At 61.6% G+C, this 230,686-nt stretch carries 209 protein-coding genes, 3 tRNA genes and 3 pseudogenes (1 of these 215 cut by a window edge); 117 read left to right on the forward strand and 98 right to left on the reverse strand.

From position 1 onward, the window contains the following. A partial coding sequence (locus P3T40_RS02615; protein ID WP_429266130.1) for a transposase occupies positions 1-221 on the reverse strand: 221 nt, incomplete at its 3' end. A gap of 589 nt (positions 222-810) precedes the next feature. On the opposite strand from P3T40_RS02615, the gene bioA reads away from it, so the two are divergent. From bioA to bioB, 4 genes are read left to right on the forward strand one after another with little or no spacing between them, the layout of a single operon-like run. Beyond that, complete coding sequence (bioA, locus tag P3T40_RS02620; protein WP_429266131.1) at positions 811-2,175, forward strand: adenosylmethionine--8-amino-7-oxononanoate transaminase; 1,365 nt, start codon at positions 811-813, stop codon at positions 2,173-2,175. Further along, on the forward strand, positions 2,175-3,359 hold the full coding sequence (gene bioF, locus P3T40_RS02625; protein ID WP_429266591.1) for an 8-amino-7-oxononanoate synthase: 1,185 nt from the start codon (positions 2,175-2,177) through the stop codon (positions 3,357-3,359). The genes bioA and bioF overlap by 1 nt, the downstream gene beginning before the upstream one ends. Further along, positions 3,356-4,075: a dethiobiotin synthase gene (gene bioD, locus P3T40_RS02630; protein ID WP_429266132.1), complete on the forward strand. Its 720-nt coding sequence runs from the start codon at positions 3,356-3,358 to the stop codon at positions 4,073-4,075. Before bioF ends, bioD begins: the two co-directional genes overlap by 4 nt. Before the next feature lie 33 nt (positions 4,076-4,108). Continuing rightward, complete coding sequence (bioB, locus tag P3T40_RS02635) at positions 4,109-5,191, forward strand: biotin synthase BioB (protein WP_429266133.1); 1,083 nt, start codon at positions 4,109-4,111, stop codon at positions 5,189-5,191. 114 nt (positions 5,192-5,305) lie between these two features. On the opposite strand, the gene P3T40_RS02640 is transcribed toward bioB, so the two are convergent. Continuing rightward, positions 5,306-5,911 (reverse strand): RBBP9/YdeN family alpha/beta hydrolase, encoded by a 606-nt coding sequence (locus P3T40_RS02640; protein WP_429266134.1) that lies wholly within the window; start codon positions 5,909-5,911, stop codon positions 5,306-5,308. Positions 5,912-6,107: 196 nt separating this feature from the next. Between P3T40_RS02640 and P3T40_RS02645 the strand changes: the two genes are divergently transcribed. The 7 genes from P3T40_RS02645 (at position 6,108) to P3T40_RS02675 (ending at position 10,753) form a co-directional block, all read left to right on the forward strand. Further along, positions 6,108-6,554 carry a VOC family protein gene (locus P3T40_RS02645; protein WP_429266135.1) on the forward strand — a complete coding sequence of 149 codons (447 nt, stop codon included), beginning with the start codon at positions 6,108-6,110 and terminating at the stop codon, positions 6,552-6,554. Between the two features lie 16 nt (positions 6,555-6,570). After that, entirely contained in the window at positions 6,571-7,512 is a 942-nt protein-coding gene (locus tag P3T40_RS02650) for a 2-hydroxyacid dehydrogenase (protein WP_429266136.1), read from the forward strand. 93 nt (positions 7,513-7,605) lie between these two features. Next, positions 7,606-8,532 (forward strand): hydroxymethylglutaryl-CoA lyase, encoded by a 927-nt coding sequence (locus tag P3T40_RS02655; RefSeq protein WP_429266137.1) that lies wholly within the window; start codon positions 7,606-7,608, stop codon positions 8,530-8,532. A 25-nt stretch (positions 8,533-8,557) separates the two neighbouring features. Then, positions 8,558-9,082 carry a YbaK/EbsC family protein gene (locus P3T40_RS02660; protein WP_429266138.1) on the forward strand — a complete coding sequence of 175 codons (525 nt, stop codon included), beginning with the start codon at positions 8,558-8,560 and terminating at the stop codon, positions 9,080-9,082. Further along, positions 9,079-9,309, forward strand: coding sequence for a DUF1289 domain-containing protein (locus P3T40_RS02665; protein WP_429266139.1), 231 nt, complete (start codon positions 9,079-9,081; stop codon positions 9,307-9,309). Before P3T40_RS02660 ends, P3T40_RS02665 begins: the two co-directional genes overlap by 4 nt. Further along, positions 9,306-9,842: a MaoC family dehydratase gene (locus P3T40_RS02670; RefSeq protein WP_429266140.1), complete on the forward strand. Its 537-nt coding sequence runs from the start codon at positions 9,306-9,308 to the stop codon at positions 9,840-9,842. Before P3T40_RS02665 ends, P3T40_RS02670 begins: the two co-directional genes overlap by 4 nt. Continuing rightward, the gene (locus tag P3T40_RS02675; protein ID WP_429266141.1) at positions 9,839-10,753 is read left to right on the forward strand and encodes an MBL fold metallo-hydrolase; all 915 of its coding nucleotides are present in this window, start codon (positions 9,839-9,841) and stop codon (positions 10,751-10,753) included. The genes P3T40_RS02670 and P3T40_RS02675 overlap by 4 nt, the downstream gene beginning before the upstream one ends. 180 nt (positions 10,754-10,933) lie before the next feature. Here P3T40_RS02675 and P3T40_RS02680 read toward each other — a convergent pair whose 3' ends face one another. Further along, a complete protein-coding gene (locus P3T40_RS02680) occupies positions 10,934-11,833 on the reverse strand; it encodes a DMT family transporter (RefSeq protein WP_429266142.1) in 900 nt (299 codons plus the stop codon). Between the two features lie 115 nt (positions 11,834-11,948). Here P3T40_RS02680 and P3T40_RS02685 point away from each other — a divergent pair, with 115 nt between their 5' ends. Beyond that, positions 11,949-12,422 carry an Lrp/AsnC family transcriptional regulator gene (locus tag P3T40_RS02685; protein WP_429266143.1) on the forward strand — a complete coding sequence of 158 codons (474 nt, stop codon included), beginning with the start codon at positions 11,949-11,951 and terminating at the stop codon, positions 12,420-12,422. A gap of 76 nt (positions 12,423-12,498) precedes the next feature. Here P3T40_RS02685 and P3T40_RS02690 read toward each other — a convergent pair whose 3' ends face one another. Then, positions 12,499-13,389, reverse strand: a complete 891-nt coding sequence (locus P3T40_RS02690) for an alpha/beta fold hydrolase (protein WP_429266144.1) — start codon at positions 13,387-13,389, stop codon at positions 12,499-12,501. A gap of 289 nt (positions 13,390-13,678) precedes the next feature. Here P3T40_RS02690 and P3T40_RS02695 point away from each other — a divergent pair, with 289 nt between their 5' ends. Next, complete coding sequence (locus P3T40_RS02695) at positions 13,679-14,638, forward strand: NAD(P)H-dependent flavin oxidoreductase (RefSeq protein WP_429266145.1); 960 nt, start codon at positions 13,679-13,681, stop codon at positions 14,636-14,638. A 117-nt stretch (positions 14,639-14,755) separates the two neighbouring features. Here the strand turns inward: P3T40_RS02695 and P3T40_RS02700 are convergent, their stop codons facing one another. From P3T40_RS02700 to P3T40_RS02710, 3 genes are all read right to left on the reverse strand, one after another. Next, a complete protein-coding gene (locus tag P3T40_RS02700; protein ID WP_429266146.1) occupies positions 14,756-15,694 on the reverse strand; it encodes a LysR family transcriptional regulator in 939 nt (312 codons plus the stop codon). 169 nt (positions 15,695-15,863) lie between these two features. Next, positions 15,864-16,955, reverse strand: coding sequence for a porin (locus P3T40_RS02705; protein WP_429266147.1), 1,092 nt, complete (start codon positions 16,953-16,955; stop codon positions 15,864-15,866). A 567-nt stretch (positions 16,956-17,522) separates the two neighbouring features. Then, positions 17,523-18,017 (reverse strand): hypothetical protein, encoded by a 495-nt coding sequence (locus P3T40_RS02710; protein ID WP_429266148.1) that lies wholly within the window; start codon positions 18,015-18,017, stop codon positions 17,523-17,525. A 578-nt stretch (positions 18,018-18,595) separates the two neighbouring features. Between P3T40_RS02710 and P3T40_RS02715 the strand changes: the two genes are divergently transcribed. The 8 genes from P3T40_RS02715 (at position 18,596) to P3T40_RS02750 (ending at position 27,125) form a co-directional block, all read left to right on the forward strand. Next, complete coding sequence (locus P3T40_RS02715; protein WP_429266149.1) at positions 18,596-19,621, forward strand: bile acid:sodium symporter family protein; 1,026 nt, start codon at positions 18,596-18,598, stop codon at positions 19,619-19,621. A 342-nt stretch (positions 19,622-19,963) separates the two neighbouring features. After that, a complete protein-coding gene (locus P3T40_RS02720) occupies positions 19,964-21,811 on the forward strand; it encodes an EAL domain-containing protein (RefSeq protein WP_429266150.1) in 1,848 nt (615 codons plus the stop codon). A gap of 320 nt (positions 21,812-22,131) precedes the next feature. Next, a complete protein-coding gene (locus P3T40_RS02725; protein ID WP_429266151.1) occupies positions 22,132-23,151 on the forward strand; it encodes a LacI family DNA-binding transcriptional regulator in 1,020 nt (339 codons plus the stop codon). Further along, entirely contained in the window at positions 23,123-24,415 is a 1,293-nt protein-coding gene (locus P3T40_RS02730; protein WP_429266152.1) for an AGE family epimerase/isomerase, read from the forward strand. The genes P3T40_RS02725 and P3T40_RS02730 overlap by 29 nt, the downstream gene beginning before the upstream one ends. Before the next feature lie 5 nt (positions 24,416-24,420). Then, the gene (locus P3T40_RS02735; RefSeq protein WP_429266153.1) at positions 24,421-25,332 is read left to right on the forward strand and encodes a carbohydrate kinase family protein; all 912 of its coding nucleotides are present in this window, start codon (positions 24,421-24,423) and stop codon (positions 25,330-25,332) included. An 88-nt stretch (positions 25,333-25,420) separates the two neighbouring features. Next, on the forward strand, positions 25,421-25,642 hold the full coding sequence (locus tag P3T40_RS02740; RefSeq protein WP_429266154.1) for a hypothetical protein: 222 nt from the start codon (positions 25,421-25,423) through the stop codon (positions 25,640-25,642). A gap of 74 nt (positions 25,643-25,716) precedes the next feature. Continuing rightward, positions 25,717-25,962, forward strand: a complete 246-nt coding sequence (locus tag P3T40_RS02745; protein WP_429266155.1) for a hypothetical protein — start codon at positions 25,717-25,719, stop codon at positions 25,960-25,962. Positions 25,963-26,108: 146 nt separating this feature from the next. Beyond that, a complete protein-coding gene (locus tag P3T40_RS02750; RefSeq protein WP_429266156.1) occupies positions 26,109-27,125 on the forward strand; it encodes an ion channel in 1,017 nt (338 codons plus the stop codon). 29 nt (positions 27,126-27,154) lie between these two features. Here P3T40_RS02750 and P3T40_RS02755 read toward each other — a convergent pair whose 3' ends face one another. Next, a complete protein-coding gene (locus P3T40_RS02755; protein WP_429266157.1) occupies positions 27,155-27,766 on the reverse strand; it encodes a glutathione S-transferase family protein in 612 nt (203 codons plus the stop codon). Positions 27,767-28,010: 244 nt separating this feature from the next. Between P3T40_RS02755 and P3T40_RS02760 the strand changes: the two genes are divergently transcribed. Further along, entirely contained in the window at positions 28,011-31,601 is a 3,591-nt protein-coding gene (locus P3T40_RS02760) for an indolepyruvate ferredoxin oxidoreductase family protein (protein ID WP_429266158.1), read from the forward strand. 60 nt (positions 31,602-31,661) lie between these two features. Here the strand turns inward: P3T40_RS02760 and P3T40_RS02765 are convergent, their stop codons facing one another. Then, positions 31,662-32,357: a copper homeostasis protein CutC gene (locus tag P3T40_RS02765; RefSeq protein WP_429266159.1), complete on the reverse strand. Its 696-nt coding sequence runs from the start codon at positions 32,355-32,357 to the stop codon at positions 31,662-31,664. A 115-nt stretch (positions 32,358-32,472) separates the two neighbouring features. Then, entirely contained in the window at positions 32,473-33,750 is a 1,278-nt protein-coding gene (locus P3T40_RS02770) for a sensor domain-containing phosphodiesterase (RefSeq protein ID WP_429266160.1), read from the reverse strand. Positions 33,751-34,123: 373 nt separating this feature from the next. Between P3T40_RS02770 and P3T40_RS02775 the strand changes: the two genes are divergently transcribed. Continuing rightward, positions 34,124-35,791 carry a Na+/H+ antiporter gene (locus P3T40_RS02775; protein ID WP_429266161.1) on the forward strand — a complete coding sequence of 556 codons (1,668 nt, stop codon included), beginning with the start codon at positions 34,124-34,126 and terminating at the stop codon, positions 35,789-35,791. A gap of 93 nt (positions 35,792-35,884) precedes the next feature. Here P3T40_RS02775 and P3T40_RS02780 read toward each other — a convergent pair whose 3' ends face one another. From P3T40_RS02780 to P3T40_RS02820, 9 genes are all read right to left on the reverse strand, one after another. Then, positions 35,885-37,192 carry a solute carrier family 23 protein gene (locus tag P3T40_RS02780; protein ID WP_429266162.1) on the reverse strand — a complete coding sequence of 436 codons (1,308 nt, stop codon included), beginning with the start codon at positions 37,190-37,192 and terminating at the stop codon, positions 35,885-35,887. Positions 37,193-37,420: 228 nt separating this feature from the next. Continuing rightward, positions 37,421-38,971, reverse strand: coding sequence for a methyl-accepting chemotaxis protein (locus P3T40_RS02785; protein ID WP_429266163.1), 1,551 nt, complete (start codon positions 38,969-38,971; stop codon positions 37,421-37,423). Between the two features lie 467 nt (positions 38,972-39,438). Further along, complete coding sequence (locus P3T40_RS02790; RefSeq protein WP_429266164.1) at positions 39,439-40,047, reverse strand: DUF2239 family protein; 609 nt, start codon at positions 40,045-40,047, stop codon at positions 39,439-39,441. Between the two features lie 139 nt (positions 40,048-40,186). Then, complete coding sequence (locus P3T40_RS02795; protein WP_429266165.1) at positions 40,187-41,698, reverse strand: sensor domain-containing diguanylate cyclase; 1,512 nt, start codon at positions 41,696-41,698, stop codon at positions 40,187-40,189. A gap of 510 nt (positions 41,699-42,208) precedes the next feature. After that, positions 42,209-42,922 carry an epimerase gene (locus P3T40_RS02800; RefSeq protein ID WP_429266166.1) on the reverse strand — a complete coding sequence of 238 codons (714 nt, stop codon included), beginning with the start codon at positions 42,920-42,922 and terminating at the stop codon, positions 42,209-42,211. A 255-nt stretch (positions 42,923-43,177) separates the two neighbouring features. Beyond that, positions 43,178-44,041: an oxidoreductase gene (locus P3T40_RS02805; protein ID WP_429266167.1), complete on the reverse strand. Its 864-nt coding sequence runs from the start codon at positions 44,039-44,041 to the stop codon at positions 43,178-43,180. Positions 44,042-44,100: 59 nt separating this feature from the next. Beyond that, a complete protein-coding gene (locus P3T40_RS02810; RefSeq protein WP_429266592.1) occupies positions 44,101-44,673 on the reverse strand; it encodes a TetR/AcrR family transcriptional regulator in 573 nt (190 codons plus the stop codon). Between the two features lie 167 nt (positions 44,674-44,840). After that, positions 44,841-45,233, reverse strand: coding sequence for a hypothetical protein (locus tag P3T40_RS02815; protein WP_429266168.1), 393 nt, complete (start codon positions 45,231-45,233; stop codon positions 44,841-44,843). 121 nt (positions 45,234-45,354) lie between these two features. After that, entirely contained in the window at positions 45,355-45,693 is a 339-nt protein-coding gene (locus P3T40_RS02820; protein ID WP_429266169.1) for a DUF190 domain-containing protein, read from the reverse strand. 331 nt (positions 45,694-46,024) lie between these two features. Here P3T40_RS02820 and P3T40_RS02825 point away from each other — a divergent pair, with 331 nt between their 5' ends. Next, on the forward strand, positions 46,025-46,837 hold the full coding sequence (locus P3T40_RS02825; protein ID WP_429266170.1) for a mechanosensitive ion channel family protein: 813 nt from the start codon (positions 46,025-46,027) through the stop codon (positions 46,835-46,837). A 295-nt stretch (positions 46,838-47,132) separates the two neighbouring features. After that, entirely contained in the window at positions 47,133-47,579 is a 447-nt protein-coding gene (locus P3T40_RS02830; protein WP_429266171.1) for an SRPBCC family protein, read from the forward strand. A 49-nt stretch (positions 47,580-47,628) separates the two neighbouring features. Here the strand turns inward: P3T40_RS02830 and P3T40_RS02835 are convergent, their stop codons facing one another. From P3T40_RS02835 to P3T40_RS02845, 3 genes are all read right to left on the reverse strand, one after another. Continuing rightward, entirely contained in the window at positions 47,629-48,135 is a 507-nt protein-coding gene (locus tag P3T40_RS02835) for a winged helix-turn-helix transcriptional regulator (RefSeq protein WP_429266172.1), read from the reverse strand. A 157-nt stretch (positions 48,136-48,292) separates the two neighbouring features. After that, entirely contained in the window at positions 48,293-49,870 is a 1,578-nt protein-coding gene (locus P3T40_RS02840) for an aldehyde dehydrogenase (NADP(+)) (protein ID WP_429266173.1), read from the reverse strand. A gap of 16 nt (positions 49,871-49,886) precedes the next feature. Continuing rightward, positions 49,887-50,510 (reverse strand): isochorismatase family cysteine hydrolase, encoded by a 624-nt coding sequence (locus P3T40_RS02845; RefSeq protein WP_429266174.1) that lies wholly within the window; start codon positions 50,508-50,510, stop codon positions 49,887-49,889. Between the two features lie 299 nt (positions 50,511-50,809). On the opposite strand from P3T40_RS02845, the gene P3T40_RS02850 reads away from it, so the two are divergent. The 4 genes from P3T40_RS02850 to P3T40_RS02865 all read left to right on the forward strand — a co-directional run bounded on the left by P3T40_RS02850 (position 50,810) and on the right by P3T40_RS02865 (position 52,915). After that, positions 50,810-51,256: an Ohr family peroxiredoxin gene (locus tag P3T40_RS02850; protein ID WP_429266175.1), complete on the forward strand. Its 447-nt coding sequence runs from the start codon at positions 50,810-50,812 to the stop codon at positions 51,254-51,256. 70 nt (positions 51,257-51,326) lie between these two features. Further along, positions 51,327-51,599, forward strand: coding sequence for a hypothetical protein (locus P3T40_RS02855; RefSeq protein WP_429266176.1), 273 nt, complete (start codon positions 51,327-51,329; stop codon positions 51,597-51,599). A gap of 189 nt (positions 51,600-51,788) precedes the next feature. Continuing rightward, entirely contained in the window at positions 51,789-52,250 is a 462-nt protein-coding gene (locus tag P3T40_RS02860) for a MarR family winged helix-turn-helix transcriptional regulator (protein WP_429266177.1), read from the forward strand. 359 nt (positions 52,251-52,609) lie between these two features. After that, a complete protein-coding gene (locus tag P3T40_RS02865; RefSeq protein ID WP_429266593.1) occupies positions 52,610-52,915 on the forward strand; it encodes an AlpA family phage regulatory protein in 306 nt (101 codons plus the stop codon). Between the two features lie 210 nt (positions 52,916-53,125). Here the strand turns inward: P3T40_RS02865 and mads8 are convergent, their stop codons facing one another. From mads8 to mads1, 7 genes are read right to left on the reverse strand one after another with little or no spacing between them, the layout of a single operon-like run. After that, a complete protein-coding gene (gene mads8 / locus P3T40_RS02870) occupies positions 53,126-58,585 on the reverse strand; it encodes a methylation-associated defense system ATP-binding protein MAD8 (RefSeq protein ID WP_429266178.1) in 5,460 nt (1,819 codons plus the stop codon). Beyond that, positions 58,582-60,264 (reverse strand): methylation-associated defense system protein MAD7, encoded by a 1,683-nt coding sequence (gene mads7 / locus P3T40_RS02875; protein ID WP_429266179.1) that lies wholly within the window; start codon positions 60,262-60,264, stop codon positions 58,582-58,584. Before mads7 ends, mads8 begins: the two co-directional genes overlap by 4 nt. Then, positions 60,254-64,405: a methylation-associated defense system protein kinase MAD6 gene (mads6, locus tag P3T40_RS02880; protein WP_429266180.1), complete on the reverse strand. Its 4,152-nt coding sequence runs from the start codon at positions 64,403-64,405 to the stop codon at positions 60,254-60,256. The genes mads7 and mads6 overlap by 11 nt, the downstream gene beginning before the upstream one ends. Beyond that, positions 64,405-65,829, reverse strand: a complete 1,425-nt coding sequence (gene mads5 / locus P3T40_RS02885; protein WP_429266181.1) for a methylation-associated defense system restriction endonuclease subunit S MAD5 — start codon at positions 65,827-65,829, stop codon at positions 64,405-64,407. Before mads5 ends, mads6 begins: the two co-directional genes overlap by 1 nt. After that, positions 65,829-67,853, reverse strand: coding sequence for a methylation-associated defense system DNA methyltransferase MAD2 (gene mads2, locus P3T40_RS02890; RefSeq protein WP_429266182.1), 2,025 nt, complete (start codon positions 67,851-67,853; stop codon positions 65,829-65,831). The genes mads5 and mads2 (P3T40_RS02890) overlap by 1 nt, the downstream gene beginning before the upstream one ends. After that, positions 67,850-69,928, reverse strand: coding sequence for a methylation-associated defense system DNA methyltransferase MAD2 (gene mads2 / locus P3T40_RS02895; protein WP_429266183.1), 2,079 nt, complete (start codon positions 69,926-69,928; stop codon positions 67,850-67,852). Before mads2 (P3T40_RS02895) ends, mads2 (P3T40_RS02890) begins: the two co-directional genes overlap by 4 nt. Before the next feature lie 31 nt (positions 69,929-69,959). Next, on the reverse strand, positions 69,960-70,235 hold the full coding sequence (mads1, locus tag P3T40_RS02900) for a methylation-associated defense system helix-turn-helix domain-containing protein MAD1 (protein ID WP_429266184.1): 276 nt from the start codon (positions 70,233-70,235) through the stop codon (positions 69,960-69,962). Between mads1 and P3T40_RS02905 the strand changes: the two genes are divergently transcribed. From P3T40_RS02905 to P3T40_RS02945, 9 genes are all read left to right on the forward strand, one after another. After that, positions 70,234-70,662 carry a helix-turn-helix domain-containing protein gene (locus P3T40_RS02905; protein WP_429266185.1) on the forward strand — a complete coding sequence of 143 codons (429 nt, stop codon included), beginning with the start codon at positions 70,234-70,236 and terminating at the stop codon, positions 70,660-70,662. The genes mads1 and P3T40_RS02905 overlap by 2 nt on opposite strands. A gap of 276 nt (positions 70,663-70,938) precedes the next feature. Further along, complete coding sequence (locus P3T40_RS02910; RefSeq protein ID WP_429266186.1) at positions 70,939-71,070, forward strand: hypothetical protein; 132 nt, start codon at positions 70,939-70,941, stop codon at positions 71,068-71,070. Between the two features lie 124 nt (positions 71,071-71,194). Then, positions 71,195-71,563: a hypothetical protein gene (locus P3T40_RS02915; RefSeq protein ID WP_429266187.1), complete on the forward strand. Its 369-nt coding sequence runs from the start codon at positions 71,195-71,197 to the stop codon at positions 71,561-71,563. A 151-nt stretch (positions 71,564-71,714) separates the two neighbouring features. Continuing rightward, a complete protein-coding gene (locus P3T40_RS02920; RefSeq protein ID WP_429266188.1) occupies positions 71,715-72,689 on the forward strand; it encodes a DUF932 domain-containing protein in 975 nt (324 codons plus the stop codon). Positions 72,690-72,802: 113 nt separating this feature from the next. Continuing rightward, a complete protein-coding gene (locus P3T40_RS02925) occupies positions 72,803-73,804 on the forward strand; it encodes a YqaJ viral recombinase family protein (protein WP_429266189.1) in 1,002 nt (333 codons plus the stop codon). Positions 73,805-73,848: 44 nt separating this feature from the next. After that, a complete protein-coding gene (locus tag P3T40_RS02930; RefSeq protein ID WP_429266190.1) occupies positions 73,849-74,802 on the forward strand; it encodes a phage capsid protein in 954 nt (317 codons plus the stop codon). 95 nt (positions 74,803-74,897) lie between these two features. Further along, positions 74,898-75,773 (forward strand): hypothetical protein, encoded by an 876-nt coding sequence (locus P3T40_RS02935; RefSeq protein WP_429266594.1) that lies wholly within the window; start codon positions 74,898-74,900, stop codon positions 75,771-75,773. Positions 75,774-75,864: 91 nt separating this feature from the next. Beyond that, complete coding sequence (locus tag P3T40_RS02940; protein WP_429266191.1) at positions 75,865-76,164, forward strand: hypothetical protein; 300 nt, start codon at positions 75,865-75,867, stop codon at positions 76,162-76,164. Between the two features lie 127 nt (positions 76,165-76,291). Beyond that, the gene (locus tag P3T40_RS02945) at positions 76,292-76,588 is read left to right on the forward strand and encodes a hypothetical protein (protein ID WP_429266192.1); all 297 of its coding nucleotides are present in this window, start codon (positions 76,292-76,294) and stop codon (positions 76,586-76,588) included. 37 nt (positions 76,589-76,625) lie between these two features. Here the strand turns inward: P3T40_RS02945 and P3T40_RS02950 are convergent, their stop codons facing one another. Next, a complete protein-coding gene (locus tag P3T40_RS02950) occupies positions 76,626-76,778 on the reverse strand; it encodes a hypothetical protein (RefSeq protein WP_429266193.1) in 153 nt (50 codons plus the stop codon). A gap of 342 nt (positions 76,779-77,120) precedes the next feature. Here P3T40_RS02950 and P3T40_RS02955 point away from each other — a divergent pair, with 342 nt between their 5' ends. Together P3T40_RS02955 and P3T40_RS02960 are read left to right on the forward strand one after the other, a co-directional pair. Next, entirely contained in the window at positions 77,121-78,485 is a 1,365-nt protein-coding gene (locus tag P3T40_RS02955; RefSeq protein WP_429266194.1) for an AAA family ATPase, read from the forward strand. A 10-nt stretch (positions 78,486-78,495) separates the two neighbouring features. Continuing rightward, positions 78,496-79,191 (forward strand): retron system putative HNH endonuclease, encoded by a 696-nt coding sequence (locus tag P3T40_RS02960; RefSeq protein WP_429266195.1) that lies wholly within the window; start codon positions 78,496-78,498, stop codon positions 79,189-79,191. A 153-nt stretch (positions 79,192-79,344) separates the two neighbouring features. Here the strand turns inward: P3T40_RS02960 and P3T40_RS02965 are convergent, their stop codons facing one another. The 12 genes from P3T40_RS02965 to P3T40_RS03020 all read right to left on the reverse strand — a co-directional run bounded on the left by P3T40_RS02965 (position 79,345) and on the right by P3T40_RS03020 (position 89,219). Next, positions 79,345-80,565 carry a hypothetical protein gene (locus P3T40_RS02965; RefSeq protein WP_429266196.1) on the reverse strand — a complete coding sequence of 407 codons (1,221 nt, stop codon included), beginning with the start codon at positions 80,563-80,565 and terminating at the stop codon, positions 79,345-79,347. Between the two features lie 592 nt (positions 80,566-81,157). Beyond that, positions 81,158-82,615, reverse strand: coding sequence for a YfjI family protein (locus tag P3T40_RS02970; protein ID WP_429266197.1), 1,458 nt, complete (start codon positions 82,613-82,615; stop codon positions 81,158-81,160). A gap of 47 nt (positions 82,616-82,662) precedes the next feature. After that, entirely contained in the window at positions 82,663-82,938 is a 276-nt protein-coding gene (locus tag P3T40_RS02975) for a hypothetical protein (RefSeq protein WP_429266198.1), read from the reverse strand. An 11-nt stretch (positions 82,939-82,949) separates the two neighbouring features. After that, on the reverse strand, positions 82,950-83,144 hold the full coding sequence (locus P3T40_RS02980; protein WP_054037907.1) for a hypothetical protein: 195 nt from the start codon (positions 83,142-83,144) through the stop codon (positions 82,950-82,952). A 779-nt stretch (positions 83,145-83,923) separates the two neighbouring features. Next, the gene (locus tag P3T40_RS02985) at positions 83,924-84,808 is read right to left on the reverse strand and encodes a hypothetical protein (protein WP_429266199.1); all 885 of its coding nucleotides are present in this window, start codon (positions 84,806-84,808) and stop codon (positions 83,924-83,926) included. Next, positions 84,792-86,024 carry a tyrosine-type recombinase/integrase gene (locus tag P3T40_RS02990; protein WP_429266200.1) on the reverse strand — a complete coding sequence of 411 codons (1,233 nt, stop codon included), beginning with the start codon at positions 86,022-86,024 and terminating at the stop codon, positions 84,792-84,794. Before P3T40_RS02990 ends, P3T40_RS02985 begins: the two co-directional genes overlap by 17 nt. 3 nt (positions 86,025-86,027) lie before the next feature. Then, a complete protein-coding gene (locus P3T40_RS02995) occupies positions 86,028-86,468 on the reverse strand; it encodes an Arm DNA-binding domain-containing protein (RefSeq protein WP_429266201.1) in 441 nt (146 codons plus the stop codon). 165 nt (positions 86,469-86,633) lie between these two features. Beyond that, positions 86,634-86,709 (reverse strand) — tRNA-Ala (locus P3T40_RS03000). Positions 86,710-86,773: 64 nt separating this feature from the next. Then, the gene (locus P3T40_RS03005) at positions 86,774-87,145 is read right to left on the reverse strand and encodes a c-type cytochrome (protein ID WP_429266202.1); all 372 of its coding nucleotides are present in this window, start codon (positions 87,143-87,145) and stop codon (positions 86,774-86,776) included. Further along, positions 87,142-87,933 (reverse strand): BON domain-containing protein, encoded by a 792-nt coding sequence (locus tag P3T40_RS03010; protein WP_429266203.1) that lies wholly within the window; start codon positions 87,931-87,933, stop codon positions 87,142-87,144. The genes P3T40_RS03005 and P3T40_RS03010 overlap by 4 nt, the downstream gene beginning before the upstream one ends. Positions 87,934-87,953: 20 nt before the next feature. Next, on the reverse strand, positions 87,954-88,541 hold the full coding sequence (locus P3T40_RS03015; protein WP_429266204.1) for a phosphoheptose isomerase: 588 nt from the start codon (positions 88,539-88,541) through the stop codon (positions 87,954-87,956). Between the two features lie 186 nt (positions 88,542-88,727). Next, entirely contained in the window at positions 88,728-89,219 is a 492-nt protein-coding gene (locus tag P3T40_RS03020; protein WP_429266595.1) for a YraN family protein, read from the reverse strand. A gap of 37 nt (positions 89,220-89,256) precedes the next feature. Here P3T40_RS03020 and rsmI point away from each other — a divergent pair, with 37 nt between their 5' ends. Beyond that, positions 89,257-90,138, forward strand: a complete 882-nt coding sequence (gene rsmI / locus P3T40_RS03025; RefSeq protein ID WP_429266205.1) for a 16S rRNA (cytidine(1402)-2'-O)-methyltransferase — start codon at positions 89,257-89,259, stop codon at positions 90,136-90,138. Between the two features lie 112 nt (positions 90,139-90,250). On the opposite strand, the gene P3T40_RS03030 is transcribed toward rsmI, so the two are convergent. Continuing rightward, complete coding sequence (locus P3T40_RS03030; RefSeq protein ID WP_429266206.1) at positions 90,251-90,856, reverse strand: septal ring lytic transglycosylase RlpA family protein; 606 nt, start codon at positions 90,854-90,856, stop codon at positions 90,251-90,253. Positions 90,857-91,485: 629 nt separating this feature from the next. Here P3T40_RS03030 and P3T40_RS03035 point away from each other — a divergent pair. The 3 genes from P3T40_RS03035 to P3T40_RS03045 all read left to right on the forward strand — a co-directional run bounded on the left by P3T40_RS03035 (position 91,486) and on the right by P3T40_RS03045 (position 93,306). Then, a complete protein-coding gene (locus P3T40_RS03035) occupies positions 91,486-92,130 on the forward strand; it encodes an MBL fold metallo-hydrolase (protein WP_429266207.1) in 645 nt (214 codons plus the stop codon). After that, positions 92,127-92,759 (forward strand): exonuclease, encoded by a 633-nt coding sequence (locus P3T40_RS03040; RefSeq protein ID WP_429266208.1) that lies wholly within the window; start codon positions 92,127-92,129, stop codon positions 92,757-92,759. The genes P3T40_RS03035 and P3T40_RS03040 overlap by 4 nt, the downstream gene beginning before the upstream one ends. Before the next feature lie 88 nt (positions 92,760-92,847). Further along, positions 92,848-93,306: an Lrp/AsnC family transcriptional regulator gene (locus tag P3T40_RS03045; protein ID WP_074263115.1), complete on the forward strand. Its 459-nt coding sequence runs from the start codon at positions 92,848-92,850 to the stop codon at positions 93,304-93,306. 57 nt (positions 93,307-93,363) lie between these two features. Here P3T40_RS03045 and P3T40_RS03050 read toward each other — a convergent pair whose 3' ends face one another. The 3 genes from P3T40_RS03050 to P3T40_RS03060 form a co-directional block, all read right to left on the reverse strand. Continuing rightward, entirely contained in the window at positions 93,364-94,584 is a 1,221-nt protein-coding gene (locus P3T40_RS03050; protein WP_429266209.1) for a cation diffusion facilitator family transporter, read from the reverse strand. Between the two features lie 272 nt (positions 94,585-94,856). Beyond that, positions 94,857-95,156 carry an H-NS family nucleoid-associated regulatory protein gene (locus P3T40_RS03055; RefSeq protein ID WP_429266210.1) on the reverse strand — a complete coding sequence of 100 codons (300 nt, stop codon included), beginning with the start codon at positions 95,154-95,156 and terminating at the stop codon, positions 94,857-94,859. Positions 95,157-95,543: 387 nt separating this feature from the next. After that, positions 95,544-96,212: a HugZ family protein gene (locus P3T40_RS03060; RefSeq protein WP_429266211.1), complete on the reverse strand. Its 669-nt coding sequence runs from the start codon at positions 96,210-96,212 to the stop codon at positions 95,544-95,546. Between the two features lie 189 nt (positions 96,213-96,401). Here P3T40_RS03060 and P3T40_RS03065 point away from each other — a divergent pair, with 189 nt between their 5' ends. Continuing rightward, positions 96,402-97,613 carry an MFS transporter gene (locus tag P3T40_RS03065; RefSeq protein WP_429266212.1) on the forward strand — a complete coding sequence of 404 codons (1,212 nt, stop codon included), beginning with the start codon at positions 96,402-96,404 and terminating at the stop codon, positions 97,611-97,613. A gap of 265 nt (positions 97,614-97,878) precedes the next feature. Then, positions 97,879-99,489, forward strand: coding sequence for a collagen-like triple helix repeat-containing protein (locus tag P3T40_RS03070; protein ID WP_429266213.1), 1,611 nt, complete (start codon positions 97,879-97,881; stop codon positions 99,487-99,489). A gap of 115 nt (positions 99,490-99,604) precedes the next feature. On the opposite strand, the gene P3T40_RS03075 is transcribed toward P3T40_RS03070, so the two are convergent. Further along, complete coding sequence (locus P3T40_RS03075) at positions 99,605-100,609, reverse strand: cupin-like domain-containing protein (RefSeq protein WP_429266214.1); 1,005 nt, start codon at positions 100,607-100,609, stop codon at positions 99,605-99,607. 145 nt (positions 100,610-100,754) lie between these two features. Next, positions 100,755-101,900, reverse strand: coding sequence for a branched-chain amino acid ABC transporter substrate-binding protein (locus tag P3T40_RS03080; protein WP_429266215.1), 1,146 nt, complete (start codon positions 101,898-101,900; stop codon positions 100,755-100,757). Positions 101,901-102,532: 632 nt separating this feature from the next. On the opposite strand from P3T40_RS03080, the gene P3T40_RS03085 reads away from it, so the two are divergent. Beyond that, a complete protein-coding gene (locus P3T40_RS03085) occupies positions 102,533-103,231 on the forward strand; it encodes a dienelactone hydrolase family protein (RefSeq protein WP_429266216.1) in 699 nt (232 codons plus the stop codon). Between the two features lie 163 nt (positions 103,232-103,394). Next, positions 103,395-104,885 carry an amidase gene (locus P3T40_RS03090; protein WP_429266217.1) on the forward strand — a complete coding sequence of 497 codons (1,491 nt, stop codon included), beginning with the start codon at positions 103,395-103,397 and terminating at the stop codon, positions 104,883-104,885. Positions 104,886-104,908: 23 nt separating this feature from the next. On the opposite strand, the pseudogene P3T40_RS03095 reads toward P3T40_RS03090, so the two are convergent. From P3T40_RS03095 to P3T40_RS03115, 5 genes and pseudogenes are all read right to left on the reverse strand, one after another. Next, positions 104,909-106,199: pseudogene (locus P3T40_RS03095) on the reverse strand (MFS transporter). 242 nt (positions 106,200-106,441) lie between these two features. Continuing rightward, positions 106,442-106,753 carry a high-potential iron-sulfur protein gene (locus P3T40_RS03100; protein WP_429266218.1) on the reverse strand — a complete coding sequence of 104 codons (312 nt, stop codon included), beginning with the start codon at positions 106,751-106,753 and terminating at the stop codon, positions 106,442-106,444. A 151-nt stretch (positions 106,754-106,904) separates the two neighbouring features. Then, a complete protein-coding gene (locus P3T40_RS03105) occupies positions 106,905-108,011 on the reverse strand; it encodes an NAD(P)/FAD-dependent oxidoreductase (protein ID WP_429266219.1) in 1,107 nt (368 codons plus the stop codon). A 370-nt stretch (positions 108,012-108,381) separates the two neighbouring features. Beyond that, positions 108,382-108,675: a DUF4148 domain-containing protein gene (locus P3T40_RS03110; protein WP_429266220.1), complete on the reverse strand. Its 294-nt coding sequence runs from the start codon at positions 108,673-108,675 to the stop codon at positions 108,382-108,384. A gap of 272 nt (positions 108,676-108,947) precedes the next feature. Next, positions 108,948-109,925, reverse strand: coding sequence for an AAA family ATPase (locus P3T40_RS03115; protein ID WP_429266221.1), 978 nt, complete (start codon positions 109,923-109,925; stop codon positions 108,948-108,950). A 293-nt stretch (positions 109,926-110,218) separates the two neighbouring features. Between P3T40_RS03115 and P3T40_RS03120 the strand changes: the two genes are divergently transcribed. Together P3T40_RS03120 and P3T40_RS03125 are read left to right on the forward strand one after the other, a co-directional pair. Then, positions 110,219-110,704 carry a hypothetical protein gene (locus P3T40_RS03120; protein ID WP_429266222.1) on the forward strand — a complete coding sequence of 162 codons (486 nt, stop codon included), beginning with the start codon at positions 110,219-110,221 and terminating at the stop codon, positions 110,702-110,704. A 34-nt stretch (positions 110,705-110,738) separates the two neighbouring features. Continuing rightward, positions 110,739-111,536, forward strand: a complete 798-nt coding sequence (locus P3T40_RS03125) for an endonuclease/exonuclease/phosphatase family protein (protein ID WP_429266223.1) — start codon at positions 110,739-110,741, stop codon at positions 111,534-111,536. Between the two features lie 18 nt (positions 111,537-111,554). Here P3T40_RS03125 and P3T40_RS03130 read toward each other — a convergent pair whose 3' ends face one another. Beyond that, positions 111,555-112,523: an aldose 1-epimerase gene (locus tag P3T40_RS03130; RefSeq protein ID WP_429266596.1), complete on the reverse strand. Its 969-nt coding sequence runs from the start codon at positions 112,521-112,523 to the stop codon at positions 111,555-111,557. A gap of 284 nt (positions 112,524-112,807) precedes the next feature. Between P3T40_RS03130 and P3T40_RS03135 the strand changes: the two genes are divergently transcribed. From P3T40_RS03135 to P3T40_RS03160, 6 genes are all read left to right on the forward strand, one after another. Then, on the forward strand, positions 112,808-113,860 hold the full coding sequence (locus tag P3T40_RS03135) for a LacI family DNA-binding transcriptional regulator (RefSeq protein ID WP_429266597.1): 1,053 nt from the start codon (positions 112,808-112,810) through the stop codon (positions 113,858-113,860). A 118-nt stretch (positions 113,861-113,978) separates the two neighbouring features. After that, positions 113,979-115,001 (forward strand): ABC transporter substrate-binding protein, encoded by a 1,023-nt coding sequence (locus tag P3T40_RS03140; protein WP_429266224.1) that lies wholly within the window; start codon positions 113,979-113,981, stop codon positions 114,999-115,001. A gap of 234 nt (positions 115,002-115,235) precedes the next feature. After that, entirely contained in the window at positions 115,236-116,864 is a 1,629-nt protein-coding gene (locus P3T40_RS03145) for a sugar ABC transporter ATP-binding protein (protein ID WP_429266225.1), read from the forward strand. Then, positions 116,854-117,885, forward strand: coding sequence for an ABC transporter permease (locus tag P3T40_RS03150; RefSeq protein WP_429266226.1), 1,032 nt, complete (start codon positions 116,854-116,856; stop codon positions 117,883-117,885). Before P3T40_RS03145 ends, P3T40_RS03150 begins: the two co-directional genes overlap by 11 nt. A gap of 50 nt (positions 117,886-117,935) precedes the next feature. Then, entirely contained in the window at positions 117,936-118,898 is a 963-nt protein-coding gene (locus tag P3T40_RS03155; RefSeq protein WP_429266227.1) for an ABC transporter permease, read from the forward strand. Positions 118,899-119,427: 529 nt separating this feature from the next. After that, positions 119,428-120,198 (forward strand): ferredoxin--NADP reductase, encoded by a 771-nt coding sequence (locus tag P3T40_RS03160; RefSeq protein WP_429266228.1) that lies wholly within the window; start codon positions 119,428-119,430, stop codon positions 120,196-120,198. A 168-nt stretch (positions 120,199-120,366) separates the two neighbouring features. Here P3T40_RS03160 and P3T40_RS03165 read toward each other — a convergent pair whose 3' ends face one another. Further along, positions 120,367-122,217 (reverse strand): acyl-CoA dehydrogenase, encoded by a 1,851-nt coding sequence (locus tag P3T40_RS03165; protein ID WP_429266229.1) that lies wholly within the window; start codon positions 122,215-122,217, stop codon positions 120,367-120,369. 516 nt (positions 122,218-122,733) lie between these two features. On the opposite strand from P3T40_RS03165, the gene P3T40_RS03170 reads away from it, so the two are divergent. From P3T40_RS03170 to P3T40_RS03230, 13 genes and pseudogenes are all read left to right on the forward strand, one after another. Further along, a complete protein-coding gene (locus P3T40_RS03170; RefSeq protein WP_429266230.1) occupies positions 122,734-123,564 on the forward strand; it encodes a sensor histidine kinase in 831 nt (276 codons plus the stop codon). A 10-nt stretch (positions 123,565-123,574) separates the two neighbouring features. Further along, entirely contained in the window at positions 123,575-124,231 is a 657-nt protein-coding gene (gene rqpR / locus P3T40_RS03175) for a response regulator transcription factor RqpR (protein ID WP_429266231.1), read from the forward strand. Between the two features lie 282 nt (positions 124,232-124,513). Then, a complete protein-coding gene (locus tag P3T40_RS03180) occupies positions 124,514-125,920 on the forward strand; it encodes an amino acid permease (protein WP_429266232.1) in 1,407 nt (468 codons plus the stop codon). Between the two features lie 332 nt (positions 125,921-126,252). Beyond that, the gene (locus P3T40_RS03185) at positions 126,253-126,759 is read left to right on the forward strand and encodes a (2Fe-2S)-binding protein (protein WP_429266233.1); all 507 of its coding nucleotides are present in this window, start codon (positions 126,253-126,255) and stop codon (positions 126,757-126,759) included. A gap of 10 nt (positions 126,760-126,769) precedes the next feature. After that, the gene (locus P3T40_RS03190) at positions 126,770-129,151 is read left to right on the forward strand and encodes a xanthine dehydrogenase family protein molybdopterin-binding subunit (RefSeq protein ID WP_429266234.1); all 2,382 of its coding nucleotides are present in this window, start codon (positions 126,770-126,772) and stop codon (positions 129,149-129,151) included. 15 nt (positions 129,152-129,166) lie between these two features. After that, complete coding sequence (locus P3T40_RS03195) at positions 129,167-129,964, forward strand: FAD binding domain-containing protein (RefSeq protein ID WP_429266235.1); 798 nt, start codon at positions 129,167-129,169, stop codon at positions 129,962-129,964. Between the two features lie 117 nt (positions 129,965-130,081). Beyond that, positions 130,082-130,969, forward strand: coding sequence for an AAA family ATPase (locus tag P3T40_RS03200; RefSeq protein WP_429266236.1), 888 nt, complete (start codon positions 130,082-130,084; stop codon positions 130,967-130,969). Continuing rightward, on the forward strand, positions 130,966-132,228 hold the full coding sequence (locus tag P3T40_RS03205) for a vWA domain-containing protein (RefSeq protein ID WP_429266237.1): 1,263 nt from the start codon (positions 130,966-130,968) through the stop codon (positions 132,226-132,228). The genes P3T40_RS03200 and P3T40_RS03205 overlap by 4 nt, the downstream gene beginning before the upstream one ends. After that, positions 132,219-132,797 (forward strand): CoxG family protein, encoded by a 579-nt coding sequence (locus tag P3T40_RS03210; RefSeq protein WP_429266238.1) that lies wholly within the window; start codon positions 132,219-132,221, stop codon positions 132,795-132,797. Before P3T40_RS03205 ends, P3T40_RS03210 begins: the two co-directional genes overlap by 10 nt. Then, positions 132,770-133,792: an XdhC family protein gene (locus P3T40_RS03215; protein ID WP_429266239.1), complete on the forward strand. Its 1,023-nt coding sequence runs from the start codon at positions 132,770-132,772 to the stop codon at positions 133,790-133,792. Before P3T40_RS03210 ends, P3T40_RS03215 begins: the two co-directional genes overlap by 28 nt. Before the next feature lie 289 nt (positions 133,793-134,081). Then, positions 134,082-134,339, forward strand: a pseudogene (locus P3T40_RS03220) (type II toxin-antitoxin system RelE/ParE family toxin); the annotation flags it as partial. A gap of 25 nt (positions 134,340-134,364) precedes the next feature. Further along, complete coding sequence (locus tag P3T40_RS03225; protein WP_429266240.1) at positions 134,365-134,772, forward strand: helix-turn-helix domain-containing protein; 408 nt, start codon at positions 134,365-134,367, stop codon at positions 134,770-134,772. A gap of 128 nt (positions 134,773-134,900) precedes the next feature. After that, on the forward strand, positions 134,901-136,838 hold the full coding sequence (locus P3T40_RS03230; RefSeq protein WP_429266241.1) for a DUF3857 domain-containing transglutaminase family protein: 1,938 nt from the start codon (positions 134,901-134,903) through the stop codon (positions 136,836-136,838). Between the two features lie 27 nt (positions 136,839-136,865). Here the strand turns inward: P3T40_RS03230 and P3T40_RS03235 are convergent, their stop codons facing one another. After that, entirely contained in the window at positions 136,866-137,894 is a 1,029-nt protein-coding gene (locus tag P3T40_RS03235; protein WP_429266242.1) for a serine/threonine protein kinase, read from the reverse strand. Between the two features lie 69 nt (positions 137,895-137,963). Next, positions 137,964-138,176 carry a hypothetical protein gene (locus P3T40_RS03240; protein ID WP_074263085.1) on the reverse strand — a complete coding sequence of 71 codons (213 nt, stop codon included), beginning with the start codon at positions 138,174-138,176 and terminating at the stop codon, positions 137,964-137,966. A gap of 602 nt (positions 138,177-138,778) precedes the next feature. Here P3T40_RS03240 and P3T40_RS03245 point away from each other — a divergent pair. Next, entirely contained in the window at positions 138,779-138,964 is a 186-nt protein-coding gene (locus P3T40_RS03245; protein ID WP_429266243.1) for a hypothetical protein, read from the forward strand. Between the two features lie 26 nt (positions 138,965-138,990). On the opposite strand, the gene P3T40_RS03250 is transcribed toward P3T40_RS03245, so the two are convergent. After that, positions 138,991-139,998 (reverse strand): fatty acid desaturase, encoded by a 1,008-nt coding sequence (locus P3T40_RS03250; protein WP_429266244.1) that lies wholly within the window; start codon positions 139,996-139,998, stop codon positions 138,991-138,993. A gap of 166 nt (positions 139,999-140,164) precedes the next feature. Further along, positions 140,165-141,208, reverse strand: coding sequence for an L-glyceraldehyde 3-phosphate reductase (gene mgrA, locus P3T40_RS03255; RefSeq protein ID WP_429266245.1), 1,044 nt, complete (start codon positions 141,206-141,208; stop codon positions 140,165-140,167). A gap of 267 nt (positions 141,209-141,475) precedes the next feature. On the opposite strand from mgrA, the gene P3T40_RS03260 reads away from it, so the two are divergent. After that, on the forward strand, positions 141,476-141,682 hold the full coding sequence (locus P3T40_RS03260; RefSeq protein ID WP_429266246.1) for a DUF3185 family protein: 207 nt from the start codon (positions 141,476-141,478) through the stop codon (positions 141,680-141,682). A 68-nt stretch (positions 141,683-141,750) separates the two neighbouring features. Here the strand turns inward: P3T40_RS03260 and P3T40_RS03265 are convergent, their stop codons facing one another. Further along, positions 141,751-142,512: a phytanoyl-CoA dioxygenase family protein gene (locus tag P3T40_RS03265; RefSeq protein ID WP_429266247.1), complete on the reverse strand. Its 762-nt coding sequence runs from the start codon at positions 142,510-142,512 to the stop codon at positions 141,751-141,753. Between the two features lie 404 nt (positions 142,513-142,916). On the opposite strand from P3T40_RS03265, the gene P3T40_RS03270 reads away from it, so the two are divergent. Beyond that, positions 142,917-143,270: a hypothetical protein gene (locus tag P3T40_RS03270; protein WP_429266248.1), complete on the forward strand. Its 354-nt coding sequence runs from the start codon at positions 142,917-142,919 to the stop codon at positions 143,268-143,270. 221 nt (positions 143,271-143,491) lie between these two features. On the opposite strand, the gene metK is transcribed toward P3T40_RS03270, so the two are convergent. Then, complete coding sequence (gene metK / locus P3T40_RS03275) at positions 143,492-144,679, reverse strand: methionine adenosyltransferase (protein ID WP_429266249.1); 1,188 nt, start codon at positions 144,677-144,679, stop codon at positions 143,492-143,494. Between the two features lie 276 nt (positions 144,680-144,955). On the opposite strand from metK, the gene P3T40_RS03280 reads away from it, so the two are divergent. From P3T40_RS03280 to hslU, 9 genes are all read left to right on the forward strand, one after another. Next, complete coding sequence (locus P3T40_RS03280) at positions 144,956-145,840, forward strand: lipid A biosynthesis lauroyl acyltransferase (RefSeq protein WP_429266250.1); 885 nt, start codon at positions 144,956-144,958, stop codon at positions 145,838-145,840. A 112-nt stretch (positions 145,841-145,952) separates the two neighbouring features. After that, entirely contained in the window at positions 145,953-146,816 is an 864-nt protein-coding gene (gene dapF / locus P3T40_RS03285) for a diaminopimelate epimerase (RefSeq protein ID WP_429266251.1), read from the forward strand. A 109-nt stretch (positions 146,817-146,925) separates the two neighbouring features. Beyond that, complete coding sequence (locus tag P3T40_RS03290; RefSeq protein ID WP_429266252.1) at positions 146,926-147,639, forward strand: DUF484 family protein; 714 nt, start codon at positions 146,926-146,928, stop codon at positions 147,637-147,639. Between the two features lie 41 nt (positions 147,640-147,680). Beyond that, entirely contained in the window at positions 147,681-148,604 is a 924-nt protein-coding gene (xerC, locus tag P3T40_RS03295; protein WP_429266253.1) for a tyrosine recombinase XerC, read from the forward strand. A gap of 89 nt (positions 148,605-148,693) precedes the next feature. Further along, positions 148,694-149,896 carry a class I SAM-dependent rRNA methyltransferase gene (locus tag P3T40_RS03300; protein WP_429266254.1) on the forward strand — a complete coding sequence of 401 codons (1,203 nt, stop codon included), beginning with the start codon at positions 148,694-148,696 and terminating at the stop codon, positions 149,894-149,896. A 178-nt stretch (positions 149,897-150,074) separates the two neighbouring features. Beyond that, entirely contained in the window at positions 150,075-151,163 is a 1,089-nt protein-coding gene (locus P3T40_RS03305) for a CobW family GTP-binding protein (protein ID WP_429266255.1), read from the forward strand. Positions 151,164-151,742: 579 nt separating this feature from the next. Next, a complete protein-coding gene (gene dksA, locus P3T40_RS03310) occupies positions 151,743-152,162 on the forward strand; it encodes an RNA polymerase-binding protein DksA (protein WP_090680821.1) in 420 nt (139 codons plus the stop codon). A 410-nt stretch (positions 152,163-152,572) separates the two neighbouring features. Continuing rightward, the gene (hslV, locus tag P3T40_RS03315; protein ID WP_429266256.1) at positions 152,573-153,109 is read left to right on the forward strand and encodes an ATP-dependent protease subunit HslV; all 537 of its coding nucleotides are present in this window, start codon (positions 152,573-152,575) and stop codon (positions 153,107-153,109) included. Between the two features lie 9 nt (positions 153,110-153,118). Beyond that, positions 153,119-154,453 (forward strand): ATP-dependent protease ATPase subunit HslU, encoded by a 1,335-nt coding sequence (hslU, locus tag P3T40_RS03320; protein WP_429266257.1) that lies wholly within the window; start codon positions 153,119-153,121, stop codon positions 154,451-154,453. An 83-nt stretch (positions 154,454-154,536) separates the two neighbouring features. On the opposite strand, the gene P3T40_RS03325 is transcribed toward hslU, so the two are convergent. Next, on the reverse strand, positions 154,537-155,079 hold the full coding sequence (locus tag P3T40_RS03325) for a response regulator transcription factor (RefSeq protein ID WP_429266258.1): 543 nt from the start codon (positions 155,077-155,079) through the stop codon (positions 154,537-154,539). Continuing rightward, positions 155,076-156,386, reverse strand: a complete 1,311-nt coding sequence (locus P3T40_RS03330) for an ATP-binding protein (protein ID WP_429266259.1) — start codon at positions 156,384-156,386, stop codon at positions 155,076-155,078. The genes P3T40_RS03325 and P3T40_RS03330 overlap by 4 nt, the downstream gene beginning before the upstream one ends. 102 nt (positions 156,387-156,488) lie before the next feature. Here P3T40_RS03330 and P3T40_RS03335 point away from each other — a divergent pair, with 102 nt between their 5' ends. Then, the gene (locus P3T40_RS03335) at positions 156,489-158,120 is read left to right on the forward strand and encodes a tetratricopeptide repeat protein (protein ID WP_429266260.1); all 1,632 of its coding nucleotides are present in this window, start codon (positions 156,489-156,491) and stop codon (positions 158,118-158,120) included. Positions 158,121-158,227: 107 nt separating this feature from the next. Here the strand turns inward: P3T40_RS03335 and P3T40_RS03340 are convergent, their stop codons facing one another. After that, complete coding sequence (locus tag P3T40_RS03340) at positions 158,228-158,458, reverse strand: cysteine-rich CWC family protein (protein WP_429266261.1); 231 nt, start codon at positions 158,456-158,458, stop codon at positions 158,228-158,230. Positions 158,459-158,738: 280 nt separating this feature from the next. Here P3T40_RS03340 and argB point away from each other — a divergent pair, with 280 nt between their 5' ends. The 8 genes from argB to P3T40_RS03380 all read left to right on the forward strand — a co-directional run bounded on the left by argB (position 158,739) and on the right by P3T40_RS03380 (position 166,779). Continuing rightward, complete coding sequence (gene argB, locus P3T40_RS03345; RefSeq protein WP_429266262.1) at positions 158,739-159,638, forward strand: acetylglutamate kinase; 900 nt, start codon at positions 158,739-158,741, stop codon at positions 159,636-159,638. A 240-nt stretch (positions 159,639-159,878) separates the two neighbouring features. Further along, positions 159,879-160,679: a pyrimidine 5'-nucleotidase gene (locus tag P3T40_RS03350; RefSeq protein WP_429266263.1), complete on the forward strand. Its 801-nt coding sequence runs from the start codon at positions 159,879-159,881 to the stop codon at positions 160,677-160,679. Continuing rightward, the gene (slmA, locus tag P3T40_RS03355; protein WP_429266264.1) at positions 160,646-161,332 is read left to right on the forward strand and encodes a nucleoid occlusion factor SlmA; all 687 of its coding nucleotides are present in this window, start codon (positions 160,646-160,648) and stop codon (positions 161,330-161,332) included. Before P3T40_RS03350 ends, slmA begins: the two co-directional genes overlap by 34 nt. A 96-nt stretch (positions 161,333-161,428) precedes the next feature. Further along, positions 161,429-162,004, forward strand: coding sequence for an HdeD family acid-resistance protein (locus P3T40_RS03360; RefSeq protein ID WP_429266265.1), 576 nt, complete (start codon positions 161,429-161,431; stop codon positions 162,002-162,004). A gap of 326 nt (positions 162,005-162,330) precedes the next feature. Further along, complete coding sequence (gene metX / locus P3T40_RS03365; protein ID WP_429266266.1) at positions 162,331-163,476, forward strand: homoserine O-succinyltransferase MetX; 1,146 nt, start codon at positions 162,331-162,333, stop codon at positions 163,474-163,476. Next, positions 163,473-164,081 carry a methionine biosynthesis protein MetW gene (gene metW, locus P3T40_RS03370; protein ID WP_429266267.1) on the forward strand — a complete coding sequence of 203 codons (609 nt, stop codon included), beginning with the start codon at positions 163,473-163,475 and terminating at the stop codon, positions 164,079-164,081. Before metX ends, metW begins: the two co-directional genes overlap by 4 nt. Before the next feature lie 14 nt (positions 164,082-164,095). After that, the gene (locus P3T40_RS03375; RefSeq protein ID WP_429266268.1) at positions 164,096-165,490 is read left to right on the forward strand and encodes an AmpG family muropeptide MFS transporter; all 1,395 of its coding nucleotides are present in this window, start codon (positions 164,096-164,098) and stop codon (positions 165,488-165,490) included. Positions 165,491-165,591: 101 nt separating this feature from the next. After that, positions 165,592-166,779 (forward strand): M48 family metallopeptidase, encoded by a 1,188-nt coding sequence (locus P3T40_RS03380; protein WP_429266598.1) that lies wholly within the window; start codon positions 165,592-165,594, stop codon positions 166,777-166,779. A 147-nt stretch (positions 166,780-166,926) separates the two neighbouring features. Here P3T40_RS03380 and P3T40_RS03385 read toward each other — a convergent pair whose 3' ends face one another. The 5 genes from P3T40_RS03385 to gatC form a co-directional block, all read right to left on the reverse strand. Then, the gene (locus P3T40_RS03385; protein WP_429266269.1) at positions 166,927-167,706 is read right to left on the reverse strand and encodes an exodeoxyribonuclease III; all 780 of its coding nucleotides are present in this window, start codon (positions 167,704-167,706) and stop codon (positions 166,927-166,929) included. Positions 167,707-167,785: 79 nt separating this feature from the next. Further along, entirely contained in the window at positions 167,786-168,622 is an 837-nt protein-coding gene (locus P3T40_RS03390; protein ID WP_429266270.1) for a PPK2 family polyphosphate kinase, read from the reverse strand. A 149-nt stretch (positions 168,623-168,771) separates the two neighbouring features. Next, on the reverse strand, positions 168,772-170,247 hold the full coding sequence (gatB, locus tag P3T40_RS03395) for an Asp-tRNA(Asn)/Glu-tRNA(Gln) amidotransferase subunit GatB (protein ID WP_429266271.1): 1,476 nt from the start codon (positions 170,245-170,247) through the stop codon (positions 168,772-168,774). A 4-nt stretch (positions 170,248-170,251) separates the two neighbouring features. After that, on the reverse strand, positions 170,252-171,751 hold the full coding sequence (gene gatA / locus P3T40_RS03400; RefSeq protein ID WP_429266272.1) for an Asp-tRNA(Asn)/Glu-tRNA(Gln) amidotransferase subunit GatA: 1,500 nt from the start codon (positions 171,749-171,751) through the stop codon (positions 170,252-170,254). Positions 171,752-171,810: 59 nt separating this feature from the next. Next, positions 171,811-172,110, reverse strand: a complete 300-nt coding sequence (gene gatC, locus P3T40_RS03405) for an Asp-tRNA(Asn)/Glu-tRNA(Gln) amidotransferase subunit GatC (protein WP_429266273.1) — start codon at positions 172,108-172,110, stop codon at positions 171,811-171,813. Between the two features lie 380 nt (positions 172,111-172,490). On the opposite strand from gatC, the gene P3T40_RS03410 reads away from it, so the two are divergent. The 5 genes from P3T40_RS03410 to rodA all read left to right on the forward strand — a co-directional run bounded on the left by P3T40_RS03410 (position 172,491) and on the right by rodA (position 179,094). Beyond that, complete coding sequence (locus tag P3T40_RS03410) at positions 172,491-173,534, forward strand: rod shape-determining protein (protein WP_004189550.1); 1,044 nt, start codon at positions 172,491-172,493, stop codon at positions 173,532-173,534. A 151-nt stretch (positions 173,535-173,685) separates the two neighbouring features. Beyond that, positions 173,686-174,864 (forward strand): rod shape-determining protein MreC, encoded by a 1,179-nt coding sequence (gene mreC / locus P3T40_RS03415; RefSeq protein WP_429266274.1) that lies wholly within the window; start codon positions 173,686-173,688, stop codon positions 174,862-174,864. After that, entirely contained in the window at positions 174,861-175,373 is a 513-nt protein-coding gene (gene mreD / locus P3T40_RS03420) for a rod shape-determining protein MreD (protein WP_429266275.1), read from the forward strand. The genes mreC and mreD overlap by 4 nt, the downstream gene beginning before the upstream one ends. A 144-nt stretch (positions 175,374-175,517) precedes the next feature. Beyond that, positions 175,518-177,935, forward strand: coding sequence for a penicillin-binding protein 2 (mrdA, locus tag P3T40_RS03425; RefSeq protein ID WP_429266276.1), 2,418 nt, complete (start codon positions 175,518-175,520; stop codon positions 177,933-177,935). Between the two features lie 10 nt (positions 177,936-177,945). Then, the gene (gene rodA / locus P3T40_RS03430) at positions 177,946-179,094 is read left to right on the forward strand and encodes a rod shape-determining protein RodA (RefSeq protein WP_429266277.1); all 1,149 of its coding nucleotides are present in this window, start codon (positions 177,946-177,948) and stop codon (positions 179,092-179,094) included. 84 nt (positions 179,095-179,178) lie between these two features. Here the strand turns inward: rodA and P3T40_RS03435 are convergent, their stop codons facing one another. The 14 genes from P3T40_RS03435 to def form a co-directional block, all read right to left on the reverse strand. Then, complete coding sequence (locus P3T40_RS03435; RefSeq protein WP_429266278.1) at positions 179,179-179,889, reverse strand: tetratricopeptide repeat protein; 711 nt, start codon at positions 179,887-179,889, stop codon at positions 179,179-179,181. Continuing rightward, positions 179,886-180,668, reverse strand: coding sequence for an HpcH/HpaI aldolase family protein (locus P3T40_RS03440; protein ID WP_429266279.1), 783 nt, complete (start codon positions 180,666-180,668; stop codon positions 179,886-179,888). Before P3T40_RS03440 ends, P3T40_RS03435 begins: the two co-directional genes overlap by 4 nt. A gap of 157 nt (positions 180,669-180,825) precedes the next feature. Then, a complete protein-coding gene (gene queD, locus P3T40_RS03445; RefSeq protein ID WP_429266599.1) occupies positions 180,826-181,269 on the reverse strand; it encodes a 6-carboxytetrahydropterin synthase QueD in 444 nt (147 codons plus the stop codon). 10 nt (positions 181,270-181,279) lie between these two features. After that, the gene (gene queE / locus P3T40_RS03450; protein ID WP_429266280.1) at positions 181,280-181,912 is read right to left on the reverse strand and encodes a 7-carboxy-7-deazaguanine synthase; all 633 of its coding nucleotides are present in this window, start codon (positions 181,910-181,912) and stop codon (positions 181,280-181,282) included. Positions 181,913-182,010: 98 nt separating this feature from the next. Then, positions 182,011-182,745: a 7-cyano-7-deazaguanine synthase QueC gene (gene queC, locus P3T40_RS03455; RefSeq protein ID WP_429266281.1), complete on the reverse strand. Its 735-nt coding sequence runs from the start codon at positions 182,743-182,745 to the stop codon at positions 182,011-182,013. Between the two features lie 410 nt (positions 182,746-183,155). After that, positions 183,156-183,231: transfer RNA gene (locus P3T40_RS03460), tRNA-Phe, on the reverse strand. A gap of 110 nt (positions 183,232-183,341) precedes the next feature. Further along, the gene (esaR, locus tag P3T40_RS03465; RefSeq protein ID WP_429266282.1) at positions 183,342-184,031 is read right to left on the reverse strand and encodes a response regulator transcription factor EsaR; all 690 of its coding nucleotides are present in this window, start codon (positions 184,029-184,031) and stop codon (positions 183,342-183,344) included. Then, positions 184,032-186,449 carry an ATP-binding protein gene (locus tag P3T40_RS03470; protein ID WP_429266283.1) on the reverse strand — a complete coding sequence of 806 codons (2,418 nt, stop codon included), beginning with the start codon at positions 186,447-186,449 and terminating at the stop codon, positions 184,032-184,034. Continuing rightward, positions 186,439-187,029 (reverse strand): DUF4390 domain-containing protein, encoded by a 591-nt coding sequence (locus P3T40_RS03475; protein WP_429266284.1) that lies wholly within the window; start codon positions 187,027-187,029, stop codon positions 186,439-186,441. Before P3T40_RS03475 ends, P3T40_RS03470 begins: the two co-directional genes overlap by 11 nt. Further along, positions 187,026-188,456 carry a 16S rRNA (cytosine(967)-C(5))-methyltransferase RsmB gene (gene rsmB / locus P3T40_RS03480; RefSeq protein ID WP_429266285.1) on the reverse strand — a complete coding sequence of 477 codons (1,431 nt, stop codon included), beginning with the start codon at positions 188,454-188,456 and terminating at the stop codon, positions 187,026-187,028. Before rsmB ends, P3T40_RS03475 begins: the two co-directional genes overlap by 4 nt. 254 nt (positions 188,457-188,710) lie before the next feature. Further along, on the reverse strand, positions 188,711-189,568 hold the full coding sequence (gene htpX / locus P3T40_RS03485) for a zinc metalloprotease HtpX (protein WP_429266286.1): 858 nt from the start codon (positions 189,566-189,568) through the stop codon (positions 188,711-188,713). A gap of 106 nt (positions 189,569-189,674) precedes the next feature. Further along, on the reverse strand, positions 189,675-190,316 hold the full coding sequence (locus P3T40_RS03490) for a LysE family translocator (protein ID WP_429266287.1): 642 nt from the start codon (positions 190,314-190,316) through the stop codon (positions 189,675-189,677). 126 nt (positions 190,317-190,442) lie between these two features. Then, a complete protein-coding gene (fmt, locus tag P3T40_RS03495) occupies positions 190,443-191,426 on the reverse strand; it encodes a methionyl-tRNA formyltransferase (RefSeq protein ID WP_429266288.1) in 984 nt (327 codons plus the stop codon). A 31-nt stretch (positions 191,427-191,457) separates the two neighbouring features. After that, positions 191,458-191,961 (reverse strand): peptide deformylase, encoded by a 504-nt coding sequence (gene def / locus P3T40_RS03500; RefSeq protein ID WP_429266289.1) that lies wholly within the window; start codon positions 191,959-191,961, stop codon positions 191,458-191,460. Positions 191,962-192,205: 244 nt separating this feature from the next. On the opposite strand from def, the gene dprA reads away from it, so the two are divergent. The 3 genes from dprA (at position 192,206) to P3T40_RS03515 (ending at position 196,804) form a co-directional block, all read left to right on the forward strand. Continuing rightward, complete coding sequence (dprA, locus tag P3T40_RS03505; protein ID WP_429266290.1) at positions 192,206-193,432, forward strand: DNA-processing protein DprA; 1,227 nt, start codon at positions 192,206-192,208, stop codon at positions 193,430-193,432. A 97-nt stretch (positions 193,433-193,529) separates the two neighbouring features. Beyond that, positions 193,530-193,907 carry a thioredoxin family protein gene (locus tag P3T40_RS03510; RefSeq protein ID WP_429266291.1) on the forward strand — a complete coding sequence of 126 codons (378 nt, stop codon included), beginning with the start codon at positions 193,530-193,532 and terminating at the stop codon, positions 193,905-193,907. A gap of 230 nt (positions 193,908-194,137) precedes the next feature. Then, on the forward strand, positions 194,138-196,804 hold the full coding sequence (locus tag P3T40_RS03515; protein WP_429266292.1) for a DNA topoisomerase III: 2,667 nt from the start codon (positions 194,138-194,140) through the stop codon (positions 196,802-196,804). 249 nt (positions 196,805-197,053) lie between these two features. Here the strand turns inward: P3T40_RS03515 and P3T40_RS03520 are convergent, their stop codons facing one another. Beyond that, positions 197,054-198,151, reverse strand: coding sequence for a LysR family transcriptional regulator (locus P3T40_RS03520; protein WP_429266293.1), 1,098 nt, complete (start codon positions 198,149-198,151; stop codon positions 197,054-197,056). Between the two features lie 340 nt (positions 198,152-198,491). Then, entirely contained in the window at positions 198,492-200,348 is a 1,857-nt protein-coding gene (locus tag P3T40_RS03525) for a phosphoenolpyruvate carboxykinase (GTP) (RefSeq protein ID WP_429266294.1), read from the reverse strand. A 378-nt stretch (positions 200,349-200,726) separates the two neighbouring features. Between P3T40_RS03525 and P3T40_RS03530 the strand changes: the two genes are divergently transcribed. After that, positions 200,727-201,740 (forward strand): D-2-hydroxyacid dehydrogenase family protein, encoded by a 1,014-nt coding sequence (locus tag P3T40_RS03530; protein WP_429266295.1) that lies wholly within the window; start codon positions 200,727-200,729, stop codon positions 201,738-201,740. A 95-nt stretch (positions 201,741-201,835) separates the two neighbouring features. Here P3T40_RS03530 and P3T40_RS03535 read toward each other — a convergent pair whose 3' ends face one another. Together P3T40_RS03535 and P3T40_RS03540 are read right to left on the reverse strand one after the other, a co-directional pair. Continuing rightward, the gene (locus P3T40_RS03535) at positions 201,836-202,702 is read right to left on the reverse strand and encodes a patatin-like phospholipase family protein (RefSeq protein ID WP_429266296.1); all 867 of its coding nucleotides are present in this window, start codon (positions 202,700-202,702) and stop codon (positions 201,836-201,838) included. Positions 202,703-202,779: 77 nt separating this feature from the next. Beyond that, positions 202,780-203,184, reverse strand: coding sequence for a PaaI family thioesterase (locus P3T40_RS03540; protein WP_424067320.1), 405 nt, complete (start codon positions 203,182-203,184; stop codon positions 202,780-202,782). Positions 203,185-203,386: 202 nt separating this feature from the next. On the opposite strand from P3T40_RS03540, the gene P3T40_RS03545 reads away from it, so the two are divergent. The 3 genes from P3T40_RS03545 (at position 203,387) to P3T40_RS03555 (ending at position 204,502) form a co-directional block, all read left to right on the forward strand. After that, positions 203,387-203,462 (forward strand) — tRNA-Lys (locus tag P3T40_RS03545). A gap of 314 nt (positions 203,463-203,776) precedes the next feature. After that, positions 203,777-204,058, forward strand: coding sequence for a hypothetical protein (locus tag P3T40_RS03550; RefSeq protein WP_429266297.1), 282 nt, complete (start codon positions 203,777-203,779; stop codon positions 204,056-204,058). A gap of 39 nt (positions 204,059-204,097) precedes the next feature. Then, positions 204,098-204,502 (forward strand): DUF2471 domain-containing protein, encoded by a 405-nt coding sequence (locus P3T40_RS03555; RefSeq protein WP_429266298.1) that lies wholly within the window; start codon positions 204,098-204,100, stop codon positions 204,500-204,502. A gap of 178 nt (positions 204,503-204,680) precedes the next feature. On the opposite strand, the gene P3T40_RS03560 is transcribed toward P3T40_RS03555, so the two are convergent. Continuing rightward, entirely contained in the window at positions 204,681-205,166 is a 486-nt protein-coding gene (locus tag P3T40_RS03560; RefSeq protein WP_429266299.1) for a GNAT family N-acetyltransferase, read from the reverse strand. Positions 205,167-205,435: 269 nt separating this feature from the next. Here P3T40_RS03560 and P3T40_RS03565 point away from each other — a divergent pair, with 269 nt between their 5' ends. The 5 genes and pseudogenes from P3T40_RS03565 (at position 205,436) to P3T40_RS03585 (ending at position 210,021) form a co-directional block, all read left to right on the forward strand. Then, positions 205,436-206,101: a GntR family transcriptional regulator gene (locus P3T40_RS03565; protein ID WP_429266600.1), complete on the forward strand. Its 666-nt coding sequence runs from the start codon at positions 205,436-205,438 to the stop codon at positions 206,099-206,101. Beyond that, a pseudogene (locus P3T40_RS03570) lies at positions 206,085-207,299 on the forward strand (dicarboxylate/amino acid:cation symporter); the annotation flags it as partial. The gene P3T40_RS03565 and the pseudogene P3T40_RS03570, both read left to right, overlap by 17 nt. Positions 207,300-207,419: 120 nt before the next feature. Further along, a complete protein-coding gene (locus P3T40_RS03575) occupies positions 207,420-207,935 on the forward strand; it encodes a hypothetical protein (RefSeq protein WP_429266300.1) in 516 nt (171 codons plus the stop codon). Between the two features lie 80 nt (positions 207,936-208,015). Continuing rightward, on the forward strand, positions 208,016-208,675 hold the full coding sequence (locus P3T40_RS03580; protein WP_429266301.1) for a PadR family transcriptional regulator: 660 nt from the start codon (positions 208,016-208,018) through the stop codon (positions 208,673-208,675). After that, positions 208,672-210,021, forward strand: a complete 1,350-nt coding sequence (locus tag P3T40_RS03585) for an FAD-dependent oxidoreductase (RefSeq protein WP_429266302.1) — start codon at positions 208,672-208,674, stop codon at positions 210,019-210,021. The genes P3T40_RS03580 and P3T40_RS03585 overlap by 4 nt, the downstream gene beginning before the upstream one ends. Before the next feature lie 7 nt (positions 210,022-210,028). Here the strand turns inward: P3T40_RS03585 and P3T40_RS03590 are convergent, their stop codons facing one another. From P3T40_RS03590 to cadR, 5 genes are all read right to left on the reverse strand, one after another. Next, positions 210,029-210,811: an ABC transporter substrate-binding protein gene (locus tag P3T40_RS03590; protein ID WP_429266303.1), complete on the reverse strand. Its 783-nt coding sequence runs from the start codon at positions 210,809-210,811 to the stop codon at positions 210,029-210,031. An 85-nt stretch (positions 210,812-210,896) separates the two neighbouring features. Further along, entirely contained in the window at positions 210,897-212,051 is a 1,155-nt protein-coding gene (locus tag P3T40_RS03595) for a pyridoxal phosphate-dependent aminotransferase (RefSeq protein WP_429266304.1), read from the reverse strand. Between the two features lie 285 nt (positions 212,052-212,336). Then, positions 212,337-213,737 (reverse strand): ATP-dependent RNA helicase DbpA, encoded by a 1,401-nt coding sequence (gene dbpA, locus P3T40_RS03600; protein WP_429266305.1) that lies wholly within the window; start codon positions 213,735-213,737, stop codon positions 212,337-212,339. Positions 213,738-213,770: 33 nt separating this feature from the next. Next, complete coding sequence (locus P3T40_RS03605; protein WP_074301136.1) at positions 213,771-213,971, reverse strand: hypothetical protein; 201 nt, start codon at positions 213,969-213,971, stop codon at positions 213,771-213,773. A 94-nt stretch (positions 213,972-214,065) separates the two neighbouring features. Continuing rightward, positions 214,066-214,497: a Cd(II)/Pb(II)-responsive transcriptional regulator gene (gene cadR / locus P3T40_RS03610; RefSeq protein WP_429266306.1), complete on the reverse strand. Its 432-nt coding sequence runs from the start codon at positions 214,495-214,497 to the stop codon at positions 214,066-214,068. Positions 214,498-214,576: 79 nt separating this feature from the next. Between cadR and P3T40_RS03615 the strand changes: the two genes are divergently transcribed. After that, positions 214,577-217,099 carry a heavy metal translocating P-type ATPase gene (locus P3T40_RS03615; protein WP_429266307.1) on the forward strand — a complete coding sequence of 841 codons (2,523 nt, stop codon included), beginning with the start codon at positions 214,577-214,579 and terminating at the stop codon, positions 217,097-217,099. 84 nt (positions 217,100-217,183) lie between these two features. Here the strand turns inward: P3T40_RS03615 and P3T40_RS03620 are convergent, their stop codons facing one another. Next, positions 217,184-218,086, reverse strand: a complete 903-nt coding sequence (locus P3T40_RS03620) for a hypothetical protein (RefSeq protein ID WP_429266308.1) — start codon at positions 218,084-218,086, stop codon at positions 217,184-217,186. A gap of 595 nt (positions 218,087-218,681) precedes the next feature. Here P3T40_RS03620 and adh point away from each other — a divergent pair. Together adh and P3T40_RS03630 are read left to right on the forward strand one after the other, a co-directional pair. Further along, positions 218,682-220,202, forward strand: coding sequence for an aldehyde dehydrogenase (gene adh / locus P3T40_RS03625; protein WP_429266309.1), 1,521 nt, complete (start codon positions 218,682-218,684; stop codon positions 220,200-220,202). Positions 220,203-220,270: 68 nt separating this feature from the next. Beyond that, the gene (locus P3T40_RS03630) at positions 220,271-220,663 is read left to right on the forward strand and encodes a DUF779 domain-containing protein (protein WP_429266310.1); all 393 of its coding nucleotides are present in this window, start codon (positions 220,271-220,273) and stop codon (positions 220,661-220,663) included. Positions 220,664-220,674: 11 nt separating this feature from the next. Here P3T40_RS03630 and eutC read toward each other — a convergent pair whose 3' ends face one another. Together eutC and P3T40_RS03640 are read right to left on the reverse strand one after the other, a co-directional pair. After that, positions 220,675-221,430 (reverse strand): ethanolamine ammonia-lyase subunit EutC, encoded by a 756-nt coding sequence (eutC, locus tag P3T40_RS03635; protein WP_429266311.1) that lies wholly within the window; start codon positions 221,428-221,430, stop codon positions 220,675-220,677. Then, a complete protein-coding gene (locus tag P3T40_RS03640) occupies positions 221,427-222,821 on the reverse strand; it encodes an ethanolamine ammonia-lyase subunit EutB (RefSeq protein WP_429266312.1) in 1,395 nt (464 codons plus the stop codon). The genes eutC and P3T40_RS03640 overlap by 4 nt, the downstream gene beginning before the upstream one ends. 307 nt (positions 222,822-223,128) lie before the next feature. On the opposite strand from P3T40_RS03640, the gene P3T40_RS03645 reads away from it, so the two are divergent. Beyond that, positions 223,129-223,983 carry an AraC family transcriptional regulator gene (locus tag P3T40_RS03645; RefSeq protein WP_429266601.1) on the forward strand — a complete coding sequence of 285 codons (855 nt, stop codon included), beginning with the start codon at positions 223,129-223,131 and terminating at the stop codon, positions 223,981-223,983. Between the two features lie 340 nt (positions 223,984-224,323). Here the strand turns inward: P3T40_RS03645 and P3T40_RS03650 are convergent, their stop codons facing one another. Beyond that, the gene (locus P3T40_RS03650) at positions 224,324-225,235 is read right to left on the reverse strand and encodes a LysR family transcriptional regulator (RefSeq protein ID WP_429266313.1); all 912 of its coding nucleotides are present in this window, start codon (positions 225,233-225,235) and stop codon (positions 224,324-224,326) included. Between the two features lie 99 nt (positions 225,236-225,334). Here P3T40_RS03650 and P3T40_RS03655 point away from each other — a divergent pair, with 99 nt between their 5' ends. The 6 genes from P3T40_RS03655 (at position 225,335) to P3T40_RS03680 (ending at position 230,464) form a co-directional block, all read left to right on the forward strand. Further along, on the forward strand, positions 225,335-226,639 hold the full coding sequence (locus P3T40_RS03655) for a CitMHS family transporter (protein ID WP_429266602.1): 1,305 nt from the start codon (positions 225,335-225,337) through the stop codon (positions 226,637-226,639). 14 nt (positions 226,640-226,653) lie between these two features. Then, positions 226,654-228,015, forward strand: a complete 1,362-nt coding sequence (locus P3T40_RS03660; protein WP_429266314.1) for an acyclic terpene utilization AtuA family protein — start codon at positions 226,654-226,656, stop codon at positions 228,013-228,015. 1 nt (position 228,016) lies between these two features. After that, positions 228,017-228,328, forward strand: coding sequence for an AtuA-related protein (locus P3T40_RS03665; RefSeq protein WP_429266315.1), 312 nt, complete (start codon positions 228,017-228,019; stop codon positions 228,326-228,328). 80 nt (positions 228,329-228,408) lie between these two features. Beyond that, positions 228,409-228,621 carry a Wadjet anti-phage system protein JetD domain-containing protein gene (locus P3T40_RS03670; protein ID WP_429266316.1) on the forward strand — a complete coding sequence of 71 codons (213 nt, stop codon included), beginning with the start codon at positions 228,409-228,411 and terminating at the stop codon, positions 228,619-228,621. Between the two features lie 78 nt (positions 228,622-228,699). Continuing rightward, positions 228,700-229,827 (forward strand): J domain-containing protein, encoded by a 1,128-nt coding sequence (locus P3T40_RS03675; RefSeq protein ID WP_429266317.1) that lies wholly within the window; start codon positions 228,700-228,702, stop codon positions 229,825-229,827. Between the two features lie 145 nt (positions 229,828-229,972). Further along, on the forward strand, positions 229,973-230,464 hold the full coding sequence (locus P3T40_RS03680; RefSeq protein WP_429266318.1) for a hypothetical protein: 492 nt from the start codon (positions 229,973-229,975) through the stop codon (positions 230,462-230,464). A 1-nt stretch (position 230,465) separates the two neighbouring features. On the opposite strand, the gene P3T40_RS03685 is transcribed toward P3T40_RS03680, so the two are convergent. Continuing rightward, a protein-coding gene (locus tag P3T40_RS03685) for a Fic family protein (RefSeq protein WP_429266603.1) crosses the window boundary here: on the reverse strand, positions 230,466-230,686 show its 3' portion. 847 nt of this gene lie beyond the right edge of the window; only the last 221 of its 1,068 coding nucleotides appear in the window; its start codon lies beyond the right edge, outside the window; it ends in the stop codon at positions 230,466-230,468.

Consider the following 230,686-nt stretch of genomic DNA (forward strand, 5'->3'; position numbering starts at 1 on the left):
GTCTCCAGCACGACCCTGAACTTGTCGGCACTCGACCACCGCTCGCTCGTTTTGCCATTGCCCGGCATGAATCCCTCAGTCTGTCTTGCGTTGTGCCGCCAGGCGCGTAGCGTCACCGTCGTGATACCCGTCGCCCCCGCCAGCTCGATGACCGCACGATTGAACGGCGGCGTCATCTGTTTGACTACCCATTCCCGCGTTTCTGCTGAATAGCGTCTCATCTTCCATTCGCTGCCCGCCCTCCATCTTTACACTAATCGGTTCGGGTGACGCGACAACTAGCCTGACATGGAGGGCCGGCAAAGAAAGTGAGTGCCGCCCCGCACAGGGGCAAAGCTAATAGACCACTAAGAATGCAAGGAAAGGCTAACACCGTAAGCAGACAGCCAAAAACAAAACCCGACCAGACCAACAAGAAAACAAGCCCAACACCGCAGGCAAACAACCAAACCCAAAGCGCCGCAGGCAAAAAAACCCCCGCCCCCCTAGATTTTTCCCCAATACCCCCCATGACTTTGCCGTCGCCAACTCCGCCCATTTCACCCCTTCTGTCCGGAACAAACCTCACCTGCCGAGAACACCCCCGAACCCCGTAAGGGACCGAGAAAAAACAGCAATTTGAGGGGTAGTGCATCAACGGAAAGAACGCGCTAATCTCAACCCCGCCGCAGCCAGCCTGCCTCGCATTACGCCCCGCGGGGGGACCAAAACCCCACCGCACGCGCAGCAAAAAACCACCCCACAAAGTAAAAAATTGGCACACCGCATCGCGAAAGAAAACCCGCGCAGCACAGTACCGGAGTAGCAGTTTTGGACACACGAGCAACCGAAGAAACCGAAGGAACCGACGACTGGGTCGCCCGCAGCCTGCGTGCCGTATGGCATCCCTGCACCCAGATGAAACACCACGAGCGTCTGCCGCTCATCCCGATCGCGCGTGGCGCAGGCCCTTGGCTCTATGACCGCGCCGGTCATCGCTACCTCGATGCGATCAGCTCCTGGTGGGTCAATCTGTTCGGCCACGCCAATCCGCGCATCAACGCCGCCCTGAAAGACCAGCTCGATACGCTTGAGCACGCCATGCTCGCCGGCTGCACGCACGAACCCGCCGTCGAACTCGCCGAGCGCCTCGCCGCCCTCACGCAGCACACGCTCGGCCACGCATTCTTCGCCTCCGATGGCGCGTCTGCCGTCGAAATCGCGCTCAAGATGAGCTTCCATTCGTGGCGCAATCGCGGCTACAGCGACAAGCAGGAATTCGTCTGCATCGCTAACAGTTACCATGGCGAAACCATCGGCGCGCTCGGCGTCACCGATGTCGCCCTGTTCAAAGATGCTTACGATCCGTTGATCCGCCACGCACATGTCGTTGCGTCGCCCGATGCCCGACTGGCAGAACCAGGCGAAAACGCGGCGGATGTTGCGCGCCGTGCGCTCGATGCCGTACGCGCCCTGTTCGAAGCCCGCAGCGCCAAAATCGCCGCGCTCATCGTCGAACCGCTCGTGCAATGTGCGGCCGGCATGGCCATGCACGATCCGTCGTATATCGCGGGGCTGCGTGCGTTGTGCGATCAGTACGGTGTGCATCTGATCGCCGATGAAATCGCCGTCGGCTGCGGGCGCACCGGTACTTTCTTGGCCTGCGAACAAGCCGGTATTTGGCCCGACTTCCTGTGCCTGTCAAAAGGAATCAGTGGTGGCTATCTGCCGCTTTCCATCGTGCTGTCGCGCGATGAAATCTTTGCCGCGTTCTACGACGACGACACCACACGCGGTTTCCTGCACTCGCACTCGTACACCGGCAACCCGCTCGCTTGCCGTGCCGCTCTCGCCACGCTCGATCTGTTCGCGAGCGACAACGTGCTCGCCGTCAACGCGAAAAAATCCACCACGCTGCGGGCGGCGCTCGCACCGCTCGCCGAGCATCCCCAAGTGCGCAATCTGCGTCAGTGCGGCACGATCTTCGCGTTCGATGCCGTGATCGCCGATGCGCAACAGGCGAAGACATTCTCACGCCGTTTCTTCGAAAACGCTTTGCAGCGCGAATTGCTGCTGCGCCCCATTTCGACGACGGTGTACCTGATGCCGCCGTATATCCTCGACGATGCGGAGCTGGCCCTGCTCGCGGCCCACACCCGTGAGACCTTCGAAGCCACACTCGCGGAGGCCGCATGATGCCGTTGCTCGACACCCTCGAACAAGGTCTCGCGGATCTCGACGCGCAGGGTCTGCGCCGTCGTCGTCGCACCGCCGATACACCTTGCGCCGCGCACATGACGGTCGATGGCCGTAACATGATCGGCTTCGCCAGTAACGACTACCTCGGTCTCGCTGCACATCCGCTTCTGGTCGCCGCGCTCGCCGAAGGCGCACGGCGCTATGGCGCGGGCAGCGGCGGCTCGCACCTGCTGGGCGGCCATTCGCGCGCGCATGCGCAACTTGAAGACGATCTCGCCGGCTTTGTCGGCGGCTTCGTCGATGCCCCGCGCGCCCTGTACTTCAGCACTGGCTACATGGCGAACCTCGCGACGCTCACCGCGCTCGCCGGCCGCGGCACCACGCTGTTCTCGGATGCGCTGAATCACGCCTCGCTGATCGACGGTGCGCGGCTCTCGCGTGCCGACGTGCAGGTCTATCCGCACGCCGACACCGAAGCCCTGAGCGCCATGCTCGAAGCATCGGATGCGACCGTGAAGCTGATCGTCTCCGATACGGTGTTCAGCATGGATGGCGATGTCGCCCCCCTGCCGCGTCTGCTCGAACTCGCAGAGCGGCATGGCGCATGGCTCATCCTCGACGATGCCCACGGCTTTGGTGTGCTCGGCCCGCAAGGCCGTGGCGCCGTCGCCCACGAAGCGCTGCGCTCGCCGCATCTGATTTCGATCGGCACGCTCGGCAAGGCAGCCGGTGTGTCCGGCGCATTCGTCGTGGCCCATGAGACCGTGATCGAGTGGCTCGTGCAGCGCGCCCGTCCGTATATCTTCACCACGGCGTCGGTACCCGCTGCGGCGCATGCCGTGTCGGCAAGCCTGCGCATCATTGGCGGCGACGAAGGCGATGCGCGGCGCGCCCATCTGCAGCAGCTGATCGAACGCACCCGCGCGATGCTCAAGGCCACGCCGTGGTTGCCGGTCGATTCGCACACTGCCGTCCAGCCGCTCATCATCGGCGCGAACGACGCAACGCTCGCCATTGCGGCCACGCTCGATCGTGCCGGCCTATGGGTTCCCGCGATCCGTCCGCCGACCGTCCCCGCAGGCACATCGCGACTGCGCATCTCGTTGTCGGCAGCGCATTCGCAAGCGGATCTCGACTACCTCGAAGCGGGTTTGCAGCAGGTCAGCGAGGGCGCGGTATGAGTACACCACTCTCGCTCTTTGTCACCGGCACCGACACGGAAATTGGCAAGACGCTGGTGTCGGCAGCGCTGCTGCGCGGCTTCGCGCGCGCAGGACTGCGCGCCGCCGGCATGAAGCCGATCGCCGCCGGCGCGTTCGAAGTGGATGGCGTGTGGCATAACGAAGACGCGGACCAGCTCGACGCTGCGTCCAGCGTACTGCTGCCGCCTACGCTTCGCACACCGTATCTGCTGAAGGCGCCCGCCGCGCCGCATATCGTTGCGGCTCTGGAAAACGTCAGGCTTGATATCGGCCACATCGTCGATTGCCATGCGCAGGCGCTCAAGCTTGCCGACATCGTCGTCGTCGAAGGCGTCGGCGGTTTTCGGGTGCCGCTGACCGATACGCATGACACCGCGGATCTCGCGCTCGCCCTGAACCTGCCCGTTGTGCTCGTGGTCGGCATGCGGCTCGGTTGCATCAGCCATGCGTTACTGACCGCTGAGGCCATCGCTGCCCGCGGCCTGCATCTGGCGGGCTGGGTCGCGAACCGCGTCGATCCGGACATGAGCTTCGCGGATGAAAACATCGCCGCCATTCGCGACCGCCTCAAGCGTCAATACGACGTGCCGCTGCTCGGCATCGTGCCGCGCTTGGATCCCGTCTCAGCGGATGCAGCGGCAGATTGCCTCGACATCAACCAGCTATTGCAGACGCTGCGCGCTGCGCAGCTCTGACTCACTTCATCTCCATTCATGAGGATTGACGATATGACCCAGCTTCACCTTGATCGCCCGCAAACGGACTCGACCATCGCTACGGCCAACGCAGCTAACGCAGCCGCTCCTGGCGCTGCGCGCTGGCGAGTCGCCGACGTGGTCGCGCTGTACGAACTGCCGTTCAACGACCTGATGTTCCGCGCGCAGCAGGTGCATCGCGAACACTTCGACGCCAACACCGTGCAACTCTCGACGCTGCTGTCCATCAAGACCGGCGGCTGCGAGGAAGACTGCGCGTACTGCCCGCAGTCGGTGCATCACGACACGGGTCTGAAGGCCGACAAGCTGATGCCGGTCGACGAAGTGCTCGCCGCCGCCAAGGTCGCGAAAGACAACGGCGCGACGCGTTTTTGCATGGGCGCGGCATGGCGCAATCCGAAGGATCGTCATCTTGAACCGATCAAGGACATGATCCGCGGCGTGAAAGCGATGGGCCTCGAAACCTGCGTGACGCTCGGCATGCTGGAGACGCACCAGGCGCAAGGGTTGCGCGAAGCCGGCCTCGATTACTACAACCATAACCTCGATACGTCGCCGGAGTTTTACGGTCAGATCATTTCGACCCGCACCTATCAGGACCGCCTCGATACGCTGGAGCGTGTGCGCGACGCAGGCATCAACGTATGCTGCGGCGGCATTGTGGGTCTCGGCGAATCGCGCCGCGAACGCGCGGGCCTGATCGCGCAGCTCGCGAACATGGACCCGTATCCGGAATCGGTGCCGATCAACAATCTGGTGCAGGTCGAAGGCACGCCGCTCACCGGCACGGAGGCGCTCGATCCGTTCGAATTCGTGCGTACGATCGCCATCGCCCGTATCACGATGCCGCGTGCCATGGTGCGTCTGTCAGCCGGCCGCGAGCAGATGAACGAAGCGCTGCAGGCGATGTGCTTCCTCGCCGGTGCGAATTCGATTTTCTACGGCGACCAGTTGCTGACCACCAGCAACCCGCAAGCCGAAGCGGACCGTAAGCTGCTCGAACGTCTGGGCATCCGCGCCGAAGCTGCGCAGCAGATGCCGCTCGAGAAGAGCGGTTGTGAGCACGGCTGCGATGGACATGCGGCAGCTAATTAAGCGCACGGAATTCGCAGGGGTTATTAAGCACTAGATAGCAAAATGGCCGCCTCGAATGAGGCGGCCATTTTTCATCGTTCCTGCACGTGCGCGTGATCGCTTTACATTATCGCCTCACACCACCGCGTGACTCACCAGCTCCAGCGACTCCTCCTCACGGAACCGCAGCGGCGCGGCGCAATGCACCAGCGTATCGATGAAGTACTTGGCCCGCGGCCAGGGCCCATACCCTGCCGCGGTATTGATATGCCCCGCATCGCCGAGATTCACGAACGCGCTGCCAAAGCGCTGCGCCAACTCGCGCGAACCACCCAGCGGCATCCAAGGATCGGTCTCGCTGCCGATCAGGATCGACGGCACGCCGAGACGACGCGCTTCGAATGGCCCCGCGAAAGTAAATTTTGCCGGGCTGGCCGGCGCCACAAACAGCGCGCCCACCACGTCGCCAACATACGACGCCTGCTGCAACGCATGCGCCGCCGCGAGACAGCCGAAGCTGTGCGCCGCCAGCACAAACGGCCCGCGCTCGCGCGTCAGCAGCTCGCGCACCGAGCGCGCCCAGCCCGCCAGATCCGGGGCGTCCCAATCAGCCTGCTCGACGCGCAACGGGCGTGCAAACTGCCGTTCAAGCCACGTCTGCCAATGCGCGCCTTCGCTACCGTGCAGGCCAGGCACGGTCACGAGCCGCGGCGGCCATGTCGATTTACTGCATGAAAGCATGATTGTCCTCGCTGCCGGAATCCGGGAACCTATTGTGGAACGCAGGTTGGCGGGCGCGAACCAACTTTTTCTGATTTGCTTATTGGGCGCCCGACCCGCCGCTCTATGCCGCCCAACCGCACGTCCGTGCCAAACTGCGCGCGATTGCGCTCGAAAAAGTAGAATGAAGCCTATTCGTAGAATGGAGGAGGCCCCCATGTCGCAAGCGTCGTCTGTCCAGCCACGCGCGCTGCAGCCGTTTCATCTGGCATTCCCTGTAACCAGCCTGGAAAACGCGCGCGCCTTCTATGGCGAACTGCTTGGCTGTTCCGAAGGTCGCAGCTCGCCGGAATGGGTCGACTTCGACTTCTTCGGCCACCAGCTGGTCGCGCACCTTGCGCCCAATGAGACCGGCCGGGCCGGCGTCAATGCGGTGGACGGCGACGACGTACCCGTGCGCCATTTCGGCGTTGTGCTGACCATGGACGACTGGAACGCATTGGCCGACAAGCTGAAGGCGGTCGGTACTGCGTTCATCATCGAACCGCATATCCGCTTCAAAGGCGAAGTGGGCGAGCAGGCCACGATGTTCTTTCTCGACCCGTGCGGCAACGCGCTCGAATTCAAGGCCTTCAAGGACATTAGCCGGCTGTTCGCCAAGTAAAGCTCGCCCCGATCGCATGAAAATTCTCTTCTACACGCCTCAGAACGAATCCGCCGCCTGGCTGCACGATTTTTCCCGCGCGCTGCCCGAAGCCGATCTGCGTGAGTGGCAACCGGGCGACACCGCCCCAGCCGACTTCGCCATCGTCTGGCGGCCGCCGCGCGAGATGCTCACGGAGCGCGCCGGACTGCGGGCCATCTTCAATCTCGGTGCGGGCGTCGATGCGGTTCTCGCGCTCGAACGCCAATATCCCGGCACGCTGCCGCGCACCGCACAACTTGTGCGTCTCGAAGACACCGGCATGGCGCCGCAGATGGCCGAATACGTAACGCACGCCGTGCTGCGCTACCTGCGCCGCCTCGACGAATACGAAACGCTGCAAGCGCAACGCCGCTGGAAGGTGCTCGACCCGCATCCGCGCGATACCTTCACGGTCGGAGTGCTGGGCCTCGGTGTGCTCGGCACGCATGTGGCACGCTCGCTCGTGCCGTTCGGCATGCCGGTGCGCGGCTATAGCCGCAGCGCACGACAGATCGACGGCGTGACCACCTTTGCCGGCGAGGCGCAATTCGATGCGTTCCTCAGCGACGTCAAGGTGTTGGTGAACCTGCTGCCGCACACGCCGGATACGCATGACATGCTCAATCGCCGCACGTTCTCGAAGCTCGCGCGCGGGGCGTATCTGATCAATGTCGCCCGCGGCGCTCATCTGGTCGAACAAGATCTGCTCGAGGCACTCGCCGACGGCCAGATTGCCGCTGCCACGCTCGACGTGTTCCGTGAAGAACCGTTGCCGGTCGACCATCTGTTCTGGCAGGAACCTCGCATCACGATTACCCCGCATAGCTCGGCGCAGACCTTGCGCGAAGAAAGCGTCGCCCAGGTCGCACAGAAAATCGCCGCGCTGATGCGCGGTGAGACTGTGAGCGGCGTGGTCGATATTGAACGCGGATACTGAATTACTGATACAGCGCCGCCTCGTGCGGGCTCATTGCATGGGACCGGAGTAACGCGCTAAAGCGCGAACTCCGGTCGACACTGGAGACACATCATGGCCTTGCCCCAAGCCGTCAAAATTGTCGAAGTCGGTCCACGCGATGGACTGCAGAACGAAAAAGAGTTCGTCCCGACCGCCGTCAAGATCGAACTGATCAATCGCCTGTCCGCCGCGGGCTTTCGCAATGTCGAGTCGGCTTCGTTCGTCTCGCCGAAGTGGGTGCCGCAGATGGCCGACGGCGCTGAGGTGATGGCCGGCATCGAACGCCGCCCCGGCACGATCTACTCGGTGCTGACGCCGAATCTGCGCGGCTTCGAAGGCGCGCTCGCCGCGCGGGCCGACGAGATCGTGATCTTCGGTGCCGCCAGCGAAGCGTTCTCGCAGAAGAACATCAACTGCAGCATCGCTGAAAGCATCGCGCGCTTCGAACCCGTTACGCAGGCAGCCAAGGGGCATGGCCTGCGAATTCGCGGCAGCGTCTCCTGTGCGCTCGGCTGTCCTTATCAAGGTGAGGTGCCGGTGTCGTCGGTAGTCGACGTGGTCGAGCGTTTTGCCGCGCTCGGTTGCGACGAGATCGATATCGCCGACACCATCGGCGTGGGTACGCCGAAGCGCACCCGCGAAGTATTCGCCGCCGTCACCCAGGTGTTTCCGCGTGAGCAGCTGTCGGGACACTTCCACGACACCTACGGCCAAGCCCTCGCCAACATCTACGCCGCGCTACTGGAAGGCATCGAGATTTTTCATGCGTCGGTCTCGGGGCTCGGTGGCTGCCCGTATGCGAAGGGCGCCACCGGCAATGTCGCGACCGAAGACGTGCTGTATCTGATGAACGGCCTCGGCATCGAGACCGGCATCGATCTCGCGCAGGTCGTCGCGATCGGCGATTTCATTTCGAGTTCGATCGGCAAGCCGAACGTCTCGCGGGCGGGCAAGGCCCTGCTCGCCAAAGCACGCAGCGAACAAAACTCGTGCGTCTAACTCCCCATTCACTGGAAAGCGCTTTATGACGGACAACGAACCTTCCCAACCCTCCGACGATCTCAGCACATTGCCGGATTCGGCTCGGCGCGTTGCATTGTTGCTGCGCGAGCGCGGCCACGCCGGGCAGGTCGTGATGCTGCCGGAGACCGGCAAGACTTCCGCTGAGGCAGCGGCAGGCCTCGGCTGCGAGGTCGCGCAAATTGCCAAATCGATCCTGTTTCGCCGGCGCGACGACGACGCACCGGTGCTGGTGGTCGCGAGCGGCGCGAATCGCGTCGACGAAAAGAAGGTCGCGGCGCAGGTCGGCGAGATCGCGCGTGCGGATGCCAAATTCGTGCGTGAGAAAACCGGCTACGCGATTGGTGGCGTTTGCCCGATCGGTCACGCCACGCCGCCCGTCACGCTGATCGACGCGGATCTTCTCGCGCTCGACAGCCTGTGGGCCGCGGCCGGCCACCCGCATGCGGTCTTCAATCTGTCGCCGCAGGAACTGGTCGCGCTGACCGGCGCGCCGGTCGTTGACGTCGCGCTGCGAGAAGCTGTATGAGCGTGACTGTCGTCGCCCCACAAGACGTGGTCGCGCCAGTGCCGTCGCCCTGCATCAACGTGTGCCGGATGGACAAGGCGAGCGGCTGGTGTGAAGGATGTCTGCGCACCATCGACGAAATTCGCGGCTGGTCGACCTACGACGATACGACAAAACGGGCTGTCTGGGATACGCTCGACGCCCGCCACGCGCAGTGGATGGCGCAAAACCGGCAGACAGCGAAATGAAGGCGGCGCCGCGAGTCGTGACGATCGGGGAAAGCTTCAGCAGCACGCTCACGCTTTCCGCGGACTCCGTCAAATTGTTCGCGACGCTCGTCAACGATATGAACCCGCTGCATCACGACGACGCTTATGCGGAGCAAAGCCGCTTTGGCGGCCTGATCGCCTCGGGCACGCAACCCACCGCGCATTTCATGGCGCTGCTGGCGACGCATTATTCACAGTACGCGCAGCCGCTCGGCCTCGAATTCGATATCAAGCTGAAGAAGGCGGTCCACGCGCAGGACACGCTGACCATGACGTGGCGCGTGCGTGATGCGTGGTGGAAGCCGAGCCTGAACGGTGATCTGACGCAGCTCGACGGGTCGGTCGTCAACCAGCACGGCGAAACGGTGCTGCTCGGCGCCTCGACGATACTCGTAATGCCGAAGCCGGCGGAGGACTCAGTGCAGGGCTCCACTCAACAGTCTGCTAAGGAGGCCGTTCAGGAATCCGCTCAGGGGTCCGTTCGAGAGTCCCCGTCAAGGTCCAAACCATGATGACCTTGCCCGAGTCGATCCAGGTCTTCCAACGCGGCTGGTTGTCGTCGAACAATGTGCTGCTGGTCGACGACGCGTGCGCTGCGCTCGTCGACACGGGCTATGCGACCCACGCGCCGCAGACCCTCGCACTGTTGCAGGCGGCGCTCGGCGAGCGGCCGCTCGATCTGATCGTCAACACGCACCTGCACTCGGACCACTGCGGCGGCAATGCCCTGCTGCAGGCGGCATGGCCTTGTCGCACGGCGATTCCTGCGTCAGAAGCCACAGCGGTGCGCGACTGGGACGAGGCACGCCTGACCTTTCGCGCCACCGGCCAAACCTGCGAGCGGTTCACCTTCACCGAAACGCTTGCACCGGGTGAGCGTCTCACGCTCGGCGCACTCGACTGGGACGTACTCGGCGCACCGGGCCACGACCCGCATTCGCTGATGCTCTATTGCGCGGAAGAACGCGTGCTGATCAGCGCGGACGCGCTGTGGGAAAACGGCTTCGGCGTGATCTTTCCGGAACTCGAAGGCGAAAGCGGCTTCGCGGAACAACAGGCCGTGCTGGAGACGATTGCGAAGCTCGACGTCCGCACTGTCATCCCGGGTCACGGCGCGCCGTTCACGAACGTTTCGCTGGCGCTGGAGCGGGCCTTTTCGCGCGTGGCCTGGTTGCATGCCGATCCGGCCCGCAATGCAAAGAATGCGCTGAAAGTGCTGATCGTGTTCAAGCTGCTCGAAGTGCGCGCAATGGGCTTCGACACACTGCTGCGCATGCTCGACGACGCCAGCGCCATGCGCGCCGCTGCGGCGATGCTCAAACCGCGCGACGAATGGCCGGCGCTGTTGCGCGGGCTGATCGAAGAGCTTGCAGCGAACGGCGGACCGTTGAGGGTGGACGGCGGCCGGATCGCGGCCCGGTAAATTGCGCCCAACGGATCGCCGTCCGCAAAAAAGAAAGCCGCTCGCCATAAATGGCGAGCGGCGGAATTCGGTCGACGTGATCATCGTCTGCGGAAATGATAACCGCGCGCGATTTTTGATCGCATCGGTGATTTCCCTACAAAATCTTGACACTTTCCACGGGGTCGATTCACACCGACGTCACGTAGACGAATAGCGGCGCTGCGGCACGAGGCGCCAGCCGAGGTTCACACCCGCGGCGGCAAGCAGGATCAGCACGGCCCCGAGCACTTGCACCCAGGCGAGCTTCTGCCCAAAAGCCACCCGGTCGACAATGATCGCGACCACCGGGTAGATGAACGACAACGCGCCGGTCATCGCGGTGGGCAGCTTCTGGATGGCGCCGTAAAGCAGCACATACATGATGCCGGTATTGACGACGCCGAGCGTGATGAGTTCGAGCCAATGCGCGCCCGTGGTGGGCAACGCATCAAGGCGCACAAACGGCGCGAGCATCAGCACGCCGAGGCCCACCTGAATCAGCGCGATCAGATGCGGCGGCGTGCCTTTCAGATGCTTGGTGATGATCGACGACACCGCATACATGGCCGCCGCGCCGACTGCATAAGCGATCCCTTCGAGGTACTGTCCCGGGACCGCGAGCACCGCTGGCTCGACGCGCACCACGAACACCAGCCCGACGAACGCCACCAGCAGCCACGCCACCGTCGATGCCGTGATGCGCTCGTGGAACACCAGCGCGCCGAGCGCGACCAGCATGAACGGCTGCGTGTTGTAGACGGCGGTGGCCATCGAAATCGACGCACGCGAATACGCCGCGAACAGCAACACCCAGTTGATCACGATCGCCGCGCCCCCGAGCGCTGCGAGCCCCAGCATGCGCCAGGAAAACAGTCGGCGCCGCAACAGCCCAAGCGCGGCGCAGACGAGCAGTAAAGTGGCGCCGCCGAACACGCAGCGGAAGAACACCACATTGAACGGGCTCTGCTGCGACGATACGACCAGCCAGCCGATCGTCCCCGACATCAGCATCGCGACGCTCATCTCGGCCGCACCGCGTCTAACTTCGTTGGTAGCCATCTTCGGTCCCCCAGGATTGATCACCGTATTGAAGGCAGTGTATTTAATCCCGATGGCCGAATACATGGCTAAACTTAGGCATGGGGTTTGATTAACCTAATAATCGAAGGCAATCATGGCAAAGCGCCTCACACCGGCCAGCCCACCTGCTGCGCTCGACGACACCGACCGCGCGCTGCTGGCGGCTCTGGCCGAGGATGCACGCCAACCGGTCAGCGATCTTGCGCGGCTCATCGGCTTGTCTGCGCCAAGCACGGCCGAGCGTCTGCGCCGGCTCGAGACGCAGGGTGTGATCGAGCGCTTCACCGTGCAGATTGATCCGCGTGCGCTCGGCTACACGCTGCAGGCCATCGTGCGCGTGAAGCCGTTGCCCGGACAGTTGCATCTGGTGGAGGACGTGATCCGGCGGATCCCGGAGTTTGTGGAATGCGACAAGGTGACGGGCGATGACTGCTTCATCTGCCGCCTCTATCTGCATTCGATCGAGCAGCTCGACGAAATCCTCTCCAAGGTGACGGAACGCGCGGAAACCAGCACGGCCATCATCAAATCGACGCCGGTCGCGCGCAGGCTGCCGCCGCTGGGGTGAGGCTTCTGCATTGAAGCGCTCGGGCCTTACAGCCCACGCTGGCTGAGTGGGCCGCGCGCTGCGCGCAGCCCCGGTTTCACTGCTCGACGGCCTCGAAGAAGGCCAGCATCTCGGTGACCAGGTCCTCGGGCACTTCCTCGGGAATGTAGTGTCCGCATGGCAACGCGCGTCCGCTGACGTCGCGCGCAACACGGCGCCATTCGTCAAGCGGCTCGAAACACTTCTGGATCACTCCTTCCTCGCCCCACAGCACCCGCAACGGACAGCCGATCTTGTGACCGCATTCGATATCGGCGCGATCGTGTTCGAGATCGATCGTCGCCGACGCGCGGTAATCCTCGCACATCGCGTGGACCGCCCCCGGTTGCCGCAACGCGCTGCGATAGGCATCGAGCGCCTCAGGTGCAAACGGCGCCAGTCCGGCGTGACGGCTACCCATCACGCGATCCACGTAGACGTCCGGATTCGCACCGATCAGCGTCTCCGGCAACGGCTCCGGCTGGATCAGGAAGAACCAGTGGAAATACAACGTGGCGAAGGTGCGGTCGGTGGCTTCGTACATGGCGAGCGTCGGCGCGATGTCGAGCAGCATCAGACGCTCGACGGCATCCGGGTGATCGAGCGCCATCCGGTGCGCGACCCGTGCGCCGCGGTCGTGGGCGCAGACCAGGAAGCGCTCGTAGCCGAAGTGGCGCATCACGGCGACCTGGTCGGCCGCCATCGCACGTTTCGAATAGGCCGCGTGGGTCGCGTCGCTCTCCGGCTTCGCCGAGGCGCCATAGCCGCGCAGGTCAGTAGCGATGATGGTGAAATGTTTCGCGAGCTGCGCCACGCACCGATGCCAGATCAGATGCGTCTGCGGATGGCCGTGCAGCAGTAAGAGAGGCGGTCCTGCCCCGCCCTTGACCCCGAAAATGTCGACGTCGCCCGCAGCGACACGAAAGGGCGTGAAATCCTCGAAGGGCATAGCGAGTCTCTTGTCGTTGTTCGTCAAAGCATTGTAGAAGCGCCGTGTGTCCATACGGGGTGGGTTAGGCCACGTAACCGTAGAAACCGAACACTCCTTCCAACCGCTCAAGTTCTGCACGCTGAGCGTCATTCGCCTATAATCGAACGACCGTTCTTAAATTTTTAAATCACCCTGAAGGACAAACCGGCGGACGGCCAGCGTGGCCTAGCGCCGCGGTTTGCCCCGCTACACTCACATACGCCGGGCGTTTGAGACGCACCGGTCCGCTTTACAGGAGACTCGCACCATGGCATTGCCCGCCGTCCTGCAGCAGCTTGCGCTGCCCGTTGTTGCCTCGCCGATGTTCATCGTCAGCTATCCCGACCTGGTGCTGGCCCAGTGCAAGGCCGGTATTGTCGGCTCGTTCCCCGCCCTCAATGCGCGGCCGGCCGAGCTGCTCGACGAATGGCTCACGCAGATCCAGGCATCGCTCGCCGAGCACAAGGCTGCCCATCCGGACGCGGTGATCGGGCCGATCGCCGTCAACCAGATCGTTCATCAGTCGAATACGCGGCTCGAGCATGACGTGCGGGTGTGCGTCGAACACAAGGTGCCGATTTTCATTACCAGCCTGCGTGCGCCGGCCAAGGAGATCGTCGACGCGGTGCACAGCTACGGCGGCATCGTGCTGCATGATGTGATCAACATCCGTCATGCGCAGAAGGCGCTGGAAGCGGGCGTCGACGGGCTGATTCTGGTGGCGGCCGGTGCCGGCGGCCATGCCGGCACCACCTCGCCGTTCGCGCTGGTCGGCGAAGTACGGAAGATTTTCGACGGCCCGATCGTGTTGTCCGGCGCGATTGCCAATGGCGGCTCGATCCTCGCTGCGCAGGCGATGGGCGCCGACCTTGCCTATATGGGCACGCGCTTTATCGCGACCCAGGAGGCGCACGCGGTGGAAAGCTACAAGCATGCGATCGTCAACTCGAGCGCCTCGGACATCATCTACACAAACCTCTTCACGGGCGTACACGGCAACTACATTCGCGAAAGCATCGCCAACGCGGGACTCGACCCGGACGCGCTGCCGCAATCGGACAAAACCGCGATGAACTTCGGCAGCGACAAGGCCAAGGCGTGGAAGGACATCTGGGGCGCCGGCCAGGGCGTGGGCCTGATGGACGACGTGCCGAGCGTGGCCGAGCTGGTCGAACGTCTGAAGAACGAATACAACGAAGCGAAGACGCGGCTCGGGATTGCCCGCTGATTCAATGACGTGCAGGGCCTTTGCCGCCGCGGCGTGAGTTGCTCGGCGGGCGCCCCAAGCTGCCATTTCATTTGCGCGGCGGGAGCTCGCTGAGTCTTCACACCGGCGCCGGGCCGCCTAGCTCACCGCCAGCGCCTTGATCTGCTCGAGCGAGGGCCACAGCGCCTCGTCAGCGAAACGCTCGGCAAGAAAGTCCACGAACGAGCGGACCTTCGCCGACAGATGGCGCCGGCTCGCATACACGACATGGATCGGCAATTCGCGCGGCGGCACCTGCTCGACCAGCAGCGGCACCAGCCGGCCCGCGGCGAGATCGTCACCGATCACTTCCGTCCCGAGCATCGCGATCCCGGCGCCTTGCAGCACGATCACCCGTAGCGCTTCCAGGTGATTGACGATCAGATTGCCGGAAAGCCGCATACGCGGCCCGCCTTCTGCACTCGACGGTCCAAGTTCCGGGGCGGCGACGCCCGCGTACTGCAGATAGTTGTGGCGCGACAGATCCGCGAGTTTGGTGGGTGTGCCGTGGCGACGCAAATAATCGGGCGACGCGCACAGCACAAGATGCGCCGTCGCGATTTGGCGCGCAATCAGTGACGATGACTTCAGACCCGACGGCGAGGCGCGGATCGCGACGTCGAAACCCTCGTCGATCAGTTCGACTACGCGGTCGGACAACGTCATTTCCACCGTGACCTGCGGATACTGCGCGGCGTAATCGGCCACCGCGCTCATCACACGGCTCAAGCCGAACGCCGACAGCGACGACACGCGCAGCCTGCCCTGCGGCACGACGCTCGCGGCGCCAACCGCCTGCTCCGCTTCGTCGAGCTCGGTCAGCACCTGGCTCAGACGCTCGTAATACTCACGACCCGCCTCGGTTGGTGCGACCCGCCGGGTGGTCCGGTTCAAGAGGCGTGCGCCGAGTTGCTGCTCCAGATGCATCACGTGCTTGCTCGCCATTGCCGCGGACATCTCCATGCGCTCGGCCGCGCCGACGAAACTGCCCACTTCGACGACGTGGCGAAACACTTTCATGCTGACGAGGGTATCCATGGCAATCGCTCGCGAGAGGAATCAATCGATGCCATTTTGCCGTCTTTATCAAACCAGCGTGAGTAAACAAGTCTTATCGCGCCTTTTCACCTTCGGTCCAGAAACGACAAACCCCGCCTTCTTTCGAAGGCGGGGTTTGCAAAGCAGCATGCGTTGCAGCAGCGGCTGATCAGAACTTCGTGCGGATACCCACGCCGTACGTGTTGCCCGAGCTCTGGCTGGTGTAGTGGTCGTACATGTACGCCGCATAGACGTCCGTACGCTTGGACAGCGGATAGTCGTAACCGACCGCCGCCGTCTGACGCGTCTGGTCCAGACCGCTGCCGTCACGCGAATACGCGAACGAGGCCATGATCGTGCCGGGGCCCGCCGGCACCGTGACGCCGCCCTGTGCCGTGTTCACATGCCAGCTGCCCATGACCTGGTCGTTGTACGTGTACATGTACTGACCGTAGAACTTGATGAACTTCAGGTCGTACGTCGCGCCGAACTGCGCAATGCTCTGGCTCTTCATATTGGGCAGACCGACGCTCTGCGCGAGGCCGGTGAGGTCGCCCGGATTGTCGTTGAAGTTCACGTACTGATACACGCCGGTCACGGCGAACGGGCCGTGGAAGTACAGGAACTGGGCGCTCCACTTCTTCGCACCGTTATCCCCGGCCGTATTGCCGAGCGCGTACATCACGTTGGCGCTCAAACCGTTGAAGTTCGGCGACGAATACTCGACCGCGTTGTTCCAGCCCGAATCGCCGACCGCGCCCTGATCGGTCGTATAGGTCGGGAACGTGCCGAGGCCGAGGTACGTATGCCACACCATCGGCGAGAATTCGTACGAGTCGACGAACGGATTGAACAGGATGGTCGACACGAACAGCGGCGTCGTCAGGCGCCCGGCCGTCACCGTGCCATACGGCGATTCGATACCTACGTAGGCGTTACGCGAAAAGAACGTGTCGCCCGTGAAGCGGCCGTACTGGCCGTTCTGCGCCAGGAAGAAACCTTCCAGCGTGAAGATCGCCTTGTAGCCGCCGCCCAGATCCTCCGCCCCCTTCATACCCCAGTAAGACGTAGACATGCCGCCGCCGGACACCTCTGCTGCGCTTTTACCGTCCGGGAATTTCTGCGCGCCGACCCATTCGTCGACCTGGCCATACAGCTGCACGCTCGATTGTGCGAACGCCGACGATGCACCCGCCAGAAGGCCGGCGACCACGCTGGCCTTGAGAGTCGTTTTGAGCGCACGGCGGTAGTTTGTATTCATGGGTTCTCCTGTCTTTGTCAAAAGGGTATGGCTGTGCGGCGGGGGAGCTCGCGCCAACGGTTTCTTTGTCGTCCGTTAGATCACCGAGCTAATCTGGGCGGGACCATCTTTGCGGACCATTTTTGTGGACAAAAATATGAGTTGTTATTGCCGGTATATCGCTCTGATTAGTTTTGTCGTTTATCGGACTGCTAAAGCACGATGAGCTTCCGCCGGCATCGTTGGGCAATTCCCCTGGCAATGGGCTGAGAGGCCCGCCAGGACTGCAGCGCAAAGACAGATAACGGATTGGATGCGACTCGGATGACAGGTCGCGGGCAAGGACACAAAATTTGACGCGTAAGATGGACGTGACGTGTCGTGCTGTCACAAAAGTGTGGCGTGCATACGTCACTTATCTGGAGGAGCACCGCGACACTCGACAGCTCGAGCGCTAGCTAACAGATTGAAAGCAATAGGAAAGGATATGCGAGGACCGCAGGCCTTGGTAATGCGCGGGCTGAGTTAGGCTGGGTAAGCGGTAAGCACGAGGGGTGACAGCCTCACCGCGATGCGAGTGGAGAGAAGCTAGTTGCGGTACGGGGATGGCCCGGGAGGGCGCTCCATGTATTGGTCCGGCGGCCGGGGCACCGGGCGCGATGCACCGCGCTCCTCGTTATAGCGGGCGACATCGGCGCGGATCGAGCCTGCACGTACCATCGATTCGTCCTCCGGCGGGCGCGGCACCGTACGCGTCTGGGCGCTCACGGGTGTGATAGAGCCGGCGTACTGGAAGCCGTTGCGTGGGTCAGCGCGGCTGTCGCCACGATAGCCGCCAGCGCCACCGGCGACCCGCTGCGGCACGTTGTAACCGCCACGGGCGCCGTCCGCCCCATGCGCAACCCGGACGCCGCGGTCCTCAGGTCTGCCACGTTCAGCGCGTGCATTGCGGACGTCGTGCTGGATGCCGGGGTGGAAGCCGCCGCCCCCACCGCCGCCATGCGGTGCCTGCGGCATTCTCGCGTAGGCGAGCGAACACAGCGCAGTCAGGACTGCGCCAAGCACCCAACGCCTCGTTTTCACCAACCCTGCGTCCACCATGATTCACCTGCCCGAAGACCCGCCTGAAGCCTGCCGTTCGAGCTGCGGCGAGACTTTTTCCAGGATTTCGCACAACCGCTTTGGTCTTTCCGCAGCGGGTGCATCCCATTGGCCTTTGAACAGTAATTTATGGGTCGCTCAGAGGGGTGTCGAGCCAAAAAGTGTTAGGCCTGACACTGCCTTGTAACACCGTGTTACTGCGACGTTTTTTGGCGACAGAGTCCTTGCGTGGAGGCGCCGTTAGGGCTTCTTAATTCCCTTATCAGACGGCGTGAACGACCCCATCCAGGGGCCAGTTCGCGATATGCGAAAAACGGAAAAAAGACTCAGCAGAAGCGGACCGTGGAGTTCGCTGCACAATGCCGAGAGCGTATGCGCAACGATTCGGCGCGGCATGCCCAAAGCACTTCACATGCACCATCCTCATCAATCAATTCCGCAAATGAATTTGCATTTTTAATCGCTTTCCATTACTAATGGTCGCTCCCCCTCCAGCACGTGGCCCGTGCCAGCGCGCACGCGTCTTTGGTATTTCCGCATTACCGTATTGAGATTCTGAAATGGCTCGCCCGAAACTGCTCCCCGATAACTTCACGTTGTGCCTCGTCAGCACGGTGGTCCTCGCCAGCCTGCTGCCCGTGCACGGGCAGGCGGCCGTCGGCTTTAACTGGCTGACGAACTTTGCCGTGGGCCTGCTGTTTTTCCTGCACGGCGCCAAGCTGTCACGCGAAGCGATCGTAGCGGGCGCGACGCACTGGCGCCTGCATCTCGTCGTCCTGCTGAGCACGTTTGCGCTGTTTCCGCTGCTCGGACTCGCGCTCAAACCGCTCCTTTCGCCCCTTGTCACGCCTGCGCTCTACGCCGGCGTCCTCTTCCTCTGTACGCTGCCATCGACGGTCCAGTCGTCCATCGCGTTCACTTCGATTGCCAAAGGCAATGTGCCGGCCGCCGTGTGCAGCGCGTCGGCTTCGAGCCTGCTCGGCATCTTCATCACGCCGGCACTCGTCAGTCTCGTCGTCACGAACCAGGCGGCCGGCGGCACGTCTGCATGGCATACCGTCTGGAACATCGTCCTGCAGTTGCTCGTGCCGTTCGTGGCGGGCCAATTGTTGCGCCCGGTGATCGGCAAATGGATTGAACGCAACCGCGGCGTGCTGAAGTTCGTGGACCAGGGCTCGATCCTGCTGGTGGTGTACGGCGCGTTCAGCGAGGCCGTCAACGAAGGCCTGTGGCGTCATACGTCGCTTGGCGCGCTGGGCGGCCTGGTGGTAATCAATGTCGTGTTGCTGGCGCTCGCGCTGAGCGTCACGATGTTCGCCAGCAAGCGCCTGGGCTTTAATCGCGCGGACCAGATCACCATCATTTTCTGCGGCTCGAAGAAGAGTCTCGCCGCCGGCGTGCCCATGGCGAAGGTGATCTTCGCCTCGCACGCGGTGGGGGCCGTCGTGCTGCCGCTGATGCTGTTTCACCAGATCCAGTTGATGGTGTGTGCCGCGCTCGCGCAGCGCTGGGGCGCACGCGACATCAGCGGCGAAACCCGCGCCGCCGCAGAGGAACGCCCCGCGGCGGCCGTTGCGCGCCGCTAGAGCACTGCTGCGCGAGTCGAACAAGAGATTCATAAGCGCCCTCCCTGAGCCTGTTTGAACAAAGCCGCCATCGAGCGGCTTTTTCGTTATTTCACGCCGAAACGCGCGCGCCGTCGCCCTGGCCTGATGGCATAGGCCCGGTGCCGGGTTCACACAGCGGACCTGGCAACCTTGCTGCGCCGCCATGTTTGAGGCAGGCGGGCGGCGCTCGGAGAACGGCACCGGCTCGTGCCGCGATGCGGCGCAAGCGCACCCGGCAGGGGCAAGTTGTCACTAAAGATTCACTTAATTTATCGGCGGCGCTGCCGATAAGTCGACGGTCCACCCCTTTGGCCCACTGCCATGCCCCTTCGCTCGTCCCCTCGATTCGCCGCGCCCAGCGTCGAGGATTTGATCGCCCGGCGTGATTTGTCCGCCGTCTTCCAACCCATCGTGGATTTCGACGACGGGGCGATTCTCGGTTATGAGGGGCTGATTCGAGGACCGGCGGGCTCGCCGCTCGAGACCCCGTTCGCGCTGTTCGCCCAGGCGGGTGCCGAGGGTTGCGTCATCGCGCTGGAACGGGCTGCGGCGCGCACCTGCATCGAGGCGTTCGCGAACCTCGCGTGCGAAGGCAAACTGTTCCTCAACTTCAGCGCGGGCGCGCTGCGGCAACTCGCCGAGGCCCGTGACGACACGCTCACGCTGCTGCGGCAGTCCGGCATCGAGCCTGAGCGAATCGTGATCGAGCTGACCGAGCAAAGCGCGATTCCGGACGTCGGCAACTTCATGCCGGTGCTCGCGATGCTGCGCACCGCCGGCGCGCAATTCGCACTCGACGACTACGGCACCGCGAACGCCAGCATGAACCTGTGGGTGCGGCTGCAACCGGACGTCGTGAAAATCGACCGCTTCTTCATTCATGACATCGCGAGCGATCCATTGAAGTTCGAGGCCGTGCGCGCGATGCAGCACTTCGCCAATGCCAGCGGCGCGAAACTCGTTGCAGAAGGGATTGAAAACGAAGCGGACCTGATCGTCGTGCGCGACATGGGGATTGGCTGCGGGCAAGGCTATTTCTTTGGCCGTCCGCACGCGCAACCCGCGCGCATGGTCGCCGACGACGCGCGCCAGGCGATCCGCGCCGGTCACATTGCGGTGTTTCCGGAAACGACCCGCTCGGTCAGCGCTTCACCGTCGGGCGGCATGGCATCGGCGAAGATGCTGGTGCACGCACCGGCTTTGCAACGTCACGCCACCAACAACGACGTGCTCGACCTGTTTAACCGCTTGCCCGACCTGCACGCGGTGGCGGTGGTCGAGAACGACGAGCCGGTGGCGCTGATCAACCGCCGCAGCTTCATGGACCGTTATGCGCTGCCGTATCACCGCGAGCTGTTCGGCAAGCGGCCTTGCCTGCTGTTTGCGAATGCGTCGCCGGTGATCATCGAAAAATCGATGACCGTCGAACAGATGGCCAAGCTGCTCGCCAGCGACGACCAGCGCTATCTCGCCGACGGTTTCGTGATTACCGACAACGGCAAATATGCCGGCCTCGGCACCGGCGAGAAACTGGTGCGTGCAGTCACCGAAGTCCGCATCGAGGCGGCGCGTTACGCGAACCCGCTGACCTTCCTGCCCGGCAACATTCCGATCAGTTCGCATATCTCCCGGCTGCTCGGCAATGACGCCGGGTTCTACGCCTGCTACGTCGACCTGAATCATTTCAAGCCCTTCAACGATCAGTACGGCTACTGGCAAGGCGACGAGGTACTCAAGTTCGCCGCGGCGGTACTGGCCGACGTATGCGACCCGACGCGCGACTTCCTCGGCCATGTGGGCGGCGACGACTTCCTGATCCTGTTCCAGAGCGACGACTGGCAGGACCGCGTGATGCGTGCGATCCACATATTCAACGAAGGGGCGCAACGCTACTACGCGCCCGATGACCGGCTGGCCGGCGGCATCCACGGCGAAGACCGGCGTGGCAATCCGACCTTCTTCGCCTTTGTCACGATGGCGATCGGCTGCGTGCACGTCGAATCCGACGGTGGCCCGACGCTGTATAGCAGCGAGGAAATTGCGTCGGTAGCGGCGGTTGCCAAGCGGCGGGCAAAGCACGACGCGTCCGGTTTTGTGCTGATCGATGCAGATGAGAGTGCCGCGCTGTTGCGCGGGCATACCGAGGCGCATCGCGGCGCATTCGACTGAAGCGTCAAGCGGCCAGCCCGGCGGATCGACTCGACACACGAGCGACTCCGGCCTGCCCCGCCGTTTGAGGGCACTCACCCCGCCGAATATATTTCGTATTCCTACATTCCCCCCAAAGTCCCACCCTCTCACCAACGCACCTCCTCCGGGCGCATGTTTAGTGAATTTTACTAAACACAATGAAACCGTATTAAGCCCATATATGCGGGTATTTACGCGTGTCAATTCGCGCCTTCCGTAGGATTTTCTCACCCGTTTTACTATACAATCCCCGAAAATCAACTAACCCGCGGTCAGCCGAGCGCTCGCCGCCCACCCAGATGGCCACAACCATCCGCGATGTCGCCCGCGCCGCCAGCGTGTCGATCGGCACCGTCTCCCGCGCGCTGAAGAACCAGCCCGGCCTCTCCGACGCCACCCGCCTGCGGGTCGTCGAGGCCGCGCGCCAGCTCGGCTACGACCACGCCCAGTTGCGCCCACGCATCCGCCGGCTCACCTTCCTCCTGCATCGTCAGCACAACAACTTCGCGGCCAGTCCGTTCTTCTCGCACGTCCTGCACGGCGTCGAAGACGCCTGCCGCGAACGCGGCATCGTGCCTTCGGTGCTGACGGCGGGTCCCACGGAAGACGTCATCCAGCAGATGCGCCTGCATGCGCCCGACGCGGTCGCTATCGCCGGTTTCGTCGAGCCCGAGACGCTCACCACGCTCGTCGCCATGCAGCGCCCGCTCGTGCTGATCGACCTGTGGGCGCCCGGCCTACGTTCGGTGAACCTCGACAACGCCGCCGGCGCCGCCCTCGCGATGCAGCATCTGTTCGCCCACCAGCACAAGCGCATCGCCTTCATCGGCGGTTCGCTCGCGCATTTCAGCATTGCGCAGCGCGCGCTCGGCTACCGCCGGGCGTTCTTCGAAGCCGGCCTGCTGTTCGATCCGTCGCTTGAAGTGACCATCGACGCTGGCCTCGATCCCGACACCGGCGCCGCGCTCGCTATGCAGCGGCTGCTCGATACGCCCGGCGCCACGGGCCAGCGCCCTGACGCCGTATTTGCCTACAACGACGCCGCCGCGCTCGCCGCGCTGCGCGTCTGCCTTGCGCGCGGCCTGCGCGTTCCGCAGGACATCGCGATCATCGGTTTCGACGACATCCCCGCCGCCGCCCACGCCACGCCGCCGCTCTCGACGATTTCCGTCGACAAGGAAGCGCTCGGCCGGCGCGGCGTCGAGCTGCTGCTTGAGGAGTCGCCTGCCGAACTCGAAGTCCACCTGCCCGTTCATCTCATTGCCCGTGCCAGCACCTCGGTAAAAAGCCATGACGCAACCCGATACGCTTCAACCTGACCACGCCACCGGCCCGTCTTCCGCAACGCCCACGACGCCTGCGGTCGCCAGCTTCCGCGAGCGCGAATTCCTGCTCTCGCATATCCAGGACACCTTGCGCTTCTATGCGCCGAACGTGTTCGACCCGAGCGGCGGCTTCTATCATTTCTTCCGCGACGACGGTTCGATCTATAACCGCACCACCCGCCACCTCGTCAGCAGTTGCCGCTACGTCTTCAACTACGCGATGGCCTACCGCGAGTTCGGCGATCCGCAACATCTGGAATACGCGCGCCACGGCCTCACCTTCCTGCGCGACGTGCACTGGGACGCCGAACTCAAAGGCTACGACTGGGAACTCGACTGGCGCGACGGCAGCAAGCACGTGCTCGACGCCACCCGCCATTGCTATGGTCTCGCCTTCGTACTGCTGGCGTATTCGCACGCCGCGATGGCCGGCATCGAAGAAGCGAAGCCAATGATCGGAGCCACCTTTGAGCTGATGGAACACCGCTTCTGGGATGCCGCCGCCGGCCTCTACGCCGACGAAGCGACACCCGACTGGCGCGTGAGTTCGTATCGCGGCCAGAACGCCAACATGCACACCACCGAGGCGCTGCTCGCCGCCTACGAGGCGACCGGCCATCTGGTGTATCTGGATCGTGCGGAACGGGTGGCGTCGAACATCACGCTGCGCCAGGCGAAGCTCTCGCAAGGCCTCGTGTGGGAGCATTTCCACGCGGACTGGTCGGTGGACTGGCACTACAACGAGGAAGACAGTTCGAATATCTTCCGTCCGTGGGGCTTCCAGCCGGGTCACCAGACCGAATGGGCCAAGCTGCTGCTGATCCTCGAGCGGCACCGTCCGCTGCCGTGGCTGTTGCCGCGCGCCATCGAACTGTTCGACGCCGCGATGACGCACGCCTGGGACGACGACCACGGCGGCCTGTACTATGGCTTCGGCCCGGACGGCACGGTCTGTGATCACGACAAGTATTTCTGGGTGCAGGCCGAAACCTTCGCGACCGCCGCGCTGCTCGGCAAGCGCACCGGCAACGAACGCTTCTGGGACTGGTACGACGAAATCTGGCGCTATAGCTGGGCGCATTTCGTCGACCACAAATACGGCGCGTGGTATCGCATCCTCACGTGCGACAACCGCAAGTACAGTGACGAAAAGAGCCCGGCCGGCAAGACCGACTATCACACGATGGGCGCATGCTACGAAGTGCTGACGCATGCACTGCCGCACGCGCCGTCCACAACGAACGAACCCGCACGGTGAGCACCATGACCGCCAGTACTGAATTTCCCCTCTTCGTTTCGCCCGGCGACATCCTGACCGATCTCGTCCGCACCGGCGACTCTCAATGGCTGTCGCGCCCCGGCGGCGCCGGCTGGAACGTGGCCCGTGCGGTCGCGCGCCTTGGGCTGCGGACGGCTTGCGTCGGCTCGCTCGGCACCGACAATTTCTCCGACGAACTGTGGAACGCCAGCGTCGCAGCGGACCTCGACATGCGCTTCATGCAGCGCGTCGAGCGACCGCCGCTCCTCGCTATCGTCCACCAGACGCATCCGCCTGCATACTTCTTCATGGGCGAGAACGGCGCCGACCTCGCCTTCGATCCCTCGAAGCTGCCGGAAGGCTGGATGAGCCACGTGAAATGGGCGCACTTCGGCTGCATCAGTCTGGTGCGCCAGCCGCTTGGCGACACGCTCGCCGGGCTGGCGGCGGATCTGCGCGCGCGCGGCGTCAAGATCAGCTTCGACCCGAATTACCGCAATCTGATGGCGCACGGCTACGAGCCGACGCTGCGCAAGATGGCGGCCCTCGCCGACCTGATCAAGGTCTCCGACGAGGACCTGCGCCTGCTGTTCAAAGGCAGCGAAGCCGAAGCGCTTGCCGAATTGCGCGCCATGAATCCCAAGGCGATGGTGCTAGTCACGCGCGGCGCGGAAAAGGCCACGCTTTTCCAGGGCGACACGATCATCGAGGCGCAACCGCCGCGCGTCGAGGTAGCCGATACAGTCGGCGCGGGAGATGCGTCGATTGGCGGGTTCCTGTTCAGTCTGATGACGGCGCCGCAGCGCACGTGGCAGGAGCATCTCGCGTTCGCCCTGGCAGCGGGCGCGGCTGCATGCCGGCATGCCGGCGCGCATTCGCCGTCGCTGGACGAAGTGGTGGCGCTGCTGGAAGGCTGAGAGAGGTGTCACCGAGGCGGTATCAGAAGGTCGGTAAGTCCGGAAACGGCGTGCTAGGATGGAATCTCCCCCTTGCTGGAGACGCATCATGGAGGACGTCACCTATACCAAAGGACTCTACACGGCCACCGCCACGGTGCGCCCACTAGACGGCGGAGAGTACCGGGGCGTGGTCTCGCTCGCGCGCGACGAAGGCGAGGAGCTGGAGAACACGATCTACGAAGTCGAGGCCACCTCGGCGAGCGAAGAAGAAGCCCTTGAGGAAGCGAAGGCGCTGGCCCATCGCATCCTCGGCGAAATCGAATTCTAGGCAGGTCCGGCGCCGCGCGCTGCCGCGGTTCTGCTGCGCGGCGCCTGTTCCGGACCCAGCGGATGGAGGCGAAGATGGCTGAACAGCACTTCCCCTATGGCGTGTACTCGATCCACGTGCGTCCCCTCGAACTGCAAGGCGCGCGCTGGGATGCGGAGTACGAAATCCGTCAGCTCAACCACGCGGTGCAGGTGTGGACCACGGTCGGCGGCGATGCCGGCTACGGGAGCGAAACCGAAGCGATCGATGCCGCCCGCCAGCAGGCGGTCGCCGATATCGAACACGGCGCAGGCATTCCGAAGCCGCGAACGTTTCCCTGACGACGTGAGTTCGCGCGCGGCGGATTTCGCACCCGGCGAGGCGCGCGGGCGGTCGCTTCGCGGCAGTTCGTACAGCAGAGAAAATCCGTAAAAGCAGGCCCTGCGGCATGCTACGCTTTGCGCGTTTTCATGCTGAAAAACACGCAATGGCCACCGATACGTCAGACCGCACACCCGGCGCCGGCGCCGAGACAGGCGCCCGCGCTGCCGGCGCGGACGCAACGGCATCTTCGCGCAAGCGCCTGCCTCGTGGCAGCCGTGAGATGCGCATCAACTCGCGCATGGTCGTCGCGCACGGCATACCCGTGCACTTCTGGCAGGACATTTACCACCGCGCGTTGACGGTCAAGTGGCCGGTGTTCTTCGTCTCTCTGGGGATGATGTTCCTGCTGCTCAATGCGACGTTCGCCTCGCTCTACATGCTCGGCACTGCGCCGATTGCCAATCAGTTTCCCAGCGGCTTCGGCGGTGCGTTTTTCTTTAGCGTCGAAACGCTCGCGACGGTCGGCTACGGCGACATGCATCCGCAGACGGTCTACGCGCACTGGATCGCCACGCTCGAAATCTTCGTCGGCATGTCGGGCATTGCGTTGGCGACCGGCCTGATCTTCGCGCGCTTCTCACGGCCACGCGCCAAGATCATGTTTGCCCGCTACGCGGTGGTTCGGCCGATCGACGGCCACATGACGCTGATGGCGCGCGCGGCCAACGCCCGCCAGAATGTGATTGCCGAAGCGCGCGCCAAAATGCGCATGATGCGCCTCGAAACGACCGCCGAAGGTTACACGCTGCGCAAACTCTATGACCTGCCGCTGGTGCGCGAACAGCACCCCATCTTCCTGTTCGGCTGGACCCTGATGCACATCATCGACGAGACCAGCCCGCTGTTCGGCGAGACCGCCGAGTCGATGAAAGCGCGCGACGCTTCCCTGCTCATTTCCATCGAAGGGGCGGACGAAGAGACCTCGCAAACCATGCAGGACCGTCACGAGTGGGAAGCGAAGAATATCCTCTGGGGACACAAATACGTCGACGTGATGCGTGAGGTGGACGGTATCAGCCACATCGACTACGAGCATTTCGACGACGTCGAGCCGCTCGAACCGTTGGCGAAGCCATTACGACCCGCCGAGGTCGACCCGCATGCGGTACCGGGCGCCTGAGCCGCGCGGTTCGAACCAGGCAACCTACTTCAATGCTTCAACGCCGCCAGCTCACGCTGCTCGACCGCCACCGCGCGCACGTGAGCATCACGCGACACGGCGCGCTCGACGTAATCGCCGATCCGGCCTTTCGGCTCCAGCAGTTTCGCCATGAAGGCGATCTGCAGCGTGCCGGCCAGCAGCAGGTCCGCCGCCGTGAAGCGCTCGCCGAGCAACCACTCCCCTTCTTCCAGCGCGCCTTCGACGGCGTGCCTCACCCGATCGAAGTCCCCCCAGCCGAAGCTGAAGGTGTTGCCGGCCGAGCCGACCATCTTCTCGGCCATCGCGGGCTCGAAGCAGCCGGGTGTGAAGAAGAGCCACTGCAGGAAACGGCCGCGTAACGGATCGTCGAGCGCCGCGCCGAGTTTCGCGGCCGGAAACCGGTCCGCGAGATACAGCAGCACGGCACCCGATTCGGACACCTGCACGCCGTTGTCGTCGAGCGCCGGCAGTTTCGTCATCGGATTCACGTGGTAAAAACCATGCGCGCCCTGCTCGCCCGCCCGGATGTTGACGCGCACCAGTTCATAAGGCGCGCCAATTTCCTCGAGCATCCAGAGCGCACGGAACGCTCTCGTCTTCGGCCAGTAATAGAGTTTCATCGGCGGCTCGCTGGGCAACTCAGGACGCTTTAGCGTAACCCAACGGCCGTCGTTCCGGGGCGCGTCGGCAGATCTATCTCAAAAGCCAGCGAATTCGCGGAGTACTTCACTCCTTCGGGGCTAACAAACCGGCAAACTAGCAAAACTATTCTCCAATCGGCGCTAAAAAATAGAGTCTATTTCGACGCGAAGCCTTTGTGGTCCCCATCCACTTCGCGCGAACGCATAAAAACGGAGACTTACCATGACCGCTCGCCTGCCCATCGATGGCACGCCCGCCCTCGCCGATTACAAGCTGTCCGATAACCTCACCGCCACACGCGGCCGCATTTTCCTCACCGGCACGCAGGCGCTGGTGCGTCTCGTGTTGATGCAACGCGCGCTGGACAAGTCTCGCGACATGAACACCGCCGGTTTCATCAGCGGCTATCGTGGCTCGCCGCTCGGCATGGTCGACCAGCAACTGTGGAAGGCGATGAAACTGCTCGAAGCGAGTGATATTCGCTTCCTGCCGGCGATCAACGAGGAACTCGGCGGCACGGCCGTGCTCGGTACGCAGCGCGTCGAATCGGACCCGGAGCGCACCGTCGAAGGCGTGTTTGCGATGTGGTACGGCAAGGGCCCGGGCGTGGATCGCGCGGGCGATGCGCTCAAGCACGGCAACGCCTACGGTTCGTCGAAGCATGGCGGTGTGCTGGTGGTGGCCGGCGACGATCACGGCTGCGTGTCGTCGTCGATGCCACATCAGAGCGACTTCGCAATGATGGCCTGGCATATGCCGGTGGTGAATCCGTCGAACGTCGCCGACATGCTGGAGTTCGGCCTGTACGGCTGGGCGTTGTCGCGCTTCTCGGGCGCGTGGGTCGGCTACAAGGCGATTTCGGAGACGGTCGAATCTGGCTCGACGGTCGACCTGGATGCCTTGCAAACGCAGTGGACGGTGCCGCAAGATTTCGTGGAACCCGCCGGCGGCCTGCATAACCGCTGGCCCGATCTGCCGAGTCTCACCATCGAAGCGCGGCTCGCTGCCAAGCTCGACGCCGTGCGCCATTTCGCGCGCAGCAACAGCATCGACAAATGGATCGCGCCGAGTCCGCATGCGAACGTCGGCATCGTCACCTGCGGCAAGGCGCATCTGGATCTGATGGAAGCGCTGCGCCGGCTCGACCTCACCGTCGCCGATCTCGAAGCAGCGGGCGTGCGGATCTACAAGGTCGGGCTGTCGTTCCCGCTGGAAATGACGCGCATCGACAGGTTCGTAGAAGGACTCTCGGAAGTGCTGGTGATCGAGGAAAAGGGCCCGGTCATCGAACAGCAGATCAAGGACTACCTGTACAACCGCCGCGAGGGCGCACGTCCTGTCGTGGTCGGCAAGTACGCGGAGGACGGCTCGTTGCTGCTGTCGTCGCTCGGCGAGTTGCGGCCTTCGCGCATCCTGCCGGTGTTCGCCAACTGGCTCGCGCGCCACAAGCCCGCGCTCGACCGCCGCGAACGCGTGGTCGATCTGGTGGCGCCGCAGATCCTCTCCAACGCCGCTGATGCAGTGAAGCGCACGCCGTACTTCTGTTCCGGCTGCCCGCACAACACGTCGACGAAAGTGCCCGAAGGCTCAATTGCGCAAGCGGGTATTGGCTGCCACTTTATGGCCTCGTGGATGGAACGCGATACGACCGGGCTGATCCAGATGGGCGGCGAAGGCGTGGACTGGGCTTCGCACTCAATGTTCACGAAGACGCGCCACGTATTCCAGAACCTCGGCGACGGCACCTATTTCCACTCGGGCATTCTGGCGATCCGCCAGGCGGTGGCGGCGAAAGCCACCATCACCTACAAGATTCTCTATAACGACGCGGTCGCGATGACGGGCGGCCAGCCGATCGACGGCAGCATCTCGGTGCCGCAGATTGCGCGTCAGGTGGAAGCGGAAGGCGTCTCGCGTTTTGTGGTGGTCAGCGACGAGCCCGAAAAATACGATGGCCATCATGGGCTGTTCCCGCAAGGCACCACGTTCCACCATCGCAGCGAACTCGATTCCGTGCAACGTGTATTGCGCGATATTGACGGTGTCACCGTGCTGATCTACGACCAGACCTGCGCGGCCGAGAAGCGTCGGCGCAGGAAGAAAGGCGAATTCCCCGATCCGGACAAGCGCCTCTTTATCAATGAAGAGGTCTGCGAAGGATGCGGCGATTGCGGCGTGCAATCGAACTGCCTGTCGGTTGAACCGGTTGAGACGACGCTCGGCCGAAAACGCCGCATCGATCAGTCGTCGTGCAACAAGGATTTCTCCTGCGTGAACGGCTTTTGCCCGAGCTTCGTGACGATCGAAGGCGGCAAGCTCAAGAAGGCCGCGGGCGCCGCATTCGACGCCGCCGCGCTGGCCGCGCGCGTCGATGCCCTGCCGGTGCCGGCCACGCAACTCGATGCCGCGCCGTATGACATTCTTGTCACAGGCGTCGGCGGCACGGGTGTCGTGACGGTGGGCGCGCTGATCAGCATGGCCGCGCATCTGGAAGGCAAGAGCGCGTCGGTGCTCGACTTTATGGGCTTTGCGCAGAAGGGCGGCTCGGTGTTGTCGTTCGTGCGCTTTGCGGCGCGCGACGAATGGCTCAACCAGGTGCGCATCGATACGCAGCAGGCCGACGTGCTGCTGGCGTGCGACATGGTGGTCGGGGCGAGTTCCGATGCACTGCAAACGGTGCGTCACGGTCGCACGCGGATTGTCGTGAACACGCATGCGATTCCGAACGCGACCTTCGTGCAGAACCCGGACGCGAACCTGCATGCCGACGCGCTGATCGACAAGATGCGTCACGCTGCGGGTGCGGAACGTATGTCGAGTTGCGATGCGCAAGGGCTTGCGACGCGTTTCCTCGGCGATACGATCGGCGCCAATATTCTGATGCTCGGTTTTGCCTGGCAGCTCGGTCTCGTGCCGGTGTCGTTTGGCGCGATGATGCGTGCGATCGAATTGAACAATGTCGCAGTGCAGATGAATCAACTGGCCTTCTCGGTGGGTCGTCTTGCGGCGGCTGACCCGGCGGCGCTCGAAGTACTGTGGCAGGAGCGGCATGCTGCGCAGCAACCAGCGCGCATCGATACGTTAGATGAGCTGATCGCGCATCGTGAAGCACGCCTCGCGGTGTATGGCGGCGAGTCTTATGTGAAGCGTTATCGTGCGCTGGTGGATGCAGCGCGCCGTGCGGAAGCGGGCCGCGGCGGCGCCTCCTCCGAACGCGTGACGCGTGCAGTGGCGACGACGTTCTATCGCCTGCTGGCCGTGAAGGACGAATACGAAGTCGCGCGTCTGCATACGGACAGCGCGTTCCGTGCCTCGCTCGAAGCGCAATTCGAAGGCGTGGCGGGCAAGGACTTCGGCGTGAAATTCAATCTCGCGCCGCCGACCTTGTCACGTCCGAAGCATGGCGCAACGCCGGTGAAGAAGACCTTCGGCCAATGGTTGTGGCCGGTGCTCGGCACAATGGCGAAGTTCCGCGGGCTGCGCGGCACGATGCTCGATCCGTTTGGCCGCACGCTCGAACGCCGTATGGAACGTGAACTGGCCGACGACTACGAAGTGACCATGCAGAAAGCGTTTGCGAAGCTCGATGCGTTGAACGTCGAGGAAATCGTTAAGCTCGCTGATCTGCACGCTCGTGTCCGTGGTTATGGGCATGTGAAGCTGGCGAATCTGGCCGGTGTGAAGCGCAGCGAGCGTGACCTGGCTGCGCGGCTGAACATCGAAGCGGCCACGGGTGCAGCGGTCAAGCAGGCGCTCGAGGAAGCGAAGGGTGCAGGGACGCTGCGAGGAATTCCGGTGGTGGTGGCGAAGTAAGTGTGTGAAAGCGGACGCCGCTTCGAGCAAGGTTCGGAGCGGCGCTCGTGACACGGCAAGTCAGAGCAACGCCCTCACCTTCGCCACCCTCTGCGGATCCACCGGCGCCAGTCCATTCCCGCCAACCCGCACGCCTGACCCGAAATGCACCGCCTTGACGCCAGTGGCCTGCACGAAAGCGGCGACGGCATCTACGGTGAGCCCCGCTCCTGCCAGCACCGTGCAATGCGAACCCTCCGCATGCTGCACCAACGCGCGAATCGTCTCTTCGGCCTGCAACACCGATGGCTTGCCACCTGAGGTCAACACGTTGGTCACTGCGTCGAAACCCAGCAGCACATCGAGCGCCTTGCGCAGATCGCGAGTTTCATCGAACGCACGATGGAACGTAATCGCGAGACCTTGCGCAGCGTCGACGGCCCGCGCCAACCCCTCACGATCAATCTCACCGTCCGGCTTTAGCATTCCGATCACCACGCCATGCGCGGCCGCCGCGGCAACCGCGCGCACGTCGCGCAGCATCACGGCGTAGTCATCGGCGTCGTACACAAACGATCGGCTATGCGGACGGACGATCACATTCACGGGGATATCCACAGCCGCGACCACCGCTTCGATCAACCCAAGACTGGGCGTCAAGCCACCCTCACCCATCGCGGTAATCAACTCGAGGCGATCGGCCCCCGCGCGCGCGGCGAGGCGCGCATCGGCGACCGTGGTGGCGATGACTTCCAGCAAAACGTGGGATTGAAACATGGCGGCGGACGAGCGTCGTTAAAAACGACATGATCGCTCAAGACAGCGCCGGGCTGTCTCAAGTATTCCTGCCGCCGTCGGAAGAGCCGGCGCGAACCGCCGGTTTTGCTTGTGCTCAGAACCGCTCTTCATCCACCCAGTCGATATCGCCGCACAGCACGCAGGTCTGTTCACCCACATGCGTCACCACCGACAACGTCACGCACGGCAACGCCTCGTTGATCGACAGATACGGCCGCGTCACATGCACCCGCTCCGGCGCATTGATCGCCGCGCGAAAATACGGTCGGCGCAGCCAGTTGGCCCCCTGCGCATCGGCGAGCGGCAAAAAGCGCGTCTCATGCGCCGCACGATCGGCGCGCAGCACCACGTTGCGGCCCGCCTGACGGCCCTTCGCATCCAGCATGAAGCAGCGCGCCGCATGATCGAGCGCGAGGAAGTTCCAGCACACCTCATCGAGCGGCTCGCCGGCGGCAAGCCGCTCCGCCGCCCGCTCGAACGCGCGGATATACGGTGCGAGCCGGCTCGCATTGCGCCGCTCGCGAGCCTCGGCCTGGTCTCGATAACGCTCGGTGACTTCGCTGATGCAGGTCACCGCTTGCGCGCTATCCGCGGCGCCCGGGTTCGGCCGGCCGAAGAAAAAGCCCTGCACGAAGTCAGCGTCGCAGGCGAGCGCCATCTGCGCCTCATGTTCGGTCTCCACGCCTTCGATCAACACCAGCTTGCCCGCTTCGTGCAACAGCGCGACGAGACCCGGCAGGATCGTCGCCATGTCGGCGCGATGCGCGGCATGCGAGAGCATGATGCGGTCGAGCTTCACGATATCCGGATTCAGTTGCCAGATGCGTTCGACGTTCGAATGGCCTGCGCCGAAGTCATCGAGCGCGATCAGGAAGCCGAGGTCGCGGAACTTGCGCACGGCCTCCGCTAGACGTTCCAGATCTTCCGCGCGTTGTTCCAGCACCTCGAGCACGATGCGCCGCGGCGACATATCGAGCCGCCGCAGATTCGCGAGCAGCGCGGCCGCGTGATAGGGATCGGTCAACGCCCCTGGATGAACGTTCAGAAACAGCCATTCCTTCTCGGCGCCGAGCACGTTGAAGTTCTCCAGATGCAGCGCCTGAGCCAGCCGGTCCACCTGCAGCACGTCACCGAGGCGTGCCGCCTGACCGAATACGTCGAGCGGCGACACCGGCCGGTCGAGCGCATCGTGGGCTCGCAGCAAACCCTCGTAACCGACCGCCCGCATATGCGACAAACTGAAGATCGGCTGAAACACGCTCGTCAGCTCCAGTTCGCCATGCCGCACTGAATACCGCTCGAGCCCCGAAGTCACACTCACCTCGAAGCCGTGCGGTGCGGCGGTCGTCCTTTCCTGTTGCGCAATCGTCATGCATTCCTCTCACGCGAGATCAGGGCCGGTCCGATCGCGGAGGCGAACAACCACGGCGCCGTTTCTCAAAATGTGCGTCATCGCTACTCCTTAAGCAAGCTCCGTGCGCACGCAGCCGCACATTCCGACGAAGTTTGCATGCGCGGCTGCACCGACAGAAGCTGCATGCGTCGCGACCGGGCGCACGGCGCACCGCTTCGGTGCATGCGGTTATGCCCATCGCCGCCCGCCGTTCATAGGTCACCGCTCGCTTCGCGTATCGCCCCGCCGGCTTGAAAGCTCAAGTTAAACTTCGCCACACACCCAACATGTCCCCGAGTTGCTTACGAACGCCGGTGGACAAAGACACGCCGTATCTCAACAAACGAGCCAGATGGATATTGTTTTCACCGTTCTGATTCTCCTGCTTGCGGTCGCCGTCTCCGGTGTCGGCGTCCGCGTGCTGCCGTTCAAGCTGCCGCTGCCGCTCGTGCAGATCGCCCTCGGTGCGCTACTCGCATGGCCGAGGCTAGGTCTGCATGTCACCTTCGATTCGGAAATCTTCATGATGCTCTTCATTCCGCCGCTGTTGTTCGCGGATGGATGGCGTATTCCGAAACGTGAGTTCTTCATGGCGCGTCGCTCGATCCTGCTGCTCGCGCTGGGGCTGGTGTTCATGACGGTGCTGGCGGTCGGCTATTTCGTGCATGCGCTGGTGCCGTCGATCTCGTTGCCGGTCGCCTTCGCGCTTGCCGCCGTGCTGTCGCCGACCGATGCAGTCGCGCTGACCGGGATTGCCGGCAAGAACCGGATTCCCGCCAACCTGATGCACATCCTCGAAGGCGAGGCGCTGATGAACGACGCCTCGGGCCTCGTCGCGTTGAAGTTCGCGATTGCCGCCGCGTTGACCGGCGTGTTCTCGCTGCGCGACGCGTCGATCAGCTTCGTGATCATCGCCTTGGGCGGGCTCGCGACGGGTGCCGCGGTGAGCTGGCTGTTCGGCGTCGCGGCCGCTCATCTTCTGAACGTCAGCGAGGAAGTCGACCCCGCACCCGGCGTCGTGATGAGCCTGCTGATTCCGTTCGCGGCCTACCTGTTCGCGGAGCATTTCGGCTGGTCGGGCATCCTCGCCGCCGTGGCGGCCGGCATGATGATGAACTACACCAGCATCGCGAACGCCGGGCCGGTCTCGGCACGCGTGCGGGCCAACAGCACGTGGTCGATGATCGAGTTCGTCTTCAACGGGATGGTGTTCATCCTGCTCGGGTTGCAGTTCCCGCATATCCTCGGTCGGGCGCTGATCGACGCGCACGAGACCAGCAACGAGCAGGTGGTGATTCTGATTGGCTATATCGCGGCGGTGGCGCTCGCGCTGTACGCGCTGCGCTTCGTCTGGGTGTGGCTGCTGCGCTGGTACGCGAGCCGCGGCGCGGCCAAACAGGGCTTGACCAGCGCGGTGCCAGGGCTGCGGACCGTCACGGTCACAACGATCGCCGGGGTGCGTGGCGCAGTGACCATGGCAGGCGTGCTTTCGTTGCCGGAGACTTTGCCCAGTGGGGTTCCTCTACCGGGCCGGAATCTGGCCATCTTTATTGCCTCGGGCGTGATTCTGACGTCGCTGCTGATCGCGGTGATCGGGCTGCCGCTTCTGCTGCGCGGCTGGCGGCGCGGGCGCGATCCGCACGCGGCCGAGGAACAGTTCGCCCGCAAGCTCGCGGCACAAGCAGCGATCCGTGCCATCGACAATCTGCATGAGACCGCCAGCGCCGACCTCGACGAATCGGCCTTCGCCTATGCCGCGGATGTCGCGGCGCGCGTGATGGATATCTACCGTCGACGTCTGGCCACCCTCGGCGATGAGAGCAAAGCGCCGAGCGAGCAGGCCCGGCGCGCAGAGGCGCTGGAGTTTCAGATGAAGCTGGCCGCGATGCGTGCCGAACGCGCGGTGCTGCTCGCGTTGCGCAACGAGCAGAGGATCAATGACGAGACGCTCAACAAGCTGATGCGCGAAGTGGATCTCTCCGAGACCGCTTTGATCACGCGTGGTGCGGCGCGCGCCTGAACGCAGCCGCGCGCTGATGCTCAGTGCAATTCGCTTCGGCTCGCCAGGTTAGCGGCCCGCTCAAGAAGCGGACTCGCCTCGCTGGCGACGCTCTCAAACAGCCGGCTGCTGTGCCGGCTTGCGACGCAACAACGCGTACAGAATGATCGAGCCGAACGTAGCGGTACCGATGCCGCCGAGCCCAAAGCCGCCCAGCTTCAGCGAGAAATCGCCTGCACCGAGCACGAGCGTCACGGCGGCAACGATCAGATTGCGGTTGTCGGAGAAGTCCACCTTGTTGACGACCCAGATACGTGCGCCCGTCACCGCAATCAGCCCGAACACCACGATCGACACGCCGCCCAGCACCGGGCCCGGAATCGTCTGGATCACCGCACCGAACTTCGGCGAGAAGCCGAGCACCAGCGCGATCACGGCGGCGATCACGAACACCAGCGTCGAGTAGATTTTCGTGACGGCCATCACGCCGATGTTTTCCGCGTACGTCGTGACACCGGTACCGCCCGCAAGGCCCGAGACGATGGTTGCGAGGCCATCGCCAATGAATGCGCGGCCCACGTAGCGGTCGAGGTTCTGTCCGGTCATCGCGCTCACCGCCTTGATGTGGCCAAGATTTTCCGCAACGAGAATCACCGCAATCGGCGCGAGCAACGCCATCGCCTGCGCGTTGAACGCCGGCGCGGTGAAATGCGGCATGCCGAACCAGGCGGCATTCGCGACAATCGAGAAGTCGATAGGCTTACCCATGCCGAGGCCGTTCGTGACGATGGCATAGATCACGTAGGCAATGATCAAGCCCACCAGAATCAGCAGCCGCTGCAGCATGCCGCGCGCGAACACCGCCACCGCAGCGACGCACAGCACGGTGATGAGCGCCATCCACGAATCGAAGTTGCTGCCGCTCACGCCCTTCACGGCGATCGGTGCGAGGTTCAGCCCGATCACGCAGACGATGGCGCCCGTCACGAGCGGCGGCATCAGCGTTTCGATCCATTTCGTGCCGACCGCTGTGACGATCAGCCCAATGATTGCGTAGACCACGCCGCACGCGATGATCCCGCCGAGCGCCACGGGAATGTTCAGGTTGGGACCGTGTCCCGCATAGCCGGTCACGGCAATCACAAGGCCAATGAACGAAAAGCTCGAACCGAGGTAGCTCGGCACGCGTCCGCCCACCACCACGAAAAACAGCAGCGTGCCGATGCCCGACATGAAAATGCACAGGTTCGGATCGAAGCCCATCAGCAGCGGGGCGAGCACAGTCGAGCCGAACATGGCGACGACGTGCTGGATGCCCATCGCAAACATCTGCGGCCAGGCGAGCCGCTCATCGGTGTTGACGACGCGGCCCTCGGCGGCGCTCGGCTGCGTGCGCCAGCGGGGGAAGTAGGAATCGGCCATGGCGGGGGTTCTCCTCTATCGGCGTGGTTAGCGTCTGGCGTGGTGCCGTCGAAGCGGCGCCTCTTTTCTGACCGAGCGGCCGTGCAAGCGCGCACTCTGATCGACGCCTTGTTCAACGCCTGGTTTAAATTACGCGCGAGTGTACGGAGAGCGTCTGGCCCTGACAAGCGAAGTCGTGGACGCGCTGCGGCAAGCTCGGGCCCTGCGCACCTTGGTTACGTGCCGCGTCTATAGCGCAAACACCGCGACCGCCGTTTTCAGCTCGCGCGCCTGGTCCGCCATCGAAGCCGCCGCGGCCGCGGCCTGCTCCACCAGCGCCGCATTCTGCTGGGTCACCTCGTCCATCTGCGCGACCGCGCGGTTCACCTGTTCGATGCCCGTGCTCTGTTCGTGCGATGCAGCAGAGATTTCGCCCATGATGTCGTTCACGCGCTTCACGGCCTGGGTGACTTCGGCCATCGTGTGCCCGGCTCGCTCGGCGAGCGCGGCGCCGCTGCCGACGCGTGCCGTCGAATTTTCGATCAGCTCCTTGATCTCTTTGGCCGACAACGCGCTGCGCTGCGCAAGCGAGCGCACCTCGCCCGCCACCACGGCAAAGCCGCGGCCTTGCTCGCCTGCGCGCGCCGCTTCGACAGCCGCGTTGAGTGCCAGAATGTTCGTCTGGAAGGCGATGCCCTCGATCACGGCGATGATGTCGGTCATGCGCTTCGAGCCCGCGGCCAGTTCGCGCATGGTCTCGACCACGTCGCCCACCAGACCGCTGCCGCGCACCGCCACCTCCGATGCGCCATGCGCGACGCCGCTCGCCTGCTGCGCGTTGTCGGCGTTCTGCCGCACGGTCGCGGTCAGTTGCTCCATGCTCGACGCGGTTTCTTCGAGCGAGGCGGCCTGCTCTTCGGTGCGCTGCGACAGATCGGTATTGCCCTGGGCAATTTCACCCGAGGCGAGCAAGATTGACTCGCTCGACTCGCTGATGCCCGAGACGATCCCGGCAAGCCGTTCGCGCATATTGCGCAGTGCGAACAGCAGGCTGTGGGTATCGCCTGCGCGCGTGTCGACCTGCACGCTCAGGTCGCCATCCGCGATACGGTTGGCAATCTGCGCGGCGTAGCCGGGTTCGCCACCAAGTTGCCGCCTGAGTCGACGCGCGATCAACCACGCCAGCAGCATGCCGGCCACCAGCGCGCCAAGCACGAGCGAAGACAGCACGATGCGCATCTGCCGATAGCTGGCTGCGGCCTCGGCCTGCGCGTCGCCCGCTTGCTGACGACGGTAGTCGATCACCAGCACGATCCGATCGCGCAACGCCTCGCTCGCGGCAATCGCGCGCCGCACCAGTTCCTTATTGTCGACACCCGCTGGAATCGGCTCCGCACCGATCTGCTGATGCACGATCTCCTCCCACACGGCCGACTTGCGCAGCACTTCGTCGAACAGTTCCTGGCCCTTGCTGGTGGACAGCGTGGCGCGATAGCGATCGTAGGCGTCGTGCATGTTCTTGAGCGAGGCGACGATGTTGGCGTCGAGCCGCTGACGACCTGCATCGTCTTCCGCGTAGCCAAGATTCGCTGCCGCGAGGTCCGCATCGATCTTGTTGCGGTTCGCTTCTTCCATCCAGTAGAGACCGTCCATATGCCGGCTACTGATCTCGTTGGTGAGGTCGTGCATCGACGCTAGCGTCATCAGGCCGGTGGCTCCCACCACGGCGCAAAACCCGATCACGATCGCGAATGCCGACAACAGGCTTTGCAACACCGTCATACGCTCGAACCACTTCATTTCAGCATCCTCTCCAGAAAGCGCCGGGCCGGCTCAAGCGGTCTTGTTCCCCTCGGGGATTTGGCGAGAAGCGACAGGTTTAAGGGCATTCGCCCATTCCTGTGGACCTTCGCGCCAATGCGGCGTCGACAGTGCGCGCCTTGGCGCGTCCAGTCCTTTTACGGCTGTGCGACCCGCGGCTTGACCTGCTAATGATGGGAATAAGCGAGACAGGATGTTGCAAGGCTCATCTCGCTAAGCCTTACGGGGATTGGGATTTGTCTGATTTATCGGGGAAGACCCGCTAGCTAAACTGGCTTTGCTGCGTGACCCCATGAATTGCGCATGCGATGTTGTAACTCTCCGACTTTCCGCTCACGCTCCCCCAGCGTGAGCGGTTTTTTTTGTCTATTGCGTTCTCGATGACGTTGCGGGCGGCCTGGCTATTCGAGGCAGTTCGCACTCTGCAATCCTTCCCGCCGCTACCACTACACCGAGCCAAATGCCCGCGCGGCAAGCCTCGCCGCATGCTCGCGCACGTCGATTGGCCACTGCGCGATTGATGCATCGAAACGGGCCGGATCGGCGGCATACAGCGCTCGGGTCGCTTCCTCATAACCTGGCAGATTTCCGGCTAGCGCGGTCATGAAGCGATAGGCCGCTTCCTGCGCATGGCGCGTGCGGTCTTTGTCGTCGCCCGCGAGCCGCGCCGCTTCCACCAGTTTGCGCAACGCCACGGAGGCGCCTCCGGATTGGCTGTTCAGCCAGTCCCAATGACGCGGCAGCAACGTGACTTCGCGTGCCACCACCCCCAGCTTCGGCCGGCCGCGGCCGCGAGGCGTGCCGTCCACGGCAGACTCCACAGGTTCTTCTTCTGCGCCTTTGTCTTCGTGGAGCAGTCTTTCGAGCACTTCATCGGCTGTGCCGCGCAAATCGAACTCAACGGGCTGGCTAGTCGCGTCGTCAAATACCAAAACCGGCGCCTGCTCGCCGCGCTCGATAACCTGCTTGACGGCCAGCGCGACATCCTTGAGCGCGCCTGAGGCGATGCGTCGAACGCCTTCGAAGGCGGTACATGTGTTTGCTTGGGGGTTCATCACGAAAATCCTCATCAATCGATTTTCGTCAATTATATCCGGGTAAAATTAGAATGCAATATCACCCGGATAAAAATATTATGAGCGCGGCGCGACACTTAGAGGCAATTCGCGCCGCGCGGCGCGCCGCCTCGACCGACTAGCGGCCCGGTTGCGTCACCATCCCGGGGCTGTCGGCGCGCGCCGCGACCGGATAGCAGAGGATGCGGTTGCGGCCGGCATCCTTGGCCTCGTAGAGAGCCGTGTCAGCCGCGTTGACGAACGCCCGGTAGGTAGCGAAGCGATGACTCGCCGTACTGGCAATGCCGATGCTGATGGTCAGCACGTGATGCGCACTGGAGACATGGCGCATCTGAAGCGCCTGCACGGCTGCCCGAATCTGCTCGGCGATCTGCGCCGCGCCGCTACCGTCGGTATCGGGCAACAACACGGCGAATTCCTCGCCGCCGTACCGCGCCGCCACATCGCTGGGTCGCCGCACGTTACCGCCGATGCAGCGCGCCACCGCCGCCAACGCGTCGTCGCCGGCCGAGTGGCCGTAGAGATCGTTGAAGCCCTTGAAGTTGTCGACGTCGATCAGGAGCATCGACAACGGCCGCCCGCTACGCTGCATCAGGAGCCACGCTTGCTCCGCGCGCTCCTCGAACGTGCGGCGGTTGTTCAGCCCGGTCAGTCCGTCCGTGCGGGCCAGCACCCGCAACGCTTCTTCCACTTCCTGGCGGCGCCTGAGCTGTTGCGAGAACAGCACGGCGAGCGCGATGATCGCCACGTCGAGTGCGCCGATCAGGCTGCCGATAACCCAGGCGCGATGCCGCCAGCCAGCGTAGATGTCGCGCGTGGAGATCGCGACGTCGAGCAGCAGCGGAAAGCGGTCGATATGGCGGAACGTGTACCAGCGCTCCACGCCGTCGATGGCCGCGGTGCCGAAGAAATCGCCGCTGTCGCGCTGGGTGAAGCGGGTGTAGTTGGCCGTACCGGTCAGATTGATGCCGACGATTTTCGGGTCATAGGGACGCCGCATCAGCATCGTGCCGTCGGCCAGCATCAGCGCCATCGAGCCACTGTTGCCGAGGTTCATGCCGGCAAAGAGCCGCTGGAAATAGGAGAGCCGCAGTGTGCCCACCACCACGCCGGCGAAACTTCCGTCCGGGTGAGAGAGGCGCCGGCTCAGCGCGATGCTCATGCCGGCGTTGGTCTGCCTCGACATGTAAGGCCGGCCGACGTATAGCCCGACGTCAGGTGAATTGCGGTGAACAAGGAAGTAGTCGCGATCCGACGCGTTGATGTGCCGCGGTATCGCGGACTGCGAATCGAGGATAGCGTTGCCGGCTTCGTCCAGCACCAGCATCGAGCCCATGTCCCGGGCGCTGGCGGCGCCGTCGAACAGCACCAGTTGACGGATCGCGGGCGGCAAGGTCATCACGCCCGGCTGTTTGAGACCGGCGATGACCGCAAGCAGCGACAGGTCGTACAGCTCGAGGTTGCGCGCCACGTCGCGCTCGACCAGCAAGGAGACATTCTCGGCCGAGTCCTGGGCGCGCCGCAATGCATCCTCGCGCATCTGCGCCAGTACCCAGATGGCGATCGCGAGGATCGCACCGGCTAGCGCAAGGCTGATGACAATCACGGCATTCGGTCGGCGCGTCACCATGTGTCTGGTTGTGTCGAGCGTGCGCGTCGGCCTACGCGCGTTATCGGGGACTGCGATCACGGCCCAACCCGGAAAGCGCGGCACGCGAGAGGCCGGTCATGCCTCGCCGCGCGGATTCCTAGAAGCGGTAGCGTACCAGACGCTGCGCCCCAATGAGCCATCCTAGCTGCAGCATTACACGAAGCGGCACGGTGTATCGCTCTGAGCGGCCAGATTTTCGCTCCATGTCGGGTATATCGGCCAGTTTCTTATTTTGCTTAATCGACCACCACAGCGGTGCCTATACTGGTCAATAAGCTGAAGAATAGCCGGACCGCGCGCGGAAGGCGGCCGCGTATAGACGCGAGCGCGGTCAAGGCAAGTCGTTAGGCCTACGGAGGAAAACCGATGGCAGCAAGCGTTGTGGCGGACGACATCCGGGCCGTAACCGGGTGATCGCCGCGTAGGGCGCGGTTCGGTTGCCGGTTGCCGGTTGCCGGTTGCCGGTTGCCGGTTGCCGGTCGCCGGAAACTATCCCGCGTGCGGCGTCAGCGGCGGAGTTCCAGACGGGCCCGGCGGCGTGCGGCAGATTGCGCCGATATCAGCGGGTTCCATCACGGTCTTGGCGTAGCCGTGCCGGGCCACCGCGAGCATCGCGCGGCCGACCTCCTCGGTCGTCACAATCTGATTCGGCGTCAAAGCGTGCATGAGCGACATCAGCGGCCGCAAGAACGGATAAATTAACCGGTACATGCGCGTTTTCGACTGGATACCGTGGAGCGGCTCTATAACCCCCGGACGGAACAGATAGACCGCGCGGAACGGCAGCAGCTTCAACGCGTTCTCCGTCTTGCCCTTCACGCGGGCCCACATGCTACGGCCCTGCTCGCTGCTGTCGGTGCCACGCCCGGAGACGTACACAAAGGTCATCTGCGGATTGAGGCGCGCCAGCGTGCGAGCGGCCGCCAGCGTCAGGTCGTAGGTAAGACGGCTGTAATCGGCCTCTTTCATACGGAACGACGACACGCCGAGGCAGAAGAAACACGCGTCGAACCCCTGTAGCGAAGATTCGATCGTACGGTAATCCATCATGTCGGGATGGACGATCTCGGTGAGACGCGGGTCCAGCTGGCCAGTCGGCGAACGGCCCACCGTCTGTACAAAGTCAACGTCCTGGGCACGCAGGCATTCGCGCAGCACGCCTTGGCCCACCATGCCGGTTGCCCCAAATAACAAAACTCTCATGACGCCAGCTCCGGTTCGGTACGCCGCCAACGAAGGTTGGTCAGCGCTTCTGATGCTTCCCACAGACGGGCAGCAACCGCCCGGTCTTGCGCTCGCGGCGCGAAAGCAGCCACACCAGGCGGGCCCTTCACTTCGAATAGACCGCCCGACCTACTGTCTCGAAACCGAGTCCGCCGGTCGCGCCGGTAATCACCGCGAGGCGCCCGGTTTGACGTGGCATGTCATCGGTGGTCCGGCGAGCCATATTGCCCATCCTCAGGATTGCGGGAATTCCGGCAGTGCGGCCGGTGCAGCAAAGTCTGTCGAGACGCTCACCTCGCGCCACGCAGCGGCGCTCGCATTGCGGGCCTTGTCGGCTTCGCCGAAGTAGTGAAGCGCGTCGCTGCCGAGTAGCAGGTGTTCCGGCGGTTGCTCGTGATAAGCGAGCTTCAGCACGATTTGCGCCACCTTCGCCGGATCGCTGGTTTCGTTACCCGCAAACTGGCCGAGCAACGTGATGATGGCGCCGACAGACGGAGCATAGTCCTCCAGCACTTCGGGCAGGGCGCTACCTGCTTCGTTGGCCCAGTCTGTTTTCATGCTGCCCGGTTCGAGCGCGGTGACCTTGACGCCGAAGGGCGCCACTTCCTTGCTGAGGACTTCAGTAAAACCACCGACCGCCCATTTGGCCGACTGATAGGCACTGAATCCCGGCATGCCGAGGCGCCCGCCCACCGATGAAATCTGGATGATGTGACCACTGCGTTGCTTGCGCAAAATGGGCAACGCCGCGCGGGTGACGTTGACCACACCGTAGAAGTTGGTATCGATCTGCGCGCGGAAATCGTCCTCGCTCGCCTGCTCGAACGGCGCGAGATGGCCGAAGCCGGCGTTGTTGACGAGCACATCGAGCCGCCCGAACGCGTCGACAGTGGCCTGCACGGCGGCACGCGCGGCAGCGAAATCCGCGACGTCGAGTGGGACTGCGCGCACCTGCTCGCCGTAACGCTCGACGAGGTCCGCGAGATCGCGTGGATTACGCGCCGTCGCGACAACCTGTTCCCCGGCCGCCAGCGCCGCTTCGACAATCTTGCGCCCGAGTCCGCGCGCGCTACCCGTAACCAGCCATACCTTTGCCATGATGTACTCCTTCCTATTTAGATGAGCGTGTAATCACTCATTAACTACACAAAAAAACATCAACATTTAGAGACGGCGTTCCAGAACGCTTCGAAACCTGCGTCGCGGTACCGCTCAGCCTGAGCGGGCTCGCGCGCGATGAATTCCATGGTGGTGTCCGCCAACGCCCCCAAGATGGCCGCCGCGAAGGCCGGCGGATGATCGCGCAACACGCCGCTGGCAATGCTCGCCTGCATCATCTCGTTGACGTCGGCGAACGCCTGCATGCCTGCCACCCGGGTTGACTCGCTCAGGCGATCGGAAACGGCCAGTTGCGCGACGGCCCGGCGCTTGTGCGGGAAGGCGACGCCCCAGTCCACGTATTTCTGCCACACGTAACGCGCGCGGTCCTGAATACTCGCGGCCTTCGGATACGCCGTCATCATCACTTCCCGCATGTCCGACTTGATGTCGAGATACAACTCGTTCAGCAAGGCGTCTTTGCTTTCGAAGTAAGTGAAGAGCGTGCCTTCCGCCACGCCGGCGACCTTCGCGATCCGCGCCGTCGGCGCACCTAGCCCCTGTTCCGCGATCACCTGAGTGGCGGCGGCAAGGATGGCGTTGCGTTTGTCTTCGCTTTTCGGACGGGCCATGCGTGTCTCGGATCCATCTTGATTAATGAGTGAACACTCAATCATAAACATGATGTCCGGCTTGTTCAAGTAATTTTTGATGGCCTCGGTCTATCACTGCGTGCAGCGCGAGCCGGGATTCAGCTAGGCATATAGGGTGCAGATGTTCGCGTGCCGAAGCCGCTTCGCTAGTTGACGTGCATCGACCGCGTACCGCGTGCCCGGGTTGGCGCCGCGCTCGTGTCTAGCCGTGCGTACTCGATGGCCTCGATGAGCACGCCTGCGATTTCGGCAATACGGTCGCGGGTAATGCGAATTTCGACCCATTCGCGCATGGCTGCGCGTCCGTAGGGTTGGAACGCGAAGGCCCGGCCCATGCGAACCAGCGCGGCGGCACGCTCGGCCGGAAGCTTGATGCCAATGCCGCTGCCGTAGACACAAAACGCCATGTGGGCGCCGACAAAGGCCGCCGGACAACCAAACATCGCTCCTTCATGTACTGACGGGTCGATGTCCCGGACATGCGCGAACGCGACGTCGAACAAACCCCGGTCGTGTAAAAGCCTTGGGACGTCCTTCATGGTTGTTCTCCTGAACCCGAATCGCCCGTTCCTGCCCTCTCACGCACCTCGTTGACGCGCCGCGGCCAGGACATGCTCACGGCGCCTGCGCACAACGAGATCCGTCAGACCTCGATATTCATTACCCGCCGCTCACTGCTTCGCTCGTTCCGAGCACCTCGTATTCGACAGGACAGCGCGTGTAGAACAGTGGCACACCAGCCTGCCGCAGATGAGCGAGCAGCGCATCGATGCGTGAATCGTCCGACGCCACCGTGACCACGACCGGCTGGTCGACCAGTTCGAAAAACCGCGCTGCGTGGTACTTGCCGTGCACGTCGATGCTCTCGCTCACTTCGATCACGGTCGCACCCTCGATACCGGCCTGCCTGGTTTGATCGAGGATCCACTCGACGACGGTCTTGTGATCCTTGCGATGGCTCTGATTGTCCGCAAACACGGTCAACTGACTGCCCTTCATGGGACCTCCGCGCTAAACCTACACGAGAGCAATAGGCGTGCCTTGCGACGGGTCTCCGCTCGCGTGGGTCGTCATCCTAAGGATAGGAAATTGTTCGATGCTGTGCGCGTCATTCGGAAGGCCTGCCCCCTTTTCCCGCGGACCGGCCAACATGACCCGCAATGCTTACCGCACGGTAGTTCTGACCATAAAAACACTGCCATCTGGAGTGTCGCACGCTATCAATATGTGAACGTTGTGCTTCTGTTTCAGATCAGTTTCCATGCACGGGAACATATTGGCCGAAAGCACGTCAGGGAATATATCCCCGCAAGAATAACGAGAGCGATCCATGGACGACTTGCTGACACGACTCCTGCATTTCCAGCCGTCATTGATGGTGACAGTGGCTTACGACGTGCTCCACCTCGTTGTCGCCGCCCTGATTATCGCCGTGGGCTGGTGGCTTTCGAACCGCATCGGCACGCTGTTCGCCAAGGCGTTTGCGCATACGCATGCCGACCCTACGCTCGCCCCCATGCTCAAGGCAATGGGCACGTGGGCGGTGCGCGTGGTGGCGTTTATCGCCGCGCTAAGCGAGGTGGGCATCGCGACAGCTAGCGTACTGGCGGTGCTGGGCGCCGCCGGCCTCGCAATCGGGCTGGCATTGCAGGGCACGCTGCAGAACATCGCGGCGGGCATCATGCTGCTGATGCTGCGGCCATTTCGTGCCGGTGACGTGATCGAAGGCAGTGGCGCCGTTGCGGGCATCGTGCGGGAAGTAGGGCTTTTCACCACGCGCATCGAGCGCAGCGACGGCAACGCCGTGTTCGTGCCGAACAGCCTGATCTGGAGCAATCCGGTCATCAACTACAGCAGCGGCGGCACGCAGCGTATTGAAGTAGATGTGGAACTGGCGCAGCGCAAGGATGTGGATGCGGCCATTGGCGAGCTGAAGAAGCTGGTGGCAGACGAGCCGCGAGTGCTGAGTGGGGCGACGCTCGCGCCGGTGGTCACGGTGGCGAGCTATCCGAAGTCAGGTGGCGCGCGGCTGAGGATCGCAGCGTGGGTGCGCAGTCCGGATGCGCCGCTTGCCACGGATGATCTGCGAAGTCACGCGAGGGCCGCATTGACCGAGGCGGGGTGTGCGGTGGCGGCGTGGTGAAGTGGAGGTTTGATGGGAGCGGCTGATTGGGTATTTAATGCACGCTCATACGTAACTAGTAAAAAACCGTTAATCCCATATTTTTCGCCGCTCTTGGCTCCCAACTCAACCTTTCGTGTACCATAAAATGGCGATTCAGAAGGTAGACTGAGGTGCGTGCACAGCGCGTACGACCAGTAACGGACAGCCCCACACGCCGCATCGCGACGCCACCTCGGACGACTGCGTGTCGATTCCGCCGTCCTCCATTCGTCGTTTAGGATCGGAGGACTGCCCTCCACTTCTGGAGTCAACCATGCCTGAACAAACCGTCCGCCTTCATCGCGTGATCCGTGCCACACCCGAGCGTATCTATCGTGCGTTCCTCGACGCCGACGCCCTCACCAAGTGGCTTCCGCCGAACGGATTTACCGCCAAGGTTCATCAATTGGAGGCCCAGGTGGGCGGCAGCTATCGGATGTCGTTCACGAACTTCACCACGGGCGACAGCCACTCTTTCGGTGGGGAGTATCTGGAACTGGTGCCGCACGAGCGCATCCGCTACACAGGTCGGTTCGATGACCGGAACCTGCCGGGAGTGATGCAGACAACGGTGTCGCTTCGGCCCGTGATTTGCGGAACCGAACTGAATGTGACACAGGAGGGGATACCTGACGTTATCCCGCCTGACCCTTGCTACCTTGGATGGCAGGAGTCGCTTGCCTTGCTTATCTTGTTGGTGGAAGCCGAAATTCGACAGTAAGGGCAAGCGTGGAGCGACCGCCCGCGGGGCGGTCACTCCATCGGACAGGTCATGCAGACTTCAGGTCTTTCGCCGCGTCCCGTCGCGCAGCGCGCTCCTGCGCGTAGGCGGGGCTCAATTCGGCCTTCAGATCTTCGCGTCGCAATGGTTCACCACAAGCCTCGCAGACGGTGCCGACGCCGGCATCGTGACCACAGGTGAGATGCGTATAACGCACCGCAACATCCTCGTGTGGTGACTTGCACCACGTCTCACCCCATTCGCGCAACGCCAGGATGACCGGATAGAACGCCCGGCCCATCTCCGTGAGTTCGTATTCGTAGCGGGGCGGCTTTTCCATGTAGCGGTTGCGCTGGATCATGCCGTCCGCTTCGAGCCGTTTGAGGCGAGCGGAGAGCATCTGCGGCGTTGCTTGCGACTGCGCCAGCAGGCTGTCGAACCGTCGATTGCCCATGAACAGCTCTCGCACGATCAGGACAGCCCAGCGGTCGCCGATGACAGCCTGAGAGCGCGCGACTGGACACAGCGTATCGCTCACTTCGGGCAATGCAGCCATTCAAACCTCCCCTTCAAATCGCAATTCATTTGACTATGATAATCATATCAAAGATCGCACCCACTTGCGCTGCAGGCTTATGCGATCCGGATCCGCGACTTTGCGAGAGTCGCGGATCACGGGCTCCTTTCGCATGACTTGTTGTGGCGATCGGCGATCAGGCTTTAGACAGCTCGCCATCAGTAAGACGCCAGATGCCGCGAGGATTGTCATGCTGCAAGGCTTCCGGCAGCAGTTCATCCGGGAAGCCCTGATAGCACACAGGCCGCAGGAAGCGCTCAATCGCGCTCATGCCAACCGAAGTGAAGCGGCTGTCCGACGTTGCGGGAAACGGACCGCCGTGAATCGATGCGTATGACACCTCTTGCGGATGCGCAAACGCATTGACGACGATGCGTCCTGTGCGACGTTCGAGAATAGGCAGAAGTCTGGCAGCGAGAGAATGATCGGCCGGATCGATCTGCATCGTGGCCGAAAGTTGGCCGCGAAACTGCCTCGCGATGGCAATCAGTTGCTCCACATCCTTGACCCGCACCAGTAGCGCAGCAGGTCCGAATACCTCCTCCGATAACGACGGATTCTCGAGCATGCGTGCGCCGTCGATCTCGAAGAGAACCGATTGACCGTCCCATGCACCTTGCGGTTCGCCGCCCGCTGCGATCCGCTCTGCACCCGCGTTGCCCTGACGCTCCACGTTCTTCCGATACGCCGCGTTGATGCCTGGCGTCAGCATCGTGCGCGCTTGCATCGCTTCGACGCGGGGGATCATCGCGTTCTTCAGTTCGAGGTAGCCCGGGCCGTCGATGGCGAGCAGGATCGCGGGTTTCAGGCAAGCCTGGCCCACAGTGACGAGCATGCGTTCGGTAAAGCCATCGCCGATAGTGTCGCCACGCGCAGCGAGCGCGGCCGGCAGCACGAAAGTGGGATTGACGCTCGTCATTTCCGTGAAGACTGGTATCGGATCGGGACGTTGCTGCGCGCGCCGAAGCAAAGCCATTCCGCCAGCTTCAGAACCCGTGAACGTCACACCCTTAATGAGCGGATGATCGACCAACGCCTCACCGATTGCATTACCGCCACCACGGACCAGAGAGAACACGCCCTCATGCAGGCCCGAATCGCTGACGGCCCGCTGGATCACGCGTCCCATCAGTTCTGACGCGCCGGGATGTCCGTTGTGCGCTTTCAAAATGACGGGGCAGCCGGCGGCCAGCGCCGACGCGGTGTCGCCGCCCGCGACCGAATACGAAATCGGAAAATTGCTTGCGCCAAAGATCGCGACCGGACCCAGTGCGATTTTCTGCATCCGATGATCCATCCGTGCGCGCGGTTGACGTTCCGGCTGAGCGGGATCGATCGTTGCCTGGCGAAAGCGCCCCTGCCGAACGACGGTCGCGAACTGGCGAAACTGGGTCGCCGACTTCGCGGCCTCCCCTTCGAGTTGAGCGACCGGCAAGCCGGTTTCGAGTGACGTGCGTTGCGCGAGTTCTGGCGTGATGGCGTCGAGGCCGGCGGCGATACGCTCGAGGAATGCGGCGCGTTCGGGAAGACTTATGCCGTTATAGCTATCGAATGCGTCATCGGCCAGTTGCGCTGCGCGATCGACCTCTTCGATTCCGCCAAACGCAAAGGGCGGCTCGATCTCAGCATTCGCCGCTGGGTTGAGCGCCTTCATGGTGCCTGCGGTGGCAGGCACCTCCTGTGCGCCAATGAGTAGATTGCCATTCAGTTTCATTCGTTATCCTTTCGATTCAGACCGGAAGTGCGACGATCAACTCGGCCGTCGTCAGGATTTCATGGGCAAAAGTCGGGCCGTTCAGTTCATGTGCCGCGCGCATCATTTCCCTGGTGAAGGCGGCCGTGGCGTCGCGAACGAGCGTGACGTGATAGCCCAGTTCCATCGCGAAGCGACTCGTCGATTCAATGCATGTATTCGCCAACAGTCCGACGACGATCACATGCGTGATGCTCTGCTGTTTCAGCTGAAAGTCGAGATCGGTGTTTGCAAAACCGCTTTGGCCCCAGTGCTCCTGGATGATGATGTCGCCTTCTTGCGGCACGAAGTCAGGATGCCATTCACCGCCCCACGTCCCCTTTGCGAAGGTGTGACGTTGCTGCACGAGGCGTTGAGTCGGATTCGGATGGTCCCAGTTGTCGTAATCGCCCGGTTGCCAGCGGCGGTGCGGGACGTAGAAGACCTGAAGATCAGCTTTGCGCGCGGTGTCGACCGCGGCGCGGAGATTGTCGAGCAGGTGGACGTCTGCGGCGACGTCGCGGAGCATCGGAAAGAGCTTGCCGCCATCCGAGAGAAAGTCGTTGTACGGGTCGACCAGCAGCAGTGCGGTGCGCTCCGCGTCATATACAGGGTTGGGCATTTCAGTACTCCAGTCAGAAAGTGTGTGCGAACAGGTTCGCGTCCCGCAGTCGGCGCCGGACTGCTTTTGTCGGACGATTCGTGACGTCTCACGCATCGTATGCGGTCAGCTAAGGATATAACTATGAAAATCATATCGTCAAGTCAACATGCGGGATCATCGCCTCCATCAAATAATCGCGTGCGATTTAATCTTTTGAGATTGACATTCGCAAACTCTTCCCCCATTATGCGACGTATGCGATTACATCGCATACGATGTAAATCCAACCAACACCCTTATCCATCAAGGAATCCATCATGACCAAGATCGAAAAAGTCCTCTTCTCGGGCAACACCCACACCACGATCAACCGTGACCCCAACGCCCAGCGTGGCGAGCACGGCGTCGTCGACATCAAGCTGTCGACGCCCGCCGGTGACAACCTCGAGCTCATCGCCACCGAACCGCACCCGAAAGCCGAGCAATTGTTTGCTGGCGCGTGGTCGGCCTGTTACATCACCGCGTTTGGGATCGCAGCCCAGCTGAAGAAGGTCACGCTGCCGCCCGACTATTCCGTGGATATCCAGGTAGACATCGGACAGACCGGCGCCGCCTGGTTCCTCGGTGCCCAGTTCAACATCCGCGTGCCGGGCCTGGAAAAGGAAGTCGTCGAGGCGATCGCGCATTCGGCCCATCAGATCTGCCCGTACTCGAAGGCTGTGCATGGAAACATCGAAGTCGGCCTGAACGTCATCACGGCGTGATTTGTCAACGCTCGCGCCTCTCGCTGAGGCAAATGCATTTCAACGAACATCTTTTCAGGGAATTTCTGCCATGAAGACCAAACTTATCGCCGCACTGCTCGTCGCCTTTTCGGCGTCCGCCGCCGCTCCCGCATTCGCCAGCGGCTATGGGCCAGCCCCCTTTTACCGGCCCGCGGTTGGCGCGCCGGCATCGCAACGCGGTCAGGACGTGCAAACCGTCGCCACCGAGCGCGGCGACGTCGCTGGCTCGCAAGAGGCGTATGGCGGTGTAGTCGCCGGACTCTCCCAGGCGGGGAGCCATGCCGCCGTAACGCCGGGTAGCAAGCTATTCGCACATCACTAGATCAAGCATCCCTCAGTGGCTGGGCCAGCGCGCATCGCCGCTCCTCCTGCGCGCGGTCACAGCACGGCTGAAATGGGTAACGGCTAGTGCTCTACCTGGCGGCAGCGAGATTCGCTACATTGCGATACAATCGCATGCGATATATAACTCTCACTGTAAAACATTAGTCTTTATCCAAAGAGGATGCAGATGAAATCTACCGATCAACCGGCGCCCGCAGCCCTGCCGCTCTCAGACTACCTGTGCTTTGCGGTCTATTCCGCGAACCTGGCGTTCGGCAAGGCCTACAAGCCGATCCTCGATGAGCTTGGGCTTACTTATACGCAATACATCACGATCATTGCGATGTGGGAGGAAGATCATCAGACCGTCAGTGGTCTGGGCGAGAAGCTGTTTCTCGAATCCAACACGCTCACGCCCATCCTGAAGAAGCTCGAGGCGGCCGGTTATCTGGAAAGGCTGCGCGATCCTGAGGATGAGCGGCAGGTGCGGGTCAGTCTCACGAAAACCGGTCGACGGCTGCGCGAAAAAGCCCTGAAGATGAGCCTCACCGAGGCGACGGGCCTTGCGCCGGACGAGTTCGAGAGAGTGCAGAAGGCGATCGTGATGCTCCGTAACAATCTCATCAAGGCAGTTGAAAACCGCGAGTGAATGGTGAGTTGCTGGATTGATGCGAGCCTTTTAGACAAAAAACCCGTGCAGCCTTAGGCTGCACGGGTTTTTTTGAATACTGTTGGTGGGAGGAGGGCAATCCAACTAATCCGACAATCGCCCAATGCAAAGTAGTCTGGCAATTTTTCCATCACGAGCTGCCCCCAAAGTTGCCCCCACACTTGAAGCGCTATGCGTCTCGCCATGTTTGTCCGACATCGTGGATCTATTCCAAGACGCTTGCGGAAATGTGGCCCAAAAGCAACAGCACGTACAAGCAAAATCAGTCTAACGTCCCACCAAATAATTCAAAGGTTTGCCAAACGGATTCCACGGAGAATTGCAGGTACACGAGATAGATCGGCCACTACCCCGCTACCCGCTCTGGGACTTATAAGTGCGTCAAGGAAGGCACCTTTCCCCCACCATTGAAAATCCCGACAGAAGCGGTTGGTTGGCGAGTTTGCCAACATCGAAACCTTTCTAGCATCGCCTGCCGACTATCGAGTGGGGCCGCCACCATAAAGGAGGCACAGACTCAGGCGAACTCAAATCGATCAGCTTTGAATCGGTTCACAAATGAGAACTGCCTGAGCATGATTAACTCCCGCACTTTCAAACAAAAAGGGCACGATATGTATCGGTTGCTCCACGTACAAGTTTGATGCACTCAACTAGGTTCCGACGCCGGAACCGCTTGGCACCCGGCAAGCCTCGATCAACTTCTGCTTGGTCGGCCGATCAAGCCGTCGCTTGCCATCACGGCCGGCGCTCACGACCTTCGCGCGATGGTCTGGTCAGGGGTCTTGCGCGAAACTACGCTCGCGGGTTCGGTTCCGATCCAAATCGAACCCGCTATTCGCATGCCTGACTGGTCAACGACGATTCGATATCGCAGTCTTTGTGCCGCCACCGTGCTGGGTAATGCGAGGGCGGCACTTTATCTTCATCGCCCCCTTTGTAAAGGCATCGTCGGAGGCTTTGCTCGACCACACGTACGCCTCGCCAGTTCCGAGATGACTCATTTTGTCTGCAGTCAGCTCACCAAGTGCGGCGTTCGCCTTCTGGATGTGTTTAAGCCAGGCAGGCGAGTTGAATTTGTGCATGATGATTTGTGAAGACAACTCGATCAAAGACACGGGGACTGATGGTGGATCCTGAGATGCCACCATGATGCTCGTTCCTTTGTGACGCATCTCGCGGACGACTTCAACCAGCCCCGAAACCAGATCATCGTTTTCGATGTACTTGTGGGCTTCATCGAAAACCACAAGCTTGTTAAAGGCGCTTCCCTGGTAGGTCGCTTCCGAGAAAATCTGCAGCATCACCACGAACAATCCGAGCGCCTCGTCCTTTTCGATGTACTCATCACGCAGATCCACGATGATCAGCCGGCCTGGACGAATGAGATCCTGAAGTCTCTGGGTGTCGTCGATGTATTCACTGGCAAACAGCAGACGCGTTTGAGCCAGCTCCTTCAGATGGTCGGACAGGCCCGAGTTATCAATACCAGTTCGGAGGGCGTCCAAGGTCAGGTTATCCCGTAGGCTCCTCATGATGATATTGATTTGGCGCATATACATGCTCTGGCTGCCAATCGCGCCCATCAGGAATTTCCAGTGCGCGGCCTTTAGCTCGGACGCAGAGAAGGCAATCGGCTTCACTTCGATATCTGGATATTCGGCCCGACGATCGTCTACCTTGTTTGCAGGCGTAAGAATCAGCACATCTTTCAGCGCTGCGGGATTGGCTTGGTAACGATCACGAAGGACGCGGATCTCCTCATCCACCGAGTTCGCGTTGGTCATCGAGGTAAATTCCGGCGCATAGTCCTGCGTCGGGCTGTAATGGAAAATGACTGTGGCAAGTGGGCTTGGCAGGACATTAACATGCGCAAGGGGCATGGAGGCCATCTCGATTACCGTACCAAGAGTGTAGCTCTTGCCGCCGCCTTGGACACCAAAGAGACTGATTGTGTGGGTGTGGTTCAGATCCAGCGCGACCTTCCTGCCGGAGACCTCTCCGAGTAACCCATACTGGGGCGAGTCGCCATTGACGCCAAGCATGATGTCATAGCTGACCTTAGAGTGAAGCGCCGTATCAGTTATCGGCTTCTCTGGCGCATCGGGTTCAACAGGCACTTCGGGCACGGCAGCCACGACAGGCTGCCCGTCTGTTGATTCCCTTTCAGGACCCGTGGAAGTCGGAAGTGTGTGACCGACAAGGTTCTCCCGACCTTCTTCCCGCTCAAGTGCTGTCGCGAGCGCTTCCTCAGCGCCCAAAGGACCTGACGACGTAATTGGCGCGTCGGGCTCATCGCCCAACAGTTCGTCCACAGTCCAAGATGTTGATCGCGCTCTCTTAGGCGCGATAAAGGCCGCGGTCGCGAGTTTCGGCACGTGCGGGATTACCTGCTCGCTGAGAAAATGAGCAGTGGACTCTTCCTCAATCTCGGCCGACACAGACTTGCGGCAGTTTTCCAACAAAGCGTGTATGAGATCCTTGCCTATGCGGTGGAATTCAATCCCGACCTCGTTGTCCGGAGTCTCGGTTCCAGTCTTGTCGAAGTCGAAGATCAAGGCGCAACGCCTGAATTGAAGTGCGTAGCCCTGCTCGATAGACTCGAGAAATCCTCGCGCCTCCTGTGCAGCGGTGGCATCAAAGATCCCATAGCGAAGAGATCGCTCCAGATAGAAACGCAGGATCTGCGCAAGCTCTCGACTTTTTAGCAGCCTATCTGGCCGGTCCGGCTTTTTCAGGGCTGGATCAAAGTGGCGCTGGAGAATGCGCTCACTCTGATTGATTTGACCGGAAATCCGCTCCTTCAGTTGATTAAAGGCCGCAAAGTCCCCCACCTGCGAATAGCATTTCACCTCGACCAAGTTGCAGATGATCGCCCTTGCTTTCAGATCCAAGTCAAACAGCGCTAAGTCGGTGCGCTGCAGACTGATGGCATCGTTGACATCGTCGGATTCACCACTTGTTCGGTAAAGGTCGGTGTGCGCATCCAAAGGAACAATGATCTGATCACTCAACGCGCCCTGATATTCGAGATAAAGCCGCGCCAAGGCCAAGCCGAGCGCTTCCGCCTGTTGTGTTCGCGCTGAAATCAACTTCAAGGCAAGTTGGCCCGAAAGCGATCGCAGGCTTGCCAGAAGCTGAATCGACTGCTCGCCGTCGGCAGATAAGCCGCGCTCAAGCAGCACTGGTTTCAGCATTGCCTCCAGTTCATCGTTCGAGCGCGAGGAGATGATCAGGTTGTGCGTGCCCTGAGAGCTGGCTCCCGGTACATAATCAATCAAGTAGTCCGGCCTATTTTTCCGTCCGCCATGGTCGAAGAATTCGATTCCCATGTTGCGGTCAATGGTGAACACCCAATCGCTGATCTGATGGACTTCATATATCAATTCACGTTGAGCCACGTCCAGACCAAGGGTTACGACAGGGACGGCCTTGAAGCTAGCACCAGAGGCCGCGACCGCTGACGTCGCAAAGCACAGGTGGCGGCTCAGTGACGATAGCAGGTCAAAACACGCCGCATGGCTATCCGCGCTGAGAGAGCGTCCGACAATCGGTCGCTTGTGCCAGAAGGTACCGGAATCGTCATCCACGAATTCTGTGTCGAAGTCCTGTATCAGCCCATGCAGTGGAGTCACCCCCATCGGTTTCTCGGCAATCGAGAGCTTCTCTGCGGGAAACACGTCCAGCATAACGCTGATGTGCGCAGGGAAGTCCTTCGCATTACTATGGAATTCACTCAGTGCGTGCTTGGCCAAGTTCATCTTGGAGAACAGATGGCTGCCCGTTGATGTTGCAAACGCGTCGGAAGCCTCGTTCACCGTAGCCCCAGGGTGCAGCATCGATTCAAGTGCCGCACCCAAAACCGGCGAGTCGGAATCGGAGGTAAAGAGGCGTATGTCGTATCGCAAATCGGCATGCTCACGCTTTTGCTGTAGTGACAGCAAAGCGTCCGCGATCACCGATCCAGCCCCCGGATTGAAGATGTTTAGCTTCAACTCCCGAACATATGGATGCTGGGAGAGGTAGCGCTCGATCTTGTCCGCGATAATCCTTCCGGAGATATCTCCCCCCGCAGTCGAGGGCTCAGCCAGACCCAGAGCCGAGCAGATTTCGGCCATCAGGCCGCGTGAGTTTTCCTCGGTTGTCGGGGCATAGAGCGCCCAGAAAGCATTTAGGTTGTCAACCGGCGTAAATATACGGCCGTCTTCGACAGGCACGCCAACTGGATAGGCAGACGGCGCAAAACTGTCCAGCAACGCGGACCGGACATAGGGAACGTGATCCTTTACGCCTGCCTTGATCTTCCCGATCCAGTCCTTGCCCAAGGTGACCCAGCTGCTCAGCCACAAAGCGCGAAGCGGATGGGTCGGCGAGACCAAAACCGCCTCCCGATGCCTTCCTCTGAAGTCGGTCAGAATGACGTGAATGGAATCCACGGCCAATATATTTCGGAGTGCTTGCAGGTGCTGCTGGCGCTCGGCACCGGATGTCGTCTCAGCCTGCCGGATAAGACCCCTTACCAAGTCGAAATACGCCTCGGCGTATGCATAGCACTCCCTCTCGGCGTCTCTTAACGAAAGGCCTTGCATGATCAGCTCAGCAGTGTCCTTGCGCACTGCTGCGAAGAACTCTTCGCGGGCAGCTAAAAAGGAGGACATTGCGGCGGAAGATGGCAGAGCGACTCCAACCTCGGAAGGCAGCTCGGCCGTATCCAGATTGATCTGCATTCGCCAGCCCGAGGGGTGATTGGGCTCTGCCAAAATGCGTTGTTCAATGTTTTTGAGCATGCGCGAGAGCGGAATCTGCACAGCGCCCTCACGACCGAATTTCGCCAGCAAGGCTTCCTGACGGGAAGCCTTCTTAGAATGGCTGCCCTCAGCCCAAGCGACACCGCTGATTGCGATCTCGTCCGGATCGCGCTCATCCCCCAGCGCGATCAATTGCAAACGAAACCGAGCGTGTTCCAGACTCTGTTCGATAGGAATTGCCCGTTGCGGCGGCTCTTCCTCGATGCTGCCGCCAGGCAGGACGTAGAAAGGTTCACTCTCATAAGAGCGTTTAGCTCCCTCGGAGCCGGGATCCGTTTCCAGCGGAATCGGATCACCATCGGCCGTCCACGGTAGGACGCGTATGAAATGCCATCCCTCGTCGAATTCAGTTTTATTTAGCTTGTCCAAGCCAACCGTGCATTGCAAGCGATTCGGCGTCCAACCTTTGACCTTCTTGGACTTTCCAACCGGACCATCGCTCTGTGAAACGATCTGGACCGTAAAATGATCAAGGCCGCTGACCTTGGCCGGATGAGGTTTGACCTCGAATACCACATTCAGCTTGCGGCGGTCGTTGGGAACTAGAACCTGTTGCCCAATCAAGCTGGAGAGCTGGCCGTCAATCTCATCTTCCCGTACGACAGGCAAGTCGGTCTCTAGAACCGTCAGCAGGACTTTGTCCAATAAGAGCTCTTCTTGGAACGTCCATTTATCGAATGAAATGCTCCACCAGCTTTTCTCTGTCGCGACAGGAGGCGTCCAGGATTCCGGCTCCTGAATGTCGTATTTCTCGAAGTAAGTTGAAAGGCGCGACTCGAGCGCTGTGTCGCTAAGTCCCAAATCGGCGATGCGCCCCCGAACCGACTTATGTGAGGTCATCAGGCTCCGGACGCTACCGAGGTTCCTACGAATCTTGCCGCTGACCGTCCCGAGATCGCCAAAGAGCTTAAAGTCTGGAATCAGCGTTAACTCATACAGACTGGCTCCAAGTGTCTCGCCATCAATCCCGTTTTCCAGCGCCGTAAGCAGATAACGAACTCGGGAAACATCGTCGGCAAAAATCCATTCCTCTTCAGTGAGGAGGCTCAAGAGATCACGCACATGGCCAACCAAGGTAGCCGGGATCCGATCAAGTAGTGAGTCGATAAGGTCTTCGTAGATGGCAGTGAAGGTCAACTCCTCGAAGGTCGCCACGCCAAAGGAATCTTCCGCACTGGTGCGCAGCGAAGTCGGAATGAAGACCAACAAAGGCTGACGCAGCTCTCCGTTCGCATCAGGGTTGCGCAACTCCACCAGTTTGGTAGAGGTCACCCGGAACGGCTGGTTATCCTGATCGTGGCCGCCCAGGATAAAAATGTTGCCATCGGGGCGAGTTCGGCGCAGATCCTTACAGACCGACCCCATCACGTCGTCATCAAGATCGGTGACTCGCATGCAGTGACCCGGGCCTCGGTCGCCCAAGATCGCTTCAATGTGTGGGCACAGCAGCCCAGCAACTGCCGCATTCAATTTTTCCGTGGAGAGCTTGGTGAACGCGTTACTCATGCGCGCCTCCCGTTCTTATCTGATCCATCATTTCTCGCAATTGCATAGCGGGGTGATACCTTTTGGGTTACGTAGGCATCCGACAGATCCTCGTAGAACCCGATTTCGCGCAAGCGACGCTTGAAGGCTTCGAGATTGAGGCGCAACGCGCGTCTATCCAGGATGTTGCTATTAGTCTGGGCTCCTTCTGGTAGCCTATCGATGTGAAGACCATAGCGGTTCCTGAGGAATGCCAGCAATTCTTCAATGCGGACTTCCCGTGTTACGAAACGTCCACCGTCCTGGGTGAGCACGGCCACCTGAAGCAGCACCTCAAGTAGCTTGCTGCCCAATACAAACCGGCGTGCACTTCCCTTGGTTCGGGATTGAGCCAGCAAGCCGTTTTCTTTGTTCTTCAGCAGGAGCGAGTCCAGGCATTGGGTGATGTACTGGCGGTGATACTTGCCGCGATACGCCATCAAGATTTCGATGAAAGATTCGAACTCACTGAGACCCATCGCTGTGACTTCTCGGATTTCCGGATCGATGTCTTCGTTCCCAGCGGTCGACTCTTCAATCAGGCCGGCCAGTCGAAACTTGAAGTAGGCTTGCCGCTCAGCATCGTGCTCAGACTTGAGGAGGGAAACCAGGTCGCCGACACTGAATACGCCACTCCCCGGTGTGGCAAGCTTGCCCGCCTTTTTGCTCATGTATTCCGCCATCTCATCAAGCTTCTTGACGACAAAATTAGCCTGCACGAAGGCTGGAATCTGGCGATAGAGACGATCAGTGGACTTACTGGCCAGCTCGGCCATATGTGGATTATTGACATCGCCCATATCCACGACCAGCGACACTCGATAAGGACAGCCCTCCAGCGCGTTGTCGAAGCTCGCATTGATTGGACATTCCTTGGTGGCGCAGAGATCATTACCGGCGCGCTGCTTCACCATCTTGGGCAACATCTGCAGCAGCTTAAGGTGATAGAGCGCCAGATGGAACGCCATCAGCGTCTTGAGGTATTCCACCAACACAGAGCGCGGAATATAAGGCTCGTAGGCTAGAAGCCGCAGGATGTCGTCGGCCATGATGTCGGCTTGGCCAATACACAGCGGCTGGAAACGCGAAGGCTCCTTGGAGTCCTTCATGTCCTGGGTTACCTGGTGATCCAGACGCAGAATTGCTTGCGTCTCGACATCCACGGATGCGCTGGGATCGTATCGATCAGTTACCAGGTCGATCCCAGGGAAGAAAAACCGCTTCAGAGCGTCTCGAACGGCCTGGCCTTTACCCTTGCGAGCGTAGAAAAGCATCCAGTAGATTTGTTCTGCCGCGCCATAGTCACGAGTGTGCTTCGCATTGCGAAATTTATAGGTATTCCCGTGCAGTGGTCTGGGTGCGGCGAGAGCCTGGTTACTTTTGCCCCGATTGACCATGTCCATGAGATCGGTTTCTATCCAGCTGCGAACCACATCCGGGTGTTTGTCGAACCCAGAAAACCACTCTGGATGCTCCAGAAAATCCGCTAGAAACTCGTCGACCGAGAGATCGCCCCCGCGAGGAGGTCTGCGGCTCGCATAACCATCGTATTTCAGTCGTGGAAATAGCATCGTAAGCACACGATCCATCTCGATGTGCTTGAAATCCAGGTAGGAAACTTTCGGGAGCCTGAACTCTTTGTCTCTTCCCTTAACTGACATGGTATTCAGCTCCCTTCTCCGAGACCTTCATTCTCAAAACACCGTTATCTTCTCGATTGATCTCGTAGAACTTGTAGCCTGTCTTTGTCAGTAGCACCTGTTTGTAGGGCACAGAAGCTAGCAAGTTTTTGAAAACCGCCAAGCTCAGGTAAAAGCCTTCTTGCTCCTCGATACTGGGCAGGTAGCCGTTGTTCAGACGCATCAGCATTTCGTAAATGTCGAGGTTGACGCGCAGTGTGGCCTTGTGGCCGCTAACTGCCTCATAGCACAACACTAGCGCTTGGGATAGGCATTCCAAAAAAGGATGTGACGCTGCTTCTCGCTCGGTGCGGAGCGTGAAATGCGCGCCATCAAATAGCCTGTAGCTGCGGATGGTGCCCTGTTCCACCTGGCGGACGCGAAGCGCCAGTTGGTTTCCTAACCGTGCCGGATCGCTCAGACCTTCACCCCGATTAATCGCGCGTAGAATCGTCGTAACCTCTTCGCCGTCTTTTGCGCCCGGCTGTTCGATAGCCTTCAGGAAGGGGTCGATGCTTCCGTAAGGCAGCATTTCCTTCCAGCCGATGTCACGTCGCTCGAAAAAATGGCGACGGCGCATATGCGAGAGGTAGTTCCGGTGCTTGGCGATGAGTCGAGCGCGGTTCTTTGACGAGTAATCGCGAGGCAGATTGCGGAACAACGCTTCGACCAGTTCGTCATCGTACGCGGTACGCTCTGCAAACGAGAAGCGGCTCATCACCTTTGTCGTCGGATTCAAGAAGCCAAGCTCCCTGTCCAGATCTGGATTGCTAACTTCGGCAACGTCGATCTCTCGCAACAGGGAAATCAGACGGTCATTGGATCCGTCAGAGCCGCCTAGCCATGAGTTGAAGTAGAAGCCATCAAGGATACGGTTCTGGGTTTCTTCGCCACTGCTCTGATAGAGCTGGTGAATACCGTCGCAATCCCGAGTGCCAACCAGCATAAAAGCCAAGGCCGAACGCAGATCGCGCATGGTGATGTGCAAGCGGCCGCGCAGGTGGGCAATGGCGAGAAGCATTTTCAGACGCTCGGTCACCTTGGGGCCGGCAACTGGGTCCTGGAACGTCCTGGCATTGTGGTAGGCGTAACACTTGCCCTTGAGATCGCACTTCTCGCACGCGTGCCAGTATTCCTGCTGCGTCATGCGTGAGATCAGCCGCTCCAGAATCGAAGGCTGATCGTCCGCCGGCTTTGCCACTACCGAGCGAAGATTGAGGTTGATGATGATAACGCCGCTCTCTGGAGCGACTCCGGCCAATCCTTGATGAATTTGGTGTGCAATCAGCGGGAATTCCTCCTCATGCTCCAGGAAGAAATCGACTAGTCGGCCCTCGTTGATGGCGATCAGCCGGGTTTGATTCTGGGGCCATGCCGATGTGTCTTTGCCTGCGAAGGGAGCAAAGAACTTCTGCAGCACCGCATCATTTCGCTCGTCACCTTCATCCTGGCTGCCGTCGTAATTGCTCTGGTAGGTGTGGCCCTTGAGCTGAAAAACGGCACCATTGGCGCCACGCTGCATCTGGGCACCCTTGCTCGCGGCAAAAGCCTCGAACTGCTGGATGAACGCCGTTTTACCGTCGCCAGCGTTTCCGCTGATGATCACAAGCCGGAATTCACCCTTAAGCAGCGCAGGCTTGAGCTTCTCGTCCAGGTAGGTCGGCACATAGGTGGCCTTGCCAATCTCGTCGAGGCCACGGGTGCCCGCGTTGGATACCTGGCTCTGGCTGTAAAGCGTCAGCAGGTGAGTGACAAAAGGATTGCTGTTGGGTTTGCTCGGCTCGAAGCCCTGCTTGGCCACTACTTTAAGCCCGGCCCCGATCTCGCCCGTGGTCAGCACCGAACGGTAACGTTTGACCTCCGCCAGAGCGATCAGTAACTCACCTGCCGAGGCGAAGCGATCCTTGCGCTCCGGTGCGATCATCTTTGCCAGTACATTGACTAGCGAGGAGCTGAGGTCGGCGCAGCCTTTAAACTGCTTGGGGTCCTTTGGCTGGGTCTTGATCTGCGGCGTGGGCTCATCGAACGGATACTTGCCGGTCAGACACTCATAGAAGGAAATGCCCAAAGCATAGAGATCGCGATCGATGCGATCTGCCGCATCCGGGTCGCCGGAATAGTCGTAGTCGGGCGGCAAATAGCGGCGCGTTCCGCCACCACCTTGGACGTCGTCGTTCTCGGAGACCGCGACATTGAAATCGATGATGCGGACGCCCTTGTCTGTCCACAGCAAATTGGAGGGTTTGACGTCCTGATGATAAACACCGTGCTTGTGAAGGTGGGCCAGCCCGTCGGTAGCCTCGCGCGCGATGCGAACGGAATCCTCTAGTGACAACGCCTCCGCCTCGATCAGATCGGAGACGTCCAGACCTTCCACATACTCAAAGACGATGTATGGCGTCTGCTTGGCGTCAGCCATGCGATCCGCCCAGATCACTTTCACCACATGCGGGTGATCAGGCAAATTGGTCAGGGTCTTGTATTCGCGGCGCAACCGTTCGTATACGCTGCGGCGGTCCCTGGTCACCAGCTTGATGACGCGCACCACGTCACCTAGGGAATCGAATACCTTGTAAGCGACACCGAAGCCGCCACTGCCAAGCTTCCTCTGGATGCGGAAGCGATCGGCGAGAATGAAATCTTGCGATAGGTTTGTCAGGTCATCGGGAAGTCGTAGCTGCGCAATCGCCGGCCCGCCGGGGTCCGGAGCAGAATCATTCTTGGCTTCAGGCAGAATCAGATCATCCAGCATCTTGCGGGCGATCGCTGCACTGATATGACGGTCCTCGGGGTCAAACTCGCAGAACTTCTGCAACCACACGTCAGTCCCTATCGGCAAGTCCTGCTTGTGCTCCGACGGTTTGATGGGGAATTTGCCGTCGGCCTCCATCATCTGATCGACGTTTTCAAAGGGCAGTTCGCCAGTCAGCAGTTCGTAGAAGATCAACCCGGTAGCATAGAGGTCGGAAGAGATACTGGCCTGCGTCGGATCCTTGAAGCACTCCGGAGCCTGATAGGCGGCATCCAGATCGTCTACCACCTGATTAGCAATCGTGGAGGTTCGATTCTTCCCCACCCTGGCGAAATCGAATCCGGTCACCCGGGCTTGGCCACCCTTAGTCACCAGAATGGCGTCAGGTGTGAGGTTGCGATGAATCACTTCGTGGCGGTGCGCGTGGTCCAGCGCCGACAGTACATCACGCATCACCTGAAGCTTCTGGTCAAAAGTTAGCGCCAGCGAGGTTTTGCTGATGTGCAGGCGTAGCGCTTGGCTCGGCAGATCCTCGGTAACCAGCACCACCTTGTCTTCATCGTCGGTGACGAAGAGATCCTTGACCGCCAGCACATTGGCGTGAGTCGGCATATGCGCCACGGCGCGATAAGCGTTACTGATCTTCTTAAATTCATCCTTGCGGGCAGCCTCATCCTGGTAGGGATCGGCCTGATAGACGCGCAAGCGAGCCATGCCTCCACTCTTGCCCAACAGGTTGTGCTTGGCACGGTACTCTGTATAGCGGTCGGTGCCACCCAATTTCTCTTCCACCTGCCAGTCGCGGAACACCAGCGCGGCGCTCTTAGGTCTAGCATTGCCAGTAATCGCCTTGGCAATCTGGGTGTGGAAGCGAGTAATGCTATCCAGGCGGTTATCCGGGATGCGGCTGGTATCGCGGAAATACTTCAAGCAATGCTTCAAGTCGGTCACATCAGGGCTATCAATACCTGCCTGATCGAACACGGCCGCGTCATCGGCGGTCAGTAGCACGGCTGCATGCACGTGGGCCTTGCGCAGCTCAGTCTGTCCTGGATTGCTGTCACGGATGAAACTGGCCATCACTTTTGCGTGATGACGCAGTTTGGCCAGGGGAGAATGGAACGGCTGCCGCCCTTGGGGATACCACTTGGAGCCGTACACATCGATATTGCCACGCGTCCCTTTGACATCCACCAGGTACACCGCGTGAGGCGCCAAGATGGCGATGTCGATTTCGAACACCTCCTGACCCTGCCGCATCTCGAAGTTGTGGAAGATCAGCCAGCCGTCGGGGAGATGATCCCGAAGGAAACCGATTGCTTGGCGTTCAGATTCATTCGCGGGTTGCCCGATAGGTACGGCCTTCGCCATTAGCGACCTCTCTCTTCGATGGTGCACTCGACGATAGCTACGGCCTCATCTTCGGCATCGATCGCATCATCAAATTTCTGATAGGCCGCTCGAACAATTGTATCGATTTGTTCCGCTTCTAAGCGGTCAATAATAGGAACGGGCATTTGCCTAATCATGCTGGGGTGAAAGTCCTGTTGCATGCTTCCGATCTGATATCCCTTGCGAATTCGGTAGGCGATTTGCGAGTTCAGGTATGCGAACAGAGCTCCGCGTGGAATTTTATTTTCATCCGCAATTACTCGGAGAAAATGTTGCGAATAAGCGTAGTTAAGCTTTTTTCCAGCTATGAATTGTGCTCGCCCAAATAAATCATACTCACCCGCGCATCCCTGAGCGGCAATCATTATTGCTCCATTCGGCGGAAATAGCAGCTTATCGTCAGGAAGATACTTTTTAGCTATCCATCGACCATCAGGCCTTAGATTAAAACACTCTCCTTGTCCGATGAGTTCCACCCCAAATTCAGGATCCGCATCGATTCGTTTAAAACGCGGCCCACTTCTGAGTGTTCCAGGCTCAGTTAACTCAATAAGTGGCTTCCAGGCCGGAGCTTGTTGCTTGACCACTCTCTCTAAATTTTGGTTTACAGGCAAATAGTTCATTGCCCGCAATGACATTTTGCTTACCGAAGATGAAAACCCCATGCGGCCAGAGTTCGAATGCCAGTACTCTGGAGTAATGTCTTCAATGAGAGCCGCGGCCAAATATCTTTCTGAAGCTGCCTCAAGCTCTCGGTTTGCTTCACTACGCAAGTCGGCAGCCTTTTGTATCAGCTCATGAACAGCAAACTCGATATCACCCAAGCGCGGAACTGGGAGATCTGCGATATGACGCGGTTCGAGATGCGTGATTATAGAACCATATGTTCCGGAAATTACCAGAGGAACCCCGAATTTAGTGCAAAGATAGGCATAAATGTAACCCGGGGGCACCAGATTTTTATCGGGGATGATTCGCAGAACGTCCTCCGTACATGCCATCCCTTTCATGTCTTTGCGCGAGTATGCCATCTTGCCAATGGACCCAGATCTTGTGATCAGGGTGTACTCATCTTCAATACGCAACTGTCGATTCTGACTCTCGGCCGATTTGGCAATATACGGCACTGCTCTTAGGTCAGACTGGGAAATGTCTGTACTTGAAAGAAACTTGTAACCATGCTCAGGGATATCAACCCAGAGCCGTGTTATGCGGCCTGGGTTAATAATTCCCGAGATTCCACCCTCGGTTAAATCTTGGAGATGCTCTGTCTTGGCGCGAAGCCTAATAAGCAATTCCCGAGCCTCCACAGCTCCCGACATGTATGGGCCACAGTCAAGCCGACGCGCTTGTCTCTCGATCCAAGAACTTGGCACAACTTTACATTGAAATTTTCTGCTCATTACGTCACCTCGCCGGTCGCGCGGAATTCTTTGTATTTCTCTGCCACCAGCGGCAGCTCGTCATGCATGCGGCGATTACGACGCGTAAGGCGGCGAATCTCCACTTCGCCGCCTTCGCGAACCCGCTCGATCACTTCCTCGTCGAAGACCAGTTCCTCACCATCGGGGGCTCGCTGGAAAAGAAGATTACCTCGGGCATCGACACCGGCCCGATCCACCACGGCCATGAAGACCTTGTAGTCGGGATGCTCGGTGTTGGTCAGCTCTTCATGGCCGCGGCGGCGCAGCACCAAGAAACTGGGCAACGCAGGCGTCAGGCCATAGTCCCTGACGGTCACCTTGAACGGCTCAACCGGCAGGTCAATTGAGGCCAGCACTTCGCAGTGGCGCAGAATCCACCAGCGCACATATTCATCGCCGGGGTTACCCAGCAGGCCATCGGGCAGCAGAATGCCCACGCGGCCAGTGCCTGGCTTCACCCACTGGAGTGCACGCTCGATAAACAGCACCTCGGGTGGCACCCCAGCAGTCTTAAGGTTGCCTTCATTACGATACCCACCTTCTCCATCGGCGCTCCAATCATTGCCAAGTTCATAGCGGCCCAAGATGGAGGTATCGCTGACAGTGTCTTGGGTGGAGAACCAAGGGTTGAGGAGAACCACATCCATACTGCCCAGCGGTATCGCCGGGCGGGCAGCCTCGATGCCATCCAGGTCGCCGTCTGGGAACATGCGGGCGTCGATGCGGAACACCCGGCCAGGATTGCCAGTGGTGAACATGAGGTTCATCCGGCTGGTGACAGCCAAGAAGGGGTCAATGTCGCAGCCCAGGGCATTCCTCGCCGCCCAAGCGGCGGTTTCATTTTGAGCGTGGCGGATCTGTTCGGTGGTGCCTTCTTCCGGCGTGGTGCCTAGAGCGGCCAGCTTTTTCTTGAAGATGTGCACCGCCGTCATAGCCAAGAAAGTACCGGTACCGCTGGAGCAGTCCATAACGCGTTCGCCCGGTTGTGGATCAAGCATCTCCACTGCCATCTCGGCGACGTTGAGCGGCGTCGGATAGCGCCCTTCGCGTCCGTCCATCACGCTGCGTGCGACCGCGCGGAAGGCCCCGGTGCGATAGCGGGGCTGGGTTTCACTTAGAGAGTAGCGGGCCAGTTCCATCACCACGCGGGCGGTCTCGTGGGGGGCGAGCGTCAGGTCCCAGCCGCGCGTGAGCAGGTTCGGTTGCCAAGCCTTGGCGGCAGCAATAGATTCGCTGATGCGTCGGGCTATCGCCTGCTGGCCCTCCACGGTGAAAGGTTCGTCGCCCTTGATCCAGAACTTTCGGTCGGCGATGGCCAGCGTCTCGTCATGAATCTTGGCCAGCATCAGCACGGCCAACTGCTTGAAAGAGTCCTTATGATCGAGGCCGAGATTTCGATTCAGATACTGGCGGCAACGCAGGAGAGCGTCTTCCAAGCCCTCCGCCTCGGCGCTAACCTGAATGACGCCACCAGTGCGGTCGAGATCGGCGGTGCGTTCACCCGGCACCGGCCAAACTCCCAGCGGCTTGGGACGAACCTCGAAGCGGGTGCGCTCGACATGGAACAGGAAGTCTTCTTGTCCGTTGGTCCACATGCCTAGCGTTGCGCCCGGGATCAACTCCAGCAGCTCCTTGAGTTCGCGCAGATCGCCCTCGGCTTCGGCTAGCGAGCGAAGCTTGTCGCGTTTCTTCTGGGGCTTGCAAACGATAATGCGCTGTAAGTTGTCGTTGTTGTGCTCGGAGTTCGGGCGGAAAGCTGCGATATCGATGCGCTTGCGCCCCTGGCCCGGGATCTGCGGGTTGTAGTTGACCTCCAGGTGTGCTCGATCAAACCCGTAGCTTTCGATGAGTTGGCGCAGCACCTTCTGCATCAGCAACTTTTTAGCTGAAGCGCTCTCCTTGTTGCCGGTCAGAATATCGATGAAAAAGTTATCCGGGCCGTTTCCCTCGGAGGCACCCTGCTCTTGCGCATTCTCGTTGAGATCATCGTCCTGATCGCTCATCTTGCTGCCACCCTTTTCTCCCGTTGTTTTTCGTTACGGCCCGTCGCACGTTTCCCGGCGAGTGGCAAATCGTCGTATGCTTGCAGAAACTCTCGATACTTCTGAGCGATCACGGGTAAATCATTGTCCTCGATCTTTTCCTGACGCGTCAGCGTTCGCTCCACCCAGCCGCTCTTGCGATGGAACCGCTCGGTGAACTGCCTTGGCTCGAGGATCTCTTCGCCTTCCGGCGTGCGCTTGTAGAGCTTATTGCCACGACGGTCAAATCCAACCTTGTCTGCAACCGCCATGAAGACGGGGTATTCGTCAGCGCCGCCTAGAGCTTCGGCACGCTTTTCCTCTTCGCTCTTGCGACGCAGGAACAATAGGCTGGTGAGGATGTTGACGTTCGCTTCGGCAATAAAGGCTTCCACCGGCAGGTCGACCGAAGCGAGCACCTGAGTTTCCCGCATAATCCACCAGCGAATGTATTCCGCCGCCGGATTGCCGAGAACGCCATCGGGAAGCACGATACCCATGCGACCGGTGCCGGGTTTGAGCCACTTAATACAACGCTCGATAAATAGGATCTCGGGGGCTACGCTACCCTTCGGCACGCCAGTATTGCGGAAACCGCCTTCGCCGTCCGGCTCCCAGTTATGCGCGAGCTCGTATTGCTCGAGAATGTGCTTGTCCGTGATCGGAATGTCGGAGCCGAAGGGTGGATTGGTGGCAATGATGTCAAGTGAGCCCAGCGGAACGTCGTTCTTAGCGCTGGGCAGGTCCGCCAGATGGCCCAACGGAAATTCGAGCGAGTTGATGTTGTATATATGTCCACGACCGTCACCTGCAAGCACCATGTTCATCTGAGCTGCGCGGATCAGGAACGGGTCGAAATCGGCGCCAAACACATTGGCTGCCGCGTACTCCTTAAGCCGTTCGTGGACGGTCAGAAACTCTGTCGTGCTTTCGTTACCTGCCTGGGTTTTCTGCTCAACTCTAAATTTCTTCAGCATGTGGGCTAGGGTTGCGACCAGGAAGCCTCCGGTGCCACAAGCGGGATCCAAAAGCGCTTCGCCCTCTTTGGGGTCGAGCATCTCTACGACCAGCTTCACCACTCCTCGTGGAGTGAAATATTGGCCTCTGTCACCACGCAAATTGACACCCACCAGCTCCTGATATGCAACGCCCTTAGCATCGACATCGGTCCGAGTGAAATCATACTTAGCCAGTTCAGAAACGATAAAAGCCAAGGCGCGGTCAGAGAGAGCAATCTCCTCGTTGCCGCGAAAAATGTTTTTGAACTGGCTCTTGACCTCTGCAAAGAGCTCCTCGATGCGCACGCGGATGGCCTTGCGCCCCGCAGGCTCGAACTGTTCCCTGGGGCCGGCCCAGAAGCGACGCTGCCACGCTTGACGCTGTTTGGCACGCAGGTTCTCGTCGTGCATTTTGCAGAAGATGAGGTACAAAAACTGCCAGAAGGCGGCATCCTTTGGCATCCCTTCGTTGCCGTGAATAAAGTTGTGGCAGCGGCGAAATGTAATCTTCAGCATTTCGTTGTCAGCGACGCGCGTATGCGCGTCCGAAGCAACGTCCTTGGTGCCAACCGATTCTTCCGCCATCGGCCAATCGCCAATAGGACTGCACTTGGTTTCAAACCTGCCCTTCTGTTTCTCAAGGAAGAAAAACTCAAGGCCATTGGTCCATAAGCCATACTGAACGGCCTCAACCTCGCGCATGATCGTTTCGATTTCGTCGAGATCTTTCGCGGCCTGTTCGAAATCACGGATTCGGGCGGCATTTTTTCCGACATTCGGTTCCGGCCGGCAGAGCACGGCACGGCCAAGGTTTTCAATGGTGTGCTCTTCACCATGCTGGAACATAGCCACATCGACCTTCTTGCGCCCGCCGATGGAGAAATCGAGCTTCATATCTTCAGGCGAGAATCCATACTCATGAATCAGGGCGCGAACTACCCGCTGGCGCACAAGCTCTTTGGGCGTTTCTTTAATCTGCTTACCCGACACGTAGTCGAGTGTGTATCCGGCCGGAATCGTGGTGCCCTCTACGTGGGCCTGATCTTTTTTTCGGCTCATGAAATGCTCCGTGAATTTGCTGGTCGTTTCATTATTTCTGCTCTCCGGAATCCTGGCTTGAATGCTTCTGTTGCTCTATCCAAGCGTCCAGATCCTTTCGGGAGAATCGCCATTGCCCCCTGACCTTGAACGCAGGGAGCTCTCCGCTTTGGGCCATGGAGTAAATTGTCTTTTCGCCAACTTTCAACAGGGCTGCGACGTCTTTGATCGTTAGCACCTCTTCGCCTTGCACTGGGTCTCTCCTATGACGGTGCTTGGAGCTGTCTGCCGACGCGCAGCACTCAAAGATTGACAGGGAAAGATACATGTTACTACTCGGCACCACTCTTTACCAATTCCGTTTAGTGTTGCGCAACACTAAACAGCAAGGTAAGATCTCCGCCATGAACAGCTTCGGCGACACCATACGCGACCTTCGAATAGCTCAGGATCTTGGCTTGCGGGAAACCGCGACCAAGGTCGGTATTTCGCCAGCGTATCTAAGTCGGATCGAACGCGGCAAAGAACGCCCCCCACGCCCTGAGGTCATAAAGGCTCTAGCCAAGACGCTTGCTGCTGACCCCGATGTACTGTTTCGACTGTCATCATCAACCGATCCCGAGGTCATCGACTTTTTGCATGACCAGCCAGAGGCGATCGCGCTCCTCCGATATCTCAAGGACACATCCTTCACTTCCGACGAGGTGGAACAACTTCTGAAGCTCGCCGAAAAAATCAAGAAGCCGGCGAAGTGATTCCGTCCAGCCTGAGTGCGATTTTGTGCAAAGCAAATTCTTGCTGCGGGCAGCGACGACCAAGCATCCCGTGATCTCCGAGTGACGCCCTAGACTAGAAAGGGACCGACCTGGGCGTACTACGACCGGGGCTCCGGAATGCGCATCTATCGGCGGCCCTGAACGCTACAACGAAGCAAACGCTCTTCAGACATATATCACGGCTGCCAGCATCGCCAGCTTTGGCCGCTCCGCCACCGCAATCTCGCGCTGGCGAACCGTCTCCGGAGAGTCGTGATGCCCACCAACTCATCCCCTTTCGACTATCTGATTGTCTTTGCGCTTGTCTTCGCCGCTGGCGTGCTTACCTCAGTTGGCTTTCGCCAATACGCCGAGAAAGTCCGTCGAGAGACGATCGCTCATGCATGACCCGAGCCTTTCACACGGGCGGATTCCAGAAAATTTCAGACCTATATCACTGACGGGAGACAAGGGATTAGTCCCCGCTCACTTGATAGCTATCCATCTACGGTCTTAATTTCCAGGAAACCACATGTTCTCGGATACTTCTCTTACCGATCGCACCCCGAGTGAATGCCCCCAGTGCCGCACGACCCGCATTGAAACCCGCAACAACGCCCGCAAAGCAGGTGGTGCAATAGGCGCGGTTGCCGGTGCGGCAGGCACTGCAACTGCCGCCATGTCGGGCGCAGAACTTGGCGCGACCGCCGGCATGATCGGTGGCCCTGTCGGTTCCGTCTTCGGACTCATTGCAGGCGCGGTTATCGGCGGGCTCCTCGGCGGGGCCGCAGGCTGTGCCGCGGGCACCGCTGTCGGTGAAGCCATCGACGACAACGTGCTTGATAACTACCGTTGCCTTACATGCGGCTACACGTTCAGCAGACGCCCGCTTAAAGCCTGAACTCGAACTCCTCATCGGAAGACCTTTCACCTGGCGGTCTTGTCCACCGCCTTCCTGCTGTCCGAATCCCCGCATCCTGATTTCAACGCTTGCGCATGCGCCCGGCCTCGGCCGGGCTTTATGCGCTCGTCTTTTCACCTAGGAGTTATTCATGCATCTCGTACAAACCATGGCCTACGTTAACGAAACTCCGTGGCACGGCCTAGGCAATCAACTCGCTCATAACCAGCCGCTCGAAGTCTGGGCGCAACAGGCGGGTATGAACTGGAAGATTGAAGAATCTGAGGTTCGTTTCGTAGCTGGCAACGCTGGTCTCGGTTCCATCCATACGTTTCCTGAGCAGAAGGTGCTGTATCGATCGGACACCAAGGCGCCGCTGTCAGTAGTTTCGAACCGTTATCAAGTTGTCCAGCCTGCCGAGATTCTCGAATTCTATCGGGATCTAACGGAAGTCGGGGGCTTCGAACTGGAGACGGCCGGTGTTCTGAAGGACGGCAAGAAGCTTTGGGCGCTCGCACGCACCGGCCAGAGTGCGACGCTCAAGGGCCGTGACAAGGTCAATGGCTATCTCCTGCTCGCCACCGCGTGCGACGGCACACTCGCGACGACGGCGCAGTTCACCTCCGTTCGTGTGGTCTGCAACAATACGCTCGCCATTGCATTGGGCAACAGCACCGGAGCAGTGAAGGTGCCGCATCGCAGCCAGTTCGATGCGCAGGCCGTAAAGCGCCAGCTCGGCATCGCCATTTCGTCGTGGGATGGCTTCATGGTGCGGATAAAAGCGTTGTCGGAACGCAAGGTGACCGCCGAATCCGCCGAAGCATACTTTCGACGTGTGCTGACCTATCAGACGGGGAGCGCGTCGAACGCGTTGGATAAACCAGCTGCGACCACCAACGACAGCGCAATCCGTGCCGTGCATGACCTATTCGCAGGACGTGGCAAGGGGGCCATGCTGGCATCCGCCTCCGGAACAGCATGGGGTCTGCTTAACAGCGTGACGGAATTTGTCGACCACCAACGCCGGGCACGCAGCGAAGATCACCGGCGCGACGCCGCGTGGTTCGGTCAAGGGGCAACGCTTAAACAGAAGGCGTGGGACGAAGCGCTGAAGCTCGTCGTCTGAATCATTCCTGTTCGTCTACGCTGGTTCCGTCTCATATCTCTTTCCGTCATAGCGCGCCCAGTTGAGCTTCGGCTCGACCGGGCGCTTTTTATTTATCCGTCTGGGAGAAAGCCATGTCGCAACTCATCCAGGAAGAAAAACCCGCCAGGAAAGGTTCCGCACTACGTCTGGTCGAAATACGCAGCCTGAGTCGAACCGACTGGCTGGCGGTCCGCAGGACCGGTATCGGTGGGTCGGACGCGGCAGCGGCGGTGGGCCTGAATCCGTACAAAAGCGCGCTCGAACTGTGGCTGGAAAAGACCGGTCGCGATGCCGGACTTGCGCAACCCGATCCTCATGACACCACCGAACCAGTGTACTGGGGCACACTCCTCGAACCCATTGTCGCTGCGGCTTACACCCAGCAGACCGGCAACCGCGTTCGTAAGGTCAACGCAGTCCTCCAGCATCCAACCATTCCCTTCATGCTCGCAAATCTCGACCGCGAGATTGTGGGCGTGCCGGAACTGCAGATTCTCGAATGCAAGACGGCTGGAGAATTCGGAGCGAGGCTCTGGCGTGACGGCGTGCCGGAGTACGTGCAGTTGCAGGTCCAGCATCAGCTCGCTGTCACGGGCAAACGGGCCGCCGATGTCGCCGTCCTGCTGTGCGGCCAGCAACTCACCGTGCACCGTATCGAACGTGATGACGAACTGATCGCCCGGCTCATTCCGCTCGAAGCGCAGTTCTGGCAGTACGTCACCAGCGACACGCCGCCACCTGCGGACGGTTCCGAATCAGCCGACCGCGCCCTGCGCTACCTGTATCCGGGCAATGCCGGTGTCGCGGTGGATTTCACGGACGACCGGCGGCTCTCCGCGACCTTCGCTGATCTCGTCGCAGTACGTGCGGAGATTGAAGCGCGCGAGGAGCAGGAAGCCAGACTCAAACAAACCATCCAACAGGCGATGGGCGACGCGCCCCGGGCCCTGTTCGAAACCGGCGAGGTCTCATTCAAACGCAGTAAGGACTCAGACGGCACTGATCTTAAGCGGCTCCTCGCCGATCACCCTGCCTTGCAGCAGCAGTACGCCATCACGAAACCGGGTTCGCGCCGCTTCCTTGTTTCCGTCTGAATTTCCCCTTCGCAGTAAACACTCTTCAATTCAGGAGAATCACCATGCTTAAGGGTTTGGCGATCACGCCTCCCGTTGTCGGCCGCATCACAATCGGCCGCGTCGTCGAAAAGAACGGCAAACGTCTACCAGAGAAAGACGATCAGTTCACCATCACCAGCCAGATGCAGCACGCAAGTGGCTGGCTGCTCCATCCCCTCAACGAAGCACTTCGCAAAGCGGTCACCGGCAAGCTGCGTTCCATTCCCGTCAGGATGCTGTTCAACGATCCGGATCTGAACCTTCGTGCCGAATATAGCCTATTCGATCGCCGAACCGGGCGCCCGGTCTGTGTGGGCGACGGCGAAACCTGCAGGCGCGTCACGGACGGATGCATTACGTCCATGGGATGTCCGACGCCGGATGGCTGCGCGTTCGGGGAAGCGGGCGGGTGCAAGCCTTATGGAAGGCTCAATGTCACCATCGGCGATGAAGATGAACTTGGTTCGTTTATCTTCCGCACCACCTCCTACAACTCTATCCGCACGCTCTCCGCGCGGCTTCAGTATTTCAGTGCGGTGTCGGGTGGATTGCTCGCCTGCCTGCCGCTCGAACTGAAACTGCGCGGCAAATCAACCACGCAGAGCTATCGTTCGGCAATCTACTACGTCGATCTGGGTGTGAGAACTGGCAGCAATCTGGAAGAAGCCATCGGGCAGGCGCGTGATCTTGATGCGCGTCGCCGCTCTGCCGGCTTCGACCAGGCTGCGCTCGATGTGGCAGCGCGAGTCGGTTTCGCCAACGGCGCATTCGAAGAAAGTGCCGAGGAAAGCGCTGCTGTGGCGGAAGAGTTCTATCCCGGTGAATCCAGCGACGGGACCGACGCAGGCGGTTCTGGCGACGGCGGCACGACGCGGGTCGCCGACGATGCGTCAGATTCGACCGGGAAACAGGGGAAACCGACGCTGCGTGACAAGCTCGTCCAGCACGCGGCCCTGTTGGGAGGAACGGCGGCATGATCCCCGAGTCTGGTGTAAGGGTTAGCCGCTCGCATCGCAATGCGCCCTGGTTGACCTTACTGCTGGCAGTTGCGGCAACTGCGACGGCGATCTGCATGTCTGTGCTGGCCGGCTGGCAGCGTGGCGGCGAATTGCCGGAGCGGTTTGTCTGGGTGGCGATTGGCGTCGTGCTGATTGGCGGTGCTCACCTGCTTCCCGCGCTGTGCCGTTCCTCGCCCTGGACGGTACGCAGCGTCGGTGGTCTGCTCTGGGTGGCGTGTATGACGACCGCCTGCTTCGGTCATGCGACCTTCTTCGTACTCGCGCAGCAGCATGCCGGGGAGCGTCGCGCGTCGTTGGTCCCGGTGGTCTCCTATGCCGTACCCGCCGGGCGCAGTCTGACGGCGATCATGACCGACCGGGCCCGCGTGATCCGGCAACTGGCGGTCGCTGACTCGCAGCATTGCGAGCGTGGTTGCCCGACGATCAGGGTCCGGCGCGTCGCGCTGGCCGCACGACTGGATGCGCTGAATGCCGAAGCCGATGATGTACAGCGACAACAAACGGCCGACGACCGCAGGGTCGGCCAGCGTGACGCACTGACTGTCGATCCAGTCACGGCAAAGCTGGCAGTGGTACTCGGCACGACCGTGAGTCGCGTCGATCTACTGTCGGCCCTCGCCTTTGCCGCAGTACTTGAAGGCGTCGCCTGCCTGCTTTGGAGTCTTGCACTCAGGCCACCGCAACCAGTGGTCGTAACTTCTGCGGTTATCGATACAACCACTGCGAGTCACGCCTCCGTCGCGTCCGGTCACAGCGTCGTCGATACGCCAGTCACACCGGCAGAAACAGAAGTCACGAGGTTGGCCCGCGCCATTGCCGACGGAGGCGTTCGCGCAACCGTCTCCGACATCCGGCGCCACCTCGGCTGCTCGCAGGCCAAGGCCACCGCATTACGCCGGCAGCTCGCCGAACAGGCGTCTACGCCCTAGCCCGGACAACCGTCCGGATTCCATTCATACCCCTTGCATCCGATTTTTCGTCGGAGCCGTTCGTTCGTCCATTGCCAGGAGAAACATCGTCATGAATCAGCTGGCTGTAAAACCCCAGAGACGCCGGCTCAAAACCGGGCGCCTGTTCGCCACGCCCGCCGCGCTCGACGCGTTGCGTGCCGTCAACGTATCGGTCGGCGACCTGCTGAGCCGCCACCTGTGCGGTGACTGGGGCGACCTGAGCGCAGAAGATCGCGCGCAGAACGATCTCGCACTTGAGGCCGGCCTGCGTGTGTTGTCCTGCTACGCGCTCCCCGGAAACGGAAAGGTCTGGATCATCACCGAATGGGACCGTTCGATGACAACGGTCCTACTGCCCGAAGACTATTGAGAACCGGCACCCGCTTTTCAGTGATCCGCGCGATTTTCTTCCGTACTCCATTCGTACTATCCACCTTATCTTTATTGCCTGCCATCGGCGATGTCCCGGCTGCAGGAAAAATAATGCTGGAGTCACCATGCAATCCACCAACATTTACGACGATGTCCGCTTCAAGGTGGGCCGTACCACCGTCACCCCGGCGGCCGCCACTGCACTTGAAGTAGCGAGGGTGCACGACATCCTTCTGCTCGCGCGTCACCTTCACGGTGACTGGGGCGATCTGGGTGAGCGCGACCGCCTGCAAAATGAGCTCGCCGTGCTCCTTGAGCTGCGCATTCAATCGCGTTACGCACTACCGTCAGGTCCAATCATCTGGATTGTCACAGAGGCCGACCGCTCCGCCACCACGATGTTGCTTGCCGACGGTGGATAGCGCGTCGCGGCGACAAAACCGGGCGCTGGATTGTCTTTCAGCGTCCAACAGACCTCGCATTCAGCTGTTCCATGATTCCCACGAGCATCGCACTGTCCTTCGAATCCACCCCGACCAGCAGATCAGGGATCTCATAGGCGGACTTGCTCAGGTCATCCAGTTCATCGCGCGGCGCAACCAGAATTTTCATGGCACCAAATCAGCGGTGCTTTGCAATGTCGACGTGAAGAACGGCTAGCCGTCAGCAATGTCTCGGTGTCCATCTTCGTTTTTAGGTCGATATAGCGGTGAAGCTCCGTGTAGTATTGCGGCTTAGCCGGTTGCGATCGCTGAAATCTGGGAACAGACGTTCGCGGATTTCGGTACCCAAGATACGTCAAACTCTGCGGTCAAGGACGAGCGACCTAGTTGTGCCACTGGCGACGCTACCGCGAGCGGCGGGACTCCTCAATGTCCTTTCCAATTCGTGCCTTCGATGAGATATGTAGAAAACTTGTTACTATCGTTCGACTGAGAAATAGAAGGATCATTCATGAAACTCGAGCGATTACATCTTTATAATTTCCGGTGCTTCGAGAAACTCACCATCGAATTCGATGATAGGCTTACCGTTATCACCGCCGATAATGGAGCAGGGAAAACGGCGCTCTTAGACGCGATCGCCATCGGCTTTGGTCGCTATCTCGTCAAGCTGCCCGGCATTGTGGGCCGCGGCACATCTGAAACTGATCTTCGCATTGTTGATGGAGAGCGACGCGCGCCGTTTCTAGCCCTAGGCTGGGAAGCTCGGACACAGGATGATCAACTTATCGCCTGGTCCGGAGGGCGTCGGCGCGATACGTCTAAAGGTGTCACGGCTTCTAGAAAGGCTGCCGCCGCGGAGCACGAGTGGGTGACATTAGGGCTAGGCGCCATCAATGAATTTGTGCAGAACATTATCGATGCCGATTCAGAGGATCAGCCCTACTTTCTCCCGGTCATTGCATATTACGGTACCAACCGTGCGATAAGAGAGGAAGTGCAGCGTCGTCGCAATTTCAAGAAATCCTTTTCGCGCTTCGATGCGCTCGCGGGGGCTTTGGATCCGAACTCTCGGTTTCGTGCGGCGTTTGAGTGGTTTAACGCAATGGAAGACGTTGAGCGTCGGGAACGCGAGGCTCGGCGCGATTTCGATTTTCGGCTGCCCGATTTGCAAGTCGTACGCGAAGCGATCGTACGTCTGCTCGGTGAGAATTTCACCAATCCGCGTACCGAAATCCGCCCATTGCGATTTGTTATCGATCAAAAAATCGATGAAAATAACACACGTACATTGCGAATCAGTCAACTCAGTGATGGGTATCGCGTTGTCCTCGGACTGACGATGGATTTAGCGCGTCGAATGGCGCAAGCTAATAAGGTGCCTCCTCCGCAAAGTGCGTTGGACTTACCTGCCATTGCGCTAATTGACGAAGTTGACTTGCACTTGCATCCTTCTTGGCAGCAGCGGGTTCTGACAGATCTCACAAATGTGTTCAGTAAAACCCAATTTATCGTTACAACGCATAGCCCCCAACTGCTGACCACCGTGCACAGGGCGAACATCAGGTTTCTTGCCAAAAGCGATCACGAAAAGATACTTGTCGGTATCCCGAGCGAAGAAACCTATGGCATTGAAAGTCAGAACGCGCTCAACGATGTGATGAAAGTCAACCCAACACCTCCCGTCCCGCCAGCCATTTGGTACGCGGATTACATCGCTCGAATCGAAGACGGCACGCATGAGGATGAGCAAGGGGTCAAGCTACGCAAAAAGCTTGTCGACCTCTACGGTAGTTCTCACGATCTGCTAACGAATGCCGATCGGTTGATCCGATTCCAGAAATTCAAGATTAACCGTAAAAAGGACAATTCCTGAGGCTAGTGGCATGCATAAATTAGATCGTGCTTCAGTTAACGAGCCCCTCTGCCTTGCCGACTACGATCACTCGGCGCAAAATTGGGACGATTTCGGAGGGGAATGCAAGCGTCGTCTTCGGCTGGCGCTTCAGTCCATGCAAAGCGAACGAATCCTAGCGGATGACGCGGACGACACGGCAGAGATAATTTTTGGACTTCGCTGTGCGTATTGCGAGGATCAGATCTTCCATGGTGGTCATATTGAACACTTTCGGAGAAAAAACAAAAATCACTTCCCGCATTTGACGTTTGCCTGGACGAATCTCTTTATCGCCTGTGGTTCCCATGAGCACTGCGGACACTATAAGGATCGCAAAGGCAGCCCATACAATCCAGACGAACTGATAAAACCCGATGAGCACGACCCCGACGCGTTCCTTTATTTTCATTCATCCGGCGAGGTAAGGGTGAGGGATAGCGCGAAGAAAATCGCGCTGGGCGAGAGGCGCGCGAGCGAAACCATACGGGTCTTCAATCTTAACGACGGACCATTGCGAGGGAGGAGGAAAAGCGCTCTGGACAGGTACCAAGACGCTGAAGACCTTGAAGAAATCATGAGTTGGTCTCAAGAAGACCGCGATCTTTATATTCAACAGGAGATCGATTCAACTCGATGGCTACCGTTTAGCACCACAATTCGCCACTTCTTCGAAAAGCTTACTTGATGCACGCGAGAAATACCGGCTCGCGTCCGTCTTGCCTTTAACGGTTCGCCGGGTGGCCGAGGAACAATATTTAGAGCCTTTGTCGGAGCGATGTCGGTGCGGGTGCGCGGTTCCGCATCGCAGTGTCACTATCGCTCCTGATTGCGCGCGCACTTAATTCTTAGGATCGATCCGAGGACGCCCTGCTTTGGCCTTCTTCGGTATCTGTCCCATGTCGAATGTGCGAATACGCTCGACACTCCAGCACATCAGGTATTGCTCCGCCTTCGCGAGATAGACTAGGTTCTCGCGTAACGCCTCACGCTTTTTCGTATCATTCCAGTCGATCTGACCCACACCGATACCGTGGCCAAGCTTCTCGTACCGCTTCTTAAGCCACGCTTGGTTGCTGTTCCAGTAGTCACCCTTGCCTTCCGTTACCACATTGACCCAGTACTCACCGATCTGCTTCGCGATGAACTCGTCGTGGTTGTGATCGCCTGAATAGAACAGGATGACGTGCAAATGCAGCCCCGTGTCCTCACCTTGCTCGATAGCCCAGACATAGTTCCCGATGCCTGCCATGAGCTTATTGAATTGACGCGCAGCAAAGAATCGCTCACGATGCTCTTGGACAATCTTGGGTGTAATCCAGCGACGATATTCTGGCTTGTAGCGCAACGTCAGCGACAGCACCAGCCATCGGCCTTTCGCTTCAAACATCGCCTCTTCCGTCGCGAGTACGTTCTCCTCGTTGCGCTTCGTATTGAACAGGCGAAGCCGCTCTCGCTCTTTGAACTCACGTGACTGACAACGCATGCTGATTTCCTCGATCAGCATATTAAATGCGTCCATGTACCTTGCTCCATCGGCACGAGCAATCTCACCCGGTTCATCGAAATAGAAATTGCGCTCACCAATCAGTTCCATCGCCTTGCATGCGTCGTAGAAGACCTCGACTCGCGCAGAGTAGCGGTACAGGCTCGAGTATCGTTCGATCCAGTCGTTTATCGATCGATAGTATTTCTTTCCGAGGTATAGCTCACGGATCGTCTTTGTCCCGCTATAGCGGGCTACTACTTCAATGAATCCGCCCTTCCATCCTTGCTCAATAGCTTTCACGAACTTCTCGATACCGAACAGGTGTCTCGACGCATAGCCCTTGTGGATTACGATCGTGCTCCTCCCATTAATATTGGTCTCTTCAAGGTTCATCCGCTCGTCAAGGTGAGCGATGATCTCAAGGTCTTCCTGGTCTTCATTGATCTGGTACATGGTTAGTAACGACGTGTCCTTCACCATCGCGGTGAAGGTGGTTGACGATTGGTCTCTGCTTTTCGACTGATGGATTGCCTGACAACGATGCTCATCTGTTGATGAACTTGAGACCTTCATTTTTTTGTTGCTGACCGACCTGCCATTTCATCGGATAGGAACTTCGTTGATCTTCGACAATCTCCATGTGGAGGAATTTTTCCTGTCTCTACGATAAGTAGCCTGATCTGATCCAGACCGCCCTCGCTGTCACAATTTCTTTTTTTCTTAACTGATACTTCGCCTAATGTGTTTAGCATTCCTATTCCATTAGAAGCATAAACCCCAGCTGCGTGACTCACCTAGCATCCACGGAGATTCGGTCAACAATATTCCAGAGAAGCTTGCGTTTTAATCATGCTCCTCATATACATACATACGCACGCAGTAAGAATTTATTTGCATCACAATGGCGCATTGAACCTTACTGGTTTATCTGAACAAGACGGCAAAAATGCGGCAGGCTATTGCCTGCCCTTGGAAGTCGACAATTCTCACGGGAATCGGCAAGATGGGCAGGGTTGCATGAACGAGGTAAAGCAGGACGCAGCTCTGGCATCCACAGACCCTATGGCCATACCAGATTCGTAGCGACTTCCGCGACAGTTGCGGAAGTCGCTACGAAAATCGACAGAAGCCATGTAAATAAAGCCACCCGAAGGAGACGCGTCGATCAGTAGTACGTCAGCGTATTGAAGTAATTGGGGTTCATGGTGATCATGATCCTGTTCGACGAACTGTCCTTGAACAGGTGAATCCGGCTCATGGCTGCCATGGCGTTAATGACAGGTTCAAGCAACGCTTTTGACCTGAGATGGTTAGGACCGTTGCGAAGCACCTGATTCTTCCCAACATTCATCAGCCCCACCTTCCAGTAGTTGAAGTACAGGTGCTTTTCAACTGCCACCATGTTTTCCGACATTGTTGGAGTTATGGCTTGTGGCGAGAACAGGCGCTTGTACTCGTGCAGATGCCATTCCACAATGGCTTTTGCCCGATTGAATGTATCGATCGTGATCCGACCATTCTGCCTCGTGAAGAAATGCAGCAGCGCCGCGACACGGGTCACGATTTCCATGATCTTCGATGCGAAATCGTGAATGTCATTCAGGTACTGCCACGGCTGAATCAGGCCTTCCGTGATGTTCACCATCCTCACCCAGTCTGCTGCCGCTGCCGGGTCGAACTCGATGACCTGCCGCCTAAGCTCACCTGACTTCATCATCGCATCGTACTCCGTCAGCAACTCCTTAACGCGAGCATGAAAGACCGGGAGGTGATGCCATTCCTCATCAATGTAGTTGATGAACCGGAATCCTTGAGTCGAAGCTGGCGCACCGACCAGGTACCGCGCCCAGAAGCCTGAACCACGCGCAACAGCTCCGCGATCCTGCTGATAGACATCAAGCACGGCATCCTGCACCATTATGTTCACCGTCACGCGCGGCTGCCTTGCTATGATGCTGCCCGTGCTCACTCGGTCGAACACCATCAACTGTGCTCCATCCCAACCCTTGTTGCGCAGCCCGAACCGATTCATTAGCCCCCCCTTGAAGACGACATCGCCTTCATCTGAGGCGATGGCAATGGACCGCCCTTCACCTTCGAGGATATGCATCAGCGCGGCTTCCGTCGCGTTCTGGTGTATGAACCGGCGTGACCGAGGTTTGACCGGTTCGTTCTTCATGTGCTGATCCAGCTTCGCGCGCAGATCATCAACGCATTCCTCCTCTTTGACTGCTTTCGCGATCATGCCCTTGATGGCTGACTCAACCGTTTTCCAGAAGCTGTAATCAGACTTGTACTGACGCAGGTCTTGTTCGTACTGGTCGACGCTCGCTTCGTCATGGGCATAGACCGGGGCACCAACGATCTTGTCCGTAGCCGTCTTGCGCTCACCTGATTCCGCCTTGATGAGTACATTTAGCGATACGGGGCTGATCTGCCCGATCGGCAGCTTCACGTCGATCAGACCTTGGCACACGATCGACATCGTCGCCAGAAAGGATGTCGCGACGAGCGCGTCAGGAGACTTGACCTTATTCATCACCTCGTACACTGCCGCTTCGATCTCCACTGGAAACGCGTTGATCGGATATAGAGGCGGCGTCTGGTTGAATCCATTATTCACTTTCTCAATCTCCAGAAAAATAAGGCATCAAAATGCCCCTGGATTGGTCAGGCCCGTCCTGCGTGCTTCGTCACCAGCTCATTCCATTTTTTCCTGAATGTCGCTGGCGAATACTTCGCCCCGAGCTTTTCGTAATTCGTGCGTATCTGCGCCAGGCTGACGCCGGCATTGAAACGCTCGAATGCCTTATGGAAATGCTCGGCAAGGATGGCCTCCTTCCTTTCCTTGCCGTCAGCTACAAGCTCCTCCCAGCCGTCCGCGGATTTGTCCGACTGACCTTCGCTTCCAGCGTGCTCATCAACCACACTTTTCTCGTCGCTCATCTTGTTCCCTTTTACACGGAGGCTTTCTTCTTCAGATAACTGGCTGTCGCTTCGCCCAAAATGCGCGTTGCGCAGCCGATCTTGAACGGCTTCGGGAGATCGCTATCTGCCTTTTTCCACTCTGCGTAAGCCCAGGATCTGGATTTGGCAATGATCGAGCAGAACTCTTTCACGCTCAGAACCGGCGGTATTTCATTCAGTGTCATGTAACGCCCTTCATTTCGATGGCCGGCAGCAGGTCCGCGCGCTCGCGCGTTGGTAGTACTGACGCTCGTTGTCAAAGATGGGAGGTGCAGCGCAGCCACCACAACCTGCGCTCCCCCCTGCCTACACCGATCTTTGCCTCACTGCACTGCATTGATCGATGTCGCCATCGTAGGGATGCAGCTTCGTCGCGTCGCGACGTCTGCTAAAAGAAAAATTCGGGCATAAAACCCCCTAGCCGGGGAGGGGTTATGAATCGTGAGAGATAGAGTTCAAGAGAAGGGCCGCTGAATGTCGATTCAGATGGCGGCCGGGGCCCCGCGCCGCAGGGGCGCGGCCGTGTTGCGCGCGTCAAAGCAAACGGGCCTACCGAAGCTGACCCGCCTACTGTTGCAAATCACAAGCGTTATTGCTCGCCGACGCCGCCTTTGGTGGACGGGTCGCGATGCGCCGGCATCTCCGGCCCCCGCGTGGGCGGGTGCTGAAAATTGAACCGCTACGCATGCGCCAAAATCGCGCATCCCTTAAAGAGATTGGCGTGCCGCCATCACATTCAAGGGCATGGATCGGCCTTGGGCGATCTACCAGGCACGCACGCCGCAGCGTTACGCGCAGTGCCGACAGGCATCGTTGTCGTGCTCCGCGCCCCCGGTTTCTGCGTACGCCACAAAATTGCCCCAGAGGAGAGCATCGGCGTTCGTGCGATCCACCAGTTCTTTCAGATCGGGGGGCAAACGCGGCCAGCCCCCTCCGTGGCCGGGCGGCGACGGTCATGGCCGCATCAATCCCCGGGCCTGATGCGGCACTGGAATCTCTCCGGATTCTCCCCGATCCACGCTCCAATCGTTCTCGGAAGGTTGTAGTACTCTAGCCCGCAGTCCTCTACGAGTTGGAGATACGGCTCCCCGGCCAATTCATCGGCAACCCGCTCAACGGCGTCTCGGTCGGAAATCCAGCCACCATCTGGCTCTAGTTCCTTCAATAGTTCAGCAACCTTGAGCTTGACGGGCTCGTAATTACCCGCCTTGCCGTGTCCGCCAGTGCGAGCCCTTTCCGAAAAACGATGACCGGGTTCTGGAATCAGCATCTCGGGGCTGGACCAGTAGCGCCCGCGCTCAACGCAGTACGAAGCGTGCTCCAGATTATTTTCGGCCAACGCTTCCGCACCCTCGATCACGTACGCAGTCGCCATGAGCGGCGCATAGAGGTGTGCGTCATAGCCGTAGTTGGCGATAGCCCGAACCGGAATTTCCGCGCGATATTCCAGGGTATCCACAGAGACTCCCGATTTCTTCGCCTCTCTGAGTGCCGCCTCCATCTCGCTCCAGTCCTCCTCCAGCGCGTTCTCAACGATATAACTGCGCACAGCCGTTTCAGCACGCAAGAGTCCTTCCCTCAAAGCCTCAGTGGATTCGAGCGCCTTCGACTCGAGATCTCGTGGAAACCGCGTATTCCACCCGCCGCTCGCAGAGCGTTTGCCCTCCATGGAGATTGCTTTCGGTTCCTCACTCCCCTCCCAATAAAGCGTCACCGAAATCTTGAAGCGGACTACCCTCGCATCTTTCAACAACTCCTGCATCTTCCCGAACATCTTCCTCGCGTGGATCATGAAATCCAGCTTTTTGAAATCTATCGAAAAGTCCAGTTTCTTAATTCGCATTTTCAAGTTCACTGCTGCCAATTCGAATGGGGTCAACGTTATCACTAGACTTCAGTTCATCAAGGTAGTCGGCCCAGCGCTGCATCATCACGATCCGATCATCTATGAACTTCGTCCGGTTGTACGCCGTACCTAGCGAATCGGACACCTTGTGAGCAAGCTGATGTTCGATGACCTCGCTTGGAAAACGCAATTGCTCGTGCAGGATCGTACGCGCCATCGCCCGAAAACCATGGCCCGTAATTTCGGTTTTGGTATCGAAACCCATCCGCCTAAGGGCCGCATTAATCGCTGCGCCACTCATGGGCTTTTTAACGTCACGACCCGGAAAAACGTATTTGCGTTGTCCAGTGAGCGCTTCCAGTTCGCGCAGGACCGCGACGGCCTGAGTTGCAAGCGGCACTAAATGCTCGGTTTTTGTCTTGGAGACCGTGTACCGCCACTGTGCCTTTTCGAGGTCGAATTGCGCCCACTCTGCCGTGCGCAATTCACCGGGCCGCACAAAAAGCAAAGGGGCCAAGCGTAAGGCGCACTGGACGACGAACGTTCCTTGGAAGGCATCTAAAGCACGTAGAAGACCGGCTACCTCACGCGGCTCTGTCACAGATGCAAAATGGGTGTGTCGAGCGGCTGGAAGCGCACCACGGAGATCAGCACTGGCATCTCGCTCTGCCCGCCCCGTCGCCACGGCATATCGGAAAACTTGGCCGCAGTTCTGATGGACGCGGTGGGCGGTGTCGAGCGCGCCGCGGGCCTCCACCCGCCGCAAGACCGCGAGCACGTCAGGAGCTTTGATTTCCGCAATCGCACGGCCACCAAGCCATGGAAAAACATCCTTCTCCAACCGACCCATAATTTTGTCCGCATGGGTAGTTGCCCACCCCGGTGACTGCCGTGCAAACCACTCACGTGCTACTGCTTCAAAACTGTTTGCAGAACGCTCTACTGTTGCCGCCTTCTGCACTTTTCGCTCAACACTCGGATCGACCCCATTCGCAAGCAGCTTTCGCGCGGCGTCCCGACGATCACGCGCTTCCTTCAAGCCCACGTCGGGATACACCCCGAGCGACAGACGCTTCTCTTTGCCCCCAAACCTATATTTCAGACGCCACCATTTACCACCGGCAGCCGAAATCTCTAGGTACATGCCACGCTCGTCGAACAAGCGATAGAGTTTGTCCTTTGGCTTTGCGTTACGAACGCCCACGTCAGTCAATGCCATTTCTCACTCCTTGACGGGCACACCACGCGTTGCGGTTAGAAAGGCGCGAAGCTCGGCGCTCTCCGATGGACTAAGGTTCATACGGCGAGCGCCGATTCGAATCGACAGCGCGCCATCACTGTCTATGGAAAAACGCATTGGAGCATCCAGCCGAGCGGCTTCGTCCCGCAACGTGGCACGCTCCTGCTTCCTCGCTTCGCCCGGATTAGTACCCTCGGCAAGTGAAGCCCGCGCCTCATCTCGCAGCTTCCTTGCTGCTGTAAGCGTAACGGTGGGATAGCTACCGAGCGATAGGCTTTTCTCTTTACCGCCGAACCGGTACTTCAGTCGCCAGTATTTGCCGCCGCCCGAAGAGACGAACAAATACAAACCACCAGCGTCGAATAGCTTCCTCGGCTTAGCGGCGACGGCCGTGGAATTGATGATAGATTCCGTCAGAGGCATTTGGGGAATAGTGCAGCGGCAAGGTTGGGAGTTGCCCCTGAAGTTTTCCCCGTTGGGGGCAAGATGTCAATGGAAACGCCTAGACATCGCTGGAAAGAAAAAACCCCGCGAGCCTTTACGGCTGCGGGGTTTCTAGACTTCGTTGGACATCGTTGGATGTATTCTTGGTGGAGAGGAGGAGGATCGAACTCCCGACCTTCGCATTGCGAACGCGACGCTCTCCCAGCTGAGCTACCCCCCCAACGACCAAATGATTCTAGCACAAGGTTTTTCGGTTTTGCCAAGCCGCCCAATGTAGCAAAACATCACTTAGACGGCGCTCCCGCGAGCACCCAATCCACCACCGTGCGGATATCCGCATCGCTCATTGCCGGGTGCGCAGGCATCGGAATCGCCCCCCACACACCCGAACCGCCATTCTTCACCTTGAGCGCCAACTTCACCGGCGCCTGAGCGTCGCCCTTGTACTTCGCCGCGATCTGCTGAAACGACGGCCCGACCAGCTTGCGATCCACCGCATGACATCCCATACACGCATTGGAGCTCGCGATCGCCTGACCGCGCGGTGTGCCGTCGGCGCGCGCGGTCGCAGCCAGACCGCCCAGCGCGAGCGCGGCGCTTAAACCCAGCAAGCCCCGCAACAACAACCCACGCCGAACAAAAACGCCCTGCTTCATTGGCTGACCTGCGGATTGCCCGGATGCACCTGGTTCGAATTCGTCACCGGTGCCGGTGCCTGCTGATCAAGCGGACGCGAGCTCACCGACGAATCCGGCACCGCGCCAACCGTTGCGTCGGTGGTCGGCGGAGGCGGCGGTGCAGCCGGTTCGCTTGTTGCAGCCGCGGTCGCCGCAGTGGCGTCTTGCGGCAAGATGTACTGGAACACCTTCACCACCTGCGTCACGCCGGGCACGCGACTCGCCACGTCGGCGCCGCGCGCGCCTTCGTCGCGGGTGACGAGGCCCATCAGATAGACCGAGCCGTTCTCGCAAACCACCTTGAAGTTGTTCGCCGAAATATTCTTCTCAGCGATCAGCGCAGTCTTGACCCGCGTTTCAAGGTACGAGTCGTTGGCTCGCGAGGAAATGTCCGCCCCGGGCTGGATGACCAGTTCGTTGACGATCGAAGTGACGTTGTTCAGGCTGCGCACAATCTGCTCCGCCTTCTGCTTCGAAGCGTCATCCGGTACTTCGCCGGTCAGCAGCACTCGGCGGTTGAACACCGTCACGTTGACGTGCGCCGTATCCGGCAAATTCTGGTTGATCTGCGCGATCGACTTCACCTGAATCTCGCGGTCTTCAGTTTGCGCGCCGACCGTGCGCCGGTCGGTCGCCACCAACGCTCCGCCGCCGGCAGCGCCGGCCACCAGCAGAAAGCAACCTTGCAGCGTCGCGGACAGACCCGCCGCCAGCCCCACCACCAGTGTGGTCCTCACCAACGTCGTCTTGATGCGAAATACGCTCATTAACTAGCTCTCCTTCGGAATCAGTCTTCGCCCAGCAACATGGCATCGATGCCGTCGCACAGACAATGGATGGTCAGCAAATGCACTTCCTGAATACGCGCGGTGCGCTCGGACGGCACGCAAATATGGATGTCTGTATCGGCCAATACTTCGTGCGCCTTGCCGCCGCCTTTGCCCGTCAGTGCCACGACAATCATCTCGCGCTCGTGCGCGGCCTCGACCGCGGCCAGCACATTCGCCGAGTTCCCCGAGGTTGTGATGGCGAGCAACACATCGCCGGGCTGACCGAGTGCCCACACCTGCTTCGAGAAGATCTGCTCGAACGTGTAGTCGTTGGCGATTGCGGTGAGTACAGAACTGTCGGTGCTCAGCGCAATAGCGGGCAAGCCCGGCCGTTCGCGTTCGAAGCGGCCAATCAGTTCGGCTGCGAAATGTTGTGCGTCGGCAGCGGACCCTCCGTTGCCACACGCAAGAATACGGTTGCCGTTGGCAAGCGCCATAAACATCGTGTCGATCGCAGCGGCGATCGGCATCGACAGGATTTCGAGGGCTTCGAGTTTGACCGCCGCGCTATCGCGGAAGTGCTGTTGAATGCGTTCGACTGACATCGAGTCTCTATCTTTTACCGCGTATGGACCGCTCTCGCGCCCCTGTTGTGAAGACATGTTGTTCTGACTGCAGTGCGGGCAGCAGGCAGCGCCCATGCGTCTACGGCTTCGCAAACTGCACGACGCCGCGTCACTCGCACGCGAGCGCAAGTTTATCGCACTCAAGCCCAATATCCGCGAGGCGACTCAGACTTCGTCGGCGCGAAAAGCGTCGCGTAACCAGACAAGCCGCCCTGCTTCGAACGCGATGACATCAAAACGGCACGCGGGGACGACGCTCACGCGTGTGGCCAGATAATGCCGCGCGGCGCGCACCAGCCTTTGTCGCTTCTGCCAGCCAATGCTCGCGGCCGCGCCGCCATAGTGCCGTTGCGCTCTCGCCCGCACTTCGACGAACACCAGCGCGCCATCGCGCTCGCGCATCACCAGATCGATCTCGCCGCCACGGCACGACACATTGCGCGCCACCAGACGCAAGCGCTGGCGCTGCAGAAACACGAGCGCGTGCGTTTCGAAAGCCGCTCCGACGTCTTTGGACCCGCCACGTCCTGAAAAGTTGTGAGCGGTGGATCGAGGTGTTGAGCGGCCCGTTTCGCGCTCAGTGGATGCGCCGCCGGTGGCATGCACGCCACTCGCTCCACTCACCCCGTCCGGCCGCCTTGCCGCTGCGTGGCACAATGTTGGCCTTGCTCTGTCTGTCTGCGTTTTCTGCCTCATGACTCCTCTCTCCGAACTTGCGCAAGGGCAGCAATATCCCGCTGCCGCGCTCTATGTGGTGGCGACGCCAATCGGCAACGTCGCGGACATCACGCTGCGCGCGCTGCATGTACTCGGACTGGTGGACCGCATCGCCGCCGAAGACACCCGCAACACTGGCCAACTATTGGCGCGCTACGGCATCTCGAAGCCGCTCGTGGCCGTGCATCAGCACAACGAGCGCGAAGCGGCGCTGCGCATCGTCGAGCATCTGCAAGCGGGCGAGCGGGTCGCGTACGTTTCCGATGCCGGCACACCCGGCATTTCGGACCCCGGCGCAAAACTCGTCGACGCCGTACGCGAAGCGGGCCTGCCGGTGATTCCGCTGCCCGGCGCGAGCGCGCTCGCCACGGCACTCTCCGCCGCAGGCGACTGGGTCGCGACCTTCTCGTTCCTCGGTTTTTTGCCGCCCAAAGCGAAGCAGCGCGCGGCGGCGCTGCAATCGCTCGCGACGCATCCTCACGCGATGGTCTTCTACGAAGCGCCGCATCGCATCGTGGAAACGGTCGAAGCGCTGGCCGACGCATTCGGCGGCGCACGCAAACTGCTCATCGCACGTGAACTGACGAAGTTACATGAGGCGCTGCATCGTTGCACCCTGGCCGAAGGGCCAACGTGGCTGGCAGCCGACCCGAACCGGCAGCGCGGCGAATTTGTGCTGGTGGTGGAAGGCGCGCAACAGGAAACGGCGGGCGAACACGATCACGACGCGTTGCTAGGCATCCTGCTGGAAGAATTGACTGTGAGTAGCGCGGCGAAGGTCGCGGCAGCCATCACGGGGGGGGCGCGCAACGCGCTGTACACGCGCGCACTGGCGCTGAAGAAAGACGAGGAAGAGTGAAGGGCCGCGCAAGCGGTGGCCCCTCGGAGACGCGCGCGGACGGCAAGAAGCCGAACGCACCTCAACGTAAGCGGTAAGGCGCACGTTCCGCGCGCCGGCCGCCTTCATCACATCATTTGACGTCGTTGCTGTTCGACGCCAGCGTTTCGGCCTGTTCCGCCTTCGCCTGCTGTTGCGTCAAACCTTCGATCTGCACGCGTGCGGTGCCCGCATGTGCCATGTGCAACGCAGTAGCGGCTGCGAGCGAGAGGTCGATTATCCGGCCGCGTGCGAATGGGCCGCGGTCGTTGATCCGCACGATCACCGAGCTGTCGTCAGCCGGATTGGTGACCTTCACGTAAGAACCGAGCGGCAGCGTGCGGTGCGCTGCGGTGAGCGCGTGCATGTCGTAGCGCTCTCCGTTCGCCGTGCGGCGGCCGTGGAAGAACCTACCGTACCAGGACGCGCGCCCGGTCTCGTGGAAACCAGCCGCAGTGGGACCTGTTTCCGTAAGCGGCTGGGCGTCGGCAAGCGAGGTACTGCTAGCTTCGGGGGCCGATGCGGCCGGTGTGCCGAAGGCCTGCGGCGCGGACATACTGGCGCCGCCTGCTTGTGCGCTCTTGGTGCTGAGCGGCGGCGGGTTACTTGCCTCGTTGGCTGCGTTCGGGGGCATGGCGCACCCTGCGAGCACAAAAAAGGCAAAAAGACTCCCCATACTTCGGGATGACCGAGTTTTCATAAGACGTAAAATCACAATGTCGAGCCGCATTACGCGATAGCTGCGTATTGCCTGCGACTCCGGCGGAAAACGAACGACCACGCGCCGCGCTAAAAAGCGCAGTACGCTGAAGCCCGCACGCGGCATTTTCTGCCGCTCCCGCACGGTTAATTTTCACGTCTGGCGCAACCTGTCCCCGGCAGCCTGACCAGACCCCACAAGCCGCCATCGAACGTGGCAAATCACGTTCTTGCGCCCTAGACAACAGCGCGCAGGAACGGCGGCGTAGGCCCCACCCAGCGTCACGGCATATGGCCGTTGCAGGCGCGTGGCACCTGGCTGGACGAGACGTGCGCATCGGACGCATCCGATGCTTGATTTGCCGTCAACAAAAGCTGTGACGGCACTTACTTGACGACGACCAGCGCTCCACTTTTCATGGGGACGCATCGCCATTTGGCAGCACGGTTTCCCGTACACATGAGCCCATTATACCCAAAACACAATTCTGGGATGGCAAGCGCCTGATAACTTTGATGAATTTTCACTATTGATGCAAAAATGAGCATTGGGCAGCACCCATTCGGCATATCGGCGAGGCCCCTGCAGCGCCGGTACAATCAACGTTTTTGCCGCGGCCTACCGTCCTCATGAAAGTCACTCTGATCCCTGTCACCCCGTTCCAGCAGAACTGTTCGCTGCTCGTTTGCGAGGCAACGGGACGCGCCGCCGTCGTCGATCCAGGTGGCGATCTCGAGATCATCCACGGTGAGATCGAGCGGCAGAATGTGTCGGTCGAAAAGGTCTTCCTCACACATGGCCATATCGATCACTGCGCCGGCGCGAAGACCCTGGCCACGCACTACGGCGTCCCGATCGACGGGCCGCACCCTGATGAACGTTTCTGGCTCGACAAGCTGCCCGACCAGAGCACGCGCTTCGGCTTTCCGGCGGCGCAAGCCTTTGAGCCGGACCGTTGGCTGCAGGACGGTGACACGGTCCAGTTCGGCAATGAGACGCTGGAGGTCTATCACTGCCCGGGGCATACGCCCGGCCATGTGATCTTTTTTAGCCGCGCGCACCGGCTCGCGCTGGTGGGCGACGTACTGTTCGCCGGCTCGATTGGCCGCACGGATTTCCCGCGCGGCAACCACGCCGACCTGATTCGCTCTATCCGCGACAAGCTCTGGCCTCTCGGCGATGACGTCACGTTCGTTCCCGGTCACGGCCCGACTTCAACGTTCGGCGCCGAGCGCCGCACGAACCCATACGTTGCCGATGGAGTGAGTGCATGAGCGCCGAAATCTATGTGAGCACCGACGTTGAAGCGGACGGCCCAATTCCTGGTCCGCATTCCATGCTCAGTTTCGCCTCGGCCGCATACACCGAGGATAAGCAGCTCATCGGCACCTTCTCCGCGAACCTCGAGGTGCTGGAGGGCGCAAGCGCGCATCCGGTTCAGGAAGCCTGGTGGAAGACTCAGCCCGAGGCATGGGCAGCCTGCCGCCGGGATCTGCAGCAGCCGGCCAAAGCGCTCACGGACTACGTCACCTGGGTCGAGGCGTTGCCGGGCAAACCGGTCTTCGTGGCCATGCCGGCTGGCTTCGACTTCACCTTCATGTTCTGGTACATGATGCGCTTCACCGGCCGTTGCCCGTTCTCGTGGTCCGCGCTCGACATCAAGACGCTTGCATTCGCCATGACCGGCCTGCCTTACCGTAAGTGCATCAAGCCGCGCCTGCCGCAACGCTGGTTCGACGATCATCCGCACACCCACGTCGCGCTCGACGATGCGATCGAACAGGGCGCCCTCTTCTGCAACATGCTCGCAGAGTTGCGCGCCACCCAGGCAGCAGCAGCGGCCGCGGCCGCAAAAGATGGGGACGGCTCAGGGCAAAAAGCCGCTGTCAAACCTGCAAATTAGGTAATCTCCCTCGTCAGAGCCGTTTTACATTGCGTTTCGTTTTCGCGGCCTCTACCATAAGGACCATGGCACGCCAACGGAGGCGCAGTTGACACTCGATACGTTCTCTCAAAAGATCCTGCGCCTGTTGCAGCTCGACGCTCGCCGGTCGGTGCAGGAGATCTCCGACCAGGTCGGCCTCTCCAGCACACCATGCTGGCGGCGGATCAAGGACATGGAGCAATCGGGGGTGATCCAGCGTTACACGGCGCTGCTGGATCGCGAAAAGCTCGGTCTGCACGTGTGCGCACTGGCCCACATCCACCTGACACGGCACACGGAAGGCGGGGTCGAACAGTTCGAGCGGGAGATCGCCACCTGTCCCGAGGTGACCGAGTGCTACAGCACCACCGGTGAATCCGATTACATCCTCAAGATCGTCGCGCCGGACATCAAGGCGTACGACGCGTTTCTGCACGAACGCATCTTCAAGATTCCGGCGGTCGCGCAAGTTCGCACGAGCGTCGTGCTGCGCGAAATCAAGTTCGACACGCAACTGCCGCTTTGAGATGCTGATGATGACGGTGCCGCCTTGCCGGGATGCGTCAACGGAGCGCGGCCTTCTTTAGACGACGTCGTGACGCTCGGGTGTGGCCGCTTCGGCCGCTTCGACCTCTTCGACACGCGCGTCGGGCTCCATGGCCCTGAGCACGCTCATGTGCCGCGCGCCCAGCCGGCGCTTCAATCCCGCAAGATCAAGGCGAGCCAGTCGCTGGGCGTCGCTTTCGCGAGCATCCGGGGCGCTGGCGGGTAGCGTCACGTCGACGTCGAGCCCCGTGCTCAGGTAGTGAATATTGACCGCCGCCGCGCGCTCGCCTTGTGCAGCCAGCGCGGCGTCTACCACCGCAACAACCTGCTCGCGCGGCGGTAGATTGACAGGCGGCCGGGCCAGCGCATCGTTTTCCGGATCGACGTGAATCAGCGCATCCAGCACGCGGCTGTCGTTCAGTACGCGTGCACGTGCCAACTCGGCAATGTAGTGCCCTTCCGATACCGAGATCAGCGGATCGACCAGAATATGCGCGTCGACAAGTGCGAAGTCGCCCATTTTGCGCGTGCGCAGTTCGTGCACGTCGCGCACGCCCGCGGTCGACATCAGCAACGTGCGCACATCAGCCGCAGCGTCATCGTCGAGCGCGCGGTCGGACAGATCCTGCAGCGCATCCCAGCCAAACGTCCAGCCCATGCGCGCGACCATGAAACCGACGATAGCCGCCGCAATCGGATCGAGAAGCCGCACGCCGGCCAGACTGCCGAGAATACCGAGCGCCACCACCAGCGACGACGCTGCGTCCGAACGCGCATGCCATGCGTTGGCGATCAGCATGGCTGAGCGCACGCGTTGCGCTTCACGCAGCACGTAGCGGAAGAGTCCTTCCTTCGAGACGAGTACCAGCACGGCCACGGCGAGGGCGCTGAGGTGAACCGCAGGAATATCCTGCAAATCGGCCAGCCTCGTTCCAGCCCGCCACAGCATGCCGACGCCGACCGCAATTAGCAATGCCCCGAGAAACAGTGAGGCCACCGTCTCATAGCGGCTGTGACCATAATTGTGATCGGCATCAGGTTTGACGCCACTGTGACGATTGGCGATTAGTACGACAAAATCCGAGACCAGATCGGCAAGCGAATGCACGCCGTCCGCCACGAGCGCCTGAGAATGAGCAATCACGCCGATGACGATTTGCAGCGTCATCAACACCGTATTGAGCGCGATACTGACAAATGTACTTTTACGCGCGACGTGGTGTTTTTCCGCGGATTCGGCGGCGAGAGTAGAAATCATGCGAGCGCGTGGAGATTTTTCAATGAATGAATTCTAACCGCAGCTTCATAACAAACTATCGATTCCCCTAAAATTCTCTTTTAAATCAGATGCTTATCCAAACGGGAAGCATTCGTGTTTCCGCTCCACGGGATGCGTCTCGCGTCGGCAGTGGAATGGAGTCTGTCAGATGGCTCTATCAGACATATTGCATAAAAAGAAAAACCGCGCACCTGAAGGTTGCGCGGCTCTTTCATCGACAGCGTACTAAAGCGCACGCCGTGATGTTGCGATTAACGTGCGATTAGAAACTTCTCACGATCCTGACCGGCGATCCAACGCGGCGGTTTGCCGCGGCCGGACCAGGTGCTGCCGCTTTCCGGGTCGCGGTATTTCGGGGCGACGCCGGCACGCGGGCGGCCCACTTTCGCATTCTTGCCACGGGCGCCGCCCAACTCGGTGAGCGTAATGCCGTAGTCGGCCATCTTCTGCTTGATCTCGTTCAACACTTCCGCGTATTCGCGCGACTTTGCTTCTTCGATCTGCTTTTCCAGCTTCTCTCGCTGCGCGAGTAGTTCCTTGTAGGAAGACATAGGTTCCCTTATGGTTTGGATAAATGACTACCAGTCTGAGCCGGTTTGCCCTTTGAAGGTGTTCATGCCTCGGAATTTGCAGGCGAGATTAACACAAAACGGAAAGCGTGGAAAAGTCCAATTCTTAAATTAATTATATTTCGTTTCAAAAAATTTCATTAAGCTTCGCCCCACCAAGCCTTTCATTTACCTCTTTTTCGCAGCCCGTGGAAAAGACGGCCACGCCGTACATAAATACCCAGTTTAATTCCCAAATCATGAAAATTAATATGTAATTTGGGCAGAAACATCTCATGGGATGAGAACTTCTGGCGTGATACAGGCGCAAAAATGAGATAAATAGTCCGGCCGCATCAATAGATCGGTGTTTTCCCGAAATAGTGGCGGTTACGAACCATCCTTATGTCGCGTGATGCAATCTTGTACTGCCGCATGCAAGAATTCGGTATCTTTTGCCACTGTCTCGAATATGAAGCGCCGTCGGATGTTGCCGCTTTCGAGATCCGCGCCGTAACGGTCCACGCCTAATAATTTGAGATGACCCGGCCGCTGCGGATGAGCGTCGAAAAACGCCAGCAATGCCTCCTCTTCGTCATATTCAATGGATTCGAGAGGATCGAGTTCATTGCCGTCGAGCCAACCCATCGCGCCAAAGCCTCCGATATAGCGCATTCGTTCGGGCGTCATCATCCAGAAGTTGAAGTCGCCGAGCGCGAGGTAACGCTCGGCGTCCGGGTGATAGCGCAGGTAATGGCGTACCGCCGCGGGCTCCGGTTCGACCATCTCGAACGCACCTAGCAGTGTGAGCCGCTGGCCGTTGAGCACGTCGCCGTCCGGGGCATGCGAAACCAGAAATCCCGCCCGCGGATCGGCTTGCAGGTTGCGCGTATGTTCGGCAAGGCGGCTCACCAGGATCGTCGGACGATGCTGCGCATCCGGCGCAAACGGCAGGATCGACGGGTACGGGAAGCCCTCGGGCTGGCGCGAATGAGTCGCGAGCGTGCCGGCAGCGGCCTGATGCAGCAGATGAAGCGGAGCGTGAGCGGGAATATTCAAGTGCGCGTCCTCGATGGATGGCGAGCCGCGGGTCAACACAAGGCGTCGGCCCGGACATCATTCTGGATAGCAGTAGATATTAGTGCAGCGCAGGCCTGCACGACCGCGGCCGCTTCGTTAGAATCGAAGCTTCGCTTTCAGGCGGCTTTCTTGGCTTCGCCTATATTGTTTCCCGTCCACGAGACTTCTGTGTCCGACCGCTCGCCCGACTTCTCCGCGCTTCCTGCTGCCCACCGCGACCTGCCGCCCACCTCGCTGCGTCGCGCCCGCTTCGCGACCATGGCGCTCTTCTTTATTGCCGGGATGATGTATGCGTCGTGGGGGGTGCATGTGCCGACCGTGCGCGACCGCTTCCATCTGAATCCGGCACTGCTGTCCGTTGCATTGCTGGCCGTGGCGGGCGGCTCGATTACCGCCATGGCAACCAATGCGTCGTGGATTGCCCGGGTCGGTACGCGTCGCGCGTGTCTTGTCGGCGGACTGACGATGGCGGTCTGCGCAGCGCTGATCCTCGTCGTGCCCACGTACTGGCTGCTGCTGATTGTGCTGGCGATCTTCGGTGCCGGCATGGCGACGCTGGACGTGGCAATGAACGCTGAAGCGAGCGCCGTCGAGCAGACGCTCGGACGGCCGATCATGTCCGCACTGCACGGCATGTTCAGTGTCGGCGGGATGGTGGGCGCCGCTGTGGGCGGAGTCCTGCTGTCGCGCGGGATGGCGCCTGAGATGCACCTTGTGTTGGTCGCAGCCGTGAGCGCGCTCGTCCTGCTGGTCGCGTGCCCTGCCGTCTTGCCGCATGTGCCGCACGCCGACCATCCGGATTCCGCGACGCCGCGCGCCAACCGCTGGCGCGCTCCCGCGCTTTGGGCGCTGGGGGCAATGGCTCTGGTCGCGCTGATCGCCGAAGGAGCGATGTACGACTGGGCGACCGTCTATATGCGCGACGTCGTCCTCGCCACGCCAGCGCTCGCAAGCGCGGCCTACGCGGCGTTTTCGGGCGGCATGGCGGCGGCCCGCTTCGGTGGCGATGCCGTGCGCGCCCGTTTCGGCGCGCCGCAACTCGTGATGGCGAGCGCCTCGCTCGCGTGTGCGGGGATGATCGGTGCACTGCTGCTGCCCTATCCGTTCGCTGCGTTGACCGGTTTCACGCTGATGGGTCTTGGGCTGGCGAACATGATGCCGGTGCTGTTCGCGGCGGCCGCGCGGGTCGAAGGCATTCACGCGGCGGAGGGGCTCGCGCATGTCGCGGGGCTCGCGTATTTCGGATTGCTGCTGGGGCCGGTGATTATCGGCGGGGTTGCGCAGGTGACCAGTCTGCCGATCGGGTTGTCGGTGGTGGCCGTGTGTTCCGCGCTGATCGCATTCGCCGGGCCCAAGGTGTTGCGGCGATTCAAGATCTGATCACCTGGTCAAGACCCGCGCGGTACGCTGTTGTTTAGCCTCGGCTCGTGACGCCGGAAATGCGCCGCTTTGCGTTACGTTACATGCGCTGGGCGCGAGGCCCTGTTCCGCGACACATCGTTGCGCGTAACGACCGTCCAGGACCATCATCGCACCCGCTCACGCTTGATTCTTCTGGGTTTATTCTGCATGACTGATCACGTTGTACAAATGGCATAGGGCTTGCAGTTAGCTCCCCATCGTCTTCAAGATAGGGGAGCACAACGTGAATCGCAATTTCCAAATGACGGCCATCGCCCTGTGCGTGTCGTCGCTGATGATTCTTCAAGGCTGCGGGACGACGGTGAATAAACCGCCGACAGTTGGCAGCGGTTCGGGAAGTGGTGCAGGCGCTGGGGCGGAGGCGGGTTCTGGTTCGGGTGGGGGTACGCATACGCCGACTCCGACTCCGACTCCGACACCTACGCCTACGCCTACGCCTACGCCGACGCCGACGCCGACGCCCACACCAACGCCGACGCCGACGCCTACGCCCACACCGACCCCGACCCCGACGCCTACGCCCACACCCACCCCGACTCCGACTCCGACGCCAACACCCACGCCGTCCCCCAGCGCCAACGCCATCGGGGTCGTCGTCCAGAACACGGGCAACGTCGTCAGCGCCACCGGCCAGACGGTCTCTTCGATCGGCAGCCAGATCGGCCTCACCCCGATCCCCGGCGGCAACTCCGCGACCACTACCGCGCTCGGCAATGTCCTGTCCAATCTTGGCAACGGCGTCACCGCCGTCGGCATGGGCGCGACCAACGGTCTCGGTCAACTGGGCAACTCGGCCAATCCGCTTGGCGTCACCCTTTCGAGCAGTGGCAACCTCGTTTATGGCGCGGGTCAGGCGGTCAACAGCGCAGGACAGCTAGTGACCAGTCTTGGCAGCGGTCCGACCACACCGCTCAGCCCACTGACCACTCCGCTCGGCAGCGCCGTCTCCACGCTCGGCAACGCCGTCAGCGGACTTGGCACCCACCTTGGCAAGGCTCTCTCGACCGGTCCGATCGAGCAGGTCACGCAGTCGGCCAGTACCGCCGTCACGCCCATCACGACCACCCTCGCGCAGACGACCCAGACCATCGGCAACACCAGCGGCCTCGGCGCGCCGCTGAACGGCTTGCTGTCGACCATCGGCCACGGGCTGGACAGTGCGGGTGGCCAGATCAGCAGCGCGACCGGCAATCCGATCGGCCAGAACCTGGGCAACGTGGTCACCAATGTGGGCGACACCGTTACGTCCGCCGGCGGTTTGCTGACCGGCGGCACGGGTGGCAATCCGCTGGCGCCCATCACCGGCATCCTCACTGGCGCCACCAACCCGCTGAGCGGCACGCCACTGGCGCCGCTCATCAGCATCCTGACAGCGTTGCCGGGCACGCTGAGCGGAGGCCTGACTGGCGGCAGCGGTGGTTCAGGCAACCCGCTCGCACCGCTCACGGGCGCACTGACCACGGTGACTTCGTCTCTGACGGGTGCCCTGGGTGGCGTAGGCGGCGGCTCGGGTAGTCCGCTTGCGCCGCTGACGGGCGTCCTGACCTCAGTCACTGGCGCACTCGGCGGCGGCACAGGTGGATCAGGCAATCCGCTGGCGCCGGTCACTTCGGCAGTCTCGTCACTGACTGGTGCGCTGGGTTCGGTGACAGGGAGCGTAACGGTATCGGGCTCGGCCAGCGGGTCTGGCTCAGCCAGCAGCGGCAATCTGCTCGCGCCTCTCACCGGTTTGGTCAGTTCGCTCACCGGCGGCCTGGCCGGGGCGACTTCAGGCAGTAGCAGTTCCGGTAGCACCTCGGGCGGCCTGCTCGGCGGCTTGGCAGCGAAGAAATAACGACAGCAATAATAAGAAGCGGTATTAGGGGGGCGGCGGACCGGGCAACCGGTCCGCCGTTTTTTATTGCCCGGGAGCGAACGTCATCACGCAGACGTCGCGGCGCATTGCACGCCTAGAGTTCGTGATACGTATCGTAGGTATTGCAGAAATCGTTGCGCACGACGAAGTTGGTATAGGTCATCGTGACAGAGGCCTCGAGCCCTTCGACGTAGTGCCACCAGCCGATCGGCAAAAACAGCAGATCGCCGGGCCCAATCGTGCATTCAATCAGGTTCGCCTGCTGCAAGGCTGGAAAACGCGTGACGTCGATAGCACTGCCGTCTACCTGCGAATAACAGTGCAAGTGGTTATACATATGCGGCGTATCCGACATCGGGATCAGCTTGACCCGTTTGCGCCCAATCACCTGTGCCATGAAGTTATTGGTCAGGTCATGGTGAAACGGCGTCTTCGTGCCGGCCGGTCCAAACCAGAAAAAGCCCGTGTCTGGCGAAGCGGGATCGAGATACTCGCGAATAGTCGGCACATCCGCCCACAACGCCGCAAGCGACACGCGATTTTGCGACGTGTTGTTCGCCGTCATATAAAAGTCGTTGGTCGCGCCACTGCGCTCAACCAGATCGACATATTCGCGAAACGGCATGATTCGCTTCAGATTCGGCTGGTTGATTTCGTAGTTGGGATCGGAGTTGCGACCAAACTGCACTTCAACTTCGCAATCGCCGCAGCGCGCGCGAAAGTAATCGAAATTCCATTGCGTGCGCGCCGGCCACGAATCGAATGCACCGGTGATAATCACAGGCCGGTTCTGAAAGTAGTACTGCTCAAAGAATTCTTCACGCGAAAGTCGCTCGCGCCGTTCGACTGCGCCACCACTTTCCCGCATACGGCTCAACTGGCTATACACAGATAGCGTCCAGTCGCGCTTGCGCAAACGATTGCGCAGTCGCGTGCCGCCCTGAAGATACGGGCTTGCCAGTGCAGTGTTGATTTCGAGAGCCGCTTCTTCGGGATTGAATCCCTGTTGCATTAACGCTGCATGCATCGCGGGCGGCGCCGCGCCCAGCAGCAGATTTTCGGCTATCCAGCGACGCCAGTCGTCAATCGATCGGGTCACGCTTTTCTCCCTGCGTTGTGATTCGTACGATCGTTAGACTCTCATGCAGTCACCCAAAAGAAAAGGCACGCGTTCCTAAAAAACGCGTGCCTTAAATCATCCGACAGACGGTAGGCAAAACGCCTACCGTCATGCGACTTGATAGTTACATCTTGACCACGTCCAGCAGCGTCTTCTTGCCGCCCTTGTAGTCATACAGCGAGATCACGCCGTGCTGCAGGTCGCCGTGCGAATCGAACGTCGTTTCGCCAATCACGCCCTTGTAGTCGGTCGTCGGCATTGCTGCCAGGATCTTTGCCGGATCCGTCGAGTTAGCACGCTTCATAGCATCAGCGATGATGTACACAGCGTCATACGTGAACGGAGCGTAGATCTGGATCGGTTGGCCAAAACGCTTTTCGTACTTGGCTTCGAACGCCTTGCCGCCAGCCATCTTCTCGAGCGCCATACCGGCTTCCGAGCAGACGATGTTGTCGGTTGCGTCGCCAGCCAGGTCCGATAGCTTGTCGGTACACACGCCGTCACCGGCCAGAACCTTCGCGCGCAGGCCGAGCTGCTTGGCTTGCTTGGCGAACGGGCCGCCGGTGGCGTCCATGCCGCCGTACATGATCGCGTCAGGGTTTTCGCCCTTGATCTTCGTCAGAATTGCGCGGAAGTCGACAGCCTTGTCGTTGGTCGCGTCATGCGACATCACGTTCATGCCGAGCGACTTGGCGGTCTTCTCGAATTCGTTTGCCAGACCTTGGCCATAAGCGGTCGAGTCGTCGACGATCGCGACGCTCTTCACCTTCAGGTCCTTGGACGCGTAGTTAGCCAGTGCCGGGCCTTGTTGCGCATCGGTCGCCACGACGCGATACGTCGTCTTGAAACCCTGTTGCGTGTAAGCCGGGTTCGTTGCCGACGGCGAGATCTGCACGATGCCTGCATCGCTATAGATCTTCGAAGCCGGGATCGAGGTGCCCGAGTTCAAGTGGCCGACCACTGCGACAACCTTGTCGTCAACCAGCTTCTGCGCAACCTGCGTTGCCGTACGCGGGTCAGCCGCGTCGTCTTGTGCGTCGAGTTCCAGCGTGACTTTCTGGCCGCCAATCGTCAGACCCTTGGCGTTGATTTCTTCAACCGCCAGACGAGCGCCGTTTTCGTTGTCTTTACCCAGGTGAGCAATACCGCCGGTAAGCGGTGCGACGTGGCCGATCTTGACGACCTCGTCCGCCACCGCGCCAGTTGCCATCGACGCAAACAACATGGCCGCAGCGCTGATCGGCAACAGCTTTTGAATCTTGATGTTCATGTAAGTCTCCAGTTTCGGTCCCAAAAACAACGTAATCGCCCTGTGCCCCCGCTTCCTTCTCGTGTCGCTCAATCCCGTGGACGACCACGCCGGTTGCATCGTTATGCACTTGGCCAGCACGAGAACCAGTCTGTTTGTGGCAGGCGGCTATGCGTACTTGCGCGCAAGTGTAGGCTATCAAATTAATTTGTGGGATTTTTTTGAGGAAGTGGGATGAACACCAATAGCGTTTATCCCACAAGGTCGAATGGAGAACCGCTTGCCACCTCGGAAAGCACCGACCCATGCGGGTTTCCGCTAAGCAGGGGGATTTTTTAGGCGTGTACGCCTAAAGGTTTTTCCGGCCTAAACCGTTAATTGGCTGAATAAGGATTGAGTGGCCGAAACGAACCCGGCCACACCGCGTGGGGTGTGCTCCTTTCGGCTTGCGAGAGCCGCGATTTCGAGAGCGCCCCGCGCGCCATTCGTGTCCAGCAGATCGACCCGTTCTGCCGCAGCGAAGCCCTCTTTGCGTTTCACCGGAACGCCGCGTCGCCTCTGGCCTCGCTGCACGGCCTCTCTTTTAGTGGCAAACTGACCGCCCACTGCGGGCATTGCCCGCCTGCCCCCATAGTAATTTGAAGGAGAGCGACGTGAGCGTGACTTCCCGATGGATCGACATCCCCGCCGGCAATGAAAGTTTCCAGGGCTATCTGGCGCTGCCCAAAGGCGGCAAGGGTCCGGCCGTCATCATCATTCAGGAAATCTTCGGCGTGAACAGCCATATCCGCGCGGTCGCCGAGCAGTACGCGCAAGATGGCTACGTGGCACTCGCGCCGGACATCTTCTGGCGCACCCAGCCGCGCGTCGAGCTGACCTACGCCGGCGCTGACCGCGACAAGGGCATCGAAATCCTGCAAAAGACCGATGTGGGCCTGGCCGTGGCCGACATCGGCGCGACGGCCGCTGCGCTGCGCGCCATGCCGGAAGTGACCGGCAAGGTGGCGGCGATCGGCTACTGCTTCGGTGGGCGCCTCGCCTATCTGGCTGCAGCGCAAAACACGATCGACCTCGGCGTGAGCTACTACGGCGGCGGCATCCAGAACCTGCTCGACGAAGCGGCGAAGATCAAAGTGCCGATGCAGTTCCATTACGGTGAACTCGACCACGGCATTCCGCTGGAAGCGGTGGGACAGGTGCAGGAGCGCTTCGCCGGTCGTGGCGACGCGGAATTCCACATTTATGCGAATGCCGATCACGGCTTCAACTGCACCGACCGCGCCTCGTACAACCAGCACGCGGCAGCGCTCGCACACGGCCGCACGCTGACGTTCCTCGGCGAGCGTCTGTAAGTCAGTTACGCTAGCGATACGCGACGAGGCACGCCGTCATCCACGGCGCGCCTCGTCCGACCTCCGGCTGTGCATACTCGAGCCGCGAGCCACCGGCTGGCCTCATGTAGCTCGCGCAGGCGACCGCTACTTCTATTTACCGTACCCGCGAGGCACATCCGGCGTGCTATCCGACTACCTGGCCCATGACGCAATGGGCCTCGCCAACCTGGTCCGCACCCGCGAAGCTAGCGCGCGCGAATTGCTCGATATCGCCATCGCGCGCGCCGAAGCTGCCAATCCCGCCATCAATGCCATCGTCCTCAAGGACTACGACGCGGCTCGCGAACGCGCGTCACGCGATCATGCGCACGCGCCCGGCGACGGCCCGTTCGCGGGCGTGCCTTATCTGATCAAGGACCTGGGCGCACCCGTAGCGGGCTTGCGGATGTCGATGGGCAGCCGCCACTACCGGCATTTCGTGCCCACCGAAGACGCGCCGGTCGTGGCCTTGGCGCGAGCCGCCGGCCTCAATATCTTCGCCAAGACGAGCACCTCGGAACTGGGCCAGATGCCCTACACCGAACCCGAACTGTTCGGACCGTGCCGCAACCCGTGGAGTCTCGACCACACACCGGGTGGCTCGAGCGGCGGCGCGGGAGCCGCGGTCGCCGCGGGCATTGTGCCGCTCGCTCACGCCTCCGACGGCGGCGGCTCGATCCGCATCCCCGCCTCCTGCTGCGGCCTGTTCGGCCTCAAACCGTCGCGCGGACGCATTCCGAATGTGTATGGGGCCGCCCCCGGCGAGTTAGGCGTCGATCATGCCGTATCGCGTAGCGTGCGCGACAGCGCCCTGCTGCTCGATTTCATGACCGGACACACGCAGCAACAGCCGCAAGGCGCACCCGGCACATTTCTCGGTGCAGTCAGTGAGCCATGCCAGCCGCTGACCATTGCTTATGTGACGGACCCGATGCTCGCGCCCACGCTGTCCGCCGATGCACGCGCGGCGCTCGAAGACGCGGCGCAACTCGCGGCATCGCTCGGCCACCATGTCGAGCCGGTCACGCTCGGCATCGACTTCGAAGCGGTGCGCCATGCCTTCCTGATGCTGTGTTCGGTGACGACTCGCGACATGGTGCTGAACGCCGAGCGCATCACCGGCCGAAAACCCACGCGCGACGAGTTCGAAATTGCGACGTGGGCGATGGCGCAGATCGGCCGCAAGCTCGGCGAGCGGGAATTGCCCGCCGCACTCGAGGAACAACGCCGCATCACCGTCAAGCTCACGGACCTGCTGTCGCGCTATGACGTGATCCTCTGCGCGACGTTGGCATCCGCGCCGATCAAGATCGGTGAGATGCAGCCGACCCAGAGCGAGCGCATGCAGATGCGCGCGGTAAGCGCGATGCCGATCGAGCCGCTCTTGAGGAAGATGCTGGCGGAAGCCGCCGACAAGGCATTCGCCTGGGCCGGTTGCACGGAGGTGTTCAATCTGAGCGGACAGCCGGCAATGTCGGTGCCGCTCTACTGGAACGCACGCGGCCTGCCGGTGGGCGTGCAGTTCGCGGCTCGCGAGGGTGGCGAAGCCACGCTCTTGCGACTCGCCGCGCAACTCGAAGCGGCGCGCCCCTGGTTCTCCAGAAGACCGCCCTTGATGCCGGCGCGCATCTGAACGCAACGCGCTAAAGCATGCACTCAGGCGTGCTTGCGGCGCGCGTCGAGATCGGCATGGCGCATGCCAGGAATATAGGCGAGCGCAACGATCGATAACGCGAGTCCACCCATCACGTAGTAGGTCGGCGCAATCGGTGAGCCAGTTGTTTTGGTAAGCCAGGTAACGATGAACTGACCGAAGCCGCCGAACAGCATCACCGCAATGTTGTACGCGAGAGAGAGTCCGGTGGAGCGCACGTTGGCGGGAAACAGTTCGGCGATCAGCGCGCCGAATGGACCGTAGTAGCCGGACAGCGTGATCGAGAGGATGGCCTGCACCAGAATCAGCTTCGACACGCTCGGTGCTGCCGCAAGCCACGAAAACAGCGGATAGATGATCGCGAGGGTCAGCACGAGCGACCACATCGACAACCCTTTGCGGCCGATGCGGTCCGACAACGCACCGGTCAGCGGCGAGAGCACCATAAGCAGCAGATTGCCGATGATCACCGCATAGAACGACTGCGCATACGGCAGCTTGAGTTGATTCACCGCGAAGGTGGGCAGATAGTTGATCAACACGTAGATGGTGACCGTCAATGCGATGACCGTGCCCAGTCCGCACACCACCTCGCGGCTATGGCTCGTGAGCACTTCACGCAGCGTCGCGCGGCGGGCTGTCTTTTGGGCATGCAGAAACGCTTCCGAATCGGCGAGGTGGCGGCGGATATAAAAGCCGATCGGGCCGATCACAAGGCCGAGCACGAAAGGCACGCGCCAGCCCCACGACTTGAGTGCGTCGGGCGACAATCCGTGCGTAATCAGTGCGCCCACTGCGGCACCGATCAGCAGCGCCGCCGCCTGGCTCGCCATCTGCCAACTACCGTAAAAGCCGCGCTTCGAGAAACGGTGCGGCTTCGATCAGGAGTGCGGTCGAGCTGCCGAATTCGCCGCCGGCCGAGAAGCCCTGCAAGAGACGCCCCAGCACGATCATCAGCGGCGCGCCGATGCCGATTGCGGAATACGGCGGCGCCACCGCCAGCAACAGGATGCCGAGCGTCATCAGCGCGATCACCAGCGACAATGCCGCCTTGCGCCCAGCACGATCCGCATAGAGTCCAAGCACGATGCCGCCGATCGGCCGCATGACGAACGCGACACCAAAACTCGCGGTGGTGAGAAGCAGCGACGAGTAATCGCTGCTGGAGGGGAAGAAGCGCTCGGCGATCACCACGGTCATCAGGCCGAATACCGTGAAGTCGTACCACTCGAGCGCATTGCCGATCACGGCTGCAGCCACCGCTCGCGTGTTGAGGCTCTTGGATGCTGCCATCAGGATCTCCACCCTTCGAAAGGTGTCGCGTGCTGTCTTGAAGGCGAGCCGCTCGACGAAACGACGCGCTGCCGCCATGCCAAATGCATTGCGAGTGTAAAGATCGCTGTAGCTGGTTTCAAGGTGAAAAAGGCGCCGGTCGCTTGCCGCGGCCGACGCCTTGATCAACCACCGGGAGGACCGCGCGGCCATGCTGCAGCGCATTTGGCGCGACAGCTTTGGCACACGGCCCGAGCGGGATCTCAAGCCTTCTTGTTGTATGCGCTGCACCAACCCTTGGCGGAGACCTGCTTGCCGGCAAACATCGGGCAGCCGCCCCACGGATCGGCGCCCTTGCCCTGGTAGAAGCTGCAGTTGCCGCAGTCCTGGCCGGCGGCGTACTTGGCGTACTTGGCCTTGTCGACCTGCGTGGCGTCCTGCTTGTAGCCGAGCGCCTGAGCGGTCGGATCGGCTTCGGTGACTTTGGCTGGGTCGGCGAAGGCCTGGCGCGACAACGCGAGCGTCGACGCGACGCCGATGCTCGTAATCAAAAAGCTACGACGGGATGATTTCATGGGGACTCACTCCATTTGTATTGGACCAAACGCCGTTCTAACGACAGCGATCCCCAAGCATAGCAACGAAGCCCCCATACGTGACGGCTCAAATGATAGACATAAGCGAATCGGTACTGCGGCCCATCGCCGCATTTGTCGCGCTATCTGACTAAGTCCGCCCCGCCAGTTCGCAGACACGCTGCGCGATCGCGAGGCACGCGGTCAGCCCTGGCGATTCGATCCCGAACAGGTTGACGAGGCCACGAACGCCATGCGCGGCCGGTCCCTGAATCACGAAGTCGGCAGCGGGTTCGCCGGGACCCGAGAGCTTGGGGCGAATGCCGGCATACGCCGGTTGCAGCGCGCCGTCAGGCAAAGCGGGCCAATAGGCGCGAATCGCTGCATAGAAGGATTCCGCCCGACGAGGATCGACGTCGTAGTTGATCGCGTCGACCCATTCGACGTCCGGACCGAAGCGCGCCTGGCCGCCGAGATCGATGGTCAGATGCACGCCGAGCCCCGCCTCGTTCGGCATCGGATAGATGAGCCGGCTAAAGGGCGCGCGCCCCGAGATGCTGAAGTAGTTGCCACGCGCCAGATAAAGCGGCGGCACATGGCGCGCGTCGAGTCCGCGAATCTTCCGGGCTAGTGCATTGGCCTGCAGCCCGGCGCTATTGATCACACATGCCGCGCTGATCGTCGTAGGCGCTGCACCGCCGACCTTCACCACGAAGCGTCCGTTGCTCGACTCGATCGCCTCGACCGGTGCATGGAATGCGCACACCGCGCCATCGCGTTCGGCGTCGCCCTGAATGGCCAGCATCAGTTGATGACTGTCGACAATCCCGGTGCGCGGCGAGAACACCGCCTCGACGCATTCGAGTGCCGGCTCCAGCGCCTGCGCCTCAGCGCCGCTAATGCGCATCAGGTCGAGCACGCCGTTTTCCTTGCCGCGCGCCATGATGCTTTCAAGCTGCGGAATCTGGTTGCGCGAGGTTGCCACGAGCAACTTGCCGCAACGCGAATGCGGCACGCCGTGTTGCTCGCAGTAGTCGTACAGCATCTCGCGGCCGCGCACGCACAGCGCTGCCTTCACTGAGCCGCGCGGATAGTAGATGCCTGCGTGAATCACTTCGCTATTGCGTGAACTGGTGCCGACGCCGATGGCCTCGGCCGCTTCCAGCACGATCACTTCATGACCGCGCGCCGCGAGAGCGCGCGCCACCGCCAGGCCCACAACGCCGGCGCCAATCACTACACATTCGATCTGATCCATGTCCCTTGACGCGGCTTACCGCACCGCGCGCTGCCTCGTTGAAGACAGGATGCGGCCGTTTGATACGGCTCGCCGCTCGCTGTCGAACGCATCCTGCACACATGACAAAATTGTACGACGCGGTACAGAAACGAATGCCCGCAGTCGCAACGACTGCGGGCATCGGATCGGGAACCAGTCCTGATTCTGCGTGTTGATTCTGTGTGCCGCACGGCTTCAGTGTACGCCGTCGAGGGACGAGGCGCTCGCTTCTCAGAAGCGGAGGGCGGGTGCAGGCGTTTTGGGCGGGTTTGGGATTGCGGTCGTTGCGTCTGTCTGCTTACGTGTGTGCGTGCGTCTGCCCAAGGGGGCGGCAGCGTGTGCCGGCGCGTTAGTTCTGGACGGTGGCGCGATTGAGCGAAGCATCCCGCTCGGCGCTGGTTCGCGCCGTATTGATCTGTACACGCGGCACGGTATAGCCGCCGGTGGCGAACTGCGCGGGATACGCCGGATCGTTCGGGTTCATGCTCAGTTCACCGTTGGCGCGCGCTTGCGCCAGTTCAGCCTTCACCTCGGCACGGGTCTTCGGGCCATTGTTCACGGCGGCAGCATCATCGCCGCTGGCGAAAGCGGGCACCGCAACGGCAGCGGAAATCAACAAAGCAGCAAAAGGGGCGAGTTTCATGATGGGTTCCAGATTCGTCAGTACCGGTGAATCGAGTCTGAGATGAAGCGCCGCCGTCGCGCGCCGCTGCATTTCGAGATAACCCAGTGTAGGTCACGACTATCGAAAAACTATTCTGATTAAGCCAATTTACAGTTGCATTCGGGAGAACAATCACGGCGCCCGTGCGCCTGGCTGCGGCGAGGATCTCTACAGTCCAGGCCAGGTTAGCGCGCCAAACAAAAAAACCGCCCGAAGGCGGTTCTGTGTTGCCGCAGAACGGCTTGCGCCGTTCAAAAGCCAATCGGTTTGCGCCGGTTGCCGTAATCGAGCCGGATGTCGTCCGCGCTAATCCAATCGCGGCCTCCGATCCGTGCCGCCCCGAAGCCGTTCAGGATTGCGCGGCGCATTTCCCGCGGCGACGCGTGTTTCAGTGCATCGAGCGCGGCGTCGCCCAGTTCGCCAGGAAAGCGCAGTCCCCAGCCATGCGCCGAGCGGATTTCATCGTAGATGGATTGCGCGATCCGCCTCGCGCCATCGTGATCCGGCGGCGGGATTTCGTAGACGTTCATCCGGTTGAGGATCGGCTCGGGAATCGAGCGCTCGTCGTTCGCTGTCGCAATCCAGATGACGTGACCCGCGTTGATCGGAATCTCGGCGAATTCATCGATGAAAGTTTGCGCCGTGTCGTGTTCCAGCAACGCATACAGTGCGCCGAGTGGATCGTATTGTGAGTCGCCAGTCGCCTTGTCGATTTCGTCGACGGCAATTACGGGGTTCGCATAGCTCCCATGCACGAGCGCATCGAAGACCTTGCCGGGCTTGGCATTTTTCCATTGCGACGATGCGCCCGAGAGAATCCAGCCCGCCGTCAGCGAACTCATCGCGACGTAGTGATACGACGTGCCGAGCAGCCGCGCAAGTTGCTTCGCAAAATGCGTCTTGCCGATGCCGGGGTCACCAAGCAGCAGGATCGGCATTAGCTCCAGCCGATCCTCGGTCTCGAGGCACAGCGCCACCTGCTTGCGCACATCGTCCAGTGGCTCGCTGAAGTTGGGCAACGCCTCGACCAGATCGTCGATAGAGGGCATCCGGTTCGGCTTCACGCAAAAGCGCAGATTGCCGATCTTTAGCATCTTTTCGTAGGTAGTGCGCAATGCCTCGTTAGCGCCGTCGCCGAGATCGTTCAGCGCGGTTTCGACCCGATCGAGGTCATACACCTTACTGAACGACGCCACCGCGATTTCCTGTTTGACCATTGCTGTTGTCATAGCTCACCCCGTCGTGCTGGTCTTGCGGCTACGGCACCGATGAGGCGCCGTTTCAAGTCCAGTGTAACGAGGCCATATTCGCGCGCAAGCGAGCAGCCATGCGGGTCTGCTGCTAACACCCGCATCCGGGCCTTGGTCCACGCCCGGTTGAATGGACCGATCTCATCCCCATGTGAAATGGATTGTTGCTGAACCTGGCCCCCACATCGGTGTCAGAAAGACGTTGCGCGCATCAGGCGTAAGATGGGCCCCTGTCATCCTTCGGACGCAGCGCTCCGGGAGAGCCTTCAACTATGTGGAAATCCAGTCTCGTCGCCGTGCTGTTGAGCACGTCGTTACTCGCTCAGGCACAGCAGCCTGCCGCCCAGCAGGCCGTGCAATGGCAGTTGCAGGTGATGCGCGACGGCCAGCAGATCGACGCCTTCGAAGGCACGACGACGGTCGGCCAGGCGCGCACCGACACGCACCATCAGGTGGTGCAGCACAACGTCGGGTGCAAGGATGCGCCCGGCGGCAGTATCGATCTGTCGCGCACGCTCACGATCTCGCCGATCCAGGCCGACGCGAACCAGGTGACGCTCGCCATCGACGCACAGGAAACCCTTGAAGACGACAGCGCTCCAAAAACCGATACCGGTTGCAAGCTGCCGCCGCAGCCACGCCAGGTGAGCGCCAATCATCCGGGCCTGCAAGTGGCGTCCGGTCAATGGGCCACCTGGCAGATCGTCGACAAGAATCCGAACCTCGTGTATCGAATCCGTGCCAGCCTTGCCAATTAGCCCTGATATCAACGAACACCGTGGACCAAGCGGCATGCGAAACCCCGAAGAACTCATCCGCGAGAGCGTGCAACCGAAAGACTTCATCGCGGTCAGCTGGAACCTGCACAAGGGGCGCACGCCGCTTGGCTTCCAGGCTTGGCAGGCGATGCAGCGCTGGGTGCAGTCAACCCACGCCGACGCCTACTTTCTGCAGGAAGCGATGGCGCGGCGCATGCCGGCGCCGGTGCTGTCGAGTAGTTTCGGCGCGCCGCTGCGCGATCCGGTCGACGATATCTGGCATTGCCAGGCCACCGAAATCGCCCGCTCGCTGGAGTTGCAGATCGCCCTTGGGCCGAATGTCTTCAAGCCGTCGTGGCGGCACGGCAATGCGATCCTGTCACCGCATCCGCTCGATCTCGGCGGCCGTTGGGACATCTCCGCGCACCGCTTCGAGAAGCGCGGTCTGCTGGTGGCACGGGCCACCTTCGGCGGCCATTCGGTGACGCTGCTGTGTGCGCATCTCGCGCTCACGCGCGCGGCCCGTCTGCGGCAAATGAACTGGATTGCTCACTGGATTGCGAAAGAAGCGCCGCAAGGGCCGCTCGTGCTCGCAGGCGACTTCAACGATTGGCGCAACGATTCCGTACCGCTCTTCGGCGAACACGGTCTGTATGAAGTGGCGACTTTGCTCGGCGAATCCGGGCGGACCTTCCCGGCGTTTTCACCGGCGCTCGCGCTCGACAAGATGTTCGTGCGCGGCATGAAGCCGGTTGAGTGGATCCAGCCGACGCAGGAGACCGCGTGGCTGTCGGATCATTTGCCGTATATGGCGCGCTTGCGAGTCGAATAGCGCGCGCAGCGCTGCCCTTTAAACGCGCTGCGGCGTCCAATGCACGGTCGCCGTGATCTGCTCATCAGGCATCAGCACACACCCGCCTACATGATCGCGCGTGTCCGTGGCGTTGAAGCAATCGGTGGTGTTCGTCACCGGTTCGACGCACAACAGCGCTTCGCTCGCTGGCGCAAACACCACCATATGATCGAACGGCGCTTGCGCCGTCAACGTCAGTTGACGGCCTTCATCGGGCCACGCAATGGTCGCGCTGCGCGACCAACCCGCGAAGTTGTTGTCGAGATCGAACGCATCGGCGGACATCCCTTCGCGCATGGCGTCGACCGCGGGATGCGGGCCGAGGTGCGTCGGCAGCACCTCGCCATCGGCATGCCACATGCCCTGCACTTGCGCATACACGCGCGTGCTGGCGGTACGCGGGTAATACGGGTGATGTCCCATGCCGAACGGCATCGGCCGTTCAGCCAGATTGTGCGCAGACAAGGTCACCCGCAGCGTGTCCCCGGCCAGTTCGATCCGTTGCATTGCGCGGTAGCGAAACGGCCAGTCGCCCGGCGCGTGTGGATCCGGCTCGTGCTCGAAGTGCAGTTCGACCGAACTCCCCGTACGCGCACCGACCCGCCAGGGGCGACGCCATGCGTGGCCGTGCAATGCGTGGGCAAAGAGGTTGCCGTCGCCGGCAAGATCGACGGTTTGGCCGTTGAATTCGAAGCGCGCATCGCGAATGCGGTTGCAATACGGCAGCAGCGGAAAGCTCGCCATGCGCAGCGGATCGCGTTCGGCGAGCGCCGCCTCGGTGGCGGGCCGCAGCCAATGCACCGGCCCGGCGGCCGCGACCTCGTAGTACGCCGCGATCGCACCGCCGACGTGTGGCGCAACCAATAGGCGCATTGTGCCGCTCGCCAACGCAATCAACGCGGGATCGTCGAGCTGGAACGCTTTTGTCGCGGCTGGCCGGATCGGATTCAAGGAAACATCGCGCATGGTGAGGATAAGAAGGGCCTTGGGGCGGAACGCGGCCAACATGGCCCCGCGCGACCGAGAATCGCACGTCACAACCTTCAGGTCAATATTATTAGTAATATTTAGTGCAGAATCCCATTGATATAAACCCCCGTCAGACGTCCCAAATGACGGGTTTTTGCGCGTTGCCCACCGCATATTATTAGTGGTACCGTCAGCACGATCATGCCCTTGGCATTCCCTGCTTTTGCCACCGCTCCAGCGCGGCCCGCACAATGAAAAAATCGACTCAACGCCGCCCTACGATGACCGACATCGCCAAGCTCACCGGCGTGTCGCAATCGACGGTCTCACTTGTCCTGAACAACGCGACGGGGGCGAAATTCTCCGAAGCCACCCGCAACAAAGTGCTCAAGGCGGCGCATGACCTCGGCTACCGGCTCTCGCCGCGCGAACCGGTGCTCGCCTCCAAGGACGAACGCAACCTGATCGTCTATCTCGCCGACGAAATCTCGACGAGCCCGCATCCGGTCGTCAACATCGACGGCGCGCGCGACGCCGCCTACGCAAGCGGCAAGATGCTCGCGGTCTACTCGACCCACGGCAATGCGGACATCGAACAACAGGTGCTCGAGACCACGCTGTCGAACCCGCATCTCTTTGGCGTGATCTACGCCACGGTCTACACGCGCAAGGTGAGCCTGCCGGCCGCGCTGTCGCGCGTGCCGACTGTGCTGCTCAACTGCTACACGAGCGAAGGCGGCCAGTCGTCAGTGGTGCCAGCCGAAGTGGCGGGCGGCCATATCGCCACCGAGTTCCTGCTCAATGCCGGCCACCGGCGCATCGGCTACATCAATGGCGAGCCGTGGCAGGACGCGTCGAAAGACCGTCTCAAGGGCTATCGCACCGCGCTCGCGACCGCTGATCTGCCATTCGCCCCCGAACTGGTGCGCGACGGCGACTGGAGCTCGGGCCTCGGCTTCGAACAGACGCTCTCGCTGATGCGCGAGCCCAATGCGCCGACCGCGATCTTTTGCGCCAACGACCTGACCGCGCTCGGCGCGATCGAAGCCATCAAGCAACTCGGCCTGCGGGTTCCCGAAGACGTTTCCGTGCTCGGTTACGACGACCAGGAGATCGCCCGTCACACTCACCCGGCGTTGTCCACCGTCGTGCTGCCGAACTACGAGCTCGGCCGCTGGGCGGTCGAAACGCTGTTGCAGGAAGAACAGAACCGTGCCGCCGGCGCGCCGGTGCGGCATCGCATGGTGAAGCTCGACGGTCCGCTCGTCGAACGCGCCTCAGTGAGGGTAATCACCGAGGCAAAACAGCCCATAATTAATATTATTAGTGATTGACCGATAATAATTCCGAGTGGAATAATCAGCACGTCCGGTCATCGGTGCGCAGGTGCCGACCGGCAGGCGAAACACCAAAAAGCAAATACACCTACCTCACCAGGTACTGGAGGAAGACATGGCATCGCTCGAACGGCAATTGCGTGGTCAAGGTCGTCGGCTGACCGCATCCCCGCTGGCTGCATCTCTTGTGGCATTGGCTCTTGGTTTTGGCGTCGCGACGGCCCACGCCGACGACGCTGCCCTGCCCAAGATCCCCAACAAGACCCCGCTGAAGGTCGGCTTCGCGCAGACCGAAAGCAACAATCCGTGGCGTCTCGCGGAAACCAAGAGCATGAAGGACACCGCCGCCAAGTGCGGCTGGCAGTTGGTCATGACTGATGCGAACGGCTCAAACGCGAAGCAGGTCTCGGATATCCAGAACATGATCGCGCAGCACGTCGATCTGCTGGTGTTCCCGCCGCGTGAAGAAAAGCCGCTCTCGCCGGTCGTGCTGCAGGCGAAGAAGGCCGGCATTCCGGTGATTCTGGTGGACCGTGACGTCGATCACTCGGTAGCCAAGCCTGGCACGGACTACATCACCTTCATCGGCTCCGACTTTATCAACCAGGGCCAACGCGCCGCCGACTGGCTGGTGAAAGCCACCAACGGCAAGGCCAAGATCATCGAGCTCGAAGGTACGACAGGCGCGTCCGCTGCCAACGATCGCAAGAAGGGTTTCGACGACGTGATCGCGAAGCACCCGGACATGCAGATCATCGCTTCGCAGGACGGCGATTTCTCGCGCGACAAGGGCCGTCAGGTGATGGAAACCTTGCTGCAGGCGCACCCGGACGTAACCGCCGTCTACGCGCATAACGACGAAATGGCACTGGGCGCGATCGCCGCGATCAAGGCCGCCGGCAAGCAACCGGGCAAGGACATCCAGATCGTCACGATCGACGGCACCAAGGGCGGCATGGACGCCATTGCCGCCGGCGAACTCGGCGCAAGCGTACAGTCGAGCCCGTTCTTCGGCCCGCTCGCCTGCGACGTCGCGCAGAAATTCGCAAAGGGCGAAAAGATCCCGACCTGGGTGAAGGTGTCGGACCGCTTCTACGACAAGAGCAACGTGCAGCAGAACATGCAATACGGCTATTGAGGCCGACGCACTCAGCGCAGCAAGTCCCCGCCTCCGGAGGAGGTCAGCTCTGAAGATTTGGGGGCATCCCGCAGGACGTCTCCCTTCCGTCTCCGAGGGGGACGGGAAGGGTTCGGAGCGACGTGCCCGTGCCACGACGGGCCGTCGCTTCGCTTTGTCTTACGCACTACTATGGGAAGGTGGCGCGAGCCGCTCCGCCGCCCGCCGTACAGCATCTGCAGCAGGAGAATAGACGTGACGCAATCCGGCAGCCCCACACCGCCGTCTCCGAGCGCCGGGCGTTCGCCGCTCCTGGAGATGCAGGACATCCAGATCAGTTTCGGCGGCGTGCCCGCCCTGCGCAACGCGAATCTGAGCGTCGCCGCGGGCGAAGTGCATGCGCTGATCGGCCAGAACGGCGCCGGCAAATCCACCATGATCAAGATTCTCACCGGCGCGTATCGGCGCGGCGGTGGGACAGTGCGCTTCGAAGGCCGCGAGATCGATTTCCGCACGCCGAAGGAAGCGCGTGAAGCGGGCATCAGCACGATCTACCAGGAGATCAACCTGGTGCCGTTCCGCTCGGTGGCGGAGAACATTTTTCTCGGCCGCGAACCCCGCCGCTATGGCCTGATCGACTGGCGCGCGGTACAGCAGCGCGCCGCCGCGCTGCTCGATTCGTTCGGCTTGCAGATCGATGTGAAGAAACCCGTGCGCAGCTATTCGACTGCGATCCAGCAGATGGTGGCGCTCGCTCGCGCGGTATCGTCAGACGCAAAAATGGTGATCATGGACGAATCCACCTCGTCGCTCGACGAACGGGAAGTGGAACTGCTGTTCACCGTGGTGCGCAAGCTGCGCGACGACGGCCGCGCGGTGATTTTCGTCTCGCACCGGCTCGATGAACTCTACGCGCTGTGCGACCGCGTCACGGTGATGCGCGACGGCCAGACCGTCGCCCAAAGCACGATGGCCGAGATGGACAAGCTGCAGCTCGTCACGACGATGCTCGGCCGCACGCTGGCCGCCGTCGTCCAGGAAGACGCCGCCGCGCGCGAAGCCAATCTCGCGCGCCGCGGCGCGCAGGTCATGGCGGCGCACAACCTCAGCGCCCATCCAAAGGTGAGCGACGTTTCGCTCGAAGTGCACGCAGGAGAAGCCGTGGGCCTCGCCGGCCTGCTCGGCTCGGGCCGCACGGAGACGATGCGGCTGATGTTCGGCGCCGACCCACTCGAACAGGGCACGCTTGCCGTCGGCGGCGAAACCGTCGCGCTCAAGTCACCGCAGGATGCGATTGCGCGCGGCCTCGCCTACCTCACCGAAGACCGCAAAGGCGACGGTATCGTCCCTGAACTGTCAGTGCGCGACAACCTCACGCTCGTGTGCCTGCGCACGCTGGCCAAACACGGTGTCGTGGACGTCAAAAAGCAGCAGGCCATCGTGGACCGGTTCATCGCCTCGCTCGGTATCAAGCTGCGCTCACCGGATCAACCGATTCGCGAACTGTCGGGCGGCAACCAGCAGAAGGTGCTGCTCGCGCGGTGGCTCGCAGCCGAGCCGTCGCTGCTGCTACTCGACGAGCCGACCCGCGGCATCGATGTCGGCGCCAAAGCGGACGTCGCGAAAATCGTGCGCGAACTGCGCGATGCCGGGCTCGCCGTCCTGCTGTCCGCCTCGGAACTGGAAGAGCTCACCGCCGTGGCGGATCGCGCCGTGGTGATTCGCGACGGCCGCACCGTCGCCGAACTGAACGGCGCGCAAATGAGCGAGAGCAGCATCATGGATGCCATCGCGTACGGCAGCGATGGCTCTTCGCAAATCGCGGAAGCGGCCCACACGGCCCACATCGAAGACGCGCTGGAGGGCGACCGTCATGGCGCTTAAGTCGCTCAAGTCATTAGGCAATCAAGCTGCGCAACCGCTCGCCGCGCAAACCCCGCTGTCCGCACCGGATGGAGCCGCGCAACAACAGAAGAAGCGCCACCGCATCACCATCCAGCGCGAAATCATCGTGCTACTGGCAATGCTGGTGTTCAACCTGCTGTTCACGCAGCACTTCTGGTCGCTGCAAACCTTCAACGTCAACCTGACGCAGGTGGTGACGATCGTGATCGTCGGCATCGGCATGACGCTGGTGGTCGCGACGGGCGGCATCGATCTCTCGGTGGGAGCGTCCATGGCGATTTCCGGCGCGCTGGCGCCGATGCTCTTCATGAACATCCCCGGCGCCGGCGGAATCGCCCTCGCGTTCGTCCTGCCTATCCTGGCGGCAGCCGCGTGCGGCGTCTTCAACGGACTGCTGGTGACGAAGCTCTCGGTGCAGCCGATTGTCGCCACGCTGGTGCTGTTCATTGCCGGCCGCGGCATTGCCCAGGTGGTCACCGACGGCAGCCTGCAAGCCTTCAACAATCCCGCGTTCCAATGGATCGCGCTTGGCAAGGTGGGCGGCGTGCCGTTCCAGGTGCTGCTGATGTTCGCGCTGGTCGCGCTGTTCGCCTGGGTCGTGCGCAAGACGCTGTTCGGCCAATACCTGCTGATAACCGGCGGCAACGAAAAGGCCGCCTACCTGTGCGGCGTGCCGACCGCGCGCATCAAGCTGATCGCCTACACCCTATGTGCGGCGCTGGCGGGCCTCGCGGGGCTGATTTCGATTTCGGTGAATTCCTCGTCAGACGCGAACGTGGTCGGGCTCGGCAGCGAACTCGATGCGATCGCCGCCGTGGCGGTCGGCGGCACCGCGCTGACGGGCGGTAAGGCGTATATCGGCGGCACGCTGATCGGCGCGCTCATCATCCAGTTGCTGCGTTATACGTTGCTCGCGCACGGCATTCCCGATGCGGCCGCACTGGTCGTCAAGGCGGCGATCATCATCGCCGCCGTGTACGTGCAACGGCGCTCGCGCTAAAGCCACATGACCCCGCTGCCCGCGCTCTCCAAGACTCCGGACCCGATGCGATGAAAAAGAATCTCCCCATCCTGCTCGCGCTCGTCGCACTCGTAGTGCTCGGGCTCGTGCGTTACGAACACTTCGGCTCGGCCTACAACATCAATTCGTTCTGGCGCTACAACTCGATGTTCGCGCTGATTTCGGTCGGCATGGCGTTCGTGATCATCACGGGCGGCATCGACCTCTCGGTGGGCACGGTGGCCGCGATGTCCAGCATCGTGGCCGCGCTCACCAGCACCTATGGCGGCTGGGTCGCCGTGCTGGCCGGCTCCGTGGCGGGGCTGGTGGTTGGCGCGCTGAATGGCATCATCATCACGCGTCTGAAGATCCTGCCGTTCATCACGACGCTTGCCACCAGTCTGGGCGCACACGGCGTCGCGCTGCTGCTCGGCAAGAACGACGCGGTGTCGATTGACGCCGCTTCGAATTTCGGCAACTTCGGGCAGGGTGATCTGTTCGGTCTGCCGATCCCTGGCATTGTCGCGGCCGTAGCGGCACTGGCCGGGTGGCTGGCGCTGCGCAGCACGCGCTTCGGGCGACATTCGCTCGCCATCGGCGGCAGTGAGGAAGCGGCGCGCCTGATGGGACTGAATGTGGACCGCACCCTCGTCACGGCTTATGCCGTGAGCGGACTGCTGGCCGGCATGGCGGGCGTGATTCTGGCCGCACAGTTCGGCGCCGGACAGCCGAACGAAGGGGTCGGCTGGGAATTGTTCGCGATCTCCGCCGTGGTGCTGGGCGGCACCCTGCTGACAGGCGGCGAAGGCTCGATTGCGATGACGATCGCCGGTGTGCTGCTGCTCGGTCTGGTGTTCAATCTGCTCAACTTCGAAAACGGCCTGGGCTTCATCAGCTTATCGGCGTACTGGCAATCGGTGATTCGCGGCGTGTTCCTGCTGGCCGTCATCGTGATGCAGGCCCGCGTGCTGAAGCAGCGGGGCCGAAAACGCACGGCGGCTGTGGCGGGCTGAGGGAGGGATTCCCGCCGGGGAGCGCCACCCGCGTTGGTGGCTAAAGACAGCATTCCCGCCGATTTCCGAGCCGTTAACCCCCGCTTTCGTACCATTTTTGCCTCTTTTGCCGTCTCGGCTGAAGGGTCAATGCTGCGCTGCGCGACGGGTTTCTGTATCATCCCAAAAACTTGTTGTGAGGACGCATGCCTACCGGCAACGCGATCCGGTCACCGGACGGCGAAACGCACCATGCGAATTTCGCCCATCGCCGTACCGCTGCTGAACCCCGGCTGTACCCCCGCCGACGTGCTCCGATGCGTGCCGTTCCGACGCCGAAGCCGCAAGTCCGGCAACCGCTTGAAGAGGCTCGACGCCGCGCCGCCACCGTCGGACGGCAAGCGCGGTAAAATAGCGGATTGCGCATCATTTTCCTTTAGTAGTCGGTCAACAATGGGGTTGGCAGCGGGTTAGCGCAGCATCCATCGCCCTTGCTGTGCCGGCTGGCTATTCGTCTGGCCGTCTTTGTTTTCGCACCATCCAAGAAGCCATGAGCAACCTGAATTCACAAACCGTCCTGAGCGTCCATCACTGGACCGATACGCTGTTCAGCTTCACCTGCACGCGCGATCCGTCATTTCGCTTCGAAAATGGCCAGTTCACGATGGTGGGCCTCGAAGTCGACGGCAAGCCGCTGATTCGCGCCTACAGCCTCGCGAGCGCGAACTACGAAGAGCACCTCGAATTCCTGAGCATCAAGGTTCAGGACGGTCCGCTCACCTCGCGCCTGCAGCATCTGAAGGTGGGCGACCAGGTCCTGATCGGCAAGAAGCCGGTCGGCACGCTGATGGCGGACAACCTGTTGCCGGGCAAGACGCTGTGGCTGCTGTCCACGGGCACGGGCCTCGCGCCGTTCATGTCCATCATCAAGGATCCGGACATTTACGACCGTTACGAGCGCGTGGTGCTCACGCACACCTGCCGTTTCGTCGACGAGCTGGCGTACAAGGAATACATCACGGACCACCTGCCGGCGCACGAGCACCTCGGCGAACTGGTCCAGGAAAAGCTGCTGTATTACCCCACCGTCACGCGCGAACCGTTCCAGAACCGCGGCCGGATCACCGAACTGATCGAAACCGAAAAGCTGTTTGCCGACCTCGGTGTGCCGGGCTTCTCGCTGGAAAACGACCGCGTCATGCTGTGCGGCAGCCCGCACATGCTGCGCGACACGCGCAAGCTGCTCGACGACGCGGGCTTTCAGGAAGGCAGCAATAACTCGCCGGGCCACTACGTCGTCGAAAAGGCGTTCGTAGGCTAAGTAGGACCTCAGCCGCTCGCCCGTTCCGCGGGCGCAGCGCGCTCACCGGCTGGTGAAGCGCTAGCGGCTTACTTGAACAGTCGAGGCAGATTGCCGGATGAGAAATCGAGATCGCGCCGCCGTGGTCGGCGTTTTCCATCCGGCGTCTGCCGGCGGGCCCCTCTCCTCTCAGTACCAGGTGTCCTGCATATCCAGTGTGGTGCGGTCGAGCGACGCCAGCAGGTCCAGCTGCGGGCCGGTCTTGGGCAATTCCCAGCGGAAGAAATAGTCGGCCGCCGCCAGCTTGCCCCGATAGAAATCCCCATCCGTGCCGACGGCCTGCGGCAGCGCCGCCTGCGCCACCAGGGCCTGCTCCAGCCAGATCCACGCAACCACGATATGACCGAACGCTTCGAGGTAGACGGTCGCGTTGGCGAGCGTCAGATTCAGGTCGCCACTGGACCACACAATGCGGGTGACCTCTGCTAAACGCTTCATGAAGGCGGAAAGCGCCTGTGCGTGCCCATCTAGCGCAGCATCGCCGCATCCGGCGGCGCGTGCGATGCTCGCGTCCACCCGTGCTGTGAATAGCCGCAAGGCTGCGCCGTCTTTCACCACGACCTTGCGGCCCAGCAGGTCGAGCCCCTGAATACCGTGTGTCCCTTCGTGGATCGGATTGAGGCGATTGTCGCGATAGAACTGCTCGACGTTGTACTCGCGGGTGTACCCGTAGCCGCCGTGAACCTGAATGGCCAGATTGTTGGCCTCCAGGCACCACTGTGACGGCCAGCTCTTGGCGACCGGCGTCAGGAGATCGAGCAGCAGCGCCATCCGCTCCTGTTCGACGGAATCAGTGAGGGCGCGCGCTTCGTCAACCAGTTGGGCGCAATACAGGTTCAGCGCGAGACCGCCCTCGACGTAACTCTTCTGCGCCAATAGCATGCGGCGGATATCGGCATGTTCGACGAGCCGCACCTGCGGCGTGGCGGGATCCTTGCCGCCAGTGCCGATGGGCCGCCCTTGCGGACGATTGCGCGCATAGTCGAGTGCATGCAGGTAGCCCGTATAGCCGAGCATGGTCGCACCGAGGCCCACGCCGATGCGCGCCTCGTTCATCATGTGGAACATGCAGGCCAGACCCTGATGCGGTTCGCCCACCAGGTAGCCGATCGCACCGGCTTTGCCGCCCGGCGTGTATTTCGTGCCTTCGCCGAAATTCAACAGGCAGTTGGTCGTGCCGCGATAGCCCATCTTGTGGTTCAGGCCGGCCAGCACGACGTCGTTATGCTCACCGGGCGAGCCATCGGGCTTGACCAGATACTTGGGCACGATGAAAAGCGAGATGCCTTTCACGCCGGGAATCAGCTTGCCGTCCGGGCCGGGAATCTTGGCGAGCACCAGATGCACGATGTTGTCGGCGAGCTCATGCTCACCGCCGGAAATCCACATCTTGTTGCCCCGCAGACGGTATTGCGCGCCTAGCGGCGAATCGCCCTCATAGTCTGCCCGGGTGGAGATATCCGACAGCGACGAGCCCGCCTGCGGCTCGGACAAGCACATGGTGCCGAAGAAACGGCCCTGCAATTCCGGCAGCACGAACGTGTCGATCTGCGCCGCGCTGCCATGCGCGAGCAGCAGATTGGCGTTGCCGATCGTGAGAAACGGATAGGCGCTCGTAGCAATGTTTGCGCCTTTGAACCACGCGAAACCTGCCTTTTCGACCACCAGAGGGAGTTGCATTCCGCCTAGTTCGTAGTCCTGCCCAGCGGCCATCAGGCCGGCCTCGCAGAAGGCCTTCAGCGCCGTTTCGACTTCGGGGATCACCGTGACCGTTGCGCCGTCGAAGTGCGGTTCGTGCTGGTCGTTCTTCTTGTTGTGCGGGGCGAACAGGTTGGTCGCGATCTTCTCGCACGTGTCGAGCGCAGCGTCGAAGGTTTCGCGCGAGTGATCGGCGTAGCGCGCGATGCATGTCAGCTGCTCGACCTTGAGCCATTCATACAGCACGAAATTCAGGTCACGGCGGGAAAGGATCAACGACATGGGGTGTCTCTCCGCGGAGTAAGGGGATGAAACTGGCGCCGGGCGTCAAAGATGAACTACGCCTGCAACGCGATACGACCGATAAAGGCCAAGCATACATAGAATAGAACGATCGTGCTGTTAAGGTTTGCGCCAGGAGAGCAGCAGTTACAAATGCTGCGTAAGACCTCACCTTGGATGTCAGCATTTTTCCTACATGCAAAATGCATACGACATGTCAACCAGATCAATTTCCTGGCGCAAAAAACCCACGCGAAGCCTTGTGCTATCTGCTTCTTTTCTTTTTTTTGGGATATGATCGCGGCGCATCACCGGTTGCTGTAACGCCCCACCAGGGTTACATCCGATTTGTTACTGAATGTAAATTTCGTTACGCTACCCCGTAGCGATTTGTCCGTCGCGCCGCCGCGCGCAACGGCACATCACGAGGCCAGAGATTCGCATGAGTTCCCTTGTCTTCACGCCGTCGAAGCGCACCCGGTTTGCTGCGCGAGCAGCGTCCTGAGCGGGAGAGTCATGGATACGTCGATTGTCGTACCGATCACCGCGCATGTGCCCACCCAGGCGTCGCGTGAAGACAACCCCGCCGAGCGCGAAATCGCTCGTCTGCGCACCCGCATCCGCGAACTGTCCGCTGAACTCGTCCATGCTCAGGAAGCCGCCTGCCATCGCGTGGCCCGTGAACTGCACGACAGCGTCGGCGCCGAACTGACCGCGACGCACTTCGCGCTCGCCGGTGTCGAGACCTGGCTGCCCGCCGATGCGCCGCCGCAATGCGCCGCTGCGCTCAAAGTTGCCAGTCACTCGCTCAATGCCGTCAGTGAGGCCACCCGCCATGCGGTCGCCGAATTGCACGCGCCTTCGCTCGAAGCCGGCATCGTCGGCGCGCTGTCGCAATGGACCGGCGACTTTGCGGCCCGCACGCAATTGCGTACCAGCTTCGTGTGCCCCGCCGACGTCCGGCTCACACGCTTGCCGGCAGATGCCGCGCTGGCGATTTTCCGGGTCGCTCAGGAAGCCTTGAACAATATCGCCAAGCACGCGCGCGCCGGCGCCGCGGACGTCCGCATTGAAGCGAGCCGCCGCCACCTCACCCTCGTCGTCAGTGACGACGGCATCGGCCTCGCGCCACGCACCCGTACGCGCCGCGGCCATTTCGGCCTCGCCGGCATGCGCGCACGCTGTGCGGCGTTCGACGGCAGCGTGCAGATCAGCACCCGCCGCCACGACGTCAGCACGCATGCACGCGGCACAACGGTGCGTGCGCGTTTCGCATGGGATGCGATGCTGCCGGATGCCGCGTGTGCCGCCCGCGTCGCGGCCGGCGCCGCGCCTTTCTCTTCGTGAGCGTGCCGACATGAGCCTGCGTATCCTGCTCGTCGACGACCACGCCGTGGTGCGTCAAGGCGTGCGGCAACTGTTGATGGACCGGGGCGTGGCGCTCGAGGTGGCCGAAGCGGAAACCGGCGCCGAAGCGCTCGTAGCGGTGGCCAAGCACGTCTACGACGTCGTCCTGCTCGATATCTCGCTGCCCGACATGAACGGCGTCGAAGTGCTCAAGCGCCTCAAGCGCAAGGCGCCGCGCGCGGCAGTGCTGATGTTCTCGATGTACCGCGAAGACCAATACGCGGTCCGGGCGCTGAAGGCCGGCGCGGCCGGCTACCTGTCGAAGACCGTCGACACCGCGCAGATGATCGGCGCGATCCAGCAGGTCGCGGCGGGACGCAAATACGTCAGCCCGGCGATGGCCGAGGCGCTTGCCGATTACGTCTCGTTCGACGGCGAGCAGTTGCCGCACGAAAAGCTGTCCGACCGCGAATATCAGACGCTCTGCATGCTCGCCTCGGGCAAGCGCCTGACGGATATCGCCAATGCGCTATCGCTGTCGGTCAAGACCGTGAGCGTGTACCGCACGCGGCTGCTCGAAAAGATGAAGCTGCGCAACAACGCAGAACTCACCTTCTATGTGATGAGCAACCGGCTCGTCGACCTCAATCCAGCCATGGCCGGATAAGCGGTTAGAGGGCCACTGCAGCGGGATGCGGCGAGAAGCGGCATCTCCCGCGTCATCAGGCGATTCCCGCCCACCCGCGCCGCTGTCGCGAAAAAGGTTTGCTATATGAGGCGGCGGCCAGCAACGCCGCTGCAAAAAACCTTCCATTGCGGCACCATTTCCCCGCCGCCCCCGCACCCGCGCGTGCCATCCCGGAAAAGTGACAGGTCGCACATCCGCTAAGATATTGGGTTTCCCGACATTCGGCGCGCAAGATGCGTGCACTACCGGAGACCCACGCCAATGTCCCTGTTCCGCAAGAAAAGCGTTGAGCACATGCTCGCCGCCAGCACCAAAAGCGGCGGCCTGAAGAAAACCCTCGGCGCGCTCGACCTCACTTTCCTCGGTGTCGGCGCCATTATCGGCACCGGCATTTTCGTCCTGACCGGCACCGGCGCCGTGCAGGCCGGTCCGGCGCTGATGCTGTCGTTCATCATCGCGGCTATCGCCTGCGGCTTCGCAGCGCTCGCCTATGCCGAGTTCGCTTCGACCATTCCAGTCGCCGGCTCGATCTACACCTATTCGTACGCCACCCTCGGCGAACTGGCCGCATGGATCATCGGCTGGGACCTGATGCTCGAATACGGGCTCGCTACGTCGGCCGTGTCGGTGGGCTGGTCGGGCTATCTGCAGTCACTGCTGTCGGGCTTCGGCGTAACGCTGCCGGTCGCCCTGTCGGCCGCGCCCGGCGCGCTGCCCGGTCATATGACCTTGTTCAACCTGCCCGCCTTCCTCGTGATGATGGCCATCACCGCGCTGCTGTCGGTCGGCATCCGCGAATCCGCACGTATCAACAACATCATGGTGGCGATCAAGGTGATCGTCGTGCTGCTGGTGATCGGCGTCGGTGTGTTCCACGTCACGCCCGCCAACTGGCATCCGTTCATGCCGAATGGCTGGAACGGCGTGTTCGGCGCGGCCGCGGTGATGTTTTTTGCGTTTATCGGCTTCGATTCCGTGTCGTCCGCAGCCGAAGAGGTGAAGGATCCGAAGCGCGACCTGCCGATCGGCATCATTGCGTCGCTCGGCGTGTGCGCAGTGCTGTACGTGGCGGTCGCGGCAGTCGTGACCGGTATCGTGCCATCGGCGCAGTTCGCCAGCATCTCGCATCCGGTGTCGTACGCGCTGCAAGTGGCGGGGGAGAAATGGGTGGCCGGATTTATCGATCTGGGCGCCGTGCTCGGCATGCTGACCGTGATTCTGGTGATGGCCTATGGCCAGACGCGTGTGATTTTCGCCATGTCGCGCGACGGGCTGCTGCCCTCCAAACTCTCGCGCGTACATCCGCGTTTTGCGACGCCGTTCTTCACTACGTGGCTCGTCGGCATTTTCTTCGGCCTGATCGGCGCGCTGGTGCCGCTCAACGTGCTCGCGGAGTTGATCAATATCGGCACGCTGGCGGCGTTTTCGATGGTATCGATCGCTGTGTTGATCCTGCGCAAGACCCATCCGGAATTGCCGCGCGCATTCCGCTGCCCGGGCGTGCCGGTTGTGCCGGTGCTCGCGGTGGCGTCGTGCCTGTTCCTGATGGCGAACCTGAAGCTGGTCACCTGGGTCGCATTCGTGATCTGGCTGCTGATCGGCATGGTGATCTATTTCGGCTACTCGCGCCGCCATTCGAAACTCGGGCACGGCTTGCAGGACCACTGACGTACCGGCCCCGCGAAGCTGAGCGCCGCCCGCCGGCGCTTACCGACGCTCACCCAAGCTCATTGGCCTTCACGAACCTTAACCCGCCCCGAAACGGCACGTCTGCTTACGCAGCGTGCCGTTTTTTCTTGCCCGGCCGCCGCACCGCGCTCATCGTGCCATGGCGTGCCAGACCGCCGGACGATTTCCCCGGATAGCACGCCTGTCCGATTTGTGCTTTACTTTTCGGTGGAACCATAAAAAGCACAAACCGAAGCGAGCCCTCACAGCAGGCAGGCGGAAGGAAGTGAAAGTGGGCCCGCGCCGGTCTCGATCCCCCAAGGAGACAGTTCATGGCGATCAGCATCAGTCTGACGGTGAACGGCGCGCCCGTTACCGCCGAAATCGAGCCTCACACCCTGCTTGTCCAGTTCCTGCGCGATCAACTCCGGCTCACCGGCACGCATATCGGCTGCGACACGGCCCAGTGCGGCGCTTGCACGGTTCATCTGAACGGACGTGCGGTCAAATCGTGCAACATCCTCGCCGTGCAGGCTGAAGGCACCGAGATCACCACCATCGAAGGCCTCGCCAAGGACGGCGAACTGCATCCCATGCAGACCGCGTTTCGCGCCTGCCACGGCCTGCAGTGCGGTTTCTGCACGCCGGGCATGGTGATGAGCGCGACTTCGCTGGTGCAACGTCAGCCGGATCTCACCGAAGCGGATGTGCGCGCCCAGCTCGACGGCAACCTGTGCCGCTGTACGGGGTATCACAACATCGTCAAGGCCGTGCTCGAAGGCGCTGCCGGCATGAAGTCCGGCGCCGCCGCTCTGGCAGCCGACAAAGTCACGGCCTAAGGAGACGACGATGAACGCACCCGACCCGCATCCGCTGATTGGCGCCTCCGTCCAGCGCAAGGAAGACTACCGGTTCCTGACCGGCAATGGTCAGTACACCGACGATGTCGTTCTGCCCCAGCAAACCTACGCCGTGTTTCTGCGCTCGCCGTATGCGCATGCGCGGATCAAAAGTGTCGACACGGCTGCGGCGAAGCAATCGCCTGGCGTGGTAGCCGTTTTCACCGGCGCGGATATGGCCGCTGATAGTGTGGGTGGCCTGCCCTGCGGCTGGCTGATCCATAGCGTCGACGGCAAGCCGATGAACGAACCGCCGCATCCGGTGATGGCGCATACCAAGGCGCGTCACGTCGGCGACCAGGTGGCACTGGTGATCGCGAAGTCGCTGAAAGAAGCGAAAGACGCGGTCGAGCTAATCGAGGTCGATTACGACGTGCTGCCCGCCGTGGTGGATACGGCGCATGCCGCCGATCCAGGCCAGCCCGCCGTGCACGACGAAGTGCCGGACAACGTCTGCTACACGTGGGGCCACGGCGACAAGGCCGCGACCGATGCCGCCTTCGCTAAAGCCGCGCACGTCACGACGCTCGACATCGTCAACAACCGCCTGATCCCGAACGCAATCGAACCGCGTGCGGTGAACGCGAGCTGGTCGCCCCAGGACGACAGCTACACGGTCTACGTGGCGAATCAGAATCCGCACGTCGAGCGGCTGCTGATGGCGGCGTTCGTGCTGTCGCTGCCGGAATCGAAACTGCGCGTGATTGCGCCGGATGTCGGCGGTGGTTTCGGTTCGAAGATCTTTCTGTACGCCGAAGATGTGGCACTCACCTGGGCGTCGAAGAAAATCCGCCGGCCGGTGAAATGGACTGCTGAACGTTCGGAGGCCTTCATCTCCGACGCGCACGGCCGCGACCATGTGACGAAGGCCGAACTGGCCATGGACGCCGACGGCAAATTCCTCGCCATGCGCGTGCATACCATCGCCAACATGGGCGCGTACCTGTCGACCTTCGCCTCGAGCGTGCCGACCATCCTCTATGCAACCCTGCTCGCCGGCCAATATGCAACGCCCGCGATCTACGCGGAGGTGAAGGCAGTCTTCACCAATACGGTCCCAGTGGATGCGTATCGCGGAGCGGGCCGACCCGAAGCCACCTACGTGGTCGAACGGCTGGTCGAAACGGCCGCTCGCGAGATGAATCTCGACCCGGCCGAAATTCGCCGCCGCAACTTCATTCGCACGTTTCCGTATGCAACGCCGGTGGGCCTCACCTACGACACCGGCGATTACGAAACCACGCTCGCCCGCGCGCTAGAACTCGCTGACGTGAAGGGCTTCGCGGCCCGCAAGCAGGCCTCGGAACAGAACGGCAAGCGTCGCGGACTTGGTTACTCGTGCTACATCGAAGCCTGTGGCCTCGCACCGTCTAACATCGCCGGCGCGCTCGGCGCACGAGCCGGTTTGTTCGAAGCGGGTGAAGTGCGCGTGCATCCAACTGGTTCGGTCACCGTGTTCACCGGCTCGCATAGCCACGGTCAAGGGCATGAGACGACGTTTGCCCAGGTGGTCGCGGACCGGCTCGGGATTCCTTTGTCCAACGTCGAAATCGTCCACGGCGACACCGGCCGGATTCCATTCGGCATGGGCACGTATGGTTCGCGCTCGATTGCGGTGGGCGGCTCGGCCATCATGAAGGCGCTCGACAAGATTGAATCGAAAGCGAAGAAGATCGCCGCGCATCTGCTGGAAGCGGCGGCCGAAGACATCGAGTTCAAGGACGGCGTGTTCCGCGTCGCCGGCACGGACCGCACCAAGGCCTTCGCCGATATCTCGCTCGCTGCCTACGTGCCGCACAACTACCCGCTCGACAAGCTCGAACCGGGGCTCGACGAAAGCGCGTTCTACGACCCGACCAACTTCACCTACCCGGCCGGCTCCTATATCTGCGAAGTGGAAGTCGATCCGGATACCGGCGAGTGCCGCGTCCAGCAGTTCACCGCAGTCGACGATTTCGGCAACGTGATCAACCCGATGATCGTTGAAGGCCAGGTGCATGGCGGCCTGGGTCAGGGGATCGGCCAGGCGATGCTCGAACGCTGCGTGTACGACAACGACAGCGGTCAGTTGCTGTCCGGCTCATACATGGACTACGCAATGCCGCGCGCCTCCGATCTGCCGAGTTTCACTGTGGAGACCGCCAAAGGCACGCCGTGTACGCACAACCCGCTCGGGGTGAAGGGCTGCGGTGAAGCGGGCGCCATCGGCTCGCCGCCGGCGGTGATCAACGCGATCCTCGATGCGCTGGCACCGCTCGGCGTGAAGGATCTGCAAATGCCTGCCACGCCGCACCGTGTGTGGTCCGCGATCCGCGCTGCGCAACAACCCTGACCGGAGCAAGCCGACATGTACACATTCGACTATCAACGTGCGGCCGACCCGAAAGCGGCGGTTGCAGCGCTCGCCGGTGACAGCGACGCAAAATTCCTCGCCGGCGGCCAGAGCCTGCTGCCGACCATGCGCCTGCGTCTCGCGCATCCCTCGAAACTGATCGACGTCACGCGCATTGCCGCGCTCAAGGAGATTCGCGTCGACGCCAACGCCGTGACCATTGGCGCGGCCGTCTGTCATGCAGACGTCGCCGATCATGCCGATATCCAGCGCGTTTTGCCTGGGCTAGCCAGCCTAGCGAGCCATATTGGTGACCGTCAGGTGCGCGCGCTCGGCACGATCGGCGGTTCGCTCGCGAACAACGATCCGGCAGCGTGCTATCCGGCTGCGGCGCTGGCTCTCGGTGCGACGATCGTGACGGACCGGCGGCGCATTGCTGCTGACGACTTCTTTGTCGGCATGTACGAGACCGCGCTCGCGCCCGACGAACTGATCACCGCCGTCGAGTTTCCGGTTGCCGAGCGCAGCGCCTACGAGAAATTCCGCAATCCGGCTTCGCACTTCGCGCTGGTCGGCGTGTTCGTCGCAAAACGCACGGATGGGGTGCGGGTGGCCGTGACGGGCGCGGGAGCATCGGTATTTCGCGCCACAGACCTGGAGAGCGCGCTCACCGCCGACTTTACGCCGGCGGCCGCGCGTGCCGTCACGGTGTCCGCGGATGAGCTGAACACCGATATGCACGCCAGCGCCGAATACCGGGCGCATCTGATTCCGGTGCTGGCGGCAAGGGCGGTGACCACCGCGAACGGTTAGTACGGAGTCCTGCGGAGGACGGACGGCTTAGCCGGGCGCGGCGCGACCTCCGCGCATCGCGTGCGCCCGGCGCGACCGGGCCGTTTCGTCTTACCGCCGTCCGGCTTCGGGAGCATCATGCAGCCAGCTTCAATCGACGACACCCTCGCCCAGCTCAGCGCCCAAGGCTATTTCGCGAACCGCGAACTGGCGACCGCGCTGTATCTTGCGCTGCGTATGGAACGGCCGTTGTTCGTCGAGGGCGAGCCGGGAGTCGGCAAGACTGAGCTGGCTAAAGCGGCCGCTGGCCTGCTCGGCACGTCGATGCTGCGGCTGCAATGCTACGAGGGGCTCGATACCGCCAGCGCGCTCTACGAGTGGGACTACCCGCGTCAGATCATGGCGCTGCGGCTGGCGGAAGCCGCCGGTGAGCGGCCCGGCAACGACACGCTTTATCGCAGCGAATTCCTGCTCAAGCGCCCGCTGTTGCAGGCGCTGATGCCCGACGAACAGCATCCCGGCGCGCGCCGCGTGCTGCTGATCGACGAGATCGACCGCGCCGACGAGCCGTTCGAAGCGTTTCTGCTCGAACTGCTATCGGACTTTCAGGTGTCGATTCCGGAATACGGCACGGTGCGCGCCGAGCAGCCGCCGCTCGTCGTGATGACCTCGAACCGCACCCGCGAAGTCCACGACGCGTTGAAGCGCCGCTGCCTGTATCAATGGATCGGCTATCCGGAGCGCGATCGCGAGTTGGCGATCGTCGCCGCAAGAGCCCCGCAAACGAGCGCCGAGTTGCAACGGCGTGCCGTCGATTTCGTGCATCAGTTGCGCAGCATGGATCTGTTCAAGGCGCCGGGGATCGCTGAGACGATCGATTGGTGCCGCGCGCTCGCTGCCTTGAGCGTCACTGAACTCGACCCGCAATCGGTGCAGGACACGCTCGGCGTGCTGCTCAAGTATCAGGACGATCTGGCGCGTATCGACGCGGCGCAGATCGCGCACTGTCTGGCGGTGAAGGGATGACAGCGGGGATGACAGCAATAGCGAGTATTCCTGACGACGAACTGCGTCCCACACTTGCGCACAACGTGGTTCATTTCGTACGCGTGCTGCGCGGCGCGGGTCTGCCGATGTCGCCGTCGCACGCGGTGGATGCACTCGCGGCGTTGCGCTGGATCGACCTCGGCCGTCGCGACGACGTCTGCGCCGCACTGGCTGCGCTGCTGGTCTCTGCACCCGACGAACGCGAGATATTCAACGCCGCCTTCAACCTGTTCTGGCGCGATCCCGACTGGGAGGGCAAGCTGCGCGCGCTGCTGTTGCCGAAGGTACGCAACGGTCTGCCGCCGCCCAGGCGCAACAACCGTCTCGCCGACGCGCTCGCCGCCCGTCCGCCCGGCTCACGCAACGCACGGGCTGCGCCCGAAACCGAGCAGCACGAACTGCACGCCCACGTCACCTTCAGCGCCGAAGAGCGGCTGCGCCACCGCGACTTCGACACCCTTAGCGCCGATGAATGGCGCACGCTGCGCCATGTGATCCGCGGCCATCGACTGCCGCTTGCCACCGAGCCGACGCGCCGCCTCAAGGCGGCCTCGCGCGGCACCCACGCGGACCTGCGGGCGAGCGCGCGTCACGCGGTACGCTCCGGCGGCGACTGGACCGTGTGGAAATACCGCGCCGTTACCGAACGCAAACCGCCGCTCGTGCTGCTGCTCGATATCTCCGGATCGATGAGCGCTTATTCGCGCGCGGTGCTGTATTTCTGTCACGCATTATTGCAGTCGCGCGAACGGCTGCAGGTATTCTTGTTCGGCACGCGCCTCACCAATGCGACGCGCGCGCTGCGTGAGCGCGATCCCGACGTGGCGATCGCCGCGCTGGCCGAGCAGGTGGTGGACTGGTCGGGCGGCACGCGCATCGGCGCGGCGCTCGCTGAGTTCAACCGGCGCTGGGCACGTCGCGTGTTGACCGGCAGGGCAACGGTGCTGCTCGTCACCGACGGCCTCGACCACGAGGCCATCGACCTGCTCGACAGCGAAATGGCGCGGCTGCGCCGCTTCGCCCACCGCATCGTCTGGCTCAACCCGCTGCTGCGGTACAGCGGCTTTTCCGCGAAGGCGCGCGGCGTGCGGGCGATCCTGCCCCATGTCGATGCGCATCAATCAGTTCATAATCTTGATAGTCTGGCTGCATTCGGCCGCGATCTGGCGCAACTGACGCGCGCCCCCCGCGCCACCTCGGCGACCGGAACACCTGCAGGAGCCACTCGATGGAATTGACCGAAAGCTATACGTTAGCCGTTTCGCAGCAACGCACATGGGAGGCGCTGAACGACACCGCCATCCTGCGGGCGTCGATTCCCGGCTGCGAAAGCATCGAAGCGGACGGCGAGAACGCGTTTGCGCTGTCGATGGCTGCGTCGGTGGGTCCAGTGAAGGCTCGCTTCAAAGGGCGTATGCTGCTGACCGATATCAACGCGCCGCAGACGTACACCATCGTCTTCGAGGGTCAGGGCGGGGTGGCGGGCTTCGGTAAAGGCAACGCCCGCGTCACGCTCGAACCTGACGGCGCGCAAGCCACCAGGCTGACCTATACGGCGAGCGCCGAGGTCGGCGGCAAATTGGCGCAGATCGGCTCGCGACTCGTCGACGGTGCGGCGCGCAAGCTAGCCGGCGAATTTTTCAAGCGCTTTAGCGCCTTGGTGACCGGCGAGAGCGACGCAGATGCGGCGCCCGAAACCGCGGCGCCAGCAGACGACACAGCATTAACCGACGGCGCGGATCCCGAGTCCGGCGACGATCAAACGAAAAGGAAGAAATCATGGACAGCGTGGATCTCGAAGTCCTGAAGTCCAGTGCACGCTGGCTCGAACTGGGACATCGCGCGCTACTGGTGACAGTGGTCAAAACGTGGGGCTCGTCGCCGCGCCCGGAAGGCGCGATGTTGGCGGTGCGCGACGACGGTCTCGTGGTGGGATCGGTGTCGGGCGGCTGCATCGAAGACGATCTGATCGATCGTGTGCGGCAACGCGGCATCGAGCAGACCGTGCCTGAGGCGGTCAAGTACGGCATCACGGCAGAAGAAGCGCATCGCTTCGGGTTGCCCTGCGGCGGCACGATCCAGTTGGTGCTTGAGCCGTTGAACAGGGAAAGCGGTATTGCGGAACTCTGCGATGCGGTCGAAGACGGCAAGCTGATCGCGCGCCGTGTGGATATGGCGACGGGCACGGCAAGACTCGGCCCCGCGCAGGCGACCGACGGCGTCGATTTCGACGGGCAGCGCTTGCTGACGATCCACGGACCGCGTTATCGGATGCTGGTAATCGGCGCGGGGCAATTGTCGCGCTATCTCTGCCATATCGCGGTGGGGCTCGACTATCAGGTGACGGTCTGCGATCCGCGCGAAGAGTACACCGATGAATGGGATATCCCCGGCACGAAAATCGTACGCACAATGCCCGACGATACCGTGCTCGACATGAAGCTCGACGAACGTTGCGCGGTGATCGCGCTGACACACGACCCGAAGCTCGACGACCTCGCGTTGATGGAGGCGTTGAAGACACCCGCGTTCTATGTTGGCGCGCTGGGGTCGCGGCGCAACAATGCCGCCCGGCGCGAGCGGCTCAAGGAGTTCGACCTGAACGATACCGAACTGGCGCGGCTGCATGGCCCGGTGGGTATCTATATCGGCAGCAGGACGCCGCCCGAGATCGCCGTGTCGATTCTTGCGGAAGTGACCGCGGCGAAGAATGGCGTGTCGCTGCCGACCTTGCTGCAAGTCGAAGGCGCGAAGGCCGCGAGGGAAATAGCGGCTAGTGGCGGGGCGACGTGTAGCGTGTAGTGTGTATCGTGATCGCGCAGGGGTGATGGGCAGCGTCAACGTGCACTGCCCGATGCGCTGTAGCCCCTTGTTTCACTTCCACCTTGTTCGTATTCCTCTGCAACGTTAGCCATTCGGCTGACTGGTTTCCCTCCTCCAAATCCCTAGCATGGCCTCATGCGCGGCTCATCAGCCGCCGCGGGCACGCGTTCGTCGCGCGAGGCGCTTCCACGTTGCTTGTGGCCTCGCGTATCGTCCGCACGACGGCGTCACTATTCCATTGACGGAATATTCACTGGAGGCTATATTTATGACGTGGGACATCGAATACACCGATCTCTTTGGCGCATGGTGGGAGGGTTTGACACAAGCGGAGCAGGTATCGGTGAAGGCATCGGTTGATTTGCTTGCACAGGTAGGCCCGGAGTTGCCGTACCCGTACTGCAGCCAGATCAAAGGTTCAAAGTACGGCCGCATGCGCGAATTGAGAGTCCAGCACGCGAGCGAACCTTATCGCGTGCTCTACGCGTCCGACCCATACCGTACGGGCATCCTGCTGCTCGGCGGCAACAAGACCGGTACCGACCGGTGGTATGCAATCAATATCCCGCGCGCAGATGCGTTATACGGTGCGCATCTGGCGCGGCTGGATCAGGAAGGAGGCCGTAATGGCAAGGAAATTCTCGGAACTCGCAGCGAAAATGCCACCCGAAGCGCGCGCTGCGGCAGCGCGACGGACCAACGAAATGCTAGTCGAAATGGCGCTCGCGGAACTGCGCCGTGCGCTGGGTTTTTCGCAGGAGCAACTGGCTGGTTTGCTGGAGGTGAAGCAACCGAGTATCGCCAAGCTCGAGCAGCGAACGGACATGTATATCTCCACGCTGCGTGACCATATTCATGCGCTGGGCGGCGAACTGATCATGATCGCCCGCTTTCCGGACCGCGACGTAAAACTCAGTTCGTTGGGGGTTCGGCCTGCGGCCCGGGACGCAGCAGGCTGAGCCACCACCGCAGCGCCCGGGCAACAACCCGGGTTTGTGCGCGCCACCCGCTTGACAAGTGGCTTCTGTGAACCGACTCTGAGCGACACAGCCCCGTCAACGTTTCCGTTCGGCCACCTGAACCCGCCATGCGCCTCTTCCCGCTCGCCTGTATCGCGACTGTCAGCTGGCTCTTGAGCGCCTGCGCCGCCAGCGCGAGCGTTGCGGTCAACCCCGACGACCCCTACACCAACGAGGGCGAAACCCAGACCTTCACCGTCAACGCAGACGGTTCATTCAGCAAGCTCGACAGCATGACGCTGCACGTGAACAACGAGGCGGGTGTCGCGCGCGCGGCGCAGCAATACATCTGGTTCAACCGCAACATGGCGGATGTGCAGATTCTCGAGGCTTATACAACCGGTACAGATGGAGTACGCCATGACGTCCAGCCCGACGAGATCCGCGACGTACAGGAAGCCCGTTCGTTCGACGCACCGATGTTCCAGGACATTCAGGAAAAGGTGATCGTGTTTCCCGCGGTCGAGCCAGGCTCGCGCGTTCACCTGACTTATCGCAAGACACAGAAGATAGCGATCGTAGCGGGCGAATTCAGCGATTTCACGCCGCCTGATCTCGCACCGACCCACAACTTTCGCCTGATTTATGACCTGCCCACCGACAAGCCGCTCTATGCCGACGCACGCGGCTTCACGGCCGAACCGCCGGTGACGCACGGCGGCCGCACGCGTTACGAATTCCGCTACGACAGGGCGCATTTCAGCCGCCTCGAGCATGGCTCGGTGGCTTATGTGTCGTACGGCGACCGGCTGATGGTGTCCACTTTCGCCGACTACGGGGCGTTCGCCGCGACGTATCGCGCGTCGTCGGCAGACCTGAGTGCGCATGACGCCGCGCTGGTGCAACTCGCGCAATCGGTGACCGCACACCAGACCTCGCAGCGTGCGAAAGCCAAGGCACTCTACGACTGGGTCCGCCGCAATGTACGTTACGTCGCCATCAATGTCGGGCGCGGCGCCGTGGTGCCGCATCCGGCGAGCGCCATCCTCGCGGACCGCTATGGCGACTGCAAGGACCACGTCGCCCTATACGGCGCGCTGCTCGACGCCGTGGGCATCCGCAACGAGCCGGCCCTGATCAGCAGCGGCTCGATCTACACGCTACCGAGCGTGCCCGGCTACGGCGTGATCAATCACGTGATCACCTGGCTACCCGACCTGCAGATGTACGCCGACTCGACGGCGTCGAATGTGGAATTCGGTTTTCTGCCGTCGACCGACATGGACCGCCCAGCGCTGCTCGTGGCCGAGGGCAAGCTGGCACACACACCGCCGACTGCCGCGATGGCGCATCATTCGGAGCTATCCATTACAGTCGCGCCCGACGGCTCGGCGAGTTTCGTCTACCAGGTGCAGGCGTCCGGCTGGCCCGCGGAACAGGGACGCGCAATGCTGCGCATGCAGACGCCGGCGCAACGCGAAGAATCGATTCAGGCTGAGTTGCGCAGTGCCAATCTGAACGGCACGGCCACGCTTTCCACAAGTGACCTCAACGCCACAGACGGTCCGTTGACGATCACGATGAAAGGCACCCTGGAGAGCCTCGTAGTGCCGGGGACCGCAGCATCCATTCCGGCGCTGACGAGCTTTGCGGGCGGCTTCAGCGCGGATGCGCAGTACTGGTTGGGCGAACGCCAGCGCACCCAGCCGTTCGTGTGCCGCAACCTCGAGTTGCACGAGCACGCGCGCGTCTCGCTGCCAGCTAATTTCCGCGTGCTCGACATGCCCGAGGCGACGCAAGCGCAGGACCGCTTCATCGATTTCCACTCGCAGTACAGCTTCGATCCGCTCACCAACGTGGTGACAATGACGCGCGACGGCAGCACGCATTTCGACAGCGATGTCTGCACACCCGACGACTTCGCACAAATGCGCCCCGCCGTCGAGAGGGTCGAGCGCGACGTGCGGGCCGAGGTGATTGTCAAATCGACGCTGGTCGAGCCGTCAAACGTGGCGGCGTTCTCACCATCTACGCCGTCCTCATCCCTCTCGCCGTTCGCACCTTGATCTGGCCACGAGCGCGGCCTAAACCAGCTAAACCGGCCAGAGCGGCCCCTCCTGCATGGCGCCGAGCTGCTCGCGCATTTCAAGAATGCGGTCTTCCCAGTAACGCTGCGTGTTGAACCACGGAAACGCCGCAGGAAAGGCCGGATCGTCCCAGCGGCGTGCGAGCCATGCCTGGTAGTGAATCAACCGCAAGGTGCGCAATGCTTCGATCAGATGGAGCTCGCGCGGCTCGAATTCGCAGAAGTCTTCGTAGCCCGCGAGCAGATCGGTGAGCGCGCGCGACGCTTCGGCCCGCTCGCCCGGCAACAGCAACCACAGATCCTGCACTGCCGGACCCATGCGACTATCGTCGAAGTCCACAAAATGCGGGCCGGCATCGGTCCACAGCACGTTGCTTGGATGGCAATCGCCGTGCATCCGCAAAGCGCGGATTTCGCCGGCTCGCTCGAACGCCTGTTCGACAGCTTCGAGGGCGAGGTTCACCACGGTTTCCCATGCAGTGCGCACGTTGTCAGGCACGAAGTGCTGCGACAGCAGAAAGTCGCGCGGCTCATAGCCGAAGGTCTGGATGTCGAGAGTGGGACGCGCCGTGTAGTCCTGCGTCTGTCCCACGGCATGGATGCGGCCGATGAAACGGCCGAGCCATTCAAGCGTATCGCGTCGGTCCAGGTCGGGAGCACGGCCTCCGCGTCGCTCGAAGATCGAGAAGCGAAAGCCGTCGAACGCATGCAGCGTACTGCCTTCGAAGACGCGCGCAGGCACCGCCGGAATCTCGTGCGCGGCGAGTTCAGCGACGAACGCGTGCTCTTCGAGAATCGCCTCGTCCGTCCAGCGCTCGGGCCGATAGAACTTGGCGACGACGGGCGGTCCGTCTTCGACGCCGATCTGATAGACGCGGTTTTCGTAGCTGTTGAGCGGCAGCATGCGCCCATCGGTGCGCACGCCAACCGTGCTCAGCACGCTGTCGATTGCGTCGAGCACACATTCCGGCGTAAGCCGGGTAAAAGGCACAGCGCCGGAGACGCTGTCCTGCGAATCGTGAGTTTCGTGGTTCATGCCCGCATTGTGCGCCGCGCCGCCGTCAAAGACGAGCGCCGCAGCGACACGCGCGGGAATGCGCCGCGTTCAGTGCATCTGTGCACTGGCCGGGCGCACGAGCTCGCCCGTATCGATCAGGTCTTCGAGGAAAAAGGGTTCCGTATTCAGTTGTAGCGACGTACCGGGTTCACCGGCGTACCACGCCACCATCGCCATGTCGCCAAGAATGCGCATGACAATCCCCCGCGCGCCCTGAGGCACGGCGATATGCACGGAGCGGACAATAGAACCGACTTGCATGATATTTCCCCGTTCTCCCATAGCCGGCTTTATGACCATCGTGCCGGTCGAGGTGATGATAAAAGCGCCGCTTCGCCGAACACGTTGCGCACGCACCTGATTGTCTCCGCGTCGCACGCGGTGGTGGGCCGGCAAAAAACCAAGCCGATGGCCCTACTGTACCGCATGCTATTGAGCCCATCATAAACCCTGCGGCACTCGTATATCGAAAACATGCGCTCGCGTTGCGTGCCTAACCCGACACAACGCATCCGCGGTACATCGTTAGCGCTCGCGCTGAAGCGCGTGCTCTGGACCACGTCGGCGTGAAAAAAGTGGCGCGGTGTGAGTTGGGGTCAAGGGCGTCGCGTGCGCCATCCACGACCCATCCGGAAAGGACATTGTAAGCATCCACTACACTGCCGGGCGCAGCTGTGACGCTTTGCGAAAAGCCGCCCAGCCCCGCCCCGCAAGACTTCCACGCGCTGCGATGCCTCGCTGCAGCGCCGCAAACAGGTCCAACATCACCCCAAGCGTCGCCTATACTCAGATCAAGCGTGTCAGCCCTATCAAGCCCAAAAATACAGTCGCTGACACCGCGAGCGCACCATAAGGAGACGAGCATGACGACCTACTTCACGATCGCCGATTTCATTCTGATCATTCCGATGGCGCTGGCCGGCGCTTTGTTTGTCGGGGCCCTACCCTGCAAAACGGAATTCAGACACAACCTGTTCCGCCTGATTGGCGCGCTCATGGGTGTGGGCGTCGCGGTTCTGCTGGTCGAAGGATTACCCGCGCTGGTCTAGTCGCGCAGCCGCGGTCGGGGTGCAAGTCAAGACGTCGTGGCAGCGTCTATTGCGCCGGGCCCGCTGAACTGGCGCAGCGCGCTGCGGAAATAGGCGGGTTCGATCGATCCGCTTGAGTCACTGCGCGTTTCGCGTTCAAGCGCGAGCAGAGCCGTCCACGGCAGCGTCGGATGCTGATGATGCAAGCGATGCAGATGGTGATTCATCAGCACACCTTGCCATGCGCGCGCCACGCGAAAGTTGCGTGAGCGCCCCGGTTCATCGAGTGGCACGCCGTGGTGCGGCAGATTGTCCGCGATGGACAGCCACACGCCGCGCAAATACATCGTTACTGCCAGCACCGGCCACCACGTCCCATACAGATAGAACGCGAGCGCGAACAATGCCAGGGTGAATAGCCAGTCGCGGCGGATTCGCGCGCGCCGCGCGGAGTCGGCCGCGAAACTCGCGAACAGACGCTGCACGTCGACACCGGCGGCCCCTTCCGCTCCGATAGCACGGGACACGAGCGAGCGCGCAACGTTAGCAGGCGCAAAGGCGAGTAGCGGCAACACGACCTCGCCCGCATACAGGCCGCCCAGCAAACGTCCGTAGTACGCGAGTCGCACTTGCCAGAGCGGCCGGCTGCCGTCGAGCACATCCGGGCGGTCGAACGGCTCGCGGGTAAAACGATGATGCATCAGGTGTCCGAAACGTACGGCGTCGAACGGCAGCGCGAACGCGATCGCCAAGGCACGCGCCACGACTTCGTTCCGATGCCGTCCGGCGAAAAGTTGTCCGTGAATCGCCTCGTGAATCAGGCCCCAGTGTGTGGGCGTCAACACCACCAGCGGCACGATCAGCACTAATGCAGCCGTACCCCATTCGCGCAGCAGGATGGGCAAGCCGAATAGCTGCAGTGCCGTCGCCAGCGTGACGACAGCAAGCAGCGTGAGATTGGCGCGTACGTCGATGGCGGCGCGGCGCGGGGTGCGTCGCACCGTCTCCGTAGTTGGCGCTGCCGGTCCGGCTTGGGCGGCCGCACGTGGGTCCATCTTCCCTCCGTCGAGACGAGATCGCCCGCGACCTTAGCAGCGCTGTATGACAACGGGAAGAACGGCATGCCCGTTACCCAACCGGTCATGCAAGGCCCACGCCCATAAAGGAAAACCGCCTTACGGCGGCTTTCATGACCACGGTTTGGCGGACGCGCCGCCAGCTTCAGATGGCCTGGTCCGTGGACGGCTTCTCCCACAGGTTCACGCCGCCCTCGGTCGCATAGCGGTCGATCTCCGCCAGCTCTTCCTTCGAGAACTCGAGGTTCTTCAGCGCACCGGCGTTTTCACGCACCTGCTCGGCCTTGCTCGCGCCGATCAGCGCCGAGGTGATGCGGCCGCCACGCAGCGTCCATGCGAGCGCCATTTGCGCGAGACTCTGACCGCGACGCTGGGCGATCTCGTTGAGCTTGCGCACGTGCTCGATGTTCTGCGCGCTGAGGTGGTCCTGTTTCAGCGAGCCGCCGCCCGGCTTGTTGACGCGTGCATCTTCGGGCACACCGTTCAGGTACTTGCCGGTCAGCAGGCCTTGCGCGAGCGGCGTGAAGGCAATGCTGCCCGTGCCGAGTTCATCGAGCGTGTCCAGCAACTCGTGCTCGACCCAACGGTTCAGCATGTTGTAAGCGGGCTGGTGAATCAGCAGCGGCACCTTGTATTCGGCGAGCAGCTTCGCCATCTCGCGGGTCTTGGCAGCCGAGTATGACGAGATGCCGATGTAGAGCGCCTTGCCCTGCTGCACGGCACTCGCGAGCGCACCAGCCGTTTCTTCAAGCGGCGTGTCAGCGTCGAAACGGTGCGAATAGAAGATATCCACGTAGTCGAGCCCCATGCGTTGCAGGCTCTGATCGAGACTCGCGAGTATGTATTTACGCGAGCCACCGCCCTGGCCGTACGGGCCCGGCCACATATCCCAGCCCGCCTTCGACGAGATCAGCAGCTCGTCGCGGTACGGCTTGAAGTCGTCCTTGAACAGACGCCCAAAATTCGTTTCAGCACTGCCGTACGGCGGCCCGTAGTTGTTCGCCAGATCGAAGTGCGTGATGCCGAGATCGAATGCAGTGCGCAGAATCTCGCGTTGCGTGGAGAGCGGTGTCGTATCGCCGAAGTTGTGCCACAGGCCCAGTGAGAGCGCCGGTAGCTTGAGGCCCGACTTGCCGCAAACGCGGTATTGCATGTCCGAATAGCGTGCTGAAGCTGCTTCGTAAGCCATTGCGTGAATCCCTTGATCAAAACAGAAGGAAGAGTCGTCAGGCAGCCGCGGTGCCGATTGCTCGGATGGCGCGGCCACGTGCGGTTCAGTGCGGGGTGAGACGAACTGGGTATCTTAGCGAATCGTCGAAAGGATTGCTGGCGCCCATTATGCGGGACGCGAGCGTTTGGCGAGGCCGTTGAGGAGGTGACTCGTGCTGCGGTTGGGTCATGGACGCAACAGCAGCGCTCCCCTACACTTCGACGACCCGTTTATAGGAGGCGTTTCATGACCAAAGCGATTTCGCTCGCATTGATTGTTGGCGGCGTGTTGCTGCTGTATTTCGGCGGCCAGGCGTACCACTCGCTAAGCAGCGACGTGTCGCGTGTGTTCACCGGCTCACCCAGCAACAAGGCCATTTACCTGATTGCAGGCGGCGTGGTGGCCACGCTCGCGGGCCTCATCGGCATCGCGACTTCAAGCGGCAAGCGCTAAGGCACGCAGTAGCGGGCACCCGGCAAGCGGAGCGGGCACCCGGCAAGCGGAGCGGGCGCCCGGCCACTTCAGAACGCGACCTCAGGCTTCGACGCGGAGCGCGAACCCGGCAGCGGCACATTGCTCGCGCCGTGATAGGTGTACACCAGCGAGAACTTCACCTCATCGCTGATGTTTTTGCCCGCCGAATGCAGCGTGTTGCAGTGGAAGAACACCACATCGCCAGCCTTGAGTTCCGGTGACACGGCGGTCTGGATCAGCGCCTGGTTCTCCGGCAAATCGGAGCGGAAGAACTTCGCTTCATCGAAACGCTCGGGCGTAAAAGTTGCGCTGTGCGACTGCGGCACGAGCCACAGCGCGCCGTTATCGACGGTCTCCGGGCCGAGCGCGAGCCACACCGAGACCAGATCGTCCCGCTCGAACGACCAGTAACGCACATCGCGATGCCAGCCGGTCAGGCTGCCATAAGCGGGATGCTTGGTCATCATGCAATTGTGATGGGCGCGCGACAGACGCGGTTCCTCACCGAAATAGGTTTCCATCCAGCCACGGATTTCCGGCGCCGTCGCCCACTCGGCAAAGCGCGGGTGGCGTGCATAGGCATCGAGAAGCCGGCGCACCGTATGGCCGCCAGGCGCGTGCTTCGAATCCGGCGCGCCCGGATAGCGCAGATCCGCCTCGAACTCGATCGGCGCGACCGCTTCCTGCAATTGCTGCAATGCGATTTGCTTCATTTCGTTGCAGCGCTCGGGCGAAACCAGCCCCGGCACGACGACGAAGCCCCGTTCCCGCAACATCTGAACCTGTTCTTTCTTTGAATGAACTGACATGGGGTATTTCCGTTACTTTCTACTGGCCGATGCTCGATTGTAAAACGTGCGCGATCAGCGTGCGGCCTTTGCGGTGCGACAAACCGCCAGGTGCACGCCATGAGGGCGGGCGTGCACGTTTATCGATCGTAAAGGGGCGGATCGAACCCGCGCCGGTGAACGGTCTGCCCCGTAAAAACCCGTAAGCCCGAGGGTTAAAACGGACTTTCTGACGTCACGATTCGCGTGTAGCCTGCACGCATGTTGATTGCAATTCCCGCTGCTTTCCTTTGCGCACGGCCTTTCCGGGCTGCTGCTGCCACTCCCGGTCCAATTTCGGGCTTGCGCGCCGCTTCCGCTGGCATAGTTGGTGCTGCTTTTTGCGGCACCTCCCGTCGCGCGACACGCTGCCTACCTCTGAAGCCATGCACACTCTCCTGAGCACCCGTCTGACCCGCGCCGCCCTCAAGGCAGCGCGTCCCGCGCGCCGCCACGTCGTGCGCGCGCTGCGCCATCACGCAACTCGTACCCGTGCGCTCGCCGGACAATGGCGCGACGCCAAACCGGTGGACGGCATTCGCACCTGGTTCCAGACCTTCTTCATCGCACTGCGCACGCAAGCCGGCTCGCGCCGCTTTTCGCTGCGCACGCTACTGCGCAAGCCGACACCGTTGCGTGCGTTGCCTGCGCCGCGCGTCGCGGCGCCGCGCAGTACCAGCCGCCGCCCGCGCCGGATGTCGTTTAGCAGTGAAGGGTGGTTCGGCTTCGCGAGCCACTAAAGGGTGCATTTAGCAGGTCGAATTGCGCAGTGAAACGCACGCGTGTTGCCCGTCGCATGGGCAATCGGGCCAGCGTCGCGCTTACGTGCGCGATTCGGATGCCGGCTATGAATACAACCGCGTCTGACAGGCACAAAAAAACCCCGCACGGCTTAACGCCGGCGGGGTTTTTTGTTGAAGCGGTCGAGCGTGCTTAAGCGGTGCGCTTAAGCGCGGCGTGCTTACGCCAGTGCGGCCACCGGCTCCGTACCTGCCGCTTCCGCGAGTACCAGTGCCTTGTCGGTCGCTTCCCACGTGAACTCCGGCTCTTCACGGCCGAAGTGGCCGTAAGCGGCGCTCTTTTCGTAGATCGGACGCAGCAGGTCCAGCATCTGGATGATGCCCTTCGGACGCAGGTCGAAGTGTTCCTGAACGAGGCGCGTGATCGTTGCATCCGACACGCGGCCCGTGCCGAACGTGTTGACCATCACCGAGGTCGGTTGAGCCACGCCGATCGCGTACGACACCTGAATCAGGCAGCGCGACGCGAGACCCGCAGCCACGATGTTCTTCGCGACATAGCGGCCAGCATAAGCCGCCGAGCGGTCGACCTTCGACGGATCCTTGCCCGAGAACGCGCCGCCGCCGTGCGGAGCAGCGCCGCCGTACGTGTCGACGATGATCTTACGGCCCGTCAGACCGCAATCGCCTTGCGGGCCGCCAATCACGAACCGGCCGGTCGGGTTGACCAGGAACTTGATGTCGCCCTTGATCAGCTCAGCCGGCAGCGTCGGCTTGATGACTTCTTCGATCACGGCTTCGCGCAGCGTGGACAGCTCGATGTCCGGCGAATGCTGCGTGGACAGCACAACCGTGTCGATTGCATGCGGCTTGCCGTCGACGTAGCGCACGGTGACCTGCGACTTTGCATCCGGACGCAGCCAGGGCAGACGGCCGTCGCGGCGCAGGTTAGCCTGGCGTTCCACCAGACGGTGCGACAGGTGGATCGGCAACGGCATCAGTTCCGGCGTTTCTTCGCACGCATAGCCAAACATCAGACCTTGGTCGCCCGCGCCCTGATCGAGGTTGTTGTCGTGCGCACGGTCCACGCCCTGGGCGATGTCCGGCGACTGCTTGTCGTACGCGACGAGCACGGCGCAACCACGGTAGTCGATGCCGTAATCGGTGTTGTCGTAACCGATGCGCTTGATCGTATTGCGCGCGACCTGGATGTAATCGACGTTCGCGGTAGTGGTGATTTCACCGGCCAGCACGACGAGACCCGTGTTGCACAGCGTTTCAGCCGCCACGCGGGAATATTTGTCCTGAGCCAGGATGGCGTCGAGAATCGCGTCCGAGATCTGGTCCGCGACCTTGTCCGGATGACCTTCGGAAACGGATTCTGAGGTGAAGAGATAGTCGTTTGCCACGTTGCAGACTCCTGTTGTGTGGTTACGGTTGAGTTTCACGTAGCCAGCTCCGGAAGCCTGAAGCGGCGACGCTTTAGCGGATTTCCTGACCGGCGGACGCGTATCACATGGATCGCACCCTCCAGCTTCGCCCCGCAAGTTGTCTATTAACTCGGCGAAGCCCTTATTATAGCGACTTCCTACATTTGTCACAGAGTACCCACGCGTGTTGTATTTCGACTCGTTTTCGGTTTCCTTGAGCGCAGCGTCCTCAGGTGCCCGCCGCGGAGCGGCGACATGCTGAGCCGCTTCGGAGCCAAACTCGCCATCGGACTGCTGAAACTGTTTGCACTTTTGCCCTACGGCCTCGTCGCCCGCATTGGCGACGGCCTCGGCTGGCTGCTCTATCAGATCCCCAGCCGGCGCAAGCGAATCGTCCATATCAACCTGAAGCTGTGCTTCCCCGAGTGGAGCGACGAGCGCCGTGAAGACGTCGCGCAGAAGCACTTCCGCCACGCCATCCGCAGCTATCTGGAGCGCAGCGTGCAGTGGTTCGGCTCGGCAAAGAAGCTCGAACAGCTGATCCAGCTCGACAGCGCGATCGATCTCACCGATCCCAACCTGCCGCCCACGTTGTTTCTAGGCTTTCACTTTGTGGGTATCGAGGCGGGTTCGATCTTCCTCAACTATTCCTTGAAGCGGCAGTGCGGCTCGCTGTATCAGCCAATGTCCAATCCGGAACTCGAGGAAGTCGCGAAGGCGGCGCGCGCCCGTTTCGGCGCGGACATGGCAAGCCGCGCCGACAGCGCACGCATCGTGCTGCGCTGGCTGCGCGACAAAAAGCCGGTGATGCTCGGTGCCGATATGGACTACGGCATGCGCAATTCAACCTTCGTGCCGTTTTTCGGCGTGCCGACCTGCACGCTGACCGCGGTCGGTCGACTCGCCAAGGTCGGGCAGGCGCAGGTGGTGCCGTTCATCGGCGAGGTGCTGCCGAACTACAAGGGCTACCGTCTCAAGGTGTTCAAGCCATGGGAGAACTACCCTACCGGCGACGACGAGGCCGACGCACGCCGCATGAATGCCTTCCTGGAAGAGCAGATTCCCCTGATGCCAGAACAGTATTATTGGGTGCACAAGCGCTTCAAGACGCGGCCGCCCGGCGTTCCGAGCGTGTATTGAATGAAGCCTGAGAGCCGGGCAGGACAAGCGTCGGGCCCCGCACAATCGGGAATCGCGACGCAATGAAAACGGCGTTCGGCGCACGTCTGCGTGCGTCACTTACAATAGCGGCATGAAACTGAAATTCACCAAGATGCACGGCGCGGGTAACGACTTCGTCGTGCTCGACGGCTTTACGCAGCCGCTCAACCTGAGCGCTGAGCAAGTGCGCGCGCTCGCCGACCGGCATTTCGGCGTCGGCGCCGATCAGCTCCTGCTGGTCGAAAAGCCCACTGTCGAGGGTGTGGATTTCAGATATCGCATTTTCAATTGCGACGGCGGCGAGGTCGAGCACTGCGGCAACGGCGCGCGCTGCTTCGTCAAGTTCGTGCGCGACACGCGGCTGACCGACAAGCGCAGCGTGCGCGTCGAGGTGCAAAACGGCGTCATCACGCTGACCATGCAGGATAACGGCGAAGTCACGGTGGATATGGGCGTGCCCGTGTTCGAACCGGCCCGCGCGCCGTTCGATGCAAGCGGCCTCGAAGGCCGCCGCGAGGGTGACGACACCCTCTGGCCGCTCGAGGTGAATGGCGTGACGCGCTGGATTTCGGTCGTCTCGATGGGCAACCCGCACGCCGTGCAGATCGTCGACGACGTCGAGGCGTATCCGGTGCTCGTCGACGGCCCGGTGATCGAGCTGCATCCGCGCTTTGTGCAACGCGTGAACGCTGGCTTCATGCAGATCGTCACGCGCAACGAGATCAAACTGCGCGTCTACGAGCGCGGCGCCGGCGAGACGCTGGCATGCGGCACAGGCGCCTGCGCGGCGGTCGCAGCCGGGATCCGCCGCGGGCTGCTCGATTCGCCGGTGAAGGTGCACACCCATGGCGGCGCGCTGACGATTTCCTGGAATGGCGAACACGCTAATGCCCCGCTCCTGATGGCCGGCCCCGCTGCGACCGTCTTCGAAGGTGAAATCGAACTGGCCGACTGAGCGGCCCAATGCCTCGCCCGCTGTTTGGCCCATACCTGACCAGACAAGTAGCCGACTGACCCCATTGACCGATGCGCCCGAGTGAGGGCGTAGTCCTTTAGCCGAAACCATGAACGATCGCGAAGTCGCTGAATACCTGCTCGCCAACCCCGAATTCTTCGCGGAACACGCGGAAATGCTCGCGACCATCAAGCTCGCGAATCCGCACGGCAAAGCCGCGGTCTCGCTGCAGGAACGGCAGATGGAAATGCTGCGCGAGAAGAACAAGCATCTGGAACGGCGCCTCGCCGAACTGCTGCGCTATGGGCACGAGAACGACAGCATTGCGTCGAAGTTCAGCCGCTGGACCACCCGTGTGATGGCCGAGCGCGATCCGTACGCGCTGCCGCGCACGATTGCGAACGGCCTGCGCGATGTGTTCGACGTGCCGCAGGCGGCACTGCGAGTGTGGGACGTCGCCGAGCCGTACACCCAGGCCGACTTCGCACGTCACGTCGGCGAGGAAGTGCGCATCTTCGCGACCAGCCTCACTACGCCGTATTGCGGCGCCAATTCCGGCTTCGAGGCGGCCCAATGGCTCGCGCCGGCGGTCACCGCGGTGCCCGCCGAAGGAGACAGCGCGCAGGAAGCTGGGCATGCAACCGAATCGATCGCGTTGCTCGCGCTGCGCGACCCTGAGGGCAACGAAGACGCGCCGACCTTCGGCTTGCTGGTGATGGGCTCGTCCGACCCGCGGCGCTTCCACGACGGCATGGCGACCGACTTCCTGACGCAGATCGGCGCCCTCGTCAGCGCGGCGCTCAGCCGCTTGCTGCCGCGCTGAGCTGATCCGCCACCCGCGCCGCCACCCGCCGCCCCGCCACCGTGACCGCCGCCGACCCGATCGCCGACTACCTGTCGAATCTCGAGCACGAGCGGCGGCTGTCGGCGCATACGCTGCGCGGCTATACGCATGAGCTGAGCGAACTGAAGCTGCTGGCCAAAGGCCGGCCGCTCGAGAGCCTGACCGCGATCGACATCCGCGGTGCGGTTTCAAGGGCCCACGCGGCCGGCATGACGGCACGCTCGATCAGTCACCGGCTGTCGGCATGGCGAGCCTTTTACCGCTGGCTCGCCGGGCGGGTCGATTTGCCGGCCAACCCGGTCGCGACGGTGCGCGCGCCAAAACAGGCGAAAACGCTGCCCAAGGCGCTCTCGGTCGACGATGCCAACCGGCTGATGGAAGCGCCCGCCGCCGGCACAGCAGAAGGGCTGCGCGACCACGCGATCCTCGAACTGTTCTATTCGTCCGGCCTGCGTCTCGCCGAACTGGTCGGGCTCGACGCCCGCTTCGCCGACGCCGACGGCTACCGTTCTGCCGGCTGGCTCAAGCTCGATTCGGCCGAGGTCGAAGTGCTCGGCAAGGGCAACCGGCGCCGCATCGTGCCGGTCGGCAGCAAGGCGCTCGATGCGCTCAATGCGTGGCTCGCGGTGCGCGGCGAGTTCGTGAAGCACGACCCGCATCCGCTGTTTCTGTCGGCGCGCGGCAACCGGATGTCGCCGAACGTCGTGCGCGACCGCGTCAAGCGCATGGCTCTGGTCGCCGGCATTCCCGCCAACGTCCATCCGCACGTGCTGCGGCACTCGTTTGCCACCCACGTCCTGCAATCGAGCGGTGACCTGCGCGCCGTACAGGAACTGCTTGGCCACGCCAGCATCACCGCCACGCAGGTGTACACCGCGCTCGATTTCCAGCACCTGGCGCACGTCTACGATCAGGCGCATCCGCGCGCCAAAAAACGCGACTGAGACGACCACTTTTGAGGCGGACGACGCCTGCTGTCTCCAGTTTCACCGCTTTGCGCGGCCTATTGTTCTGCTGAATACCTCACGAAGTCATGAATACCGTTACGCTCAAACCGTCGAAAGAAAAGTCGCTGCTGCGCCGCCATCCGTGGGTCTACGCGACCGCCATCGACCGCGTCGACGGCAAGCCGGCCGCCGGCGCGACGGTGCTGGTGCGCTCGCACGACGGCCGCTTTCTGGCGCGCGCCGCCTACAGTCCGCATTCGCAGATCCGCGCACGCGTCTGGAGCTTCGACGAGGCCGAACCGATCGACCACGCGTTCTTCAAGCGCCGCGTGCAGCGCGCCATCGAGCACCGTCAGGCGATGGTGCATAACACCGGCGCCGTGCGCCTGATTTTCGGCGAGGCGGACGGCCTGCCGGGCCTGATCGTCGATCACTACGTCGCCGACGACGCCGGGCAGCGCAGCCAGCTCGTCTGCCAGTTCATGGCCGCTGGGGTCGAAGCCTGGAAAGAGGCGATCGTCGCGGCGCTGACCGCCGCAACCGGCTGCCCGAACGTCTACGAGCGCTCCGACGTGTCGATCCGCGAAAAGGAAGGTTTGGAACAGATCACCGGCGTGCTGGCGGGCGAGCCGCCGTCCGACCCGCTGATTGCCAGCGAAAACGGCGTGCGCTACCACGTCGACGTGCGTAACGGCCACAAGACCGGCTTTTACGTCGATCAGCGCGACAACCGGGCCCTTGTGCAGCAGCTCGCCCAGGACCGCGACGTGCTGAACTGCTTCTGCTACACCGGCGGCTTCTCGCTCGCGGCGCTCAAGGGCGGAGCAAGACAGGTGGTCTCGATCGACTCATCCGGCGAGGCGCTGGCACTCGCGCAACAGAACGTCGCCGCCAACGGCTTCGACGCCTCCCGCGCCGCCTGGCTCGACGCCGACGCGTTCAAGACGCTGCGCCGGCTGCATGAAGAAGGCGAGCGCTTCGACCTGATCGTGCTCGATCCGCCCAAATTCGCGCCGTCGCGCGAACACGTGGACCGCGCCGCGCGGGCCTACAAGGACATCAACCTGACCGGGCTCAAGCTGCTGCGCCCGGGCGGCCTGCTGTTCACCTACTCGTGCTCGGGCGCCATCGACGCCGAACTGTTCCAGAAGATCGTCGCCGGCGCGGCGGCCGATGCGCGCGTCGACGCCCGCATCCTCAAGCGCCTCGGGGCAGGCGTCGACCATCCGCTGCTCACCGCCTTCCCGGAGGGCGAGTATCTGAAAGGCGTATTGTTGCAAATCGCCTGATCGCCCATAGTTTCAGGGTATTTGCTGCGCGGCGGGCGGGCTGACGGCCCGTCGGCTGCAGGGGCTTGACAGATATGTTTCAATAACCGACCAGCTCGAACGGCGCGGCACCTGTCCACCGCCTTCGATCCAGGCATTCCGATTCACGCACAGATTCACGCACAAACAGGCGACCACCATGATTCCCGTCACTATCCTGACCGGCTTCCTCGGCAGCGGCAAAACCACGCTGCTCAAGCGCATCCTGAACGAAAAGCACGGTATGAAGATCGCCGTGATCGAGAACGAATTCGGCGAAGAGAACATCGACAATGAGATTCTTGTGCAGGACGCAAACGAGCAGATCATCCAGATGAGCAACGGCTGTATCTGCTGCACGATCCGCGGCGACCTGGCGCGCGTGCTCAGCGATCTGGCGGCGAAAAAGGTCGCCGGCGAACTGGATTTCGACCGCGTCGTGATCGAAACCACGGGTCTCGCGAATCCGGGCCCGGTCGCGCAGACGTTCTTTATGGATAACGAGATCGCCGACGAATTCCTGCTCGACGCAATCATCACATTGGTCGACGCCAAGCACGCCAACCACCAGCTCGACGAGCACGAAGTGGTGCAGCGCCAGGTCGGTTTCGCCGATCGCCTGTTCATCACCAAGGCCGATCTGGTCGACGAAGCCACGCTGGACGGGCTTCGCCATCGCCTGCTGCACATGAACCCGCGGGCAGCGATCAAGATCGTGAATTTCGGCGAAGCGGACATCAAGGAAATCTTCGACCTGCGCGGCTTCAACCTGAACTCGAAGCTTGAAATCGATCCGGACTTCCTCGTCGAGGACGAGCATGCACACAGCCACGCCCATGCGCATGACGAGCACGGCCATACTCGAGATGATCACGCGAATTGCGACCACGATCATGGCCACTGTGACCACGAAGGCCACGACCATGGCCATCACCACCACGCGCATCACGACGACAAGATCAAATCGTTCGTGTTCCGCAGCGAGCGCCCGTTCGATCCGAACAAGCTCGAGGACTTCCTTGGCGGCATCCTGCAGATCTACGGCGAACGGCTGCTGCGCTATAAGGGCGTGCTGTACATGAAGGGCGTCGACCGCAAGGTGGTGTTCCAGGGCGTACATCAGATGATGGGCAGCGATCTGGCAGCCAAATGGCAGCCGGTCGAGAAGAAAAACAGCAAGATGGTATTTATCGGCATCGAGCTGCCGCAAGACCTGATTACGGACGGCCTGACCGCCTGTCTGGTCTAAGCGGAGCGGCGACGGGGTGATGAATACGGGCGGGAATGCGGAATGCTGGAGGCTCAAAAAGCGCGCGTTTCTGCCCAAAAGGACCCGGGAGGCACGCAACCGGTGAAAAACGCGTGAAAACCCTGTTGCAGGAATCGTGCAAGGCCATCGCTTTTTGGCCGTTCGCGCGTTATATTTTCAGGATATTGGGGTGCCGCGGTCCGGAATAATCCCGGTTGCGGTGGCGGATTGTGATTCAGTTACAATACGAGCCCACTGGAGAATGAGAACGATTGCCCGGTCAGCGCGTAACCCGCGCCGGGCCTGACACGGCGCCGGAAAATCTTGTCCGGGGAGCAGCACGCCGACAAGCTGGCTGGCCCACCGCCTCGAAAGGCGCGCCGCTGGTAAGCAATGCCTCAGGAGCATTTGAAGATCGTTTCCAGAGGAGTTCGGCCCCGCATCCGGCGCTTCGGCGTCACGACAGCCCACCGTCCGTGTTCGCCGGCGCTCGTTGAGCGTTTTGACGCGCCTTTGCGGGCAACACGAAAGTGCGGGCAACTTGTACGAGTTTTGCCTCACATTGAAGAAGCAAGCCAGATGACGACGAAACGACTCTTGACCGAAGCCGAAATCCTGAAGATGAGCGACAAGGATTACATGAATGAGGATCAGCTCGCTTTCTTCAAGAACAAGCTTGAACAGCTGCAGGCGGAGATTCTCCGCAATGCCGGCCAGACGACCGAAAACCTGCGCGAAACCGTGATCGTGCCGGACCCGGCCGATCGCGCGACGATCGAGGAAGAGCATGCGCTGGAACTGCGCACGCGCGACCGCGAACGCAAGCTGCTGAAGAAGGTGCAGCAATCGCTCGCGCGCATCGAATCGGGCGAATATGGCTGGTGCGAAGAAACCGGCGAACCGATCGGCATTCCGCGTATGCTGGCCCGGCCCACGGCTACCCTGTCGCTTGAAGCGCAGGAACGCCGCGAACTGCGCCAGAAGCTGTTCGGCGACTGAACGCCTGCGGCGCGGCTTTAGGCCCGCCCTGACACGCTGCTTCGTTGAGAGGCGCACGGTGAACTGTGCGCCTTTTTCTTTGCGCACGACTTGTCGCCGTGCCCGGCGCCCTGTGTCTCCATTCGCCTGTCGGCCGGCCACATGTATCTTTTACCGTTCCGAGCGCCGCCCTCGCTGCGCGGACAGTCATTTCTATTGCCTCGGCTCGGGTTCCCCGCGGCCTAGCCCGTCTCTGCCGCTTTTTTCCGGCGTTTTTCCGCCCTATGCCGTCCGGCTAGCTCTTGATATGACGGCGCACGCCCTAAAATAAACCGGACATGCGTTGCACGAGCGCGCGAGGCCGCCCCACGCATCGACGCGATGGCGCACAAGCGCTGCCGCGTCCTACCCGTTTTGCAAAAGGAACGCATATGGAGCAATTTCACGGCACGACGATCGTCTCAGTGCGCCGCGGCGACAAGGTCGCCCTCGGTGGCGACGGTCAGGTCACGCTGGGCAATATCGTCATGAAGGGCGGTGCCAAAAAGGTCCGGCGCATCTATAACGGCCAGGTGCTGGTCGGTTTCGCCGGCGGCACCGCGGACGCCTTTTCGCTGCTCGATCGTTTTGAAGCCAAGCTCGAAAAACATCAGGGCAATCTGACCCGCTCAGCCGTCGAGCTCGCCAAAGACTGGCGCACCGACCGCATGCTGCGCCGGCTCGAAGCCATGCTGATCGCCGCGGACGCGCATACCACTCTCGTCATTACCGGCAACGGCGACGTGCTGGACCCGGAAGGCGGCATCTGCGCAATCGGCTCGGGCGGCGCGTATGCGCAAGCGGCCGCCAAGGCGCTCGCCGACAACACCGAACTGTCGCCGCGCGAGATCGTCGAGAAGGCACTGCAGATTGCCGGCGACATGTGCATCTACACGAATCACAACCGCGTTATCGAGACGATCGAGTAAGGACCCACGATGAGCACCATGACCCCTGCCGAGATCGTCTCGGAACTCGACAAGCACATCATCGGCCAAGGCCGTGCGAAGAAAGCGGTCGCAGTGGCACTGCGCAACCGCTGGCGCCGCCAGCAGGTGGGCGACCCGCTGCGCCAGGAAATCACGCCGAAGAACATTCTGATGATCGGACCGACGGGCGTCGGCAAAACGGAAATCGCCCGGCGGCTGGCCAAGCTCGCTGACGCACCTTTCATCAAGATCGAAGCCACCAAGTTCACCGAAGTGGGCTACGTTGGCCGCGATGTGGATAGCATCGTGCGCGACCTGATCGAAATTTCGGTCAAGCAGACCCGCGAAACCGAAATGCGCAAGGTGCGCACCAAGGCCGAAGATCAGGCCGAAGACCGGATTCTCGACATCCTGCTGCCGAGCGCGCGCCCGGTCGGGTTTGGCGCGTCCGACACCGCAGACGAAGGCAGCACGACTCGCCAGACCTTCCGCAAGCGTCTGCGCGAAGGCCTGCTCGACGACAAGGAAATCGAGCTCGACGTTGAGCAGCCGCAAGTCGGTATGGACATCATGGGGCCGCCGGGCATGGAAGACATGACCGAGCAAATCCGTTCGATGTTCGCCAATCTCGGCGGCGGCAAGAAGACGCGCCGCAAGCTGAAGGTGAAGGAAGCGTTGAAGCTGCTGACCGACGAAGAAGCGTCGAAGATGCTCAACGACGAGGAAGTGAAAACCAAGGCGGTGCAGAACGTCGAGCAGAACGGCATTGTGTTCCTCGATGAGATCGACAAGATCGCCTCGCGCAGCGAAGCCGGCGGCGGCGAGGTGTCTCGCCAGGGTGTGCAGCGCGATTTGCTGCCGCTCGTCGAAGGCACGACGATCAACACCAAGTACGGCATGGTCAAAACCGATCACATCCTGTTTATCGCCAGCGGGGCGTTCCACCTCGCGAAGCCGAGCGATCTGATCCCCGAGCTGCAGGGCCGTTTCCCGATTCGCGTCGAACTGGATTCGCTGTCTGTAAACGATTTCGAATCGATTCTGGTCTCCACCGATGCGAGCCTCGTGAAGCAATACCAGGCATTGCTCGCGACCGAAGACGTACATCTCGACTTCGGCGACGACGGCATTCGCCGCCTCGCGGAAATCGCGTTCTCGGTGAACGAGAAGACCGAGAATATCGGTGCGCGCCGGCTGTATACGGTGATCGAAAAGCTGCTCGAAGAAGTGTCGTTTGCAGCCGGCAATCACGCGGGTACTAACGTCAAGATCGATGCGGCGTATGTCGACCGCGCGCTGAACGAAGTTGCGGACGACGAAGATCTGTCGCGCTACGTGCTGTGATCAATCGTTACGTGTTGTGATCAAAAAAACGGGCGGCCTCGCAAGAGACCGCCCGTTTTCCATTGAAGCCTTGTGGCTCAGCGCTACTGCTTCACCGGCCGTTTCGCCAGCTTGCGCTGCAACGTACGCCGGTGCATGTTCAAGGCACGAGCCGTCGCGGATATATTGCCGCCGTGCTCGGCCAGCACACGCTGGATGTGTTCCCACTCAAGGCGCGCCACCGAAAGCGGCGTGGGATGCTCGAGGGCCTCTTCCGCCTGCAGCGCGCTCGCTTCATTTTGCAGTGCCGACAGAATCGTTTCCACGTTAGCCGGCTTGGCTAGGTAGTTATCGGCACCGTCCTTGACCGCCTGGACGGCCGTCGCGATGCTCGCATAACCGGTCAGCACCAGCATCCGCGCGTCGGGTTGCAGTTCGCGCAGCGGCGCTACCAGCGTGAGCCCCGAATCGTTGCCCAGGTGCAAGTCCACCGTAATCTGTCCGAACTTCTGCTGATTCGCGAGCTTGATCGCCTCGTCGGCGTTGTGCGCTTCGGCCACCGTATAGCCGCGCCGCGTCAGACCGCGCGCGAGGATGCCGGAGAACACTTCGTCGTCGTCGATCACCAGAAAATTCATGTCGCTCATGCTTGTTTCTCCGTATTGGATGACGCGGCGCCTTGACGGCCCGCGCCGGATGATTGTCGACCCGCCACGGGTAGCCGCAGCACCGCACGCGTGCCACGCGGCCTGGTCTCCTTGACGTCGGTCAGCTCGATCGATCCGCCGAGCCGTGCCGCCGCCGAGAACGCCAGATACAACCCCACGCCATGGCCACCCTGCGTACTGTCGACCGGCATCGCCCCAAGCGAGCCGCGCAACGACGCCGGAATACCTGGCCCTGCGTCGCAAACCTCAAATTCGATCCGCTCGCCCTGCTGCGACAGCGTGGCCGCAAGCGTCACGTGATCGCGGCTCGCGCGCGCTGCATTGTCCAGCAGGATCGTGAGAATCTGGCTGACTGCGACCGTATCGTCAAGGTCGGCCTCGGCGGGCGGCGTGCCCAGTCGCTCGAACTTGACGTGCGGATGGCGCAGACGCCACTGCTGGGCGAACGACTCGAGCCATTCACCGACCGGCTGCCGGCTCCCCGGCGCCGATGCGCGAGAGCGCAACCGTGCGAGCGCCGACGTGCATAGCGTCATCTGCTGCTCGAGCAATTCGAGATCGGCGCTGTAGGGGGCCAGGCCTTTGTCGGTACGCGCGGCATCGCGCAACTCTTCAGACAGCATGGCAATAGTCGATAACGGCGTGCCGATTTCGTGTGCAACTGTCGCAGCCTGCACGCCGAGGGCCACCGCGCGTTCGTCGCGCAACAAACGCTGCTGCGCGTCGCCGAGCGCTGCGTCACGCTGACGCAGGGCACGTGACATACGCGCCACGAACCATGCAATCAGGCCGACACTCACCGTGAAATTCACCCACATCCCGGCGCGGTAGTAGTCGAAGAGGTTGGCGGGATTGTCGAGATTCAACGGCACGGAATCGAAGCCGAGTACGGCGTAGCAGGCCACTGCGAATGCGGCGAGCCACAACATCAGGTGCCACGGCAACACGGCCGCCGCAATCGCCAGCGAGGGCAAGTAAAGCGAAACAAACGGATTGGTCGTGCCGCCCGAGAGAAACAATAGTGCCGACAATGCGCCGAGATCGACCCATAGTTGGCCGAACAATTCGAGATTGGATTCGGGCCGCTGCCGCGAGACGCGCAGCCAGGTGAGGCCGTTGAAGACCATTTCGAGGCCGATGACGAGCAACATCGCGGGCAGCGGCAAGTGCACGCCCACAAAGGTCTGCACGACCGCAATGGTCACGAGTTGGCCGATGATCGCGAGACTGCGCAGCCAGAACAGATGTCCCAGGTTGACCCGGCCGGTATTGGTTATACGATGCATGACGCCAGTTTACCTGTTCGGAGTTGTCCGACACACTGCGTTGGGGTTCGACGGTACCATCGACCGCTTCACAAAAAACCGCGCCACCGCCTGGACCGATTCATGCCGCATATGATTTCCGACCCTGGCCACCCTGTGTGGCCCGCGTTCCTGACTTTCCTGCAGCGTGCCGCGCTGGCGCAGCAAAATGACCAGGCTGAAGCGCGCGCCATCTGGCTTGAGGCGGCAGCCCTCCTGCAAGCCGTCGACGATGACACGATCGGGCTCATCACCGGCGCGCTGCTCGAGCAACGCCGCCATCATGACGTCGTCGCATTCGCCGCCATTATTGCGCAACTGCGGCCCGATGAAGCCATCGCCAGCTTCCGCCTCGGCTACGCGCTGCAGTTGGCGAATCGGCACCGCGACGCCCTCGCGCCATATCGTCATGCACTCGCCCTGAATCCACAGTTGCCGCAGCTGCGCACCAACCTCGCCGGCGCGCTCTCGCTCACGGGAGGCGACCTGGCCGAGCAGGTCGAGTTGCTGGAAAGCACGCTCAAAGCCGATCCGCTCGACAGCAACGCCTGGACCAATCTCGCCCAGGCGAGCCGCTTCGCGATGAACCTGCCGCGCGCGCTGGAAGCGGGCGCCCGCGCAATCGAACTGGCGCCGGACAGCCCCCTGGCGCTGAACAACTATGCGCTGGCGCTCAAGGAAGCGCAACGCTGGGACGAGGCCGTCGAGCTTACACAGACCGCCTGCGAGCGCGCGCCCGGCGACCCTACGATGCACTCGAACCTGGCGATGCTGCACCTCGTACGTGGCGACTACGTACACGGCTGGCCCGCTCACGAAGCGCGCTGGCAAGGCTCTCAGGAACTGGGCGGCAACCGGCCGGCGATGCCGGCGCCGCAGTGGCAGGGCGAATCGCTCGCGGGCAAGACGCTGTTGGTCTGGGGCGAACAGGGCATGGGCGATCTGCTGCAGTGCTGCCGGTTTATCCCGCTGCTGGCGGAGCGCGTCCATGCGCAAGGAGGCCGTGTCATCTGGAACTCGTTCCCGCAGATGGGAGCGCTGCTGGTACGCAGCCTCGGCAGCCACGTGGACGGCTACTCGGCGGGCGGCGGCATCGAGACGCTGCCCCCGTTCGACTACGAGATCCCGCTGATGAGCGTGCCGCTCGTGCTCGGCACGCTCGACGACACCCTTCCCGGCGCGGTTCCCTATCTGCGTCCGGATGCCGCCGTTACGGCTTCCTGGCGTACGCGTCTCGCGGGAGAAACGCGGCTCAAGGTCGGACTGGCGTGGACCGGCAGCCTCAATCACCAGCGCAATCCGTTTCGCGCGGTGGGCTGGGAGCGCTTTGCAGCGACCTTTGCCGGCGTCGGCGGCGCGGCGTTCTACTCCCTGCAGCCGGGCGCCGCGGCAGACGTGGCCGCCGCGCAGACAGCCGGCCTGCCGATGGCCGACTACACCGCCGAGCTGAAGAGCTTCGACGACACCGCAGCCTTCGTCAGCGCGCTCGATCTGGTGATTACGGTGTGCACGTCGGTCGCCCATCTGAGTGGGGCAATCGGTCAGCGCACCTGGGTGCTGCTCGACGTCAATCCACACTGGACATGGCTGCTTGAGCGGCGCGACAACCCGTGGTATCCCAGTGCGACGCTGTACCGGCAACGCCAGTTCGGCGACTGGACGCCGGTGCTGGAAGAGGTGACGCGGGATCTGGATGCGCTCACCAATCAGCATTAGATAGGGCGGCGCGCAAGACGATGCCACAGCGCGCGACCGTACCGCTTACCGCTGCCTGCGAAAGCGCGGCGGCGCGCCAACTGGCTGCCGGCAAATTAGCCCGGCTCTCAGCCCGCCTCGCCACCAGCCATGCGTCCCACCTGCACGCGGGCAATCTCAGCCGCCAGGCACTCAGGGCACAGACAGCGACCGCCCGGCTCCAGCCGGTCTGCGGGCAACGCCGGCATCGACTTGCACCAGCAGTCGAACGGCTGCCGATGCATCGCGCAGTCAAATACGTTGCGGCAGCGCGGGCAACGCGCACTCTTCGCAGCCACCTGTTCAGCGGGCGGATTCATGGCGATCCAGAATGAGTTACCGGACATCCGGTCAGGAAATAATGCCACGTCTGGCAAGCCACCCGAAAGCCCCGCCTCGCGACAACCTCCGAACCCCACGCATTTCCACCGCAAATGACCCCGGAATCGCCTTCGGAGTGGCGTGCGCGCAACGTCCATTGCGCAGTGCGGAAGCACAGCGGGGCCGGTCGCCAGAACACATATGGAAAACCCTGTTGCACCGCGCCAGTCCTGTACAATTCGCCGTGTTTCAACTGTTCCGTGCCTGAGCCCTGCCGCCATGTCCGAAATTCCCGACCTTTCGCAGATCGCCCCCACCCTGAAGGCTGAAATTCTGGCCGAGGCGCTGCCTTATATTCGCCAGTATCACGGCAAGACCGTGGTCATCAAGTACGGCGGCAACGCAATGACCGAAGAGCGTCTGAAGCAAGGCTTCGCGCGCGACGTCATTCTGCTGAAGCTGGTCGGCATCAATCCGGTCATCGTGCACGGCGGCGGTCCCCAGATCGACCAGGCGCTCAAGAAGATCGGCAAGCAGGGCACCTTCATCCAGGGCATGCGCGTCACGGACGAAGAGACGATGGAAGTCGTCGAATGGGTACTCGGCGGCGAAGTCCAGCAGGACATCGTTACGCTGATCAATCACTTCGGCGGTCACGCTGTGGGCCTTACCGGCAAGGACGGCGGCCTGATCCACGCACGCAAGATGCTAATGCCGGATCGCGACAACCCCGGCCAGTACGTCGACATCGGCCAGGTCGGCGAAGTCGAGGCGATCAACCCGGCGGTTGTGAAAGCGCTGCAGGACGACGCGTTCATTCCGGTGATCTCGCCGATCGGCTTCGGCGAAGACGGTCTGTCGTACAACATCAATGCGGATCTGGTCGCGGGCAAGCTGGCTGTCGTGCTGAATGCCGAAAAGCTCGTCATGATGACCAATATCCCCGGCGTGATGGACAAGGAAGGCAATCTGCTCACCGACCTGTCCGCGCGAGAGATTGACTCACTGTTTGCGGACGGCACCATCTCCGGCGGCATGCTGCCGAAGATCTCCTCCGCGCTCGACGCGGCGAAGAGCGGCGTGCGCTCGGTGCATATCATCGACGGCCGTATCGAACACTCCGTACTGCTGGAAATCCTGACCGAACAGCCGTTCGGCACGATGATCCGCTCGCATTGAGCATGCCTCGCCAGGCAGCGCGTCCCGCGGATGAGCTGCCTGTCTCGCCTCGCATTTCCCGCTCGCTCGGTGTTTCCCTTCACATCGCCGCAGCGGTCTTGGTATCAGGCGCCCGGCCTCGCATCCGCCACGGCGCCATACCCTTCCCTTTTGCTCCCGCCGCACGCATGATGGACTGCAGGCACCCGCTCGTTCATTGCAAACCGCGGCGGCACGAACCCGGTCCGGTTTCCCGTCATCATGCGCACCTTCCCCTCGAGACACGCTAAACGCCGTCGGCCCCACATCGCGGGCGGCAGTCCGGTGTGGCTGTTCGATCTCGACAACACGCTGCACCACGCGTCCCATTCGATCTTTCCCGCAATCAACCGGGGAATGACGCAGTACATCATCGATTCACTGCAAGTGGAACGTGAGGAGGCCGACCGCCTGCGCAGGGTCTACACGGACCGTTACGGCGCCACGCTGCTGGGCCTCGCCCGCCACCACCTGATTGACCTGCACGACTTTCTGAAGGTCGTGCATACGTTCGCCGATCTGCCTTCGATGGTGCGCAGCGAGCGCGGCCTCGCGCGCCTCATCGCTGCCTTGCCCGGCCGCAAAATCGTGCTGACCAATGCCCCGGAAGCCTATGCGCACGCGGTGCTCGCCGAGTTGCGCATCGAGCGGCTGTTCGAGCGCGTGATCGCCATCGAACACATGCGGGACCGGCGCGGCTGGCGCGCCAAGCCCGATGCCGGCATGCTGCGCCGTGCGATGCGCGACGCCCATGTGCCGCTTGCCGACGCCATCCTCGTTGAAGATACGCGCTCGCATCTGAAGAACTACCGCAGGCTGGGAATCCGTACCGTGTGGATCACCGGCCATCTGCCAAATCAAAAGCGCGCCGACGGCATTCCGGGCCGCTTGCCGGGCACTGGCCGACCGCACTATGTCGACAAGAGCATCCGTTCGTTAAAATCACTCAGATTGGGCACCCGCTCAGTGCGACTGAAGGGACGACAGACATGCAACCGATTCACAAGCATGACGAAGCCTTAACCGAAGACCCGCCAGCCACCGGCAGTCCCCGCGCTGCCCGCCTGAAGCCAGGCGAGCGCCGCGTGCATATCCTCCAGACCCTCGCGACCATGCTGGAGGCGCCGAAAAACGAAAAGATCACCACCGCGGCGCTCGCCGCGCGGCTCGGCGTATCGGAAGCCGCGCTGTACCGGCATTTCGCCAGCAAGGCGCAAATGTTCGAAGCCCTGATCGAATTCATCGAACAATCCATCTTCGGGCTGATCAACCAGATCGCGGCAAAAGAGCCCAATGGCGTGCTGCAGGCACGAACCATAGCTTTGATGCTGCTCAACTTTTCTGCGAAAAATCCGGGCATGACGCGCGTGCTGACGTGCGAGGCCCTGGTGGGCGAGCATGAACGGCTCACCGAGCGCGTCAACCAGATGCTCGAACGGGTCGAAGCCTCGCTCAAGCAATGCCTGCGACTCGCCCTGATGGATGCCAACGTCCAGACCGGGACAGCGCCGCAAAACCCAGCAACCGTGCCGCTGCCGCCCGACTACGATCCCGCCGTGCGGGCCAATCTCCTGCTCAGCTATATCGTGGGCCGCTGGCACCGTTATGTTCGCAGCGGCTTCGCGCGCAACCCCGCCGAACATGCCGACGCTCAGTTAAGATTGATTCTTCAGTAGTCCACTGCAGTCATACGCATTGCGCATGACTATCTACTGCGCATAGCGCAGGCTGCACGTCCTGTCGAAGTCCTGAACACTGGGAGTAAGCGCGCCATGAACCGTCCTGTCTTGTCTGCGTTGCCGCCGGGTCTCAACACACTCTCCGCTCATTGGGGATGGCTCGCCATCCGGGGTGTCGCCGCCATTCTGTTCGGCATCCTTGCTTTCACGTGGCCCGGCTTCACCATCACCACGCTCGCGCTCGTGTGGGGCGCTTATGCGATCGTCGACGGCGCCTTTGCGCTCGTCTATGGTGTGCGCGGTGGCGGCACGCGGCGCTGGGCCTATGCGTTCGTCGGGCTGATCGGTGTCATCGCCGGGTTGATTGCGTTCTTCTGGCCGAACGAGACGGCCATCATTCTGGTGATGATCATCGGTGCGTGGGCGCTCGCGGTCGGCATCTTCGAAATCATCTACGCCATCCAGTATCGCCGCGCCAACGCGCATCCGTGGGTGATCGGCCTGTCCGGCTTGCTCTCGGCGGCCGTGGGGCTGTTCATCATCGCGTATCCGGGAGCGGGCGCCTTGTCGCTGATCTGGCTGATCGGCACTTACGCGATCTTCTACGGCTTCCTGATGCTGTTCGCAGCGATCCAGTTGCGGCGCTTCCGCCATCGCTCGGGCGTGTGAGTTGCCAGCCTCGCGCTCGCGGGCCGGGTCGAACCGGCGCCGCCGCCTGACACAGTTAAATCGCCTCACCCGAATTTCAGCCCCCGAACAACCCGGGCGTTCCCAGCCGCGTCCGGCGTTGCCACGCCGAATTTTCCGCTATACTTTGCGCTTGACTGTTGTCACTGACGCGCCGATTTGCTGACTCGATTGCGGGCGCGCGAACCTGCTGGAATGAATTCCGGCGGTTCACTATAAATGCGGCTAAAGAGGTCGTCAGCCGCGCACATCGTCCTTCTCCGTGCCTTGCCGACACCATTTAGCCGCCCCTGTAGAAGGCGGAATGAATGGATTCAATCGGTATCGTCGCCCCCCAGAAAATGCATTTCTCCGAGCCGCTGCTCATGCAGAACGGCAGCTCGCTGGCCGGTTTTGACCTGATGGTCGAAACCTACGGCACGCTCAACGCCGCACGCAGCAATGCCGTGCTCGTCTGCCATGCGCTCAACGCCTCGCACCATGTGGCGGGCGTCTATGCGGACGACCCGAAAAACATCGGCTGGTGGGACAACATGGTCGGCCCCGGCAAGCCGCTCGACACCAACAGGTTCTTCGTCATCGGCGTGAACAATCTCGGTTCGTGCTTCGGCTCGACCGGCCCGATGAGCATCAATCCGGCCACGGGCGTTCCGTACGGCGCGAGCTTTCCGGTAGTCACCGTGGAAGACTGGGTGAACGCGCAGACGCGCGTCGCCGACGCGTTCGGTATCGAGCGTTTCGCTGCGGTAATGGGCGGCAGCCTCGGGGGCATGCAGGCGCTCGCGTGGAGCATGATGTACCCGGAGCGCATCGGGCATTGCATCGTCGTGGCGTCCACGCCGAAGCTCTCCGCGCAGAACATCGCGTTCAACGAGGTGGCGCGCTCCGCGATCCTGTCCGATCCCGATTTCCACGGCGGCAACTACTATGCGCATGGCGTGAAGCCCAAGCGCGGGCTGCGCGTCGCACGCATGATCGGCCATATCACCTATCTGTCCGACGACGACATGGCCGAGAAATTCGGCCGTTCGCTGCGCCGCGCGGAAGGCGCAGTCGATGCGTACAACTTCAACTTCGACGTCGAGTTCGAAGTGGAATCGTATCTGCGCTATCAGGGCGACAAGTTCGCCGATTATTTCGACGCGAACACCTATCTGCTGATCACCCGCGCGCTCGATTATTTCGATCCGGCCAAGGCCTTCGACGGTGACCTGACCAAGGCCGTTGCGCATACGACGGCGAAATACCTGATCGCCAGCTTCACGACCGACTGGCGTTTTGCGCCGGCGCGCTCGCGCGAACTGGTGAAGGCGCTCCTCGACCACAAACGCACAGTGACGTACGCAGAAATCGACGCGCCGCACGGCCACGACGCCTTCCTGCTCGACGACGCGCGCTATCACAATCTGATGCGCGCCTATTACGAACGTATTGCCACCGAGGTGAACGCATGAACCAGCGCGCTCTCGATTATCTTGCGCTGCGCCCCGACTTCCGCGCCATCGCCCGCTGGGTCGAACCGCGCGCGACGGTGCTCGATCTGGGCTGCGGCGACGGCTCGCTGCTGTCGACGCTGACCGAGGAACTCGAAGTGTCGGGTTACGGCATCGAGATCAACGATGCCGGAGTCCTCGCCGCCACTAAAAACGGCGTGAACGTGATCCAGCAGAATCTCGAAGACGGCCTGCGCCTCTTCGAAGACGCCAGTTTCGACTTCGCCATCCTCTCGCAGACGTTGCAAACCATCCACCAGACCGCCGCGATTCTGCGCGAGACGGTGCGGGTCGGTAAGGAATGTATCGTATCGTTCCCGAATTTCGGCTACTGGGCACACCGGCTTTCGGTGCTGCAAGGCCGCATGCCGGTGTCGAAATCGCTGCCGTATCAGTGGCACAACACGCCGAACGTGCGGGTGCTGACCATCAAGGATTTCGAGGCACTGGCGCCCGAAGTGGGCATCGAAATTCTCGACCGGGTCGTTCTGCACGGCGGCCAGGCGGTGCGGTGGGGCGTGAACTGGCGTGGTAGTCTTGCGGTCTATCGCGTCAAGAAAAGCTAACGCCACTCACCCAAATGTCGAACCCGCCGCACGAGGCGCCCGCACTTACCGCTCACGTCGAACACACCGGCTGGCGTGCGTTTCTCAACACGCACATGTTGATCTGCGTCTTTCTGGGCTTCACGTCCGGATTGCCGCTGTTCACGCTCGTCTACCTGGTGCAGGCGTGGCTGCGCTCCGAGGGCGTCAATCTGAAGGAAATCGGCCTGTTTGCGCTGATCCAGTTTCCGTATACGTGGAAATTCGTCTGGGCGCCGCTGATGGACCGCTACGTGCCGCGTCTGCCGGGCTGGCGGCCGGGGCGCAGGCGTGGCTGGATGCTGGTCACGCAGATTCTGGTGGCCGGCGCGATCGCCACACTCGGCTTCGTGTCGCCGCGCGATTCGATCTGGACCGTCGCCGCGCTCACCGCGCTGGTGGCGTTTTTCGGCGCGAGTCAGGACATTTCCATTGATGCCTACCGGCGCGAGTTGTTAAAGGATACCGAACAGGGTCTCGGCAACGCGGTGCACGTCAACGCTTACAAGATTGCTGCGCTGGTGCCAGGCTCGCTCGCGCTGATCCTGTCAGACCATTTGCCGTGGACCACCGTGTTTATCGTGACGGCCGCCTTCATGGTGCCGGGCATGATCATGACGCTGGTAGTGCGGGAACCCGAGGTACACGGCGCGCCGCCGAAAAACCTGCGCGAAGCGATCGTCGAGCCGTTCCGCGAATTCATCCTGCGCGACGGCTGGCGCGGCGCGTTGTTCGTGCTCGGCTTTATCTTTCTGTACAAGCTCGGCGACACGATGGCGACCAACCTGTCGACGTCGTTCTTCCTCGACATCGGCTACTCGCGCACGCAGATCGGCGTGATCGCCAAAACCACGGCGTTCGGGGCGAGCCTCGCCGGTGGCATCGTCGGCGGCCTCTGGATGATGCGTATCGGCATCGGCCGCGGGCTGTGGGTGTTCGGCATCCTGCAGATGGTATCGACGCTCGGCTTTGCGTGGCTTGCGCATCTCGGGCCTGCGTCGCCGGGGCTCACCGCCATCTACGATTTCGCCGTGTTCACAAGCCAGGGCGTGACGAAGCTGCTGTCCGTGTTCGGGGTCGACTGGACGGCGCAGCTCGATCCGCGCTCGGTCGCGCTTGCGCTCGTCTACGGCCTCGAAACCTTTGCGACCGGTCTGACGATGGCGGCCTTCACCGCCTATATCGCCAGCACGACCGACCCGCGCTATACCGCCACCCAATTCGCGCTCTTCACGAGTCTTGCGTCGGTGCCGCGCACACTGGCGTCCGCGGCAAGCGGCTATGTGGTCGCGCAAATCGGCTGGTTCGACTACTTCCTCGCCTGTACGGCGCTGGCGCTGCCCGGCATGTTGCTGTTGCTGCGTATCGCGCCGTGGAGACTGCGGTCGTGAACGCGTCCGCGGCACGGCAAGCGGCCGCTTCGACGCCGCCGCGCGCAAGGGTGGCCACTGCGGCGGCTACTGCACGCCGTGTGCGGCGTGCGCTGCGTGCCATGCTAGCGCTGCTCTGCGCGAGCAGCATGCTTGCGGCGCCGTGGAGCGCCTATGCGGCCGCGACACCTGCATCGCAGGCCAGTGCAGCCGTGCCGGCGAGCGCGCCTGCCGCGAAGTCGGCACCAGGCGCCGCTGCTCCGGAAAATCCGTCTCCCGCTGCAACAAACGCTGCTAGCGGTGCCAGCGGTGCTAACGTTAACAAAAGCGCAGGCACAAACGCAGGAGCCAGCAGCACGGCCAGCGCAGCAACAGCCACCTCCAGCCCAGCCGTGCCGCAGAATCCGCCAGTGACCGCAGGGCAGCCGGCGCGCCCCAGCAACCAGGCTTCCTCCCCATCTGCCACGGACAACCGGCCGCCACCGTACTCGCCGCCCGCCCAGCAACTGCATTTCGGCAGCTACGCGGTGTTCCGCAATCTGATTCCGTCGCCGGCGCTGGAAGCGCAAGCCGCCGACGAATTCGATGAGATCGTCTACGGCGCCCAGCACGCCGACCGGCTGTACCCCGACACCGACCCGCGCGTGATCCGCGTGCACTCGATCGTCGACAAGCTGATTCCGTATTCGCTGAAGTGGAATGAACGGGCAAAGAACTGGAAGTGGGCGATCGCGGTGATCCGCTCGCCGGATATCCGCACGTACTGCCTGCCGGGCGGCAAGATCGTGATCTACAGCGGTATCCTCGACCGCGTGCATCTGAACGACAACGAACTGGCCATGCTGCTGGGCCACGAGATCGCCCATGCGTTGCGCGAGCATGCGCGGGAGCGCCTCGGCGAGCAGCAGGCAGCGCAGCTCGGTTCATCCGGCACGATTCCACAGTTATTCGGGCTCGCCGATCTGGGCGTCGCGCCGCTGGGCATCGGCTCGCAACTGCTCGAGATGAAATACACGCCCACCGACGAAACCGAAGCCGACGTGATCGGCAGCGATATCGCCTCACGCGCCGGTTACGATCCGCGCGCCGCGATCACGCTGTGGGACAAACTGGCGGCCGCGACGCACAGCAATCGCAATCAGGGCTTCATCTACGGGCATCCGTACACGCCCGCACGCCGTCAGGACATCATGAAACGACTGCCGGACATGCTGCAGCTCTACGCGAAAGCTATCGGCAAGACCGTCGATGAGCTACCCGACTATGCGAACATCGGCCGTCCGCGGCGCGTCCCGGTTCGCGGCGACTGAACGACCGAAGCGCACGGCGGGCCTGCAGACCGCGCGCCGTTCGCGTGGCGCTGGCCTGTCTGGCATCATCGCCGTTCGCATGGCGCCGGCGTACCTGGCATCAACGCCGATCACGGCGCCCCACGAATGGAGCGCCTGCCTCCCGCGTTACTTCTTCAGCCTGTGGTCGTAGTCGACGGTCAACGGCGCGTGGTCGCTGAACTTGATATCGCGAAACACCTCGGTGCGCTTCGCCTTGCCGGCGATGCCTGGCGTTGCGATCTGATAATCGATCCGCCACCCGACATTCTTGGCATACGCCTGACCGCGATTGCTCCACCACGTGTACTGCTCAGGACGCTGATCCAGGGTGCGGAACACGTCGACGTAACCTACTTCGTCGAACAGCTTGGTCAGCCACTCGCGTTCTTCCGGCAGGCAACCTGAATTCTTCTGGTTGCTCTTCCAGTTCTTGATGTCGATTTCCTTGTGGACGATGTTCACGTCGCCACACACGATGACTTCGCGTTCCTGGCCGAGCTCAGCGAGGTGCGGCATGAACTCATCCATGAAACGGAACTTGGCCTGCTGACGGTCCTCGCCGCTCGAACCTGACGGCACATACACCGACACCACCGACAGCTTGCCAAAGCGCAGCTCGACATAGCGGCCTTCAGGATCGAACTCCTCGCTGCCGAAGCCGATCACCACCTCATCGGGCTCGTGACGCGTGTACACACCCGCGCCGCTGTAGCCCTTCTTCACCGCGTGCTGAAAGTATCCCGTGAAGTTGTGAGGAGCGAGAAACTCCGGGGTCATGTCGTCCTGCGAGCATTTGATTTCCTGCACGCAGAGAATGTCCGCTTTTTGTTCGCCGAACCATTCGAAAAAGCCCTTCTTGGCCGCAGAGCGGATGCCGTTCAGGTTGGCGGTAATCACACGCAACATGTCGTTCCTTTATTGTTGATCCGTTGTTGGTTCAGGTTCATGCGTTCAGGCCCATCCGAGGCTGAAACCGCAGCTCACGTCATTCCACTTTCACGCCCTTGAGCGATTCCTTCGCGGGCGGATACTCGAGCTTCAGACCTTCCAAGGTACGCAGCAGCAGTTCGGCAACCATCACGTTGCGATGGGTCTTCGAGTCGGCCGGGATGATGTACCACGGCGCGTAGGGCGTCGAGGTCGCCGCCAATGCGTCGTGATACGCCGTCTGATACTGATCCCACTGTTTGCGCGCCTCGAGATCCGAAACGTCGAACTTCCAATGCTTGGTGGGATCGTCAATGCGAGCCTGCAGACGCGTACGCTGCTCGTCCTTGGAAATATGCAGCATGCATTTGATGATGGTCGCGCCGTTCTCCGCGAGCATCGCTTCGAAATCGCGGATCTGCCGGTAACGCTGCTCGCAGGCACTCTTGTCCAGTTGACCCAGCACGACCGGCACCAGCACGTCTTCATACTGACTGCGGTTAAAGACAGTCAGTTCGCCGGCGGCGGGCGCCTGCGAATGCACGCGCCATAGGAAATCGTGCGCCAGTTCGGTAGGCGTTGGCGCTTTGAACGGCACGATGCGCAAGCCGAGCGGATCCACTTCGTGAAACACCGCGCGGACTGTGCCGTCCTTACCGCTCGTGTCCATACCTTGCAGCACCAGCAGCACGCGCTGCATGCGCTGGGCATGCAGGCACTCCTGCAATGCGTCGAGCCGCGCACCGATGGCGGAGAGCCGATCGCGATCGCCGTCCTTCGTACCCGTCGAAAACGGCTTCGCGCCCGGATCGAAATCGGCGAGAGCGAATTTTGCGATCTTCTTGCCGTCGAAATACGGCACGCGGAAATCGTCGAGTTCCGGCTTTTTCGCCATGTATTGACTCCAGTGTCCGCTCTGTCTGCTACCGCGGCGCCTCAGCAAAATGAAACGGGCCGCTGCCCTACTTTCGTCCGGCAACAGCCCGTTAGGACCGAAGCCGCGCACTCAACCACGCACGCACTCCGGCAACTGCATCACTTCATTCAGGACAGCTTTTTCTTCAGCAGTTCGTTGACCTGCTGCGGATTCGCTTTGCCCTTGGTGGCCTTCATCGCCTGGCCGATCAGCGCGTTAAACGCCTTTTCCTTGCCGGCGCGGAATTCCTCGACCGATTTCTGGTTCGCCGCGAGCACCTCGTCGATAATCGCTTCCAGCTCGCCCGTGTCGGAAATCTGCTTGAGACCCTTCGCTTCGATGATGCGGTCGGCAGCGGCTTCGTCGGTGGCCTTTTCGTCCCAGATCGCCACGAAAATTTCCTTCGCGATCTTGTTCGAAATCGTGCCGTCCGCGATACGTTGCAGCAGCAGCGCGAGCTGGGTAGCGGAGACCGGGCTGTCGGCGACGTCGAGACCTTCGCGGTTCAACAGCGAGGCCACTTCGCCCATCATCCAGTTCGCCGCCACCTTCGCCTGCGCGGCGCCGACCTTCGCCACCACCGCTTCGTAGTACGCGGCCATCGCCTTGCTCGAGGTCAGCACGACTGCGTCATAAGGCGTGAGGCCATATTGATCCACGAGGCGCTGCTGGATTACGACCGGCAGTTCGGGCATCTCCGCCTTCACCCGCTCGACCCACGCCCGTTCGATGACCAGCGGCATCAGATCGGGATCCGGGAAATAGCGGTAATCGTGCGCGTCTTCCTTGCTGCGCATCGAACGCGTTTCACGCTTGTCCGGATCGTAGAGACGCGTTTCCTGCACCACAGTGCCGCCGTCTTCGATCAGTTCGATCTGTCGGCGTACTTCGTACTGGATCGCTTCTTCGAGGAAGCGGAACGAGTTCAGGTTCTTGATCTCGGCACGCGTGCCAAATTCCTTTTGCCCGACGGGGCGCACCGACACGTTCGCATCGCAGCGGAACGAACCTTCCTGCATGTTGCCGTCGCAGATGCCGAGCCACGTGACGAGCGTGTGCAACGTCTTCGCATACGCAACGGCCTCAGCGGCGCTGCGCATTTCCGGCTCAGTGACGATTTCGAGCAACGGTGTGCCGGCCCGATTCAGGTCAATCCCCGTCATATCCGCGAAGTCTTCGTGCAACGACTTGCCCGCGTCTTCTTCGAGGTGAGCGCGCGTCAGGTTGATGGTCTTGACGTAGGCTTCCTTACCGGCTTTCTCGTTGGCCGGCACCTGGATCGTGACCGTGCCGCCTTGCACCACAGGAATTTCGTACTGGCTGATCTGATAGCCCTTCGGCAGATCCGGGTAGAAATAATTCTTGCGGGCGAAGATGCTGCGCGGTGCGATGGTCGCGCCGATGGCGAGGCCGAATTCGATCGCGCGCTGCACGGCGCCGCGGTTCATCACCGGCAGCGTGCCTGGCAAAGCCAGATCCACCGGACAGGCCTGCGTGTTGGGTTCAGCGCCGAACTGCGTGGCGGCGCCCGAGAAAATCTTCGAGACGGTCGACAGTTGCGTGTGCGTCTCGAGACCGATCACGACTTCCCATTGCTTGGTCATGTGTTCACACTCCTGCCGGTGCCTGGCGATGCCAGTCGGTTGCGCGCTGGAACGCATCCGCAACCTGCAGCATGCGAGCTTCGTTGAAATAGTTGCCGATGATCTGCAGTCCGACCGGACGCTGCGCATTCGCACCCGCGCCGAAGCCGCACGGCACGCTCATGCCGGGCAACCCGGCGAGGCTCACCGACAGCGTGTAGATATCGGCCAGATACATCTGCACCGGGTCGTCGCCCTTGGCGCCGAGATCCCACGCCACCGACGGCGCCACCGGCCCCATGATCACGTCGCATTGCTTGAACGCTTCCTGGAAGTCATTCGCGATGATGCGGCGAATCTTCTGCGCCTGCAGGTAGTACGCGTCGTAGTAGCCGTGCGACAGCACATACGCGCCCACCAGAATGCGGCGCTTCACTTCCGGGCCGAAGCCTTCGGCGCGCGACTTCTTGTACATGTCGAGCAGATCGCGGTACTCCGCGGCACGGTGGCCGTAGCGCACGCCGTCGAAACGCGACAGGTTCGACGAGGCTTCCGCCGGGGCGATCACGTAGTACACGGGGATCGACAGCTCGGTTTTCGGTAGCGTCACCGCGACCAGCGTGGCGCCGAGCGCTTCGTATTGCTTTAATGCAGCATCGATCGCGGCACGCACGTCGTCCGCGAGGCCCGCTCCGAAGTATTCCTTCGGCAGGCCAATGCGCAGGCCAGCGAGCGGCTTCGCCGCCGCTTGGGCCGCGCCGTCAGCGGACCAGCTCTGGCCGAGATAACGTGTGTAGTCTTCGTCGTCGCGCACGAGGCTCGTGGAATCGCGCTCGTCGAAACCGTGCATGGCGTTGAGCAGCAACGCACAGTCTGCGGCGCTTTGTGCCATCGGGCCGCCCTGATCGAGCGACGAGGCGAACGCGATCATGCCGTAGCGCGACACGCGGCCGTACGTCGGCTTGATGCCGGTAATGCCCGAGAACGACGCCGGCTGGCGAATCGAGCCGCCCGTATCCGTACCGGTTGCAGCGGGCGCAAGACGCGCGGCCACGGCCGCGGCGGAGCCACCTGACGAGCCGCCCGGCACCGCCTTCGTGTCCCATGGGTTCTGCACCGGGCCGAAGTACGAGTTCTCATTGGACGAGCCCATTGCGAACTCGTCCATGTTGGTCTTGCCGACGCACACCATGCCGGCGCGATTCAGGCGTTCGACCACCGTCGCGTCGAACGGGCTCGTGTAATTGGCGAGCATCTTCGAGCCGGCGGTGGAACGCCAGCCGCGCGTCACGAACACGTCCTTGTGGGCGATCGGCAGGCCGACCAGCGGACCCGCGTGGCCGGTGTGAAGCAGGGCGTCGGCGGCTTTGGCCTGCTCGAGCGTGAGATCGGCGTCGACCTGGACGAAGGCGTTCAGGCTTTTGGCAGCGTCGATCCGCTTCAGATAGAGCTGCGCCAGTTCAACTGCGGAGCATTCCTTCGCAGCGAGGGCAGCACGCAGTTCGGTCAAGCTTTTTTCATGCATTGCGGTTTTCCTGAAGAGCGCGGCGCCGCAGCGAGCCGCTGCGCGCCGAATCCATATTCTTATTCAATCACCTTCGGCACCAGATACAACCCGTCCTGCACAGCAGGCGCGGGACGCTGGAATTCGCCACGCTGGACGATTTCCGTCACGGCGTCTTCGCGCAGACGCAGTGCAACATCCTCGATCTGCTCGATCGGATGGGCGAGCGGTTCAATGCCCTTGGTGTCGACGGCCTGCATCTGCTCGACAAGGCCGAAAAAATCATTGAGCTGGACAAGCGTGTGCTCAGCTTCGGCGTCGGCCAGTTCGAGCCGCGCAAGATGCGCGATGCGTTTAACATCGGTCAGGGTCAGAGCCATGCAGTCACCGGAAAATGTGGTGGACTGTCACAGTGTGGAAAAAACAATGCTGTGACAGTGGGTTACGACACTGGAGGGGTCCCTCGAAAAAGGGGCCAGCGGTGGCAAAAAGTGCCATCCGTTTCCTTTAAATCAAGCAAAATTATAAGGTATCATTACGCGTTCGACCCAAACCCGGACCGACTTACCAAGGGCTTTCTGGTCATTTGCCACAAATGATTCAGAGATAGATGCCTGACTTTGTTCCGGCCTCCGGTAGATTCCCTCGCAGCTTCAAGCCTATGTGGCGCAGCATCCGCCCGGTTGAAGCTGTTATTTTTTCCGCTGCCGCCCTGCGCATTCTTTGCGAGGCACGGCCCCAAGCGAGACAGGATTTTTGAATGTTCGGTTTTTTGCGCAGCTACTTCTCTAACGACCTGGCGATCGACCTCGGAACCGCCAACACGCTCATCTACATGCGTGGCAAGGGCATTGTTCTAGACGAACCATCGGTTGTTTCCATCCGCCAGGAAGGCGGCCCCAACGGCAAGAAGACCATCCAGGCAGTCGGCAAGGAAGCCAAGCAGATGCTTGGCAAGGTGCCGGGCAATATCGAGGCAATCCGCCCCATGAAGGACGGCGTGATCGCCGACTTCACCGTCACCGAGCAGATGATCAAGCAGTTCATCAAGACAGCTCACGAATCACGTATGTTCTCGCCGTCGCCGCGCATCATCATCTGCGTGCCGTGCGGTTCGACCCAGGTTGAACGCCGCGCCATCAAGGAAGCGGCTCACGGCGCGGGTGCCTCGCAGGTTTATCTGATTGAAGAACCGATGGCTGCGGCAATCGGCGCGGGCCTGCCGGTTTCGGAGGCTACGGGCTCGATGGTGGTCGACATCGGCGGCGGCACGACGGAAGTCGGCGTGATCTCGCTGGGCGGCATCGTCTACAAGGGTTCGGTGCGCGTCGGTGGCGACAAGTTCGACGAAGCCATCGTCAACTACATCCGCCGTAACTACGGCATGCTGATCGGCGAACAGACCGCCGAAGCGATCAAGAAGGAAATCGGCTCCGCGTTCCCGGGCTCGGAAGTCAAGGAAATGGAAGTGAAGGGCCGCAACCTGTCGGAAGGCATTCCGCGCAGCTTCACGATCTCCAGCAACGAAATCCTCGAAGCGCTCACCGATCCGTTGAACCAGATCGTGTCGTCGGTGAAGATCGCACTCGAACAGACGCCGCCGGAACTCGGCGCCGACATCGCCGAACGCGGCATGATGTTGACAGGCGGCGGCGCACTGCTGCGCGACCTGGATCGCCTGCTCGCTGAAGAAACCGGCCTCCCGGTGCTCGTCGCCGAAGACCCGCTGACTTGTGTTGTGCGTGGTTCGGGCATGGCCCTCGAGCGCATGGACAAGCTCGGCAGCATCTTCTCGTACGAGTAAGCGAGAGCTCATCTCCATGTCAGCAGCGCGGATCGGACGGCTAGCCTTCTTCGGGCCAGCCTGTCTTGGGCTGGTTCATCCAGCCGCCGCGCGCTGAGCGCGCGTATTCGCGCCGAAGTTAGACCAACCGCTCACGCCCCCGGCGCCGACCATGGAATACAGTCCGCCGCCTCTGTTCAAGCAAGGCCCCTCCGCACTCGCACGGCTGATTTTCTTCGTGCTGCTGGCGCTCGCCCTGCTGATCTCGGATGCGCGCTTCAAGACGCTCGAGATCGTTCGTGGCGTGCTGGGAGCCGGTCTTTATCCGTTGCAGCGCGCCGCGCTCGTGCCGCGCGACATCTTCATGGGCGCCGCAGATCTGGCGGTGACGAGCGCCACGCTGCGCGGTCAGAATGACGTCCTGCGCAAGAAGAACCTGCAACTCTCGCTGCAGGCCAATACGTCGGCCGAACTGGGCGCCGAGAACGAACACCTGCGCTCGCTGCTGCAACTCTCGCAACGCATGACCACCCAGTCGATCCCCGCGGAAATCCAGTACGACACGCGCGACCCGTTCACGCAGAAGGTCATCATTGGCCGTGGCGCGCAGCAAGGCATTCAGGATGGCTCACCAGTCGTGAATGAAGACGGCGTGATCGGCCAGGTGACGCGGGTGTTCCCGATGCAGGCGGAAGTCACGCTCCTGACGGACAAGGATCAGGCCGTGCCCGTGCAAGTGGTGCGCACGGGTCTGCGCAGCGTGATTTACGGCACGCCGAAGGGCGATACGCTCGACCTGCGTTTTGTGCCGATCAGCGCGGATCTGCAGACCGGCGACGAACTCGTGACGAGCGGACTCGATGGCACCTATCCGCCGGGCTTGCCCGTCGCGAAGGTAGTGCGGGTCGACAAGCAGGCCGATACGGCTTTCGCACGCGTGGTGTGCCTGCCGGTTGCGCCGGTGCGTGGCGCGCGCCAGTTGCTGGTGCTGCACTATCTGAACACCGTGCCGCCGCGTCCGGCGGACGAGCCCGATGCGGCCAGCGCAGCGAAAGAAGCGAAGGCGAAGAAGGGCGCGAAACCCGTGGAAAAGACCGCGGAGAAGAACGCGAAGGCCGCTGTGCCGGCATCCGCTGCGGCGGCCAAACCGGCCTCGGCAGCAACGCCGGCTTCGGCAGCAGCGGAAAAGAAGAACGCTGAGAGGAAGCAGGCCATTGAGAAGAAAGCGGCTGCCGAACGACTGGCTGCGATAAGGGCTGCCACCGGAAGGCCCGCCTCCGGAGCGCCGGCCGCCGGAACGCCCGCCGCAGGCGCCGCGAAGCACCCAGCCACGGGGGGGATCGACGAGTGAACCGCCCTCAATACATCCTGCAGCCGGTCAACCCGTACTTCATCGCGTTCAGCCTCGCTAGCGCCTTCCTGCTGAACCTGATGCCATGGGGGCGCCTCGTCGGCGTGCCGGATTTTGTCGCACTGGTACTGCTGTTCTGGAACGTGCATCAACCGCGCAAGGTCGGCATGGGTATCGCGTTCATGCTCGGCATCCTGATGGACGTGCACAATGCCAGCCTGCTCGGCGAGCATGCGCTGGCGTATACGCTGCTGTCGTACGGCGCGATCACGATCCATCGGCGCGTCCTGTGGATGCCAATGGGCGTGCAGACCTTCGCGGTGATGCCGTTGTTCGTGGTCGCGCAGCTCGTACCATTCGTGATCCGGCTGCTGATGGGCGCAGCGTTTCCCGGCTGGGGTTACCTGATCGACGGGTTCGTCGAAGCCGCCCTTTGGCCCATTGCAAGTGCGCTGCTGCTGATGCCGCAGCGCCGTCCGGCCGATCCGGACGACACCCGCCCCATTTAGCGCAGTGCGCGCGCCGAGCCCCTCCTTGAACCCGCGAAACACGCGCTCCCCAGGCCAGCTCGACCCGCAACGCTCTTGCCTCCCGGCCACGGCCGGCGGGCCATCCAACAATTGCGGCCGCTCCGCGGCCTTTTGACCAAAAGCATGGCAGCCGAATTCAAGGACACTCAGCAACAGCTCTCGAAGTTCCGCCTGCGGGTCGCGGCGGCGGGCCTGTTCGTGTTCGTCTGCTTCGGGCTGATCGTATTCCGCTTCCTGTTCCTGCAGGTCTGGCACTACAGCAAGTACTCGCTGCAGGCCGACGAGAACCGCATCTCGGTAGCGCCGATCGTGCCCAACCGCGGCATCATCACGGACCGTAACGGCGTCGTGCTGGCGAAGAACTACTCTGCCTACACGCTGGAAATCACGCCTTCGAAGCTCAATGACACGCTCGATAACGTGATCGACAACCTCGCGACTGTCATTACGATCGATGCACGCGACCGGCGCCGCTTCAAGAAGCTGCAGGAAGACTCGAAGAACTTCGAAAGCCTGCCAATCCGCACCCGCCTCACCGACGACGAAGTTGCGCGCTTCACCGCGCAGCGCTTCCGCTTCCCGGGCGTCGAAGTGCGCGCGCGGCTGTTCCGTCAGTACCCGCTTGGGGCGACGGCAGCGCATGTGATCGGCTACATCGGACGGATTTCGCAACGCGATCAGGACCGCATCGACGAGGCCAGCGACCAGAACGACAGCGATCCGGATCACTACGATCCGCGGCTCGATGCGAACAACTACAAGGGCACCGACTACATCGGCAAGATCGGTGTGGAGCAAAGCTACGAGACCGAACTGCACGGTCAGACCGGCTTCGAGGAAGTCGAAGTGACCGCTGGCGGACGGCCGGTGCGGACCTTGTCGCGCACTCAGGCGACGCCTGGCAACAACCTCGTGCTGTCGCTCGACATCGGCTTGCAGCAGGTCGCCGAGCAGGCGTTTGCGGGCAAGCGCGGCGCGCTGGTGGCGATCGAACCGGCGACCGGCGACGTGCTCGCGTTCGTGTCGGCACCGAGCTTCGATCCGAATTCGTTTGTGGACGGCATCGACCAGCAGACGTGGGACGACCTGAACAACTCGCCCGATCACCCACTGCTGAACCGGCCGCTGCACGGTACTTATCCACCGGGCTCGACCTACAAGCCGTTCATGGCGCTGGCCGCACTCACGCTGCACAAGCGCACGCCGAGCTGGGGTTTCCAGGATCCGGGCTACTACACGTTCGGCAATCACACGTTCCGCAACGACGTGCGCTCGGGCCAGGGCTGGGTCGACATGAACCGCGCGATCGTGGTGTCGAACGACACGTATTTCTACATGCTCGCGCACGATCTTGGCGTCAACAACATCGCCAATTTCATGAAACCGTGGGGATTCGGCCAGATCACCGGTATCGACATTGCCGGCGAAGCGAAGGGCATTCTTCCTTCCACCGAATGGAAGCGCAAAGCCTACCGCAAGCCCGAACAGCAGCGCTGGTATGAAGGCGAGACGATCAGTCTCGGGATCGGCCAGGGCTACAACTCGTTCACCATCCTGCAGCTCGCGCACGCGGTCGCTACGCTCGCCAACAACGGCGTCGTGATGAAGCCTCACCTGGTGAAGGAAATCGAAAATCCGATTACCAAGGACACGCGCCTGACCGTGCCGAAGGACGACGGCCGCATCAACGTGGCGCAGTCGGACATCGATATCATCAAGCGGGCGATGGTCGGCGTGGTCACCAATGGTACGGCTTCCAAACTGTTCATCGGCGCGCCGTATCAGGCCGCCGGCAAGACCGGTACGGCTCAGGTCTATTCGCTGCAGGGCGCGAACTACAAGGGCCATGCGGTCGCAGAAAACCTGCGCGACCACGCGCTCTTTATCGCCTTCGCGCCGGCAGACAACCCGAAGATTGCGCTCGCGCTAATCGTCGAAAACGGCGGCTGGGGCGCGGAAGCGGCGGGCCCTATCGCGCGCCGCGTGCTCGACTACTACCTGGTCGACCGGCAGAAGCCGGGCGCGGAAGCGGCGGCGGTCGCCGTGGCGGCATCGGCAACCACGGAATCGTCGGCACCGGTGATTGGCGCCGCGCCGACCTCGGTCGAGATCACGCAGCCGGCTTCCGTCGCCGCTGGCTTCACGGCCTTGCCGATGCCTGGCGCCGCATCGAATGCGGCTGGGGCATCTGCACCTGCCGCGGCCTCGGCGGCCTCTGAAACGACGCCTGCCGCGCCGCCTGGCCCTGTCGTTGCAACACCGGGCGCCAAGGGGACAGCTGATGGGGCAAACGCGGCGGCAGCTACGGGAGCAGCCAAGACGGTCCCTGCGACGAACGACGCCTCCGCTCCGTTCGTCGCCACCACGATGGCGGCAGACCCTGCCTCGGCGCCCACCAAGACCCTCGTGCCGCGCAAATCCGGTCCGCACCATCCGCGCCCGGCCAGCGACTCGGGACCCACCGCCGCTGCGCCGTCGCGCGACGATAGCATTCAGCCCGCGTCACCCCGCCAGCCGGTTTCCGGCGGCATCGACGAGTAAGGAGAGAGGCATGCAATTCGACAAGCGCGCCTGGCTCGACCGCATCAAGAAGATGTTCATCGGCTTCGACCGCCCGCTCGCACTCGCGGTGTTTCTGCTGATGTGCGTCGGCATCGTGACGCTGTACAGCGCCACGCTCGACATGCCCGGCAAAGTGGAAGATCAGTTGCGCAATATCATGCTGACCTTCGTTCTGATGTGGGCGCTCGCGAACGTGCCGCCCACCACGCTGATGCGTTTCGCAGTCCCGCTTTATACCTTCGGCATTGCGTTACTGGTGGCGGTGGCGCTATTCGGCCTCACGCGCAAAGGGGCTAAGCGCTGGATCAACGTCGGCGTAGTGATCCAGCCGTCGGAGATCATGAAGATCGCCACACCCTTGATGCTCGCGTGGTACTACCAGCGCCGTGAAGGGGTGATGCGCTGGTACGACTATCTGGTCGGGCTGATTATTCTGGCCGTGCCCGTCGGCCTGATCGCCAAGCAGCCGGACCTCGGCACTGCCGTGCTGGTGTTCGCGGCGGGCCTGTTCGTCATCTATTTCGCGGGCCTGAGTTTCAAGCTGATCGTGCCGGTGCTGGTTGCCGCGGCGATTGCGGTCACCTCCATTGCGGTGTTTCAGGACAAGATCTGTCAGCCCGAAGTGCAATGGCCGCTGATGCATGACTATCAGAAGCACCGTATCTGCACCTTGCTCGATCCCACGTCCGATCCGCTCGGCAAGGGTTTCCACACCATCCAGGCGGTGATTGCGATCGGCTCCGGCGGGCCGCTCGGCAAGGGCTGGCTGAAGGGTACGCAGGCCCACCTGGAATTCATCCCTGAGAAGCACACCGACTTCATTTTCGCGGTGTTCTCCGAGGAGTTCGGGCTCGCCGGCGGTGTGGTGCTGCTATTCCTGTATATGTGCCTGATCGCGCGCGGACTCTATATTGCGGCGAACGGGGCGACGCTGTTCGGGCGATTATTGGCCGGCTCCTTAACGATGGCGTTCTTCACCTACGCGTTCGTCAATATCGGCATGGTGAGCGGGATCTTGCCGGTAGTCGGCGTGCCGCTGCCATTCATGAGTTATGGGGGCACGGCGCTGATTACGCTGGGGGTGGCGACGGGCCTCATCATGAGCGTCGGGCGACAGAAGCGGCTGATGCAGAGCTAGTGCAAAGCTAAGGAAGTGAAAAAGGGGCGCCGAAGCGCCCCTTTCCAGTTTACGGCCTCATTAGCCTCGTCTGGCACGCTCACATTACTGCGGCTTGGCCTCATGCTCGTCACGCAATTGCGCGCTCAATTGCAGATACTTGAGCTTGGCCGCCGGATCGCCCTGCGCCGCGGCGGCCGCATAGTACGCACGCGCCACGTTGAGGTTCTTGTCCACGCCATCGCCGCCGCGCTCGTAGAACGAGCCTGCCACGTACTGCGCCGTCATGTCGCCGCCTTCTGCGGCCTTCTTGTACCAGATGAACGCCTGGCGATTGTCGCGCGTCGTGCCGCGGCCATCCAGAAACTGGTTCGCCAACGCCAGTTCGGCCTGCACGTGCCCCTGCTGTGCTGCCTTCAGAAACCAGCGATGCGCTTCAACTGGATCGCGGCCGACGAACTCGCCATCGTCATACATCTTGCCGTACACATATTGCGCGTGCGACATGTTCGCGTCGGCGGCCTTGCGCAGCCACTTCTTGCCCTCATCCACGTTAGCTGTCGTGCCTTCGCCATTGAGCAGCATCATCGCGTAGTTGAATTCGGCGAGGCGGTTGCCGCGCAGCGCCGCCTTGCGAAACTCCACGAGCGCCGCGCTCAGGTTGCCGGCGTTGTAGTCGGCGACGGCGGTCTGCGTCTCTGGATCGTCTGCTTTGGACGGCTTGTCCTGCGCGTAGGCCGTCGCGGATGCCGCCAACGCGGCACACGCGGCCACCCCCACCGCCACGCGCACGACGAACTGCGAAATACCCTTCATGACCGCACCTCCTGCAACGCCTGACGCGTTGCGCGCACCAGCCACATGACATCAGCGGCCAGCGCGATAAAACGAAAACCGGCGTCGCGATACTGTCGCGCGCTAGCGGCATCCAATGCAAAAATTCCGGTCGCAATACCGGCCTTGTTTGCCGCCGCGACGACGTGGCTCATCGCCGCCTGAACCTCCGGATGCTTCGAATCACCCAGATGGCCGAGGCTCGCAGCGAGGTCGGCTGGCCCGATGAACAGGCAATCGACGCCCGGCGTCGCCGCAATCTTCTCTACGTCATGCACGGCGCGTGCCGACTCGATCTGCACGATCGTCGCGATCTGCGCGTTCGCCGTCTGTACGTAGTCGCGCCGCATGCCATACGAACCTGCGCGCACGGCGCCCGCGACGCCGCGTAGGCCGTCGAGCGCATCAGGCGTCGGATATTGGGTCAGGCGCACGGCATGCGCGGCCTCCTCTGCGGACTCGATGTTCGGGAACATCAGCGTGCGTGCGCCAGCGTCGAGCACGCGCTTAACGAGCCAGCCTTCGCTCGCCGGCAGGCGCACCACTGGCTCGCTTGGCAGATGCGCTGCAGCAATGGCGCGTAGCTGACTTGTGACGTCGGCGCTGTCGATGGGTGCGTGCTCCATGTCGATCAGCAACCAGTCGAAACCGGCGTGCGCGAGCGCCTCGGCGGCGCTGTCGCTGCCGAGCGAGAGCCACAGGCCGAAGAGCGGCTCAGCTTCCGCGAGACGTTGTTTGAGGGGATTCGTGAAAGTGCTCATCGCCGCGCTCCGCGGCAACGCACAACGTCGCCTGAAGCACGGGAAAGAAGGCAGGTGCCGCGGGCCTTCAGCCCGCTTTGCAGTGCGGTGACCGGCATGTCTCGCTCCGAGTGGTTATCGAAACGATCATACCGTGACAATAACGCGGCCGCTGAGCTCAGTCGCGGACCACGTCGGCCCAGCAATTCGGCGTCTCGTAGAGACGCACCTTGTAGAGACGCAGATTCACGCCGTAGTGAGCGTCGTAGACATTCGCGAGGAGGTCGAAGGCGACGGCCGCGAGATTTTCAACGGTGGGGATGCGATCGAGCACAACCGTTTTGTGGCCCGGCATCGAATCGAGAAAGCCGCGCACCTGCGTGTCGCCTTCGTAGACGAGAAACGCGTGATCCCACTTGTCGACGAGATGTTCGACGGCGAGCGACTTCACGTCCGCAAAGTCCATCACCATGCCGCGATCCGGCGCGCCTTCCGTTTCAACCAGATCACCTTGCAGCGTGATTTCGAGCACATAGCGATGCCCGTGCAGATTACGGCACTGGCTACGGTGATCGGGGATGCGGTGGCCCGCGTCGAATTCAAGTTTTCGGGTAATCGTCAGCACGGCAAAATCAGGGAATGTTCAGATACTTGTGGGTCTGCATCGACAGGCGCCATTGCGGATGGCGTTTGCACCAGTCGATCGCGAGTTTCGTATTGATGTCGCGCGACGGGCCGTCCATCGGCTGGACGAGGAAATATTCGAAGTCGAGCGCCGCGTACTCGGACAGGCGCTGGTTGTCTTGCGGAATCACGACTTTCAGTTCGTTGCCTTTGGTGACCACCAGAGGAGCGTCGGCCTTCGGGCTTACGCAGATCCAGTCGATCGTCTCGAGCACCGGCAGCGAACCGTTGGTCTCGATGGCGATTTCGAAGCCCGCTGCATGCAGGGCGTCGACGAAGGGCTGATCCATCTGCAACATCGGTTCACCGCCGGTACAAACGACAAAACGCTCGGCCTCACCTTCCGGCCATTGCGAGGCGATCATCGCCACCAGTTCTTCGGCCGTGCGGTACTTGCCGCCGTTCTCGCCGTCCGTGCCGACAAAGTCCGTATCGCAGAAGCGGCACACCGCCTCCGCACGGTCTTCCTCGCGGCCCGACCACAGATTGCAGCCGGCGAACCGGCAAAACACCGCTGGGCGGCCGGCATTCGCGCCTTCGCCCTGCAATGTATAAAAGATTTCCTTGACCGCGTACGTCATGCTGCTTTCTGCCTGGCACAGGGTGCCTGATTAAAGTTGCCGCCACCCGTTTTCATGATCAGTGATGAAGTCACGAAGTCACAAAATGGGCGCACGGATCAAACCGGTGCTTCCGTCACCTTCTCGCCGGCCAGATACGCCTCGTAGCCGCGCTTGCGCAAGCGGCATGCCGGACATTCTCCGCAACCGAAACCCCACGCATGCAACTCGGCGCGCTCGCCGACGTAGCACGTATGCGTCTCGACACGCACCAGCTCGACCAGCTCGTCGCCGCCGAGTTCGTGCGCGAGGCGCCAGGTATCGGCCTTGTCGAGCCACATCAACGGCGTTTCCAGCGCGAAGCGGCTATCCATGCCGAGATTGAGCGTCACCTGCAGTGCCTTCATCGTGTCGTCGCGGCAATCGGGGTAGCCCGAAAAATCCGTCTCGCACATGCCGCCCACCAGCACTTGCAGGCCGCGCCGATAAGCGATCGCCGCAGCGATCGTCATGAACATCAGGTTACGGCCCGGCACAAAGGTATTCGGCAAACCGTTGGTCGCGGCTTCGATCTGGATCTCGCGCGTCATCGCGGTCTCGCTGATCGAACCGAGCACCGACAGGTCGATCATGTGATCGTCGCCGAGGCGCCCGGCCCACGCCGGAAAGGTCCGAACAACAGCGTCGCGAAAGCCTTCACGGCACTCCAGTTCGACCCGGTGCCGCTGCCCGTAGTCGAAGCCGAGTGTCTCGACCGTTTCATATCGTTCGAGCGCCCAGGCGAGGCACGTAGCCGAGTCCTGACCGCCGGAAAACAGCACCAGAGCGCTACTCTTAGCGTCTTTGCGGATCACCGTGAAACTCCGTGAATGATGATTGCCACGTCGCGCTGCGCGGTGTGCGCCATGCAGCAACGCGGCGCGACGCGTACCGGCGTGACAGCCGGCTCAAGCAGTATAGGCCGCGCCATCCGTCTCCAGAGTCGCTGGCGCTTATACCGCTGATCGTCGGGCGCAGGGGTTCTTGCGCGGTGCAGCGCCGCTAGAAAGCTTGCCTGGCGGCCGCCCTGAAAAACGCAAAAGGACTTGTCAGGCGAACGCAGCAAGTCCTTGAACTGGCGCGATTTTATCATGCGCCGCGCAATGTCGCCGCGACGCAGCTCCGGGCGGAATGGCACGTGCATCGACACGCAACTGCATACCGCTTTGCACCCGTCAGAAAAGGAAAAGCCCCAGGAATCTTGCGAGTTCCTGGGGCTGAATCCTGGTGGCCTGGGACGGAATCGAACCATCGACACGCGGATTTTCAATCCGCTGCTCTACCAACTGAGCTACCGGGCCAACGAAGAAGCGAGAGTATAACAAAGGGTTTTCGACTGCTCAAGCCCCCTCTCGAAATTTTTTGCGGGGCGGATTGGGCACTTTTTTGCGAGCCTAAGTCCGCTACCGCCTTACTCCCCTTTGTTCTTGCCGAGATCGACGCCGAGCTGCTTCAGCTTGCGGTACAGGTGGGTGCGTTCGAGCCCCGTCTTTTCGGCCACGCGCGTCATGCTGCCGTTCTCGCGCGCGAGGTGATACTCGAAGTACGCGCGCTCGAACGCGTCACGCGCGTCGCGCAGCGGAATGTCGAATGAGATCGATGCCGTCTGCGCCGCCATCGCACCGCTGCCGATGCCGTCGTTCGCGAGCATCGGCAACGACGCGGCCGATGCCACCGCCGCCGAACTCACCGGCAACGCGGGCTTCGGCGCGACTCCCGGCGCGGCCGGTGCGGGGTTGCCGCGCGCGAGACCCTGTTCGACCGCCTTCAGCAGCTTCTGCAACGCAATCGGCTTCTCAAGAAAGTTGAGCGCGCCAATCTTGGTGGCTTCGACTGCGGTGTCGATGGTCGCATGACCGGACATCATGATCACCGGCATCGTCAATTGACCCTGCGCGGCCCATTCCTTGAGCAGCGTGACGCCATCGGTGTCCGGCATCCAGATGTCGAGCAGCACCAGGTCGGGCGCCTGGCGCAGCCGGAACTCGCGCGCTTCCTGCGCGTTCTCCGCCGCCTCCACGACATGCCCTTCGTCGCTCAGGATCTCCGAGAGCAATTCCCGGATGCCCATTTCATCATCTACCACCAGGATGGTTGCCATTTACGCTGCCCTTGTCTGCACTGTTGCTTTTGTCGTTCCCTGCGACGCGTTGCCATGCGCCGTTCGCGGCCCTGCCCCAGGTGCCGCTACGTCATCGTCTGCCAATTGAAGAAAGAGGATCGAAATCTGCGCACCCTCAATCACATCGCCGGCTTTCAAACGGTTGCGAATATCGATTCGCGCGCCGTGTTCGTCGACGATCTTCTTGACCATCGCAAGACCGAGTCCTGTTCCTTTGGCCTTGGTCGTCACATAAGGTTCGAATGCACGCGTCAGGATGCGTGCGGGGAAGCCCGGTCCGTTGTCCGATACGGTCAGACGCACCGCGACGCGCACTTTGCCTTCCGCGTCGGGATCGCCATATTCTACTGTCCTCGTTTCGAGCAGCACACGTGGATGCCCGGCCTCGGCCACCGCATCCTGCGCATTCTGCAGCAGGTTGTGGATCACCTGACGCAATTGCGTCGCATCGCCGCGGATCACCGGCAATGCGGCGAGCTCCACGTGGATCGCACTCTTGCCCTCTTCGATACCGTAAAGCGTGAGCACTTCGCTCACCAGCTCATTCAACTGCAGGTTGGCGAGCACCGCCGGCGGCGTGCGCGCGTAGTCGCGGAAGCTGTCTACCATCTGCTTCATCGCCGCGACCTGATTGACGATCGTGGTCGCGCCGCGCTTGAGCACATCCGCGTCGGACGGACCGAGCTTGTCGGCCAGCTTCATCTGCAGACGCTCGGCCGATAACTGGATCGGCGTGAGCGGATTCTTGATCTCATGCGCGAGACGCCGCGCCACTTCACCCCAGGCGATCGAGCGCTGCGCCGAGATCACGTCCGAGATATCGTCGAACACAACCACGTAGCCTGAGGTCTGCATGTCCTCGGCATCGCGGTCCGTTGCGGAGACGAGCCGCGCACCGCGCACCAGCAGCGTCAGCGGTTCCGTCTCGCCCGCTACCTGCACCGAGAACTGCTGCTGCCAGTGACCGCGGTCGTCGTGACCGTCGCCGCTCGCCGCTTCGCGGTCGGCAAATGCCTTGCGCACCATCGCGCCGAAATCGCTCAGCACGCCGATGCGGTCGAGCGCAGCACCGAGCGCCGACTGGAACGGCTGGCGGAAGATCCGCTCAGCGCCGCGGTTCGCCGTGGTGAGCCGGAACTGCCGGTCGAACACGAACACACCGGCGGTCAGGTTGGCGAGAATGCTCTCCAGATAGGCCTTCGAATGCTCGAGCGCGATCCGGTTGTTTTCCACCGCTGCACGCGCCTCGGAAAGCTGCCGCGTCATCGCATTGAACGACTGCGTGAGAAAGCCGAGCTCATCGCGCGACTTGATTTCGCGTTTCGGCGTGTAGTCGCCCTCGGTCACTTCCTTCGTGCCCTGCGCGAGCAGGAACAGCGGCCGCGCCAACTGATTGCCGAGCGCAAGCGCCAGCATCATCGCAATGAAAGTAGCGAGGAACAGCGCGAGCGTCAACGTGCCGATGTACATCTTACGCAGGCCCGTACGGCCAAGCGCCTTTTCCTGATACTCGCGATACGCACGCTGCACTGCGTCTGCATTGCGGGCCAGCGTCGGCGACACCGGCTGCGTCAGTTGCAAAAAGCGCTCAGTGGGCTGCAGCAACGACGCGTTCGCATCCGGGATGCGCTGCACGATCCGCAGCCGCAACACGCCTTTGCCGCCGTTCGCGTTCGGATCGCCATCCACCTCGCCTTCGATCGCGGCAAAGCCATGGCCACGCGCCTGCTCGATCATCAATGGCGTCGGCAAGTCGTTGGGGACGAGCGTCACATAGTTGCCCGACGCTTGCGCCACCACGTGCATCTCGGGCGTCGCGCCCGACATGCTGCGCACCGGTTCGACGATCGTCGCATCCTGCACGCCGAACTGATCGCGCAGACGCAGCAGCGTCAGCGTCGTTCCAGCAGCATCGGCGCTGGCAAGCTGCTCGGCCATCAACCGGCCCTTGGTCTGCAGGTCCGACAGCGATGCGTCGAGCATGCCGCGCCCGAGGTTCAGCCCCGATGTGAGCGCGGTTTCGACATTCACGTCGAACCACGACTCGATGCTGCGCGAGACGAACTGATACGACACGATGTAGATGATCCCGCCCGGCACCACGCCGACCAGCGCCATGAAAAACGCCAGCTTCGCCAATAGCCGCGTGCCGAATTTACCTTTGCGCAGCCGGTAGATGATGATCAGGACGAGTGCCGTCACAACCAGCAGGAAGATCAGCGCGACTGCAACGTTGGCTGCGTACAGCCACTGATAGTAACGGTCGAAGAACTCGGTGTTCGCACTCGCCGCAGCAAGCAACACCAGCAGCAGGACGGCCGTGACCGCCACCGTCGACACCAGCACGCGCACGACGATGCTGCTGACGCTGGTGGTGCCGCGTACTTTATTTAGCACGTTCGGTCACCGTAAAAGTAAAACGCTTCCAGTCGGAAGAGAGATTCCAGTCGCGGTTGTTCACAGCGTCGATCTGGAATGGCTTGGGCATCAGTGCGATGTCGAGCTGCATGCGCACGGAGGCGGTATAGGTCTCGCCGTTTTGCACCTGATTGCGATCTATCACATGCCACGACGTGACATGCTGGATCACCGCCAGCGCGTCTTTCAGCGTGCTGAAGCCGAGCTGCAGGCCGCCCGTCGATACCCGGTACTCACGTGTGAGCGGCTGAAACGATAAGCGGATGCTCTGCGACACACTCACCGGTTGCTCGTCGAACCAGTACCAGCGTGGCCGGCTCAGTTCGAAGTCGGTCGTGAAGTAGAGCGGAATACCTTTGTTGACGGCATCTTCGAGGTTGCTATTCAACTCGAAGTCAAAACGCGCATCGAGACTCCAGCCGCCGCCGTCCGACTGCAGCGACGCGCGCTGCACTGCGATCGAATCGGCGTACGCTGCGCCCGGCGCGCCCAGCCAAAAAGCCAGCACAATCCAGAGCACGGCCACGAGCCGAAGCGAAAAGAAGCGTTTGATGGTCACCGTTTCTGGAAGCGCGCGTAGAAAAATCCGTCGTGGTCTGGGTTCGAGCCGGTGCCGCCGGGTCCGGCACGGGAACCCTCCGGGGCGTCGGCAGGCGCGCGGGCCGCTGTGGGCAACAGTTGCCCCGGCGCGTCCAATCGTACCGCATCCTGGTACTTGTCTCCAAACCACTGCGCCTGCAATTCGCCCTCATCCGGAAAGATCGAGCACGTAACGTAAAGCAACTCGCCGCCTGGCTTCACCAGCGGCCAAAGTGCCGCCAGAATCCGCCGTTGTTCGGCGACGAGCGCGGGGATATCGGCGGCGCGCCGCAACCAGCGGATATCCGGATGACGCCGGACGATGCCCGACGCCGAGCACGGCACGTCGGCCAAAATGCGGTCGAAGGGCTGATCGATATCGTCGTGCCACTTCGCGGGAGCGCCCGCGTCGCCGATGCGAACCTCGGCAGTCAGGCCTAGCCGCTGCAGATTTTCGCCGATGCGGCGCGCTCGCGTGGCATCGCTTTCCAGCGCGACAAGTTCGATATTGGCGCGTTCAAGCAGATGACCGGTCTTGCCGCCGGGCGCGGCGCAGGCGTCCAGCACACGCATGCCGTCGCGCGCACCGAGCAACTGCGCGGCGAGTTGGGCACCGGCATCCTGCACCGAGACCACGCCGTCATCGAAGCCGGGGATGCGGTCGACCGGCATCGGCGTGGCGAGGCGCACGCCGTCATCGCCGGCGCGGGTGGCGTCAATGTGGTGATTGTGCAAAACCTGCAGATAGGCATCGACCGTAGAGCGCCGCGCGTTGACGCGCAGCGTCAGCGGTCCTTGCGTGTTGCCGGTGGCAAGCACGTCCTGCCAGTTATCGGGCCACGCGCGCCGTACCGCGTCGATCCACCAGGCCGGGTAGTTCCAGCGCGCGACCTCGTCGGCCTGCGATTCGCTCACCTGCGCCTCGCGCTCGCGCAGGAAATTGCGCAGCACGGCGTTGACGAGACCTTTCGCGAACGCGCATTCACGCCGCGCGGCGATCGCGTTGACGGCCTGGTCGACGACCGTGAACGGCGCGTAAGCCGCTTCCTCTTCGGCGTCTGCGAGCAATGCCAGCGCGCAGGCGAGCAGGTTGGCCACGTGCGGCGGCGGCGCCTTTTTGACCAGCTTCGCGATCAGCCAATCGGCCGTGGCCAGACGGCGCATGGTCCGGTACGAGATGTCCTGCACCGCACCGCGCGCTGCGGCAGCGCTGCCTTCGGGGGCGGACACGAATACCGACTGCAGCGCCGCGGGGAGCGCCGAGCCGAGGCGCACCGCACCCACCGCCTGAGCCGCGCAGTCGAGCGCAAAACCCAGCGATTCGGGCGCGAGATGCAGCGTCGACAGACGTGATTCGCGCGGACGCGACGAAGGCGAAACGGAACGCGTGGAAGGCTTTAAAGTCATGAAGAAGGCAAAAGCAGGCCGCACGGTGCGCGCGGCGCAAACAGGACACATTGTAGCTTGGCTGGATAGATGAGCCGCCGCGCGGCAGCGCGACGGGCGCAAAGCGGGGGTCGGCGGGTGGCGGGTGGCGGTGGCGGTGGCGGTGGCGGTTCAGACTCGCAGGGCCGCGCCGGCCACGTCAACAAAAAAAGGGCGAGCCCGTTGGAACTCGCCCTCCCCGATCACTAATCGGCTCAACCCGCCGCAATCCGTGATTACTCGAAGCGCCCCGTACGCGCCATTTCCATCAGACGCGCAATGCGCTCCTCCGTGGCCGGGTGTGTCGAAAAGAGATTCGCGATACCACCACCCGCAAGCGGATTCATGATCATCATCTGTGCCGTTGACGGATGCGCCTCGGCCGTCGGGAACGGAATACCGCTCGCATAGCGATGGATCTTGTCGAGCGCCGACGCGAGTGCCTGCGGGTCGCCGGAAATCTGCGCACCGCCGCGGTCCGCTTCGAACTCGCGAGCGCGGGAAATCGCCATCTGGATCAGCGCGCCAGCGATCGGCGCGAGCAGTGCGACCGCGATGCTCGCAATCGGATTCGCCGGCCGGCCATTTTCGTCGCGGCCGCCGAAGAACATCGCGAAGTTCGCCAGCGCGGAGATCGCGCCCGCCATGGTGGCGGAGACCGTCGAAATCAGAATGTCGCGGTGCTTTACGTGCGCCAGCTCATGCGCCATCACCCCTCGCATTTCGCGCTCGGACAGCACGCGCAGAATGCCGGTGGTCGCGGCCACCGCCGCATGTTCTGGATTGCGGCCGGTAGCAAACGCATTCGGTGCGTCTTCGTTGATCAGGTAGACGCGTGGCATGGGCAGATTGGCGCGCGTAGCCAGTTCCCGCACCATCCGATAGAACTGCGGCGCGCTGCTTTCGTCCACTTCCTGCGCGTTGTACATGCGCAGAACCATCTTGTCCGAAAACCAGTACGAGAAGAAATTCATCCCGAGAGCGATCACCAGCGCGATCACCATGCCGCGCGACCCGCCGATCATGCCGCCGATCACGATGAATAGGGCCGTGATCGCGGCCATCAACATCGCGGTTTTGACCCAGTTAAACATGTTCACCACTCCTTGCCCGAACACGGGTTCATATTCAGCACCGCCCGCTGGCGGCGAATCTGATTGAAAGCTTATTGTTAGATATGGGCAGACAAGGAAAATTCAATCAGTGCGATGCCGTGGCGAGCTTGATGCCGAGTCCAACGAATGCACTGCCGACTCCGCGATCCAGCCACCGCTTCACGGCTGGCTTGCCGGAAAAACGTTGCGTGACGCTGCCCGCGATCCACGCGACAAAACTGTTCCACACCATGGACATGACGACGAAGACGGCGCCCAGGGTCAGGAAGGCCAGCGCCTTGTGATCGCTGCCGGTGGTGACGAACTGCGGGAAAAAGGATACGAAGAACAACACCACCTTCGGGTTCAGGACATTGGTCCAGAAGCCCTGCAGGAACAATTGGCGCAGTGACTTCGGTGCACCGGCCGCACGCGTCGCCCCCGCTGCTTCAGGCGCAGCAGGCTTGGTGAAAATAAGACGCGCGCCGAGGTACATCAGGTACAGCGCGCCCACGAACTTGATCACGGTGAACGCGGTCGCCGATGCGGCCAGCAGCGCGGTCAACCCGAATGCGCAGGCGAGCGAATGCACGCAGCAGCCCGCGGAAATGCCCAACGCCGACATCAGACCCGCGCCACGCCCCTGCGCGACGCTGCGCCCGACGATATAGGCCGTATCCGGCCCTGGCGTGACGTTAAGCAGGAAAACGGCAATGACGAAAAAGCCGAAATGGGTGATACCGAACATCGAATCCTCTTTGGAAACGCTGGGCAGCTACTCAGAAACGGGCACGTCGCATGGACGATTTTAACGCGCCGCACGAATGCAGCGGGAGTCGGCCGAATGGTCTATGGCCAGCGTGACGGGCCACTGTTATTGTGCTTCCGGCAGCAGGAAACGCTGTCCCGAGGCGAGCGTCGAGCCGGCCAGGAACTCCCGCACCGGCAGGCGCTTGCCGCCCGGCTTCTGCAGTTGCGTCAGACGCAGCGCGCCCTCGCCGCAGGCCACCACTACGCCCTCCGGCGAAACGTCGAGGATCGTGCCCGGTTCTGCCTTGCCCCCGATTTCAACGGGTACAGCGGACCAGATCTTCAGCGAGGTGCCGTCGAGCGTGGCCACTCCACCCGGGAACGGATCGAACGCGCGCACCTGGCGCGCCAGAACGGCGGCGGAACGTCGCCAGTCGAGCGCGGCTTCGTGCTTGCCGATTTTCTCGGCGTAGGTGAAGCCTTCCGACGGCTGCGGTGTCGTGGGGAGTGTGCCGCTGCGTTCAAGTTCGACCAGCGCTTCGACGATCAGGCGTGCGCCCGCCTCTGCCAGACGGTCATGCAGCGTCGCAGTCGTGTCGTCGTCGTGAATCGGCGTGCGCGCTTCGGAGATCATCGCGCCCGTATCGAGACCCACGTCCATCTGCATCAGCGTGATGCCGGTTTCGGTGTCGCCCGCTTCGATCGCACGGTGAATCGGTGCGGCGCCGCGCCAGCGCGGCAGCAACGAAGCGTGAATATTGATGCAGCCGTGCGGCGCGATATCGAGCACTTCCTGCGGCAGCAACAGGCCGTAGGCGGCCACCACCATCACGTCGTGCGGGGTGGCGCGCAGCAGGTCGATGGCGGCAGTCGCTTCGGCCGGATACTTGCCGTTGCGGCGCAGAGATGGCGGTTGCGCGACGGTAAGACCGTGCTCTTCCGCATAACGCTTCACCGCACTGGCCTGCAGTTTCATGCCGCGCCCGGCCGGGCGATCTGGCTGCGTCAACACGAGCGGCACGGGAAAACCGGCCTCATGGATAGCGGCCAGTGCCGCCGCAGCGAACTCCGGCGTACCGGCAAAGATGACGCGCAACGAATGACTCATGTACGGGAGCTGTAGGCGAAATAGACGCGCATTACATTGCGTGGGCGAGCTTCTTCATCTTGCTCTTGATGCGCGTTTGCTTGAGCGAAGACAGGTATTCGACAAACACGCGGCCCATCAGGTGATCCATCTCGTGCTGGATGCACACTGCGAGCAGCCCTTCGCAGTCCAGTTCGAAGGTTTCGCCCTTTTCGTTGAGCGCGCGCACACGCACTTTCTCAGCGCGTTCGACGTTGTCGTAGATCCCCGGCACCGACAGGCAACCCTCTTCGTTGATCATTTTCTCGTCGCTCGACCAGATGATCTCGGGGTTGATGAAGGCGTGCAATTCATCATGCGCATCCGACACGTCGATCACGACGACACGCTCATGTACGTCCACCTGGGTCGCCGCAAGGCCGACGCCCGGTGCCGCGTACATTGTCTCGGCCATGTCCGCGACGAGCTTGCGGATGCGCTCGTCGACCACTTCGACCGGCTTGGCAATCTTGTGCAGCCGCTTGTCCGGGTAATTGAGGATGTTCAGTAAAGCCATGGTTTTGAGGTTGGTTTCAGGCGCCGCTCACGGTGGAAAGTCGCGACGCTGGCCATCCGGCCAGCTTGTGGGGCCGTCGCGATACGCAGAGGATAGGTGGTGTCGAACTGGTTCGATTCAACGCGCCGATCTGGGCAAACGACGAGCCCGCGCGGGTGGGCGCGGCGCTGCAGTTATTTCGGATGATGAAAATTTTAGCATGGCGCCCGCCTGCCCGCTGGCCGTGCTCGAGGATTGATAAGCAATGCACACTCTGCCTACAACCGATAACGAACTCGCCGCATGGCTGCGGCTCTCGATGGCTCCGGGGCTCAGGCCCGGCGCGCTGCGCGCGATGCTCAACGCGTTCGGCCTGCCGGAGGCCATTCTCGGACAGCCGTTTGCCCTGCTCGCGGCCACGACCGACGAAGCTTCCGCGCGGGCCGCGCTTGCCCCGCCCGGCGCCGATTTCGCCCGTTATATGGATACCGTGCTCGCGTGGCGCGAACTGGAAGGCAACGCGATCGTGACGCTCGACGATCCGGTCTACCCACCCGCCCTGTTGACCATGCCCGACCCACCGTCACTGCTATATATAAAGGGCCGGCTCGATCTGCTGCATGCAAGGGGTGTCGCCGTGGTCGGCAGTCGCAGCGCCACGCCGCAGGGCGTGGAGGACGCCGAGCGTTTCAGCCGTGCGCTCTCGGAAGCGGGGCTAGCGGTCGTGTCGGGGCTTGCACTGGGCATTGACGGCGCGGCGCACCGTGGAGCGCTGACGGGTCGCGGCAGCACGATTGCGGTGATCGGTACCGGTGCCGACCTCGTCTACCCGGCCGCCCATCAACCGCTCGCGCGGCAAATCGCGGCCGCCGGCACGATCATCTCGGAATGGCCGCTCGGCACGCCCGCGCGCGCCGCCAACTTTCCGCAGCGCAACCGTCTGATCGCGGGACTGGTAGGCGGAGTACTGGTGGTCGAGGCGGCGATGCGCTCCGGTTCGCTGATCACCGCGCGCCTCGCCAACGAAATGGGGCGAGATGTTTTCGCCCTACCGGGCTCGATCCACGCGCCACTGTCGCGTGGATGCCACAGAATGCTCAAGCAAGGCGCCAAGCTCGTCGAGACGCCGGAGGAAATACTCGAAGAGCTCGGCTTTGTGCCGCCGCCGGCCCATGCGGCTGCGCCCATGCCGTGGGACAGCATAGCGAGAAAGCCGGTGCCAGGAACCACATCGGAATCCGCGTCTGGAAGTTCGGCTGGCCCCGCACCGGGCACCACCTCAGTCCCCCAGCCAACTGGCGAAGCCGACCTTGGGCCGGAAGCCGAAAAGCTGCTCGCCGCCCTCGGCCACTCTCCTGCGACGCTTGAAATTCTTGCCGCCCGCACCGACATGCAGGACGCCGCGATACAGAGCACGTTGCTGCAACTCGAACTGGCCGGCCGTCTGACCGTCCTGCCAGGCGGCCGCTTTGCGCGAGCCAGTCATAGCTAGCCGTTAGTCATGGCTGAGTAGGGTCAATCCCGGCAGACTACGCGCCATGCTACATTCGCGCCAAAGCACCTGACAAAGTACGCAAGGAACCCACCACATGCCCGCGCTGAACCTCGACACCGACCAAGACCGGATCGCCGAGCGCGTCAACGACCACGAAACCCTGTTCGTGGCCTGCCTGTGCGCGGAGTGGTGCGGAACCTGCCGGGAATATCGGGATGCTTTCGACCGGCTGGCAGACAAGCATCCGGAAATCTGTTTCGCGTGGATCGATATTGAAACCCACGCGGATCGCTTTGATGACCTGGACGTAGAAAATTTTCCTACCATCCTGATCGAAGACAGTGTAACTACCCGGTTTTTTGGCACCGTGCTGCCGCAAGCGGCCATCGTCGACCGGATGCTGGCCGATCTGACCGCGCTACCCGGCGTGACTGGGGCGCCCAAGCTGCGACCGGCTCTCGCAGTCGCCTGACCGGCGTATTTTTGGGCCGGCGAGCTCGCGGCACGGGCGTTGCAAGCAGTCTGCAGCGCGCCCGCCGCCGCTTGCTCAATATATAAACACGCATTTATGATGGCCCGCTTTTTATGGCACTTGACACGCCCCGACGGCGCCGTGTGCTATAAAGCGGTCGTTAATGGGTCACAAACCTAGGGGTCGCAAACCCAGGATCTAAACCCGGATCTACCAACTCATATCCAGTCATGTCCAAAGCACTGATCATCGCCGAAAAGCCTTCCGTCGCGAACGACATCGCGCGGGCTTTGGGCGGTTTTACCAAGCATGACGAATACTACGAAAGTGACGATTACGTCCTTTCCTCGGCAGTCGGCCACCTGCTGGAAATCGCCGCGCCCGAAGAATACGAAGTCAAGCGTGGCAAATGGAGCTTCGCCAATCTGCCCGTCATCCCCCCGCATTTCGACCTCAACCCCATCGCAAAGAGCGAGTCGCGCCTGAAAGTGCTGACCAAACTGCTCAAGCGCAAGGACGTCGAACGCCTGATCAACGCATGTGACGCGGGGCGCGAGGGGGAGCTGATTTTCCGCCTGATCGCGCAGCACGCGAAGGCCAAACAGCCGGTCCAGCGCCTGTGGCTGCAGTCGATGACCCCTGCCGCCATCCGCGACGGCTTTGCGCGTCTTCGCAGCGACGAGGAAATGCAGCCGCTCGCCGACGCAGCACGCTGCCGTTCGGAAGCAGACTGGCTGGTTGGCATCAACGGCACGCGCGCCATGACAGCGTTCAACAGCAAGGGCGGCGGCTTCTTCCTGACCACGGTTGGCCGGGTACAGACGCCGACGCTGTCGATTGTGGTCGAGCGCGAAGAAAAGATTCGCCGCTTCGTGCCGCGCGACTACTGGGAAGTGAAAGCGGAATTCGTCTGCGCAGCCGGCTTCTACGAGGGCCGCTGGTTCGACCCGAAATTCAAGCGCGACGAGTTCGATCCGGAAAAACGCGATTCACGCCTGTGGGCGCTGCCCGCCGCTGAAACGATCGTCGCGGCCTGCCGCGGCCAGATCGGCACGGTGACGGAAGAATCCAAGCCGACGACCCAACTTTCGCCGGCACTGTTCGACCTGACCAGCTTGCAGCGCGAGGCCAACGGCCGCTTCGGCTTTTCCGCGAAGAACACGCTCGGTCTTGCCCAGGCACTGTACGAAAGGCACAAGGTGCTGACGTACCCGCGTACCGACGCCCGTGCGCTGCCTGAAGACTATATGGACACGGTCAAGCAGACGCTTGGCATGCTCAAGGAAAGCAACAATTACTTGCCGTTCGCCAAGCAGGTGCTCGACAAGGGCTGGGTGAAACCGAACAAGCGCATCTTCGACAACTCGAAGATCAGCGACCACTTCGCAATCATCCCAACGCTCCAGGCACCGAAGAATCTGTCCGAGCCGGAACAGAAGCTCTACGACCTCGTCGTGAAGCGCTTCCTGTCAGTGTTCTTCCCCGCTGCCGAATACCGGGTGACGACACGGATCACGGAAGTGGTCGGCCATCACTTCAAGACCGAAGGCAAGGTGCTGGTCGAACCGGGTTGGCTGCAGGTCTACGGCCGCGAAATCAGCGGCGAAGACGCGAACCTCGTACCCGTGCAGAAGGACGAGAAGGTCAAGACCGACAAGATCGCCGCCCAGCAACTGGTCACCAAACCGCCGGCTCGCTACAACGAAGCGACTTTGCTGTCCGCCATGGAAGGCGCCGGCAAGCTGGTCGAAGACGACGAGTTGCGCGAGGCTATGGCCGCGAAGGGTCTCGGCACGCCGGCGACGCGCGCCGCCATCATCGAAGGGCTGCTTGGCGAAAAGTATCTGATCCGCGAAGGCCGTGATCTGATCCCGACCGCCAAGGCATTCCAGTTGATGACGCTGCTGCGCGGCCTTGGCGTCAAGGAACTGACCGCGCCTGAGCTGACCGGTGAATGGGAATACAAGCTCTCGCAGATGGAGCGCGGCAACCTGCCTCGCGATGCGTTCATGCAGGAAATCGCCCGCATGACGCAGACCATCGTGAAGCGCGCGAAGGAATACGACTCGGACACCATCCCGGGCGATTACGCGACGCTTGAAACGCCGTGTCCGAATTGCGGCGGTCAGGTGAAGGAAAACTACCGCCGCTTCGCGTGCTCGAAGTGCGAATTCTCGATCTCGAAGATTCCGGGTGGCCGCCAGTTCGAAATCCCGGAAGTCGAAGAGTTGCTGCAGAACAAGACCATCGGACCGCTGTCGGGCTTCCGCAGCAAGATGGGTCGGCCGTTCTCGGCGATCCTGAAGCTTTCGCTCGACGACGAGATCAAGAACTACAAGCTCGAATTCGACTTCGGTCAGGATTCGGGTGGCGAAGACGGTGAGGTTCCGGACTTCTCCGAACAGCAGCCGGTGGGCGCATGCCCGAAGTGCCAGGCGCGCGTGTACGAACACGGCATGAGCTACGTCTGCGAGAATTCGGTCGCCAATCCGAAGACCTGCGACTTCCGTTCGGGCAAGGTGATTCTCCAGCAGGAAATCACGCGCGAGCAGATGGGCAAGCTGCTGGAAGAAGGACGCACCGATCTGCTGACGAACTTCAAGTCGTCACGTACCGGCCGCAACTTCAAGGCGTTCCTCGTCAAGCAGAGCGACGGCAAGATCGGCTTCGAGTTCGAGAAGAAAGAGCCGTCGGCGAAGACGGCTGCCAAAACGGCGGCGGCCAAGGCTGCAGCCAAAGCCGCGCCGGAAGCGGACGATGAAGACGACGGGGACGGCGTAGCGCAAAAGACTGTGCCGGCCAAGAAGATCACAGCGAAGAAGGCGCCAGCCGCGAAGAAGGCAGCCGCCAAGAAAACGCCTGCAAAGAAGACCGCGGTCCGCAAGACCGGCTCGTAACCGCGCCGTGGCGAGTCGCTCGCTCGAGCGCCCGCCAGGACGAACGTTACGGCGAAACAGAAAAGGCGTAGCCGCTTCAGTGGGCCGCGCCTTTTTTACTGCCGACTGGGTTATCGGGCAAAGCCAATAACGAGGGACGTTTGTCGCATCGAAACAAAAAAAGCGTCGCCATATTTAAAGTGGCAGCGCTTTTTTTCACCAACGGCACGTCAACGCGGTGCAACACCGCGTTACGCCATCAAAACAGCATCACAGTGGCGACAGCGCAGCAGGCCGCGCCCGTGAGGACGGCGCCTTTGCAGGCAGCTTCGGCGACAGCTCGCTATCCAGCAACCGCGACAGCGGCTCAGCGCCATCAAACGCCTCAGGCGGCGCGATTACCGACGAATCCCGATTCGACGCAGACTCAGGACGCACCTGGCCGTCCTTGATCCATTGCTCACCAAGCAGGCTGTTCGGGGTCTGACTAAAATGCTCGACCAGATGGTCGATGAAGGTTCGCACCTTGGCCGGCAAGTGTCGGCGGCTCGGGTAGGCGATGTTGATTTCGACCTGCGGCAAGCGGTACTCGCCAAGCAGACGCACCAGGCGGCCACGCGTCATGTCACGGCCAATCAGGTAGCTCGGCAGGATCGCAATGCCCATCCCAAGCAGCGAGAACTGACGCAGCATTTCCGTGTTGTTCGCGACGATCACGTTGGTCGGCCGCACCCGCACTTCACCTTCGGGGCCGGTGAACACCCGCTCGTCGCCCCAGTATTCGGACGGCAGCGACAGACAAGGATGCTCCAGCAGATGCTCGGGACGCGTCGGCGTGCCGTGCTTCTCCAGATACGCAGGCGTTGCGCACACTGTCATGCAGCCCGTAGTCAGACGCCGCGTCACGATGCTCGCGCTGCGCATCTGTCGCGCGATTACAACGCCCACATCGAAACCTTCTTCGACCAGATCCACCTGACGGTCAACCAGCGTGACATCGGGAATGACTTTCGGATAGCGCTCGGCATATGTCTGCAGCACCGGCGCAAGATTGTGTAGCCCGAACACCACCGGCGCGACTATCCGCAAAGTGCCGACGGGTTCATGATTGCGCGCCACCACCATCTGCTCGACATCTTCCAGCTCGTCGAGAATCTGGCGGGCGCGTTCCAGATAAACCTGGCCTGACTCAGTCAGCGAAAGACTGCGGGTTGTGCGGTTAAGCAGGCGGGTACCGAGACGGCCTTCGAGATCGGCTACATGGCGGGTGGCCACTGCGTTGGAGATATCCATTGCGCTGGCCGCGCGGGCAAAACTGCCGAGATCCGCCACCCTGACGAAAACTCGCATCGACTGCAAATGATCCATAAGACAACTCCTGCCGTGTTACAGCTTCCTGACAAACCGGTTTGGCCAGCGAAGCGAACTTGGAATTCTCTTACGACTCGGGAAATCGTGCAGAAGTTGCTCAAGAAGGCGTATTTTTCATGGGATTTCGTATCACCGTACTCCCCAGTGTAGTGCAGAGAGGTCGATTGTTCCTCTTAGGGAAACAATATGCTGCGCCGCAGCTAGCACTGTGTTTATTACTAGAACAGAGAGCGATGCCTCTGCGGCGCTGAAAGCGCGTCAAAAACGCTCAGCGAGCTGCGGAAAATGAAAGACCGCCCGAAGGCGGTCTCGTATAGCGGAGTGAGCACTCACATGATCAGGCGGTTAGCCTCTCTTCAAGCGCTGTTTTGGTCTCGCGCAAAGCCGGCGGCAGGTTTTGCTGCAGTGTGTCGAAGAGTTCCGCGTGTAAGGCAAGCTCTGCGCGCCACGCCGCGTGGTCGACCGAGATCACCGTTTCGAACTGCGCCTTGGTGAAATCGAGACCGCGCCAGTCGATATCCTCGTAATGCGGCGAGACGCCGAACGCATGTTCCTCACCTTGCGCCGCGCCTTCGATGCGACCGACCATCCAGCTCAACACGCGCATGTTTTCGCCAAAGCCCGGCCAGACGAACTTGCCGTCCGCGCCCTTGCGGAACCAGTTCACGCAAAAGATCTTCGGCAGCTTCGCGCTCAGTTGCTCGAGCCGCTCGCCGGTTTTCAGCCAATGCGCGAAGTAATCGCTCATGTTGTAGCCACAGAACGGCAGCATGGCGAACGGGTCACGGCGCACCACACCTTGCTGGCCGGCGGCAGCGGCCGTGGTCTCTGACCCCATGGTCGCGGCCATGTATACGCCTTCGACCCAGTTGCGCGCTTCCGTAACGAGCGGCACGGTGGTCGAACGACGGCCGCCGAAGATAAACGCATCGATCGGCACGCCGGCCGGGTTCTCCCACTCCGCGTCGATAGACGGACATTGCGAGGCCGGCGCCGTGAAGCGCGCATTCGGATGGGCCGCCTTGCGGCCAGTTTCCTTCGCGATCGCTGGCGTCCAGTCCTTGCCTTGCCAGTCGGTCAGATGGGCGGGCGCCTCGTCGGTCATGCCTTCCCACCAGACATCGCCGTCGTCGGTCAGGGCGACGTTGGTGAAGATGACGTTTTCCTTGAGCGTCGCCATCGCGTTGAAGTTGGTCTTCTCGCTGGTGCCGGGCGCGACGCCGAAGTAGCCGGCCTCCGGATTGATCGCGTGGAGACGGCCGTCCTTGCCAGGCTTGATCCACGCGATGTCGTCGCCGATGGTCGAGATCTTCCAGCCGTTCAGCTTCTCCGGCGGAATCAGCATGGCGAAGTTGGTCTTGCCGCACGCCGACGGAAACGCCGCCGCCACGTGATGCTTGCGCCCTTCCGGCGAGGTGACGCCGAGAATCAGCATGTGCTCGGCGAGCCACCCTTCGGCGCGGCCCATCGTGGAGGCGATCCGCAGCGCGAAGCACTTCTTGCCGAGCAGGGCGTTGCCACCATAGCCCGAACCGTAGCTCCAGATCTCACGCTGCTCAGGGAAATGGACGATGTATTTGGTGTCGTTGCACGGCCACGGCACGTCCTGCGCACCAGCGGCAAGCGGTGCGCCCACCGAATGGACGCACGGCACGAAGTCGCCGTCCGGACCCAGCACGTCGTACACCTTGCGGCCCATGCGCGTCATGATGCGCATGTTGGTGACGACGTACGGGCTGTCGCTCAATTCGACGCCGATATGTGCGATCGGCGAGCCGAGCGGGCCCATCGAGAACGGCACGACGTACATCGTACGGCCACGCATGGCGCCTTCGAACAGGCCGTCGAGCGTCGTGCGCATCTCCGCCGGTGCAATCCAGTTGTTAGTCGGCCCCGCATCTTCGCGACGCTGCGAGCAGATAAACGTTCGGTCTTCGACGCGCGCGACGTCCGACGGATCGGACCAGGCGAGATAGGAGTTCGGACGTTTCGCCGGATTGAGTTTTCTCAGCGTACCGGCGGCGACCATCTGGGCACAGAGCCGATCGTATTCTTCCTCTGAGCCGTCGCACCAGACAATCTGATCGGGCTTGGTCAACGCAGCGATGCGTTCGACCCAGTCGATCAGCTTGCGGTTTTTGACCCAGGCGGGAGCCTCAATGGCGGAAAGTCCTGCAAAGGCGGGATGATTCATCGAGCTGTCTCCGTTTCGTTTGTAAGCAAAAAGAAAAACGGTACGAGCCCAACGACGCTGCTGCGAGAAGCGTCGATCCAGTCGCGCCAGGCTTGTCTGGCGCACGATTGTGCAGGTCGTGATGGGCCACACAGCCTGTTGCCCAATGCCTTCCGTCAGCGGCCCTCTGCAACCGTCTGTAAAGCGGCTTGCATCGGATGGCAACAAACTGTTAAAAACGTTCTCAACTCTTGCCTTCTGCGTCGTCATGCCATCTGTGCGGCACGTTCTACGATAAGGCATCCATCCAAACCAGCGTGTGCTTTACCTCACATGTTGGGATAGCAAGCCTAACACTCCGTTCCGCACCCTCATGGTGCGTCGCAAAACACCAATACTATGAAGATTGCCATCCTCGACGATTACCAGGACGCCGTCCGCAAGCTCGACTGTTTTCAGCTGCTCGCCGACCAGGACGTCAAGGTGTTCAACAACACCGTCCGTGGCCTCGGTCAACTGGCAAGCCGCCTGTCGGAAGTCGATGCCCTGGTGCTCATCCGCGAACGCACCCGCATCAGCTCCCAACTGCTCGATAAACTCCCGCATCTGCGTATGATCAGCCAAACCGGCAAGGTCGCGGGCCATATCGACCTGGCCGCCTGTACCGAGCGTGGCATTGCCGTACTTGAGGGCAGTGGCTCGCCGATCGCGCCAGCGGAGTTGACCTGGTCACTCATCATGGCGGCGCAGCGGCGTATCCCGCAATACGTAGCAAACCTTAAGCAAGGGGCCTGGCAGCAGTCGGGGTTGAAGACGTCGGCGCTGCCGCCGAACTTCGGCTTGGGCCAGGTACTGCGCGGTCAAACCCTGGGTATCTGGGGCTACGGCAAGATCGGGCGCCTCGTGGCGGGGTATGGCAAGGCGTTCGGCATGGACGTACTGGTCTGGGGACGCGGCAGTACGCTCGAAGCAGCGCGCGCCGACGGTTACGACGTGGCCGAGAGCCGCGAAGCGCTGTTCGAGCAGAGTGACGTGCTGTCCTTGCATCTACGCCTGCACGACGACACGCGCGGCATCGTCAAGCAGGAAGACCTGCTGCGGATGAAGCCCACCGCGCTGCTCGTGAATACGAGCCGGGCCGAACTGCTGGAAGAAAACGCACTGGTGAATGCGCTGGCGCGCAACCGTCCGGGGATGGTCGCGATCGACGTCTATGAAAGCGAGCCGATTTTGCAGGGCTACAGCCTGCTACGCATGGAAAACGTGATCTGCACGCCGCACATCGGCTACGTGGAGCGGGAGAGCTACGAACTGTATTTCACCGCGGCGTTCAAGAATATTCTGGCGTTTGACGCCGGCGATACGTCGAGCGTGGCGAATCCGGAGGCGCTGCAGGGTGGGCGCCGGCGGTAGCGGCTGCTTGGGTTAGCGCCTGGGTTAGAGTCGCTCAGGCCTCCGGCTCGATGAGGAGCGAAGGTGGAGGCGCCGCGCGCGGCGCGCCTTCGCCGTCAGTGGTGTACGGCCAGTTCAAGCAACTGGGGTACGCGTTGCAGGAACTGCTCACCGTCAGCGCGGCCGAGGTTATAAGCGTGCTGCATCTGCGACGGACTCGTGTAATCCCAGCTCGAAATCGGCACCTTGCGCGATGGCTGCACATACAGACGTTGCTGCGCGCCATGCGGCACGACGAACATCTGCGGTCGCGGATAGAGACGCGTGACCATCACGAGGACGTTGCCGGGCGTTTCATCGAGCGCGCCGACCGGCACGTTGTCGACCATCCCGCCATCCAGCACGGGCCGGCCATTGCGCCGCAAGACCGGCGTGAACGGCGGCGTTGAGGACGACTGCAGGATCAGGTCCGCGAGATCCTCGACCGTGGCGCAATCCTGCGCCCGTACAAATTCCGGATGGAAGCCGAGCGTTTGACCCAGCGTCGGATGCAGCGTCTTGCGCACGTACTTTTCGATGTTGTATGCGATCAAGCCCGCCGCAACCGCGCTGCGGGCGCCAAGCCAGCGCGGCAGATGCGACACGCCGATACGGATCTCCGGCGCCTGCGCGAGGGTCGCAAACCTGTCGCCGTAGATGTCGAGCAGTGCCTTGCGGTAAATCCGATAGTGAGGAAACACCGACTCGCCGCGCAGCAGATTGCCCCAGTAGGCGTTTTTGGTGTTGTGGCGCAGTGCCTCTTCGTAATAGCGCATAACCGAGTCGGAATTGTTCGTGTACAGCATGCACGCGGTGGCTGCACCCGCCGAAATGCCGGTGATCACGCGCGGCCGGATTTTTAGCTCCGGCTGCACGACGTCCCAGAATCCCGCCTGCCACCAGCAGCGATTGCCGCCGCCCGCGAATACGACCTGATCGAACATTGTTCCTTCCCTTGGAATGCGACACGCGGCGCCGCTGGGCGGCGTCTCGCGCGATTCGTGCAACTCTTGCGCAATGCTTACGAGAGCAGTGCGTAAGTGGTGGTGGCGTGGACGGCCATCTTGCCGTCCTCGTCGAACAGTTCGACTTCGCCGAACACCAGATTGCGGCCCATGCGCAGAACGCGGGCGGTGATCAGCACGTCGCCTTTGCGCACCGCACGCATGAAGTTGATGTTCAGGGACACCGTGGTCATGGGCTTGAAGCCATCGAGTGCCGCGGAAATGGCGACGATCATCGCAGTGTCGGCCGCCGCCATGAAGACCTGGCCGCAGATCACGCCACCCGAGTGACGCAGCTCGCCGGAAAACGGCAGTCGCATGGTGGCGCTCTCCTCGTCGACCTTCACCGGGGTCAGGGCAAGCGTGCGCACCCACGGCGCCAGCACGCGGTCGAGCAGTTCACCTATCGCTTTGTCATCCATCGTTTGTCCCCGGTAAGCCGCTTGAGACGTCTCGCGGCATGGTGTGGCGACATGATACCGGCACGGTAGAAATTGCGCGTTTTTGGGACCCTCAGGGGACTGCCTGAGGGCGTGCCGCCAAGGCGCTGCAAATTTTTTTAAGAAATCTGCTAAAGGGGACTAGGCAAGTCAAAAAAACTTCTGCATAATTCGCAGTCTGTTGGGGGCGTTAGCTCAGTTGGTAGAGCAGCGGACTCTTAATCCGTAGGTCGAGTGTTCGAGTCACTCACGCCCCACCAAAGAATTGAAAGGCCGGTCTAGCGAGAGCTGACCGGCCTTTTTGCTTTGTGCGGCTCGCATAAGCGCTGCGGCAAGTCGCTCTCCTTGAACGCCTATGATCGTTCATTTCCCGCCTGAGTGATCGACTGCAAGCGTTCAAGAAGCGTCGCGAGCTCCCTCGCGTGCGTGTGCCCGCGTTTGTTCCCCTCCGTTCCACGTCCCGTTCGCCGTACCGCACCCTCCTTCGCTCCCTATCCGTCAAATCTCCATTCCCCTTGCATCCAGGCAAAATACTGTATAAATTTACAGGTGTATGTTTATACAGAGGTCAACCATGAACCACCTCATACGCATCTTGAACGACGATGACAGCGAAACGCTTGCCTGGTTGTGCAAGCACGTTGGGGACGTGCGCGTGGCAAATGCCGCGCGGCATCTGGGAGGCCACGGCAAGCCGTACCTGTCCGCGGTGTGTCGCTATCTGGGCGTGCGCCCGCCGGCGCCCCATCAGCGGAGCCGACCTGTTGAAGACTGCACCGTCGGCGATAGCTACCTTGCCCAGATCCGTCAGTTGCTCGCGCAGCGTGGCGAGACGCCGTTAAAGCGTCACCTTTGACGCGATCCGTTGCCCAGTCCTTTGACGAAAAACAAAACCATGCTCAATGCCACCGCTCTCGAATCAGAAACCGGTAACGTCAACCAGGTCGCGCTCGAACGTGACTTACGAAGCGCCTCGCTTGATCTCCAGCAGGTCATCGTCACGGTCGCCAAACGTCATATCAGCAGTGGGCGGCGCGCGTACCCAAGCGGGTCCGGGTCGCCGACCTGGCGCACGCTGCAGACAATCGACGAACTGGTGTTCGAGAATCAAGGTTTCCGGGCTCGGCACAAAGAGAACGTGCGCACAATGTTCGCCAGGTTTGGCGACAGCCGCCTGTGTGGGGGTGATCTTGACGAACCCGTTGACTGGCGGCGCGACGATGACGACCTGCCCGCGGTTTATCTGATCGTACGAGAGTTAGTGCAGTCCAACGCGACCAGTACCGAAATGTCGGACTAAGAATAAAACGGGGATTCACCGAACCAGGCCGCAATTGAATTGATTTTTCTGGGTGGCGAATGCCACCCAGAAAAATACTCGCGCCCAGTCGTCAACCAGCGCGAACTTGCTCACGAAGTGCTTAAGCGCACTGCCACCTGACATCACCAGGCCACACCAAAAAACTAAGGAACCCGAATCAATCAACATCCGACCCATGCCCACCAGGCAGTATATGGTGCATTTCGTAAAACCGAACATCACCCCGCGACGGCAACGTGAACGGCGGTGTGAACGAAACAAAGTCCAGCAGTTCGTAGAACTTCCGAGCGGACTCCCTGGCCGTACACCAGGCCAGTCGTCCTCCTTCCTTTTGAACGTGATCGAGACACAGCTTGACCAGCAGCCGGCCAAGTCCATATCCCCTCAACCCTTCCTCTACTGCAATGCCGCGCAACCGCCATTCGGCGTCGCTAACCGAACCGCTTAAGGCCTCACGGCATACGCTTGCCACCGCGACGATCCGCTCATTCTGATAAACCGCAAGGTGCAAGGTCGACGGCTCATCGTCTCCGCGAAGGCGGCAAGAATCGGAACGCCCCTCCAATAAGACAGCGGTGCGTAGCGGATAAACCCGTTCAACCGGAACGGAACAAACCGTGAAAAGCGTGCGGTGCTGGGACATGATTCGAAGGTATCCGCGCTGCAATGTCGAGCGGTTGAGTGACCGATAGCCAGTAGAAGCACAGCGAAAATTTCGCCCGTGGCATCGAACGTAGTAACCCGAGCCAACTTACCGGGTCCGCCCGAACAGCGCAATACCGCCTAACAAACTTCGCAAGTCGCGCATCGGACCATCATCCTGTCAGGGCTGACAGGTTCGCTCGCGCACGTCATACGTTACGCTTGGTTCGTCTCAAATTTGTCATTCATGCAAGTCTACTGAGATCTCAGATGCTCGAGGACGCTCCATCCGATACGCAGGCCGCGTACGCCCAGATCCGCTCGCGCATTCTGGATGGCCGACTCGCGCCCGATCAGCCTGTGTCGCCGCGAAGCATCGCCGACGAACTGATGCTCGGGCACACGCCTGTGCGTTCTGCCATACAGCGTCTGGTCGTCGAGGGATTGGTGAAGGTAGTTCCGAGAAAAGGCACCTACGTCGCCGCGCCGAATACGAACGATCTGCGTGAAATCTTCGAGGTGCGTCTCGCCTTGGAAAGCACGGCGGCTTACCTTGCTGCGATCAACGGCGCGACCGATGGGATGATCCAGGCGATCGACCAGTTGCAGCAAATCATCAATACCGATGCGATTGACCTGATGCAGGAGCAGCGGATCGGCTGGGTGTTCCATCACGAGCTCTTTGCTGCTTCGCGAAACGAGAGATTGTTCACGACCTATACAGGGCTACGGGCGCAAACAGGTCTGGCGCTAAACGAATTGCCTCGCAGCGATGCCGCCACCGTCCGCCGGGGGACGTTAGAGCACCTGAACATTTATGCGGCAATCGCGGCTAAAGAGCCGGAAGAAGCACGACGTCATATGTGGAATCACATTGTGGATGGGACCGACGCGCGAATCCAGATCATCCGAGGCCAACATGAATCTTCGAACTAAAAGGATCTCCGTTCCGGCGCAAATGCTGATTGCGCTGGTGCTGGGGGTACTGACCGGAATTCTCGTTCCGGGCGTAGGCAGCAAGCTGGCGTTCGTCGTCACCATTTTTGGTCATGCGATCAAGATGGTCGTCATGCCGCTGATCCTGTTGTCCGTCACCGTCGGTGTGTTCAAGATGGGCGTGGAGCGCGGGCGTCTGGGCAAAACCGCCATTCTGAGCATTGGATTCTTTCTGGTGATGACCGTGGTTTCAAGTGTTCTCGGTCTTGGGCTGAACATGGTCTTCAGGCCGGGCCTCGGGGCGGGTCTCACTCATACTGCCGCCATGCCTTCGAATCTGGCTAGCGGCCTCGACTGGACGCAGTTCGTCGTCGACCTGGTGCCGGCTAATATCGTCGGGGCGCTGGCGGCCGGAAACGCGTTGCCGATCCTGGTCTTCGGTGTCCTGCTGGGCTCGGCGTTATCCGCGATAGAGGAGCGGGCCATGCCCCTCATTGCGGTACTCGACTCCATGCTTGGCGCCCTGTTCAAAATGACGCAGTGGATCGTGGCGCTATCGCCGCTTGCGATTTTCGCCGGCATGGCGACGTTGCTTGCGTCAAAGGGACTGGCTGGTATCGCGCCGCTGATCAAGCTGTTGGGCGTTGCCTATCTCGGCATGGCCATTCTCGCCGTGATACTTGGCGTGATTGTCAGGTTAAGCGGTCAATCGCCCATCGCACTCATCAAACACGTGAGTGAGCCGCTGATTCTCGCCTTCACCACACGCTCATCGGAAATCACGTTTCCGGTTCATCTCAAGAAACTGACGGATATCGGCGTACCGCCCTCCGTCGCGTCGACCATTCTGCCGTTGTCCTACATATTCAACCGCGACGGGGCCGTTCTCTATACCGCTCTGGCAGTGGGCTACCTGGCGGACGCCTATCACCTGGCGTGGACACGGCCGCTGATGCTGACGGTCGTCGTCTTGACGATCATCACGATTGATGGCGCCGCCAACGTTCCGTCCGGCGCGATCGTGGCGATCACGATCGTCTTGTCAGCAGTCGGTCTGCCGGTCGAGGCTGTCGTGTTGATCCTCGGGCTCGACGCATTCTTCGACATGGGTCGAACGGCTCTGAATGTGTACGGCAGCACGGTTGCGACCGTCGTCGCGACGCGAATATCTGGCGTAGACCAACCGCAGTTGGATCAGGATGGATACGTCGACGGTAGAGAGGCGGGGCGAGGCGACGTTCAGACGGCGGGTGAGTTTTCAACCTCGACGCGTTTGGACAATCGCGCCTGACCACGAACGCTTTAACGCGAGACTTCCATGGCTTCCTTTTTTCTTCGACTACCTGACGCAAGCTCGCCGCGCGGCGCGCACGCTGCGTTGCAAGGTGACCTCGCCGCCACGCCGCCTCGTGTTACTCCCCTGCTGGACACGAATCCTTTGGTCGAGCAGGTGCATTTCTTCTGTCGCGATGATCGCGCGCTGCCGCTTTACGGCGCGATGAAAGATGCACCCCACGGGCTCTATCTAGGGCTGCTGCACGGGCGTAATCAACTCGATACTCCGCTTGATGGCCTAGGCTATCCTGGCCCCGCCATTGGTCCACTGTGTCATGTCAGGACTGCGTACGCCGCCCACCTTTATCTGCGCTTCGCGGATCCAGCGACCTCGCGCCTGTTCTTTCCTGATCCGAGCGCGGAGGAAACGGAAGACGCCGTGATCGGTCTGCAGGACGAAGTCGTCATCGATATTGTGAATAGCACCATTCCGTACGACGGGCAGTTCTTTGGCGACTGGATGGTCTTCTACCACGGCGACTCAACAGACGAACAATGACGAGCGACGGCGGGGAGCGCTTGCCAACCCTATCTCAATAGTTATATTATGACTAGACACAATCACACTAGTCATAGCTCATGGTTCGCCACTCCCCGCTCGCGCTCGCCGTCCTCGCGATGCTCACCGAAGCCCCGATGCATCCCTACCGGATGCAACAGCTCATCAAGGCGCGCGGTAAGGACGAGGTCATCAACGTCGGCCAGCGCAACAGCCTGTACCAGACCATCGACCGCCTGCTGCGCGGCGACCTGATCGCCATCCGCGAAACCGAGCGCGACGGGGCCTTTCCCGAGCGCACGGTCTACGAAATCACCGAAGCCGGCCGCGACACCGCCCGCCTCTGGCTGCGCGAGCAGCTCGCCGAGCCCGCACGTGAATTCCCGGCCTTTCCGGCGGCGCTGTCTTTCCTGCCGCTGCTCTCTCCTGACGACGTACGCCGCCAACTCGAAGTCCGCGTCGGCGCGCTCGAGCGCGAACTGGTCCGTATGGACGCCATCAACGAGGAAGCCCACGCCATCCAGGTGCCGCGCCTGTTCCTGCTGGAAAGCGAACTGGTGCGCGCACAGATAACCGCGGAATTGGACTGGGTACGCAGCGTGGTGGCGGATCTGAAGTCCGGCACGCTGACATGGAGCCCGGAGTGGCTCGACGAGATCGCCCAACGCTTCGCGCTTCCCGTCGACGCCACCACCTACAGGCAAGTCAAACCCTCTGTCAGGAAGGAGACCCAGGCATGAGCCGCGAACCCTTGAACGTCATCATCATCGGCGCCGGCACCGGCGGCCTGTGTCTCGCGCATGGGCTGAAGCAGGCAGGCATCAACGTCGCCGTCTACGAGCGCGATCGCAGCCGCGTCGACGGTCTGCAAGGCTATCGCGTCGGCATCAACGAGCAGGGGCTCGCTTCGCTGAAGGCATGTCTGCCGCTCGATCTGTTCGCGACCTTCCTCGCAACCTGCGCGCGCACGCTCGGCCACTTCAACATCCTGACCGAGCGCATGACCGAGTTGCTATGCGTGCCGATCGACGACGAAGCGCTGAGCGGCGGCAAATCCGTGAGCCGCATGACCTTGCGGCAGGTTCTGCTGACCGGGTTAGAGGAGCAGATTCACTTCGACAAGACCTTCACCGCCTACGACCAGAACGCAGACGGCAGCGTCACCGCGCATTTCGCCGACGGCACGCGCGCCACCGCCGATCTGCTGGTTGGCGCGGACGGTGCGCGCTCGAAGGTGCGCCGCCAGCTGCTGCCGCACGCGCAACTCGCTGACACCGGCATCGTCAGCATCGCGGCCAAGGTGCCGATGAGCGACGCATCGCGCGCGCTGCTGCCGCCCAAGGTGCTGGACGGCATCACGCTGATCAACGCCCCTAAGGGCTTTGGCGCGATCGTGCATGTGATGGAATTTCCGTGGGGCGCTGATGGCCTGAAGGAAGGCATCGGCAGCGGCGACGCCGAACTGCTCGCGCGTTGGCCGGGTCTGCTGTTCGACAATAGCCGCGACTATCTGATGTGGGGCGTCTGGGGCGCGCTGCGCAATTTGCCGGCTAATCCGAAGTCGCTTGGACAAGCGGCCATGCTCGCGCTCGCCACCGAAATCACCGACGGCTGGCATCCCAATCTGCGCGCGCTGATTCGTGCGTCGGATCCCAGCACGACCTTCAGCGTCGATGTCCGCACCTCGCTGCCGGTCGACGCGTGGCCCACGACCAATGTGACTGTCCTCGGCGATGCGGTACACCTGATGACGCCGGGACGCGGCGTCGGCGCCAACACGGCCTTGCGCGACGCAGCGCTGCTGGCCGCGCGCCTGGGTGACGCTCAACGCGGCAGGCTGTCGGGACATGATGCCGTCGCGGGATACGAGGCCGAGATGCGTCGCTATGGATTCCACGCGGTCGCGGAATCGCGCAAACAGTTCGACGATCGCGGCGCGCTGCATCGTCCGGTGGTCGGACGCGTGGCGCTCGGCGCGATGCGCACGGGCCTGCGCGTGGTGAACAACGTGCCCTTGCTCAAGCGTCGCCTGATCAACGCCGAAAACGCATTTCGCAGCGCCGATCAGGCTACGCAGAACTCTTGAGACGGGGCTACTTCGGCGAGACGTCGATATTGCCCAGATACTTCTGCGCCAGCGTCTTCACCGTGCCGTCGGCCTGCACTTTCGCAATCGCCGCATTCAGCTGATCGCGCAGCGCGGTGTCGCCCTTGCGAAGTCCGAACGCGATGCCGCTACCGAGAATCTTGTCGTCACGCACCGGCTGACCGACGAACGAGAAGTCCTTGGCGTCGGGACGCGACAGAAAGGCTGTTTGCCCGGCTGGCGCCAGCAAGAGTGTTGCATCGAGGCGGCCGGACACGAGGTCCGCGTAAATCTGGTTCTGATCCTGGTACGACACGACGTTCACGCCCGCTCCTTCCCAATGCGCCTTCGCATACGTTTCCTGGATCGACGCCTGCAGCACGCCGACGCGCTTGCCTTTCAGCGACTCGGGTGTCGGCACGAGACCACTGTTGGTTTTTGCAATCAACTGCGTCGGCACGCGATAAATCACGTTGGTGAAATCGATCGCCTCGCGACGCTTCTCGGTGGCGTTCATCGCCGAATTGATCGCATCGAACTTGCGACCTTGCAGCGCGGGAATCAGGCCGTCGAACGAGGTTTCGACCCACTTGCATGTCAGGTGCGCCGTCGCGCAAACGGCCTTGCCGATGTCGACGTCGAGGCCTCGCAACTCACCGTTCGGCCCTTTCGATTCGAACGGCGGATATTGCGCTTCGAGACCGAAGCGCAGCGTGCCGGCATCGGCAGCCAGAGCCGGGACCGACGCCAGCGCGCATGCCAGCACCAACAGGGTTTTGAGCAGTTTCATCGTTTCGTTAATTCTTCACGTTGAATTTGATGTCGCATTGAATCCGCCGCTCGCGGTGATGGCGGCGGCGCGATTCACGCACTTCTCAGATGTCGCAGAGCCGTCGCGCGCCTTCGATCAGCGTGGCGTCGTCCTTAGAAAAACTGAGGCGAATCAGGCCGGAATCCGTGCCGTCCGTATAAAACGCCGAGAGCGGAATCGTTGCCACGCGCGCGTCTCGAATGAGGCGCAACACGAAGTCGCTATCGCTTTCCTCAGAGAAGCCACGAAAGCGCGCGAGCATGAAGAAGGTGCCTTCGCTCGGCAACAGTTCGAAGCGCGACTCGCGCAACGCATGCGCCAGCAAGTCGCGTTTCTGCTGATAGAACGCCGATAGCCCGAGATAGCTTTCCGGCCTGGCGAGCGCCTCGACGAACGCGTATTGCATGGGCGTATCGGCGGAAAACACCATGAACTGATGGACCTTGCGAATCTCGTCCATCAGCTCGGCGGGGGCGAGGCAATAGCCGACCCGCCAGCCGGTCACATGATACGACTTGCCAAACGACGACACGATCACGCTGCGTTCGGCCAGTTCGGGATAGCACGCCATGCTCTGGTGCTTCGCGCCGTCGAACACCACGTGCTCGTAGACCTCGTCGGCCAGCACCACGATATCGGTGTTGCGGGTGACGGCCGTCAGGCGCGCGACGTCGGCCTCGCTGAACACGGTCGCAGTTGGATTGTGCGGCGTGTTGATGATGATCATGCGTGTCTTCGGCGTGATCGCCGCGGCGACCTCGTCCCAGTTCACCCGAAAATCGGTGAGCGACAGTTTGATCGGAACCGGCGTGGCGCCTTGTAGGCGCACGATTGGAGCGTAGCTGTCGAAGGACGGCTCGAAGTAGATCACCTCATCGCCGGGGTGCACGAGCGCGCTGATCGTCGAATACAGTCCCTCGCTCGCGCTGGCGATCACGGTGACTTCGGTGGCAGGGTCATAACGCACGCCATACAAAGTCTCGACCTTATCGGCAAGCGCTTCGCGCAGCGCACCGATGCCCGCCATCGGCGCGTACTGGTTATGTCCCGCGCGCATGGCTGCGGCGACGCCTTCCACCAGCGCCGGGTCCGGTGCGAAATTCGGCGCGCCCTGCGACAGGTTCAACGCTTCGTGTTGCGCGGCCAACTGGCCAATCACGGTAAAGATTGTCGTGCCCACATCAGGCAATTTTGAGCGGGCGTGCAAGGCGCTCTCCATAACGGTTCTCCATCTGACGGCGAGGCTGCGGAGCGCCGTGTCCCATGCGCTCCAGCCGGTTTTGACGATTAGGCATCAGCCAAAGCGCCGTCACAATCGATACTTTGTCATGCGCGGCATGCGTTTACGTCATGGCGAGCGCCAGGCCCCGTGGGGCGGACGAAAGCAGAAGGGACGCGGGAGAATCGGGCGAAAAAGAGGAGGCTGCAAGCAAGCCGGGGCATGCAGAAAACGCGAGGGGAATCGTGGCGGCTGCGCCCGTGCGAGCGCAGCCGTTCCTGCTGCTTACTCGTCCATCAGACGGACTTTCACCTTCTTGCCCTTCACCTTGCCGGCGCTGAGCTTGCGCAACGCGTCGCGAGCGACGCTGCGCTCGACGGCGACGTAGGTCGAGAATTCCGTCACGTTGATTTTGCCGATCTGCGAGCCGGCGAAACCTGCTTCGCCGGTCAGCGCGCCAAGCACGTCGCCCGGGCGGATCTTTTCCTTGCGGCCGCCGAGAATCTGCAGCGTTTCCATGGGCGGCAGCAGGCGCTCGTTGCTGGTCGAGGTCAGCTCGGACAACGGATGCCATTCCACCTCACGCCCCTGCGCCTGTTCGAGACTGCCGACGCGGCCCATCTCGTTCATGCTGGCGAGACTCAGCGCCCAACCTTCCTGGTCGGCGCGGCCCGTGCGGCCGATCCGATGCACGTGCACTTCCGGGTCCGGTGTCACGTCGACGTTGATCACCGCTTCGAGTTGCGCGATATCGAGGCCGCGTGCTGCGACGTCGGTCGCAACCAGCACCGAGCAGCTGCGGTTCGCAAACTGGATCAGCACCTGATCGCGTTCACGCTGATCGAGTTCGCCGTGCAGTGCCAGCGCATGGAAGCCCTGCGCGCGCAGCACGTCGAGCAGATCGCGGCACTGTTGCTTGGTGTTGCAGAAGGCCAGCGTGCTCACCGGACGATAGTGGTTCAGCAGCAAGCCGACTGCATGCAGGCGACCGTCTTCCGTCACTTCGTAGAAACGTTGACGGATCTTGCTGTTATCGTGCCGTTCTTCGAGTTTCACTTCCTTCGGACTGCGCAGGAATTGCTGGCTCAGCTTGCCGATTCCGTCCGGATACGTTGCGGAAAACAGCAGGGTCTGTCGTTCTTTCGGACATTGACGGATGACGGTGGCGATATCGTCGAAGAAGCCCATATCGAGCATGCGGTCGGCTTCGTCGAGCACCAGCGTGTTCAACGCGCCGAGCGCGAGGCTGCCGCGCTCGAGGTGATCCATGATGCGGCCCGGCGTGCCGACCACGATATGCGCGCCTTGTTCGAGGCTCGCGGTCTGCGGACGCATCGGCGTGCCGCCGCACAGCGTCAGCACCTTGATGTTCTGTTCGGCGCGCGCGAGACGGCGGATTTCCTGCGTGACCTGATCGGCCAATTCGCGCGTCGGACACAGCACCATTGCCTGAACGTCGAAATTGCGGGCGTCGAGGCGGGCCAGCAGCGCGAGCGAAAACGCCGCGGTCTTGCCGCTGCCGGTTTTCGCCTGGGCGATCAGATCGTGGCCGGCCAGCGCGACCGGCAGACTCGCGGCCTGGATCGGCGTCATGTCGACATAGCCGAGCTGGGTCAGATTGGCGAGCACGGCAGGCGGCAACGACAACTGGCTGAACGGCGTGCCAGCTTGAGTGGGACTATTCATATGGATGGCTCGCTATCGGCTGAAGGCTAAGGACTATTCGGCCATGGGGCCAAGGGACGGACGGCCTTCAATCTGCTCGTAGACCACCGAGCCATCGTCCGCGTCGAAACGTTCGACGTAGTTGCGCGCGCCGCACATCGGACAGCGGAACAGGAGCCCTTGGCCCTCGTTCTTGATGACGACGTCCGACTGCTCCCACTGCGCTTCGCAGGACTGGTTTCTACACTTGAACACGTTGCTTCTCCAACTTCGATTCGTTTGTTGATTCGGCCCTGCAGCGCTTACCGCACGTGCGGCAGGGCGATAAATTCGACGGGGCAGTGCCCGCTCAACCCAGATGGGTATGCCGGGAACGAGGTGCGCTCACTTCCATGTCGGTGAGCCCGTGGACGATGCCGCAATCCTCGACAGCCTGTTCGGTCTGGCATTGCTCACGCAACGTCGTCAATTGCGCCTTGAGTTGCTTGAGTTCCTCGATCCGCGTATCGACGTGCGCAATATGCTCGTCGATCAGGGCGTTGATCGCGCCGCAGCCGTCGGCCGGGGCGTCGGTCAGGCGCAGCAGCGCGCGGATCTCGTCGTGAGTCATGTCGAGCGCGCGGCAGTTGCGGATGAAACGCAGCCGTTCGACGTGGCGCGCCGTGTAGCTGCGGTAATTCGCTTCGGTGCGATCCGCTTCGGGCAACAGGCCCTCTTTTTCGTAAAAGCGAATGGTTTCGGTGGTGCAGTGGGCAATCTTCGCGAGTTCGCCGATTTTCATGGAGCCTCCCGATTGCGTCCTTGACCTTGTAGTGGCTTCAAGGTGTTTACTAGACCACAAATCTAGCCAGGAAGCCACCATGCCTAACGCCAGCCCCGCCGAAACGCACCGTCACGAGCACGGTGAATCGTGCGCGAACGCCCACCGGGAGGGGGTTTCGAAGGATACGCATGATCATGACGTAGCCGTCGCCGTCGCAGGTGAGCATGCGCACTCCCACGCCCATGAGTGGACCGAGGCCAATGGGGACGGATGCGGGCATGCGCACGGTGATGGGCATAGGCGTGACCACGATCAAGCCGCGGTAGAAGAACACGGCCACGTCGGCGGTTGCGGGCATGCCCATGACGATGGGCACGATCATTCGGCGCATCACGGCCACGACCACAGCGATGGCCATAAGCACGACCACGGTCACGCACACAGCCACGATCACGCCGACGCCTGCTGCACCGGCGCCCCAGCCGTACTGGCCAAGCTCGCCGGCCCCGAAACCATCGGCGACAACGTGCGGACCTCGATCCGCATCATGCAGATGGACTGCCCGACCGAAGAGGCGCTGATCCGCAAGAAGCTCGGCCGCATGCCGTACGTGAGGAGTCTCGACTTCAACCTGATGCAGCGCGTGCTCACCGTCGTGCATGCGCCGGAAGCCCTGGGTTCGATCCTGGCAAGCCTGCGCTCGCTCGACTTCGATCCCCAACTCGCGGACGCCACCGCCTCGCTGGCAAGCGCCCCGGCTGCGCCACACAAGCCCTGGTGGCCGCTCGCGCTGGCAGGCGCGGCAGCTATCGGCTCCGAAGCCGCCAGTTGGCTCGGCGCGCCTACTTGGCTCGCGGCAGCGCTCGCGATTGTCGCCGTCGTCTCCTGCGGCCTCACCACCTACAAAAAAGGCTGGCTCGCGATCCGCAACGGCAACCTCAACATCAACGCGCTGATGAGCATCGCCGTCACCGGCGCGCTGATCCTGCGCCAATGGCCGGAAGCGGCCATGGTGATGGTGCTGTTCACGATCGCCGAGCTGATCGAAGCCAAATCGCTCGACCGCGCCCGCAATGCCATCAAGGGCCTGATGCAACTGACGCCCGAGCAGGCCACCGTGCAGCAACCCGACGGCAGCTGGCGCGCCGTCAAGATCAAGTCGGTCATTGCCGGCCATATCGTGCGCGTGAAGCCGGGTGAGCGCATTGGCCTCGACGGTGAGATCGTCGCCGGCCGCTCGAGCGTGAACCAGGCGCCGATCACCGGCGAAAGCCTGCCTGTCGACAAGACCGAGGGCGATGCCGTATTCGCCGGCACGATCAACCAGGCCGGCTCATTCGACTATCGTGTGACCGCTGCTGCCAGCAACACCACGCTCGCTCGCATCATCCACGCCGTCGAAGAAGCTCAGGGCTCCAAAGCCCCGACGCATCGCTTCGTCGATCAGTTCGCCCGTGTCTACACGCCGATCGTGTTCGCCATCGCGCTAGCCGTTGCCGTGGTACCGCCGCTGCTGTTCGGCGGCTTGTGGCATGCCTGGGTCTACAAGGCGCTGGTGATGCTGGTGATCGCCTGCCCGTGCGCGCTGGTGATCTCCACGCCGGTGACGATCGTGAGTGGCCTCGCGGCCGCCGCCCGCCACGGCATCCTGATCAAGGGCGGCGCGTACCTTGAGCACGGCCGCAAGCTGAAGTGGCTCGCGCTCGACAAGACCGGCACGATCACCCACGGCAAGCCGGTTCAGACGGACTTCGAACTGCGTGCGGAGCTCGAACTCACCCGTTGCCGCAGCATCGCCGCCAGCCTGGCAGGCCGATCCGACCATCCTGTGTCGCAAGCAATTGCGAGTGCGGCCAAGGCGGACGGCATCGCGCTGTCGACGGTCGAAGCGTTCCAGGCCATCCTGGGACGCGGCGTCGGCGGCACGATCGACGGCATGTCGTACCTGCTTGGCAACCACCGGCTGGTACACGAGCTCGGACGCTGTTCGCCAGCCCTCGAAGCACGGCTCGAAACGCTCGAACGTCAGGGCAAAACCGTCGTCATGCTCATGGACGCCGAGCGCGTGCTGGGCCTGTTCGCTGTTGCCGACACGGTGAAAGACAGCAGCCGCGCCGCCATCGCCGATCTTCACAAGCTGGGCGTGCAGACGGCCATGCTGACCGGCGACAATCCACACACGGCAGCGGCAATTGCTGAGCAGGTCGGCATCGATCGGGCTCACGGCGACCAGTTGCCAGAGGACAAGCTCAAGGCGGTAGAAGGACTCGCCGCACAAGGCGCGACGGTAGGGATGGTCGGCGACGGCATCAACGATGCTCCGGCACTCGCTCGCGCCGATATCGGCTTCGCGATGGGCGCGATGGGTACCGACACCGCGATCGAAACAGCAGACGTCGCGCTGATGGACGACGACCTGCGCAAGATTCCGCTTTTCATCCGACTCTCGCAGGCGACGCATTCGGTACTCGTGCAGAACATCGCGCTGGCACTCGGCGTGAAGGCGGTGTTCCTGACGCTCACGCTGATGGGCTACGGCACGATGTGGATGGCAGTTTTCGCGGATGCAGGTGCGAGCTTGATGGTGGTCGGCAACGGACTCAGGCTGTTGCGCAAGTGAGCATGCCGTAGCAAATCGAGAGGCGCGCGCCATACCGCAGCGAGCGTCAGCGGACGGGAATATCAAACAGCGGGAAGCGGGCCGCTAAATCAGGCTTTGCTGCAAGGGCTGGCGATGTTCCAACACCTTGACGATTATCGACTCGTTGACGAGCTTCGCGTTGACGATGCTCTGCACCTGCCGCAAATCGACGAGTACATCGCCCTTTCCAAACCGCTCACCTGCATCGATCTTGGCAAGGAATTCCTTGTCTTCAATGGAAGCGTGGAAGGTAGCGGTGCCGTCGTGCACACGCCACTTGTTGCCGTCCTTGAAGGCTAACGACTCGATCTGCAGCATTTTCCGTGTGGTCGTGTCGGAAACGATCTCCGCGTCCGCATCGGACGCCGCTGCGCTGAACGAAGCGACTTCATCGTCGTGAACATCGAGCACCACCTGACCATTCACCACCACGCCGAAGTCGGTTATGCCTTCGCGTTCCAGCGGCGAGACGACCTTTTCGAGGCTGGTTCGCACGACGCTGTTCCGATACAGCCGAATGACGTCGCGCTCGACCTCAATAGTCTCGGTTTGGGTCATCCAAACCGTCGCCACATCGCCCTTCTGTTCGATCTTGACGGGACGTCGTCCCTTGAGCAAGCGCAACAAGCCGACCAGACCGCCGGCTAGACCACCGCCAGTGAAGCCGACAATCTGCAGGACGGTCCAGCCGTTCGAGATCGCCGTCGCGCCGTTCCCGGCGAAGATGTCCTTGATCTGCGAGAGCAGATGCTGTGAGGCGACGAGGTCGATTCCGAACGATCCCGCCTTGAAGCTGGCGTTCACCTGCACGCGGACTTCTGCCGCATCGCCATTTATCTCTTTGTTTGCGGCCGTGAACAGATCGGCGAACGCCACAAGCGCCGGCGCAAGGTCGCGCACATCCATCCGGTGCTCTGTAAGAGCCGGACCGTCGTACACGACATGAAAGCGCTCGTGGTTACTCATTTCCATAGTTTAAGGGCAGCGATGATCGATATCCAGGGCAGCACGGTAATGCTGCGGAGACGCGGAATCATGCCCTGGTTGGATATCGACTGGCAAATCCGCGAAGGTGTCCAAAACCGAACGGTTTCGTGCGCGGGATTTCGCTGCAAGGTTGGAGCCGATGGGGCCCACACCGCTATTCGACTAAAGGAAACGCCACGCTCTGACAGCGCCTTGCGCAACTCCTTCTTGAAATATATTTAGTCCTTACGATACGGGCGAGTGAGGTGCTGCACCCCACCTTGCGGCCGCGGGCACTGCTGCCTCGTGGATCAATTTGAACGCAAGTCCGATGCAGAACTCTGTCGCACAGCGGTCCACCGAAGGGGACCAGCACCTGCTCAATTCCTGAACACCTGTGCACACCGTGTTCAGAAACAGCACGCCCCACCCTGAACACAATGAACAGCTCCGGCCGCGCTCTCTCACGACCGTGGCCACTGGGCCAGCACAACGCCTCACTCGCGTGCATTGGCACGCTTCTGGCGTATGCGACGGGCGGCATGCATAACATCGCGCCGGGTTTTCACCATTCGAACATGTGAGGAGCAGACAGATGAATCACGCTGAGATGCAGTTTCTGACCACCGAATTCCCGTACAAAAAGCAATATGCGAATTTTATCGGCGGTGAATGGGTCAAGCCGGTTGGCGGCGAGTACTTCGACAACATCTCGCCCATCACAGGTGAACCGTTCACGTCGATTCCGCGTTCACGCGAAGCCGATATCGAACTCGCCCTTGACGCCGCGCATCGCGCCAAAACGGCGTGGGGCAAAACATCGACGACCGATCGCGCCAACATCCTGAATCGCATTGCCGACCGGATGGAAGCGAATCTGCAACGTCTGGCCGTCGCCGAGACGATCGACAACGGCAAGCCGTTGCGCGAAACCATGGCGGCGGATATTCCGCTAGCGATCGATCACATCCGCTACTTCGCGGGTTGCATACGTGCCCAGGAAGGCTCGATCTCCGAGATCGACGCCGACACCGTCGCGTATCACTTCCACGAACCGCTAGGCGTGGTGGGGCAAATCATTCCGTGGAACTTCCCGATTCTGATGGCCGTCTGGAAGCTCGCGCCGGCATTGGCCGCCGGCAACTGCGTCGTGCTGAAGCCGGCGGAGCAGACGCCCGCTTCGATCCTCGTGCTGCTCGAACTGATTCAGGATCTGCTGCCGGCCGGCGTAATCAACGTCGTGAACGGTTTCGGACTGGAAGCGGGCAAGCCGCTCGCGTCGAACAAGCGCATCGCGAAGATCGCCTTTACCGGCGAAACGACGACTGGCCGCCTGATCATGCAGTACGCGAGCCAGAACATCATTCCGGTGACGCTCGAACTCGGCGGCAAGAGCCCGAACATTTTCTTCGCCGATGTGATGGACCACGACGACAGCTACTTCGACAAGGCGCTCGAAGGCTTCGCAATGTTCGCGCTGAATCAGGGTGAAGTGTGTACCTGTCCGTCGCGCGTGCTGGTCGAAGAGAAGATCTACGACCGCTTCATGGAACGCGCGCTCAAACGCGTCTCTGCGATCACGCAAGGCCACCCGCTCGACAGCAAGACGATGATCGGTGCACAGGCTTCGCAGGAACAACTCGAGAAAATCCTCTCCTATATCGATCTCGGCAAGCAGGAAGGCGCGGAATGTCTGATTGGCGGCGAGCGCAATGCGCTGGACGGCGAGCTGAGCAAGGGTTACTACATCAAGCCAACCGTGTTCCGCGGCAACAACAAGATGCGGATCTTCCAGGAGGAAATCTTCGGACCGGTGGTCTCGGTGACAAGCTTCAAGAACGAAGATGAAGCACTGGAGATTGCCAACGATACGCTGTACGGTCTCGGCGCCGGTGTGTGGACGCGCGACGGCACGCTTGCCTATCGCATGGGGCGTGGCATTCAGGCGGGCCGCGTGTGGACCAATTGCTATCACGCGTATCCGGCGCATGCGGCGTTCGGCGGTTACAAGCAATCGGGCATTGGCCGTGAGAATCACAAGATGATGCTCGATCACTATCAGCAGACCAAGAATCTCCTCGTCAGCTACAGTCAGAAGCCGCTTGGCTTCTTCTAAGCCAGACGTTCCTGATGGGCGGGCCGCGCATTGCGCGGCTCGCTCTCTTTATTAAGCGAGGAATAGTCATGGCTGACAAGGAAGTGGAACGCGTGATCGTGACACCCGCAGCGGCGGAATTGATCGAGAAGCTGCGCGCCGAACACGGGCAGTTGCTGTTTCATCAATCGGGTGGATGCTGCGACGGCAGCGCGCCGATGTGCTTTCCCGCGGGAGAGTTTATGGTCGGCTCATCCGATGTGAAGCTGGGCACAATCGCGGACGTGCCGTTTTATATGAGCGAATCGCAATTCGAGTACTGGAAGAATACGCAATTGATCATCGACGTCGTCCCCGGGAATGGTGGAATGTTTTCGCTGGAACGGCCGACGGGGTTGAGGTTTCTGACGCGCTCGCGGCTCTTTCAGGATGATGAGCACGCATGGCTGGAAACGCATCCCGTTGAGCGCGCAGATGCGTGAGGGGTTTGCGTTTATTCCAGCAAGGCATCGCTATCGTCTTTCAGCCCCACACCGGTGAGACTCAGGCGGCGCGCGTGCGTCAGCAGATAGTGCAGCTTGTGCGCCGCGGCCCCATAGCTCAGGCCCTCCGGCCGCACGTTCGAAATGCAATTGCGCTGCGCGTCGCTACAGCCCACTTTGGGCGCATAAGTCAGATAAACGCCGAGGCTATCCGGCGAGCTCAACCCGGGACGCTCACCGATTAACATCACCACCAGTTTCGCGCCCAGCAGTTCGCCGATCTCGTCGCCAAGCGCCACGCGTGCTTGTCGCGCGACCACCACCGGTCCGATTTTCCAATCCGCGAGTTTCGGGCACACCGCCTGCAACAGCGGGATTGCCTGCTTTGATGCGGCGAACGCCGATAAACCGTCGGCGATCACGAACAACACGTCAGGCGGTTCAATGGCCGCCTGCTCCAGAGCGAGTGTCTCGCGACTGTCGTCCGCCAAACGTCGACCCAGGTCGGGACGCCGTAAATAATGCTGCCGGTCCGGCGCCGCGCTATGGACATCGAGCGTCAGGAAGCCATTGGCGCGTAACTGCTCATGCAGCAACTCGGCATCGAGCGGCTGATGCACCGCATCCCGAGCTTGAGCATGCGACAGATTGAACGCGAGCAGCGGCTCGGTCGGCAAGCTGTTGCCGGCGCGGCCCAAGGCAATGCGGGCATTGGTGAACTGCCGCAACGCGCCCCACGGATTTTTTTCCAGGAAGTCGTTGCTCATACAATCCCTATCCATTCGTGCGCGCCTTCCAGCAAGGGCTGCCGTGTTGCACCGTTGAGCAATACGCCGCGCGTGTCCGCGATCTGCATCGACTCCAGCCACTCTTCGAATTCGGGGGCTCGCCGCAGGCCCAACACGTCGCGTATATACAGCGCATCGTGGAACGACGTGCTCTGATAATTCAGCATCACGTCGTCCGCACCGGGCACGCCCATGATGAAGTTGATGCCCGCGACACCGAGCAGCGTCAACAGGTTGTCCATATCGTCCTGATCCGCTTCCGCGTGATTCGTGTAGCAGATGTCGCAGCCCATCGGCACGCCGAGCAGCTTGCCGCAGAAGTGATCTTCAAGACCCGCCCGAGTGATCTGCTTGCCGTCGTAGAGGTACTCGGGGCCGATAAAGCCGACCACCGTGTTGACGAGGAACGGATTGAACTTGCGCGCCACCGCGTACGCGCGCACTTCGCAAGTCTGCTGGTCGACGCCATGATGCGCGTTTGCCGAGAGCGCACTGCCCTGCCCGGTTTCGAAATACATCACGTTGTTGCCGACAGTGCCACGGTTGAGCGACAGCGCCGCTTCATAAGCCTCCTGCAACAGCGCGAGGGAGATGCCGAAGCCAGCATTGGCTTTTTCGGTGCCGGCGATCGACTGGAACACGAGATCGACCGGCGCACCCTTGTCGATCGCGGCGATCGTGTTGGTCACGTGAGTCAGCACGCACGATTGCGTCGGCACCTGATAACGCTGCCGGAAGTCGTCGATCATCAACAGGAGCGTGGTAATCGCAGCGAGGCTGTCGGTGGCCGGGTTGATGCCGATCATCGCGTCGCCGCAGCCGTACATCAGGCCATCGAGCATCGAGGCGGCGATACCCTTGACGTCGTCAGTAGGATGATTCGGTTGCAGACGCACCGACATGTGACCGGGCAAGCCCACCGTATTGCGAAAGCGCGTGATCACCGGACGCTTCTTCGCTGCCGCGATCAGATCCTGGTTGCGCATCAGCTTCGAGACAGCCGCCACCATCTCGGGCGTCACACCCGCGGAGATACGGGTTAGCGCCGCAGTATCCGTCTCGCTGCTGAGCAGCCAGTTGCGAAAGTCGCCTACCGTCAGATGGGCGATTTCGGCGAAGGCTTCGGGCGAGTGGTCGTCGATCACGAGCCGCGTGACCTCGTCGCTTTCGTACGGAATCAACGCCTCGTTGAGGAAGGTGCGCAGCGGGACCTGCGCCAGCGCCATCTTGGCTGCTGCGCCCTCTTCCTCGCTGGCCGCCGCGATGCCCGCGAGCTGATCGCCCGAGCGCAGTGGGCTCGCCTTCGCCATCAGCGTTTTCAGATCGGCAAACCGATAGGTGCGACTGCCGATGATCTCCGTATAACTCATCTCTACGACTCCGTCGCCGCTGCTCACGCAGCGGTTTGATCCTCCGTCGCGGCGCGCGAGCGGACAGGCGTCAGCCAATGGTACGGAACCATAAATCGAGCCGTTATCGAAAATCGGCAAAGTTCGCGGAAGGGAAAAAATATTGCGGGTTTTGTGGCCGTTACGCGGACTTTGTTGCGCCGCAATATGAGGTTGGGGCGAATTTTGACCAAGTCTCTTTAAACAAAATCCGCAGGATTTGGTAAATCGAGGCGTGGTACTTTTGTCTGCACTCAACCCCTGCACCGTTGCTCTCTTCCTCACGCACATGAACGACCTCAGCCACCGGGCACGCTATGAAGCACGTTTAAACCGAGTGCTTGAGCATATTTACGATCACCTCGATGAACCGCTCGATATCGACCGGCTCGCGGAAATCGCCTGCCTGTCGCCCTATCACTGGCACAGGATCTATCAGGCGATGCATGGCGAAACCGTGGCGTCGACGGTACGCAGGTTGCGTCTGCATCGCGCGGCGGGATATCTGGCGAACGGGTCGATGTCGATTGCAGAGATTGCGGAGCGGTCTGGCTACAGCAGTTTGCAGTCGTTTTCGCGGACGTTTCGGGCGATGTTCGGCATGCCGCCGGCGCAATATCGCAAGCAGGGCACACATAGCCGGTTCAAGCCGGCGCTATCAGGAGGCAATCAAATGACGATGCACGAAGTGGAGATTCGGGAAGTGCCTGCCATGCAGGTTTTGACAATCGATCACACGGGTTCGTATATGCAGATCGGCAAGGCATTCGATGCGCTGATCGGATGGCTTGCTGCACGAGACCTGCTGTCTCCTGAGATGCGGATGGTGGGCATCTATTACGACGATCCGGGCGTGGTGGCTGAAGCGGAGTTGAGGTCGAAGGCTGGTGTGGTGTTGCCGCGTGCGGTTGAGGTGGCCGCGCCGGTTGGATTGACGCCTGTGCGCGCTGCAACGTATGCGGTGTTGCGACACAAAGGTCCGTATGCGGATATGGCTGGGGCCTATCAATGGCTGTATGGGGAATGGCTGGTGCAGTCAGGACGAGAAGCCGCTGATGCGCCTGTCTTCGAAGAGTATCTGAACAACCCTAAAGACACTGCGCCTTCTGAGTTGGTGACGGAGATCTGTTTGCCGCTGGTCTGATGCTTCTGATTTTGCTTTGAAGGGCTTGTTAGTGTCTTGCTACGCTTTTGCGCGGTTGGCTGCATCGCAGCGCGTGCCCTATCTTTGTCTGTCTCTGTATACATATATATACGTAGTAATAGTTAACAAGGGCGGACTCTTTCTGTGGATAACTCCAATCTTCGTTGACGGATCAAGGCTCTACGAATTCGATAACCCTAGGTGCCGTTTCTGAACAGCCGGCTTGAGCCAGGGACAACTTTTGATGCGTCTGAACGGCTCGACGTTTTATCAAAGTTTGGCCCACAGGAAGTTAGGAGCCTTATCCCGGAGTTGTCCAGACGCGAGTGTGGATAACTCGCTACTTGCCGTTGCCTTTCCTCGTGTTTTCCAGCGCAGGCGCAATCGCGGTCACGAAAGCTTCTGTTACCGGTGGCAAGGTTCTCCCTCGCTTCTTGACCAGCGCGATGGGCCGCACGAAACGGGGATCGTCGATGGCGCGCGCCACCACACTCGGTTCGGCAAGAATCTCGCGCGACGACCCCGGCAGAATCGTCAGCCCCAAACCTGCGCGCACCATCGCGACGGCGGTCATCATGTACATGGGTTCGCAGGTGAGGATGGGCGCGACGCCCGCCTGTTCGAATGCCGCGTCGACGACGGCCCGCACGCTCGTGCCCGCAGCGGTAAGGACCAGTGGATGTCCCACGAGGTTATCCAGCGTGATGCGGCGTTTCCTGGCGAGCAGATGGTCAACCGGACAGACAACGCAAAGCCGGTCCTCGCCCGCATGAAGGACTTCGAGCGACGGATCGACCACGTCGCCGCCGGTTAGTCCCAGATCGGCCTCTTCGCTGCGGACGAGGCGGTTGACGACGTTCGCAACCACGTCGCGAATGTCGAAGGCCGCACCCGGCACCTCTTGTCGAAAGTCACGTACGAGATCCGGCAGCAGACTCGCGGCAAATGACGGCAAGCAGGCGATCCTCACCGTACCGGTTGAACCGTCGCTTAACGCACGGGCGTCGAGAAGCACATGCTCCATCTCCCGCAGCGACTTCTGCAAGACCGGCAGCAGTTCCCTTCCAACCGGCGTCAGCGCGACGTTGCGGCTGTTGCGATCAAAGAGACGCGCGCCCAGCGTCTCCTCGAGCCGGCGGATCTGTACCGTCAGCGCGGGTTGCGACAGATGCAGCCGCAGCGCGGCGCGGGTAAAGCTGCCGGCTTCGGCAACTGCGATGAAAGCGCGGATTTCGCGGAGATTCAGATCCATTACAAAGTGTGATTGCTGCGATCAAATCATTTCAATTGCTCTATTCATGCCTGGAACCTACGCTTGTCGACACTAAAAGACAAGATCGGAGACAAACACGTGTTGCCACTATTGGGTCTCGTTACCATCGTCGTTCTGCTCGCGGCGATCCTTTCCAAACGGATGTCGCCGCTCGTCGCGCTGATCATCGTGCCGATCGCCGCGTCGCTGATCGGCGGCTTCGGGCTGCAAACCAGCAAGTTCGTGATCGACGGACTGAAAAGCCTTGCGCCTGTGGTCGGCATGTTCGTGTTCGCGATTCTCTACTTCGGCACGATCACCGATGCCGGGACGCTCGATCCGATTATCGACCGCATCCTGCGCACGGTCGGCACCCGTCCGACGCGCATCGTGATGGGCACGACGCTGCTCGCGCTGCTGATTCACCTCGACGGTTCCGGGGCGGTGTGCTTTCTTGTGACCATTCCCGCCATGCTGCCGCTCTATGACCGTTTGAACATGGACCGGCGTGTGCTGGCAGCGGCCGCATCGATGGCAGCGGGCATCAATTTTCTGCCGTGGACCGGGCCGATGATTCGCGCATCCGCTTCGCTGCATCTGCCGATCTCGGCGCTGTTTAATCCGCTGATTCCGGTGCAGATCATCGGTCTGGTGTTTGTGTTCGGCATGGCGTTCTGGCTCGGACGGCGTGAGGAACGGCGGCTTGGACTGACGGCCGCGGCGGGCAGCGTTCCGATGCCGCAGCGCGAACTCACTGAAGAACAGAAGGCACTGCGCCGGCCGCGCAACTTCTGGTTCAACATCGTGCTGACCGTCATCGTATTGGGCTCGATGGTCGTGATGGGTGAGAAGGTGCCGCCCGCGCTCGTGTTCATGGTTGGACTGTGCATAGCGTTGCTCGTGAACTATCCGAACGTCGACATGCAGCGCCAGCGCATTGATGCGCATGCTCGAGCCGCGTTGATGATGGCGGGCATTCTGCTCGCAGCCGGTGTGTTCACCGGTGTGATGCAAGGCAGCGGCATGCTCAAGGCAATGGCGCAAACCGCCGTGGGGTTCGTGCCTGCGACGATGGCCTCGCACATTCCGGTTGTGCTCGGCCTTGTTTCGATGCCGCTTAGCCTGCTGTTCGATCCTGACTCGTTTTATTTCGGCGTGCTGCCTGTGATTGCCGAAGTGGCAGGCCAACTCGGCGTGCCTGCGGTGAAGATCGGTCAGGCAGCGTTGTTGGGTCAGATGACCACCGGCTTTCCAATCAGTCCTTTGACGCCCGCCACGTTTCTCGTGTGCGGGCTGACCGGCATCGATCTGGCCGATCATCAGAAATTCACCTTTCCTCTCCTGTTCGGTGCGTCGATCGTGATGACGATCGCTTGCGTCGTGCTGGGTATTTTTCCTCTTTGATCGGTTGAGCCGCGATGAATTCAGCGAATCCTTCTCGTGTGGTGCGGCTCGGTGCCGGCGCCGGTTATTCGGGCGATCGCATCGAGCCCGCAGTAGAACTCGCGACGCATGGCGCGCTCGACTATCTCGTCTTCGAGTGCCTTGCTGAGCGGACTATTGCGTTGGCGCAGCAGGCTCGGCGCAATGATCCTGAGGGTGGGTATGACCCGCTGCTTGAGGCGCGGATGCGGGCGGTGTTGCCAGTCGCAAGGCGCAACGGGGTGCGGATTGTGTCCAATATGGGTGCGGCGAATCCGTTGGCTGCGGCACGCAAGACGGCTTCGATTGCTCGTGAACTTGGGCTCGTGGGCCTGAAGATCGCGGCGGTTACGGGTGATGATGTGCTTGAGGTCGTTCGGCGTGGAGATTACCGCTTTGAAGAATCGGATGATGCGGTTGCTTCGTTCGATCAGCGAATCGTTTCGGCCAATGCCTATCTTGGCGCAGCGCCAATTGTTGCGGCGCTGGATGCCGACGCGGATGTTGTGTTGACTGGACGCGCCGCCGATCCGTCGTTATTCACGGCGCCGTTAATTCATGAGTTCGGCTGGGGCTTCGATAATTGGGATCGTCTTGGACAGGCAACTGTGGTCGGCCATCTGATGGAGTGCGCCGGACAGATCACCGGCGGGTACTTTGCTGATCCTGGTTTCAAGGACGTTGCGGGTCTCGCGCGGCTGGGGTTTCCGATTGGTGAAGTTTCGGAGGATGGCGCGGTGGTGATCACCAAGGTTCCGCACGCGGGTGGGTTTGTGACGGCGGCGACTTGCAAGGAACAGTTGCTCTATGAGATCCATGATCCGCAGCGCTATCTGCAGCCTGATGTGGTGGCCGATTTCACGCACGTGCAAATTGCAGAGGAAGCGAAGGATCGTGTGCGGGTTACAGGTGGACGAGGGACGGCGCGCACGGCGACGCTTAAGGTCTCGGTCGCTTATGTGGATGGGTATATCGGCGAAGGACAGATTTCTTATGGCGGCCCGGGCGCGGTGGCGCGCGGGCGACTTGCGCTGGATATTGTGCGTGAGCGACTCGCGATCACAGGCGTGGATGTGAGCGAGTTGCGGTTCGATTTGATTGGTGTTGACTCGCTGTATGGCTCTACGCTTGGCGGTAATGGCGGCTCAGGACCGTTTGAAGTGCGCGCTCGGGTGACGGGAAGAACGGCTTCGAGGAGTGAAGCGATCCGCATTGGTAATGAAGTGGAGACGCTCTATACGAATGGGCCTGCTGGTGGTGGTGGCGTGACTAAAGGTACGCGTGAGGTCGTCGCGGTGCAGTCTGTTTTGCTGCCGCGTGATCTGGTGAAGCCGACGTTCGAGGTTGAGGAGGTTTGAGATGAAACTGCGAGAACTCGCGCATTCGCGGACTGGGGATAAGGGTAATACGTTGAACGTGTCCGTTATCTGTTACGACGAGCGTGACTATGCTCATTTGCTTTTGCATGTCACTGCGGAACGGGTGAAGGCTCATCTTGGCGATGTCGTGCATGGTGAGGTAACTCGTTATGAGTTGCCCCTGATTGGGGCGATGAATTTTGTTCTTAGGGATGCGCTGGGCGGTGGTGTGACGCGTTCCCTCGCGCTCGATGCGCATGGGAAATCGGTTAGCTCGGCGTTGCTTGATCTGGAGATTCCGGCGAGGGGGTAATCTAGCATCTCTACTGCGAATCCCGAAGCATGCGCGTCGTCAGTTCCGGATCGTCTCGTTCCCTGTCAGAGCCTGCCACCATGAACTTCGACTACTCCACGCTCGATCTGGCGTTCGCGTCGCGATCGGATTGGGAGGAGAGGCAGACCGTGCGAGATCTCCCGAGCCTCAATCGTGAAGAGCAGGCGCTTTATGATGACTTGCGGGATAACCGGTTGCGCATGAATCTGCGGCTTGAGCAGGAAAAGGTTGGGTTCCGGTGGGTGGAGGCGGCGTTGAGGGGGCTGGGATGACGTCAGCGCGGTAGGTCCGGGGGGCCGGTTAAGATATCGTCTGCGTCGCTTCGCGCAGTAATCGGAGAGAACCATCCCATGACCAGGACGAACCGCCGGTCCGTAAGTATCGCCCCGGACCACAACAAGGCCAATCTGTCCAAAGGACAGAAGGCATTCAACACGCTCATTCGGCAGATTGAGAAGCGGCGTCACCATCTCGGTGCGTGGGAAGCGGTCGGGCCAACCTTCCAGAAGAAATACACCGACGAGCTCCTTCCAATCGAAAAGATCTGCACGGATTTGCAGGTGAAGATGGTTCATCGCCTTGAGCAGGCCTGTGACCAGAAAGGAATAACAAAATCCGAACGCCACACGATTTCGGAGCTGATCACCGGACTGGCCGGGGAACTGATCGAAGAGCGGGACGACGCGCAACTGAAAGCCATTTACAACAGGCATAGTCAATCTGACTACGACAGCGAAGCAGCGGCCGAGCTCGAGGACATGAAGTCGGTGCTGGAGGCGATGCTCGGTGAGGAACTAGGCGACGACGTCGACACGAGCTCACCGCAAGACCTGTTGCGGCGCGCGCACGCGAAAATGGAAGAGCTACAGGTGCGGGAAGCCGCGGAAAGTCAGGCAAGAGAGGAACGTCGTGCCAAACGGAAAAAGTCGGCAAAGCAGGTCGCCGCTGAGGCGCGGCAGGAGGCAAAGCAGGCACAGCTAAGCCAGTCCATCCGCGAGGTCTATCGCAAACTTGCGAGTGCCCTTCATCCCGATCGTGAACCTGATCCCGATGAGCGCAAACGCAAGACCGAGCTGATGCAGCGGGCCAACCAGGCTTATGCCAACAACAATCTGTTGCAACTGCTGGAATTGCAGCTCGAACTTGAACACATCGATCAGAGCGCGATCAACAATATCAGCGAAGACCGGCTGAAGCACTACAACGCGATCCTGAAGGAGCAAGTCGGCGAACTGGATCAGGAAATCCTGTATGTCGAAGCGCGATTTAGGGAGGCCTATGGAATTCCGCCATTCATCGAGATATCGCCGGACACCGTCGTACGCAATCTCGCCGGTGAAATCGCAGCGATTCGGCAAAGCGTACACGACCTGGAAGAAGACCTGCTGATGTTCGAAGACCCCAAGGCGCTCAAGAGCTGGCTGAAGAGCGTCAAACGTCAGCGTGCTGCAGTTGACTTCGACGAAATTCCGTTCTGAGGGACTTCAAGGTGCGTGGCCGGAAGATCTGGAGCATGATGAAATTCGCGCTAACGAATGAACGGGCTGGAAACGCAACGAATGTGACCCGGTCGTATCCTGTCAATCACGTACACTAACTGTTGCCGGCCGCCGGTAAACGCCCATGGATATTCTCGATTCGCTTCGGCAGGCGCCCAGCGCCGAGTTATATCGCCTCTATCTCGCCATCGGCAAAATGCTGGACGACCCGCGACGTATTCTCGAAGTACGTCAACGCTTGTACCTGGGAATGGAGGTCAGTTACATCGGGGCCGATCCGCTCGCGCCACCTTCGCACGGAACGGTGGTGGAGCTGCGGCAAACCCAGGCAGTGATTCAGGACGACCAGAGCCGTCAGCGTTGGTCGATACTATACGCGGCGGTTATCCCCGACACTGCCCGCGGTCCAACTCACGTACCGCCGTCGCCGCCATCGCGAGCACAACGGGAGGAATTCTTCGTTGGCGACACGGTTGGCTTTACCGACAAACATCTGAGCGAGCGAGTCGGCATCATCGTCAGGCTCAACGCAAAAACCGCGTCTATCGCCGTTAATGATTCGGAAGGCCATTGGCGAGTCTCGTACGCTTTGCTGCGGAAGGTTGTTGATATTTAAATCAGTTCTCCAATTCATAGGACGTGCTCCGCCCACCCGCAGCGGACTTGCGCAATATCCCGAGCGCAGCCAGTTCACTGATATCTCGCAACGCGGTGTCAGGCGAACACTTCGCAATCGACGCCCACTTGCTGCTGGTCAGTTTGCCTTCGAATCCATCAAGGAGACGATTAAGCAGTTTGGCCTGACGCTCATTCAACGGCGTGGTGGCCCAACGTTGCC

Source organism: Paraburkholderia sp. EB58, assembly GCF_050436665.1.
Classification (GTDB): domain Bacteria; phylum Pseudomonadota; class Gammaproteobacteria; order Burkholderiales; family Burkholderiaceae; genus Paraburkholderia.

Bases quoted from the DNA above. Each gene is read 5' to 3' on its own strand.
- mads8 (WP_429266178.1), bottom strand. From the start codon at position 58,585: ATGAGTAACGCGTTCACCAAGCTCTCCACGGAAAAATTGAATGCGGCA.
- P3T40_RS02835 (WP_429266172.1), bottom strand. From the start codon at position 48,135: ATGGCTGCATTGCCCGAAGTGAGCGATACGCTGTGTCCAGTCGCGCGC.
- mads2 (WP_429266182.1), bottom strand. From the start codon at position 67,853: ATGAGCGATCAGGACGATGATCTCAACGAGAATGCGCAAGAGCAGGGT.
- P3T40_RS02950 (WP_429266193.1), bottom strand. From the start codon at position 76,778: ATGAAAATTCTGGTTGCGCCGCGCGATGAACTGGATGACCTGAGCAAG.
- P3T40_RS02680 (WP_429266142.1), bottom strand. From the start codon at position 11,833: ATGGCTACCAACGAAGTTAGACGCGGTGCGGCCGAGATGAGCGTCGCG.
- P3T40_RS02790 (WP_429266164.1), bottom strand. From the start codon at position 40,047: ATGAACCCCCAAGCAAACACATGTACCGCCTTCGAAGGCGTTCGACGC.
- P3T40_RS02940 (WP_429266191.1), top strand. From the start codon at position 75,865: ATGAATCAGCTGGCTGTAAAACCCCAGAGACGCCGGCTCAAAACCGGG.
- P3T40_RS03665 (WP_429266315.1), top strand. From the start codon at position 228,017: ATGAAACTGCGAGAACTCGCGCATTCGCGGACTGGGGATAAGGGTAAT.
- P3T40_RS02660 (WP_429266138.1), top strand. From the start codon at position 8,558: ATGACGGACAACGAACCTTCCCAACCCTCCGACGATCTCAGCACATTG.
- P3T40_RS03335 (WP_429266260.1), top strand. From the start codon at position 156,489: ATGCCGCATATGATTTCCGACCCTGGCCACCCTGTGTGGCCCGCGTTC.
- P3T40_RS03130 (WP_429266596.1), bottom strand. From the start codon at position 112,523: ATGCGCGATGTTTCCTTGAATCCGATCCGGCCAGCCGCGACAAAAGCG.
- P3T40_RS02830 (WP_429266171.1), top strand. From the start codon at position 47,133: ATGCCTGAACAAACCGTCCGCCTTCATCGCGTGATCCGTGCCACACCC.
- P3T40_RS02745 (WP_429266155.1), top strand. From the start codon at position 25,717: ATGGCTGAACAGCACTTCCCCTATGGCGTGTACTCGATCCACGTGCGT.
- P3T40_RS03150 (WP_429266226.1), top strand. From the start codon at position 116,854: ATGGCGCTTAAGTCGCTCAAGTCATTAGGCAATCAAGCTGCGCAACCG.
- cadR (WP_429266306.1), bottom strand. From the start codon at position 214,497: ATGAAAATCGGCGAACTCGCGAAGATTGCCCACTGCACCACCGAAACC.
- P3T40_RS03080 (WP_429266215.1), bottom strand. From the start codon at position 101,900: ATGAACATCAAGATTCAAAAGCTGTTGCCGATCAGCGCTGCGGCCATG.
- P3T40_RS03575 (WP_429266300.1), top strand. From the start codon at position 207,420: ATGGCTTCCTTTTTTCTTCGACTACCTGACGCAAGCTCGCCGCGCGGC.
- P3T40_RS03555 (WP_429266298.1), top strand. From the start codon at position 204,098: ATGCTCAATGCCACCGCTCTCGAATCAGAAACCGGTAACGTCAACCAG.
- P3T40_RS02780 (WP_429266162.1), bottom strand. From the start codon at position 37,192: ATGGCCGATTCCTACTTCCCCCGCTGGCGCACGCAGCCGAGCGCCGCC.
- P3T40_RS02760 (WP_429266158.1), top strand. From the start codon at position 28,011: ATGACCGCTCGCCTGCCCATCGATGGCACGCCCGCCCTCGCCGATTAC.
- bioD (WP_429266132.1), top strand. From the start codon at position 3,356: ATGAGTACACCACTCTCGCTCTTTGTCACCGGCACCGACACGGAAATT.
- P3T40_RS02735 (WP_429266153.1), top strand. From the start codon at position 24,421: ATGACCGCCAGTACTGAATTTCCCCTCTTCGTTTCGCCCGGCGACATC.
- P3T40_RS03670 (WP_429266316.1), top strand. From the start codon at position 228,409: ATGAACTTCGACTACTCCACGCTCGATCTGGCGTTCGCGTCGCGATCG.
- P3T40_RS02695 (WP_429266145.1), top strand. From the start codon at position 13,679: ATGGCATTGCCCGCCGTCCTGCAGCAGCTTGCGCTGCCCGTTGTTGCC.
- P3T40_RS03560 (WP_429266299.1), bottom strand. From the start codon at position 205,166: ATGTCCCAGCACCGCACGCTTTTCACGGTTTGTTCCGTTCCGGTTGAA.
- dksA (WP_090680821.1), top strand. From the start codon at position 151,743: ATGACGACGAAACGACTCTTGACCGAAGCCGAAATCCTGAAGATGAGC.
- P3T40_RS02800 (WP_429266166.1), bottom strand. From the start codon at position 42,922: ATGAGAGTTTTGTTATTTGGGGCAACCGGCATGGTGGGCCAAGGCGTG.
- fmt (WP_429266288.1), bottom strand. From the start codon at position 191,426: ATGAGTCATTCGTTGCGCGTCATCTTTGCCGGTACGCCGGAGTTCGCT.
- P3T40_RS03100 (WP_429266218.1), bottom strand. From the start codon at position 106,753: ATGAAATCATCCCGTCGTAGCTTTTTGATTACGAGCATCGGCGTCGCG.
- P3T40_RS02915 (WP_429266187.1), top strand. From the start codon at position 71,195: ATGTTCTCGGATACTTCTCTTACCGATCGCACCCCGAGTGAATGCCCC.
- P3T40_RS03680 (WP_429266318.1), top strand. From the start codon at position 229,973: ATGGATATTCTCGATTCGCTTCGGCAGGCGCCCAGCGCCGAGTTATAT.
- P3T40_RS02770 (WP_429266160.1), bottom strand. From the start codon at position 33,750: ATGACGATTGCGCAACAGGAAAGGACGACCGCCGCACCGCACGGCTTC.
- P3T40_RS03350 (WP_429266263.1), top strand. From the start codon at position 159,879: ATGCGCACCTTCCCCTCGAGACACGCTAAACGCCGTCGGCCCCACATC.
- P3T40_RS02795 (WP_429266165.1), bottom strand. From the start codon at position 41,698: ATGGTGACGCGCCGACCGAATGCCGTGATTGTCATCAGCCTTGCGCTA.
- P3T40_RS03280 (WP_429266250.1), top strand. From the start codon at position 144,956: ATGCTGAGCCGCTTCGGAGCCAAACTCGCCATCGGACTGCTGAAACTG.
- mads6 (WP_429266180.1), bottom strand. From the start codon at position 64,405: ATGGCGAAGGCCGTACCTATCGGGCAACCCGCGAATGAATCTGAACGC.
- metW (WP_429266267.1), top strand. From the start codon at position 163,473: ATGAACCAGCGCGCTCTCGATTATCTTGCGCTGCGCCCCGACTTCCGC.
- P3T40_RS03490 (WP_429266287.1), bottom strand. From the start codon at position 190,316: ATGTTCGGTATCACCCATTTCGGCTTTTTCGTCATTGCCGTTTTCCTG.
- P3T40_RS03190 (WP_429266234.1), top strand. From the start codon at position 126,770: ATGAACGCACCCGACCCGCATCCGCTGATTGGCGCCTCCGTCCAGCGC.
- P3T40_RS02925 (WP_429266189.1), top strand. From the start codon at position 72,803: ATGTCGCAACTCATCCAGGAAGAAAAACCCGCCAGGAAAGGTTCCGCA.
- P3T40_RS03305 (WP_429266255.1), top strand. From the start codon at position 150,075: ATGATTCCCGTCACTATCCTGACCGGCTTCCTCGGCAGCGGCAAAACC.
- rqpR (WP_429266231.1), top strand. From the start codon at position 123,575: ATGAGCCTGCGTATCCTGCTCGTCGACGACCACGCCGTGGTGCGTCAA.
- P3T40_RS02960 (WP_429266195.1), top strand. From the start codon at position 78,496: ATGCATAAATTAGATCGTGCTTCAGTTAACGAGCCCCTCTGCCTTGCC.
- P3T40_RS03270 (WP_429266248.1), top strand. From the start codon at position 142,917: ATGCACACTCTCCTGAGCACCCGTCTGACCCGCGCCGCCCTCAAGGCA.
- slmA (WP_429266264.1), top strand. From the start codon at position 160,646: ATGCAACCGATTCACAAGCATGACGAAGCCTTAACCGAAGACCCGCCA.
- P3T40_RS03360 (WP_429266265.1), top strand. From the start codon at position 161,429: ATGAACCGTCCTGTCTTGTCTGCGTTGCCGCCGGGTCTCAACACACTC.
- P3T40_RS02640 (WP_429266134.1), bottom strand. From the start codon at position 5,911: ATGCTTTCATGCAGTAAATCGACATGGCCGCCGCGGCTCGTGACCGTG.
- eutC (WP_429266311.1), bottom strand. From the start codon at position 221,430: ATGAGCAACGACTTCCTGGAAAAAAATCCGTGGGGCGCGTTGCGGCAG.
- P3T40_RS02665 (WP_429266139.1), top strand. From the start codon at position 9,079: ATGAGCGTGACTGTCGTCGCCCCACAAGACGTGGTCGCGCCAGTGCCG.
- P3T40_RS03410 (WP_004189550.1), top strand. From the start codon at position 172,491: ATGTTCGGTTTTTTGCGCAGCTACTTCTCTAACGACCTGGCGATCGAC.
- P3T40_RS03375 (WP_429266268.1), top strand. From the start codon at position 164,096: ATGTCGAACCCGCCGCACGAGGCGCCCGCACTTACCGCTCACGTCGAA.
- P3T40_RS03250 (WP_429266244.1), bottom strand. From the start codon at position 139,998: ATGGACCCACGTGCGGCCGCCCAAGCCGGACCGGCAGCGCCAACTACG.
- P3T40_RS03265 (WP_429266247.1), bottom strand. From the start codon at position 142,512: ATGTCAGTTCATTCAAAGAAAGAACAGGTTCAGATGTTGCGGGAACGG.
- P3T40_RS03565 (WP_429266600.1), top strand. From the start codon at position 205,436: ATGCTCGAGGACGCTCCATCCGATACGCAGGCCGCGTACGCCCAGATC.
- P3T40_RS02930 (WP_429266190.1), top strand. From the start codon at position 73,849: ATGCTTAAGGGTTTGGCGATCACGCCTCCCGTTGTCGGCCGCATCACA.
- gatC (WP_429266273.1), bottom strand. From the start codon at position 172,110: ATGGCTCTGACCCTGACCGATGTTAAACGCATCGCGCATCTTGCGCGG.
- P3T40_RS02855 (WP_429266176.1), top strand. From the start codon at position 51,327: ATGAAGACCAAACTTATCGCCGCACTGCTCGTCGCCTTTTCGGCGTCC.
- P3T40_RS02650 (WP_429266136.1), top strand. From the start codon at position 6,571: ATGAAAATTCTCTTCTACACGCCTCAGAACGAATCCGCCGCCTGGCTG.
- P3T40_RS03155 (WP_429266227.1), top strand. From the start codon at position 117,936: ATGAAAAAGAATCTCCCCATCCTGCTCGCGCTCGTCGCACTCGTAGTG.
- P3T40_RS03390 (WP_429266270.1), bottom strand. From the start codon at position 168,622: ATGGCGAAAAAGCCGGAACTCGACGATTTCCGCGTGCCGTATTTCGAC.
- rsmI (WP_429266205.1), top strand. From the start codon at position 89,257: ATGACTCCTCTCTCCGAACTTGCGCAAGGGCAGCAATATCCCGCTGCC.
- P3T40_RS03235 (WP_429266242.1), bottom strand. From the start codon at position 137,894: ATGAACCACGAAACTCACGATTCGCAGGACAGCGTCTCCGGCGCTGTG.
- P3T40_RS03180 (WP_429266232.1), top strand. From the start codon at position 124,514: ATGTCCCTGTTCCGCAAGAAAAGCGTTGAGCACATGCTCGCCGCCAGC.
- mads5 (WP_429266181.1), bottom strand. From the start codon at position 65,829: ATGAGCAGAAAATTTCAATGTAAAGTTGTGCCAAGTTCTTGGATCGAG.
- P3T40_RS03435 (WP_429266278.1), bottom strand. From the start codon at position 179,889: ATGAAGGGTATTTCGCAGTTCGTCGTGCGCGTGGCGGTGGGGGTGGCC.
- P3T40_RS02995 (WP_429266201.1), bottom strand. From the start codon at position 86,468: ATGCCTCTGACGGAATCTATCATCAATTCCACGGCCGTCGCCGCTAAG.
- P3T40_RS03515 (WP_429266292.1), top strand. From the start codon at position 194,138: ATGTCCAAAGCACTGATCATCGCCGAAAAGCCTTCCGTCGCGAACGAC.
- P3T40_RS03215 (WP_429266239.1), top strand. From the start codon at position 132,770: ATGGACAGCGTGGATCTCGAAGTCCTGAAGTCCAGTGCACGCTGGCTC.
- P3T40_RS03200 (WP_429266236.1), top strand. From the start codon at position 130,082: ATGCAGCCAGCTTCAATCGACGACACCCTCGCCCAGCTCAGCGCCCAA.
- P3T40_RS03040 (WP_429266208.1), top strand. From the start codon at position 92,127: ATGAGCGCCGAAATCTATGTGAGCACCGACGTTGAAGCGGACGGCCCA.
- P3T40_RS03225 (WP_429266240.1), top strand. From the start codon at position 134,365: ATGCAATCAATATCCCGCGCGCAGATGCGTTATACGGTGCGCATCTGG.
- bioB (WP_429266133.1), top strand. From the start codon at position 4,109: ATGACCCAGCTTCACCTTGATCGCCCGCAAACGGACTCGACCATCGCT.
- P3T40_RS03035 (WP_429266207.1), top strand. From the start codon at position 91,486: ATGAAAGTCACTCTGATCCCTGTCACCCCGTTCCAGCAGAACTGTTCG.
- P3T40_RS02980 (WP_054037907.1), bottom strand. From the start codon at position 83,144: ATGACACTGAATGAAATACCGCCGGTTCTGAGCGTGAAAGAGTTCTGC.
- gatB (WP_429266271.1), bottom strand. From the start codon at position 170,247: ATGACCAAGCAATGGGAAGTCGTGATCGGTCTCGAGACGCACACGCAA.
- P3T40_RS03620 (WP_429266308.1), bottom strand. From the start codon at position 218,086: ATGAGTAACCACGAGCGCTTTCATGTCGTGTACGACGGTCCGGCTCTT.
- P3T40_RS02675 (WP_429266141.1), top strand. From the start codon at position 9,839: ATGATGACCTTGCCCGAGTCGATCCAGGTCTTCCAACGCGGCTGGTTG.
- rodA (WP_429266277.1), top strand. From the start codon at position 177,946: ATGCAATTCGACAAGCGCGCCTGGCTCGACCGCATCAAGAAGATGTTC.
- P3T40_RS03240 (WP_074263085.1), bottom strand. From the start codon at position 138,176: ATGCAAGTCGGTTCTATTGTCCGCTCCGTGCATATCGCCGTGCCTCAG.
- P3T40_RS02935 (WP_429266594.1), top strand. From the start codon at position 74,898: ATGTCTGTGCTGGCCGGCTGGCAGCGTGGCGGCGAATTGCCGGAGCGG.
- P3T40_RS02825 (WP_429266170.1), top strand. From the start codon at position 46,025: ATGGACGACTTGCTGACACGACTCCTGCATTTCCAGCCGTCATTGATG.
- dprA (WP_429266290.1), top strand. From the start codon at position 192,206: ATGCACACTCTGCCTACAACCGATAACGAACTCGCCGCATGGCTGCGG.
- P3T40_RS03550 (WP_429266297.1), top strand. From the start codon at position 203,777: ATGAACCACCTCATACGCATCTTGAACGACGATGACAGCGAAACGCTT.
- P3T40_RS03260 (WP_429266246.1), top strand. From the start codon at position 141,476: ATGACCAAAGCGATTTCGCTCGCATTGATTGTTGGCGGCGTGTTGCTG.
- P3T40_RS03205 (WP_429266237.1), top strand. From the start codon at position 130,966: ATGACAGCGGGGATGACAGCAATAGCGAGTATTCCTGACGACGAACTG.
- P3T40_RS02920 (WP_429266188.1), top strand. From the start codon at position 71,715: ATGCATCTCGTACAAACCATGGCCTACGTTAACGAAACTCCGTGGCAC.
- P3T40_RS02765 (WP_429266159.1), bottom strand. From the start codon at position 32,357: ATGTTTCAATCCCACGTTTTGCTGGAAGTCATCGCCACCACGGTCGCC.
- P3T40_RS03055 (WP_429266210.1), bottom strand. From the start codon at position 95,156: ATGTCTTCCTACAAGGAACTACTCGCGCAGCGAGAGAAGCTGGAAAAG.
- P3T40_RS02715 (WP_429266149.1), top strand. From the start codon at position 18,596: ATGGCTCGCCCGAAACTGCTCCCCGATAACTTCACGTTGTGCCTCGTC.
- P3T40_RS02905 (WP_429266185.1), top strand. From the start codon at position 70,234: ATGTTACTACTCGGCACCACTCTTTACCAATTCCGTTTAGTGTTGCGC.
- mads7 (WP_429266179.1), bottom strand. From the start codon at position 60,264: ATGTCAGTTAAGGGAAGAGACAAAGAGTTCAGGCTCCCGAAAGTTTCC.
- P3T40_RS02840 (WP_429266173.1), bottom strand. From the start codon at position 49,870: ATGAAACTGAATGGCAATCTACTCATTGGCGCACAGGAGGTGCCTGCC.
- P3T40_RS02700 (WP_429266146.1), bottom strand. From the start codon at position 15,694: ATGGATACCCTCGTCAGCATGAAAGTGTTTCGCCACGTCGTCGAAGTG.
- P3T40_RS03525 (WP_429266294.1), bottom strand. From the start codon at position 200,348: ATGAATCATCCCGCCTTTGCAGGACTTTCCGCCATTGAGGCTCCCGCC.
- rsmB (WP_429266285.1), bottom strand. From the start codon at position 188,456: ATGACTTTAAAGCCTTCCACGCGTTCCGTTTCGCCTTCGTCGCGTCCG.
- gatA (WP_429266272.1), bottom strand. From the start codon at position 171,751: ATGCATGAAAAAAGCTTGACCGAACTGCGTGCTGCCCTCGCTGCGAAG.
- P3T40_RS02810 (WP_429266592.1), bottom strand. From the start codon at position 44,673: ATGGCCCGTCCGAAAAGCGAAGACAAACGCAACGCCATCCTTGCCGCC.
- mgrA (WP_429266245.1), bottom strand. From the start codon at position 141,208: ATGGCTTACGAAGCAGCTTCAGCACGCTATTCGGACATGCAATACCGC.
- P3T40_RS02690 (WP_429266144.1), bottom strand. From the start codon at position 13,389: ATGCCCTTCGAGGATTTCACGCCCTTTCGTGTCGCTGCGGGCGACGTC.
- P3T40_RS02730 (WP_429266152.1), top strand. From the start codon at position 23,123: ATGACGCAACCCGATACGCTTCAACCTGACCACGCCACCGGCCCGTCT.
- P3T40_RS03385 (WP_429266269.1), bottom strand. From the start codon at position 167,706: ATGTTGCGTGTGATTACCGCCAACCTGAACGGCATCCGCTCTGCGGCC.
- P3T40_RS02965 (WP_429266196.1), bottom strand. From the start codon at position 80,565: ATGAAGGTCTCAAGTTCATCAACAGATGAGCATCGTTGTCAGGCAATC.
- mrdA (WP_429266276.1), top strand. From the start codon at position 175,518: ATGGCAGCCGAATTCAAGGACACTCAGCAACAGCTCTCGAAGTTCCGC.
- P3T40_RS02975 (WP_429266198.1), bottom strand. From the start codon at position 82,938: ATGAGCGACGAGAAAAGTGTGGTTGATGAGCACGCTGGAAGCGAAGGT.
- P3T40_RS03015 (WP_429266204.1), bottom strand. From the start codon at position 88,541: ATGTCAGTCGAACGCATTCAACAGCACTTCCGCGATAGCGCGGCGGTC.
- P3T40_RS03140 (WP_429266224.1), top strand. From the start codon at position 113,979: ATGGCATCGCTCGAACGGCAATTGCGTGGTCAAGGTCGTCGGCTGACC.
- P3T40_RS02990 (WP_429266200.1), bottom strand. From the start codon at position 86,024: ATGGCATTGACTGACGTGGGCGTTCGTAACGCAAAGCCAAAGGACAAA.
- queE (WP_429266280.1), bottom strand. From the start codon at position 181,912: ATGACGTACGCGGTCAAGGAAATCTTTTATACATTGCAGGGCGAAGGC.
- mreC (WP_429266274.1), top strand. From the start codon at position 173,686: ATGGAATACAGTCCGCCGCCTCTGTTCAAGCAAGGCCCCTCCGCACTC.
- P3T40_RS03510 (WP_429266291.1), top strand. From the start codon at position 193,530: ATGCCCGCGCTGAACCTCGACACCGACCAAGACCGGATCGCCGAGCGC.
- P3T40_RS03585 (WP_429266302.1), top strand. From the start codon at position 208,672: ATGAGCCGCGAACCCTTGAACGTCATCATCATCGGCGCCGGCACCGGC.
- P3T40_RS03185 (WP_429266233.1), top strand. From the start codon at position 126,253: ATGGCGATCAGCATCAGTCTGACGGTGAACGGCGCGCCCGTTACCGCC.
- P3T40_RS03660 (WP_429266314.1), top strand. From the start codon at position 226,654: ATGAATTCAGCGAATCCTTCTCGTGTGGTGCGGCTCGGTGCCGGCGCC.
- P3T40_RS02725 (WP_429266151.1), top strand. From the start codon at position 22,132: ATGGCCACAACCATCCGCGATGTCGCCCGCGCCGCCAGCGTGTCGATC.
- P3T40_RS02705 (WP_429266147.1), bottom strand. From the start codon at position 16,955: ATGAATACAAACTACCGCCGTGCGCTCAAAACGACTCTCAAGGCCAGC.
- htpX (WP_429266286.1), bottom strand. From the start codon at position 189,568: ATGTTTAACTGGGTCAAAACCGCGATGTTGATGGCCGCGATCACGGCC.
- mads2 (WP_429266183.1), bottom strand. From the start codon at position 69,928: ATGAGCCGAAAAAAAGATCAGGCCCACGTAGAGGGCACCACGATTCCG.
- dbpA (WP_429266305.1), bottom strand. From the start codon at position 213,737: ATGAATAGTCCCACTCAAGCTGGCACGCCGTTCAGCCAGTTGTCGTTG.
- P3T40_RS03535 (WP_429266296.1), bottom strand. From the start codon at position 202,702: ATGTTCGATCAGGTCGTATTCGCGGGCGGCGGCAATCGCTGCTGGTGG.
- P3T40_RS02910 (WP_429266186.1), top strand. From the start codon at position 70,939: ATGCCCACCAACTCATCCCCTTTCGACTATCTGATTGTCTTTGCGCTT.
- P3T40_RS03530 (WP_429266295.1), top strand. From the start codon at position 200,727: ATGAAGATTGCCATCCTCGACGATTACCAGGACGCCGTCCGCAAGCTC.
- P3T40_RS02740 (WP_429266154.1), top strand. From the start codon at position 25,421: ATGGAGGACGTCACCTATACCAAAGGACTCTACACGGCCACCGCCACG.
- def (WP_429266289.1), bottom strand. From the start codon at position 191,961: ATGGCTTTACTGAACATCCTCAATTACCCGGACAAGCGGCTGCACAAG.
- P3T40_RS03540 (WP_424067320.1), bottom strand. From the start codon at position 203,184: ATGGATGACAAAGCGATAGGTGAACTGCTCGACCGCGTGCTGGCGCCG.
- P3T40_RS03380 (WP_429266598.1), top strand. From the start codon at position 165,592: ATGCTAGCGCTGCTCTGCGCGAGCAGCATGCTTGCGGCGCCGTGGAGC.
- P3T40_RS02645 (WP_429266135.1), top strand. From the start codon at position 6,108: ATGTCGCAAGCGTCGTCTGTCCAGCCACGCGCGCTGCAGCCGTTTCAT.
- P3T40_RS03030 (WP_429266206.1), bottom strand. From the start codon at position 90,856: ATGAAAACTCGGTCATCCCGAAGTATGGGGAGTCTTTTTGCCTTTTTT.
- P3T40_RS03580 (WP_429266301.1), top strand. From the start codon at position 208,016: ATGGTTCGCCACTCCCCGCTCGCGCTCGCCGTCCTCGCGATGCTCACC.
- P3T40_RS02775 (WP_429266161.1), top strand. From the start codon at position 34,124: ATGGATATTGTTTTCACCGTTCTGATTCTCCTGCTTGCGGTCGCCGTC.
- P3T40_RS02670 (WP_429266140.1), top strand. From the start codon at position 9,306: ATGAAGGCGGCGCCGCGAGTCGTGACGATCGGGGAAAGCTTCAGCAGC.
- P3T40_RS03675 (WP_429266317.1), top strand. From the start codon at position 228,700: ATGACCAGGACGAACCGCCGGTCCGTAAGTATCGCCCCGGACCACAAC.
- P3T40_RS02720 (WP_429266150.1), top strand. From the start codon at position 19,964: ATGCCCCTTCGCTCGTCCCCTCGATTCGCCGCGCCCAGCGTCGAGGAT.
- P3T40_RS03440 (WP_429266279.1), bottom strand. From the start codon at position 180,668: ATGAGCACTTTCACGAATCCCCTCAAACAACGTCTCGCGGAAGCTGAG.
- metX (WP_429266266.1), top strand. From the start codon at position 162,331: ATGGATTCAATCGGTATCGTCGCCCCCCAGAAAATGCATTTCTCCGAG.
- hslV (WP_429266256.1), top strand. From the start codon at position 152,573: ATGGAGCAATTTCACGGCACGACGATCGTCTCAGTGCGCCGCGGCGAC.
- P3T40_RS03630 (WP_429266310.1), top strand. From the start codon at position 220,271: ATGGCTGACAAGGAAGTGGAACGCGTGATCGTGACACCCGCAGCGGCG.
- P3T40_RS03245 (WP_429266243.1), top strand. From the start codon at position 138,779: ATGACGACCTACTTCACGATCGCCGATTTCATTCTGATCATTCCGATG.
- P3T40_RS03330 (WP_429266259.1), bottom strand. From the start codon at position 156,386: ATGCATCGTATAACCAATACCGGCCGGGTCAACCTGGGACATCTGTTC.
- P3T40_RS02955 (WP_429266194.1), top strand. From the start codon at position 77,121: ATGAAACTCGAGCGATTACATCTTTATAATTTCCGGTGCTTCGAGAAA.
- P3T40_RS02820 (WP_429266169.1), bottom strand. From the start codon at position 45,693: ATGAAGGGCAGTCAGTTGACCGTGTTTGCGGACAATCAGAGCCATCGC.
- P3T40_RS03645 (WP_429266601.1), top strand. From the start codon at position 223,129: ATGAACGACCTCAGCCACCGGGCACGCTATGAAGCACGTTTAAACCGA.
- P3T40_RS02945 (WP_429266192.1), top strand. From the start codon at position 76,292: ATGCAATCCACCAACATTTACGACGATGTCCGCTTCAAGGTGGGCCGT.
- P3T40_RS03520 (WP_429266293.1), bottom strand. From the start codon at position 198,151: ATGGATCATTTGCAGTCGATGCGAGTTTTCGTCAGGGTGGCGGATCTC.
- P3T40_RS03050 (WP_429266209.1), bottom strand. From the start codon at position 94,584: ATGATTTCTACTCTCGCCGCCGAATCCGCGGAAAAACACCACGTCGCG.
- P3T40_RS03110 (WP_429266220.1), bottom strand. From the start codon at position 108,675: ATGAAACTCGCCCCTTTTGCTGCTTTGTTGATTTCCGCTGCCGTTGCG.
- mads1 (WP_429266184.1), bottom strand. From the start codon at position 70,235: ATGTATCTTTCCCTGTCAATCTTTGAGTGCTGCGCGTCGGCAGACAGC.
- P3T40_RS02685 (WP_429266143.1), top strand. From the start codon at position 11,949: ATGGCAAAGCGCCTCACACCGGCCAGCCCACCTGCTGCGCTCGACGAC.
- bioF (WP_429266591.1), top strand. From the start codon at position 2,175: ATGCCGTTGCTCGACACCCTCGAACAAGGTCTCGCGGATCTCGACGCG.
- P3T40_RS02785 (WP_429266163.1), bottom strand. From the start codon at position 38,971: ATGAAGTGGTTCGAGCGTATGACGGTGTTGCAAAGCCTGTTGTCGGCA.
- P3T40_RS03300 (WP_429266254.1), top strand. From the start codon at position 148,694: ATGAATACCGTTACGCTCAAACCGTCGAAAGAAAAGTCGCTGCTGCGC.
- P3T40_RS03325 (WP_429266258.1), bottom strand. From the start codon at position 155,079: ATGAGCGACATGAATTTTCTGGTGATCGACGACGACGAAGTGTTCTCC.
- hslU (WP_429266257.1), top strand. From the start codon at position 153,119: ATGAGCACCATGACCCCTGCCGAGATCGTCTCGGAACTCGACAAGCAC.
- P3T40_RS02655 (WP_429266137.1), top strand. From the start codon at position 7,606: ATGGCCTTGCCCCAAGCCGTCAAAATTGTCGAAGTCGGTCCACGCGAT.
- P3T40_RS03615 (WP_429266307.1), top strand. From the start codon at position 214,577: ATGCCTAACGCCAGCCCCGCCGAAACGCACCGTCACGAGCACGGTGAA.
- P3T40_RS03010 (WP_429266203.1), bottom strand. From the start codon at position 87,933: ATGAGCGTATTTCGCATCAAGACGACGTTGGTGAGGACCACACTGGTG.
- esaR (WP_429266282.1), bottom strand. From the start codon at position 184,031: ATGGCAACCATCCTGGTGGTAGATGATGAAATGGGCATCCGGGAATTG.
- P3T40_RS03290 (WP_429266252.1), top strand. From the start codon at position 146,926: ATGAACGATCGCGAAGTCGCTGAATACCTGCTCGCCAACCCCGAATTC.
- P3T40_RS03210 (WP_429266238.1), top strand. From the start codon at position 132,219: ATGGAATTGACCGAAAGCTATACGTTAGCCGTTTCGCAGCAACGCACA.
- P3T40_RS03165 (WP_429266229.1), bottom strand. From the start codon at position 122,217: ATGTCGTTGATCCTTTCCCGCCGTGACCTGAATTTCGTGCTGTATGAA.
- P3T40_RS02845 (WP_429266174.1), bottom strand. From the start codon at position 50,510: ATGCCCAACCCTGTATATGACGCGGAGCGCACCGCACTGCTGCTGGTC.
- P3T40_RS03005 (WP_429266202.1), bottom strand. From the start codon at position 87,145: ATGAAGCAGGGCGTTTTTGTTCGGCGTGGGTTGTTGTTGCGGGGCTTG.
- P3T40_RS03160 (WP_429266228.1), top strand. From the start codon at position 119,428: ATGAGCAACCTGAATTCACAAACCGTCCTGAGCGTCCATCACTGGACC.
- P3T40_RS02850 (WP_429266175.1), top strand. From the start codon at position 50,810: ATGACCAAGATCGAAAAAGTCCTCTTCTCGGGCAACACCCACACCACG.
- P3T40_RS03595 (WP_429266304.1), bottom strand. From the start codon at position 212,051: ATGGAGAGCGCCTTGCACGCCCGCTCAAAATTGCCTGATGTGGGCACG.
- P3T40_RS03115 (WP_429266221.1), bottom strand. From the start codon at position 109,925: ATGACAACAGCAATGGTCAAACAGGAAATCGCGGTGGCGTCGTTCAGT.
- P3T40_RS03125 (WP_429266223.1), top strand. From the start codon at position 110,739: ATGCGAAACCCCGAAGAACTCATCCGCGAGAGCGTGCAACCGAAAGAC.
- P3T40_RS03105 (WP_429266219.1), bottom strand. From the start codon at position 108,011: ATGGATCAGATCGAATGTGTAGTGATTGGCGCCGGCGTTGTGGGCCTG.
- dapF (WP_429266251.1), top strand. From the start codon at position 145,953: ATGAAACTGAAATTCACCAAGATGCACGGCGCGGGTAACGACTTCGTC.
- P3T40_RS03230 (WP_429266241.1), top strand. From the start codon at position 134,901: ATGCGCCTCTTCCCGCTCGCCTGTATCGCGACTGTCAGCTGGCTCTTG.
- P3T40_RS02860 (WP_429266177.1), top strand. From the start codon at position 51,789: ATGAAATCTACCGATCAACCGGCGCCCGCAGCCCTGCCGCTCTCAGAC.
- P3T40_RS03650 (WP_429266313.1), bottom strand. From the start codon at position 225,235: ATGGATCTGAATCTCCGCGAAATCCGCGCTTTCATCGCAGTTGCCGAA.
- P3T40_RS02750 (WP_429266156.1), top strand. From the start codon at position 26,109: ATGGCCACCGATACGTCAGACCGCACACCCGGCGCCGGCGCCGAGACA.
- P3T40_RS03590 (WP_429266303.1), bottom strand. From the start codon at position 210,811: ATGAAACTGCTCAAAACCCTGTTGGTGCTGGCATGCGCGCTGGCGTCG.
- P3T40_RS03120 (WP_429266222.1), top strand. From the start codon at position 110,219: ATGTGGAAATCCAGTCTCGTCGCCGTGCTGTTGAGCACGTCGTTACTC.
- P3T40_RS02755 (WP_429266157.1), bottom strand. From the start codon at position 27,766: ATGAAACTCTATTACTGGCCGAAGACGAGAGCGTTCCGTGCGCTCTGG.
- P3T40_RS02815 (WP_429266168.1), bottom strand. From the start codon at position 45,233: ATGAAGGACGTCCCAAGGCTTTTACACGACCGGGGTTTGTTCGACGTC.
- P3T40_RS03170 (WP_429266230.1), top strand. From the start codon at position 122,734: ATGGATACGTCGATTGTCGTACCGATCACCGCGCATGTGCCCACCCAG.
- P3T40_RS03340 (WP_429266261.1), bottom strand. From the start codon at position 158,458: ATGAATCCGCCCGCTGAACAGGTGGCTGCGAAGAGTGCGCGTTGCCCG.
- argB (WP_429266262.1), top strand. From the start codon at position 158,739: ATGTCCGAAATTCCCGACCTTTCGCAGATCGCCCCCACCCTGAAGGCT.
- P3T40_RS03640 (WP_429266312.1), bottom strand. From the start codon at position 222,821: ATGAGTTATACGGAGATCATCGGCAGTCGCACCTATCGGTTTGCCGAT.
- P3T40_RS03135 (WP_429266597.1), top strand. From the start codon at position 112,808: ATGACCGACATCGCCAAGCTCACCGGCGTGTCGCAATCGACGGTCTCA.
- adh (WP_429266309.1), top strand. From the start codon at position 218,682: ATGAATCACGCTGAGATGCAGTTTCTGACCACCGAATTCCCGTACAAA.
- P3T40_RS02805 (WP_429266167.1), bottom strand. From the start codon at position 44,041: ATGGCAAAGGTATGGCTGGTTACGGGTAGCGCGCGCGGACTCGGGCGC.
- P3T40_RS03195 (WP_429266235.1), top strand. From the start codon at position 129,167: ATGTACACATTCGACTATCAACGTGCGGCCGACCCGAAAGCGGCGGTT.